Here is a 230,686-nt window from a genome sequence, read left to right on the forward strand (position 1 = left end):
CTGTATTGACACGTGACCTCATCGAAACGGTATTGGCGCAGTTTCGCGGTGAGATCCAGCAGATTCCCCCAATGTATTCGGCGCTCAAGCGTGACGGTCGTCCCTTGTATGAGCTAGCGCGTAAAGGGGTCGAAATTGAACGTGAAGCACGACCGATCACGATTTATGATTTAAGCTTGATCGATTTTAATGCCGATAGTCTCACGCTGGATGTGACTTGTTCCAAAGGTACTTATATTCGTGTATTGGGTGAAGACATTGGTGAAGCACTCGGTTGTGGTGGGCATTTAAAAGCATTACACCGAACTCAGACTGGCCATTTTGATTTAATTCCAGAATACACGCTTGAATATTTAGAACAGCTCAATGAATCTGAGCGTGATGTGCTATTATTGCCGCCCTATGCACCAGTTGAATATTTACCAAAGGTTCAAATTCCGGACGGTCGCCTGAAATTTTTCTGCAACGGGCAAGAAAGCAATATCGATCATGATGCAGCGTCAGAAGTATTGGTGTTTGATGGCGAAAGATGTCTAGGACTCGCTGAAATTACAGATAAAAAAAGATTGGTGCCGAAACGTATTTTAAATTTATAAGGCATAACCTCAGATGGAAATTGAAGTTCTACTCAGCTTAATCTTTTTTGCGTTTTGTGCAGGTGCAATCGATGCGGCTGTTGGGGGAGGTGGGTTGATTCAGATTCCCGCCATCATGAGCACATTTCCGCAAATGTCGCCAGCAACGGTGATTGGTACCAATAAATTATCATCGATTTTTGGTACAGCATCAGCAGCCTATACCTTTGTTCGCAAGGTCAAACTTCAATGGAAATTACTGGCAGTGATTGCTGTATGTGCATTGATCAGCTCGTTTCTGGGCGCTGCTTGTCTGTCCTTGATTCCACAATCGTTTCTACGACCATTTGTGTTTGTGATGCTGATCGTGATTGCAGTATATACCTTGCTCAAGAAAAATTTTGGGCAGGTGCATTCTGAAATCTCGATTACCCCCAAACTCCTGATGCTTGCAGCAATTGGCAGTTTACTGATTGGCTTTTATGACGGTATTTTTGGCCCAGGAACGGGCAGTTTCTTCATCTTCTTTTTTATTCGTTTTCTAAATGTTGATTTTTTACATGCCTCTGCCTTGTCTAAAATTGGTAATTTTATGACCAATCTGGCAGCACTGAGCTTTTTGGCACCCACAGGTCATGTCATTTTTCAAATTGGTCTGATGATGGCCGTTGCCAACGTGATTGGTTCGGTGGTCGGTGTTCGTGTGGCCTTGAAATATGGCAGTGGCTTTGTCCGGATTATCTTTTTAATTCTGGTATCTGTCTTGATTTGCCGTATTGGTTATCAAATGTTTGTGACAGGATAAATTCGGCTACAACGTTTTTGATACACAGCACTGACACGAAGTATTCAATTTAGTTTCAAAATTCGACATACACTCTAAGAGCAACTTGATGCGCAGGTTGCTCTTTTTTTTTCTTGTTTAGCCAAAATTATAAATAGCCAGAATAGGAAATATGACATGAATATTTTTGAAGCCTTACGTGAAAGCCACGACCAACAGCGTCACTTGTCTGAACAACTGGTTCAAACCAGTGGGGATAGCGATGAGCGCCAACAACTGTTTGATGCACTGAAAAATGAACTGTATGCACACTCGGTGGCAGAAGACCGCTATTTGTATATTCCACTGATGTTTAACGATACCGGTCTGGATATTACACGCCATGCTCTGGCCGAGCACCACGAAATGGATGAAATGGTCGAAGAGTTAGAACAAACCGATATGAGCAGTCCAAGCTGGATTGCAACGGCGAAAAAACTGGCCGACAAAGTACATCATCATTTAAAAGAAGAAGAACACAAGTTTTTTCAGCAGGCCGGTAAAATTCTCGACGATGCTGAAAAAGAGAAACTGGGCAAGCAATATTTGAACGAGTATGCCAAGTACAAAAAAACAGCGTCTGTGTAACCTGTCTACTTGGTCTGTAACTGTGCGATCTTGCACTATTTAGGTAGCAAGATCGACTTTCTTTTTAAAGGTTACGCCAATCGAGGCCAAAATGACACAGCCCAATGCCAGCCACTGCAATGCGGTAATTTGCTCATGTAACAAGATCAGTCCAGCCAGTGCTGCCAGTGCCGGTGACAGGCTCGATAAAGTGCCATAGCTGAGCTTGGTTAAGCGCTGGAGGGCAAACAGATCTAAAGCATAGGGAATAACAGTTGCCAGTACTGCAATTAACAGTGCTTTAGGCCAAAATGCTGGCTGAAGCAGATGTTGTGGCTGATGTATGAGCCCCACGGGAAGTAGCACTACGGCAGAGAGGGTAATGGCAATGGTTAAGGCGTGCATGCCAATATTTTGCCGAACCACTTTATGACCAAAATAAATATAAAATGCCCAGCACAGCCCCGCACTCAAAGCAAACACTGCACCTAACAATGAAAAATTGGCCTGTGCTGCATCTTGCCAAGGTACCATCAGGGCAATCCCTAAAATTGCAAACAAAACCCAGATCGAATCACTACGCTGCTGGATCGACAGCAAGGCCAAACCCAGTGGCCCAATAAACTCAAGCCCCACCGCAATACCTTGCGGCAATTTGCCCAGCGACATATAAAACAGGACGTTCATTAAGGCCAGTGCTGCGCTATAACACAGTAAATCGCGCCAAGCGAGTACTGGCAGCTTACGCAAGATTTTCCATGAGCGAAACATGATAAACACCAGAATCGATGCGAAACATAAACGCAAAATGGTCACACTCAAAGGATCAAGTACGGCAATCAGCTGTTTGGCAAATGAGGCACTGATTTGATAACAGGTCATGGACAGCAGCATTGCAATCACGGCGATCAGCGTTGAATTGGGCATAAAGAGATCCAGTTTAAATGATTTAATCCTGCATTTTTCGGGCACGTTGAGTGGTGAGGGTGCAACCGACCGATGCTGTGATAATGGTCGCCAAGGCCAACCACTGATTCCAAAGCAGTATTTCACCCAGAAAAATAAATCCCGAAAATGCGGCAACTGCAGGTTCGAGGCTCATTAGAGTTCCAAAGCTTAATGGCGTTAAACGCTTCAAGGCCAGCATTTCCAGTGAAAAGGGTAAAGCGCTGGCCAAGATGGCCAGAATAATAAATAGAAAAAGATTTGGAAACTCAAACACCTGACCAATATTTCCGCTGAGCAAGGCAAAGGGCAATAAAATCAGTGCGCCAACCGTCATTCCCAAAAATACAGTATGATTTCCCGAAACACCTGAAGGTTTTTGGCCCGCAATAATATATAACGCCCAGCAGGCGCCAGCCGCGAGTGCCAGTACAATGCCCAAGCTGTCTAAGCCATGCTGTGCTTGACCAAAAGGAAACAGCAAAATCAGGCCCAGAATGGCACACCCCACCCAGAGCAGATCGTATCTTTGCCGTGCGTAAAACAGGGCCACGCTTAATGGCCCAATAAACTCAAAAGCCACGGCAATACCTAGTGGTAGGCGCTGGAGTGACAAATAAAACAGCGCATTCATTCCGGCCAGTGCTATGCCATAACTGATAATTGCCCGCCAGCGAATTTGCCCCCAGTTGATGGTCCATGCTTTAAAAATAACCGATAAAATAAGCGCCCCGAAGCATAAACGCATTGCAGAAACGGTCAGTGCTGGATACTGTGCAAACAGCATTTTGGCCAACGAGCCACTACTTTGCACACTAATCATCGCAATCAAGAGGACCAAGAGTGCGTGTAGATGAGATTTGGAATCAGATAAAGACATTTTTAATGTTTGGTATATTTTTGCCGATCATAATCGATCTACACGTAAAAAAGCCACAGGCTGTGCTGTGGCTTTTCAAAACATACAGGCTTAGAACAAGACGCGAACGCGAATTGTGCCTTCAACCTGATTGAGCATGTCTAGGGCTTCTTGAGACGCCGATGCATCGACATCCATAATGAGATAGCCAATGTCACCCTTGGTCATCAGGCTTTGGCCTGAAATATTGACATTTTGCTCTGCAAACAGGTTGTTGATTTTAGACAACACACCCGGCACGTTTTTATGGATATGTAATAAACGATGTTTGCCTTCAGTCAGTGGCAATGCGATTTCTGGGAAGTTCACCGCAGAAAGCGTCATACCTTTGTCTGAATACGCAACAAACTTTTCAGATACTTCAAGTCCGATGTTCGCTTGCGCTTCCATGGTTGAACCACCCACGTGCGGTGTTAAGATGACGTTATCTAGACCACGCAAGGCAGATACGAATTCTTCACCGTTTGCTTTTGGCTCTTTCGGGAATACGTCAACAGCCGCACCCGCAAGGTGACCAGATTTTAGCGCATCGGCCAAATCTTCGATGATCACACACGTACCACGTGCCGCATTTAAGAAGATTGCGCCTTCTTTCATTTTGGCAAACTGTTCTTTCTTGAAGAAGTTACGTGTAGACGGTACATCAGGAACATGTAAGGTCACTACATCCGCAGTGGCCAGAAGTTCGTCGAGTGAACCGACTTGACGCGCGTTCCCCATTGGAAGTTTGGTTACTGCATCGTAATAAATCACGTGCATACCCAGACTTTCAGCCAATACTGAAAGCTGAGAACCGATGGAGCCATAACCAACAATACCTAATGTTTTGCCGCGTGTTTCATACGAACCCACTGCAGATTTGTCCCAACCACCGCGGTGACAGACTGCCGACTTTTCAGGGACACGACGCAAAAGAAGGATTAATTCCGCAAGCACCAGTTCAGCCACTGAACGGGTATTGGAATAAGGCGCGTTAAATACAGGAATACCACGTGCCATTGCTGCTTTTAAATCTACCTGATTGGTTCCGATACAGAAACAACCCACTGCGATGAGCTTGTTCGCAGCTGCAAAGACATCTTCGGTTAATTGAGTACGGGAACGAATACCAATAAAGTGAGCATCTTTAATGGCGTCTTTTAACGCATCGCCATCCAGTGCTGTTTTACGATAATCGATATTGGTATAACCCGCTGCATGAAGCGTGTCGACGGCGTTTTGATGAACGCCTTCTAACAACAAGAAACGAATTTTGTCTTTAGGTAGTGATAGATGTTGGCTCATTACGGCTCCGCTACAAAGGCCAAATTTAGTCGCGGTATCATATCACAGAGTCATGCAAGTTGTTCATTTCTTATATACCGACTTGTCATCGGAAAGCGTGTATTTGCAGGGGAAATGTCGCGCCATCATGCCCCGAAGCGGTGCGTTTTATAGATTTATTCGTGTTTTCTTACAAGTTTTAAAAGCGAATATGCATTATGCGTGCGTATACGCTTTATCCGCTCGGCGCTTACATGTAAAATAAATAGACTGCTTGGCTCTCAGACTTGAGATGCTTAAGAGGCCTTGCCCGTATTGCGCTTGTGCCGTGATGCGATGGTCTCTTCCCACCTGTTACTTCTTGCTAGGTCTGCAAACGATGAACGCTCCAGTCGCTTTAACACCTGAGTTACTCACCCAATTAACGGCAATTGTCGGTGAAAACCGCATTAAAACAGATGCCGATAGCCTTGAAAATTGGGGGCGGGACTATACAAAGCATTTTGATCCGAATCCATCCATCATCGTATTTCCGTCGACTACGGAAGAAGTTCAAGCTGTGGTTCAGCTTGCCAACCGCTTTAATGTTGCGATTACGCCATCTGGCGGACGTACCGGACTTTCAGCAGGTGCTGTTGCAGCCAACGGTGAAATTGTCATCAGCATGGACAAAATGAACCAGATCCTTGAGTTTTATCCTGCAGACCGTATGGTGCGTGTGCAGGCAGGTGTGGTGACCGAACAGTTGCAAAACTATGCCGAAGAACAAGGCATGTATTATCCGGTCGATTTTGCCTCTGCGGGTTCAAGTCAGATTGGCGGTAATATTGGCACCAATGCCGGCGGTATTAAAGTAATTAAATACGGCATGACCCGTAACTGGGTGCTCGGTTTAACCGTGGTCACCGGTAAGGGTGATGTTTTACGTCTGAATAAAGGCATGATCAAAAATGCGACGGGCTATGCCTTACAGCATTTGTTTATTGGTGGCGAAGGTACCTTAGGCCTGATCACAGAAGCGGAAATCAAACTTGAGCGTCAACCGCACAACTTACAGGTGATGGTACTGGGCGTACCAGATTTTGATGCGGTCATGCCAGTTTTACATGCGTTTCAAAAAGAAATTGACCTGACTGCATTTGAGTTCTTTGGCGAATTGGCCATGCAAAAAGTGCTCGATCACGGACATGTTCAGCGCCCGTTTGAAACCCAATGCCCATTTTATGTGTTGCTTGAATTTGAAGCGCCGTATGAGCCTATTATGGACAAGGCGATGGAAATTTTTGAACACTGCATGGAACAAGGCTGGGTATACGATGGTGTAATGAGCCAGACACTGGATCAGGCAGCCAACCTATGGCGTTTGCGTGAGGATATTTCAGAATCGATTGCGCCGTTTATTCCGTATAAAAACGATATCTCGGTGTTGATTACTCATGTACCGGCGTTTATCCGTGAAATTGATGCCATTGTACAAGAAAACTATCCGGACTTTGAGATCTGCTGGTTTGGTCACATCGGTGACGGCAACCTGCATTTGAATATTTTAAAACCTGAAAACTTAAGCAAAGACGAATTTTTTGCAAAGTGTCAGGTGGTCAATAAGTACGTATTTGATACGGTTAAAAAATACGATGGCTCGATTTCTGCCGAGCATGGTGTGGGCATGACCAAAAAGCCGTATCTGGAGTACTCACGTTCTGCTGAAGAAATCGAATACATGAAAGCACTGAAAAAAGTATTTGATCCAAAAGGCATTATGAATCCGGGTAAACTCTTTGATTTATAAGCAGAATCATGATGTGTGACTACATAGTTACCACATTGTAATCCTTTAGGGCGTAGCATCTTGATGCTACGCTTTTTTATTTTCAAGATGTATTGGATGACGATGTTACGATTAGCTGCGATTTCAGGTTTATGTGTGGGACTCATGACCGGCTGTGCCACCACCAGTAAATTGATGCCGTTTAAGGACAAAGCAGGCCAAACGCCAATGCAACAGGTGCTCCATGCGCAACCTGAAATTGCCAAAGATTATCAAAATACCTCGATAGAGCAGGTATTTAACCGCGCCGAGTCGCCGACTGTGTCACGTATTACCGTGATTCAAACCAGCTTGCTAGACGATTCAGTCCGTGCGATGCGTACCGAATATATGTTTAAGCGCCTCGACAATGCATGGCAATTGCAAAATAAACAACAGAGTTACCAGTGCGCACGCGCTAAATCACATCGTGGTTTTCAAACGGCAAAGTGTAATTAATTCTATTGTATGTGGGTCTAGATTCATCTGTGCCCGATGGATGGCGCTATACCCGCATGTATTTATTCGACCGATCACGCACTAAAATAAGTCCAATCTAAAGATATTAAGCCGCGTTAAATTTTTTTATACTATGTGTTCTCTTTAAAACCATATCTTTAATTAAACAATGAAAAATGTATTGATTCTCAGTGCGCTGGCAGCATCTGCTCTTATTAGCGCATGTTCAACAACAGAAACATCTAAAACAATTCAGAGCCCGCAGGTTACTGCTGCAACAGCTCAAGTAAGATACGCAGGGGTAAAAACACCAGTTTCGATTGGTAAATTTGATAATCGCTCAAGCTACATGCGCGGGATTTTTTCAGACAACGTCGATCGTTTAGGCGGACAAGCCAAAACCATTTTGGAAACCCATTTGCAGCAATCGGGCTATTTCTCGGTTTTAAATCGCGATAATTTGTCTGAACTCAAACAAGAAGCAGGCTTTAGTAACGGCACACAAGCCATCAAGGGTGCGCGTTATGTTATTACTGGTGATGTCTCTGAATTTGGGCGCAAGGAAGTCGGCGATCAGCAGTTATTTGGTATTTTGGGCCGTGGTAAAGAGCAGATTGCCTATGCCAAAGTCAATTTAAATGTGGTGGATGTACGCACCTCTGAAGTAGTGCATTCGGTGCAAGGCGCTGGTGAATATGCGCTGAGTGCCCGTGAGGTGTTGGGCTTTGGCTCTACCGCTTCATATGACTCAACCTTAAATGGCAAGGTTCTGGATTTGGCTGTACGCGAAGCTGTTAATCATTTGGTGACCGATATCCAGTCGAATCGTTGGTCGATGCAGTAATAGCCGAGCCACCGCAAATGAAAAAACTAATTCTATTGAGCAGCTTAAGTGTGCTGTTTACAGGTTGTGTTTCTGCACCCAAATCGTTGTATAGCTGGGGAAGTTATCCTGAGCAGTCGTACTTGATGTACAGTGCGCCGCAGAAAGCCACGCCGGCCGCGCAAATTATCAAGCTTGAAGCCGATATTGAAAAAGCGAAGGGCAAAGGTCTGGCTGTTCCGCCAGGACTATACGCACATCTTGGGCTAATGTACCTCCAGCAAGGCAACAGCCAAAAAGCAGGCGAGTATTTTCAGCTTGAGAAGCAGGTGTATCCTGAATCGAGCATTTTGATGGATCGTCTTTCGAAAAAACTCACGGCAAGTACGGGTCAGGTACGCTCATGAAATCACTTTTAATGTCGTTTGGCCTTGCTGCAACCGCACTGATGACAGGGTGTGCCAGTTCGACTGCATTGCAAAAAGACACCACGGCCTATCAGCAGCATATGCCTAAATCTATTCTGGTTTTGCCACCGGTCAATGATTCACCCGATGTCAAAGCGACCTACAGCTATTGGTCGAGTGTAACCGTACCGGTTGCAGAAGCGGGTTATTATGTATTCCCGCTGGCTGTTGTCGATAGCATGTTTAAAGAAAACGGGGTCACCAATGGCAGCGATGCACAATCGATTGCACCGCAGAAGTTGCAGGAGATTTTTGGGGCCGATGCCGGGTTGTATATCCGTGTGAAGGAATACGGATCGAGCTATCAGGTGCTACAGAGTGTGACCACAGTGGCCGCCGATGCCAAATTGATCGATCTGAAAACCGGAGATGTGCTCTGGAGTGGCAGCAAGCGAATTGCGCAGTCGAGCAATAACGGCAATGGCGGTTTGATTAGTGCTCTGGTCGGTGCATTGGTCGAACAGGTTGCCAGTAGCTTAAATGACCGTGCTTACCCAATTGCCAGCGCAGTCAATTATCAAATGCTTACACCAACGCCTGCAAATCCGGGAATAGGGCTACTTTATGGCCCACGCTCACCGCAGTTTCAGCAGCAGGCGAGCGTGAAATAACCGCTTGTTGATTACCAAGTATGATTTCATTCAGATCGCAGCGGACCAATGTGCCGCATGCGATCTTTTTTGATCTAAACACGTTACACTAATCAAGTCTGTCAATCTGTTTGCTGGAGAATGCGGTTGCTAGAGCAAATACAAAAAGTAAGCAATGAACTGATTATTGGTTTAGTTGGGGCGGTGGGAAGTAGTCTGAATATCCTGACCACTACACTCACCGATCTGCTAGAAACCGAATTTGCTTACGACGTCGAGATTATTACGGTATCCAAAGATATTCTGGCGCAGCATGTCGACGAGCCAGCACATCCACTGAATGCATTTGAACGGATTTATCGTTATATGGATGTCGGCAATCAGCTGCGCCATGACCACGATACCGACTTTTTGGCCCTTCAGATTGCACGTCTGATTGCCAAGCACCGTCAAGCATGGCAGGCACAACATCCAGACCAAGATGCAAGCCAGCGCCGTGTAGCCTATATCATCGATTCGTTAAAGCATGAAGCCGAAATTCAGGCGCTCAGACAAATTTATACCAATGGTTTTTTTCAGCTGTCGTTGTATGAATCAAAAACGGCGCGTCACAGTTCATTGATTCAACATTATGGCATTAGCCCGGAAAGTGCCCGCATCTTGATTGAGCGCGACGAAGGCGAAGCCAATGCTTATGGTCAGCACACCAGTGAAGCGTTTCACTTGGCCGATTATTTTTTAAAGCTCGATAAGTATAATCCTGAACAATCACGTCAACCTGAGCTGGAGCTACGGGCATCGTGTTTACGCTTTTTAAGAATTCTGTTTGCAGACCCGTACATCACGCCAACCTTTAACGAGTTTGCGACCTATATGTCGTTTACTGCCAGTGTACGTTCAGCCGATCTGTCGCGACAGGTTGGGGCAGTCATTGCGCGTAACAATACGATTTTAGCAGTGGGATCGAATGATGTACCGAAATTTCAAGGCGGTACTTACTGGCCGTATCTAGATGATGAGACAGGCGAGGTACGCGATCTCGAATCGGGCCGTGATTTTATGCGTGGTTTCGATGCCAATACCATTGAAAAAAATAAAATTATCGATGACCTGTTTCAGCAACTGGCTGAGGTGATTGATCAATCGGTGGAGCAAGAACGAACAGCGCCATTAAAACTTCAAATTCAGCAAATCTTAAAAGAAAGTAAAATCAAAAAAATTACCGAATATGGGCGGGTGGTCCATGCTGAAATGGATGCCTTGCTCAGCTGTAGTCGAAGCAACATTTCAACACAAGGGGCGACATTGTTTGTAACGACTTTTCCGTGTCATAACTGCGCCAAACATATTATTTCTGCCGGTATTGAAAAGGTCGTTTTTGTTGAGCCATACCCTAAAAGTAAAGCCCTGATGATGCATGAAGACTCCATCATGCAAAAATGGGAGGGTCGAGAAGCGGCCGATCAGCCAAAGTTAATCTTTGAGCCATTTGTGGGCGTTGGTGCGCGTAGCTTTGTCAATCTGTTTTCGGTGTCGCTGGGGATTGGACGTAAACTCAAACGTAAATCCAAAGATGGGTATGTGTTGCAGTGGGATGGCAAAACGGCGCAGCCACGCTTGCCGATGTATGGTCAATCATACCACGAGCTAGAACAACAGATTGAGCAGTTGCTCAAAGACCAAAATTAAAACAAGGCCCAACGCTGGGCCTGTTATATCGCCCTAATCCCTTAGCACGCATGATCCAGAATACGAATATCAACCTCGATCACGTGTGCTTTTACACGCGTCTGATAAGCTTGCATATGTGCAGTCTGTAAATGTGCCTCTAAATGTGCAACGCTTTCCCAATGTTCAAGCATGACGATTGACTGTGCATCGTGACGTTGAAAACTGACCTCAGACGCATGATCAATCATCGGCTGGTAACCATGGCAGCCATCTTCTGCAAGCACTTCAGTGCGAATACTGTGTAGGGCAGCCAGCACGGCTTCACGATGCTCGTCACCTGCGTGGGTTTTAATTTCGGCAATCACGGTAATCATGCATGCTGCTCCTGATCGTGCTGCTCAGAAGATGAAGATAGAGCAGTCGATGCAAATACGGTTTCAAGGTGTCGACGATACGCCGTTTTATAGGCCTCGACTTCTGGCTGCTTAATCACGTCGTTGGCAATAAAGGTTGGTAGTGCCGTCATACCTAAAAACTGGTTGGCTTTATGAAAAGGGAGATACACACCATCGACCCCTACACCATGAAAGAACTGATCTGGATCTTCAAATGCATCGAGTGGGGCATTCCACGTTAAGGACAGCATATACTGTTTGCCTTGAATCAGGCCACCTGATCCGTAAGTTTTCGTACGATCTGAGCGGCTACGGCCATCGCTTGCATACAAACTGCCATGGCCTGCGGTAAAGACATCATCGATATACTTTTTAACTGTCCACGGTGCGCCCATCCACCAGCCGGGCATTTGATAAATCACCACATCCGCCCAGAGATATTTTTCAACCTCTGTATCTGCATTGTATTTACTGTCTGCACGCGTAACCTGTACCTGATGCCCCAGTTCATTCAATACGTCTGTGGCGAATTCGGCCAGGGTGTCATTCAGTTCACCTTTGGAATGTGCAAAGGTTTTTGCACCATTAATCAGTAAAATTTTGCTCATAGGATTGGGTAGAAATTGTAAAAATTGAAGGCAGTATAAAGCACATAATGTTGCTGAAAAATGCTGGAATGAGAAAAATATTATTGATTAAAAATCATGAAAATATCTATTTACACAGTCGAACTGAAATTTTTACACTTCAATTTCAATCGGATTAAAATAACATTTAGCCTGTGATTGTGTGATTTCAAGCTAAAACAAATCAGCTGTTTTAAGTGGTCTTAGCAGACCGTCAACAATTCTCGCATCGACGATTTAAGTCAAAAATGCTAAAATCATTCCATTGAAATACAGATCAGGCATTATGCAAATCGTGCTTCAAAACGCACACGCAGCATAATGATCTTGGCTTTATTCTCACCTTGTATGCAGGGTGAATTTTATTGAGCAGTTCAGCTCGTGATTCATATCAATTTTTTAATACTTGGTGCTCGTCATCAGGGGCTTTATTTTTTCAAAAATACCGATGCTCGATAATGAGCATGTGAGATACGTTGAGCATCATGCAAAAGAAACACACTACTTCCCTAAATCGTGCAACGTTGATGTTTCCGCTGGCCTTGGTGCTGTTTGAGTTTGCGGTCTATATCGGCAACGATCTGATTCAGCCAGCGATGTTGGCCATTACGCAAGACTTTGGTGTTAGTGCCACATGGGCGCCGTCGTCGATGTCGTTTTATGTTCTTGGCGGTGCCTGCGTGGCTTGGCTGCTGGGGCCATTGTCGGATCGTTTGGGGCGTAAGCGTGTTTTGCTGGCTGGCGTCTTGTTCTTTGCAGTGTGTTGTCTGCTGATTTTACTCACACACAATATGGCCCAGTTTTTGGCATTACGTTTTTTACAAGGCATTGGTTTAACAGTAATTTCTGCTGTGGGTTATGCGGCTGTTCAGGAAAATTTCGAAGAGCGGGATGCCATTAAGGTGATGGCACTGATGGCCAATATTTCGTTATTAGCACCATTGCTTGGCCCGGTACTGGGCGCTTTTTTAATTGATTATGTTTCTTGGCACTGGGGATTTGTCGCCATTGCTGCCTTGGCTTTTTTAAGCTGGTTTGGGCTGAAAGCCAAAATGCCGAGCCAGCAGCAAAGCGTAACCCGTCAGCCATTTATATATTTATTCGATGATTTTAAACGCATTTACAGCGATAGCACCTTTTTAGGCCTCACGCTGGCACTCCCACTGGTGGCGATGCCATTGATGCTCTGGATTGCGTTATCCCCGGTGATGCTGGTGGATGAGCTAAAACTGAGCAGTGTGCAGTATGGTTTGGCTCAGTTTCCGATTTTTCTGGGGCTGATTGCGGGCAATATTGTTTTAATTAAAATCATCGATAGGTTGACTTTAGGTCGCACCATTTTAATCGGACTGCCGATCATGCTATTGGGTACTTTGGTGCTCATGGTTGGAGCGATCTGGCAGCAATATCTCATACCATGTTTATTACTCGGAATGACTTTGATCAGTTTTGGTGAAGGTCTCAGCTTTTCGGTGATTTACCGCTTTGCATTGATGTCTTCACCTGTGGCCAAAGGCACAGTGGCCGCAGCGGTATCCATGTTATTGATGTTTAGTTTTTTCCTGATTATTGAACTGGTACGCGCGCTTTATGTCGAGTTTCATATCATGGCATTTAGTTTATCTTCGGTGTTTTTAATTGCATTATGGTTTGGCTTTCCGCGTAAGGTACTGCTGCAACAAATGCGTATCCGCCAAGCCAATGATCAATTCTAACTTAAGCTTTAACGAATCTCTTGCTGCAACAGTTGCGTACGTAAGTTGATCAGCTCGGGAAGGGTCTCCAAAATCAAACTGATCTGTTTGAGTACCAGCATCAGGTTATCGGCGCCTGAGTTGCTTTGTGCCAAACGCTCAATTTCACACAATTGTTGTTCGATTTGACCCTGAGGCAATGGCTGGTGCTGCTGTAAAACGGCATGCAGCATCTGCTGACATTTTTGCATGAGTGTCAAAATCTCTGGATCCTCCATCTTTTCCCGATGACTCCCCAAAGCCGAAATGTAACTTAACTGACTGTGGCTATAAACCAAGTAGCGAAAAGCCGAATGAATTAATTCGGGGTTCGGGTGTGGCTCTGCACTAAGACTCGAAATCATGGTCGAGAGTTCAATTTGGCTGTTGTGTGCCAAGCGCCGAGCAATCCGGTACGCCATGCTATTATTGCGGCCCGTTTGATATTGCTCAATCACAGAAGAAAAATACGCCACACAAGCTTGGCTACTGTTACGAATATTGTTGGAAATATTGCGAAAATTCCAGTCAGGCCAGATGAAACTGACCGCAAACCAAGCCACGGCACAACCGAGTAAGGTATCGATCACACGCGGTAAAATAATCGCGTAGCCTGCACCTTTTAAATTAAAAATTAGCAAAACCATAAGCGTGGCCATACTGGTGGCCAGCGCGTACTTTTTTTGTCTGAGATAAAAGAAAAACACCCCACAGATCACGGTGATCATGAGTTGCCCATCAACGCTGGGAACAAAATACAGGATGGGCAAACCAAATATAACGCCGAGCAGGGTGCCAAGCGTACGCAATCGTAAGCGACTTTTGGTCGCAAAATAAGTCACCTGACAGACAAACAGTCCGGTCAGTAAAATCCAGTAGCCATTTTGCGCAAAAGGCAGCAGCGAGATGAGCGAACCGGCGGCAAACACAAAGGCGATACGCGTGGCATGACGAAATAAGGCTGATTGAGGCGTCAGATGCTGACGAAACTTAAGCCATAAATCCCGTATGCCATGAATATCGTCATCCAGTAAGTTCAGGTTATCGATATGATGTTGCATCCGCTGTGGATAGGTGGCTTGAAGATCATCGAGGTTACTCAGTTGATCATCCAGATTATGTAAATTCTTTAAAATTAATTTGAGATTTTTTACCTCGATGTTGTGCGGGTTTTCGGCAATCCAGTCTTGCATCGACAGCTCTAGTTGCAGCAATGACTGCTTGATTTCAGGTCTAGGCTGATAGGGTTGGCGACTCAGAATGCATTGGCTTAATTGTTCGCAGGCCTGTGCTTGCAGGCGAATATTTTTTTGAATCCGAAAAATCAGATCGCTGCGGCTAAAATTGCGCTGAATTTGCTCATAATGCAAATAGTTGGCGCTGACCTGTTCATGGATGTCTTGTGCGACAAAGTATAAATGTAACCATTGCATACTGTTTTTATTGACCCGCGATGCCTTTAAACGGCTGAGTAATGAACTTTTGGCACTGTTTAGACTTTGCACGGTTTTGCTGTTTTCGAGTGAAAGTTCAAACAGCAACTGCTCAACATTGTCGAGATTATCGGGATCAAATAAGCGTGACTTTAAGGTGAGTACTTGCGATAGATTTTGAAAAATCTGAGCCAGATTGTCTTGCACGGCAAGTGTAGGCTTGATCATAAAAAACAGCACAGAGGTCAGGCCGTACCAAAGCACACCATAAACAAAATATAGGGGTTGCTGATACCAGTGTGTGTATTCTCCTAATCCAAAAAGGGTATAAACAGACAGCAGCACAGTACCAAATGAAATGGTCGCATAACGTTGACCAAGTGAACCCAGCAAAATTAAAAAGCCACTCGATAACGACAGGTACACAATAAAAAAAGCGGGATAGGGCGCCAGTAACTCAAGTATGGTACTGACCACAAAAAATAGTACCGACACATACATTAAATTGCGTAAACGAATAGTCAAGCGGTCATCAAAATCGGTGAGGGCGGTTGCAATTGCACCCAGCGTCACTGGAATGATCAGTTCATCTAGACCTAAGCTTCGAAGCCCCAAGGTGGTCCCGAGCAAAACAATAAAAATCTGGACGCAATACACCAGCGTTGCATTAATTTGATAAGACGACAAAAATTCAAAGCGACTGCGCATAAATGTTATAGTTGTTAAGTTTTTTATGTGTGTAGATTGGGCTTTTTTACACAGGCTGTCAATCCGTTTACCGTATCATCGCTACTAGCACGCTCATGTAAAAAAGGAGCCATTAAAAGGCTCCTCTTTCAAACTGCGAACAAGAATGCAGTCATTAACATCGACTGAAAATCAGAAACTGAAATTAATAACCTACGGTAAAGCGTTCCTGAACATGGTTGCGCTGTTCAAGTTCATCGGCCAATGCAACGGCAAAGTCCTCGGTTGAAATTTTACTGACATCATCGGCAACCAGCAGTTCATCTTTACCCAAACGAAACTCGCCGGTACGTTTACCCGGGCCGAATTCGGCAGATGGCGAAATATAGGTCCAGTCCAGATCGTCAATCTGTTTTAATTTATCCAGAAAATGTCCTGCTGCCTCAGCTTCGGGACGATACGCTTCTGGGAATTCTTCTGTATCGATTAATCGAACATTCTGATGCGGAACATGTAAGCTACCTGCGCCGCCCACCACGATATAACGTTTCACTTTCGATTCGTAAATGGCTTTGAGCAATGCATTAGCATCGAGGCCATGAAAACGCACTGAACTGATCACTGCATCTTGGCCTTTCAACGCATCGACCAAAGCATCGTGATCATTTAAATCTAATGCAACCGCCATAACGCGTTCTGTTTCTGCAACTTTATGAATATCTCGAGCAATTGCCTTAACATAGTGACCGCGTGACACCAACTCTTCTAAAATTCGAGAACCCGCCATACCTGTTGCACCAATTAATGCAATTTTCATATTTTATTCCTCTGACGTTTATAAAATGCACAAAAATAAAAGTGACTGATTCAAAACTATGACAGTTCGTTTTGTAAATCGCGTTCAGTTTATGTCCGTCAGATGTAAATCAAGGTAGTGCTTTGATGACCAAATAGACGCTTGTGTAGCAGTTTTTTCACAGATATGCGGGAGTTTAATGAGCAATGTAAATGGTTTTTGTACCCATCATGTGGATAACTTGATTGTTATCCACACGAACATAAGGAGGCGTTAGAGTTTTGGGTCGTCCAGATTGTCGTAAATCATTGTGGTTTTAGGCATTGGTTCCGGTTCGATATTTTCATGCAGCCATTCGCGCCAGATCGCCAAAAGAACTGCCAAAATAACCGGGCCAATAAAGAGTCCGACCAGTCCAAAGCTGGCAATTCCACCCAATACACCAAACATGATCAGCAAAAATGGAATTTGCGTCGCGCCAGAAATGACCAACGGACGAATTACATTGTCGGAGGTGCTGACAATACAAACTCCCCAAAGCATGACCCCAATCGCACCGACCATCTGGCCTTGAGAAAATAACCATAAGGCCACCGCGCTATAAGCCAGCGGTGTACCAAATGGAATTAACGCCAGCAAGAAAGTGACTAGGGTCAGTACCATCGGGTTAGGGACGCCTGCGACAAAGTAGCTCAGCCCGGCCAAAATAGCCTGTGCCACAGCAGTCAAACCCACCCCATATACCACCGCACGTGTGGTTTCAGAAATCGTATCTAAATAATGATGAATTCGAGGGCCAATCACCATTTCGAGGGCTTTACTCACTTGCGATAAAATCGTTTGACCATCACGGTAGAAGAAGTACAACGACAGCAAAGCAAAGCACAGTTTGACCAGATTTTTACTGATTTCACTTAATACAAAGCGCCCATAGCCCATATGGCTTTGCAGCCAAAGGGTCACGTTTTGGGTAATATTGCTCGGATTGGTATTGATTTCATTGAAAATACGTACAATTTCCTTACCTACAATCGGTAGGTCACGGACAAAATTTGGTGCGTCCAGATGCCCAGAAAAGATTTGCTGCTGTAACTCAATAAACAGATTGCGCCCTTCATGCTGTAAAATAAACACCGCAAAGGTAAGCGGAACTCCAATCACTAAAATGATAATGCTGATCATGATGGTGGCGGTCAGATTCGGGCGATGTTCACCAAAAAAACGCTGAATCCGTTTGTATAGCGGCCACGTCATATACGCAATAATCGCTGCCCATACCACAGGAACAATAAAATATTTCAGAATGTGAAAACCCAAAAGCAGCAGGATAATCAACAAACCGAATAATAAAGCACGTTGCAGGGTTGGCGCGTATTGTTGCACAGAACTCTCTAAATCATGATGGGCGAGGCCAAATCATATTAACTGAAAATAACTGACTGGCAAATAAACAGTTGGTTTTATTACGTAGCCAAAAATAACGCTATTTTATCTGTTAAGAACATTGTTTTAGAACCATTTACTCTTATCTTCAATCAGTGCATCTAGAAGCGGTTGCCACTGTTTTTGCAACTCAATAAAATTCTTCTGAGTTTTATCAAAAATACTTAGACCCTGCATGGCGAGCTGACCGTAGGCACTGCGTTCATTGATCGATGCAATTGGTGCTTGCTCAATCTTGTCAAAAAACTGTTGAATATCTTTGCTGCTTGAACTGTTGGCTTTCATGCGATTGGCCAGCAATAAAATTTCGACCTTGCCCTTACGAATCCGCTTGATATCGTGGATATCTTTTAAAAAGCGCTTGGTGCTATCAATATCAAAAAAAGAGGGTTGTAGCGGAGTGACGATGGCATGTGATTCACTGATCAGATGCTGTGCCTGATCATCTGAAAGCGCGCCCGGTGCATCAATAATTAAATACTCGATTCCTTTGGGCACTTCACCAATCGATTTTTCATGACGCCAGTCCAGACTTTGAATGCCTGCAACATGACTTGGCCGTTGTTTTAACCATTGCCGTGCCGATTTCTGATTGTCGGCATCGGCCAGTGCAACGCGATAACCTTTTTGTGCCAGTGCAGAGGCAAGTGTGATTGCTGTTATGGTTTTGCCACAGCCGCCTTTTTGATTTGCTATAAGTATCGTTTTCATGCCAGATATAAATGCTTAAATTTCTGATTTAGATTAGCATCTTTTTTCGGGAATATGCGCAGACATGACAAAAGTGTTGCGCTTATTTAAAGTGTGGCTCACATTTCAAAACAGGAATTCTTATGTCCATCTGGATGGCAATGCTGATCGGGGTGTGTATCGGGGTGGTAGTGACCACCTTGATTCTTTCAAACAGTCGAAACGGGCGGATTAAAGCCGAGTACGAGCAGTATATTGCCGAGCTTGAACTTGAGCATCAGCAAGCGCTGATTGCAGCACAAAAGCGCAGTGTCAATACCAGCCGAGCGGTCCTGAAAGGCAAAATGGCCGAGCAGTTTGCGCCGATTTTGCCAGAATTCCGTTATTTACCGAGCGATGCGAAATTTATTGGCGATCCTGTCGATTATCTTATTTTTGATGGCTATACCGATTTTAGAGATGGCGAAGGACATGCCGATGATATCGAGGTGATTTTAGTCGATATCAAAAGCGGAGGCGCACGCCTGACCAAAGGACAGCAGGCGATTGCAGAAGCGATTCGTCAAGGACGGGTGCGTTTTGAAACGATACGGATTGATTTTGATGAGGTTTAAATACGACTACGTATTTTACATAGACGGTTACTAAATGATGCTAATTTTTTCATGGGTTTGAGCATAGTATAATCAATATATCCACATGATTTCATTGCATTCCCGTCGAGGTTCTCTATGCGCAAACGCTTACTGATCAGCTTGTGTGCTGCGTTGTGGCTTGGGCAGGCCAGCGCATCAAATTCTATCGAATACAATATTGCCCGTGGCCTTCAGCCCGAAGCAAAAGGGCAGGCCATTTCTGTACTAAAACCGTTTTACGGTGATTTTCGGATTTTAGGTTCAAAGCAGTATTTTCATGATGAACAGGCCAAGTTTTCACCCATAGACTATGCTGTGAGCTGGGGCTTGTTTGCACATCCGAATATTGCATCGCAAATCAAGATCAATCAGTATGACCGCTATTTAAACTGGAGTATGCGCACCGTACCCGTGCCGCCCGAGCAGGCCTTAAAAATGGTGTCGAACATGCACATCATTCCTGCCAATCCAACAATTGCCAAACAAATTACGCAGGTTAAACGTGGTGATTTAGTTCGACTCAAAGGCGACTTGGTTGAGGTAAAAGACAACAATCTGGTCTGGACATCATCGTTAGCGCCAGGCGGGGTGGGTGATGGTGCCTGTGAAGTCTTTCGCGTGAGTTCAATCCAATGGATCGAACGTCAAAATATTTAGCTTGAGATTAAAGCATTTGAATTGAACATATCGAGATACTTTATTCTGATAAAAAAACGGCCTATAAGGCCGTTTTTTTTAAGGATTAAGATTTTGTTTTGAGCATCTCTTTCCAGTGTCGAAGTTGCTCTTGTGCCTGCAAATAATGCCCTAAACCTTGGGTCATGGGGGCGCTATGTGCGGTACTGCTGGCAGCGGAGGTCTCGGCAGTACTATAGGCTTTGGCTTGAATATCCCAATACTGGTAAAACAGTCCCTGAATATAGCGGCCTTGTTCGGTCTTTAAATCCAGTGCTTTGAGCATTTGCAGCGCAGAATTTACGGTATCGGCTTTTCGGTTGCGTTCAAACTCAGGCGTTAAATCTCCGCTTTTTTGCAACTTGATCAGTTCTGCTTCCATGTCGCTGTTCATTGCATTAAAGCGTTGTTCAAAATCATCTAGCGCGGCAATATCCTGCGCATCTTGCGGGGTATTCTCAAAGCTTTTAGGTGGTGGTGTTTGAAGCTGCTTCATCACATCCTGCTGCTGTGCGCTAGCTGCGGGTTTCTCGGTGCTGTCGGGCGTTTTATTGCAGGCAGTGAGTAATAGCGAGCCACTTGCGGCAACAATCAGTGCATACACATACGTACGGGTTTTCATTTTCATCACCACTTTTTTAAATTTTTTTAAAGTCATAAACATAGGTTACATAAGGAAAGGTAATTTGGTCGGAAGGTCGTTTTCCTGTGAAGCTAAATATCACGGCTTCAAATTCAGCTTTCAACGCCAGTTGCTCAGCCCCGGGCATGGCCGCAATAAAACTGGTTGAGAGTAAGCGCTGGCTCACCACCTGCTCGACGCTTCCACAGTGCGAATGTGGAAACACATGTGCGCGTTCAAGCTGAAATAATTGCTGATACTCAAATACTTTTTTCCATTCGCCACTGTGATAGCGCGGTGTATCGCCTTCTAAGGGTGCCAGAATATCTGCAATGGCTTTTACCCAAGGTACATGCTCATCGCGCTGATTCCATATCAAGCCCAAATGTCCTTCAGGACGAAGCAGCTGATGCATTTCATTGAGGCTTTCGATATTGGCAAACCAATGAAAAGATTGTGCGCACACAATCGCATCAATGCTTTCAGATGCAAGTGGAATGGCTGTGCTGTGTGCCTGAATCGCGATGACATCAGGATGTGCAGCCTGAAGCTGTTGTAACATCTCGCGTATTGGCTCTACAGCATAAATTGCTGAGGTGACTTGTTTGAGGTAGGGAAGAAATTTTCCTGTACCCGCACCCAGATCAATCACGCTGGACTGCGCATCAAGCGCCAAGTCTTGCTTGAGCCAGTTCACCACTGCTTCTGGATAGTTCGGGCGCGCATGCTGATACAGTTGTGCAGCGTGACTGAATCCTTGTTGTGCCGTCTGGTGAATCTGATTCATGGTGGCGTACTCGTGCGAAGTGAGAGGGCTAACTGCCTTCATTCATTATAGAAAGATCTGCTGAAGTGGTGATTGAAATAGCATTTTTAATACAATTTAATCCGTTCTGAACCGGTTTTCGTTTTAGCATGGCTCTGTGGTATCCATAAACATAAAGCGTGACATGATCCTGATGGATCGAACACCTTGAACCTAATGAGTAGAACATGACCCAGAATATTCCTTTGATTCAGCTGCACGACAGCAATACCTTGCCCGTACTCGGATTTGGTACCTATACCCTAAAGGGGAGCGCAGGCGTCGATACCATGCTGCGCGCCTTGACGCACGGTTATCGTTTTCTCGATTCGGCATTTAACTATGAAAATGAGGGTGCTGTAGGTCAAGCGCTACGGCAGTCGGGTCTGCCACGTCATGAGGTGCAAATCAGCTCTAAACTACCAGGGCGTCATCATGCTTATCCTAAAGCATTGGAAACCATTCAGGAGTCGTTGTATCGCATGCAACTGGATTATCTGGATCTGTATATGATTCATTGGCCTAATCCAGCGCAGGGTTTATATATCGAAGCATGGCAAGCCCTGATTGAGGCGCAGCAACGTGGATATGTGCGCTCGATCGGCGTGAGTAATTTTCTTCCCAAGCATCTGGAAATTTTGCGTCGAGAAACCGGTGTGGTGCCAGTGATTAATCAGGTCGAGATGCATCCTTATTTTAATCAGGCCGAACAGCGTGCCTACGATCAGTCGCACAATATTGTGACCATGGCGTGGAGTCCGCTCGGACGAGCAAATACAATTCTTGAGCATGTCCAATTAAAGCAGATTGCACAGCAGCTCAATCGCTCAGTAGTACAGGTGGTGTTGCGCTGGCATCTTCAACACGGCGTGATTCCGATTCCTAAAGCCGCGAGTGATACAAACCAGTGTGCCAATTTAGCCATTTTTGATTTTGAATTAAGTTCCGAACAGATGCAGCAAATTGATGCCTTGACCCGTACAGATGGTCGATTACGCGACCAAGACCCGGCAAGTTATGAAGAATTTTAATGGGTTGTATCTTCCGCTTCATTTCTAAAATGGCGGCGTAACAGGGCAGGCTCAGAGCAGATGGCTTGCCAAGAAATCTGCATTGTGTCATCTTTTGCCCTGTTTTATCTGGCATGCCCTTATAAAATAAGCAATTCACGCTGTAGTGCAGTGGCTTGCCTTAACGCAAAAATGAACATTGGTCATAATTTTCGGTGTATCCATGGACAAACAAATAATTTTTGAAGATGAACATATCCGTGTCATTTTTCTCAAAGGAACCTCAAGTGAACTGGTCATCTCTTTTGGTGATCTGATTACACGGGCCAAAGGTTTGTCAATTAATGCCGAAAAATCCCTAGTCAAATACGACTATAACGTGCTCGGTATCATGCCGAAAGTGAAATCATGGTTTCCCGAAGCATCGATGCAACAGATGATGGAGCAGGTCAATCCGATTTTAGACACCTTTGAAACGGTGGTCGGATATGGCGGCTCAATGGGGGGATATGCGGCCATCAAGTTCTCTGCTTTACTGCGGATGCAGCGCGTAATTGCCTTCGTGCCACAGTATTCGATCGATCCGCAAGTGGTCGAAGACCGCCGATATGCCGAATTTTTTGATGTCAATGTGCATCGCGATATGGAAATTCGTCACGAAGATGTTTGCAGCGATGCCGAATATATCGTGGTGTACGATCCCTACTACCGTGAAGACCGTGAACATTACCTCAAAATCAAGCAGGTGGTACCGCAGCTTTTGACACTGCATTTGCCATTTACCGGGCATGAAGCTTTATCTGTGCTGGCCAGTTCGAGCTTGCTCAACGATTTTATTCGCCATCCGCTCGATCAGCGTTATTTTTATCAGCAGATGCGTAGCGTTAAGAAAAACAGTAAATTTTACTACCGTACCGTCATCCATAACCTGATGTCGCGACACAGCGCGGCACTGGGCCGGATTTTACGCAGTAATGATTTGCATCTGGACGATCAATATCTCGATGCGAATTTGAAGCAACTGATCACGCGAGTTATGCTCAACCGTCGTCAGGTGACCGAGCAAGATTTACAAAAGCTCGGTATCAAAGTGAACTTGTCGCAGGCCACCAGCAACCAGTTACAAGATCATTTTGGCAATCTGGTGGTGTTTAATCTGATTAGCCACAAGATTGAGTGTTATCCTGAAGAAGCAGTAACTCGTAATAATAAATACTTGATTGCGGTCGAAGCCAAAATGAGCGGCTTGCTCAAAATAGAAATTAATGGCGAGCAATATCTGGTGGTCATGAATGATCGGCGGGTGACCAAATTATTTAAAGAGCATGAAACGCTCACTCCAGATATGAATCCGATTGTGATTAAAAAATATCCTGATTATTATGTGCTTAGTTATAAAAACTTAAACTTAAGCAGCGATGAGCATGGACTATGTCATTTTGCTGAAGGCTCAGTGGGTGAGCTAGAGAAATTCAGTGCCGTCCAGTAAGTGCATACTATATAAAAAAGGGACGAGATATCGTCCCTTTTTCAATTCATATTCAATATGGCTAAACGCTTAGCGACCCACACCTACTTGTGTTTGTACGCCAAGATTACGTGGGGATACATTGGCATCGACACCTGCATTTGCATTGATCGATCCGACACGAACACCTACTTGTGTATTGGCTTTTACGCCAGCGTTTGAGCGCTCTTTTTTCTGATTCGACCAGCGTGAATCTGCACGTGCTTTTTGTTCTGCACGGTACTGACGCGCTTGTTCACGTTGACGCTGCTCTTCATAACGTGCTTGTTCAACGCTACGTTCACCACGGTCGGTCACACGGTCTGCAACACCAAATGCACGATCAGTCGCATTCACTGCGATATCGCGCGATGCATGAACAGCTTGACCCGCAACACCGAGTGAAGCACCAGTGGCCGTGGTGGCAATATCACGCGTGGTATGTAAAGTAGTACCCACGATGTTGCCTACGCCACTACCTACACGGCCCAGTAAACCACCATTCGATTCAACTTGTGCATTTGCACCTACATTGAGCGCAGCACTCCCCGCGAAAACACCAGCAGAAGCAAGTACGCTCACAGCCAAAACAGCAGATTTGATCATTTTCATTTTTCTGTCCTTTAAAATCACACTCGGCGCAAAGTCGAGCGGTTGACATGTGTATCATATTCAACAAATCGTGATTTGTGTGCGTTCCATCAAAAAAATTACACGCCAAGAACAGCAGAAACGTAGATGCGAAGAAATCGTGAAGAGCAGCAAATAGATCGATTTTATCGTTTGTTCAAGGGTAACTAGACAGTATTTATAATCGGCAAGTCTTGATATTGTTCAGACTGAACCCGTATAAAGAAAGAGCGAATTCGGGTGCTGAGCATCTGTTCAGCAATCCCTTTTTTTATAATATTTACAAAAGAGCAGCATATGAGTCTCAACGCGACATTTTTAGATTACGGTTCACTCGATATGAATGATCTGGATTTTCAGGCATTACGCGACTGTTTTCAACGTTTTGAACTTTATACAGCCACGATACCAGATCAGGTACTTTCACGCTTACGCAATATCGATGTAGCGATCACCAATAAAGTGATTCTCGATGCGCAAACAATTGAACAATTACCACACTTGAAACTGATTTTAATCTCGGCAACTGGAACCAATAATGTGGATCTAGCGGCAGCCAAAGCACGCGGTATTGTGGTGTGTAACTGTCAGGGCTACGGCACAGCTTCGGTTGCCCAGCACACTTTAACGCTCATGCTGGCGCTGGCAACATCTCTCATTCGTTATGATCGCGCCGTTGCGGCAGGTCGCTGGCAGCAGGCATCACAATTTTGCTTTTTAGATTATCCAATTATAGAACTCTCTGGCAAAACTTTGGGAATTGTTGGCTATGGGGAGTTAGGTCAGGAAGTTGCACGTTTGGCACAAGCCTTTGGTATGCAGGTGCTGGTGGCCAATATTCCCGGACGGCCGGCACATGCAGATCGACTTGCGCTTGAAGAACTCTTACCTCAAGTTGATTTTTTAAGTTTGCACTGTCCGTTAAGTGAACACACCCGACATTTAATTGATGCACAGGCATTGGCGCGTATGAAGCCTACGGCTTTCTTGATCAACTGTGCCCGCGGCGGAATTGTACATGAAGCCGATCTGTTAGCGGCTTTAAATCAAGGCACTCTTGCTGGTGCTGCAACAGACGTACTGAGCGTCGAACCGCCTACATCCGGGAATCCGCTGCTCGATCACACGCCCGATAATTTGATTATCACGCCACATTCGGCGTGGGGCAGTGTGCAAGCCAGACAGCGGATTGTCGACCAACTGACCGAAAATACATTGGGATTTTTACAGGGTCAGATCAAGCGTCGAGTCAATCTCTGATTAAGGTGTAGCACTTTCACCAAGAGGCGTGGTCACAGCACCCGATGGCGCAGCAGAAGACGGTGCTGGAGATGCTGTCGTTGACGGCTGGCTCAGGCTACGCTGTTCAATGGGAACGGTAGCACTTGGGTCACCTGCAACTGCGGCTTTGGTTTGTTGCCATTTTTGTTCGGTGTAGCTTTTGGCATTGCTGGCTTTTTGCTGTGCAACCTGAGACTGCTCTTGTCCAAAGTTTTTGGTGTCTTCCCATTTTTCATTGATTTTGGCAGAGGATTTATCAGCACCGCGTTGGATCGAATTGCCAAGACGGTTCAGGTTTTCTCCTGCCTTGTAAGTTAACACTCGAAAAATATTGGGATTATCGCCATACGGTGGCGTTTTGGCATCTGAGGGATTGGATGCTGTGCTGTTTGCTGCAAAGGTCACGCTGGTGATGGTCAGCGCTGGTACGCTCAATGCAAGACTCAGCAGTAAAGGCTTTAACATAAACACGATCCTGTGAAGTTCATCTATCAAGTCAGCTTTATATTAACCAGATCGGCGCCAATAAACAGCTTTTTAGAAAAAAACCATACAGCTTGCTACACGAGGCATACAGGTGTGAGGAATAAATAACAGCAGGACTCTGCCCTTAAACACGTTAAGGGCAGAAGAATTGGTTTATTGGCACAGGGCCACGTTTTCTTTCTTAAAGTTGTCACGCAGTGATAGGAAGTTGGCTTGTACGTTTTTATCGTATAAATCGAAAGTCTTAGCGGCACTTGTACCATCTTTGGCAATCACGATAGAGGTTGCCGAAATGAGGGTATTGCCACTAAAGGTCCAGTTCTCGCGTGCCTTACCGGCTTCCATCATTCCGGTAAATTCGATGGTGCATTGATTTCCTAGTTTGATCAGTTTGGCCTTGTTGTGTTTGGTGTCCGGAAAGGCCTTGATATCTTTAACTTCTTCAATCACCCCAACTGTGGTTTCAGGAAGAGGTGGATTACTTGAACATGCAGTGATAGCCAAACAAGTAAATCCCACAAGTGAAAGCGTTTTTAAGTTCATATTTTCAGTCTATGTTGTTGTTCATTTTCTTGAGTATAGCGAACTTTAAACCAGAAGATAAAATCAAAAGCCCGGTTTTTAGCAATTTTTTGTAGAAAATTCCTGCTGTAGCAAAGCTAAAAAAGCATCGCGAGCTTTATGATTTAAGACATTTTGATGCCAGAAAAACTGATTTTGAATCGCGGTCAGATGATCAAACTGATAAGCGCAAAGCTGAGGCAGATTTTTGTATTGCTCATACATGCTTTTGGGAATCAACGACACGCCTGAGCCTGCACTCACGCAGCCAATAATGGTGGCATAGCTGGTAATACTGGTCATCGGGAGTGAAATATTTTTAAGTTTGAGCCAGTCTTCAAGTGCTGCACGATAAGGACAGCCTTCAGTCCACATAAAAATTTCTTTGCCAATCAAATCTTCTTGCGTCGAAATTTCGCCAAGCGATTCGGCCGCAATCAACACCATGTTTTCTTGATAAATCTCAAATTTTTTGAGCAATGGAAATTCAATCGAACCTGCCACAATCGCGCCGTCGATTTTATGCTGGCTCACATCGAGCAGAAGTTGTTTCCATGTCCCTGTGGTGATTTGAATGTTAACCTCGGGATAGCGCTGATGAAATTTGGCGAGTAACTGCGGCAGGCGCGTGGTGGCCGAAGATTCGATTGCACCGATGCGTAATGGCCCTGAAGGCGCAGCATCGGGATGAACACTACGTTTGGCTTCATCGCACAGTGCCAAGATTTTCTGGCAATAGTCCAGAAAGATTTCTCCCGACGGGGTGAGCTGTAAGCGCTTCTCATCACGATAAAACAGCGCCGTATTTAATTCTTCTTCAAGCTGTTTGATGCGTGTGGTGATATTGGAGGGCACACAATGTAGCCGAAGAGCGGCTTGCGCCATACTTCCTGCCTCAACAATTGTATGAAACATACGAAGTTGACTAATTTCCATGACCATACTTCATTAAAAATGAATGATGCAATCAATATAAGTTAATTTTTCTTAATACAACAGTCCGTTACGCTAAAGCCATCGCTACTTGAGATCACAGCCGAGTCCACCATGGCCATATCACTTTACTCACCACTACGGGTACAGAAATATCCAGTGAAGCTCTATGCTTGTATTGCCTTGACCGTATTGTGCTGGGGCTACTCACCGATAGGTGTACACAGTGCACTGATGGCCTATCGTCCCGAGCAGATTGCACTATTACGATTTATATTGGCGTCGCTATTTTTACTGGTGCTGGTGGCCAAAAAAGGAATTCAACCGCTAAAGATTAAAGATCTTCCTGCGCTGGGTATTCTGGGTATTTTTTCAGTCACCTTGCATCATTTACTAATCAATGCCGGACAGCAATATGTGAGTGCAGTGGCTTCAAGTATTTTAAGCCAATCGATTCCGTTGTTTACCTTACTGATTTCAGCATTTGTGCTTAAACAGCGCATTCAACTGAAGCAATGGGGCTGTATTTTACTCGGGCTTGTGGGCGCTTTACTGGTCATCACAGCGGATCGTGGTGTGGAGCCTCCTAGCTTATACAGCCTATTCATTGTATTGGCAGCGGTGGCATGGGCAATTTATTTTAATCTATATAAAAAGTTCACCCTCAATTACGACGTACTCAGCATGATGTGTTATGTCATCTGGTTGGGGACACTGCCTTTATTGCTGTTTAGTCCACATCTGCCGCAAGCGGTGATGGCTGCTTCGTGGCAAGCCAATCTATCCATTGTCCTGTTGGGGATTTTTCCGAGTGCATTGGCGCATGTGTTGTGGGGCAGTGTACTGAAAACACTTCCGTTAACCCAAGCATCAAGCTTTTTATATTGTACGCCACTCGTGGCGATTGCACTGGGCCTAATCATGACAGGAGAGAGGCCGTCATTAGGGGTACTCATAGGTGGTGCAATTATTATTATGAGTCTCATCATAATGAACTATATTAAGAAATAGTGCTTAAAAACTGAATAAAATTAATCTAATTATCGTAAATTGACATTTTGTCTAAAAAATAACAACACGGCGTCATTGTGCCTGGCTTCCGTTTTGTTAGGCTGATTTCTTCAAAATAAAAAAATAATATGAAGGATTCATATGACGAAGGATGAAACAAAACGATTAGACCGCGGATTTTTAGGACATCCCAAACCGCTGCAAGGGTTGTTTTTGACCGAGCTTTGGGAACGCTTTTCCTACTATGGGATCCGACCACTGCTGATTTTGTATATGTCGGCTATGGTGACTCAAGGTGGACTTGGGCTTCAACGTACCGATGCAGCGGCGATTGTCGGCTTATTTGCTGGATGTATCTATCTGTTTACCTTGGTCGGTGGCTGGCTGTCCGACCATTGGTTGGGTCAAGAGCGTGCCGTATGGTACGGTTCAGTGATCATTGCACTGGGGCATTTATCAATTGCACTCACCGCATGGTTTTCAACCGTGTTTTTTTATTTAGGGCTGGTGCTGCTGGTGATTGGTTCGGGTTTATTTAAAACCTGTATTTCGGTGATTGTGGGCACACTTTATCAGGCACAAGATCAGCGTCGTGATGCGGGATTTTCCATTTTCTATATGGGAATTAATCTCGGCGCATTTCTGGCACCTCTCGTCACTGGATTGCTCTTACAACGGTACGGTTGGCATGTCGGCTTTGGTATTGGTGGTCTCGGTATGTTGATTTCTCTGCTGATTTTTCGCTGTTTGGCTATGCCACAGGTACGCCAATTGAACCAGAATATGCCTGTGCAAAGCTCGGTACTGCGTGATCCTGCCAAAATTCGTAAGATTAAGCAGGGTCTTAGCCTAGTCGCTGTGTTACTTATAGCTGGATTTTTTTCCCTCTATCGAGGTTGGATCGTGATTCAGCCCGTGGCGATCGTGGAGTATTTCGCCTTAAGTATATTGGCGATTGTGACGGTCTATTTTGCCTATTTATTTTTGTTTCATCGTTTAAATCGTATTGAAAAAACCAAGCTACTAATCTGTTTTATTTTGTTTTTGGCCGCCACATTATTTTGGGCTGTCTTTGAGCAACAGCCCACTTCATTAAATCTTTTTGCATTGGACTATACCGAGCGTCATATCGGTGGCTTTGAAATTCCGGTGGTTTGGTTTCAATCAATTAATGCCATCTTTATTATTATTTTCGCACCACTGGCGGCATGGTTATGGATCACGCTGGCACGACGCCAACAAGAGCCAGGCTATTTAGCCAAGTTTAGTCTGGCCTTAGTTTTTGCAGCATTTGGCTTTCTGGTGATGATTCTGGCTGCCCAGCAAGTACTGCATCATGGCGGTTTAGTATCGCCGTTCTGGCTTATCGGATGTTTGCTGTTCATGACATGGGGCGAGCTATGTTTAAGCCCTGTCGGCTTGTCGGCCATGACCCGTCTGGCGCCGAAAGGTTTGTCTGGGCAAATGATGGGCATTTGGTTTACTGCTACAGCGATGGGCAATCTGGTGGCAGGCTGGATTGGTGGTCATGTTTCTGGTCAACAACTGCACCAGTTACCGCCGTTATTTTCAAAATGTGTGGTAATTTTATTGATTGGCGCAGCCGTGATTGCGCTGTTACGAAAACCGATTCAACGTTTGATGCAGCATCAACACGAATATCAGCAAGGGTAAGGTCATGCAGATTCAACAACTCAGTGCACAGTACCGTTTGGCACAATTACGGGAGCAGATGCAACAGCATGCTATAGATGCCTACCTGATTCCCAGTGCCGATCCGCATATGTCGGAATATTTACCAGAACACTGGCAAAGCCGCAGCTGGCTTTCTGGTTTTACCGGTTCGGTGGGAACGCTGGTGGTAACAGCCACTGAAGCGGGTTTGTGGGTGGACGGCCGTTACTGGGTACAAGCCGCGCAGCAGCTTGTAGGCAGTGGTATTGTATTGCAAAAACAAACGCCAGATCCGCGTACCTCATATGTGACTTGGCTGAGCCAACACTTGCCTGAGAGTGCACATATTGCGATGGATGGTGAAGTCACCTCACTCCAATTATTCGAGCAACTCCATACAACGCTCGGAGCAAACTACCGTCTGAGTACCGATCTGGATTTAATTGATCGTATCTGGATGGATCGGCCTGTGTTGCCCTGCGCTGCGCTATATGCATTGCCTGAGCAGGTCATTACACAGTCACGACAGGAAAAAATCGCTGCAATTCGTGAGCAGATGACACAAAAACAGTGTCAGTATCATTTCATATCTGCTCTGGATGATATTGCTTGGATATTGAATTTACGTGGTGCCGACGTCGAGTTTAACCCGGTTTTTTTGGCACACTTATATCTCGATGATGATCAAACCGTCATTTTGTTTATCGATGATGCCAAGCTGTCGAGCCAGATCAAAGCCAGCTTGATCCGCGATGGCCTGCAAATTATGCCTTATACCGCCACCCAAGAGGTATTGAGCCAGCTCAAGGCAGGCACATTGCTGATCGATGCAGCGAAAATATCGGTTGCCCACGCGCAGGCCTGTCCGGCACAGATCAAGCGCAAGATCGACCTGAATCCGAGTAGTTTGTTTAAAGCCCAGAAAACACCTATCGAAATTGAGCAGATGCGCCAGACCATGGTCAAAGATGGTGTTGCATTGGCGCATTTTTTTGCTTGGCTAGAGCAGGCGTTGGCTGAGCAGCAGCCAATTACAGAGCTCACGATTGATGAACGTCTTAGCCAGTTTCGTCAGCAGCAATCTGGATTTTTAGGGCTGAGTTTTGCCACCATTGCCGGGTTTAATCAAAATGGTGCCTTGCCACACTATCGTGCCACAAACAGTTCATTTGCCCAGATTCAAGGTCAGGGCTTATTGCTGATCGATTCAGGTGGCCAATACCAGACAGGTACCACGGATATTACCCGTGTGGTGCCGATTGGGTCACCCACACCCGCGCAATGCCGCGACTATACTTTGGTGTTAAAGGCACATATTGCACTTGCGCAGACCGTATTTCCTGAAGGGATTGCAGCGCCTTTACTCGACAGTATTTGTCGAAAAGAATTATGGCAGGCGCAACTGGATTATCGTCATGGGACGGGTCACGGCGTTGGCTTTGCGTTAAATGTGCATGAAGGCCCGCAAGTACTGTCTTACTATGCGCCAATCACGCCCTATTCGGGTATGAAAGCAGGCATGATCACCTCCAATGAGCCGGGACTTTACCGCGAGGGACAATGGGGGATTCGACTTGAAAACTTAGTGGTGAATCAGCCTATGGCCGATGCCCAGTCGGACTATGGTAACTTTCTTTATTTTGAGACACTGACGCTATGTCCGTTTGACTATCGCTGTATTGATATGGCATTGCTTAATGAATCCGAGCGCCGCTGGCTCAATGATTATCATGCCTTGGTGTGGGAAAAACTTTCACCTTATCTGACTGGCTCAGCGAAAGACTGGTTACAGCGGATGACACAGCAGTAATAAAAAAAGCCATGTTTTTATCAGATAAAAACATGGCTTTAATTACAAAATAGGAATTAACCCTGCAATACACTCACATCCGCAACCGCAGTAAATAAGTGACGCAACTGTGCCAACAAACGTAAACGGTTGGCTTTTAACTCTGCATCATCAGCCATCACCATCACGCCATCAAAGAAGGCATCAATCGGTGCGCGAAGTGCGGCAAGTTTAGACAGTGCAGCAGTGTAGTCTTTTGCTGCAAGTAATGGCTCAACCACAGGCGTGACGGCTTGAAGCTCAGCAAATAATGCTTTTTCTGCATCTTCTACTAAATTGGCTTCAACGACTGCACCTTCTGGTGCCGCTTCTTTGGCAAGAATATTCGCCACGCGTTTATTTGCAGCAGCCAGTGCTGCCGCTTCTGGCAAGGCACGGAAGTAGTTGACCGCATTCACGCGCTTATCAAAATCGAGTGGTGATTTTGGTGCCAGTGCTTGAACCGCTTGAAGTACATCTACCGCAACGCCTTGGTCTTCATACTTGGCACGGTAACGACCTTCCAAGAAAGCCACCGCATCAGTACGGGTTTTATCGTGATCTTTGACGATATCGCCGTAGCCTTGAAGTGCAAGATTGACCAATTCTTCAATGGTCACGTTCAATTCATTTTCAATGATTAAACGCAAGATCCCAATGGCAGAGCGACGAAGTGCAAATGGGTCTTTCGAGCCTGTAGGCGCTTGCCCAATACCAAAAATACCCACCAGCGTATCCAAACGGTCTGCAAGGGCAACCGTGGTACCGGTTTTGGTTTTAGGTAAAACATCACCGGCAAATTTTGGTAAATATTGCTCACCTAACGCTTCTGAAACCTCAGTGTTTTCACCTTCAATACGCGCATAGTAAGTACCCGCAATCCCTTGAAGTTCTGGGAACTCGCCCACAAGTTCAGAGGTTAAGTCGCATTTTGCAAGTAATGCTGCTTTTTCAGCATCGGCTGGGTTTGCACCCGTAATTGAAGATAATGCAACAGCAAGTTTGGCAATACGTGTTGATTTGTCCCAAAGCGTACCAAGCTGAGCTTGGAATACCATGTTTGCTAATTTTTCTTTACGAGATGCAAGCGGTTGCTTTTGATCTTGTAAGAAGAAGAACTCAGCATCAGACAAACGAGGACGAACAACTTTTTCGTTACCTTCAATAATTTGAGTCGGATCTTTAGACTCAATATTTGAAACAGTAATAAAGTAAGGCTGTAATTTACCTTCCGCATTGATCAAACAGAAATACTTCTGGTTGTCTTGCATTGTTGTAATAAGAGCTTCTTGAGGAACAGCTAAGTAGCGTTCTTCAAAAGTTGCACGTAAAGCGACAGGCCATTCAACGAGGCTTGTTACTTCATCAAGTAAGTCGGCTGGAACAATCGCAGTTGCGTTCACTTCATCAGCTAACTTTTTCACTTGCTCTTGAATGGTTGCCTGACGCTTTTCAAAGTTCGCAACGACGTAAGCTTTTTCTAAAGCAGCTAAATAGTCATTTGCATGCGCTAAAGTAACAGCTTCAGGTGCATGGAAACGGTGACCATAAGTCACATTACCCGCTTGGTGATCCTGAATAGTGGCGTCAACGACTTGATCATCTTTAAGCAATACCACCCATTTCACTGGACGTACAAACTCGGTACGGCTTGCCGCAGAGCGCATACGCTTGGCAATCGGTAAATTATCTAAGGCAGTTTGTAAAATCTGTGGCAGTAACGCGTCTAGGCTTTGACCTTTGACGTCTTTTAGGTAGCAGACCTTCTCGACTTTACCTGCTTGAAAAGTACTGACTTGATCGGCAGTAATGCCCTGACCACGCATAAAGCCTTCAAGTGCTTTAGTTGGTTTGCCTTCTGCATCGTAAGCCGCCTGAACAGCTGGGCCATCAAAACGTTTTTGTGTGTCTGCTTGTGCGGCATCGACATCAATAATTTTCAGCGCTAAACGACGTGGTGCTGCATACGCTTCAATGGCAGCGAAGTTTAAACCAGCATCTTTTAAGCCTTTTTCTGTTTCTGCTTTTAAGGCATCACGTAAAGTTTTTAAGCTTTTTGGCGGTAATTCTTCGCAGCCAAGTTCGAATAAAACAGTATGTTTGCTCATTATTTACTCTCCTTGGCTTTTTCAGCTTGAGCTGCTTCACTTTCCGCTTGTGCTTTTAACTGTGCCAATACTTCATCACGTAAATGTGGTTCAGCCATTGGGAAGCCAAGTTCTGCGCGCGCTTGTACATAGCTTTGTGCAATCGCACGAGCCAGTGTACGTACACGTAAAATATAACGCTGACGTTCAGTAACTGAAATCGCGCCGCGTGCATCGAGCAGGTTAAAGGTATGCGATGCTTTAACGACTTGTTCATAAGCAGGCAAGGAGAGTTTTGCGTCAATTAAGCGATTCGCTTCAGACTCGTAAAAATCGAACAATTCAAATAGTTTGTCTACAGGCGCATATTCGAAGTTATAAGTTGATTGCTCAACTTCATTTTGATGGAACACATCGCCGTAAGTGACTGTACCAAATTGGCCTTTGGTCCAGACCAGATCATAGACTGAATCGACACCTTGCAGATACATAGCAAGACGCTCAAGGCCATAGGTGATTTCACCCGTGACAGGGTAACATTCAATACCACCGACTTGCTGGAAGTAGGTAAATTGTGTCACTTCCATACCGTTGAGCCACACTTCCCAGCCTAAACCCCAAGCGCCAAGCGTTGGCGATTCCCAGTTATCTTCGACAAAACGGATATCGTGGGTCAGCGTATCAATGCCAATCGCTTTGAGCGAGTCGAGATAAAGCTGTTGAATATTGTCTGGATTTGGCTTAAGCACCACCTGAAACTGATAGTAGTGCTGCAAACGGTTTGGGTTTTCGCCATAACGGCCGTCTTTTGGACGACGAGAAGGTTGAACATACGCCGCATTCCATGTCTCAGGTCCGAGCGCACGTAAGAAAGTTGCAGTATGAAATGTGCCTGCGCCCATTTCCATATCGTAAGGCTGAAGAACCACACAGCCTTGTTCGGCCCAGTAATTTTGTAGGGCAAGAATCAAGCCCTGAAAGGTATCAATATGAGAGATGGCGCGACTCATGTGCATCCACTAATTTATGCGAAAAAATTGTTCATAAGTATAAGGATTTTGCAGGGGAGTGGCAAAGGTTCTGTGTAGCTCGCAGCAAGAAAAAACAACCAAAAGCCACATTGATTGTCGGGAATGAGCGCGATATTGTGGAATCAAAATCTGTCGCCGAGCACCCGATATGTTTGAAAATAAAGTTAAAACTCGATCTTCGCAGCGTCGTATTCTGCTGGCAATCTTGGCCACACTCGGCTTGAGTACAGCAACGCAAGCAGGCTGGGTGACGGATAAAATTGTGACGCATATTCAGCAGAGTATCCGCTATCATCAGTTGCCGATTGTGCACAAGCGGCTCAATGTCGATCAGCGGGTGCGTAGTTTCGAACTGTTCAATCCCAATCCAAATGCCCAGTCACAGCCGCTGGTGATTGCCTTACATGGTGGTGGCGGTAACTCCTCACAAATGATCAAGCGTTTTCAAGCACAGGCAGAAGCGCACGGATTTTTATTGGTGGCACCTCAAGGGATTGGGCCTTCAGAAAAAAAAGGCGTCTGGAACAGCGGTGGCTGTTGTGGCGATGCCGTGCAACAGCAAGTGGATGACGTGCGCTTTATTCAACAATTAATTGCGTACCTAAAGCGGCATTATGCAATAGATAGCACTCGTATTTATATTGCCGGATTTTCTAATGGCGGTATGTTGACGTATCGGTTGGCTGAGCAAATGGGCACTCAGTTGGCCGCAGTGGCGGTGGTGTCAGGTGCGATGTTTGAACAGCCGCCAGTTGCCAAGGCACCTGTGCCAATCTTGATGATTCATGGTACGCGTGATCATGTGGTTCCGGTGGCAGGTGGTGTCAGCTCAATCGGTTTTGTTGCCAAGGCACAGACCAAAGCCTTCGAGCCTGTTCAATTTCCACTTCAATACTGGAAAGCCGCCAATCAGTGCCAGACATTAAGCGAGGAAGTAATGAGTAAACAGGTCACACGTCTAAAAGGAGAGGGCTGTGCGGCTGATCTGATGTTTTATCAGCTCGCCAAAGGCCACCATGTTTGGCCTGCTAGCACCAATCCGCATGATCGTGTCGATGCATCGACCCTGATCTGGAGTTTTTTTGAGCGGCATCATCGTTAATCAATTTTACTGCTGTGTATAAGATATAATTTAAATGCATTTTTAAGGTTGGTCTGTTTATACTTTTGTCCCTCAGGCAGTTCAATACCGAGGCGTACGACAGGTGAATCCAACAAAGCAAACTTGGCTAAATGATCTAAAACCCGATTTTCGCGTGCTGGCGCTCAAAGAGCGGATGTACTGTGCAGTGGGTGCCTTGCTTGGATTGGCCATTTCGTCTTGGGTAAGCTGGTGGGTACTCCATGGCATGAATGCTTGGTACATTGCGCCGATGGGGGCTTCATCTGTATTGCTGTTTGCTTTGCCATCTAGTCCTTTGGCTCAGCCGTGGAATATTGTGGTGGGCAATACCTTGGCCGCTCTAGTAGGCGTGAGCTGTGCGCTCTGGATTCCAGATCAAACACTGGCATTGAGCATTGCGGTCGGTATTGCAATTTTTCTGATGATGTCGACCGATGCCTTACATCCGCCGAGTGGTGCTGTGGCCATTACCGCAGTATTGGGTGGTTCGACGGTACATGAACTGGGCTATGCCTTTGTGATATATCCCGTCCTGCTCAATTCTGTTTTATTAATGGCTTTTGCAATCGGATTTAACCGTTTGATTGGTCGTCAGTTTCCGTATCCTCGGCATGTCAATACGCGTTCGAGTGATCCGACACCCACACAAAAAGTCACCATTCAGCCACAAGATATCCAGCGTGCTATGCAGGCACAGACCGAGCTGCTCGATATCAGTCAGTACGATTTAGAAAAAATTATTTTAGATGCGCAAGCGCAGGCGCAGCAGCGCCAGATCAGCCATTTTGTCTGTGCCGATATTATGAGTAAAGACGTCATGACGCTTGATCAGCACGAAGAAATTCAAGATGCACTAGAAAAATTTAAACAGATTAACTTGATGAGCTTGCCCGTGATTGACCAGCATAAACAGGTGGTCGGCACGCTAGCGCTTTATGATGTGGTGGAATGGTTTAAACGCGCAGCAGATCCACGGGCATCGTGGGAATTTACAGTGAATCAAATTATGAATCGGACGGTGATCACGGCACAGCCGCTACAGCCGATTGGCGATTTAATTCCTTACTTTGTCGAAAAATCGTTTAATTATATTCCTGTGGTCGATCAGACTCAGTTAGTGGGGATCATCAGCCGCGCCGACATGATTGCAGCACTCCAGCAACAACTTATTTTACATACGCAAAGTTAAACAAAAAAAAGCTACGGTTGATGTTAGGGGAAACAACCGTAGCGACCAACATGGTCAAAGGGTGGGTTAACGTGAGTGTCGATCTTCATGTACGGTGCGAACCGGATGGCTATACCCCTCATTGACTGTACTATAGGCCAAACGTTTCGGTTGCTTTGGCATCACCAGCCATAAAATCAGGTACACCAAAATACCCGGAAAGGCGGCACTCATCAGTGAAATCACAATAAAAATCAAACGAAGTAAGTTCGCGTTCCAACCAAAACGTTCAGCAATACCGCCCATTACACCGGCGATCATATGTTGTCGGTTGGAACGGTATAAACCCGTAGTGGCCATTAACGTTTCTCCTTAAAAAATAATATCGGCAAACATCTTGAAACTTGATGCTTGTATTTTTATTTGTGGGGCAGGTCGCCCTGTTTTAAAGTGACAAACGCAACTAAAAGGTTAAATTATGTAAAGCAATCCCACCTCAAGGCGTGATCCATTTTACAATTGCATTCATTTTAAACAGCGGATGTTTAAACTTTAGCTGGTGAGTATCAGGCTGCAGTCTTGCTACGACCATGCTCTTTTTTTCACGCTCTTCAACAATTAAGTCTTATCACGCACTTATTTGTTTTGTCTTGTTTACGGTATTTTGTGATATGAATATGATGCCTTTTTCATCGTCACAGCAGATCAAGCTACCTCACCTGATGTGTATGGGGGTAATCGGTATGAGTCTGACCGCTTGTGATGCGAGCAATCCTTCGCACGAGCATGTGTCGAGTCAACATGTACGCCCTTCAGAAATGAATGTACAGATCGATTCGGGCAAAAAATTATCCGATGTTGCTGGGCAAGCGACGTTGCCAGTTTCACAGCATGCATTTAAAAATGCCGAAATTTCTGAAGATGCTTTGCGTTATGTCGGGCGTTATCACACGCGTATTGCCTGTGTAGATACGGCATTTAATTGTCCGCAGGGCAGTGCCGAATATATTTTGACGTTATTAGAAGATGGTACAGCACATCAGACCTTGGTGAATCCGGGACGACTGGGCGCAGAAGGCAACATCAAGGAAAAAAGTGCCTACCGTCAAGATAACTGGACCTTAGATAAAACCCACAACCAGATCGTGATAGAGCTAAACGAAGGCGTCGACATTTACTACAAAATTGAACCCGATCAAGATTTAAAGCTTAATCTGGCGCGTACGATCGATCACGAAAAATTAAATCCACGCCGTGAACTAGAATTTGGACTCATCGCACCTAAGCAAGAATATATTCTAGAAAAAAGAGACGATTAAAAAAAAGGGCATCATCGGATGCCCTTTTTTGAATTTGAATTAATAATCAAAACTAAAATGTTCTGAAGGCAGTGCCATCAAGGAGCGAGATGGATTCACCATCGATTCTGCATGCCCTTGAGTGCGTGGCAACAAGCGTTCAAAATAGAAGTCTGCAACTTTAATTTTAGCTTTGTAAAATTCCGCAGTTTCTTTGCCGTCACCTGCTTCTAATTTCTCAGAAGCAATCACTGCCTGCTGTGCCCAGAAATAAGCCATCATCACGTAGCCTGAGAACATCAAATAATCCATTGAGGCAGACGATACAATGTCACGGTCTTTACGTGCGGCAAGCATAATACGTACAGTCAGTGTATTCCACTGTGCGCATAGTTTGGTTAAATCCCAAGCAAAACGGCGCAGATATTTGTTACGTGCATGACGGCCACAGAATTTCAAAATTTCGGCAGTATAGTCACGAACTACTTTACCTTTTGAAGACAATAATACTTTACGACCAATCAAATCGAGCGCCTGTACGCCTGTTGTTCCTTCATACAAAGTGGCAATGCGTGCATCACGTACGATTTGTTCCATACCCCATTCTTTGATGTACCCATGCCCACCAAACACCTGCACGCCATTATTGGCAGCTTCTAGGCCCAGCTCGGTCAAAAAGCCTTTCAAAATTGGCGTATAAAAGCCTAATTTATCGTCGTATTCTTCATACTTTGCCTGATCGCCCACCAGAAGTGCATCGGTCATTTTATCGGCCAATTGTGCAGCATGATAAATCATGGCACGACCACCTTCGGCAATCGCCTTTTGAGTCAACAGCATACGACGTACATCGGCATGATGGATAATCGCATCGGCCACTTTATCTGGATCTTTTTTCCCAGAGAGTGCACGCATGGACATACGCTCTTTGGCATATGGCAATGATCCCTGATAAGACAGCTCGGCATGTGCGATTCCTTGTACCGCTGTCCCGATACGTGCGGTATTCATAAAGGTAAACATGGCATGCAAACCTTTGTTGATTTCACCAATCAGATAAGCGGTTGCACCATCAAAGTTAAGCACTGCAGTGGCTGAGGCTTTGATCCCCATTTTATGCTCAATCGAACCACAGTTCACCGTGTTGCGCTCACCTACACCGCCGTCTGCGGTTGGCAAAAATTTTGGCACAATAAATAGTGAAATACCGCGTGTTCCCGGAGGGGCATCTGGTAAACGTGCCAACACAATATGCACGATATTTTCTGTCAGATCATGTTCACCCGCCGAAATAAAAATTTTGGTTCCAGTGAGCTTGTAGGTACCATCTGCTTGAGGTTCGGCTTTGGTTTTGACTTGTCCCAAATCTGTACCACATTGTGGCTCGGTCAAACACATGGTGCCCGACCATGTTCCTGCCACCAAGTGTGGCATATAAGTATTTTTTTGTTCTTCACTACCAAACTGCAAGATGGTATTCATACAGCCCATACTTAGGCCCGGATACATGGTGAAAGCCCAGTTTGCAGTACCCATCATTTCAGATTTGATGAGATTGAGTGACATAGGCAAGCCCTGACCACCAAATTCTTCCGGATACGAAAGACCCTGCCAGCCGCCTTGTACGAACTGGTCGTAGGCTTCCTTATAACCTTTTGGAGTGCGCACCTCACCGTTTTCAAAATGACAACCTTCATCATCACCACTTTGATACAAAGGTGACAATACATTTTCACAGTAATCGGCCGCACCTTCTAAAATCATGTCGATAGTATCTGGATCTGCATTTTCTCCGTTTGACAGAGTTTTAAAGTGCGCAGGATAATCAAACACTTCATTCATCAAGAAACGTACATCACGGAGTGGGGCTTTATACGCTGGCATCGTCTTAACTCCTAAATGGATTGGAATAGAGTGGCTCTATTGATGATTTATTATTGACACAGCTGGCTAAAAAAACATTGATAACGTGACTTGAAAAAAATGTCAGAAAAGCGAATTGAAGATCGATGTGGTTCGTTTTGATTCTGATTTTCTGATACAGTCAAAAACCTGTGTTTTTTTCAAAAAAACAAGTTGAAGCTTTGAAACTATAACTATATTAACGGTGTAATCGGTAATGATACGTCTAAAATACTTAACTTTTTGTTTATTGGGTTTGAGTCTGAGTGGTTGTACCCAACATGTCATAAAAACCAATAATGAAAAGCAAGCGCTTGATCAGCAAGCTGTTCGTGGTTTAAATGCCATGTATCAATATCCAAGTTATGACTATAGCGGTCATTTTTCAGTAAACGTGGATGCATCGACAGCTCAAAGTCGCAAAAATCACCCAGCGCCTGCTTTGCTCGATCCAGCTTTGCAGCTGAAAATCGATCAATTTTTAGCAGATCAACAGATTAAGCTGAGTTCTGCGGAGAAACAGGCCTTTTACGCGGCCATTGCGCAGCAAAAAAAATCGGGTGCGCTTGATCCATCGCGTTTTGAAAAAATAGCCGAGACCTTACTCAATATTTTAAATGACGTTCAATTTAAATTTGACGGCTCCATTCACTATCGCGAACGGATCGGCAGCTTTAATTTAACGGCACGTTATGAAAAGCCTACCTTGTTGGTGCAGGCCAAAGTTCCGATGATTCTGGACTTAAAGGCCTATCGTTTTTATACCAATTATTTTGCGATTATGCCGTATCTGGTGAATCAGGAGAGCCAAGACTCATTGGCCTATCTCGATTTTTCTAAATATTCAGAGGAATTGAAACAGGTCAATATGCAAAAGCTGGTCGAGTATCTGAAGGCCTCGACTGCTGTGATGTATGATCTGGCCGAACCCGGACAATTACAGCGTCTATCGGTAAATCGTAATGATCAAGCCAAAGGTGTGGTTGAAAAAATCCGTCTCAAGACCACGCTTGAGGATGTACTACTACAATCGGGAATGTTTGAACAGGTCAATCAAAAATACTTTAACCAGTCTGTTTTAGGGCTTAAAGATCAATCGCTTGAGCAGTGGGCGGAAGGTGAGGCCACAGCTCAGCAAGCCGAAAAAATCGTGACTGGTAAAGAGACACCTGAGCAACAAGCCGATGCTGCTGCACTGTCGCTGTATCAGTTACTCAATCAAAAATTTAATTTAACGGCCAGCGAAGAACTCGAGGCAACTGAGCTTGAGTCCGAATCTGACTCTGAGGCATCGGATCAGGAGACGTCTGTCGCGGTTGTAGACGGTTTAGATGCCGAAGCATGCCAAGCCTTGAATCAGTCAAATCAGCCGATTGCGGCAGGCGATGCGACCTATTGTATGCAACAGTACGACATCGATGTTCTGCAATCGGTACAGACACCAAAAATGTTGGGTCTCACTGAAGCACGTGCTGAACTGGCCAAAACTTTTGCGGCTTACGATCAAAACCAGTTTATCGATCAAGATGCGTTTAAAGCTTTATGGAATAAACATCAAGCTGAGATTCAGCGTGTAAAGGCGAAGGTACAAAGCTCCAATCCGTTTGTCCTCGATGTCGGTCTTGATGCTCAAGGTCGAGCGGCTACCATCGACTATAATCTCGGCTTTACTTTGCCGGGCAGTGACAAAAAGCTTAATCTTCGTGCCGATACCCTAATACAAAACTATGGCCATGCGACACCTATCGATACCAAGCAGTTAAAACAAGCCAAATCATTTAAGGAGGCCAGTAAGGGCTCCATGGTTGAAGGGCTTGTGGGAAATCTAAGTAAAACCTTAGGGCAGGACACCACATCAAAGACCTCTTCAGGTGCTGAATTGTCTTGGGACGATCAGTTAAATCAACTGGCTGAACGCACTTACGATCAAACCCGATCTTATGAAAAGACCTTTAATGCCGTATTCATTGCCAAGCTCACGGCAGATTCACCTGAGTTTGTTCGACATTATTCACGTCAGGATTTAAACGAAATTGCGCAGGTTTATGCTTATTGGTATTCAGATGAAAAAACCAATCCGATTAATGCAAAGCGTTTGGCCGTGATAAAACAGTTGCAACAAAAGCATAAGTTGGTGCAGGACGATCAATTTGATGCTGAACTCGGCTATGACGTTGACCGTATCGTGACACAAGCCATGCAAACCAAAACCGAGCGTCAGCAGTGGAAGACGTTGCAGCAACAATTTAAACATCAGCCACAACGCTTGTTTGCCCAGCAGTATATACTGAGCTTTGAAAAAGAAAATGAACTGGATGCGACTCAGCGTAAACAGTTGCTCGAGGTGGCCAATATCTTAGGGCGTGTTTATGTCGATACCCATCAAAATAAACTTAGCCCAGCAACTGTACAAGGCGTACAGGAAGCACATCTTGAATATATCGACTACGATTTATTTAAACAGGTCTATGTGCAGTTAATGACACATTAATTATTCATACTGAAAATAAAAAAACTGGATTCTTGATCCAGTTTTTTTATGCGGGTGGTTTGTTTAACCACCCGCTCTAGCTTAAGCGTATGACGATATATTTGGAGATGAGAAGCGATTATCGCTTCGCAAGAACGATCCAAATATTTACATATTTGGATAGTTTGGACCACCACCACCTTCTGGTGTCACCCAAGTGATATTTTGCGAAGGATCTTTAATATCGCAGGTTTTGCAGTGTACACAGTTTGCAGCGTTGATCTGGAAGCGCGGCGCAGCACCATCTTCAGCCACAACTTCATATACACCCGCAGGACAGTAACGCTGTGCCGGTTCATCCCATTTAGGCAGATTCACTGCAACAGGAATGCTGGCATCGGTCAATTTCAAATGCGATGGCTGATTTTCTTCATGCAAGGTATTTGAAACAAACACAGAAGACAAACGATCAAAAGTAATCTTGCCATCAGGTTTTGGATACGTCGGCTTAACACTGACTTTGTCTTGTGTTTTTAAAGCACTATAATCCGGTTGCAGGTCATGCAAGGTAAATGGCACTTGAAAGATATTTTGGTCAACAAAGTTAAATGCACCACCCATCCAGAGGCCAAACTTGTGCATGGCTGGACCAAAATTACGGGTGCGGTGTAATTCTTCTTTGAGCCAGCTGTTGTCAAATTTGTGCGTGTAGGCAGTTAGTTCTTTGTCGAACAGATCATCACCTTCCACGACACGGGCAACAGCCAAGTCACCGCCTTTTTCGACACCACGTGCAATCGCTTCAAATACCGCTTCGCCACACAGCATGCCAGATTTCATGGCAGTGTGAGAGCCTTTGATCTTGGCAAAGTTTAAGAAACCTGCGTCATCACCAATTAAGCAACCGCCTGGGAAGGTCAGTTTCGGCAATGAGTTCAAACCACCTTTCACCACAGCGCGTGCGCCATACGAAATACGTTTGCCACCTTCAAGATATTGCTTGATGAGGGGATGGGTTTTCCAGCGCTGCATTTCCATAAACGGGAACATGTGCGGATTCTCATAAGATAAATCCACGATCATGCCCAAGGTCACTTGGTTATTTTCAGCGTGATAAAGCCACCAGCCGCCCGATGAGCCTGTTTCACTCAATGGCCAGCCAGAACCGTGCATCACCAAGCCCGGTTTGTGTTTCGCTGGATCGATTTCCCAAAGCTCTTTAATCCCGATACCGTAATGCTGTGGATCGGCATCTTTGTCGAGATTAAATTTGTTGATCAGGCGTTTACCTAAATGACCGCGGCATCCTTCGGCAAACAAGGTATATTTGGCATGCAGTTCATAACCTGGCGCAAAGTTATGCGTTGGTTCACCATCTTTACCAATGCCCATGTCGCCAGTCTGAATACCTTTAACGGTGCCATCAGCATGATAAAGCACTTCTGCTGCAGCAAAACCTGGGAAAATAGACACTTCCAGTTCTTCTGCCTTTTGACCCAACCAGCGCACCACATTGCCGAGTGAAATGACATAATTGCCATCGTTATGCATGGTTTTAGGCACCATCCAGTGTGGTGCTTCCTGAGACTTTTCATCCGACATCAAGAAATAGGTTTTATCTTCGGTAACCGGTACATTTAGCGGCGCACCTTCTTCTTTCCAGTTCGGAAAAAGCTCATTCATTGCGCGTGGCTCAAGTACCGCCCCAGACAGGATGTGAGCGCCTACTTCGGAACCTTTCTCGACGACGCAGACGGATAGATCGGATAAATTATTTTCAATCGCGAGTTGGCGAATTTTAATCGCAGCAGACAGACCTGCAGGTCCTGCACCAACGATCACTACGTCAAACTCCATCGCTTCTCGTTCGATGTGTTCCATGTAGGACTCCTCATATTGCTAAGGGTGGCAACCGTAATTTGATATTCGGTGCTGCCATGAGTGTTCTGAATCTCTAGACACAAGCCACGGATCGTGTCTTTAATAGTCTGGGCTAGTATAGATTTAAACCGTCATCTAGCCAATTGGCTGAGTCGTTATATTTTCTCGTCAGCAAGGCATAAACTATGGTAAATCAAAATAATTCATCTCAGGAGAGTGAAAAATCACCCTCAGATGATGATAAAAACTTAATCAACATTGCACAATACGTAAAAGATGTACAGCAAAGTCACAAAAGGTCAATACCGCCTCTCGACCAGTGGCACCCAAAGCATTGCGGTAAAATGGATTTGATCATTAAAGCCAATGGAGAATGGTGGCACGAAGGTCAATTGATGAAACGACAAAGCATGCTGGATCTGTTCTCAAGTGTACTGTGGCAAGAGGCGGGCAAATTTTATCTGAAAACCCCGGTCGAGCAAATCGAAATCGAGGTTGAAGATGCGCCTTTATTGGTCAATCGGGTCGAGCAGGTTCAGATTGACGGGCAGGCGTATTTGCAATTGACCACGACCAATCAGGATGTGGTGCTGGTCGATGATGCACATCCGATTTTTATGCAGGAATACGCTGGCGAACGGCGCCCCTATGTACATGTACGTTTTGGACTCAATGCCTTAATTCAACGACAGGTATTTTATCATCTGGTAGAACTGGGCCAGCTCGATGAAACACCGGATGGAAAAGTGGTTTTAACACTAAAAAGTGGTGATTTGCTCTTGCATTTAGACAGTTGAGGTTTAAGCTTGATGCTCAGTTCCATCTTGTCTTTGAAGTGCTGAAATGACTGCCATCTTTCCTGTTTCTCTTGAACTTGACCCGATGCCTGCGGCGTCTGCCGATGCACCCATCGGGGTGTTTGATTCGGGTGTAGGTGGCTTGTCGATTGCGCAGGAAATTGCCCGTCATTTGCCCAATGAGCAGATCGTATATTTGGCCGATACAGCGCATGTACCTTACGGCCCACGGCCCGATCACGATATTCGTCAGTTGACGGCCCGTGGTATTGAATGGTTATACCGTCAGGGCTGTAAAATGGCTGTGGTGGCCTGCAATACCGCATCCGCTTTTAGCCTAGACAGTTTGCGTGCCCATTATGGCGAATCGTTTCCGATTGTGGGGCTGGTACCTGCGTTAAAACCTGCGGTGCTCCAAAGTAAATCGAAGGTGGTTGCGGTCTTGGCAACGCCGGCCACCTTTCGTGGACAGCTCATCAAGGATGTAATTGATCACTTTGCACAGCCTGCGGGGGTGCGCGTGATACCAGTGACGTGTCTGGAGCTGGTGCCGCTGATTGAAGCGGGGCAGGAAATGAGCCACGCCTGTTTGACGTTATTGCGTCAGATATTGCAACCCGTGATTGATCAGGGGGCAGATCATCTGGTGTTGGGATGTACCCATTATCCATTTTTAAAAGATGCGATTGAGCAGTTATTTGGCAGCCAGCTCATTCTGATTGATTCAGGTGTTGCGGTGGCACGACAAACGGCCCAAATTCTGATTAAACATCAACTGATTGCTGAACATGAACATGCCTCGGGATTGCGGATCGCGTGCTTTGTCACAGGTCAGCAACTTCAACAGACCCGTCAGGTGGTTGAGCACTTGATTCCATCGCATCTTACGTGGCAGCTAAACTCGATTCAGGTTTATACTGCGCAAAAGACCAAATAAAAAGATTCGATTCATGATAAATATAAGATTGATCTTTATTTCCTTGCAATCCATCAGTAGCTGAAAGAGGACTGCCGCATGCTCGATCGGCGCTATCAAGTGTTTGTCGCAACCTCAGGTGCAGAAATGTCGCCTGAGCGCCGTGTGATTGCACAAACCTTGATTGGAATGGGTTTTTCATCGTGGTGTGTCGAACAGCGCTCACCCGTAAGCACCGCAATTGCCCGTCGGCAAATTGATGATTGTGATTATGTGATTTTGCTTTTGGGTAGCCAATACGGCGACTGCTCGGTTTCGGGCATTAGTTATATGCATCTGGAGTATATCTACGCCATCACCAAGCAAAAGCCTATGGTGGTGTTCATGCATGCCGATCCCGATGCGCGTGCAGAAGAATTACATGATGCATCGGCACCTGCTCGTGCAAAATTTATCGAATTTCGTAAGCAGCTACAGCAAGAAGTCGATCAGGTATTTTATTATCAAAACTTACGTGAATTGGAGCATACCTTGCGCAGCAACATGCTGCATATGCTGGAGTGTTTTCCGGTACTGGGCTGGATTCGTCCGCAAAATATGCAAACTCTGCAAGATGAAATTGATCATCTGCGCAGCAAGCTTCTGCAATTACAGCGTACACTGCGTCAGTGCGAAGAGGATATGGTGGCCATTTGTGATGTGTCCATCGACGACGTGTATCGGTTTGAATACCGTATTCAGGCCTATGAAGATGGCCATATTCACGAGTTAACCTTGCAACGCACCGAGCCATGGGGGCGCCTGCTGTATGAGCTCTCCAAGGTGTTTCAAAGCCCAATCCCCGAAGAATATTTTGCCAAGTGCCTCAATGATTACCTCAATGATACCGCCTTAAGCGACATACAAAAAACGCTGCCTCAGGTCTATGCGGTCGGACGGGCACAAATTCTGGTGCATGGCTTGTATCACATCAAACTGCAAATGCGACAAAACGAATGGATTGTTCCGGTTCAACGTGATGAACAGCAACGAATGCAGTGGCGACTGACCGCAGCAGGGCAGCATATGGTTGATCGCTACTTTCAACATCAAAATCGAAATTTTCAATCAAAAACTGATTCATATTCCAATTTATAAATAACCTGAAAACCTGATACATTAAGCTCAGTCATAGGGTATTGATACAGGACAAAGTATGCCAAGCATACCTAAACCAAAAGTTACAGTGATTTTGGCCAATCTGGGCACACCCGATGCTGCGACAGCACCGGCTGTGCGTGAATTTTTGCGACAGTTCCTATCGGATCAGCGGGTAATCGAAATTCCAAAAGTGATTTGGCAGATTATTCTGAATTGTTTTGTATTGCCGTTTCGTCCCAAGCGCGTTGCAGAGGCGTATGCCAGTATCTGGAATCAGGATTCACCCATGCGGGAAATTCTGTATGCACAGGTTGCGGGCATTAAGCAGCAGCTCGATACGCAGTATCCTCATTTAGACCTGAATATTATTCCGGCCATGTCATATGGCAATCCGGGCATTCAAGCGGTGCTCAAAAACTTGTCGCAAATGCCACAAGAGCATGTGATTGTATTGCCGTTATTTCCACAATATTCGGCCACTTCAACTGCACCGCTATATGATGCCTTTGCGCGCTGGATTCCCAAGCAGCGCCATTTGCCGGGCCTGACAATTCTGAAAGATTACTATCGTCATCCTTTATATATCGAAGCACTGGCCAACAGTATTTCACGTTTTCAGGCAACTCATGGCAAGGCACAAAAACTCTTGATGTCGTTTCATGGTATTCCACAGCCTTATGCCGACAAAGGTGATCCGTATCCAGAGCGTTGCCGTGAAACGGCTCGACTGGTTGCTGCACATTTGGGATTACACGAAGATGAATGGGCCATCAGCTTCCAGTCTCGTTTTGGAAAGCAGGAATGGGTCAAACCGTATACCGACGCCTTGCTTGAAGAGTGGGGCAAAAGTGGCGTAGAAAGTGTTCAAATTTTAAGCCCGGCGTTTTCTGCGGACTGTTTGGAAACTTTAGAGGAACTTGAAGTAGAAAATGCTGAACTATTTTTGGAATCTGGTGGTCAGCGTTACGAGTATATTCCAGCATTAAACACCAATGCTGAACATCTTGAGTTGTTAACACAACTCCTTAAAGTGAATCTGGATGCCCTAGATTACACGCTTGCATATCGTGAGCATTGAGTGAAGAGAACACTATGTTACAAGTGAAAATCGTGCCGGTTACGGCCTTTGCGCAGAACTGCTCAATTTTGTGGGACAGTGAAAGTAAAGAGGCTGTGCTGATTGATGCGGGCGGTGAAGCTCAAAAGTTAAAACAGACCGTTGAAGAATTGGGTTTAACAGTAAAAGCCTTGTGGCTTACGCATGGGCATCTGGATCATGCAGGTGCGGTTGGAGAGCTTGCCCAGCTGTGGCAAGTGCCTGTGATTGGCCCGCACAAAGAAGATGCCTTTTGGCTCGATATGATTCAAGAAGTCTCTGCGCGTTATGGCTTTCCCATTCCACAGCCAGTTCGAGTGGATCAATGGCTTGAGGGCGGAGAAGTACTGACCCTCGGTGAAACTGAGTTTGAAGTGCGCTATGCACCTGGGCATACGCCAGGTCATGTCATGTTTTATAGTGCAGACTATAATTTGCTCTGGACAGGTGATGTGTTGTTTAAAGGCTCAATTGGGCGCACAGATTTCCCGCGCGGTGATCATGCCCAATTACTCGCGTCTATCCAGCGTGAATGTTTTAGCTTGCCAGATCAAACCCAGTTTATTTCAGGCCACGGCCCGATCAGCACCATTGGTCATGAAAAACAGTTTAATCCGTTTGTCGCGGGCAAAGCGGGTTAAGTCACAATGCGTTGATTGAAGAGCTTAAGGATTACAAATCGACTCAAGCTCTTCGATCACATGGGTCATCATCATCAAAAATAGTCCGACACTGGCAAAGACGTTAATTGGAATCGAGATACCATCGGAATAGACGTTATCAAATCCGAGCGTAATAACAGACGAAACAATCAAGATTGCAACGGTCATCCAAAATAACAATGCGCGATTATTTTCAAAGAGATGGGACATGGAGATAGCCTTTTCATAAGAATTGAATAAGTAAAACAAACCTTGATGAAATAAGCATGACATGCAGGATCGATTTACACTGTAAGCATCTTTCTTGGTTTGCAACCCCTAAGTGCCTGCATCAGGGATTTCCATGTTAGAGCATAAACGATAATTCAAAATAGACAAGAGACTGTCTCGATAAGAAACAGTCTCATTTGCAAGGAGATATTACAGCAGACCTAACCAATCTTGTGGTTTGAGGTAGTAATCGGTGAGCTTTTTCTCGGCAGAATCTTGATCCCATTCAGGACGATAGGTCCATGCAGCGAGGTTAGGTAAACTCACTAAAATCGATTCAATTCGGCCCCCAGTTTGTAAGCCGAATAAGGTGCCGCGGTCATAGACTAAATTGTATTCGACATAGCGCCCGCGACGATAAAGCTGAAAATCACGTTGCGCTGGTGTGTAGGGCTTATCACGATTGCGCTCAAAAATTGGCAAGATCGCATCCAGATAACCGTTACCTACGGCCTGCATATAAGCAAAACATGTATCGAAATCCCAAGCATTCAAATCATCAAAAAATAAACCACCCACACCACGCTGTTCATCACGATGCTTTAAATAAAAATAGTCATCGCACCATTGCTTATGCTCGGCATATACACCATCGCCAAAAGGTTGGCACAAATCAAATGCTGTTTGATGCCAGTGTTGGACATCCTGATCATTTGGATAAAATGGGGTTAGATCGAATCCGCCACCAAACCACCAGATCGGATCATGTCCTTCAGGCTGAGCCACAAACAAGCGTACATTGGCATGTGAAGTCGGAATATTCGGATTTTTAGGATGGATGACCAGTGATACGCCAAGCGCCTGCGCTTTGGCACCGGCAATTTGAGGATGGCGTGCCGTAGCAGAGGCGGGCAGTTGAGAGATGTTGATGTGTGAAAACATCACACCACCTTTTTCAATCACGTCACCATTTTGCAACACCCGGGATCGGCCACCGCCACCTTCTGGACGCTCCCAATCATCAATCACAAACGTCGCACTTCCTCCCCCAAGCTGTTCTTGCTGTTCAAGGCGGCTACAAATACGTGCTTGAAGATCGAGAAGAAACTCACGGACCCGTTGAATATCGTCTGAAGTTGGATATTGCATGCTGTGCCTCAAATAAAAACTTAAACGCGTCTGATCATCAAAACATAAAACCTTAAAAAAAGTAAGGGATTTTGAGCCAAAAATGACTCAAGCGTCAATTTCAATGATCTATCGCTTAGAAGTCATCTTTTTGATAGAGATGAGACATACGCTCTTTTTTGGTTTTAAGGTATTGCTCGTTAAACGGATTTTTGCCCACCGTGAGAGCAACACGTTCGGTAACATCAATGCCAAGATCGGTTAGCGCATTCAGTTTGAGTGGGTTATTGGTAATCAGCTTGACCTGCTTGATCTGTAAATGATCCAGCATGATGGTACACATGTCGTAGCGGCGTGCATCGGCGGGTAGGTTCAACAGTAAATTGGCATCTACGGTATCGTGTCCCTGATCTTGCAGTGCATAGGCACGGATTTTATTGGTCAATCCAATGCCACGGCCTTCCTGACGTAAATACAAAATCACACCCTGACCTGCTTGATTGATCAGTTTCTGTGTAGCTTGCAGCTGTGGACCACAATCACATTTGAGCGATGCAAATGCATCGCCAGTGAGGCATTCTGAGTGAATACGCACCAGCACTGGCGCCGTCGGTGGTGACTCTAAGCCTTTAGACAATGCAACGTGCTCTTCGCCCGTTACAGGATCTTGAAAGACTGAAATATTGAAGTCACCAAATTGGGTCGGTAGTTTAGAGGTCGCGACAAACTCAATAGCCACAAATTACTCATCTTTAGGTCAATGAAATCGGCTAAAGTATAGCGTAATGCTTAGAGATTGGTAGAATTGTCATGTCGAAATTATTCAGAACCTTTTCTTTTTTTTAGAAAGCGGACAATAATGGTTGATAAATTGTGAGATTATTCAGGATAATCTACGCCACCCTAAGCACATGTTAGTTGTGCTCAATACTGCATCGTTAGAAATGTGGCTGATTGAAGGTGATTTAATTCGATATGCGTATCGAATTCCCATTTACCCAGCTTAGGATTTGCCAGGCTTAAAAAGGCTTTGCCACATATGTTGTATACCGAAATTCCAACTCACCGTCCTGTTACGCCATTGTTAGATGAAATTAATCATCCGCAACAATTACGTCAGCTCGAACCTAGCCAACTGACACAGGTGGCTGATGAGTTGCGTCAGTTTATCTTGTATGCGGCAGGTCAAAGTGGCGGCCACTTTGGTGCCAATTTGGGCGTGATCGAATTAACGGTTGCTCTACACTATTGTTTTAATACACCAAATGACCGTCTCATTTGGGATGTGGGACATCAGGCCTATCCGCACAAAGCACTTACAGGTCGTCGTGAACAACTGACGACTATTCGTGCTCAAAATGGTCTTGCGGCTTTTCCTGCACGCGAAGAATCGGTATTTGATACCTTTGGTGTCGGGCATTCGTCTACTGCAATTTCCGCAGGTTTGGGCATGTCACTGGCACGCCGCTACCAAAAAAATCCGTGTGAGGTGGTCAGTATTGTAGGCGATGGTGCCATGACTGCAGGTATGGCATTTGAAGCCATGAATGATGCCGTCGCTCACAACGCAGATCTGATTGTCGTCCTCAACGATAACGACATGTCGATTTCATGTAGTACCGGTGGTTTTGCCAAACACTTGGCTGCCATTTGGGAAAAAGGTCATTTGGTCAATATCGATGCAGAGGGGCAGGCTTATGTCCAGCCGCATCCGCAGTGGACCTATAATTCACGCCTGCATCAGTCGGCTACCGATGCAGCTGATAACTTATTTAAAGCGATTGGGTTTGATTATTTTGGTCCCTTTGATGGCCATGATGTCAATCAGCTTGTTGATGTGTTCCATGCCCTCAAAAAACGCAAAGGGCCACGTTTAATTCACGTATATACCAAAAAAGGCAAAGGTTTTATCCCGGCCGAAGCCGATCCGATTACTTATCATGCGATTAGTAAAGTCGCGCCTGTGACCACCGCGCCAGCCAAGAAATCACCGCCTAAATATTCCGATGTATTCGGACAGTGGTTATGTGATGAAGCGGCGCAAGACTCACGCTTAATGGCAATTACGCCAGCGATGTGTGAAGGTTCGGGTATGGTCAAATTTGCTCAGCAGTATCCAGAGCGTTTTTTTGATGTGGCGATTGCCGAGCAGCATGCGGTCACGTTGGCTGCTGGCATGGCCTGTGAAGGGCTTAAACCTGTTGTGGCAATTTATTCGACTTTCTTACAGCGTGGTTATGATCAGTTGGTTCATGATGTGGCGTTACAAAATCTGGATGTGACGTTTGGTATTGATCGTGCGGGACTTGTCGGTGAAGATGGTCCGACGCATGCAGGTGCATACGATTATGCTTACATGCGTACAGTGCCAAATCTGATCATCATGGCGCCTAAAGATGAAAACGAGTGCCGTCAGATGCTGCATACCGCTTATGAGTATCCAGGCCCGGCTGCGGTACGCTATCCGCGTGGTGCAGGCTTAGGCGTTGAGATTCAGTCAAATCTGAGCAAACTGGAAATCGGTAAGGCTGAGGTGGTCTTTGAGTCGAGTACGACTCACGATGAGCAAATCACGATTTTAGCATTTGGAAGCCGCGTTGCTGTTGTAGTCGAGGCAGCACAACAATTGACGCAAAAATATGATGTAGGCGTATCTGTGGTCAATATGCGTTTTGTCAAACCGCTTGATGAGCAAATCATTCGCGATCTGGCTGAACGCACGCATTTATTTGTGACGGTTGAAGAGCATGCGGTCATGGCTGGTGCAGGCAGTGCAGTCAATGAGTACTTGGCTCAGGCGCAAATCTTGAAGCCTGTTTTGAATTTGGGATTACCAGATACTTTCATTCATCAAGCTACACATGCCCAGATGCTAAAAAATTGTGGATTGGATGCTGAGGGGATCCAAAACGCAATTGAAAAGGCTTGGTTAAGGATTGTACAAGCGGTTTAAACAGATTCCGCTAAAAAAACTCGAATTTATTTACCAAAAGGCGCGGCAATTTGATAGAATTGCCGCGCTTTTATGCATTATTCTTTGTCAAAATCTTCAAATTTGTAGTGGGTGTTCAATGGAACCTATGGTGGTTATGGCTGCGCGAGCGGCTCAATTAGTTGGTCAAGAGCTTTTAAAAGCACATCAGAATCGTCACAAGCTCGACCTACAAGTTGAAGAGAAAGGCATTGAAGGTCCGGTAACGCGCGTTGACCGATATCTCGAGCAACTCACGATCGATACCCTTCGTAAAAGTTACAAAAACCATAGCTTCTTGGGCGAAGAGTTTGGTCTGCAAGAAGGCAAAGGCCACGATGCAGACTGGTGCTGGGTGATCGACCCGCTGGATGGCACACAAAACTTTATCAATGGTTTCCCTCATTTTTGTATTTCAATTGCAGTTCAGCACAAAGGTGTGACCCAGCACGGTGTGATCTACGATCCTGTACGCGACGAAATGTTCTCTGCAAGTCGTGGTCGTGGTGCGGTCATGAACCAGCGCCGTATCCGCGTAAATGTTCGTGAAAATTTAGAAAATACGTTCTTGGCTGTAGGCCACCCATACCGTGCTAAACGTAATGGTGAAATCGTTTCTTATGCCGAGCAACATTTTGCATCATTGCTTGCAGTCACTAAAGCTGGTGCTCACATCCGCCGTGCAGGTTCTGCTGCACTCGATTTGGCCTATGTGGCTGCGGGCCGTTTTGATGGTTTCTTTGAAGTAGGCCTAAAACCGTGGGATATCGCTGCAGGTGAGCTGATTGTAAAAGAAGCTGGCGGCGTTATGGTGGATGCACGCGGTGGACATGATTCGTTTGAAAATGGTCAAGTGCTTGCGACCTCAATGAAAATGCTTAAACCACTGATGCAAACCGTGGTGCCTGCATGGGGTGAAATGGCGAAATAATCGCCATGTGGTTGAGTTTACTTAAAAAAACACCCTCATCAAGAGGGTGTTTTTTTACCAGATGGACCATTTAAAGGCCTCAAAAAAGAACATATTATGAAAAAACTGAGAAATAAGGTGACTTTTAAAAAGTTTCTGCTATAATATCGCAACGCACTTAAATTTCCGTTCATTACCTGAACATTCTGTTCTATTCATTGTATGCGCACGCTGTCCATAGAGAGGACCATTCATTGCGCCCAAATCGCTCAGCGATTCTTCAGGTTCCGGCCGTAATCATGCGTGCGTATAGTCTACATCGTCGTTATTCGGATTGCTGCTGAATTTCATATTATTCAGCCTAAGATGCCGTGCCGCCTTTTGTCGATGTCCATATTTGTATTTATTAAAATGGAGCACCCATTAGGGTGAAACTCTCTATGAGCAAAACTTTTGCCGATTTCTCTCTACACGAATCTCTACAAAATGCACTACAGGATCTTGGTTTTACTAGCCCGACTCCTGTTCAAGAACAAGCAATTCCTGCTGCTTTAGAAGGTAAAGATCTTTTAGTTTCTAGCCAAACTGGTTCTGGTAAAACTGCAGCATTTTTGTTGCCAACACTTCATGCACTTGCGGGTCAAGATACGTTCCTTCCATTTAAAGAACGTATGCGCGCCGTAACTCAACCGAATATTCTTGTCATTTCACCAACGCGTGAACTTGCACAGCAAGTCAGTCAAGATGCGATTGCATTCGTTCGCCACATGAAAGGCGTACGTATTGCTGCAATCATGGGCGGTATGCCTTTTGCTAAGCAAATTCAGCAACTTAAAGGCGCTCAAGTAGTTGTTGCAACGCCAGGTCGTTTGCTTGACTTGGTTAACCGTCGTCAACTTAAACTTGATAAAGTTGATGCGTTAATTGTTGATGAAGCTGACCGTATGCTTGATCTTGGTTTCTCTGAAGACCTAGAAGCGATTAGCGAATTGGCTGCTAACCGTAAGCAGACTTTAATGTTCTCTGCAACATTTGCAGATCGTATCATTCGTCTTGCTGAATGCATGATGCAAGATCCACAGCGTATTGCCATTGAAACGGGTCATTCAACCAACACTGATATTACCCAAACACTTCACTGGACAGATGGTTTTGAGCACAAGAAAAAATTGCTTACCCATTGGTTAAGTGATGAAAAAATGGATCAGGCTGTTGTGTTTGCAAGCACGCAAGAAGACACTGACATGTTAGCTGAAGAACTTGCTGAAGCGGGTCATTCAGTTGTTGCTTTGCACGGTGCAATGCCACAAACCGTACGTAACCGTCGTTTGCGCAGCATCCGTGAAGGTAAAGCAAAAATCTTGGTTGCAACTGACGTAGCAGCACGTGGTCTAGATGTACCAACTATTTCACACGTGATCAACTTCGGCTTACCAATGAAGCATGAAGATTACGTTCACCGTATTGGCCGTACTGGCCGTGCAGGTCGTACTGGTCAAGCTATTACACTTGCAACTTACCGCGAGCGTGGCAAGATTCGTGCGCTTGAAGACTACCTAGATGCGCGTTTAAGCGTTTCTGAAATTGAAGGTCTTGAGCCATCTCCACCGCCTGCACGTTCAGGCCGTGATGGTGGTGGTCGTGGTCGCGGCGGTAATGGCCGTGGTGGTCGTGATGGCGGTGGTCGTAGCTTTGGCGGCGGCGGTCGTCGTTTTGAAGGTGAAGGTAACTTCAAACGTCGCGAAGGTGGTCGTGATGATCGCCCACGTCGTAGCTTCGATGATAGCCCACGTGGTGAGCGTCCGTTTGGTGGTGAAGACCGTCCGCGTCGCGAATTTAACTCAGATCGTCCACGCCGTGAAGGCGGTTTTGATGACCGTCCAAAGCGTAGCTTCGGTGGTGAAGATCGTCAACGTCGCGAATTTAACTCAGATCGTCCACGCCGTGAAGGTGGTTTTGATGACCGTCCAAAGCGTAGCTTCGGTGGTGAAGATCGTCCGCGTCGCGAATTTAACTCAGATCGTCCACGCCGTGAAGGTGGCTTCAACGATAAACCGCGTTTCGATTCAAACGATGACAACCGTGGCAATCGCGTAGATTACAAGCCACGTCGTGAAGGCGGTTTTGGTGATCGTCCTAAGCGTGACTTTGGCGATCGTCCTGCACGTCGTGAAGGTGGTTTTGGTGATCGTCCACAGCGCTCTTTTGGTGATGACCGTCCAAAGCGTAGCTTCGGTGGTGAAGATCGTCCAAAACGTAGCTTTGGTGGCGAAGACCGTCCAAATCGTGGTACGAAAGAAGAATTTTTCAATCGTGAATCAGGTGATCGTCGTCGCAAAAACGACCGTTAATTCACAAAAGTAAATAAAAAGCTGGCTTCGGCCAGCTTTTTTATTGTGATAAAACTGTGTAAAATGATCAATATTGAGAATCATATCAAGAAATTTTATATAAATGCGTAATCAAAAACATCACCATGGCTCAGGCTTCATTAAGGCGCTTATGACACGCGCTTGGTGGTTGCCGTGCTTAAGTTTTGTCTTGATGTTATGTAATATTTTCTATTTCTCTTATTATTTTTACCAAGATTAATACGCGTTTTGTCTGTGCTTTTTCAGCAACATCACCTGGATGAATGAAACGCTGCATTGTCAAAATAATAACAATCCTGAGCAGTTTCAGTGCTATATTATGCAAGCATTAAAAAAATGCAGGAATCTACTCTGCTATGAATAATTTAACGTCATCCTTTTCTGACGCTTTAATTGACGTCCAAAATCTAAGTTTCAATCGCGGCGATCGTATCATTTATGACAACATTAGTTTGTCTATTCGTCGTGGTCAGATTACAGCGATTATGGGGCCGTCAGGAACAGGTAAGACGACTTTGTTGCGTCTGATTGGTGGGCAGTTGAGTCCAGATCAAGGACAAGTTTTACTAGACGGTAAAAATATTGCCAGCATGACGCGTCACGAACTCTTTGCGGCGCGCGCCCGAATGGGAATGTTGTTCCAAAGCGGTGCTTTATTTACCGATATGTCCGTCTATGAAAATGTTGCGTTCCCTATCCGAGCGCATACCAAACTGCCTGAGCATCTGATTGCCGAACTCGTGGGGTTAAAGCTGGAGTCGGTTGGCCTGCGTGGTGCAGAGCACTTGATGCCAACCGAACTTTCTGGCGGGATGAATCGACGCGTTGCGCTGGCACGTGCAATTGCGCTCGATCCAGATCTGATTATGTACGATGAGCCTTTTGCAGGCCAAGATCCGATTGTCAAAGGTGTGTTAACCCGTTTAATCCGATCTTTGCGTGAAGCACTTGATCTGACCACTATTATTGTTTCGCATGATGTACCTGAAACTTTATCGATTGCAGACTATATTTACGTGGTTGCAGAAGGCAAGATTCAGGGTGAAGGCACACCCGAAGCATTGCAATCGAATGCTTCGGCCTATGTGAAACAGTTCCTGACAGGATCAGCTGAAGGGCCTGTCGAATATCAATTTAGTCAGCGCGCTTATTTAGATAAAGAGGTATCGCCATGAATGCGATCGCTTGGCTGGGCCGGCTTGTGATAGAGCGCGTTCGAGGGATTGGTGTTGCGGCCCTGATGCTATTGCAGATTTTATTTTCCATGCCATCTTCTGGCGGTTTTTCTCGGTTTATTTACCAGATGTACCGTGTTGGGGTCATGTCACTGTTGATCATAACCGTCTCGGGCTTGTTTATTGGCTTGGTTATCGGCTTACAAGGCTACTCAATTTTAGTAAATGTAGGCAGTGAAGCAATGCTGGGCACCATGGTGTCTTTGACCTTGCTGCGTGAACTGGCACCTGTTGTTGCTGCATTACTTTTTGCCGGTCGAGCAGGTTCTGCACTGACCGCGGAAATTGGCTCGATGAAACAGAGCGAGCAATTGGCCAGTATGGAAATGATCGGTGTCGATCCACTTAAGCAAATTGTCTCGCCACGTCTTTGGGCTGGAATTGTGAGCTTGCCGATGCTTACCGTGATTTTTGCTGCCATCGGAATTTTAGGCGGCAAAATGGTGGGGGTCGATTTTCTGGGCGTCGACGAAGGTTCTTTCTGGAGTGGTATGCAAAGCAATGTCCAGTTTGGTCACGATGTCGTCAATGGCATTATTAAAAGTATCGTATTTGCTCTGGTATGTACTTGGATTGCAGTGTATCAAGGCTATGCATGCGATCCAACGCCTGAGGGGATTGCTACCTCAATGACGCGAACGGTGGTGTATTCGTCATTGTGTGTACTGGGTTCAGATTTTGTTTTGACTGCGGTCATGTTCGGAGGTATTTAATGAAATCACGTACAAGTGAGCTGGCCGTTGGAATATTTGTGATTATTTTCGGTGTGGCATTGTTCTTTTTAGCCATGAAAGTGAGTGGCCTTGCTGGGACCAATCTTAGCGATCCGTATAAAATGACCGCGCAGTTTGACAATGTCAACGGTTTAAAGCCGCGTGCCAAAGTCACCATGAGCGGCGTGACCATTGGGCGGGTTGAGTCTATTACGCTTGACCCAGTGACCCGCTTAGCTACTGTTTCGTTTGATTTAGATGGCAAACTTACCACATTTAATGCACAGCAACTTAAAACGGTTGAGAAAAATGCACTTGAGGAACTGCGTTACAGCGCAGACTATCAAGCTGCTGCTCCAGCACAACAAAAAACGATGGAACAGCAACTAATTAATAACATGAAATCCATCACCAGTATCGATGAAGATGCTTACATTATGGTATCGACAAATGGGTTATTGGGTGAGAAGTATCTCAAGATCGTGCCGGGTGGTGGTCTGAACTACCTCAAGCGTGGTGAAGCAATTTCAAATACCCAAGGTACGATGGATCTTGAAGATCTAATTAGCAAATTTATTACGGGTGGTGCCGGTAAATCATCAACAAACTCTACGGGCAATACGGCCGAGCCAGCTTCTTCTGAAGCACAGCCGTCATTTACCGAGTAATTATTAGGAAGCATGCACATGAATACATTATTTAAGCAAACGCTCACCGCAAGTGTTTTATCTTCAATGTTGATGGGAACAGCTTTTGCTGCACCCGCTGAAGCACCGCCAGCGTTTATTAAACGTGTTGCAGATGGCCTGATTACACGTTTGAAAACCGATCATGCCAAATTGCAAAACAATCCAGCGGCGGTCAAAGCGATCGTTCGTCAAAACCTTGATCCGTATATTGATTCACAAGCCTTTACCCGTATTGTTATGGGCACTTATGCAACCAATCAATACAGTAATGCGGCTCAGCGTGCGCAGTTTGAAAATAACTTCCGTGAAACACTGATTGAAAATTACGGTACGGCTTTTGCGAAGTACAGCAACCAGTCTTATACCATGCGTCCATACAAAGAAACCGGAAGTAAAAATCCTGTTGTGACGCTAGACTTCAATAACAACGGTGAAAAAATTCCAGTGTCGTTCCAGTTGGCAGACAAAGGGTCACAATGGAAAATTCGTAACATCAATGTATCTGGTATCGATTTAGGCTTGCAGTTCCGTAACCAGTTTGCGGCAACCGTGAAGCGTAACGGTGGTGATCTTGATAAAGCCATTGCGAATTTCCAGCCAGATGCGGATGCCGCAGTCAAAAAGAAATAATGCAGGTTTAACGTGATTCAGTTTCTAGATCAGCAGTTGGTCGTTTCTGGGCAAATCGACTTTGACAATGCACAGGCCATGTGTGAGCAAGGGCATCAACTGATTGCCCAGCACTCGACTTTTCCTTTGGTGGTGAATCTGAGTCAGTTGAAAAATGGCAATACCTTGGCCTTGGCGGTGCTAATTCAGTGGCTTCGCTCGACACCTCAGGCACAGGGGCTGCATTTTCAAGATGTACCTGCAAAAATGCTCAAGATCATTCAAGCCTCGCATCTGCAAGATGATTTGGTACTGATTTGAGCCAGTTTCAAAAACAAAAAAAGCACTGCCATGGCAGTGCTTTTTTTAAATCCATTTTTTCCAGCGGAAATAAATCATTGGCCCAACAAATGACACCATAATGATCATGGCAACCACTAAAAAGCTCATGGCGCCATGTGCAAAGGGCAGTTCTTGTGTATTCATGCCGTAGATACTCGCCACCAGCATCGGTGGCGCTAGCATACTTGGCAAGATCGAGAAGCGACGAATTGTATCGTTCTGTTCGGTGTTAATGAAACCAGACGTGGTGTCGAGTAAGAAACGCACCTTTTGAAACAAGAAGGCATCATGTTCGACCAGCGAGCGAACATCTTCGCTGAGCTCGCGAATATCGGCATCATAAATATGACTGCCCAGCGCGCGCGGACGTGCCAAAAAGGTTAATACACGGCGTAAATCAATCAGACACAGCTGGGCTTTTCCCAACACGTCTTCTTGTTGAGCCAGACGGGTAATCATGTCGTCGAGATCCAGCATCTGTTCGCGATGATGATTATTCAGAACTTCTGTGGAGTATTTTTCAAGATCCTTGTGGATATCTTCCAAGATATCCGCAAGCTCGTCTAGTTTGGCTTCGAGCAAACCCAGTAATATCCATGTCGGATCTTTATAATCCATGTCATAGTCATTACGCCGCGCACGGGCACGAAAGGCCCGAAACGCCACCAGTTTTTCACCACGCAAAGTAAACAGACGGTCTTTATGCAAAATAAATGCGACAGTTTGTACCATCGCCAAAATATTGCTGCTGTCTTCTGTATCACCGTCAACTTGATAGTTTTTATTTTTCGTTAAAAAATAAGTACTGATATGCAAAATTCCATCGTCATCGCGGTAGAATCGAGCAGATGAAGAAATGTCTTCGAGAGATTTCAGTGTAGGTAAATTACGATCATATGCATCGAGTACCCATTGTTGTTCTTCTTGAGAGGGTGCAATGAGGTCAATCCAGACCAATTCTGGATGCAGATCGAATCCACCATTGATGGTGGCATCTTCCAGACTACCGCGCTCTGTGGCATAAAAGGCTTCAAGCATAATGTCTTTTCTCCCTTGCGCAGTACGGGGGTAAATGAATGCGTGTATTTTAGACAAGGATTAGGTCAAAAACACTCGTTGTTGCGTTAATTTTGAAAAAAATCTTTCTAAAGCTTACTTTGTAAGCATGACAACTTCACAACATGGTAAAAAATCTATGAATTCAGTTTGTATTTTTTGTGGTTCTGCTGTTGGTACTGATCCTGTGTTTATTCAAGCGGCGCAAGCGACTGGGCAACTAATTGCCCAGCAAGGCAAAACGCTGGTGTATGGTGGTGGTCGTTCGGGACTTATGGGTGTTGTTGCAGACTCGGCGTTGCAGGCTGGCGGGCGCGTAATTGGCGTGATTCCAACTGCATTGGTCGACCGTGAGTTGGCACATCCGCATTTAACCGAACTACATGTGGTAAAAAATATGCATGAGCGTAAAACCAAAATGGCCGAGCTTTCGGATGGTTTTATCGCTTTACCGGGTGGCGCAGGTACACTCGAAGAAATTTTTGAGCAATGGACATGGGCACAGCTGGGTATTCATCAAAAACCATGTGCCTTTTTAAATGTACGTGGCTTTTACGATGCACTTTTAAACATGATTCAGGGCACCGTCGATAACGGATTCACTCAATCACGTTTTGTCGAGAAGCTGATTGCATCAGATGATATTCAGAGTATTTTAGAACAGTTTGAACACTATCAACCCGCCATGCCAAAATGGGGCGAACATGCCAAGGTTCATCCGTGAGCGATAATCTGACTACGAAAACCATTCGGGTGGCTGCTGCGATTATTTTCAATGATGATCAGCAGCTTTTACTAGTACGAAAACGCAATACCAGGTTTTTTATGCAAGTGGGTGGCAAGCTTGAAGCCAACGAATCCAGTGAAGCGGCGATTATACGTGAAACCTTTGAAGAAACCGGATGTCATAGCCACATTGTGCAGAGCTTGGGTCGTTTTGAAACTCAGGCAGCCAATGAGCCAGATCACGGCTTGATTGCAGATGTATACTTATTGCAGCTAGAAGGACAGCCACAGATTCAAGCCGAAATTGCTCAGATGAAGTGGATAAGTGTAGATGACCAGCACACGCCTCTTGCACCGCTCACCCGTGAAATAGTTTTACCGTGGTGTGTGAATTATCTGGCTTCACGTGAAACAGAGGCCGCAGCGACACAGATCGGATAAATGCGTTGGCATCCTAATGTGGTGAGTGCTTGAGACAAGGCGTAAATTGAGCTGCCTGTCGTGACTACATCATCGATAATCATGACCCGCCGAAAGCGAGTGCGCACACGCAAATCGGGTACGAATTGCTGCTCAATACCCGCGATGCGCTCTAATCGGCTTAAGCCCTTTTGTGTGTGTTCAGCCCGACGCAGCACGGGTTGCCATATGGGAAGGTTAAGCTGTTTGGCGACACCTTCAGCAATCAGCATCGCTTGATTATAACCACGTTCACAAAGCCGCGCTGTCGAAATCGGCATTGGCACAATGGCCTGAACCCGCGGTAAGGGAAGTTGCAAAATCAGTTGCGTGAGTAAGCGCTGATGATGCAGTTTTTCATGGTATTTAAATTGCTGCACAATCTGATTGATCGGGTCGGCATATTCACATGCTGCCTGAATGTTCAATTCATGGCGCAGCACCGAATCATTGAGCCACGGCAGATCTTGCCAGCAATCTGTGCAAATGACGTATGGACTGTGTGCGGCAGAATGACCGCACAGCGGACAATGTCGCGTGTGCTGCCAGAGCGTGTGTAATGAATGATACACTGCCTTAAACATAGGCATATCGCGGCGCTTCTGGCAACCAGCGTCTTAGTAGCGCATCGGCCTGTTCCGGATAATCACTGAGCATTTGCCCCGCGACATAATGCGCCTGCGTAAGAAGATGATCATCTCGCTCCAGTTTGGCCACACGAAAATTCATGTCACCGGTTTGTTTGGTGCCGAGAAGTTCTCCCGGACCACGCAGTTCAAGGTCTTTTTCGGCAATCACAAAGCCATCATTGCTTTCACGTAAGATAGACAAACGCTCTTGACCATTTTGAGACAGTGGATGCTTGTAAAGCAACACACAAAAACTCGCTTGAGCGCCACGTCCTACTCGGCCACGTAACTGATGCAGCTGCGATAAGCCTAGCCGCTCTGCATTTTCAATCACCATAATCGAGGCATTCGGCACATCGACGCCCACTTCAATTACAGTGGTGGCGATCAGTAATTGCAATTCGTTGGCTTTAAATGCAGCCATGACTGCCTGCTTTTCGTCTGCTTTCATTTTGCCATGTACCAATCCCACTTTGAGCTCGGGAAAGCGTGACAAAATTTCCTCATAGGTGGCTTGCGCTGCTTGCGCATCTAGTGTTTCAGATTGCTCTACCAGTGTGCACACCCAATAGGCCTGTTTGCCGTCTTTACAGTTATTGGCAATTCGATTGAGTACTTCTTCGCGTCGATCGAGTGGAATGGTCACGGTCTGAATCGGTGTTCGTCCCGGGGGAAGTTCATCAATCACCGAGGTATCCAGATCTCCATAAGCGCTCATGGCGAGAGTACGTGGAATCGGTGTGGCGGTCATCACTAACTGATGCGGGGTCAGATGATCAACACCTTTATTGCGCAGTGCCAAACGCTGATCAACTCCAAAGCGATGTTGTTCATCGATAATCACCAAGCCAAGTTTGGCAAATTCGACATTGTCTTGAAATAGCGCATGTGTTCCGACCACCAACTGCGCTTGACCAGTTTGAATCAATTGTTCTGCATGTGCTCGGGCTTTGCCCTTTTGTTTGCCAGATAACCATGCCACTTGAATATTTAAAGGTTCAAACCAGCGTTTAAAATTTAGATAATGCTGTTCGGCCAGAATTTCAGTGGGTGCCATCAGCGCAACTTGCCACTCTGCTTCCAGCGCATGGCAAGCAGCCACAGCAGCCACCAAGGTTTTACCTGCACCGACATCACCTTGTACCAGCCGCAGCATCGGCTCGGGGCGCTGCAAATCTTTGGCAATTTCATGAGATACCCGCTTTTGAGCTTGCGTCATATGAAAGGGTAGCTGTGCCAGTAAGGCTTTAGCCAAAACCTGACTGTAGGAAAAGGGTGGGGCGGCAATCTGGCGAATATAGGCACGGCGGGTCAGCAAACTAATTTGATGTGCCACCAGCTCTTCAAAGATCAAACGCTGCTGTGCAGGATGAGATCCTTGCGCCAGCTGTTGCATATTGGCATTGAGTGGTGGTTCATGAATGTAGTGCAATGCTTCTTTTAAAGCATAGCCATTGGTAAATTTCTCTGGCAAAAGCTCAGGCAGCTGGTCGCTAAACTGCGCCAAGGCCTGTTTAATATAGTCTCTTAACTTGGTCTGAGTTAGCCCTTCGGTGCTCGGATAAATGGCAGTCAGTTGAGTTTTCGGGAGCGGGGTATGCTCTCGAATAACTTGTATTTCAGGATGATACAGTTCTAACCCACGTGCACCAACGCGTACTTCACCAAATATTCGTAAGCGATTTCCCGGGGTGAGTTTATCGGTCAAACCTTTATATAGATAATAAAATCGTAAAGTCACTTTACCAAAATCATCCTGGACCAGTGCAGCCACGGATTTTCGTTTTCCTGGTGGAAAATCAACTGATTTTACCCATCCCTCTAGCAGGTAGGTACGACCGACCACGAGTTGGTTCATCGCAATAACCGTGCTACGATCTTCGTAATCACGAGGCAAATGAAACAACAAATCGTCTGTATTAAACAGATGAAGTTTCTCAAGTAAACTGGCGGCTGCCGCTCCAACGCCTTGCAAATGATGGACTGAAGTCATGTCCCTCCAACTCAGGATGTCCGATGCATATTTTATTTATTGGCTATGGTAAAACATCTCAGCGCGTTGCTAAACAATTATTTATGCGCGGTCATCAAATTAGCGCCGTGAGTCGCCACCCCAAACCAGCGGATTTTGCAGATCATATAACGCAAGATATTCATACACTCGATTTATCGGGCTGTCGCCCTATAGATTGGGTATATGTTTTACTTTCTCCTGAAAGTAGCGATCCAGCAAATTACCGTCGTACTTATCTGGAGAGTGTCCAGCCAATTGCAGATGTACTCAAACATCATCCAGTTCAGCGTGTGGTCGTGGTTTCCTCAACGCGGGTTTATGGTGCCCAGCAATCGGGCGAATGGGTCGACGATCACACCATTCCCGAGCCTGCCGATGAACAGGCCAAGTATTTACTTGCCATGGAGCAGGCGTGGCATCAAGCCTATCCGCAGCGTAGTATTGTAGTTCGACCAAGTGGAATTTACGGCAATTCAGTTACACGGATGCGCAAGCTGGCTCAAAGTACCCAGACTTATCCTGCAGTTCATTATAGCAACCGGATTCATATTGATGATCTGGCTGGCTTTTTGGCTTATCTGACAACACTGGATTCGTTTAAACCCGTGTATCTGGTCAGTGATGGGCGGCCTTATCCATTGCATGAAATTATTCAGTGGTTTCAGTTACAACTTCACTTACCACAGCTCCGGCTTGAGCGTACGTGTCTGACTGGAAAACGAATTATGGCACGTGATTTTATTGCATCGGGCTATGAGTTGCAGTTACCCGACTGCTTTAGCGTGTATCGTGCTCAGCTCGATTCTACAGCACCGACTGCTCAAGATTAATCTGGCTTGACTGTGCTGACTTTTCATCATGTCACTTGGGGCATGGTGCTCAGTGCGCAAACACCGTAAGGTGAATGCTGAAACATATCAATGATTAAAATAAAAAAAGACGATGACATGATGCAATTAAAAGTTTTATTGGGAATTGGGCTTTACTTACTTGCTGTGCAAAGCTGGGCGCTTGAGACTGCATGGTGTGTCTATGATCCGGTCGGTCCGCAAGGCGAGATTAGCCGCCGTGCTCAAGATATTGCGCAATACGCGCAGTCTCAGCAAGTGAAAATTACGCTGAAAAGTTATAAAAATGAGCAAGATGCACTAAAGCAATTTGATCAGGGCTATTGCTCAGGTGTGATGGCAACGAATTTTCATACCCGTCAGTACAACCAGTTTATGGGCGGTACGGCAGGTGTTGGCTTTGTTTCCAGTCATCAGGTTGCCAAAAGTTTTATGCAGATGCTGAGCAATCCGAGCCTTAAGCCGCACATGGTGCAAGGAGAGTTTGAAGCGCTGGGTATGATTCCGCTGGGTATGGCCTACATGGTGCTTAAGCGTACCGACATTAACAGTGTCAGTGATTTAAAAAATAAGAAAATTGCAGTGTTAGCAGCAGATTTACCACAAATTGCGCTGGTACAGTCAGTTCGTGCCCAGCCAGTACCCGTGCAGCTTGAATCTGCTGTGGATGCTTTTAAACACAATCAGGTTGATATCTTGCCAGCGCCTATTTTTGCGCTACGACCTTACAATCTTGAACGAGAATTCGGTTCGTCCATTCGTGTGGTGAACTTTCCGTTGTCTTATGTGGCGATAAATGTGGTGATCCGGCACGCACAGTATCCAAAAGGCTTTGGTCAAAGTATGCGAAGTTGGTTTGCCTTGCATAGCGCCAGTTTGATTGCACAGACGATTCGCTGGGAAAATGGTATATCGTCGTATTATTGGATGGATGTATCTTATAGAGAGAAGCAGGCGTATGAATTGATTCTAGCCAGAGTGCGTCAACAGTTTATTCGCTCGAAATATTACGATCCGGCCTTTGTGGCTTTAATTTTACGCTTGCGCTGTATGGATGATCCACGTTATTTCGAATGTCAATTTCGTTAAAGGTACAGCCTAGCGAACTAGACTGTACCATCAAAACGATTATTTCTTTTTACGTTTTAAACGACGCTTGGCTTGTTGAGATGCCATCGCTTCGAGCGCACTCTTTAGCTCTTCATCGCTAAACGTTGTAATGTGCTGCAGCATCTGCAAAGTGGCTTCATCGAGGACCAGTTTGGCGCCTTCAGCCATATTGCTAAAGTTGCGGTCAAACTCAATCGCACCTTCAGAATTGGTTTTGATATAACCTTGCTGGGTCAGTACTTTCAGGAAGCTTTGAAACAGTGCCTTATCAAAAAATTCTGGCGAGTTGAACTCATACAGCACCGATAAACGCTGTCCGAGCAAATGACTTAAGTCTTCCACTTGCTTGGCCGAAATATTGCCAGAGCCACGCTGAGCAATTAAAGCCAAAGTCATGTAATAGCGCTCTAGACTTTGCTTCACGGGTGCAGCCAGAATCACCAGCTGATTATGTTCTTCCGAGTTTGGTGCCAAGCTGACCAGATCACCGTCTTGATCGATTTCAATCACACCCGATGCAATAAGCGCATCGACATAACGATCAATTTCTGTGATCAACGCGTCGCGGGACCATTTCAAAAATAGCTCGGCTTGTAAGAACGGATACAAGGTGCGAATGACATTGTGCAAATCTTTACGGCTGACTTTACCATTGTGTTCAACCAGTGAAGCCACCAGTGACGGCAACACAAACGCATGCAGAATATTATTACGGAAGTAGGTCAGTAATACCGCCTGATTGTCTTCAATCGCAATAATATCGCCCAATGCATGCTGAACACGCTTGATCAACTTTAACTTCAAACCGTAGGCAATGATTTCTTTGCCCGACAACGAAGTTACTTGACTACGTTCATCGTAAGGCTGCTGAGCCATCAAGTTGCGATAGGCATCGAGCTGCTTAATACACAATTCTTCATCGAGCGTGTGCTTTGGTGTAGCCAGTAAAATTAGTGACAACAGCGACACCGGATTAATCACAACTGCACGGTTAATATTTTCTAAAATGGCATGTGCTGAACTGTTAATGGCCTGCGAAACTTCATTTGGCAGCGGATCATCATTTTTCTCAATTTTGATCTGATCGGCATTGTGCGCTTTGAGCATATCATCGAGAAAAACTGGCTCACCAAAGTTGACATGAACCTTACCAAAAATTCGCTCGATTTTACGCAGGGTTTTTAAAATGCCTAGTACCGATTCCGCTTCTTTTGGATTTCCTTGCATTTCGCCTACATAGGTTGAGCCTTCCATCAGGCGCTCATAACCAATGTAGGTCGGTAAAAACACAATCGGCTTGGCACGGCCACGTAAATGGCCGTGAATGGTCATGGCCAGCATGCCGGTTTTAGGAGGCAATAAACGACCTGTACGTGAACGACCGCCTTCAATGAAGTATTCCAGTGGCGTGTTGCGAGACAAAATGCTGTACAGATATTCTTTAAATACCGATGTATACAGGCCATTGCCACGGAAAGAGCGACGAATAAAGAATGCACCGCCACCACGCAGTAACTGCCCGACAAAAGGTAAGTTCAGGTTATCGCCTGCGGCAATGTACGGCACCATCAGACCACGTTTATAAATCACATACGACAGCAGCAGATAGTCGATATGACTACGATGACAAGGGGTATAAATAATCTCGTAGTCTTTGGCAAGTTCGCGCACGGTGCTGAAGTTATGCACCTCAACGCCATCGTAAAGCTGTGTCCAAAGACGGGTGAGAGCCATATCGGCAAAACGCACGGCAGAATGCGAATAATCCGATACGATTTCATTGAGATAACCAATGGCACGACTCTCGGCTTCTAGCATGCTGATTTTAGAGCGAATACTTTCACGGCGAATTGCATCTTGCACATCGCGTGCCTTAATCAGTGATTCCATCACATTGCGTCGATCAGATAAATCCGGGCCAAGCACCACTTCACGCTGACGATCTAGAAAATCATTTAAGGTGCTGATGATATAGGTGGCCGGAGACAAATTCGGATAATGTGTCTTGGCATATTCCACCAACTGACGAAGCGATTGAGATTCATGAAACTCAAGATAAGACTGGCGTCCGTGTAAACCAATATTCACCAGTTGCTTGATTTTGCTTGGGGTTGCCCACGTGTCGGTAAACAACAGCTTCACCCATGAATCTTCTTTATCCGGTGCACGTCCCCACAAGACTGTAACAGGCACCAGTTCGATATCGGCATCTGGATATTTTTCCAATACCTCAATCAAACGCAATAATCGTGGCGGAAATGCATGTGGCGGTGGATTTAGCAGATTACGCTCATCATGATGCTGTAAAAACAGTACCGAAGCCTTTTCCTGATGCTCAGCCACATGTAAAGGATCGAGCGCAGGTTTTAAGTGCAGGCGTCGCGTTTCACTGTCGACCACCAAGGCATTACTACGTGAGTAGTTTTGCAGTACATAGCACACAATCTTAGGCGAAAGAGATGCTTCTGATGCTGCGGATGGAGTTGGTTCAGCAGGGACCTCCCCAAGAACATGTGGAGTGACCACAAGGTCTAGCAACTTACTGGAAAGCCGTCGATACATCTGACCGAAGCCATGCTTGGACATAAAATCTCCTACTCAAACAACCAAACCCCAGCCACGCAGACCGGGTACAATGTGATGAATTGATTTGCAAAAACAATGCGCTATTTTCTGCTAATTTGTATGCAGAGTGCTAGCGTTTATCGTTAAAAATCGTATTTATACTGACAATTGGTAATGTGAAGTGTGATCTGTGACGCATTTAATGCCAAAGCTGAAACGCTGGATTTATGGCAAAATAGTTCAAAGATCATTACGCATTCACTCTCGCGCTATTTTTAATTTTGACATAGAAAAGGCATTCCATGAATACATTGACCCAAGAACTGGTTGAACTTTTATCACTGGAAAAGCTCGAAGAAAATCTGTATCGCGGCATGAGTCGCAACTTGGTTGGCAAACGCGTGTTTGGCGGTCAGGTACTCGGCCAGGCACTTCGTGCTGCATCGTATACCACGGATCGTCCGGCTCATTCCTTGCATGCCTATTTTTTATATGGTGGCGATATCCACGCGCCGATCGTATACGAAGTGAATCCGCTACGCGATGGTAAAAGTTTTGTTAGCCGTGAAGTGCGTGCCATTCAGCATGGTCGTACCATTTTTTCTGCCATGGTGTCTTTTGTTGCACCCGAAGAAGGCCTCAACTATCAAAATGATGCGCCAGTTTATCCTGCACCTGAAGACGTAAAATCGGAAGCCGAACTCAAACAAGGCATGATTGATTTTATTCCCGAAAACGTCCGTGCCAGCTTCATGCGCGAGCGTCATGTCGAGATTCGTCCAATTGATCCCGTAAATCCATTTCAGCCACAGCCCCAAGCGCCCACTAATGCACATTACATTCGCACGCATGATCAAATTCGTGGTGAGATGGATCAAGTGGCCCTACATCAGGCAATCGTGGCATTTTATTCAGATTTTACCCTCATGACCACTGCACTCAAGCCGCATGGACTTAGCTATATTTCGCCAAGCCTACAGTGTGCCAGTATCGATCATACGATTTATTTCCATCGTCCAGTCCGTGCAGACGAATGGATGCTGTACGACATGGATGCCACTGTCAGCAGCAGCTCAAGAGGGTTGAACTTTGGACGCATGTGGCAAAACGGCATGTTGGTGTGTAGTACGGTTCAAGAAGGTTTAATCCGCTTGCGTGAAATTGAAACTCAATAATTTCAGATGTTAAAAAGCACTCGATTCTTCGAGTAGAGCGTGTCATATTGCGGCTAACGAATTAAAAAAATGATGCATTATGAGCTTAAACATGCAGATTTTTATTGCTGCGGTGATTGGGGTTGTATTCGGACTCGTACTGAGCCTAAACCCTGAAACCGCATTCTTTTCCAGCAGTTTATATATCTTAAGTCTGATCAGTAGTATCTTTATTGGCCTACTTAAAATGCTGCTGATTCCGCTGATTTTTACCTCAATTGTGGTGGGGGTGTCTAACCTGCAAGCCAGTGGGCAGTTCAATCGAGTGTGGAAAATTACCGCGTTATGCTGTTTTACCACCACCACTTTTGCGCTGATTTTGGGAATTGGCTGTGCACATTTGTTCTCTGTTGGGCAGGGCATGGATATTGGTATATTTGCAGACGCCATGCAAAATCATCAAACGCCAGATACCCTGACGCCTTCGAGTTTTCTCACCAACTTTATTCAAAATACTCTGATCAATCCTTTTAAAGCCTTTGCTGAAGGGAATGTGCTGGCAGTGGTGGTCTTTGCTTTACTATTGGGTGCCGCACTGATCAAAGGTGGTGATCGCTTTCAGTCGGTCCGTGTGCTCAGTGTACAACTCTTCGATATCATGATGATGCTGGTCGGCTGGGTGATGAAACTGGCACCCCTTGGAATCTTGGCATTGCTGGCCAAACTCATCGCCACTGAAGATTTAAAAGTGCTGGGGAGTCTGGCTGAATTTGCTTTAGTGGTGACAGGAACCACGATTTTTCATGGTGCAGTGGTCTTGCCACTGTTATTGTGGATCTTTGGAAAAATGAATCCAATCACCTTTTTCAAAGGCACGCGACTGGCTCTGATTACTGCATTTGCAACCAGTTCGAGCTCGGCTACCATGCCCTTAAGTATGAAATGTGCGCAGGAAAATCTGAAAGTTCGACCACAAACAGCCGGATTTGTGATTCCACTGGGAACCCAGTTAAATATGGATGGCACAGCACTCTATGAAGCGGCGGCGGCCTTATTTATTGCCAATCTAATCGGGATGGATTTGAGCCTGACCCAGCAATTGATTGTGTGTCTAACGGCCATGATTGCCTCGTTGGGTGCCCCAGGCATTCCAAGTGCAGGAATGGTCACCATGATCATGGTATTGCAATCGGTCGGATTACCTGCTGAAGCGATTGCGATACTGCTACCGATTGATCGGATTCTGGATACCGTGCGGACAGTAGTGAATGTACAAGGCGATATGATGATCAGTGTTGTGGTCGATCGCTATGCCAAACAAGCCGAACCCCAATCCACTGAACTTTCCTAATGAAAAAAGCAGATCTTAAGATCTGCTTTTTTAAGCATCTGGTTTTTATGCGGCAGCTTGTAAGGCGCGTTTGGCAGCCGGAGAGCGGTTCAAATACGCGACCGCATCGTCTGTACTGCCTTCCTTCACAGGGTCATACCATGGCATTAAGTAGTCGATCTGCTGTGCAATCAACCAAATTGGACTAGGCAATAACTGATGGTCATGACGCGCTTGTTTATACCATTCTAACCAGATCCATGGACGGAACAGGCTCGGTTTATACTCGGCAAAGCGTGGGTCTTGTTTCATAATGTGCGCGGCACCATCTACCCAAAGTCCAAGCACACCAATAATCACGGCAACACTTAAATAATAGCGTGCAATATAGCCACCGCCTAAGTGTCGATACAAATCAAAAGCCACGGTACGGTGCTCGATTTCTTCTGCACCATGCCATTTCACTAAATCGAGCATTTCAGGATCGGCGCCCAACTGCTGCCATTTCTGGTTATAAAGCGCATATTTGCCCAATACGCAGGTCATGTGCTCGACGGTTGCGATTACACCTAAGCGAAACAAGTCCCAGTGCTTTTCAAGTGCAGCCGGAACGGTCAAGTTAAAAGGCTTGTCTGCCAGTGCTTTGGTGAATACAACATTCATGATATCCAGATTGCGCTGAATATCAATGTGGCGTGCGGAGAGATATTCTTTATTGGCCGACTGGTGTGCATTGGCATGCATGGCTTCTTGGCGTATAAACGCCTGTACGTCGAGTTTGAGCTTTTCGTCGGTAATTTGCGGTAAAACTTTGTTATAAAGACGACAAAACCAGAATTCACCAGCGGGCAAAATATTATTGATTTCATTAATAAAGTAGCTTGCAAACGGTTGGTTTGGAATCCAGTCAACGGGTGTGTTTTGCCAAACAAATTTTACTTTTCGCGGTTGAATACGATAATCAATAGACGATCCGGGAAGTTTCTTTTTTAAAAATGACAACATACTCATAATCATGTCCTAATCTGTTCTAAACAGAACAATGCATGCATTTGAGTATAAAAAAATGCCCCGATACATTGCTTTGCAATACGGGACATTCCATTGTCATTTGGTGATGATGTTAATCATTTTTTTGCGATTGTTCAGCATCATCTTCCGAATCTGTCTCGATATCCAAATCTGCATCGGAGACTTCAGGAATTGCGCTTAAATCAAAATGTTGTTCTTCGCTCAAGGTGAAGTTTAAACGACCAGCCATGACGCTGGCGAGCTCTTCAAGTCCTTGCTTGTTCAGTGATGAAAATAGCTGAATCGAGAAGTTAAGCTTCATTTTTTTCAAAGATTGCTTTACGTCCAAGAGCGCGGTATTGGCGGGGCCACGATTTAATTTATCGGCTTTGGTCAGTAAAATATGTACAAATAATTTACGTGCATGCGCCCATTCCAGCATCATGGTATCAAAGTGTTGCAGGGGATGGCGAATATCCATCAACAACACCAAGCCTTGTAAACTTTTACGATGGATCAAATAGTTTTCCAGCTCTTTTTGCCAGACACGTTTCATGTCTTCTGGAACTGCTGCATAGCCGTAACCAGGTAAGTCGACGAGACGTTGATCTGGATTACCCAAGCTGAAAAAGTTGATCATCTGCGTGCGTCCAGGTCTTTTAGAGGCACGTGCGAGCTGTTTTTGATTGGTGAGTGTGTTAATCGCGCTCGATTTACCTGCATTTGATCGGCCTGCAAATGCAATTTCGTAACCAGTATCTTCTACACACAGCGAAAGTTTCGGTGCACTCATCAGAAATTCAGCTTTACGCAACCAATTCAGGGATTTAACTGAATACTCTGTAATCGCAGGATCGGCTTTACGCTCATAACTAATTTTTTCTTTAGGTGCGAGTTTGGCCTTGGTATCTTTGGATTTCGCATAGCGATGCATAGAGCTTAACTTTTTCAATGATAAATACACGAGCCATTATAAAGGAAGTCTCGACATCTAGCGAATCGAATACGCCGTGTTTTGCGCTATAGTGCCACAAAGGCGATTGGCGAGTAGGTTGGTGGTGCGTTTAAAACGTCACGCAGCGTGTGCTGATCGAGTGACACATAAAACTGCTCAAGCGCTTGATCTAGAATACCTTTTAGACCGCAATGCGCACGCATGACGCAAGGTGGTTCATGGCATTCCACAATCTGGTGATCACCTTGAAGAATCCGCACAATATGCCCTAGTCGAATCTCTAGCGCTTTGGGATTTAAACGTAATCCTCCACCTTTGCCCCGTGTTGTAATGATCCACTCTTGTTTTCCCATAAAGTGAACCACTTTAACCAGATGATTTTGTGAGACATGCAAATCCTTTGCAATATCGGCAATGGTGTACGGGAATTCACTGGGGCGTGAAACATACATCAGAATCCTCAGTGCATAATCGGTAAATTTATTGAGTTGCATGATCCGCAAAGACAACAGAAGAAAAAGCCCATCTTAGCCTGAAAGTCCTCAGAAAGAAACGTGGAGACGAAGACAGTACGGATTTCATCTGTGAATTTTAGACCCTTAAATAGGAGCACTCAGATGCAGTTCATCTCCAACCTGATAGGCATTTAAAAGACGATCTGCGACGTGATGATTTGCAGCGTCTTCTGGTGTTTTGACTTTAAATGCCCATATATGGCTTGCTGCTTGAATGCGATGCAATGGAAATTGTTCGGGTTGTTTTAAACCTAACTCTGGAACATTTACCCGAACAGTAACCAATGAAGGGATCTGAATGTCAGGAAGTGGATGGGTGTCGACTGCCGCGATACTAAAAATCTTGCCTTCATCGTCGGTGTGAATATCCACGATTTTGAACTCACGCCATCCGGCCCAGCCACCCGGTTGTGCGGCTAGCTGATGATATTTTTCTTGCTCAACACAAATCAAAAGATCTGCTAATTGTTGATAAGCCTGTTGCCACGCCAAGATCAGTTCAGATTCAAAGGGAACGTTCAATACCTCAGAAATCGAATGTAAAAGATGCTCACCTACAATTGCATAATGCTCAGGTTGAATGTCTAGACGAACATGGGTGCTGGTAATGCGCTCGACAGCTTTGGCTAATTTTTCCGGATGCTCAATGTGTTCGGCATAGGCCAGTACCGCAGCGGCCAAAGCACGGGGCTGACGTCCAGTTTGCTGATGATCTTGATTAAAAATATGCTTAAGTTCCGGATGTTGTTTTAACATGCGTGCGTAGAAATAACGGGTTAATGCAACACCGTGCTCACGTAAGACCGGGACTGTGGATTGAATGAGTTGAATGTGCTCAGGTGTCATGATACGACCACTTGTAGTTTATAAGATGTATTTAAAATACATCTTATAAAGTGCATTTTCAATATACCTTTTAAAAATAGATAAAAATAAAGATCTATCGCTTTCCAAACAGTGAGCCGAGCAAGCCACGAACCAGTTTCTGGCCGGTTGGTCCGCCCAGAGTGCGTGCTGCACTTTTAGCAAATGTACCCAGCACATCTTGAGTCAGTTTGTCACGGTCACGCTGAGCTTTTTCATCGGCTTTTTGCTGTTCACGCGCTAAGCGCTCTTGTTCTTTGGCCTGCTGTTTTGCTAAAGCTTCCTGCTGTTTGGCTTGCTGCGCAGCTTCAGCTTGCGCCTGCTCTTGCTCAAGCCGATCACTGACTTTTTGTTGCAGCATTTCATATGCACTATCACGATCGACCATCTTTTCATACACACCCGCCACCAAACTCTGCGCCATCAGCGCCTGACGTTCTTCATCACTGAGCGGGCTAAACGATGAGTAGGGTGGCATAACCCAGCCACGTTGTACAATTTGAGGTGTGCCTTGTTGGTCGAGACAACTGATCAGGGCCTCTCCAACTGCCAGTTCTGTAATGGCCTGATCGACTTTAAAATCTGGATTGGCCCGAAAGGTATCGGCGGCTGTTTTTACCGCTTTTTGATCTTTAGGAGTAAAGGCGCGTAAGGCGTGCTGGACACGATTACCCAGCTGGCCAAGTACGCTTTCTGGTAAATCCAGTGGATTTTGGGTAATAAAGTATATCCCAACCCCTTTAGAGCGAATCAGACGGACCACCTGCTCAATTTTCTGTTGTAGGGCAGGGCTGGCGTTGTCAAACAGCAAGTGGGCTTCATCAAAAAAGAACACCAGTTTAGGCTTGTCCGCATCGCCGACTTCAGGCAGTTGTTCAAACAGTTCGGACAACATCCACAGTAAAAAGGTGGCATAAAGTTTTGGTGAGTTCATGAGCTGATCTGCGGCAAGCAGATTGATGTAGCCATGGCCTTGAGCATCGGTTTGAATAAAATCCAAAATATTTAAGCTGGGTTCACCAAAAAATTGCTCGGCACCCTGATCGCCCAAGGCCAATAAATTGCGCTGAATTGCCCCAATACTGGCAGGCGATAAATTACCGTATTCGGCTTTTAAATCGGCAGCATTGTCACTGACATAACTGAGCATGGCTTTTAAATCTTTAAAATCGATGAGCAGCAATCCTTGATCATCAGCAATTCTAAATACTGCCGATAACACGCCCTCTTGGGTGTCGTTCAGATTGAGCATTTGTGCTAAAAGCAGCGGCCCAATTTCGGAAATGGTGGTTCGAATAGGGTGCCCGTGCTGACCGAACACATCCCAAAATACAGTGGGAGAGGCAGCAAATGGAATTTGATCAAGGCCTAAGAGTTGTAAGCGCTGTTCAAATTTGGGGTTACTGCGACCAGCTTTGGCGATACTTGATACATCACCTTTGGCATCGGCCAAAAAAACCGGGACACCAATCCGTGAAAAATTTTCTGCCAATACTTTTAAAGTAACTGTTTTTCCTGTTCCGGTTGCGCCGGCAATCAAACCATGCCGATTGGCAAACTCGGAATGTAAAACAATCTCTTGTGAAGGATCACGGCTGTTTTTTGCAATAATGATTGGTGTTCCCATAGGTTGTCCTCTGGTGATTGTTATTCAAGTTGTTGTAGTGCGTTTTGGATATCTTGAATTAAATCTTGCGGATGTTCCAGTCCTATGCAAAAACGAACCAGTAAACCCTGTTGTAAATGTGTAGTATCTAACTGACGCATCTGTTTCAGATCATAAAGCATGACCAGACTCATTGGGCCTCCCCAGCTAAACCCCAGTTTAAAAAGCGTTAATGCATCACAAAAACGTCGAATCGCAGCCAAATCATATTTGGAGTCAAAAATTACACTGACCAGACCCGCACTTTGCCCTGTAGTACATACCTCTTTCCAGTAGACATGTCCCGGACTGCTGGCAAGGCTAGGATGGAGCACTTGTGTAAATTGCGTTTGCTGTTGCAGCCACGTTGTTAAAGTGCGTGCGTGATCGGCCTGCTGTTGATAACGCAGCGCCATATGCGGCAAACTGCGTATAATCTGTGCTGTATCATCACCCGACACACAAATGCCCTGATTGGCATGAATTTTAAAAAGTCGATCATGCAAGGCTTTACTGCGGGTGATTACGCTGCCCATTAAGATGTCGCCTCCACCACTGGGGTATTTGGTCAGGGCATGTACTGTTACATCGACCGAGAGATGTTCATCGCCAATATCAAAAGCGTTAAACGCCAAACCAGCTCCCCATGTATTGTCCAAAGCAGTGATAACCTGAGCAGCTTGGGCCTTTTTTAATAATGCTTTTAAATCTGGAAACTCAAGGGTAATCGAGCCTGCTGCTTCAAGCCAAAGGAGCTTGGTTGCTGCGCTGGGTACGAAGCTGTCTGCGTCAATCGGATTATAGATTCGCACATGAATACCGTAACGCTGTTGCAAATTTTTTAGGTGCTCTATGTTTGGTCCATAAACGTTATCTGGCACCCAGACCTCTTCACCTTGGCTTAAAAATGTCGAATTGACTAAATTAATCGCCGAGAGACCACTCGGTGCCAGTAAGCAAAACTGTCCACCTTCAAGCTGTGCCAGTTGATCACCGAGCGTAAATGTAGTGGGTGTGCCATGAGTTCCATAACTATAGTCATAGGGATCGCTCCAATGGCGATCAAAAAGGTGCGCCGTACTTGGGAAAATAATGGTTGATGCACGAAACAGGGGAGGTTGGATGCTATGAATATACTGCGGTGCATTGCGTGGCGCATGAATCAGTGCAGTTTGCGTTTTTTTATTGTCAGACATGGTGCAAAATCGTAATGGAATTTGAACTAGAGTAAAAAAAATTAAGCAATTACGCCAGTTTTTGCGTGTTTTGTTGGTTTTTATTTGAAAGTGTCAATTTTCATTTAAGTTGGCTTCAATTTTGCACAACCCTCTTTGATACTAACAACAATATAGGTTTGAATTGCGCATGAAGCCGTTTTTAAAAGTGCATTATTTTCAGCATATTGCTGGTGAAGGGTTCGGAAGTTGCTATGAATTTCTTAAGTCGAACCACGCCAAAATTACTGCAACCGAATTTTTTGCCTTGCCAGCCGATTCGGCGCTTGAAATTGAAGCGTTGCCACAAATAGAAGATGTCGACCTGCTCATTATTATGGGGGGGAATATTAGTGTGAATGACGAAGCCAATTATCCATGGCTCAAGCTTGAAAAACGTTGGATCAGGCGCTATCTTGCGGCAGGAAAACCAGCTATTGGCTTGTGTTTGGGTGGGCAACTGATTGCCAGTGCTTTAGGCGCTGCGGTAAGTCATAGCGCCTATCATGAAGTCGGCTGGACCACAGTACAGCGCGTGCATAATATTCCAGCAACGTGTTTTCAATTACCCGAGCGCGTCAATGTATTGCAGTGGCACAACGAATGCTTTGAAATTCCCAAAGGTGCAGTGCATTTGGCAGAAAATCAAATTTGTCGTAACCAAATGTACCAGATTGGCAAAAATGTTTTGGGCTTTCAGTTTCACCCCGAAATTACCCCACAGACACTTGAGTTGTTCCTAGAAGATGATGAGCATGTTGGTCACTTAACAGGCGATATTATCAGCAATCTGGCAGAGCTTAAGAATTCTCGGCGCGGGTATTTTCAAGAAGGTAATCAATTACTCAACCAAGCGATTGAATATGTATTAGAGGCATCTTGATTGCATCGGTAGGGGCATCAATAAAAACAAAAAAAGCCCAAATTTTATGAAAAAAACCAGAAATAGAATTGCATAAGACTTAAACAATCGTTATAATGAGCCACCCCAAATTATGGGGCATTTGCTGCGGAAAACGTAGTAAATGCATGACAGTCGCGGCATCGATCGTGACCTTAGTGATTTTCACTGCCTTTGACACTTACCATTAGGTGAGGTGCGTCAAGGGTGATTCTTTATATATTTTTGGCTTGGAGTTTACTGGTATGTCTAACCAGAGAATCCGTATCCGTCTTAAGTCTTTTGATCATCGTTTAATTGATCAATCTTCTCAAGAGATCGTAGAAACCGCTAAGCGTACTGGCGCACAAGTGTGTGGTCCAATCCCGATGCCTACTCGCATCGAACGCTTCAACGTTCTTACTTCACCGCACGTAAACAAAGACGCGCGTGATCAGTACGAAATCCGCACCTACAAACGTTTGATCGATATCGTTCAACCAACAGACAAAACTGTTGATGCATTGATGAAATTGGATCTTGCAGCTGGTGTTGATGTTCAGATCGCATTGGGTTAAGGCTTTCGGGTTAATTAGTGCCTGGCATTAATTAAGCTGCTTTTTTAGAGGTTACACACATGGCTATTGGTTTAGTCGGCCGCAAGTGCGGTATGACCCGTATCTTTACAGATGCCGGCGTCTCTGTGCCTGTTACAGTGATTGAGGTTGATCCTAACCGTATCACTCAAATTAAAACGCTTGAAACTGATGGTTATCAAGCGGTTCAAGTTACTACTGGCGAACGTCGTGAATCTCGCGTAACTAATGCTCAGAAAGGTCACTTCGCGAAAGCGGGTGTTGCTGCTGGTCGTTTGGTTAAAGAGTTTCGCGTAACTGAAGCTGAGCTTGAAGGTCGTGAAGTTGGCGGTACAATTGGTGTTGATTTGTTCGCAGTTGGTCAAGTTGTTGACGTAACTGGTCAATCAAAAGGTAAAGGTTTCCAAGGTGGTGTTAAGCGTTGGAACTTCCGTACCCAAGACGCGACTCACGGTAACTCAGTTTCTCACCGTGTTTTAGGTTCTACAGGTCAAAACCAAACTCCTGGACGCGTGTTCAAAGGCAAAAAAATGGCCGGTCACCTAGGTGACGAACGCGTAACAGTACAAGGTCTTGAAATTGTATCTATCGATGCAGAGCGTTCAGTTCTCGTTGTTAAAGGTGCGATTCCTGGTGCTACTGGTGGCGACGTTATCGTTCGTCCTACGATCAAGGCCTGAGGGGAAATAACGTGAATTTAAAAACTGTTTCCGGCTCTGCTGTTGAGTTGTCTGAAGTTGCTTTTGGACGTGAATTTAACGAAGCTCTTGTACACCAAGTTGTTACAGCTTACTTAGCTGGTGGTCGTCAAGGTACTCGTGCTCAAAAATCTCGTGCAGAAGTATCTGGTGGTGGTAAGAAGCCATTCCGTCAAAAAGGTACAGGCCGCGCACGTGCTGGTTCTATTCGTAGCCCAATCTGGGTTGGCGGCGGTAAAACATTTGCTGCTCGTCCACAAGACTGGTCTCAAAAAGTAAACCGTAAAATGTACCGCGGTGCAATGCAATGTATCTTAGCTGAACTTGTTCGCCAAGATCGTCTTGTATTGGTTGAAGAGTTTGCTGTTGCAGCTCCTAAAACTAAAGAATTGCTTGCTAAACTGAACGACTTGAATGCTGCTCGTGCATTAATCGTTACTGATGCTGTAGATGAGAATCTATATCTTGCAGCACGTAACCTTCCACATGTAGATGTGGTTGATGCAACTGCAATCGATCCTGTTAGCTTGATCGCGTTCGATAAAGTTGTGATGTCTGTAGCTGCTGCTAAGAAAATTGAGGTAGAACTCGGATGAACAACGAACGTATCTATCAAGTCCTAAAAGGACCAGTCTTCTCAGAAAAGGCACAAGTTTTAGGCGAAACTGCTGGTGTTCAAGTGTTCAAAGTTGATATCAATGCAACTAAACTTGAAATCAAAAAAGCAGTTGAAAAACTTTTTGGTGTAGACGTGCTTAAAGTAAACACGACGATCACTAAAGGTAAATCGAAGCGCTTTGGTAAAACATTAGGACGTCGTTCTGATGTTAAAAAAGCATACGTCACCCTGAAAGCTGGCCAAGATGTAGAAATGGCTGACTTGGGCGATACCGCTGAAAGCGCAGCGGAATAAGGACGAAAATTATGCCGATTCAAAAATGCAAACCAACGTCTCCAGGGCGTCGCTTTGTTGAAAAAGTGGTTCATAGCCACCTTCACAAAGGTAAGCCTTTTGCAGCGTTGGTTGAAGCTAAAAAACGTACTGGTGGTCGTAATAACAACGGTCACATTACCACTCGTCACGTTGGTGGTGGTCACAAGCAGCATTACCGTCTTGTAGACTTCAAACGTAACAAAGATGGTATTCCTGCAGTTGTAGAGCGTATTGAATACGATCCTAACCGTACCGCACACATCGCATTGTTGAAGTATGCTGACGGTGAGCGTCGTTATATCATCGCACCTAAAGGCTTGCGCGCTGGTGATAAAGTACAATCTGGTAACGATGCTCCAATTCGTCCAGGTAACTGCTTGCCACTTCGTAACATGCCAATCGGTTCTACACTTCACAACGTTGAACTTAAAATCGGTAAAGGTGCTCAATTAGCACGTTCTGCTGGTACTTCAGTTCAGTTGTTGGGTCGTGATGGTTCTTACGCAATCGTTCGTCTACGTTCAGGCGAAATGCGTAAAATCCATGTTGAATGCCGCGCTGTAATTGGTGAAGTTTCTAACCAAGAAAACAACCTTCGTTCATTGGGTAAAGCTGGTGCGTCGCGCTGGCGTGGTGTTCGTCCTACCGTTCGTGGTATGGCGATGAACCCAGTAGATCACCCGCACGGTGGTGGTGAAGGGCGTAACAAAGGTATTCAACCTGTAAGCCCGTGGGGTCAAAAAGCGAAAGGGTACAAGACACGTACCAATAAGCGTACGACTAAGATGATTATCCGCGATCGTCGCGTCAAGTAAAGGAATCTGACTAATGCCTCGTTCATTAAAAAAAGGTCCGTTCGTCGACGCGCATTTGTTCGCTAAAGTTGAAGCTGCTATTGCTGCAAACAACCGTAAGCCGATCAAAACGTGGTCTCGTCGTTCGATGATCCTTCCAGACTTTGTTGGTCTAACAATTTCTGTTCACAATGGCCGTAACCATGTTCCAGTAATCGTATCTGAACATATGGTTGGTCATAAACTCGGTGAATTCGCGCCAACTCGTACCTATCGTGGTCACGGCGTTGACAAGAAATCTAAACGTTAATAGGTGTCATGATGGAAGTAACTGCTAAATTACGCGGTGCCGCTATCTCGGCACAAAAGGCACGTTTGGTTGCAGACCTAATCCGTGGCAAATCTGTTGCTCACGCGCTTAACATTTTGAACTTCAGCAACAAAAAAGCTGCTGTTCTAGTGAAAAAAGCTTTGGAATCTGCAATTGCAAATGCTGAACACAATAACAGTTTAGATGTTGATGACCTTAAGGTGTCTACGATTTACGTTGATGAAGGCATGAGCCTTAAACGTATTATGCCACGTGCTAAAGGCCGTGCAGATCGTATCACTAAGCGTACTTGTCACATCACCGTTAAGGTAGGGGTTTGATATGGGTCAGAAGGTTCATCCAATCGGTATCCGCCTAGGTGTTGTGAAACGTCATAACGCTAACTGGTATGCGAATCCGAAACAATACGCTGAATACTTGCTTAAAGATCTTCAAGTTCGTGAGTTTTTGACTAAAAAACTTAAGAGCGCGATGATCAGCAATATTCTTATCGAACGTCCAACAGGCGCTGCTAAAGTAACGATTAGCACTGCTCGTCCTGGTATCGTCATCGGTAAAAAAGGCGAAGACATCGAGAAATTACAGCGCGAACTTACCACTATCATGGGTGTTCCTGCGCAAGTAAGCATCAATGAAATCGATCGTCCAGATTTAGACGCACGTCTTGTTGCTGAAGCAATCGCTTCTCAACTAGAAAAGCGTGTAATGTTCCGTCGCGCAATGAAGCGTGCGGTACAAAACAGCATGCGTGCTGGTGCGAAAGGTATCAAAGTTGAAGTTTCTGGCCGTCTAGGTGGTGCAGAGATCGCTCGTACAGAATGGTATCGTGAAGGTCGTGTACCTCTACATACGCTTCGTGCGGACATCGACTATGCAACTATGCGTGCTGAAACAACTTACGGTACGATTGGTGTTAAAGTCTGGATTTTCCGTGGTGAAATCTTGGGTGGCATGAAACAAGTCATGAACCCTGCACCACAAGAAGAGCGTCCAGCTAAACGCGGTCGTGGTCGTGGTGAAGGTCAAGAGCGTCGTGGTCGTCGTTCAGACCGTGCTGCTGACAAGGGAGAATAATCCATGTTGCAACCTAAACGTACCAAATTCCGTAAAGTGCAAAAAGGCCGTAACACTGGTCTTGCACATCGTGGTAGTACAGTATCATTTGGTTCGATTGCGATTAAAGCGACTGAACGTGGTCGTATGACTGCGCGTCAGATCGAAGCTGCGCGTCGTACTATTAGCCGTCGTATTAAACGTGGTGGTAAAATCTTCATCCGCGTATTCCCAGACAAGCCAATCACCGAAAAGCCATTAGAAGTTCGTATGGGTAACGGTAAAGGTAATGTGGAGTACTGGGTTTGTGAGATCAAACCAGGTAAGATCCTGTACGAAATTGAAGGTGTGAACGACGAGTTGGCAACTGAAGCATTCAAGCTTGCTGCTGCTAAACTTCCGTTTAAAACCACTATCGTGACTCGGACGGTAATGTAATGAAAACTAAAGATCTACGTGAAAAGTCGGTAGAAGAGTTGAAAGCTTTGCTTGATGAGCAACAGCTTAACCAATTCCGTCTTCGTATGGCAAAAGCGACTGGTCAATTGGGTAAATCGCACGAAGTGCAAGTTGCTCGTAAAACCGTTGCTCGTATCAAGACACTCCTTACCGAAAAACAGGGGAACGGACAATGAGTGAAAAAACAGTCCGCACGTTAACCGGCAAAGTAGTAAGCGACAAAATGGACAAGTCAATTGTTGTCCTTATCGAACGCCGCGTTCAACACCCGTTGTATGGCAAATCAATCCGCCGTTCAACAAAATTACACGCTCATGATGAGAACAACGTTGCTAAACTTGGCGACCTAGTGACCATCAAAGAAAGCCGCCCAATTTCTAAAACTAAAGCTTGGACTTTGGTTGAAGTTGTTGAAGCAGCTGCTGAGTAATTAGGTTCTTGTTGCATCATCGGTCAATTTCGAGTACTCTTTGAGCCTTTCGAAATTGTGACCGGTGTTGCTCGGTTTTGGAGTAGGGCAATGATTCAAACCGAAAGTATGCTCGACGTAGCAGACAATAGTGGTGCACGCCGCGTACAATGTATTAAAGTACTAGGTGGTTCACATCGTCGTTATGCTTCTGTTGGCGACATTATTAAAGTTACTGTAAAAGAAGCAATTCCACGTGGCCGTGTTAAAAAAGGTGACGTGATGAATGCTGTTGTAGTACGTACAAAGTTCGGTATTCGTCGTCCAGACGGTTCTGTAATCCGTTTTGATGACAATGCAGCTGTATTGTTAAACAACAACAAAGCTCCGATTGCCACCCGTATTTTCGGACCAGTGACTCGTGAACTTCGTACTGAACAGTTCATGAAAATTATTTCATTGGCTCCTGAAGTTCTATAAGAGGCAATCATGGCTAAGATTAAAAAAGGCGATCAGGTTATCGTGATCGCAGGTAAAGAAAAAGGCAAACAGGGTACTGTTTTGTCTGTTTCTGAAGACCGCGTTAAGGTTGAAGGCCTTAACTTAGTGAAGAAGCATCAAAAGCCGAACCGTGTAACTGGCGCTGAAGGCGGCATCGTTACTCAGGAAGCTTCGCTTCATATCTCAAACGTGGCAGTTTTTAATGCTACAACCCAAAAGGCTGACCGTGTTGGTTACCAAGTTGATGAAAATGGCGCGAAAACTCGTGTTTATAAATCAAATGGTGAATCAGTGGCGGTAGCGAAGTAATAGGTTGAAAAACGGCAATGGCCAGACTTAAAACACGTTACAACGAAGAACTTAAAGCTAAGTTATTAGAAGAACTTGGCGTTAAGAATGTGATGGAAATTCCTCGCATTACAAAAATCACTCTAAACATGGGTGTTGGTGCAGCTGCAACTGATAAGAAATTATTAGACGGCGCTGTAGCAGATATGCAGTCTATTGCTGGTCAAAAACCAGTAGTTACACTTGCACGTAAATCAATCGCTGGTTTCAAAATCCGTGATGGTTGGCCAATCGGTTGTAAAGTTACTTTACGTGGCGAACAAATGTACGAATTCTTGGACCGTTTGATCTCGATCGCAATCCCTCGTATCCGTGACTTCCGTGGTTTCTCAGCGAAATCATTCGACGGTCGTGGTAACTACTCGATGGGTTTGAAAGAGCAAATCGTTTTCCCTGAAATCGATTTTGACAAGATTGATCGTATTCGTGGTATGGATATTACTATTACTACCACTGCTCGCACCGATGACGAAGGCCGTGCGCTTATGCGTGCATTCGGCTTCCCGTTCAAATAAGAGGTCGATATGGCTAAGAAAGGTATGATTAATCGCGAATTAAAACGCGAACAAACTGTTGCTAAATACGCTGCAAAACGTGCTGAATTAAAAGCAACGATTGCAAACGTAAATGCAAGCGACGAAGAGCGTTTTGAAGCGATGTTAAAGTTACAGGCATTGCCACGTAATGCATCTCCTGTTCGTCTTCGTAACCGTTGTGGTTTAACTGGTCGTCCTCATGGTTACTTCCGTAAGTTCGGTTTAAGCCGTAACAAACTACGTGACACAGTAATGCAGGGTGATGTACCAGGCGTTGTTAAGGCAAGCTGGTAAGGGGCGACTATAGATGAGTATGCAAGATACCGTTGCCGACATGCTAACACGTGTTCGTAACGCACAAATGGCGAAGAAACAATCTGTTTCTATGCCAAGTTCTAAGTTAAAAGTTGCAATTGCAAACGTACTTCAACAAGAAGGTTATATTTCTAACGTTGAAGTTGCGCAAGAAGAAGCTAAAGCGACTTTAACTTTGACTTTAAAATATTTTGAAGGCAAACCAGTTATCGAAACTGTGAAGCGCGTAAGCCGTCCAGGCCTTCGCCAATATCGCGGTAAAGATAAACTACCGAGCGTTAAGCAAGGTTTGGGTATTGCAATTGTTTCTACAAGCAAAGGCATCATGACTGATCGCGCTGCACGTGCTGCAGGTATCGGTGGTGAAGTTATTGCTTTTGTTTCTTAATAGGTGATTCCTCATGTCTCGTGTGGCTAAAGCCCCAGTAACTGTACCTAACGGTGTTACAGTTACTCAGAACGGCCGGCAGGTCGAAGTGAAAGGCACTAAAGGTACATTGTCTTTCAACCTGCATGCGCTGGTCGAGCTAAAACAGGAAGAAGGTAAACTTCAACTTGCTCCAGTTAAAGAGTCTAAAGACGCTTGGATGCAAGCTGGTACTGCTCGCGCTGTGTTAAACAACCTTGTAAAAGGTGTTAACGAAGGCTTCGAACGTAAGTTACAACTGATTGGTGTTGGTTACAAAGCTGCGGTTAAAGGTGCAAGTATTAACCTTAACCTCGGTTTTTCTCACCCAATCGAGTATAGCCTTCCTGAAGGTGTAACTGCTGAAACTCCAACTGCGACTGAAATTATTTTGAAGTCTGCAGACAAGCAGTTACTAGGTCAAGTTGCTTCAGAAATCCGTGGTTACCGTCCACCAGAGCCGTATAAAGGTAAAGGTGTTCGTTATTCGGATGAAGTTGTTCTTCGTAAAGAAGCTAAGAAGAAATAAGGCGCGAGGTTCTTATGAACGAAAAGAAACAATCCCGTTTGCGTCGTGCGAAAAGCACACGCTTGCACATCCGTGCGTTGGGTGCGACTCGTTTGTGTGTAAACCGCACGCCGCGTCACATCTACGCACAAGTTATTTCAGCAGATGGTGGCAAAGTTTTAGCGCAAGCTTCTACTTTGGATACATCATTGCGTAGTGGTACTACTGGTAACGTTGAAGCGGCTACTAAAGTAGGTGCTTTAATTGCTGAACGTGCTAAAGCAGCTGGTGTTACTAAAGTTGCGTTTGACCGTTCTGGTTTTAAATATCATGGTCGTATCAAAGCCTTGGCTGATGCTGCTCGTGAAGGCGGCTTGGAGTTCTAATCATGGCGAAAGTTGAACAAAACGAAGGTCTCGTTGAGAAGCTGGTTGCCGTTGATCGTGTAGCCAAGGTTGTTAAAGGTGGTCGTATTTTCTCTTTCACAGCATTGACTGTTGTGGGCGACGGAAATGGCCGTGTAGGTTTTGGTCGTGGTAAAGCACGTGAAGTTCCAGCTGCTATTTCTAAAGCACTTGAAGCTGCTCGTCGTAACATGATTACAGTTGACCTTGCGGGTACTACTCTACAACACCCTGTGAATGCTCGTCATGGCGCAAGCCGTGTGTACATGCAACCTGCTTCTGAAGGTACTGGCGTAATTGCTGGTGGTGCTATGCGTGCCGTTTTAGAAGCTGCTGGTGTACATAACGTACTTGCTAAATGTTATGGTTCTACGAATGCTGCGAATGTAGTAAACGCGACTTTTAAAGGTTTGCGTGATATGACATCTCCTGAGAAAGTTGCTGCAAAACGTGGTCTTTCAGTAGAACAAATTCAAGGGTAATCAATCATGAAAACGATTAAAGTTACCCAGATCAAATCTGCTTCGCATCGTTTGAAAAATCACAAACTTTGCCTACAAGGTTTAGGTCTGCGTCGTATTGGTCATACGGTAGAAGTACAAGATACTCCTTCAAACCGCGGTATGATCAACAAAGTCTACTATATGGTTAGTGTAGAGGAGTAAACCATGACTCTGCGTTTAAATGAACTTGCACCTGCAGAAGGTGCAAAACGTGACAACCGTCGTTTAGGTCGTGGTATCGGCTCTGGCGTTGGTAAGACTGGTGGCCGTGGTGTCAAAGGTCAAAAATCACGTAAGAGCGGTGGTGTACGCCCAGGCTTTGAAGGCGGTCAAACAGCGATTTATCGTCGTTTGCCTAAATTCGGTTTCACTAGCCAAATCGCTTTGAAAACTGCTGAAGTGCGTTTATCTGAACTCAACAAAGTGGAAGGCGAAGTTGTTAGCCTTGAAACTTTGAAAGCTGCGAACGTTGTTCGTCGTGACCAAGTTCGTGCACGTGTTGTTCTTTCTGGTGAAGTAACTCGCGCGTTTACTGTGCAAGGTGTTGCTTTGACTAAAGGCGCTAAAGCTGCAATTGAAGCTGCTGGCGGTAAAGTCGAGGAGTAATGCCGAGTGTCTATGTCTCCTAGTTCTTCAGGTCATGTCAACATGATGAAAGGACAGCCGTTTCACGTGAAATACCGTGAAATTATTCGCCGATTAATGTTCTTGATTGGTGCATTGCTGGTCTTTCGACTAGGAGCGCATATTCCGTTGCCGGGTATTGATAATGTAGCGCTAGCACGTTTTTTTAAAGCCAATGAAGGAACCTTCTTGGGTTTATTTAATATGTTCTCTGGCGGTGCATTAGAACGTATGTCAATTCTCGCACTAGGGATCATGCCGTATATTTCAGCATCGATTATCGTGCAGTTAATGTCTACGGTCGTTCCTTCGCTAGAAGCTTTAAAGAAAGAAGGCGAGCAAGGCAAGCGCAAAATTAATCAATACACGCGTTATGGCACCTTATTTCTTGCACTCGTGCAAGGTGTAGGGATGTGTGCTGGTCTGATTAGTCAGGGAATTACGCTGACTTCCGGACTAGCATTTTATGTTCCTGCGGTAACCTCTTTGGTTGCTGGAACGATGTTCCTAATGTGGTTGGGAGAACAAATTACCGAACGTGGTATTGGTAATGGTATCTCGATGATCATTTTTGCAGGAATTGTTGCAGGGTTACCCAATCAGGTAATTCAGGCCTTTACTTCTGTCCAAAATGGGCAGGGCAGTTTAATTGGAATTGCCGTATTTGCCTTGTTATCTCTTGCTGTCCTTGCAGCAATTGTGTTTATCGAAAAAGCACAACGACGCATTCCTGTTAACTATGCACAAAAGCAACAAGGTCGCCGGATATTCACTGCACAGCAAACGCATTTGCCATTGAAAATTAATATGGCCGGTGTAATTCCAGCTATTTTTGCCAGCTCATTGTTATTATTTCCAGCGAGCTTGGGTCAATGGTTAGGTAGTGCAGATCCGAATGCGGGTATTGTAAAGCGTAGCTTGCAAGATTTGGCACTCGTGTTATCGCCTGGACAGCCGTTGTATTTAATGCTGTTCGGTACGTTAATTATTTTCTTCTGTTATTTCTACACGGCACTGGTTTTCAGTCCGAAAGAAGTGTCAGAAAACTTAAAACGTAGCGGCGCATATGTACCTGGTATACGCCCAGGTGAGCAAACGGCTCGTTATTTAGATCATATTCTTAATCGTTTGACGTTTATTGGTGCAATTTATATTACTGTGGTGTGTTTGATGCCAATGATCCTACAGAATTCATTCGGTATTCCGTTCCATTTGGGCGGTACATCGTTGCTGATCGTAGTGGTCGTGGTGATGGACTTTATGGCTCAATTGCAAGCACATCTCACGTCTCATCAATATGACAATCAAACGTTAATGAGAAAAACGACTGCTCATCCTAAGGGATAAGCGCACTTAGAGGTTTCATCATGAAAGTACAAGCTTCTGTAAAGAAAATTTGTGGTAGCTGTAAAGTTATCCGTCGTAATGGGGTAATTCGCGTAATTTGTAGCGCAGAACCTCGTCATAAGCAGCGTCAAGGTTAATCTGATCAAGACCTGTTGATTTCAGTAGGCTAATTAGGTTAATATCCGCCCCTCAAAGATTTTTTGTGGGGCGGTTGATTATCTACTGCCTTTTTGGAGAAAGTGAATGGCTCGTATTGCCGGTGTAAACATTCCGGATAACAAGCATGCTGTTATCTCCCTCACGTATATTTTTGGTATTGGTCGCCACACTGCTAAGAACATCTTAGCTGCTGCTGGTATTGGTCAAACCACTAAAATCCGTGAGTTGGATGATGCTCAGCTTGATGCGATTCGTGCAGAAGTTGCTAAGGTTCCAACCGAAGGTGACTTACGTCGCGAAATTTCCATGAACATTAAACGTTTAATGGATTTAGGTTGCTACCGTGGCCTTCGTCATCGTCGCAGCTTGCCTGTCCGCGGACAACGCACCAAAACTAACGCACGTACCCGTAAAGGTCCGCGCAAACCGATTAAAAAGTAAGATTTCTGGAAGCTAAAAGATGGCTAAAGATACTCGCACACGCAAGAAGGTCACCCGTACCGTCTCTGAAGGTGTTGCACACATTCACGCGTCTTTTAATAACACCATTGTTACGATTACCGATCGTCAAGGTAATGCATTGGCTTGGGCCACCTCAGGTGGACAAGGCTTCCGTGGTTCACGTAAATCAACTCCGTTTGCTGCTCAGGTAGCTGCTGAAGTTGCTGGTAAAGCAGCTTTGGATTACGGTTTGAAAAACCTAGACGTCCTTGTAAAAGGTCCTGGTCCAGGTCGTGAGTCTGCGGTTCGTGCATTAGGCGCAGTGGGTTATAAGATCAACAGCATTACCGATGTGACTCCAATCCCTCACAACGGTTGCCGTCCACCTAAAAAACGTCGCGTGTAAGGAGAAACATTCATGGCTCGTTATATTGGTCCAAAATGCAAACTCTCTCGTCGCGAAGGGACAGACCTGCAGCTTAAATCTGGCGTTAAACCATTTGACGTCAAAACTAAAAAACATGCGAAAGCGCCTGGTCAACATGGCCAAGCTCGCGGTAAGCAATCAGAGTATTCACTACAATTACGTGAAAAACAAAAAGTACGTCGTATGTACGGTGTGTTAGAGCGTCAATTTAGTAATTACTATAAAGAAGCAGCTCGTGTTAAAGGCGCAACAGGTGAAAACTTGTTGAAATTGCTTGAAAGCCGCCTCGATAACGTTGTTTATCGCATGGGTTTTGGTTCTACACGTGCAGAAGCTCGTCAGTTGGTAAGTCACCGTTCAATCACTTTAAATGGCCGTCGTGTAAACATCGCGTCTATTCAAGTGAAAGCGGGTGACGTGATTGCAGTGCATGAAGGTGCTAAACAACAATTACGTATCAAAAACGCAATTGAATTAGCTGCTCAACGTGGTATTCCTGCTTGGATGGAAGTTGACCATTCTAAGCTTGAAGGTACGTTCAAAGCTGCGCCAGATCGTTCTGATTTGCCTGCTGAAATCAACGAAAGCTTGATTGTAGAATTGTATTCTAAATAATCCTTGAGGTAGCAATAAATGACGCGTACTGCAAACGAGTTTCTAACTCCGCAAGCGATCAAGGTCGAAGCGGTGAGCGGGACCTCGGCAAAAGTGATTCTGGAACCTTTAGAGCGTGGCTTTGGTCACACTCTAGGTAATGCTTTACGTCGCATTCTATTGTCTTCTTTGCCTGGCGCTGCTGTGGTTGAAGTTGAAATAGAAGGCGTCGAGCACGAGTACAGTACTTTAGAAGGCTTGCAGCAGGACATCGTCGAGCTCTTGCTGAACCTTAAAGGATTGTCTATTAAGCTGTTCGATCAAAATGAAGCATATTTGACATTAGAGAAACAAGGACCAGGCGACATTACTGCCGCTGATCTACGTTTACCTCATAATGTTGAAGTGGTCAATCCAGAACATCTTATTGGTACTTTGAGTGCTTCAGGCTCAATCAAAATGCGCTTGAAAGTATCTCAAGGTCGTGGTTATGAAACTTCTGACTCGCGTTTCCCGGAAGGCGAAACTCGCCCGGTAGGTCGCCTACAGTTAGATGCGTCGTACAGCCCGATCAAACGTGTTTCTTACACCGTTGAAAATGCGCGTGTAGAACAACGTACCGATCTAGATAAACTGGTTATCGATCTTGAAACCAACGGAACTGTAGATCCTGAAGAAGCAATCCGCAAAGCGGCAACAATCTTGCAACAACAAATTGCAATTTTTGTTGATCTTCAGAAAGATCAAGCACCTGTTGCTCAAGAACCTCGTGAAGAAGTTGACCCAATCTTGCTTCGTCCAGTAGATGATCTAGAGCTTACTGTTCGTTCTGCTAACTGTTTGAAAGCAGAAAATATTTACTACATTGGTGATCTTGTTCAACGTACTGAAGTTGAGTTGTTAAAAACTCCTAACCTAGGTAAAAAATCGTTGACTGAGATTAAAGATGTTTTAGCTTCGAAAGGCTTGCAACTCGGCATGCGTTTAGAAAACTGGCCACCTGCTAGTTTACGCATGGACGATCGCTTTGCCTATCGCAGCCGTTAATTAAGTAGGACTATCACCATGCGTCATCGTAATAGTGGTGTGAAATTAGGCCGTACAAGCAGCCATCGTAAAGCGATGTTTCAAAACATGGCAAATTCATTGTTTGAGCACGAGTTAATCAAAACAACTGTGCCTAAAGCGAAAGAATTGCGTCGTGTTGCTGAGCCTTTAATCACTCTAGCGAAAAACGATACTGTAGCAAACCGTCGCTTAGCGTTTGCTCGTACTCGTAATGCTGCAACTGTAGGTAAATTATTTACCGTACTCGGCCCTCGTTACAAAGAACGTAACGGCGGTTATCTACGTGTTCTTAAAGCGGGCTTCCGTGCTGGTGATGCAGCGCCGATGGCTTACGTAGAGCTAGTAGATCGCGAAGTAAACACTTCAGCAGAATAAGTTTCTTATTCAAAAAAAGATCGGTTTTTACCGGTCTTTTTTTATGTCTGTATATTTTGTCCTGTATTGACATGAAAACCCGATAAATGGTTTAAACTTGACATTGTGTATTGTCAAATTTGTGCTTTAATAAAGTTGAACTGTTTTCAAGGTTATAAAAACAACATGGAAAAGCACATTGATATCTTGATTGTGGGTGCAGGTATTTCTGGCATTGGAATTGCCGCACACCTTTCAAAAAGTTCTCCTCAACGTCAGTTTGAGATCATTGAGCGTCGTGAGAGTATTGGCGGTACATGGGATTTATTCCGTTATCCAGGTATTCGATCAGATTCTGACATGTCAACTTTTGGTTTTAACTTCAAGCCATGGCAAAGTGCCAATGTGCTGGCGTCTGGTCCTGCCATTAAAAACTATCTGGCAGAAGTGGTCGATGAATATAAACTGGCTGAAAAAATTCATTTCAAACACCGCGTATTGTCTGCAAATTACGATTCTTTACAAAAAAAATGGTTTGTTGAAATAGAAGATGCGACACAAAAAAAACAGACGTGGATTGCGAATTTTATTGTGGGTTGCACGGGCTATTACAACTACGATCAAGGTTTTGCACCTGATTTCCCAAATAAAGAAGCCTTCAAAGGTCAGTTGATTCATCCACAACACTGGCCAGAAAATCTAGATTATGCTGGAAAGAAAGTGGTGATTATTGGAAGTGGTGCGACTGCGATTACACTGGTGCCAGCCATGGTGAAGGGTGGGGCTGGACATGTCACGATGTTGCAACGCTCACCGACTTATATCGCTTCAGTTCCAGCCATCGATATGATTTATGATCGCATGCGCAAGATTTTGCCCGAAGATGTCGCCTATAAACTGACCCGTGCACGTAATATTGGCGTACAGCGCGGCATTTATGCCTTGTCGCAAAAGCAGCCTAAGCTGGTGCGTCGACTATTACTGAAGTCGATCGAAATGCAGTTGAAGGGCAAAGTGGACATGAAACACTTTACACCTTCATATAACCCTTGGGATCAACGTTTATGTGTCGTTCCTGATGGCGACTTATTTAAGATTCTGCGCTCTGGTCAAGCCAGTGTTGAAACCGATCAAATTCAACAGCTGACTGAAACTGGTATTTTGTTAAAATCTGGGCAACATCTAGACGCCGATATTATTGTGTCTGCCACTGGGCTTGAGATTCAGATTTTGGGGGGTATTAAAGGCTCAATCGATGGTCAGCCATTGAATACCTCTAAATGCATGTTGTATCAAGGCGTGATGGTGAGTGATGTGCCAAATATGGCCATGATTATTGGTTACATCAATGCATCTTGGACTTTAAAAGTCGACATTGCTGCCGATTATATTTGTCGCTTGCTCAATTATATGGATCAGCATCATTACGATGAAGTTATACCAAAGGGTGATCAGGCAGAGCTGCTTGATGATACTGTGATGGGAAGCCTAACTTCGGGGTATATTGCCCGTGCGGCCAATGTGATGCCAAAGCAAGGTAAACATGCGCCTTGGAAAGTCACCAATAATTATTTGGCCGATCGTAAAGCTTTAAAACAGGCGCGTTTTGATGATGGTGTCTTGCAATTTCATACGGCTACACCTGTGGCAGAGCGTAAGCCAAAACTGGTCTCGTAATAGAAGATGATCAAATTAAAAAAGGGGAGCACGTGTTTGCTCCCTTTTTTTATTAACTTAAATCAATAAACTTAAAGCGTTCGGGCAATTAGTTCTTTCATAATTTCATTTGTTCCCGCATAAATACGATTGGCCCGGTTATCGATGTAAGCGCGTGCAATTGGATACTCCATCATGTAGCCATAGCCACCATGCAATTGTAAGCAATCATCGACCACTTTGGAGAACAGATCTGAAATTTTGTATTTGGCTGCCGCAGCTGCATCAATGCCAAGTTGATCGTCAAGCTGTAATTGCATGCAACGATCGAGATAGGCACGTCCAAAATCAATTTCTGTGCGCAATTCGGCCAGTTTGAAGCGTGTATTTTGAAAGCTTGCAATGGCTTTACCAAAGGCTTTACGATCTTTGGTATATTGAACCGTGTGGGCAAATGCAGCCTCAGCACCGGCTTGGCAGATAATCGCCACTAGCATGCGCTCCCATGCCAGTTCTTTCATTAGCATGATAAAGCCCATACCTTCCATACCCAGCAGGTTTTCTTTGGGAACGCGGACGTTATCAAAAAATAGCTCACAGGTATCCTGACCTTTCATGCCAATCTTGTTTAACGGTTTGCCTTTACTAAATCCTGCACGGTTGGCTTCCACCATGATCAGCGATAAATTGGCAGAGCCTTTTTCGTTATGACCGGTTTTACACACCACAATGGCCATGTCACAAAGATAGCCGTTGGTAATAAAAATTTTAGAGCCATTGATTACATATTCATCGCCATCGAGTACTGCACTGGTGCGCACGGCTTGTAAGTCCGAGCCCGTACCCGGCTCAGTCATGGCAATGGCCGTCACAACTTCACCGCTCGCCATGCGTGGCAACCACTGTTGCTTTTGTGCTTCATTACCAAAATTATTGATGTAATTGGCCACAATGTCGGAGTGTAAAGAAAAGCCGGTACTTGAATCCATGGCGTAGGCTTGTTCTTCAATCAAGATCATGCTGTAGAGTCGATCCACTCCAGATCCACCATACTCTTCAGGCATAGTGGTACATAACAGGCCTAAAGCACCCGCTTTATTCCATAAATCCCGATCAACATGTTGCTGTGCTTCATATTTTTCGATATTGGGAACCACTTCTTTTTCATAAAACTTGCGCACGGTTTCGCGAAATGCATTGTGTTCTTCATTAAACAATGCGCGTGGTAGCATGGAGGGAATTGGACGAATGGCACCAGATTGCATGAGAAATCCTTTTTAAACTGTGTTAATTCTTTGTGCAGTAAATGCCAAATCGCTAGGTGGAGACAATGTGAAGAATGCTCAATCATGATCTGGAAATGATGAAATTGGTCAATCCATAAAAATCATTCCTCTATTGATAGATGCTTCGGGTAAACTATGAGGGCTTAATCAGAAAGGGGAAATATATGTCTGAAGATCTAACACTTGAAGAACGTAAAGTTATTTACCGTGCACGACGTGGCTTAAAAGAAATTGATGTGTACTTTGATCCGTATGTCAAACATCACTATCTGACAGCTGATCCGACAGAAAAAGCATTATTTGCCGAGCTGGTCGCCCAAGAAGATCCAGATTTACTCGACTGGTTTATGGAAGTGAGTGAACCACCTCAAGTTGAACTCAAGCATTTAATTGTAAAATTGAAACATTACGTGCATGGCTAAGCAGCCATATTTTGCGCTGAAACGAAGTAAGCTTGCCCTTTTGTTTCAGCTCATGATTTTCGGTTCAATCAGTGGATTGCTCTGGCAGATTTGTCCATTGTGGTTATGGTTGCTACTCAATATCCTTATGCTAATCAGCTTTACGATGTTTTTACGTCGACCCAGAGTAATGGCGGTAGGGCAACTTGATCAGCAGTTATGGTCTTGCCACGCTTCAGATTCAGCACAGCCTTATTCAATTGTGCTAGAGCGCGTGATTGATCATGAGTTGTATATGATCTTACGCACAGTTCCCTCTCGCGCCTCCATGGTGATCTGGCGAGATCAGGTGATACAGCAAGACTGGAAGCGTCTGAAACGTCTGGCAAAGTTAGGTTAATTGTTTAACAATCTTACGTAGCGACTTATAATTTTTTTGATATAAATCATATAAATAAGATAATTTAAAATAAAATTGTTCGGTCATCTTACATAAAAAACTTAAAAAGTGTGAATTGTTAGACAATATTCTTCAATCTTCTTAAACCGATTCGCTAAAGTAGCCTTACCAACGCTCAATGTGAAGGAGGTCGAAATGATCGATATTCCAGCATGGTTGTTTCCAGTCATTGCCTTTGTTCTGGCGGTGATCGTAGGACGCGTGGGAACCGTAATCAAGGATTATTTACAACACCGATAGTCTCATTCTGGATTTGTCCAGTTTATAAGTAGCATGTGCTGAACCGTCGCAATGCTACTTTTTTTTGCCCAAAATTTATATATTTTTTGTCAAAATGCCAATTCATTCTACTTTAGATATGTCAAAGTATAGAAATGCAGCATCGCCTTTGACGCTTTGAAACGGATCATCCATCTGCTAATGTACGGCAAAAGCAAAACAATAAAATTACCTCGAGGAATGAGATATGTCGAATCTGCTTAAACTGGGTCGAGGACTGACCGCAGTGGTTGTTGCAACATCTGTACTCTCTGGATGTTCATATTTTATCAAATCGGGTGCGAACGTCGCCTTGAAGTTCGGTGAAAAACATATCGTACCACCCATATTAAAGATGGATGATGTCGATATGGTTTGTAATGCTGGCAATAGCTTAACGCCCGTAGTGATGTCGACCAAAGACATGGGGGCAGATCCAACTCGCATGGCAGTGCTCCTTTATGCCGCTTCAGGCATGTGTGCAGAGCGTCAGGCATTAGAGCAAGAACTTCGCTATTTACGTGCATCCAAAGCAGGTCAGGTCTCTGAGGCTCAAGATGCCCGGATCGAACAAAAACGCTGGGCTGCCGTGGCAGCAGAAAGACAATATTCAGGATATCAACTGTTTGCAAAGCGCTGGGAGAGCAAGTACCACTATCATCTTGGCGAATCATGCCCAACCATGCGTAACGATCTAGATCAGACCATCTACTTATTAGGTTTGGTGAGTGGCTTGCAAGCCATTACCAATGACATCAACTCGGGTGGATCGGTAAATGTACCCAAAGATATCGCAGGTATTGTAGAGCGCAGCATGACTTGTTTGGACAATACCAAGTTTTGGGGCGCACCAAATGCAACCCGAGCCGTAATCTGGACGTTATTGCCAGGGGCGGGAGATGGCAAACCAGATCCTTATACCACACTCAAACAATCTGCACAGATCGGTGAGCAAAAAGGAGTGCGTTTATCGCATGCCCTGTATGCGGTTGCAGCACAGGCCAGCGGTGATGACAGCAAGATTCGAGATGCTTTAAAAACTTATGATGCCTCGCGTGCCGAAGATAAACCGGTGAATCCAGATTTCAAACTGATCGATGCGATGGCAGGTGTTATGGTCCAAAATATTTCGGATCGTTACTGGACCGAACATACAGGTATTCGTACCGATGACGGTGGTATGAGTACGTTCTGGGATGAGCAAAGTAAAGGATCATCTGACTTGGAAGATCTTTTTAATGCCGATGGTGCAGCTGCTGCCAGTCAACCTGCGGCAACGCCGAAAGCAGTGTCGTCGAAATAAGCCAATGCCTCTAATGATCTGTCGGCGATTTGACTGACGGCAGATCTCACAAGTATGCATGAGGGCGGTAAAGGAGGTCACATGAACAAACATCAATTTTGGATGTCCAGATTCATTTTTGTTGCGGTGTGTGCCTCGTTGTCTGCAAGCTTGCAGGTTTTTTCCGATGTCTTTATTTATTGGCGTGATAGTTTACCCAACGACTTCTGGCGATTCTGGACTGCGCATTGGGTACATGTCGGTTGGATTCATTTCATTTTAAATCTGCTGGCATTTGTGTGTTTACCCTTTATTTTTCCACATGTTAAGAATCGACAGTTGCTCATCTTGATTGTGACGATTTCACCCTGTATTAGCCTCGGATTTTATTATCTTATGCCCTATATCGAGGCCTATGCCGGTTTTTCGGGTGTACTGCATGGGCTCTATGTGGCCGTGGCATTGGTGTCGTTACGTTATCGCAAGGAGCGAAAATTTGCCGCATTGGTGTTGGCGCTGATTGTGCTCAAGGTGATCTGGGAAAATACATTTGGACAAACGGGTACGGCCCAATTGATTGGCAGTCCTGTTTTGATTGAATCACATTTGCTTGGAGCAATTGCTGGCGCTGCCGCAGGCGGACTTTATTTACTCTATACTCAATTTAAATTAGCAAAGAGTTGACACAAAACGCCTTTAAAAAAATCATTTGAGTCATTCTTATCTTGAACGGAATGTTGCAAATTTAAACAAATATAACGTACGGCGGATGGGCGGATACCTACTGCCAAGGAACGCATGTTTATCGGTAGATAAACCTGACAATCAAAATAAAGTGGAATAGATATGCAAGAAAATCAACAACAAAGGTCTGGCCTAGGTCTGCTGGGTTATATCTGGAATGAATGGATTTCGACATTTGCCATCCTTATTTTGCTGTTACTGACCTTGATTGTCGGGACAGGAGAAATGATTCATGGGCAGCTATTGCGTATGGGTGAGCGGCTCTATGGCGATCCGGCTACTGGAATGCAATATTCATTTTTACGTGCTGAACCACAAAAGCCGAGTTGCGATCGACATCCCAATATTGATGCGCAAGTTCAGGCGCAGATGAAAGCCAATAAAAATGATGAGTTTGCCGACTTCTTTGGTGCAGCATCTGAACAGGACGTTCGCGCATCACTTCTGGCGGCACAGCAGTTGTGTGAAGAAAAATATCAGTTTTATGACAAGGCAATCGCGCATTTGGACAAGCACCCAAGCTTACGGACTTATCGCGCACTTGAAACAGGATTTTTTGGGATATTTAAATTTGGCGTGGATAATCGTACGATTTTCCTTTTGATCATGGTGTTTTTTGCCGCGATTACAGCCAGTTTAAAAATTCATCATATTGGTTTGCGTAGCCCAAAATCAAAAATTGATTTTGTGGTGTACTCGATTGCAATGGTCATCGGGAATGCTTTGCTGACGCTATCGACTATCAGTCAGTATCATTCTTTAATCCAGTCCGGTGTGGCCATTACCCATGAAGCATTGGTGGTGTCGTGGCTATGGATTGGCTTATTTGGTATTTTGACATTGATCAGCGTATTTCAATTGTTTCGTATTCCTAAACAGGCGCAACCTGGAGGGAATATCGGCCTTGCCTTGCTCAGTGTACCGCTGTATGCCTATATGTCGATTTTGACGGGTCTGGCCTTTACCTTCTTTATGGATTACCCGATGGGGCAAGGGATTTACTTGGGAATTCTGGTCGAGTTTTCCGGGATTTTCCTCAATCTGGCGCTGTTTATCTGGGCGGGGATGCTACTGACCCAAACCCGAGTGATGGATCTGTTTCTGGATATTTTACGCCCGTGGAATCTGGCACCTGAAACCCTAACATGGCTAATTTTGCTGGCTGCTGCGATTCCAACCGCCTATACCGGAGCTTCTGGTATTTTCGTAATTGCAGCAGGGGCAATTATTTACAAAGAAGTCTGGAATTCGGGTGCACGCCGTCAATATGCGCTAGCTGTATCGGCAATGTCTGGCTCACTCGGGGTGGTGGTTCGACCATGTTTGCTGGTGGTTTTAATTGCCATGCTGGATAGCCGTCATGTCACCTCAGATGAATTATTCGATCATGGCTTTTATGTTTTCTGGTTGACTGCATTTATCTTTTTAGGCGTATCATTATTACTGGCCGATACAAAATTCCGCGTGAATTCGCCACGTGTAGCATTGCCGAATATGCTGCGTGCTTGTATTCCGGTTATTCCATATATTGTGATTACGATTGTGGTACTGGCATTTTATAAATATGCACTCGATACCGGCATGAACGAATTTACCGCACCAGTGATTCTACCATTGATCCTGATCGCGATTATTTTGTTTGATAAAACCCGTAAAGAGCCAAAATCTGTGCCTGTATTGGCTGAGCATGAATCTTTAATTAAGGAGCATGAAAAGAACTCGCCTTTTCTGCGTGAACATGGTGCGCAAAGCAGTCAGTATCGCCGTGGATTTGCCAGATCAATGCATTTCGCAACTGCTGAAACAGTAGGACACATTGGCGCCTTAATTATTCTGATGGCACTGTCTGCAAGTGTTGGTGGATTGATTGAACGTACCGAGATTGTCGAGTATTTACCGACTCACTTGGGCAGTATTACCATTTCATTGTTCTTTATTGCCATGTTGCTTGCGCTGATTGGTATGTGTACCGATCCATTTGGTGCAGTGATTTTGGTGGCAGCGACCATTGCACCTGTGGCCTACGAAAATGGGATTCATCCTATTCATTTCTGGATGATCGTTTTGGTGGCTTTCGAGCTGGGCTATGTGACGCCTCCAGTGGCACTGAATCACTTACTGACGCGGCTGTCGGTGGGAGATGAAGAAGTCTCGGCAGCCGATAAGGAAGCCAAAGAAAAATACACCAGTTTTTATTATCGTTATGAACGCTGGTTGCTTCCGATTATGGTGTTGTTCCCCGCCTTAATGATTGTAACCTTTGCGCCGTATCTATTTAAAATGTTTGGCTGGTATTCATAAGTCCAATAAAAAAGCACCTTCGGGTGCTTTTTTATTGATTTAAGACTTAGTTCGTGGCTTGAACTGAATCACGCCCACTTCATCTGGCGCAGCCGGTTGTTCCGGCTCCTCCACATGAGTAGGACGATTTTCGGTGTAATCGCATTCGATACACTCGATCCATTCATGCTCATCTGTGGTTAACATGACCACGCGGTCCATTGCGCCACATTTGGGGCATTTTGCACCTGCAATGAATCGACGTTTCATGATTTACTCACCTTGCTTGATCTGGATGGATAAGTTTAAGCCGTTTGAGGGTCGTTCGTCCAACCTTGGTGACGCAATAGCGCATCAATTTTGGGTTCACGGCCACGGAAATTTACGAATGCATCCAGTGCGGTGTCCTTGCCACCAACGGCCAATATGGCCTTACGGAACTCTGCACCAGTTTGTGTATTGAAAATTCCTTCTTGCTCAAAGCGGTCAAATGCGTCGCTGGCCAGCACTTCTGCCCATTTATAGGAATAATAACCCGCTGCATAACCGCCAGCAAAAATATGGCTAAAACTGTGCTGGAAACGATTGTAAGCAGCAGTTGGCAGAACGGCAAATTCACGGCGAATCTGATCCAGCTCGGCTTGAATCTGACTGCTGGTTAATGCAGGTGTCTTGCGGTGAATCGTTAAGTCAAAGAGCGCAAATTCGATTTGACGTAAGGTTTGCATGCCAGACTGGAAAAAGCGTGCGCTGAGCAAGGCATTGAGTAACGCTTCTGGTAACTGGGCTTTGGTTTCGATATGTTCACTGAGCAGATTAAGGCTTTGCTGATCCCATGTCCAAAACTCCATAAACTGGCTTGGCAGCTCGACGGCATCCCATGCCACCCCATGCGTGCCTGCAACTGAAATATTGTCGACTTCGGTCAGCATGTGGTGTAGGCCGTGACCAAACTCATGAAACAGCGTATTGACTTCATCATGTGTGAGCAGGGCAGGCTGTTTGCCAACTGGCGGCGTAAAATTACACACCATATAGCAGATTGGCTTTTGTAAGCCTTGTGCGCTTTGCATACGTGAGCGGAAACCACTCATCCATGCGCCACCACGTTTGCCGCTGCGCGCGTAGAGGTCGAAATAAAAACCTGCCAGCACTTGACCTTGGTCTTCAAGTTCGTAATAACGCACATCCGGATGCCAGACCGGCGCTTCACGTTCTACAATATCGACACCGTATAAACGCTGCACAATCTGAAACAGACCTTGAATGATTTTAGGTGCAGGGAAGTAAGGTTTGAGTGCTTCTTGCGACAAATTAAACTGCTGCTGTTTCAGTTTTTCCGAGTAATAGCCGCTGTCCCACGGTTGTAGCTGATCGAGTCCGTCTTGACGTGCAATTGCAGTCAGTTCCTCAACTTCTTTTAGCGCAGGTGTGCGTGCATGCGCCGCTAGATCAACCAGAAAATCATGTACAGTGTCTACATCAGGTGCCATTTTACTGGCCAATGAGTAAGCGGCAAAATTTTCAAAGCCCAAGAGCTGAGCCATTTCTTGGCGCAGTGCCAAAATCTCTTCCATTACCGCAGTATTATCGTACTCTGGATGATCGGCCTGATCCGAGGCGCGTGTCGTGTAAGCTTTATAGAGCGTTTCACGTAACTCACGATTTTCGGCATAGGTCATGATGGCCAGATAGGCCGGAAAATCTAGCGTCGCCACGGGCTGATTTAGTTCACGCTGTTGACCGTATTGTTTGAGCAATTCGATACTACTTTGCGGTAAACCTATAAGTTCCTCTTCAGACAGCGGTTTGAAATACGCTTGTGTGGCATCCAAAACATGATTGGAAAAGTCTGAAGACAATTGCGACAGGCGCGCCGAAATTTCTGCATAACGTGCTTTGTTGGCACCTTCTAATGCGACACCTGAAAGTTTAAAGTCTCGTAAGGCCAACCGAATCGCGCTTTGTTCGGCAGCACTTAAACTTGAAAATTGACTGCTGTCATGAAGCTGTTGATAGCTTTGATACAGCGCTGTGTGTTGACCCAACTGCGTATAATATTCACTCAAGCTCGGTAAAAGCGCCTGATAGACTTCACGCGTCTGAGCATTGTTCATCACGGCATTTAAGTGTGATAACACGCCCCAAGATTCGCTCATGGCATTTTCGAGCTGATCAAGCTGTTGTACCAGCGCATGTTGTGCGGCAAAGTCTGAAGGTGGCGTATCTAATTGATCGAGAAAGCGTTGACCTGCCTGAATATTTTTTTCGATATCTTGTTTGAGGGTGTCCAGTTGAATCTGGTCAAATTGAGGAACAGGTAAATGTGCTTTTTCTAATTGCATTGTCTTCGCCGTATCGAGTGAACTTACTTATAGATGTAAGGCTTCGAGCGCTGGAAATCAAGGATGCTTTATTTCTTTTTTGCTGGATTAAAATAATCTTTACCTTATTTTGACGGCCTAGCATGTCAATGAATGCTAGGCCATCGTTGCCATAGACCTAAAATTAATCTGCAATTAGATTAATCACTTTTAGGTTTGGCATTGGACTTTTTCTTTTTGACTTTAGACTTTTTCTTGTCCTTTTCCGCTTTCACTGCGGTTTTGGACGAGGTTTTTTTCTTGCCCGTCTTTTTGGTATAAGAGCTTGGCTTGCTTTTGTCTTTTTTCTCGGAGCGTTGCTGTTCACGTGGCTGTGTATCCGACGCACCATGAAACACCTGTTCAGTGGCTTGAGCTTTTGTAGTGCGCGGGGCACGGCTACGAATGATACGGCCGGCATGCGTGATTTGCTGCGTCAGTTCGAAATCGATTTTACGTTCATCAAGATTCACGCCTGCGACCTTGATTTTGACTTCGTCGCCCAAACCAAAGATTTGCCCACGATTTTGCCCCACAAGGCTCTGACTGGCTTGATCATAGATAAAGAAGTCATCGCCTAATTGGCTCACATGAATCATACCATCGACATATAAATCTTTTAAGGTAACAAACAGCCCAAACTCGGTAACCGCGCTAATATTACCAATAAACTCTTCACCCAAATGTTGCTGCATATAATGACATTTGAGCCATGTGGTTACACTACGTGATGCTTCATCTGCACGACGCTCGGTACGTGAGAAATGCTCACCAGCTTCATCGAGCGCGGCACCCGAAAGTGGAGATGGTTTATGCTGTAAATGTGCTTTGAGTGCACGATGTAACAATAAATCCGGATAACGACGAATCGGTGAGGTGAAATGCGTATAGGCCTCATAAGCCAAACCAAAGTGTCCCGCATTTTTTGCACCGTAGTACGCCTGCATCATAGAGCGCAGCAACACAGAATGAATACTTGGCGCATCAATTCGGTCTTTAGTGGCTTCAATCACGCGCTGGTAATCGGCCTGTGTTGGCTGGTCTGGAAACGGAAGGCCGAGTAATTTAACAAAATCTTTAACCTTTTGAATGCGAGAGAACTCAGGTGGCTCATGTACACGATAAAGCATCGGAATATCATTGGCCAAGGCGTATTCAGCGGCTGCGACGTTGGCAAGCAACATGCATTCTTCAATCAGTTTATGTGCATCGTTACGGGTACGTGGCAAAATTTCGTTAATACCACCTAGAGCATCAAAGGTCATGTAGGTTTCAACCGTTTCAAACTCCATCGCATGGCGTTTGGCACGCAAGTCTTTTAAAGTTTGATAGAGCTGAAACAGTGTATTTAGTGATTTTTGCACACTTTTGTCATTTGGAATCGCATCGGTTTGTCCCTCAAAATACCGCGCCACTTGGGTATAGGTGAGACGCGCTTTTGAATGCATGACGGATGGATAAAACTCATAGCTCATGACGCGTCCTGCACGCGATAGCTTGAGATCACAAACCATACACAGACGATCGACATGCGGATTGAGCGAACATAAACCGTTCGAGAGTGCCTCTGGCAGCATCGGCAATACAAAATGCGGAAAATAGACCGATGTACCGCGTTCTTGTGCCTCATCATCAAGCGGTTTTCCAACACGCACATAATGGCTTACATCGGCAATTGCAACCACGACACGGTAGCCGCCACCTGCGCGTTTTTCGGCATAAACGGCATCATCAAAGTCGCGTGCGTCTTCGCCGTCAATGGTAACCAGCGGCAGATCGCGTAAATCGATTCGACCTTCAATATCTTTTTTCGAGGGTTCTTTAAAACTCTCAGCTTCCTGAATCACTTCATCTGGAAACTCATACGGCAGACCAAATTCTAAAATCGTTTGCGGAATGATAATTTCAGTATCGGCTTTATCCGACATCGACTGCACAATATGCCCAGTTGCAAACTCTTCACGTGTTGGATAATCATCAATTGCAATACGTAGATGATCGCCAACATTGACCTTGGCGTGCTCGACCAATTCTTTTTCAAGCGGAATAGGCTGATGGGCATTTGGAGCACTTGGCTGTAAAAAATACTCGCCATCATGGACATTTAATTTACCAATCACCTGTTTCACACGGCGCTGCAATACTTCTGTGATAAAGCCCCATGCTTTGCCTTTACGATCGACAGAGCTTTGACGCACACTCACGCGATCACCATTGAAAACCAAACGGAGTTCACGTTCAGGCAAGAGTAAATCGGTTTGTCCGTCGATATGCGCCGAACCTAAACCTTTGGCATTGATATATACGGTGGCATCAAACGTAGGTTGCTCACCAATGAGCTGGAATCTGAAACCATCTTTTGCCAGCTGACCATCACGCACCATGGCAATCAGACGATGGCTCAAGGCATCAATACTTTTTTGATCAAAAATATCAAAATGCTCGACCAGCTCGGCATGAGACTGCGGCGTATTCAATTGTTCTAATGTGCTAAGAATAAGGGTTCGGCTAGGAATAGGATTATCGTAACGTTCAGCTTCCGCTTTTGCTTCAGGATCGATCCAGTTTTTCATAATTTCGTTTGACTTCATAACAGAAGATAAGTTTAGCATACGTCATCGCATTACATACTGCACGTAATGGATTGCAAGATTGTGTGATGCCTGTTTGGGCCGAATACATTCGTGCTTATCGCTATAGTAGCAAGCCCAGTGCATGAAAATACTCAAATTAATGTGGTTTTTGTTTAAAAAATAGATGATTGGATAAAAAACTAAGAAAAATTAGAGGTGATGACTTGCAGTCATGGGCTTTAGTTTGTATTATGGCGGCTCGTTACGGTGAGATGGGTGAGTGGCTTAAACCACATCCCTGCTAAGGATGCGTACGGGTAACTGTACCGAGGGTTCGAATCCCTCTCTCACCGCCACTTTACTTAATGCGCTCATAGCTCAGCTGGATAGAGCACTTGGCTACGAACTAAGGGGTCGGGAGTTCGAATCTCTCTGAGCGCACCAAGTAAAATATTGCAAAAGTAACGAACGCCGAAAGGCATACAAGTAATGCGCTCATAGCTCAGCTGGATAGAGCACTTGGCTACGAACTAAGGGGTCGGGAGTTCGAATCTCTCTGAGCGCACCAACTTGAAGAATTAACCGCTTAATTGCGGTTTTTTTGTGCCTGAAATTTGGCTATATGACGTGTTACTTATACGCCATAAAAAAACCGCCTACATCAAGCAGGCGGCTGGGTTGTTCAAGGTTTAAATGGGTTTAAACCACGCTTAAGTTTTGATCAAAGAGCTGATCGAGCAAATTGGTTACGCTGCCCAAGCCTTGACTTGTACTGGTGACTGAACCAAGCGATGAGGTCACACCGCCTAATAGATCTGTTAGGCCACCAAGGGAAGCACTTGAACCTGTCGCAGAAGTTGAAATGCTTTCGAGACTGTTTAAGAGTGTCTCGACCACATCGAGAGTACTGTCTGCGGCGACATCGACAATATCAACAAGTGCATGTGCAGTATCCGCTGTTACTTCGGCAGTACTGACTACCAAGGTTTCACCCACATCAATTAATCCATGGACAGCATCACTTACACTGCCCAGCACATCGGTTAATGTATCAAATGAGCCGACACTACCTGCACCCGCAAGACCGCCCAATAAATCCGTCACGGCTTCAAGTGGATTACCTGATGTACCGCCAGTGAGTCCACCTAAGAGATCGGTCACAGACTCAAGCGGATTGCTGTCGATTCCACCTGCGAGGCCAGATAAAATCCCTGTTGCACTCGTGCCACTATTGACCAGTGTCGCCGCAACCCCTGTTAATGCATCACTGACTGCTGTTGGATTCAGGTCGAGTGCACCAGAAACAGCATCCAAAACACCATTGACGGTCGCTTCAGAAGTTTCAAAAGTTAAAGTACCCAAATCCGCCAATGCTGAAATTTGGTCAGCAGCTTGAGGCAAAATATGAATACCAGAACTTTCTAAAGTATCGATCGTGGAGGTAATGATATCGGTTTTGAGTGATTCTAGCCCTTGAAGTGCATCGATTCCAGTTTGCAATGGTGCGGTTACACTACTTAATGCACCTGTTAAGGTACTTAATGGATCGCTGGATGTTCCACCCGTAATACCGCCCAATAAATCCGTGACAGCTTCTAGTGGATTACCTGATGCACCGCCAGTGAGTCCGCCCAATAAATCCGTGACAGCTTCTAGCGGGTTGCCTGATGCACCGCCAGTGAGTCCACCCAATAAATCCGTGACAGCTTCTAGTGGATTACCTGATGTACCGCCAGTGAGTCCGCCCAATAAATCGGTCACAGACTCAAGTGGATTACTATCGAGTCCACCTGCGAGGCCGGATAAAATCTCCGTGGCACTTGTGCCACTGTCGACCAATGTCGCCGCAACCCCTGTTAACGCATCACTGACTGCAGTTGGGTTGAGGTCGAGCACACCCGAAACGGCATCCAAAACACCATTGACTGTGCTTTCAGAGGTTTCAAAAGTCAGTTTACCCAAGCCAGCCAATGCTGAGATCTGCTCGGCAGCCTGAGGCAAAATATTGATACCAGAGCTGGCTAGGGTGTCAATCGTGGAGGTAATAATATCGGTTTTCAATGACTCCACGCCTTGAAGTGCATCGATTCCGGTTTGCAATGGTGCGGTCACGCTACTCAATGCACCTGTAAGAGTACCGAGAGGATTCCCTGAACTTCCACCTGCAAGGCCGCCTAATAAATTGGTGACAGTTTCGAATGGATTTCCTGATGTGCCACCAGTAACTGTACCCAATAAATCGCTGACCACGCTGGTTGGTGCTGTAGTTAAACTTGTTACCACGGAGCTAATGGTGGTTGGTAGTGTGGAAATACTGCTCGCAACCGCAGTTACTGTGGTCGATAAAGACAAAGAAAGATTCAGCGAACCTTCCGATGACGCACTTGATTGACTGGTAACAGCATTACCCAGGTCGTGAGTAATTTTTGAAATAGATGAAACGAGAGCTTTAAGAAACATGAGTGTGCATTCCTATTTGTGCAATTCTTATACATTTTTTGGTTAACTGTAAATTTAATCTTGTTTTGTGTCTTTATTGCGAATGATGTATCGGTCTATTTGTTAACCATGACTCAGTATTGGCTATGTATAAAAAACAGTCAACAAAATCTTAAAATTAAGAAAAAGCGGCACCTGAGCCAATTTTAAAAAAGAGTCTGAGAAAAATTTAACCGATGGATTAAAGTTCTTTTGAATAAAAATTGATAAATTTAAGTGATTTAATCCTATTTCTATAATGTAATTTTTCTTTTACGGCGGTGAAATATTTATTGTATTTTTGGCAGTAAGGTCAATTTTATTATCTTGAATGCTTTTACTTGATTAATTTTTTAGTACTAAGCTTATTCAAGTTCTCACTTTATTTTGTTAATGCATTGAAAATGAATATATTCTGCTTTTGTAAGAATTTATGACAAAGTTTATACAGCAGAGATTGAGTCAAGGGTATCAGCGTTTGAGCGATAACGGTACATAGGCTGAAAATGCTAAAGTTGCTATAAAAAAGCATTAATAAGTATCAAGATGAGCTTATTCGTTTAAGAACTGAACGGTTGACTCTATTTTGTGAAAAAACTACTTATCAAAAACTAAAAAACACGTATAATGCGCTCCATCAAGTACGCGCTCATAGCTCAGCTGGATAGAGCACTTGGCTACGAACTAAGGGGTCGGGAGTTCGAATCTCTCTGAGCGCACCACTTGAAGAATTAACCGCTTAATTGCGGTTTTTTTGTGCCTGAAATTTATGGGCAGACCTATTCGTTGAATTTCCTTTCCTGGTACATCCAGTTCTATCGTCTATAAGCTCGATACAAATATAAATTTACATGACAGCTAACCAATAATCGAATGTAAATCTTCAATCAAATACAGGTAATGTTAAAGAAAATGCGTGAACTGGTGTAGTATTTTGAACGTAATTCATCGCGTATGTTGAACCCACTATGTCAGAACTTAAACCTACCGTTTCTTTACGTTATCACTTGAATTTAGAAGAGTCGCAAGATGGTTTTACCCTTGCAACTTTCGGTAAAAAGCTTTTTACACGTTTTATTACCCCAGTGATTAGTATCGCAATTATTGCATGGGGGATTTATTTAGGCTTGGATGGCGTAGGGCGCTACTACGTTGGCTTGGGTGTATTTTTCCTGATTTTGCAAATCATTATGCGCTACTGGTTTTTGCCGATGATGTTTAAACGTCAATTTGTAAAATATCAATTTGGTAAAAGCGAACAGGGAATTGATTTATATCAAGACCGGATCGAGCTGTATGCCACAGGGCGTAAGCAGCAGTTTGCGTATAGTGATGTGGCCCATTTTGCAACTGGAAAACTGACCTATATGATTGAGCTGAAAAATCGAACTGTGGTGATTGTGCCAAAACGCGTTCTAGCAAATACCGCAGAAAAAAACACGTTTGAACATGCATTTAAACGATAAAACCTAAAGATTTTACCTGCCTAGAAGGAAGACAAAAATGACAGCACGGCCATCTAAAATTATTTGTGTTGGACGAAGCTACGCCGAACATGCAAAAGAATTGGGAAATGCGATTCCAGATCGTCCAGTTTTGTTTATTAAGCCACCGAGCAGTTTGATTGGTCTGTCGCAAGGTATTCAATGGAATACGGCAGAGGGCGAATGTCATTATGAATGTGAGCTAACTTTAAGGTTGGACCGTACTTTACGTCAGGAAACAGACCCAGCCAAAGCACTTGAGGCAATTGGTGCGGTAACCATCGGGCTCGACCTGACCCTACGTGAGTTGCAAACCGAGTTAAAAAACAAGGGACAGCCGTGGGAGCGCGCAAAAGCTTTTGATGGTGCTTGTGTACTTGCGGATTGGGTAGATGTCAGCGAGGTTCAAGATTGGGCACATGTCACGTACAGTTTCCATATCAACGATCAGCTTCGTCAATCGGGTGATACTGCGCTGTTGTTACGTAGTATTGGGGAATATCTATGTGATATGAGCCAGGCATTCACGCTTGAGGCAGGTGATGTGGTCATGACAGGAACCCCCGCAGGTGTAGGTGCATTAACACCAGGCGACCGTTTAAAAATGACCTTAAACGGCAAAACCCAAGCTTTTGTTTGGGAAACCTTTGTACACGCCAACTTTTAAAATCATGTGCTGCCTTGTTGTGTTCACAATACAGCAAGGCATTGCTTTAAATACGTTTAGATGTAATCGGTTGTGATGCTGTGAGTACAATCACAATTGCGATAAAAGCCAGCGCCAGCGTTAGATACACCACTGCATGCCAGCCGCCATATTGCCAAAACCAGCCGCCAGCAGAACCCACAATACTCGATCCTAAGTAGTAAAAAAGCAAATACAATGCGGTCGCATGGCCTTTGGCTGTCTTGGCTTCTAATCCTACATTACTGCTCGCAATGGAGTGTGCAATAAAATAACCTGTTGTGATTGCGGCAATCCCCAAAATAATCACAAATAATCCATGGGCAAGCGTCATCAGTGTACCGATTACAATGGCAGAAAAACCGACCAAAAGTGCAATTTTACGACCAAGTCGATCGACCATGGCGCCCGCCCACGACGACGATACCATGCCCAGACTATACGATAAAAAGATCAAGCTAATTTGAGTCTGACTTAAAAGGTACGGGGCCGCCGCAAGACGAAAAGACACATAGTTAAACAAGGTCACAAAAATACTGGTGATGAGAAAACCAATCCAGTAAATGCGAAGTAAGCGTGGATTTTGAAGATGATTTTTCCATGCTGAAAGATGAAAACGCAATTGCATGCCTTTACGTGCAATAAAGTTTTGTGAAGTGGGCAATAGCCATAAAAAACCGATTGCGCAACATAAACAGATCACCCCAAGTACGCCCAGAGCAGAGCGCCATGAAAATATTTCGGTCAGCAAACCCATTCCAACACGACCCATCATGCCGCCAAAGGCAGTACCCGCAATGTACAATCCCATGGTTTTACCCAAATCGGCCGGATGGATTTCTTCTGCAATACATGCCATCGCCACCGCAGGCACACCGCCGATCACAAAACCCTGCACGGCTCTGGCGACTAACAGCAAGTGCCAGTCGGGAACCCAGCCCGCAATCACATTCAGTATTGCGGCCAGAGCCATCGAGATAAACATCAAACCTTTACGACCCAAGGCTTGAGAAAATGCGCTGGAAAGCACAATGGAAAAGGCCAAAAACCCGGTGGTCAGAGATAAAGCCAGTGCACTGGTACCGGGGCTGATGTGAAAGGTATGCGTAAATTCAGGCAATAGGGGCTGAACGCAATAAATCATTGAAAAACTGGCAAAGCCTAACAAAAACAATGCAAAACCCGCTTTACGATAAGCAGTCGTACCACGCCTGATAAAATTTGAAGCAGATTCTTGATGAGATTGATCTGTAGAGGTCTGATTTGAGGCAATAGCCGTCCCGGACTCGTTAACAGTGGAACGAATCGACATAACATAACCTGAAATTGATTTTTTAAAAGAGAGGGGGTTTGTTGGCAGTGCTTGCCTAGCTGCCAACACAACAAAGATTAGCAATCTACTGTATATTTGTCTAATATATAAAAATAGGGAACGTCATAGCTTTTATATATGGAACTTCGACATATTCGCTACTTCATCGTGGTCGCAGAAGAAAAAAGTTTTACCAAAGCAGCGCTTCGACTCGGAATTAGTCAACCGCCGCTCAGTATGCAAATTAAAAATCTAGAAGATGAAATTGGAACCGAGTTATTTTATCGCTCTGCTCAAGGCGTAGAACTCACCCCTGCGGGCGAGGCATTTTTGCTGAGCGTGCAGCCGATTCAGCAGCGAGTGAATGATGCGATGCAGTTGGCACAGCAGGTGGCCAATGGTGAGTCAGGACAATTGCGGCTGGGTTTTACAGGCACGTCTATGCTCAATCTGCTTTTGCCCAAAAGTATTCGCTTGTTTCAACAACATTACCCCAAAATCAGGCTTAAACTGGAAGAAGCCAATTCACTGGTACTGATGGATCGCCTGCTCGAAGACCAATTAGATATTGCCTTGGTGCGCCCTCCAGAACATGTTCCCGCTGGGCTCAGTTTACAATTGCTGATGCATGAACCGATGCTGGCTGTATTACCCAGCGGACATCCGCTCGCTCATCAAACCTCGATTGAACTCAACGCACTCAAGCAAGATAATTTTATATTATCACCGCCGTCAATCAGTGCAGGCCTTTTCGATGCCATCACCAATGCCTGTCGTAGCCATGGTTTTGAACCCAAAATTGGTCAGAATGCACCGCAGATTGTCTCGATTGTGTCATTGGTTGCGGCCAATCTAGGCGTATCGTTGGTGCCCGATTCGACCAAACAATTGGGTATTACCGGCGTTAAGTATCTCGATATACAACCGCCAAAGCCAATGGTTAGTCTGGCATTGGCGTATCGTAAAAATACACATTCGCAGCCTGCCATCAACTTTGCCAGTTTAATTCAGTCTTTAAAAATGCAGCACAACCATAATCATCACGACCTCTAAAGACCGAATCACTTGCTTTCAAATAGAGTCGACAAGGGCATCGAAAGTTTTGCCGCCAGATAATCATCGGCATCAATCAGCGCAGGGCCAATTTTTTGCATCCATTCATCATCGGGATGAATGTTGCCGACATCCTGACGCAAGGGCAAAGCAAAAGGCAGTGCGGTAAAGAAGGTCCAGAAGTCGACTTGCGACAAATTACGCACCAATACGTATTCATCCTTATCGGTGCGTTTAATCAGATTTTGCTGTTCAAGCAAATGCACATAACTTGGCCAGCGACCAATTTCGCCGCGCCCTAAAATATCCAATGCTTCAAGATCAGTCACACTTTCGCCCTTTTTCTGTTTCTTATAAAACAGCTCAAGTACATCGAGCAGCATTAACACAGGATGGCGTGTTTGAATTTTTTCAGAATGAAATGCGGTCAGCGCATAGCTGACTTCTACTCCGAGCAACACAATATTCCAAGACAAGAAAATCCAGAGCAGAAAAATAGGAATGGCAGCAAAAGCACCGTAGACCAACTCGTAGCTGGTAAAATTGGACATCAGAAAGCTGAAGATATGTTTGAGTAACTCAAAAATAGTGGCACTAAAACATGCGGCAATAATAGCTGAATACATCGGTACCGTTCGATTTGGAATCGTCCAATACAGAATAAAAAAGCCCAAGATGGTCAAGCCGAAAGAAATGAGCCACAAGATAAAGGCACCATTGAGTTCATAGCCAGCAAAATTACTGCTCAGAATATTCATCGATGCAACGGTCGATGAAATCACGAAGGCGCTACCCAATATAATGGGTCCAAGTGAAATAATGGTCCAATAGCGCATAAAGCCAATCAAGCCCGTGCGGGTTTCCTGAACACGCCAGATCCGGTTAAACGCCGTTTCAATGGTACTGAGCATCATCACTGTGGTAATAAACAGAAATAACACCCCAATGACAGTCAAATTACTGGATTTTTCAGTGAATGAATTGAGTAATCGGTCAAATGCAATGGTACTTTTCGGCAAAAAATTACTGTAAATCAGCTGTTGCAGTTGCTGACGGGCAGGTTCGAGTGCCTTGATGGAAGAGATGATCACCAAAAAAACGGTCAGCATCGGAACCACCGCAAATAAGGTGGTATAGGTGAGAGAGCCCGCTTGTTCGCGACAACGGTCGGCTTCAAAACGTTTCAACACAAATAAAATGAATTGGAACCATTTTTTCTCATAAAAAGGTAGTTTTTTAAATAGATCTAGCATAAAAATGATGCCCCAATTTTATAATCATGATGTTTCTTCAGTTTCAGTGTTAAAGCTTAGCCAAAAAAGCGCACAAATATCGTATAGTTTTCTTTTTAACAAAGTTTTTAAAAATTATGCAACCTTATGTACTTGTCTTGTATTACAGCAAATATGGCTCGACACAACAAATGGCGCATTTGATTGCCAATGGTATTGAAGCACAGGGCATTGCCACTAAAATTAGAACCGTCCCGAATCTGACCACGACTGTGAGTGAGCTTGAACCTGCGGTGCCAGATACAGGAGATGTCTATTGCACACTCGATGATTTGGCCGGCTGTTCAGGACTGGCAGTGGGTTCACCTACACGCTTTGGGAATATGGCCAGTGAAATGAAATATTTTTGGGACCAGACCACCAGTTTGTGGCTCAATGGTGCCTTGCACGATAAACCTGCATGTGTATTTACTGCATCTGGTTCGATGCATGGCGGTCAGGAAAGTACCTTGCTGAGTATGCTCAATCCACTGTTCCACCATGGCATGATGATTTTAGGGCTTCCCAATTCACTTCCGGCGCTGTCTAACACCAAAACTGGCGGAACGCCATATGGTGCCAGCCATGTCAGTGGGCCACGTCACGATCAAGCGCTCAGCCAAGATGAAAAAACATTGTGTGAAGCGATGGGGAAACGTTTGGCAACGACGGTCAAAAAACTCACACAGCATTAACAGCCTTTACAACTTGATATTCTAAAAAAACTGCAGGCCCTGTGCTTAGGGCATTGCAGCATGGTGTATTTCGATGAATTATTTTATTTTGGCACTGTATATCTTTAGTATTCTGGTCATGATTGCCACGCCTGGTCCCGTCATGTTACTGGTAGCCAGTACAGGCCTGAAGCAAGGATATCTGGCAGCGTTAAAAACAATATTAGGCACCAATCTGGCCTCACTCATTTTAATCGGTGTTTCTATTTTGATGCTTAAGGGTCTATTTACCGTCAACGCAATTTTGTTTGAAGGTATTAAATTATTAGGATGTCTTTATATTGCCTACTTGGGTATTGAGATTTTAAAGTCTTACCGGCTTGAACCAGCACAAAACCTCACCACCTCGAACGTTCAGGGTGGATTCCAGCGCGGTTTTTTAACGGGAATATCCAACCCTAAGGATATTATTTTCTTTTCCTCATTTTTCCCGCAGTTTATTGGTTTACACCCTGATCTGAATATTAGCCTGAGTATATTGGTGGTGATCTGGATTGCGCTGGATTTTCTGACGTTATCGCTGGTGTATTTGGGCTTTAAGCGTCTATCAGATTCGATATGGAGTACTAAGATACTGGCGATTTGCGGTATGGTTCTATTATTGATTGCAGCGTATGGTCTATATAATTCCCTAACTTGGCTGATTTCATACCAAGCAGGGAACGGATATACGTTATAAAATGCGGTTAAAGCGCGTGCCGCACTTTTCGCAGCGATAATCTTGAAAAATATTTTTATCAATCACAACGCCGGCTTTTTTACCAAAACGATTGCCCAAAAAGCCGCCAGTAATTCCGACACTAATAGCACCAACAAACGTACCAATCGTACCGCCTACAATGACACCGAGTGGTCCTGCCACAGTACCGATTGCGGCGCCCACTGAAGCACCAGAGGCTGCACCGCCGACTGTACCTGCGGCTGCACCAGCCGAAGTTAATAATACGCCGCTGGCTTTTTGTATCATTTGCTGCTCATGATTGCGTTGCTCAATTTCGGTCGAGCCACATTTGGGGCAGACCACTGGGCTATCTTGTTCGTTTGAAGAAGTCTCGGTCATCTATTTTTAGATCCTGTTGGCCGTGCGTAAAAGCTAGGGCGGTAATTGCATTCTAACGAATTAAAATAATAAAAGTTTAGTAGGCTTGTAAATGGTCAAATCGAATGTTTCAGACATTAAAAAAGCGCCGAAGCGCTTTTTTTGACATTAAAACTCAGTTGTAAATGTCTTATTCTTTCACAAATGTCACAGTGCCGTTTTCGAGCGAGGCAACACGTGCCAAAGACTCAACACGATACCCTTTCTCAAGCAAAAGATCACGACCTGGCTGGAAGGATTTTTCAATCACAATACCCACACCAATAATTTCAGCACTGGCTTGATGGATCAAATCGATAAGACCCAAAGCAGCTTGACCATTGGCCAAAAAGTCATCAATCACCAGAACTTTATCAGTTGAACTGATGTGCTTGTTTGAAATGGCAATGGTGCTTTCAACTTGTTTGGTAAACGAAAATACCTTCGAGCGATAAAGATCATCTTTGAGTGTCAACGATTGATATTTACGCGCAAAAATGACAGGCACTGACAGTTCAAGACCCGCCATCACGGCTGGGGCAATCCCTGATGCTTCAATCGTAACAATCTTGGTGATCCCTGTATCTTTAAATCGCGCAGCAAACTCTTTACCAATCTGTTGCATAAGGACAGGATCGATTTGGTGATTTAAGAACGCATCAACTTTCAACACCTGATCAGATAGAACGATGCCTTCAGTTAAGATTTTCTGTTCTAGTGCGTACACAGGAGAATCCTCTAGGACGGATGCTTTTTCAAGCAAAAGCGTATTTTAAAAAGCATCTGAAAAAATGCAAGCCAAAATCGACAAAAAAGTTGATCACTTAGTCAAAAATGGCTTGTCTTTATAAAGAGAATATTCAACTGAACGACTAGTTGGTTTTACCGGTATAGCTCGTCAATAATAGCCCATAAGAGGTTTTACCATCGATATGGCTCACTTTTACAGGTAAGTAATCGAGCTTCGGTGCCAACCAGAAAATGGTACTTTTTTCCGCTTTATCATGCTGAATGACCACTTTAATGGTGTTATAGGTACCATAAGGTGTTTTGATCGATTCGGTACCCTGTTTGACAAAACGACGCGTATCAATGCCTTTAGCATCTGCAATCGGATAGGTCGATTTTAAGCCTGAGCCTTGCAAGTCTTCACGAATTTGCAATTCGGCATTGAGTTCATCGAGTACACCTTGTTGCCATGCAAATGAACGCTTTTTATCGTCTTTTTGCGTGTTGATCATTTTACTTGATGGATTAAAGTTAATGTTCATGGTGTTGCTATGCACCAGAATTTTACTGGTACGATTAAATTGCTGCGAGGTAATTTTACCGTTTGACCAGTTAAATTTACTGGTTTCGCTTGCAGATGCAATGGCGCCTGCTTTTGCAGAGAAATTGTAGGTCCAGTTGTTACCACTTTGCTGAGTCAAGCTTCGTGTTGCAGAACCGAGGTTTTTACCGTTGTAGGTAAATTGATAGTTGGCCTGAAATGGACTCATGGCGAGGGTATGTGTAGAGAACCCCGCAAACAACAGGGCACTAGAAAGTCCTGCTGCAAAAGTTAAGGTTTTCGTTACATGATTTGCCATACAGAGATCCTTATCGTTTTTAAAATAAACAAGATTGTACCTGAGAACAATCAATTAAAACCAATCATGATGATGCCACGAGATCATGAAGAAAATGCCAATATTCGATCACGTTCTGTAAAAGAAGCGGATGAAACGGTGTGCTAAGTTGGCGATTTAATCTTCTTTTTGTTTGATGGGCGTGATTTCAGTTTCGGCGATATCGAGTTCTTCATCAATTTCGTCATATTCATCTTCAGATTTGCTAAAGAGAGCCATCAAATTCACATTGCCCATGATGACCAGTTCTGCATCGCGTAATACTGCATGATTCACGTGTACTTTGGCTAATGTTTCAATAATTTTACGATTTTTACCTAACCAGCGGTTTAAATCCAGATACAGCAAATCATCACGTACTTTAACCACATCAAATTTTTCTAAAATTACACCCAGTGGGTCTTTTTTAAGGACTTTTTGATAGAAAAAGAGCGCTGATTTCACTGCAAATTTCTGAAAGATATTCTTGTAGGTGGCTGTGACGATTTGCGTGTCACTAATTTGTTCAAAAACAATCAATTGCAGCTCTTTGTTCAGCTCCATCTGAATGAGTTTTAAGTCGACTGAAAGTGTAGTATGTAAGCCCTTCACATTTAATGTGGCATACAGGCGTAACCAGTCGTTATATAAATCGGCATGCAGATCTTCAAGAATTTCAACATTGTCTGTCACATAGCGTTTAAACGTTGCATTGAGAAAAACCTGAGAGAGTGGAAATTCACGTTCTTCTTCAATGAAGTCTTCAGCTTTACGATAGACTCGCTGAAGCTGTTTAGCAATCGATGACAGAATTGTTGGCATAAAAGCGTTCCAAAATAAAGTTGAACACATTGAAATGATCAGAAATTACAAATCAGAAAATTCGCAAATCACACATTTCAGTTTCAGGAGAAGTCTAATTTTTTTAAATTGAGCGGGTGCGCAATTCCCTTTAAAGTTGATTACATTTGTGCACAAATTACAAGTGTTATGATAACGACTTTTTTCGTCTTACGATGCAATATTTTGTGATCGAGTTAACAATTCAGATATATTTGCTTTATATAAGATTATTTGATCATTCAATGTTTCAATAGGATTTTGCACATAAAAAAGAGATGTTGTTTCTCGATCTAGCCATCGAGTGAATCTTTAGGAGTATGCACAATCATTATCAACATTTTTTGGCCAATGGAATAAAAATTAATATAAGCGGATACGCAATCAGCCAAGACAGCATCAAAAAGACCGCATTTGCGGTCATTAAAATGGGGAACAGATCAGCGAACAGTTAATCTTGTTCGAGATACGGATTGGCCAAGCCGAGTTTAGCCAAAATTTCAATTTCAAGTGCCTCCATTTCCTCGGCATCTTCTTCACTTATTTCATGATCATAGCCGAGTAAATGCAAGGTGCCATGTACCAGCATATGCATAAAATGATCATAGGCCGCTTTTTTTTGATCAATGGCTTCTTGCAAAACCACTGGAATACAGATCACCAGATCACCCAGTGGACGCGCATCGAGTAACGGTAAAATGTCCTCTGGAAAGTCACTTGGAAAAGACAGCACATTAGTGGATTTATCTTTACCGCGATACTCGAGGTTGAGGCGATGACTTTCCTCATGATCGACACAGGCAATCCCAATTTCACAATCCGACTGCACATCGACATGACGCAATGTCATTTCGATGGCTTTTTTAAGCGGAGCTCGTTTCAAAATTAAATCGGGCGATTGCACATCGTCTTGCAAACTAAGATTGAGTTTCAAAATATTACCTTCATAAAAATAGGGGAAAGCATGGCAATCCCCTGATTTAAGTGTGTTGTTAAAATCGTTACAAGAGCTATAACTTAAGCTTCCTGATGCTGGGCATCCGCAGCGGCATCATGTTCACTCATTAAGGCTTCCTGTCGCGCTTTACGTTCAGCGCGTGCTTCAGAACTTAAGCGATTTTGTTCAGAATCCCAGCCTTCATAGGCCTCAACAATCTTCTGAACCAATTGATGACGGACCACGTCACGCGAGTGAAAACGCGTAATGTGAATTTCTTTAACCGGCTCCAGCACGCGTAAAGCGTGTGCCAGACCCGACTGCTGACCGCGAGGCAAATCCACCTGAGTGATGTCGCCAGTGATGACCGCGCGTGAACCAAACCCTAAGCGGGTCAGGAACATTTTCATCTGTTCTGGTGTGGTATTCTGGGCTTCGTCCAGAATAACAAAGGAATGATTCAGTGTACGACCGCGCATATACGCCAGTGGTGCCACCTCAATGACTTGACGTTCGATCAGCTTGGCCACTTTTTCAAAACCGAGCATTTCGTAAAGCGCATCATACAAGGGACGTAAGTACGGATCGATTTTCTGTGCCAGATCACCCGGCAAGAAACCCAGTTTTTCACCTGCTTCAACTGCAGGTCGAACCAGTAGAATGCGCTGAATTTCATTGCGTTCTAGCATATCGACGGCCGCAGCTACCGCAAGATAGGTTTTACCTGTTCCCGCAGGTCCGATCCCAAACGAAATATCGCTTTGTAAAATACGCTGCACATAACGTTTTTGATTGGTTCCGCGTGGATTGATACGACCTTTTGGGGTCTGTAACCAGACATTATCAAGACCTGTATGTTCCTGATTTGCATCATCCATCAGTTCTCGATCTGTCTGGCTGCCTTGAATCATAAGGTGCAAAATATCGGCACTGATCTGATCGGAAATTTCAGATTCGTCGTAAAGACGCTGGAGCAGGGACTCAGCTCGCTCGACTGCATCAATGTCACCATCGATGTAGAACGCGTCACCACGATGAGTAATTTGTACATCTAAACGCTGTTCAATCTGCTTCAAATGACCGTTGTATGCACCAAGCATGCTTTTTAAACGGGTCATTGAAACGCCGGGAAAATTAACGGTACGTCGAATCGCTGCAGTCAAAGAATTATCCTTTTTGTAGCCTTTGTTCTAGTACCCTTACATTACGCCACGTCAGGCTCAAGATTCAAGAGCTCACCGTAAACTAAATTTAAAGTTTTAATTTCGGTAATCTCGATTTCTGCAAAACGCCCCACCCATGCTGCATCACCAATAAAAGTGACCATACGGGTATTGTCCGCTGTGCCGAGTAAAAGATTCGGATCTTTATCAGATACTTTCTCAATTAAAACCCGCTGTATCGTGCCTTTCATAGCATCGGTCTTACGGATACTCGATTGTTTGATCCAGTGTTGCACCTTGGCCAATCGCTCTTTTTTCACATCTTCAGAGGTCGTATCTTCAAGCTCGGCAGCCGGTGTTCCCGGGCGTTTTGAGTAAACAAAACTATACGAATGATCAAAATCCAAGTCTTTGATAAACTGATAAGTTTCTTCGAAGTGCTCATCGGTTTCACCCGGAAAGCCAATGATAAAATCACTAGAGAGATGCATATCGGGGCGAACAGCACGTAGCTTGGCAATTTTCTCGATATACACATCAATGGTGTGGTTGCGTTTCATGGCTTGTAAAACTGCATTTGAACCACTTTGAACAGGTAAATGCAGGTGCGAGACCATTTGCGGTAAATCACGGTAGCACTGGATAAGATCTTCTGAAAACTCAAGTGGATGCGATGTGGTATAGCGCAAGCGACCTATGCCCGGGATTTCTGAAACGAGTCGTAACAATTCAGGGAAGGTGCAGATCCCGCCGTCGAATGTTTCGCCGCGATAACCGTTTACATTTTGACCAAGGAGCGAGATTTCACGCACGCCTTTTTCGGCCAGACCCGCAATTTCAGCCAGAACGTCGTCGAGTGGGCGCGACACTTCTTCGCCACGCGTATACGGCACTACACAAAACGAACAGTATTTTGAGCAGCCTTCCATAATCGAAACAAATGCTTTAAAGCCCTCAACTCGCGGTTCAGGCAAAAAGTCGAATTTCTCGATATCTGGAAAGGAAATATCCACCAGCTTGATTTTGTCTTTTTTAGGTTTTTCAATCTGATCTTGATACTGATCTAACATCTGTGGCAAACGATGCAAGGTTTGTGGACCAAAGACCATATCGACATATGGCGCGCGTTTTTGAATATTGTCGCCTTCTTGAGAGGCTACGCAGCCACCCACGCCAATAATCAGCTCTGGATTTTTATCTTTTAGCTTGCGCCAGCGCCCCAATTCACTAAATACTTTTTCCTGCGCTTTTTCACGAATCGAACAGGTGTTCATTAGCAAAATGTCGGCTTCTTTGGGATCTTGCGTCAACACATAACCGTGAGAGTCGCCGAGAAGATCTGCCATACGGTGACTGTCATACTCATTCATCTGACACCCTTGAGTTTCAATATACAGTTTTTTAATTGAAACATCAGGGGTGTGCGTTGGCTGGGTAACAGTGTTTTCTGAGGCAGCTTTGGCACCATTTGGAATGAAGGTTTGAACCGTCATGTAGGCTCCTAAAACAAACGGGATAACGCACGTATTTTAACTACGCACTTTGAAAGGCCGCAATTGTAGCAGTAATTGCACAAAAGATAGCAAATTAAATCGGGCACAATACGTATTGATTTTCCAGTTAAAATATAATCATGATTAATTTTGGTGAATCAGAAGGTTACATAACACAACAGTAGGATGCATGAAGAATAATTACACTAGCACTGCATACCGAATGTTGGGGTTTGAAAAAAAGCATCTATGGCATGGAATAAAAACAGCAAATCATTACTTGCAACGCTTCTAAATCGCCGGCTGATTCGCTTGAGTATGCTCGGAAGTTTGGCTACGTTGTCAGGCTCTACCGTTTTTGCTGCCGAAGAACAGTTTAACGATGCGCTCCGTGCCGCCAGTGCTGGCGACACCGTACTGTTAGAGCAGTATCAGCTGTCCATGCAAAATGATGTTTTGGGTTACTACCCCGAGTACTGGAAACTCAATACCAATCTGGTGTTACAACCACCCGCGAATATTGTTGCTTTTGCCCAGCGCTATCCACAGTCTGCCATGGCAGAAAAGCTTTCTGCAGATTATGTCGAAGAAAAAGTCAAACTTGGCGACTATGTTAGTCCGCAAAGTGTGGTGCCGTATGTGACCAATCCCGATCGTGCAGAAAGCTGTGCGCTGGCACAAGTACGTGCCAAAGCGGGCGATGATCTGGTTTTTGCCGAATACAAAGATGTTTGGCTCACGACAAATACCCAGCCAGATTTATGTAACGGTTTGGGGCGTATGATGCTTTCAAGTCCACTGATGACCACTCAGGATAAAAAACAGCGTTTGTGGGGGCAGTTGCGTGCGGGTCAGTCCGGGTTGGCGCTCAGTACTGCACAGACCATTGGCGTGAATTTATCTTTAGCGCAGCTCAATCAGATTCAGGCGGCACCACAGAACTATTTATGGTCGGCACCTAAAAACAACGATGCCGATTATGCTTATCTCATTTATGCAACAGGCCGTTTGGCAGATACTGACCTAAACGGTGCGCTGGCTTCGGTTCGACGCAACGCCGAAGGCACGCCAGCAGACGTTCAGAAATATCTTTATCGCACTGTCGCCTATATTGGCGGCACCACGGTGATGAAAAATAACTTTAACCGCGATGTATTGACCTTGTTTGACATGAGTTACGGTTACCCGTTTAGCCCAGAAGAAGCCGAAATTTACGCACGACAGGCAATTCGTTTTGGGGCATGGGAAAGTGTGATTCGCGCGATTGATAGTATGTCGGTGGCGCAAAAGCAAGAAGATCGCTGGCAATACTGGCTTGCACGCGCCTCTGAGCAGCGCAATGATTCAAATGCCAAGGCAACAGCCCAGCAAATCTATCGTAAGCTGGCGCAATCTGGCGATGACTATCACAATTTGCTTGCCAAAGACCGTTTGGGTGAGCGCTACAGTAATATTCCGCCGTATGCGCAAGCCACCGCCAGCGACCTCGATCGTTTACGCCGAGATATTCATTTTAATCGTGCATTTACACTGCGCCGTATCAATGCACCAGACAATTATGTCAATCGTGAGTGGAACTGGGCTGTTCGTCAGGCTTATTTGCGTAACGACGATGGTTTATTGCTTGCAGCTGCACAGCGTGCCCAAGAAATGGGCTGGTATGATCGTGCGATTTATGCCGCAGACCGTACAGTAAGCAAGCACAATTATGGTTATCGTTATATTATGCCGCATCAGGTGACGGTGGTGAACCATAGCCAAAATGCAGGTATTGATCCGGCGTGGGCATACGGTTTAATGCGTCAGGAAAGCCGCTTTGTGACTTCTGCGCGTTCTCATGTTGGTGCAGGAGGCTTGATGCAGATCATGCCTGATACCGCCAAACTGGTTGCGCGTCAGATGGGAGAAACCTACAATCCGGCGGCCTTAACCGATATGAATACCAATATTCGATATGGTACCTTTTACTTGTCCATGATTCAGAATCAGCTGAGTGGCAATGCCGTTTTAGCGACGGCAGGCTATAATGCAGGCCCGAATCGGGCACGACGTTGGCAACCGGATACCCAAACGATTGCAGCAGATCAATACACAGAAAGTATTCCGTTAACCGAAACACGTGACTATGTAAAACATGTGATGACCAATGCATCGCACTATGGTGTTCTGTTGGGGCAAGGTGCGCAATCTTTGCAACAGCGAATGCGTGCTATTCCAGTACGAAGTACACCTTAATCGGGTTTTCCTTGAAATAACGTTAAGTTTTGATTCGATGAAAAAAACAAGTTTTGTATCCAAATATTTGGCAGGGTTGATAGGCGCATGTTTATGGGTCTATGTACTTATCGTCACACCACAGGTCCACGCCGATTCTGGTCGATTACAAGGCTATGTCATGCAAATTGAAATGACACCCGCAGTCTGCTCAATAGATGCATCCAAACGCAAACAGCGCAAGTGTCTCGAAGGTTATTCTCTTACAGTGATGGGCCTGATTCCAGAAACAGGCAATATTACCGAATGTAAAACCAATTCATCGGCCATGCTCTCTCCGATACAAACCAGTGTAGTGGCCCGTTTGATGCCAGACGAGAGTGCTCGTACGCAACTCTGGCGAGGAGTTGGCGGATGTGTGCCTATGAATGCCAGCCAATATTTCCGAACGATTGTTAACTTTGCAGATCGTTTGAAAATCCCATCTGAGCTGACAGGCCCCACCACTAAAGATGTGCAGAAAAATACCATTCGACAGCAGTTTTTAAGACTTAATCCATCGCTCCCCGCCAGTGGCATCAAATTTACCTGCCAAAGCTCGCGCTCTAAACCCATTCTGACCGAGGTTCAGGTGTGTTATCAGGTCAGCGGTGCTTACACGCAGTGTGCCAGTCATGTGGTGTCGAGTTGCCCAGAAGAATTTACCATTAAAGGTAGTTATTAGACCTTGGTCCAAAGCCTTGTTATTTTATTCATATTTCCTATCATACTTTTGTTGAAATCCATTCTCTTTTACATGCAACTGTTGTGGGTTTGGAGTACAATCTTTGCCGTTTATGATTATTAGATTAAATGGACGAACTGTTTAATCATCTTAACGATCCTCAATTGGAGATAATTACATGAAGCAACCCGTTCGCGTTGCCGTTACTGGCGCTGCAGGTCAAATTGGTTACAGCTTATTATTCCGCATCGCAAGCGGCGAAATGTTAGGGAAAGACCAACCAGTTATTTTGCAATTGCTTGAAATTCCAGTTGAGAAAGCTCAACAAGCGCTAAAAGGCGTAATGATGGAACTTGACGACTGTGCATTCCCATTATTGGCGGGTATGATCGGTACAGATGATCCAAAAGTTGCATTTAAAGATGCAGACTATGCATTGTTAGTGGGTTCACGTCCACGTGGTCCAGGTATGGAGCGTGCTGACCTTCTTAAAGTGAATGGTGAGATTTTCATCGGTCAAGGTCAAGCGCTGAATGAAGTTGCTAGCCGTGACGTAAAGGTATTGGTTGTAGGTAACCCTGCGAACACCAATGCGTACATCGCAATGAAATCTGCTCCAGATCTTCCAGCGAAAAACTTCACTGCCATGCTACGTCTTGACCACAACCGTGCCTTGACCCAGCTTGCGCAAAAAGCGGGCGTTGCTGTATCTGACATCGAAAACATGACAGTATGGGGCAACCACTCACCAACCATGTATGCAGACTATCGTTTTGCAACTGCAAATGGTGAAAGCCTAAAAGACAAGATCAACGATGCGGCTTGGAACAAAGACGTGTTCCTTCCAACAGTAGGTAAACGTGGTGCTGCGATCATCGAAGCACGTGGTTTATCATCTGCTGCATCTGCTGCAAACGCAGCGATCGATCACATGCGTGATTGGGCGTTGGGTACAAACGGCAAATGGGTGACGATGGGTATTCCATCTGACGGTTCATACGGTATTCCAGAAGGCGTAATGTTTGGTTTCCCTGTGACGTGTGAAAATGGCGAATACAAAATTGTTCAAGGTCTTGAAATCGACGAGTTCAGCCGTGAACGCATCAACTTCACGTTGAATGAACTTGAAGAAGAGCGTGCTGCAATTGCAGACATGGTGAAATAATTCACCCTCGCATAAAAAAAGCACTTCTTATGAAGTGCTTTTTTTATGCTCATACAAACACTCACAAGAACACACATCGCTCAAACGGAAAACTCAAATCGTATTGTTTATATTGAATATATAACAATATGATTTAAAAGAGGATGTCAGCATGTTTGAGTCACAACCTACATTAGAACTACTGTTTGAACAATTGGGCTTGGAAGCAACCCCGGAGGCTATCGAGCAATTTATTCAAACTCACCAGATTGCTGCTGAAACTAAACTTCATGAGGCCGAATTCTGGTCGGCTGGACAACGCCAGTTTCTAGAGAGTCACTGGGAAAAAGATGATGAATGGGCCATTGTGGTCGATGAGCTCAATCAACAATTGCATGTTGAGGCGCATTCATCTTAAGTTATAGTCTTAGCTCGAAGCTGGAAATTGATTAGTGGGTTTTTGAATGTATCAAAGCTTTGAACCAATCAAGCGAACGTACTGAATTAAATGCGCTGTGCTGTTGCAGCAATTCAAGATCCAGCTGTTCACTCTTTATGTATTTGTCGAGCCAGTGGCGTGTGAAGGCCAGCTCGTTTTTGACTATAGACGCATAAGCCAAAAAGAAATACACGTCACCATGATTTAAATGTGCGAGCGGCTTTAAAATTTGCTGGGTAATGAGCGCAAATTTGTTGTCTTGGCTTAATTCAAAATAAACCATATAGGCTTTTGCCAGTTGCAATGACAGGTCGATATACATCGACATCGGCATTTCCTCAAACTCCACGCGTGACTGCTCTAAAATGGCAATCGCTTCGTGTAAAAAATGCAGTCGCTCTTGGCGATTATGACTTAAAGTGACCAGTTGTAGTCGCAGATCACCTCGCTCCAATGCAAGCTCAGGAGAGTTGCCGTCAAGATAACGCTGATCCGTTTCTCCAATTCGTTCTACAATCATTTTGCTTGTATCAGACATATATTGATCCTCGAGATTCTTATGACATTAATGAGGGTAGATTTATCGTTTAAAAGACCCAAGGTAATATTGGTGATCGATATGACTTCAGTTTGACCAAGCGCTACTTGCACTTCGCAGCCAAGCGGTAATGGATAGTCGCTGCTGATGAGACATTAACACCTCATGCAACAAGTCACTTTGAAAGATTACTAAGCGATTAGGTCGTGGCTGAATGATATGCCACTCGCCATTTTTATCTTCAAGACGAAGTTGTCCACCCCAACTGTCTTGCCATGTTTGATGTAAATAATAGACGCTTGAAATCACGCGATGATTTTTTTGCTGCGGGTTATCTCGGTGCAGCGCATAAAATTCACCAGCATTGTAGCGTGCGTAGTGCGCTTCAATATTTTGTATCCCAGTATAAAAAGCGCGATTAATCTCTTGTCCTAAAGCGTGTAATACATCGATGTGTTTTTGTGCGATAGGAAGTTGGTCATCAATCCATAAAATATGATCACTACGAATCTGGCTCACCACGCCATTTTGAATCTGTGCTTCACGAAACGCATTCAAATGCTGGGTGCATTCGTTGGTTAGTTCTTGCATCAAGCTCGATGGATGCAACTGATCGATCAGGCTAAAGCCTTTAAAATTAAGATCATCGAGCACACGATTCAGGTCAAATTCACAATTTGAATACTCGGGTTGCATACATTCTCAAAACTAAAAATCAATACTCTGAAGTATTCTAAAACATCCGATCGACACGTAAGTAAGTTTTTTCATGCTAATATAGCCGCTGATTTGAGGAATTATTTGAAAGATGAATTATCGTCACCATTTTCATGCGGGCAACTTTGCGGATGTAATGAAGCATGTGCTCCTGCTACAACTTTTGACAAAATTAAATGCCAAAGATAAGCCATATCGATACATCGATACGCATGGTGGGGCGGGAAAATACGACTTGTCACTTGCACCTGCGCAGAAGTCGGGTGAGTTTCTAACCGGTATTCATCGTCTGGTTCAATTGGGCGATATGGAAAAGCGTCAAGCACCTGAAGGCGTTCAGCAGTATCTAAAACTCGTTGAAGCACTTCGCGCTGAAGAAGGGCGGGGAACATATCCGGGTTCGCCTTGGTTTGCACTTCAAGGTATGCGCGAGACTGATAAAGCCACTGTATTTGAAATGCAGCGTGATGTTTTTCAGCAGTTACGCGACAACATTCGTGACAAGCGTGCTGGCTTACATGAGCGCGACGCTTACGAAGGCTTGCTTGCCGTGATTCCACCCAAAGAAAAACGTGGCTTGGTGATGATCGATCCACCTTACGAGCTAGAGCGTAAAGACTTTCCGCAATTGGTCGAGCTGTTGTGTGAAGCCTACAAAAAATGGCCGACAGGCGTTTTTGCGGTATGGTATCCAATCAAAGACCGCGCCATGATTGATCGTTTTGAAAAGAAAATGATGAAAACCGGCATTCGTCGTCAATTGATTTGCGAAATTTGCGTATGGCCTGACGATACACCAGTCGGTTTAAATGGATGTGGATTATTGGTGATCAACCCACCTTGGCAGTTCTCAGAGCAAGCGGATCAAGCATTACAGTGGTTATTTCCACATTTGCGTATGCAAGAGACAGGTGGACACGCGGCAGTGCGCTGGTTGGTTGGCGAATAATACGCGGCATCTAAGCGAGAGGATTCTTGGGAATACATAACAATGACAAATACACCAAAACTTGAAAATGACTCCAAGTCAGACGAGCATGGATTTGACGGCATCACTTTTGAAGTGGTCGAAGAAGAGCACACCAATGAAGGTCAGAAAGTTAAACGCCGTGGCATTTATCTCTGGCCCAATTTGATTACCACGGCAGCATTGCTGTCGGGGTTTTATTCGATCATTGCAAGTTTTAATGGCGATTTCGTTCACGCAGTGTATGCCATTTTTCTGGCAGCATTGCTCGATGGTCTAGACGGACGAGTGGCGCGTGCGATTGGTGCGCAAAGTGCTTTTGGTGAACAATACGATTCTTTATCCGACTTACTGGCTTTTGGTGTTGCACCAGCAATGCTGATGTACAGTTGGAGTCTGCATGATTTGGGTCGAATCGGGCTGGCCTGTTGTTTTATTTATACAGCATGTGCCGCATTTCGTCTGGCACGCTTCAACGTTCAAATTGGTGTAGTCGATAAACGTTATTTTATTGGTATTGCCAGTCCTCTAGCGGCCATTCTTGTGATTTCATTGGTTTGGGTCAGTCGTGATTATCCGTTTATCTTTGATGTGCGAGATATCGCCGTTCAAATCGGATATGCGGTTTATATGGTGGTTGTAGCCTTGCTCATGATCTCGAATATTAAATATTATTCGTTTAAAGAGATGGATCGTAAACGCGTTCCATTTGCCGTGATGTTGCCAGTGGTGCTAATTTTTGCAGCAATCACGTATAATATTCCTATGGGTATTTTAGTGGTATCACTGGTTTATGCATTATCTGGTTTTGTGACCACTTTATTTGCTCGAAAACAGGCTTCAGTCACCAAGACATAAATTCGAAGTGAGGTTGAGTATGCAGATGTTGATGACACCATTTAATCCATCGATGCAACTGAGTCCTCACTCCCGACAACGGACCTTGGCATATCATCCGCCCAAAGGGCGTTTTAAGTTGATTTATCAGGGTCTGATTTTGCCGGGCTTACCCGCACCGCTACACTACATCAATTTCATGAGCCTGATCGGTCAGGCGAAAATTCCGATTTTATACAATAAAAATATTCTCAAACACAAAGCGCTAGATACCGCATCGGTTTTTGTCAGTTCGAGTCCGCATCTGGCAGGTCAACTCAAATCCTATTCCATTTCAGAACAATGTCATTTTAGATCTGACGCATTTAATTTTGATCAGCAAGACGTTATTCAAGGCTATTTCCCAGATTTTCACTTTAAACGAACCGACTCTGCTTTAAGTGTAGATTTGAAAGTACATACTGTTAATGTACTGTCACACTACACTCCTTTAAAGTGGGGCGTGTTTGAACACTGGTCGCTTTTGTGCTGGTGCCAAGGGCGCGTGATGTTTGAAAATCACTGCTATGAGGTGCAGGGCATGGGGAGTTTTGAATATGCACGCTCTGCGCATTTGCCTTATATGCCCGTTTGTTTCTTTACTCATCATGTTTTGAATTTGACTGATCAGTTACAGGTACTTTTGACTCAAGTACGCAATCAATGGAACCAGATTATTTATTCACGCGCCGATTTACGGAATTTGGATGGCCGTGTAGAAAGCTATAAAGACAATGTGTTTTTTCAGATACAGCGTGTCTATCCAAAAGTAACGACCCCCAATTTTAAAGAAATGTATTTGCCGCGTGAGTTCTTATGGCAGGTATATGTGAAAGACTGTTTGTTATTAGAGGTCAAAGGAAAGAGTCGAGGCGATTTTAAATTCGGTTTGGCAGCAGGTTATGCCGGAAGCTTTCAATTCAATGCGATTTATAACAATCAACATTACAAGGGCGAAGCTGGGTATATCGAATACATCGATATGCGGCCGTTACACTGGCAAGAAAAAGATCAAAGTGCATTATTAGAGCTTAAAAACACTGAAATTCAGCCTTGTATACTAAAAAAAGATTAAAAATAAACCGAAAATCATAATTTCGAACAAAAACTGTTCGCTTGAAAAAAAAGAAAGGCGAAAGGGGTTGTAAAGGAATGGGGATGGTGTAGAATGCACATCCATCGGCGGTGATGCAGATAGAAACTTGTTGAAAAACAGTAACTTGGCTTGAGTGGTTAGGTTGTGGGTTTAAAGATAAAGTTTTAAAAATATCGAAATTACCTGTTGACTTTGAAGAGATTTAGAGTAACATAGCCGACCTAGCTTGATGATGACGAATCATCGAGAAGATCATTAAGAGAATAGAAGAACAACTTGTGTGGATTTTTACTGGTTGATTAATCGATATATATTATCATTGATTGATTGGTTTAAATTACTCGAAGTTTATTTGAGCGAAATTTAAGTCAGGAAATTGATGAGCCAGAATTGGCACCTTGTCTATAAATAAGGTGCAAAATGATTTTAACTGAAGAGTTTGATCATGGCTCAGATTGAACGCTGGCGGCAGGCTTAACACATGCAAGTCGAGCGGAGTGATGGTGCTTGCACTATCACTTAGCGGCGGACGGGTGAGTAATGCTTAGGAATCTGCCTATTAGTGGGGGACAACATCTCGAAAGGGATGCTAATACCGCATACGTCCTACGGGAGAAAGCAGGGGATCACTTGTGACCTTGCGCTAATAGATGAGCCTAAGTCGGATTAGCTAGTTGGTGGGGTAAAGGCCTACCAAGGCGACGATCTGTAGCGGGTCTGAGAGGATGATCCGCCACACTGGGACTGAGACACGGCCCAGACTCCTACGGGAGGCAGCAGTGGGGAATATTGGACAATGGGGGGAACCCTGATCCAGCCATGCCGCGTGTGTGAAGAAGGCCTTATGGTTGTAAAGCACTTTAAGCGAGGAGGAGGCTCTTTTGGTTAATACCCAAGATGAGTGGACGTTACTCGCAGAATAAGCACCGGCTAACTCTGTGCCAGCAGCCGCGGTAATACAGAGGGTGCAAGCGTTAATCGGATTTACTGGGCGTAAAGCGCGCGTAGGCGGCCAATTAAGTCAAATGTGAAATCCCCGAGCTTAACTTGGGAATTGCATTCGATACTGGTTGGCTAGAGTGTGGGAGAGGATGGTAGAATTCCAGGTGTAGCGGTGAAATGCGTAGAGATCTGGAGGAATACCGATGGCGAAGGCAGCCATCTGGCCTAACACTGACGCTGAGGTGCGAAAGCATGGGGAGCAAACAGGATTAGATACCCTGGTAGTCCATGCCGTAAACGATGTCTACTAGCCGTTGGGGCCTTTGAGGCTTTAGTGGCGCAGCTAACGCGATAAGTAGACCGCCTGGGGAGTACGGTCGCAAGACTAAAACTCAAATGAATTGACGGGGGCCCGCACAAGCGGTGGAGCATGTGGTTTAATTCGATGCAACGCGAAGAACCTTACCTGGCCTTGACATAGTAGAAACTTTCCAGAGATGGATTGGTGCCTTCGGGAATCTACATACAGGTGCTGCATGGCTGTCGTCAGCTCGTGTCGTGAGATGTTGGGTTAAGTCCCGCAACGAGCGCAACCCTTTCCTTACTTGCCAGCATTTCGGATGGGAACTTTAAGGATACTGCCAGTGACAAACTGGAGGAAGGCGGGGACGACGTCAAGTCATCATGGCCCTTACGGCCAGGGCTACACACGTGCTACAATGGTCGGTACAAAGGGTTGCTACCTAGCGATAGGATGCTAATCTCAAAAAGCCGATCGTAGTCCGGATTGGAGTCTGCAACTCGACTCCATGAAGTCGGAATCGCTAGTAATCGCGGATCAGAATGCCGCGGTGAATACGTTCCCGGGCCTTGTACACACCGCCCGTCACACCATGGGAGTTTGTTGCACCAGAAGTAGCTAGCCTAACTGCAAAGAGGGCGGTTACCACGGTGTGGCCGATGACTGGGGTGAAGTCGTAACAAGGTAGCCGTAGGGGAACCTGCGGCTGGATCACCTCCTTAACGAAAGATTGATTGGCCGGTAAGAATCCACAACAAGTTGTTCTTCTAAGATGTATCTGAGGGTCTGTAGCTCAGTTGGTTAGAGCACACGCTTGATAAGCGTGGGGTCACAAGTTCAAGTCTTGTCAGACCCACCAAGTCTACGGCAGAAAGATACATTAATGATATAAGCTGGGGACTTAGCTTAGTTGGTAGAGCGCCTGCTTTGCACGCAGGAGGTCAGGAGTTCGACTCTCCTAGTCTCCACCACGTACTTTAAAGAGTACGGCTAAGGTGTAGATTATAGAACTTAGTAAAAGAAGGTCTTGAGATCTTATTTTATTAAGTTCTGTGATTTATCACAGTTTAGTGTGATCTGACGAAGACACATTAATTCATTAACAGATTGGAAAATATTGAGTCTGAAATAAATTGTTCAAACTCGATTAAATAAGAAGCTAACAAGCAATTGTTAGGTGACTATTTAATCCGAGAACTAGCAAATTAACTGAATCAAGCGTTTTGGTATATGAATTTAGATTGAAGCTGTACGGTGATTCAATTCACAGTACTTCAAACTGTAATGTTGATAATGCTACTTGTAGGCATTAGCGACTGTTTGGGGTTGTATAGTCAAGTAATTAAGTGCATGTGGTGGATGCCTTGGCAGTCAGAGGCGATGAAAGACGTGATAGCCTGCGAAAAGCTCCGGGGAGGCGGCAAATATCCTTTGATCCGGAGATGTCTGAATGGGGAAACCCACTTATCATAAGATAGGTATTGCATGATGAATACATAGTCATGCAAGGCGAACGAGGGGAAGTGAAACATCTCAGTACCCTTAGGAAAAGAAATCAATTGAGATTCCCTTAGTAGCGGCGAGCGAAAGGGGAACAGCCCATTAAGTTGTGTGTGTTCTAGTGGAACGCTCTGGGAAGTGCGAACGTAGAGGGTGATATTCCCGTACACGAAAGGGCACACGCAATGATGACGAGTAGGGCGAGGCACGTGAAACCTTGTCTGAATATGGGGGGACCATCCTCCAAGGCTAAATACTCCTGACTGACCGATAGTGAACCAGTACCGTGAGGGAAAGGCGAAAAGAACCCCTGTGAGGGGAGTGAAATAGATCCTGAAACCGCATGCATACAAGCAGTGGGAGCCGACATGTTCGGTGACTGCGTACCTTTTGTATAATGGGTCAGCGACTTATATTCAGTAGCAAGGTTAACCGCATAGGGGAGCCGTAGGGAAACCGAGTCTTAATAGGGCGTATAGTTGCTGGGTATAGACCCGAAACCAGGCGATCTATCCATGAGCAGGTTGAAGGTTGGGTAACACTAACTGGAGGACCGAACCCACTGTCGTTGAAAAGCCAGGGGATGACTTGTGGATAGGGGTGAAAGGCTAATCAAGCCTGGTGATAGCTGGTTCTCCCCGAAAGCTATTTAGGTAGCGCCTCGGACGAATACCATAGGGGGTAGAGCACTGTTTCGGCTAGGGGGTCATCCCGACTTACCAAACCGATGCAAACTCCGAATACCTATGAGTACTATCCGGGAGACAGACTGCGGGTGCTAACGTCCGTAGTCAAGAGGAAAACAATCCAGACCGCCAGCTAAGGCCCCAAAATCATAGTTAAGTGGGAAACGATGTGGGAAGGCATAGACAGCTAGGAGGTTGGCTTAGAAGCAGCCACCCTTTAAAGAAAGCGTAATAGCTCACTAGTCGAGTCGGCCTGCGCGGAAGATGTAACGGGGCTAAAACTATGTGCCGAAGCTGCGGATGTAACTTTAAGTTACGTGGTAGGGGAGCGTTCTGTAAGCCGATGAAGGTGGATTGAGAAGTCTGCTGGAGGTATCAGAAGTGCGAATGCTGACGTGAGTAACGACAAAACGGGTGAAAAACCCGTTCGCCGAAAGACCAAGGGTTCCAGTCCAACGTTAATCGGGGCTGGGTGAGTCGACCCCTAAGGCGAGGCCGAAAGGCGTAGTCGATGGGAAATTGGTTAATATTCCAATACTTCTGTGTAATGCGATGAGAGGACGGAGAAGGTTAGGTCAGCCTGGCGTTGGTTGTCCAGGTGGAAGACAGTAGGCATGCATCTTAGGCAAATCCGGGGTGCTCTATGCTGAGAGTCGATAGCAAGCTAGTTTACTAGCGAAGTGGCTGATACCATACTTCCAAGAAAAGTCTCTAAGCTTCAGTTACACAGGAATCGTACCCGAAACCGACACAGGTGGTCAGGTCGAGTAGACCAAGGCGCTTGAGAGAACTCTGCTGAAGGAACTAGGCAAAATGGTACCGTAACTTCGGGAGAAGGTACGCTGTTGATGGTGATGGGACTTGCTCCCTGAGCGATTGACAGCCGCAGAAACCAGGCCGCTGCAACTGTTTATTAAAAACATAGCACTCTGCAAACACGAAAGTGGACGTATAGGGTGTGATGCCTGCCCGGTGCTGGAAGGTTAATTGATGGGGTTAGCGTAAGCGAAGCTCTTGATCGAAGCCCCAGTAAACGGCGGCCGTAACTATAACGGTCCTAAGGTAGCGAAATTCCTTGTCGGGTAAGTTCCGACCTGCACGAATGGCATAATGATGGCGGCGCTGTCTCCAGCAGAGGCTCAGTGAAATCGAAATCGCTGTGAAGATGCAGTGTACCCGCGGCTAGACGGAAAGACCCCGTGAACCTTTACTGCAGCTTGACATTGAACTTTGACCTTACTTGTGTAGGATAGGTGGGAGGCTTTGAAGATGGGACGCCAGTTCCATTGGAGCCATCCTTGAAATACCACCCTGGTAATGTTGAGGTTCTAACTCTGCCCCGTAATCCGGGGCGAGGACCATGTCTGGTGGGTAGTTTGACTGGGGCGGTCTCCTCCTAAAGAGTAACGGAGGAGTACGAAGGTGCGCTCAGCGTGGTCGGAAATCACGCGTAGAGTATAAAGGCAAAAGCGCGCTTAACTGCGAGACCCACAAGTCGAGCAGGTACGAAAGTAGGTCTTAGTGATCCGGTGGTTCTGTATGGAAGGGCCATCGCTCAACGGATAAAAGGTACTCTGGGGATAACAGGCTGATACCGCCCAAGAGTTCATATCGACGGCGGTGTTTGGCACCTCGATGTCGGCTCATCTCATCCTGGGGCTGAAGCAGGTCCCAAGGGTATGGCTGTTCGCCATTTAAAGAGGTACGCGAGCTGGGTTTAGAACGTCGTGAGACAGTTCGGTCCCTATCTACCGTGGGCGCTGGAAATTTGAGAGGATCTGCTCCTAGTACGAGAGGACCAGAGTGGACGAACCTCTGGTGTACCGGTTGTGACGCCAGTCGCATCGCCGGGTAGCTATGTTCGGAAGGGATAACCGCTGAAAGCATCTAAGCGGGAAGCCTACCTCAAGATAAGATTTCCCTAGGAATTTATTCCTCTAAAGAGCCGTTCAAGACTAGGACGTTGATAGGTTGGATGTGGAAGCATAGTGATATGTGAAGCTGACCAATACTAATTGCTCGTGAGGCTTGACTATACAACACCCAAACAGTTGTTGTATCAAGATAAATTCGATACGAATACTTGATTTAGTGAAAGCTAGAACATAAAATACCGACTCAATATTCCAATCCGTTAAACTCATTTGGTACAAAGTACGGCACACGCTGTGAGATACAATCCACAGTCTAAGTAAGACCCGAAAATGTCCATAAACAGTTTGCTGGCGACAATAGCAAGAGTGAACCACCTGATCCCTTCCCGAACTCAGAAGTGAAACCTCTTCGCGCTGATGGTAGTGTGGCGTTAGCCATGTGAGAGTAAGTCATCGCCAGCTTTTAAATACGAAAGCCCCCTTAACATACGTTAAGGGGGCTTTTTTATGACTAAATGAAAGGGAAAGAAAAAAGAATAGAAATAGAAAAATAAAACAAGAAATCAATCAATTCCACATTCAATAAGACATAAAAAAAGGGCAGATGCCCTTTTTTTAATACTTAAATTACTGAGCATTCCACTGTTGAATAAAAGACATCGTTAATTTCGCTGCGTTTCGCTGTGCGATGCCTGAACCAAAGAAAGCTGCAACGTTTGGATCATGGTCTGCACCTGCGAGGTCAGACAAGCTACGAAATGCAATAAATGGAATATTATTTGAATAAGCCACTTGTGCCACAGCTGCTGTTTCCATATCTACACAATCGCCAAGCAAGTTTTTATGTAGATAATCACGATATGCTGCATTGGCTAAGAATGCACCACCAGAGATGCCACGCTGTCCAACCACAATCTTTGGATGATAACAGTCTACGCCTGAACAAATGGCTTCTAACTGTTTTTCAGTGCTTTTTTGCACGCGATCGACGATTGCAAGCATTTTATGATCTACAGGGAAATCGACACGCATTTCGCCATATGCCATTGGCACATCGGTGTCACCAAATCGACTTGTAAGCGCAACATTTTTGTAGTTATTGGCATTCATCACGTTGGTTTCACGTAAAAACTGATTATTCCAAGCCGGAACATTGTCGGCCAGTTTAATCCCTAAACATGAAATATCACCGGGTTGACCACATGCCGAGGGTAACTCTTTCGTATTGTTATAATACACTTCATTTGGTGCTAACCAGCTTTTGGCAATGACTACATCACCAACGTGAAGGTTTGGATTTAGACTGCCTGCGATACCGCTAAACACAATCCCTTTTAAATTAAAATGATCACTGATCATTTGAGTGGTCATAGCGGCATTGGTCATGCTGATACCACTTAAGGTAATCACAACAGGTGCATTCTCTAATGTACCGGTGACAAACTTTCTACCATTAATGAGATATTCTTTTTTGTCTTTAGTTGATTCAATCAGTAGATCAGCTTCTTGACCAAATGCTGCAATAATAGCAAGGCGCGGTGTGCTGTCGGTGAGATGTTGAAGCGTTGTTGTCATGGATTGGACCTTCATCGATGGAGTTGTTGTGGTACATCCAACGAGACCTACTGTTAGGCCAATCGCACCAAAAATTACCGCTAATTTTGAAAACTGCATAGTAAATAAACTCTTTCTTGAAGTTAAACTTAATACTGAGATTATAAATAATTAAGCAATAACTGTTCCAAAATATGTCATAAAATTTGCTGCGATTTTAGCGTATTAAGTTTGGTCAAGTTGACGTCGTGCTGCTTTTAGGGCAGTACGTAATCCTTCTTCAAGCGTTGGATGATAAAACGGAAATTGTAAAACATCATCTATGGTTGCATCTTGCGCAATTGACCAAGCCAGCATATGTGCCATATGTTCTGCTTGCTCGACACATAATTCCGCACCTAGCAGTACTCTAGACTCAGGATCAACATAAACTTCAACTGCGCCTTGATTTTTACCCAGTACTTTTGCTCGTCCTTGATTGCTGTATGAGGCTTCACCCGTAATAAAAGCTTGCTTTGCTTGAGTCAGTTGTTTGTGAGAACGTCCGGCAATCGCCATTTCTGGTGAACAAAACACCATACTTAAGGGCGTTAATAATTTTACATTTTGAACATCGGGATAATTTAAACAATTCTGAACCAACATTTTGCCTTCAAAGGCTGCTTCATGCTGAACTGGTGTGCTGGTAAAGGCATCACCTGCAATAAAAATTGGAAAATCGCCCAATTGTTTTGTCTTTGAATCTACAGGCAATTTTTTGATATCGCCATACTCTGGCGAGATTTTTTCTAATTTTAATGTATTGAGTAATGAATCCCGTCCGGTTGCATTCAATACATAATCATAATGCTCGGTGACTTGTTGTCCTTCTTGGCGATAACTGATTTTAACCTGATCATGTTCAAGTAAAAGCTGATCGGGAAGCACTTCAAATTTGATATCAAGCTCTTTTGCCAGAATGGTCTGAGCAAGTTGCTGTAGTGAAGGGCTAGAAAGGATACCAACGCGTTGACTACGGGCAAAAATAGTGATTTTGACCCCTAAACGAGATAATGCCTGTGCCATCTCGATCGCGATTGCGCCACTGCCAATAACTGCTACAGAACGAGGAAGCGTGGGAAGTTCAAAAATATCATCTGAGGTAATAAGACGATGTTGCAATTGTGCTTTCCATAAACCGGGCACATTGGGCGTGGAGCCGACAGCTAAAATAAATGCTTTCGCTTGATAGTCTTGCCCATTCACACGTACAGTGGAGGCATCTATGAATTCGGCTTTACCAGAACATTTGTGTTGTTCAGGCCAAGCGTTCACTTCTTTTAATGTAGAAGCAGTAAATGAATCTCGAAGTGTACGTACGTGCTGCATGACTTCTGTACAATCGAGTTGAACGCGACCTTTCAGGCCGACTTGATCGAGCTGTTGAATATCATGACAGCGATTGGCGGAGGCAATCAGCACTTTGCTGGGCATACAGCCCACACGGGCACAGGTGGTGTCCCAAGGTCCGTCATTAATAATCAGTAGATTTTGTGTGTGTTTCACTGCTTGTTTATAAGCGCTAATACCCGCTGTGCCTGCACCAATAATAATAATGTCGTACATTATGCAAAAACCATTTTGTTGTTCTATCTCTATGTTTAACATAAAAACAGCCTGCGAATGCAGGCTGTTTGGTTAGCGCGTGTAAGGTGAGAGTGCTTTGGACGCACAAAACTTCAGAGCGGAACGCCCATACTCACGCCGACGGTTGGACGGACATTCATGCTGCTACATGCAGTCAGTAGCGAACATACACAGATCATCATGATGAATACTTTAGTCATTCAGTAAACCTTGTTGCTTGGCTTGAGTATACAAATCGAGCGCGCGTTTACCAGATTTACAAATCAGTAAAATCGGCTTTGGCAAGCTGTTATAGTAGCGAGCAAAAGCGTAAATATCTGTTTGAGTATTGCTGCCATTTTCAATGGGTTGATAGATCAAACTGACACGGGCTTTTTCAGCGACGTCTCTGAGTTGATATACCGTAAGACCATTGCCACGATCATGATCTGGACGCTGCAAAATCACAGAGCGAAAGCGACTGCGGTCGATTAGCTGGTTTAAGTCCTGCAACGAAATTTCATCAGAAATTGTCACGGCTGAACTCACCTGTGTGACTGCAGATTGTGCAAAGAGTGTGACCGGACTTAAAAATAAAAATGTAAGAATGCAAATTCGAACAAGATTAGTCATCCAGCAGATCCATCTGTTTGGCGAGTTGATAGAGGTTGTTGGAGCGGTTACCAGTACGACAAAACATTAAAATTGGTTTTGGTAACTCGTTATAATGATTTGCAAAAGTACGTACATCGAGTTCGCTAATCTGACCAGCTACCACAGGCTGATAAACGTAGTCGAGACCAACGTTACGAGCAGCTTCTTCAATCTGTGAACTGGTTGGCTGTTCTGGACCACCCTCAAGATCTGGGCGATTATTGATAATCGATTTAAAGCCTTTTTCTACCACTTGTGCAAGATGTTCTGGTCCAATTTGACCGGCGAAACCGACATTCTCTGTCATTTTGTCACTCCAAATCTTAAAAAAACGTATATGCTGTATCATAGCATTATGCAAGATATTGAGTTAAAGCGTCATACGTTTTTTTCAAACTCAATCGAGCTTATCGTGAAGGCAATGGAGCACGTATGCACGCTTATACAGTTGAACCACTGTATGTACAACATGGTCAAGACCTGATTGCTGCTGACTTTTACCGACCCAAACATCAAAAAAAACCTGCCGTAGTCATTATGGCGCATGGCTTTGCAGGATTGCGTCATTTTAAATTAGCTGCATATGCACAGAAGATTGCACAAGCCGGTTACGCGGTGGTGTTATTTGATTATCGCTATTGGGGTGGCAGTACGGGTAAGCCTAGGGAGCTGGTACATTTAAAGCAGCAAATTGATGACTGGAAAACCGTGATTCAATATATGCTTGCCAGCAAACTGATTGATGAGCGGCGCATCGTACTTTGGGGAACTGACTTAAGTGGTGGATATGTTTTAAGCCTGGCAGCAGAGCTGAAGCATGTGCATGCCGTAATTGCGCAGGTGCCGTTTATTGACGGTGCAGAAAGTGCCAAGTTGTATCCTTTACAGCAGTTGCCTCGGGCGCTGAAACTTTCCAGTCAAGATTATATGGGAGCCAAAGTCGGATTGGCTCCCAAAACACTTCCCGTTATCGCCGAACAGCAACTTTGTTTTTTGCCTACATCTGATAGCCGCTTGGGGTATCTGTCGATTGTCAACCCTGATTTTTACTGGAGCGGACAGGTTCCTGCACGTGCCTTTTTTCAGCTGCTGCGCTTTCGACCTATTCAGAGCGTGCGCAATATCAGTGTGCCGGTTTTATTTATTGCGGCTAAGCAAGATTCCTTGATTCCGATTGACTCGAGTCGCGAAGCTGCAACCAATATTGCACCATTTGTCGATTATCATGAGTGGAACATGCAACATTTTGATGTTTATCACGGTATTTGGTTTGAAAAAGCCATCGCAACCCAATTAGAATTTTTACATCGACATATTGGAGTGAGCTGACATGATTGTTGTATGCCCGTCATGTGGTGCAAAAAATCGCGTTCCCGAAGAAAAACTGAGTGCAGATCCGCAGTGTGGTCAGTGCCATGCCAAGCTTTTACCGCGCGAGCCGATCGAATTAAATGAGCAGAATTTTAGTCAATTTGTGACATATAGTGATTTACCCATTCTGATTGACCTGTGGGCTGAGTGGTGTGGTCCGTGCAAGATGATGGCGCCTCATTTTGCACAGGTTGCGGCTCAAAATCCTCAAGTAATCTTTGCCAAGATCAATACCGAAACTTCGCCTCGACTCAGCCAGGCATTTCATGTTCGTAGTATTCCGACCTTGGTGCTGATGAATAAAACCACCGAAATTGCTAGAATAAGTGGCGCGCTGCGATCGACCGAAATGCAACAATGGTTAGATCAGCACCTACAGTCTTAATTTCGGAGTTAATGTGTTGGATACCCCTATAAAACCTGAAGGGACATTGTCTTTACAAACCATTGCCATGCCTGCGGATACCAACTGGAGTGGAGATGTGTTTGGTGGCTGGATTGTATCGCAGATGGACTTGGCTGGTGCCATTCATGCGGAGCGCTTTAGTAAAGGGCGCTGTGCAACCATTTCCATTAATCAGATGACGTTTTTGGTTCCAGTCAAAGTAGGGGATGTGATCAGTTGCTACACCCGAATTTTAAAAGTGGGCAACACCTCGATTCAGATGCAAATTGAAGTATGGGACAGCCATGACAGCTCACGTTCTGCAAAACGTGTCACTGAGGGTGTATTTACGTTTGTGGCTGTCGATGTAAACGGCAATAAACGTCAAATTTCAGATGAGGTCAAACAGGCATTTTTAGCCCAATAGAACTCAAATCAATTCAAGAGCATATATTGAAATTAAAAAGGTACAGCCGATGCTGTACCTTTTTCTATGCGGTTGAGCGTATTTAGGGTTTGCGTTTAGGCAACCATGCCCAAATCATTTCACAGCGAATGGCTTCCACACCAGCATCATCAACCACCGTGACCGGAATGGAAAGCTCAGCTTTATCATGCTCTGCGATAAAACGCTGTTGTTCAAGGCTTAATTGAGCGGTTGCGGTTAACCCACCTTGAACAACTTTGAGATAATCGACATGCAAAGACTTGATCAGTAAAATCCGGTCATCGGGAACATGTAAACCAGTCAGAAACCCTGTTGCCGTTTCTGCCAGTAAAGCCATCGCGGCCGCATGTAAGCCCTTAATGTGATTTTGCATATTGCGCTGGTTCTCCAGACGAACCTTGACATGATGCTGATCGACCTCTAAATAACGAATATTGGCTGTGCCCACCATCGGCACAATCCGACCAAAGGCTTTACTCCAAAGCGTGCTTCGAAGCCCTTTAGGAAATTTAGAAGTCGCCTTTACCAGCTTTGCTAAACGATTGGTCTGAGCCATAACACGTCCCCATCTACACCGCAGAAAAATTAGTCTTTGAAATTATTAAACTGTAACGGTAGACCAAATTGTTGTTCGCGCAAAAAGGCCATCACTTGTTGCAATGTGTCGCGTTTTTTATCGCTGACTCGAATTTTGTCACCCTGAATTGAAGATTGCGCTTTGATGCCACTTTCTTTAATGGCTTTATTGATTTTTTTTGCGGTATCCGAGTCAAGTCCGTCTTTCAGTTTAATGACTTGAACCACATGTTTACCTGATGCGCTGGCTTTTTGTGGATCAAGCGCTTGGACGTCAATTTTGCGCTTGTAAAAATGATTTTCAAGCATGGTATACACTTGCTCACACTGAAAATCGCTTTCTGTCGAAATTTTAATTTCTTTCGATTTTTCGTTCAGTTCGATGGTAACGTCTTGACCACGGAAGTCAAAACGCGTCTGGATCTCTTTTTGCGTGTTTTGAACCGCGTGATTAACTTCAAAAAGTTCCAATTCAGAGACAATATCAAAAGAAGGCATGGTTTAGACCTTTACAAAGTGAAAGAATATTTGAGATGCTAGGGATGTTTTCTTCATTTGCCAAGTGTTGTTTACATCAAAGGAGTGCGCAATGATCCGTAAACAAGAAATTACGACATTTGAGTTCCCAGAAGATGCCATTATCTGGGATGTCCGTGATGCGAGTTCTTATGCTGAAGGGCATGTTAAAGGTGCTAAAAATCGACCGATCGGTGATTTAGGTGCAGAAAGTTTAACTCAGGTGCCAACGGATCAGCCGATTTATATTTTATGTGGTGGTGGTAGTAAAGCCCCGCGCGCTGCTGAAAAGCTTGAAGAGCTTGATAACTCGCGTGAATACGTGATCTTAATGGGTGGTACTCGCGCAGCCAAGGCTGCCGGAATGCCTTTGGATCAAGGGCACACAGCCTAAAAAAAGCGCCTTCGGGCGCTTTTTTTAAACTGAAATTTTATGAGTGTGTTTCAGGTTTAGGGTGCTCAGTTCTTTGCTTGATTGCAACTTTCTTTTTAAAGCGTTGTGGATTCAAGCGTTTGAACAAACTCTCTGGCACAGGGCAACTTTCTTTTAGAATCTGTGCGGCAAGTATTTCGCTACAGAGTGGGGAAAACATAAACCCTTTTGAACCCAGTCCTGCAAGCGTATATAGCCTAGATTGTGCAGTTGGTGCACCAGCCAAAGGAAAATAATCTGGAGATTGTGCCCGCACTCCGGCACGACCTGACCATGTACTCACTGGCGGCAATCCTTGTGCATATTCTGGGAAGACGCTGTGGATTAAATTAAAGTTATGCACATGGTCTTCTTCGTTGATCTCATCATCTTCACGCTGTGGCAAAAATGATGCGCCCAGAATCAAATGTGTCTCATCCAGTTGCATGCAGTAGCCGCCATAACTATATGCCTGCTCAAAAGGCAATGGATGCGCTGCGGTATCCACCCAGCTGATTTGTCCGCGAATTGGCTTAAGCTGTGGATAATGCTCAAACAATACGGCACTGTGCCGTGCAGCACATACAATCACGGCCGAGGCACGGAATAGCTCCTGTTGCTGCGCCATGATACGCACATGATCTGCATCTTCCTGAATTTGATCAATCTGGGCTATCTGCAAATGAATATTGGAATGTGCTAGAACTTCCTCACAAAACTGATGCGGCCGAATTGCACCGGCTTGCGTTAAGGTGAGGGCATCAAAAGGCGTTTGAACTGGTGAGGATTCAGCAGGCTGAGGCTGTAGAAGCTGCTCGGGATATTGTGTTGCCAGCGCCAGCAATTGCTCAGGCTCTTTGAGTGCAATCTGATTGACCTCAAGGGCACGAAACGCACTAAAACGCTGATAAAAGCGCATCGCATATTGCCAGCACACCAGCATCAAATGATCTGGACTTTGTGTAATCGGGCACAGCTTAGGATTGAGTAACGCCAATGGATTACCAGATGCGCCTGATAAAGGATGTGCCTGCTCAAAGATCGTCACCTGATGACCGCGCTGCGCCAAAGCCCATGCACAATTTAAACCTGCAATTCCGGCCCCAATAACGGCAAAGTGTTGCTGGCCTGAAGAGGTGGATTTCCTTAAGTGTTCTTCAGCATCGGGCCAAATGCCTTTTAGCATTTCCCGTTTATGCCCAAAACCTCGTGGTCGGCTGATTTGAATACCGTGCTCTCTGAGGCCACGTTTGAGCACACCAGCCACACTAAATGACGCAAAAGTGGTGCCGGGCTGAGAAAGCCGAATCATTTGGCTTAAAACCTGAGTTTCCCAAAGTTCAGGATTGCAGGAAGGCGCAAAACCATCGAGGAACCACGCATGAACCGCCTGCGTTTTGACGATGCATGGAAATACATCGTGAGCATCACCGAGCCAAAGATCGAGACTAAAGCGCTCGTTTGGAAAATTTAAGCGATGACACCCGGCAATCGGGAGAGGATATTGCTCGATCAGTGCATCTGCAAGCGGTTTAAGCTCGGGCCATGCACGAAGTGCGCGGCACAGATCGGTTTTACTGAGCGGAAATTTCTCCACGCTGATGGCATGTAAGTGACTCTGGTTATCGGGACGTACCTGTTGCCAGAGTTGCCAGAGCGCTAAGATATTCAGGCCTGTTCCAAATCCTGTTTCGCCTACACAAAAGTACTCAAATGGTGCTAAGGCTGCCAAACGTGTAGGCAGATCATTACCATTTAAAAAAACATGACGTGTTTCGAGCAATCCATTGTCTTTGGAGAAATACACATCTCCAAACTGCTTTGAGACCGGAACATCAATTCCGTCTACACAATGCCAATCTAACGTTGCGGTTTGGATGCTCGCTGACACGCACAGATCCTTTTATTCGGGTGAATAGAGGGTTGAGTTTACCATTGACGGCGACGCTTGGTGTAGACATAACCTGCAATCAGAAAGCCTAGAATTACCCCGACCGCAATCGTGGCGGCGCCATACAAAAACATTTGGGCACTGCGTTCACTTTGCAATACCTGAACCTGCACCATAAGATTGTCGTTTTTAAGCTGCAATTCTTGGTTTTGAGTCAGAGCATCCAGATTGGCTTGCTCAAGCTGTTTTAAACGACCAGCCTGATCTTTAACCAGCGCTTTAATTTTGGCATCTTGCTCAGCTTTGAGTTTGGCAATTTGCTCGGCGGTAAGCGGTTTTAATGCAGTATTGGCTGCATTTGCCACACTAGCAGTTGCTGGAGCCGTCGCAGTTGTAGCAGCAGATGTGCTAGGTTGAGCGGGTGCAGGCGTTGGTTCAACAGCCCAAACACTTGAGCACAGCAAAGATAAGCCGATCAGCGTTTTCAGCGTGTGAGACATGGAATTACTCTTTTGGAAAGGCTTTATTAAAGGGTTTGACATCGATGTGCCCATACACGCCTTCAATCCAGAATGGTTCTTCTTTTAACCAAGCATCCAACGCTTCACGACTGTCAAAATCAACAATAATGGTGCTGCCGTAAAAGCCAGCCTGCGGATTGCCTGCTTCTTTAGGCATGGCACCCGCGACAATCAGTCTGCCTTCGTCATCGAGTTTTTGTAAACGTTCGAGATGCTGTGGACGCGTCGCTAAACGTTTTTCTAGCGTCCCTTCGTTATCTGTACAGGTCACCACAAATAAAGGCATAAGGATATCCTTTTGTAAGAATTTTCAGAAGCTTAGGCATCTGGTGTCTTGAAAAATTTACGTAATACAACAAACTGGATAATGATAAATGAAAACATCACGATCATGTCACCAAATGCGGTAAATTCACCCCAATATTTTCCATGCATAAATACAAATGCAAAGAAGAAATGCAGTAATGACATCACCACAAACATGGCAGCCCATGCAAAGTTTAGATTTTTCCAGCCTTTGGCTGATAATTCAAAAATAGGGCCAAACAAACGTTGAATCAGCGGTGTTTTATCTTTACTAAAAAATGGCGACAGTAAAAAGGCACCTGCAAACACCAGGTTAAGAATGACGGCTTTGAGACGAATATAGAAGTCATCGCTGAGCATCAAGGTAATGCCACCAAAAATTACGGTCATAAACAACACAATCCATTGTTGTTTTTCAAGACGAAATTTTTGTGAAATGAACAGCCCGCCGTATACAATCAACATCGAGATAATGAGACCCGTGGTCGCAACCAAAATATTGTTATTGTCTACACCACCAGCCGAACCAATCAGTTTCAATAACGGATGCTGGGTATCGGCCGGATCGACAGTCTTATATAAATAAAAGAAAATAATGAGGGGCACAAAGTCTAAAAGTGCTTTCATGTTAGAGTATCTAAACCAGATCATAACGAATGGCATAGTATAGAAGATGCACGGCATAGATTTACATACGCACAGCAATATTTCTGATGGGACCTTATCGCCTCAGGCTTTGGTCGAATCTGCTGTCGCGTGCGGTATTCATACCTTAGCACTGACCGATCATGACACGATGGATGGGCTGGAAACTGCGCGAAAAATCGCCCAAGATCATGATATTCATATTATTTCTGGTGTGGAGGTTTCGAGTCAGTGGTCTCGTCCCAATACCAAAAAAGCTTATGGCGTACATATTGTGGCGCTGAATATGCAAAATCCAAAGCCCCTACAAGATGCATTAGTGATACAAAAAAATATTCGGGCGACGCGTGCCAAGCAAATTTGTCAGTTGTTAGAAGGCTGTATCGGATTTGATATTTATCCGGATGTACTGGCCAAGGTAGAGCATGTCCCTGACCGTATTACCCGAACCCATATTGCCAAAACCCTGATTGAAAAAGGAATTGTGAGTCGTCCGCAGCAGGCATTTGACCGCTTTTTAAAAGAAGGCAAACGGGCCTATGTCAAATTTGACGGTTTAGCGCTGCCCGAGACGATTCGTATTATTCATGAAAGCAAAGGTTATGCTGTATTGGCACATCCGACTCGCTACGATCTGTCGTCTACCAATATTCGCTACTTAATTGAGTATTTTGCCTCGTTGGGTGGCGATGCAGTTGAGCTACCACCCAGTATTGACCCACTCTCTACGCGCCAGATGGTCGATCGTTTGATTGCACAATTTGATTTAAAGGTATCGATTGGCAGTGATTTTCATGGCGACAATATGCCATGGATTAAACTGGGCAATACGCCACAGCCTAATCCTCGGCAGACCGGCATTTGGGAAAGCTTCTAAAGCAAGTTGTTATCTTGCGCTTGAATCGGTGGAGGCGTCGGTTTACCCAAGGTGCTCAATAGCTCAATTTCGATCATGCGCACCATCGAATCTAAAGGTAAGTCGTTACTTTGCGTGCCAAAAGGCTCTTCAATTTCAGTACTTAAAGCATCAAGGCCCAAAAAAGTATAGGTCAGAATGCCCACCAAGATCGGGGTAGCCAAACCAAGGGTCGAGCCTAAACTAAAGGGCAACATACAACAGAAAAAGTATACGGTTCGGTTAAGCAAAACAGAGTAGGCAAAGGGAATAGGCGTGTTGGCAATACGGTCACATCCGGTTTGTACCAGACTGAATTCGGCCACATACCGATTCATCTGGGTATAAATAATATCGCTAATTTCGCCTTCTTTCAGTGCTTGCATTAACTCCCAGTGAATAAGGCTTAAGGTGTATTGCGGTGCATTCACCTGTTGATACAACTGAGTGAGTGCTTGCTGGCTCAAGCCACTGGTTTCGGTCAGCTCAGTCGGATTAGCCGTTTGGTGACGTAGACGATCACGTAAAACGTTGGCAAATACAATTACATGCTGAATGATCCGTTCACGTCGTCCTTGCGGTAAAATTCTACAGTCACGATCAAAGTGACGCGCATTTGCAATCAATGACCCCCATAATTTACGTGCCTCCCACCAACGGTCATAACATGCACTGTTTTTAAACCCCAAGAAAATCGACAGCACCACACCAATAAGGGTAAAGCCGACCAACGGTAACTGGGGAAAATTAAAAATCTGGGTATACTGAATGCCGCCAATCACAGCCGAGATCAGCATCAAAATCCCAAGCGGTGGAAGAATTTTGGGTAAAATGGTTCCTCGCCAAGAAAAGAGTAGGCGAAAAATATTGGTTTGATCACGGACAATCATGCGAGACGTTCACAGCTTTTTTGAGCATGATCTTCACCAGTCGGTGCGGCTTTGTCAATATCTGGGCGATTGATTTTTTTGTACATGAAGTAAGCCATGTTCTGCAAATGAAAAACAGCCGTTTTTTGCAATAATAAAATGATCGATTAACTGGATGTCGACCAGTTCACAGGCCTGAAGCAAGCGTTGAGTAAGCGTCGTGTCGGCCTCGGAGGGTAGTGCGTGCCCGAAGGGATGATTGTGCGCAATCACAAGATGTGATGCGTGTTGTTGTATCGCATAACGTAACGTTTGATTAATCGAGATCTCGCAGCTATTTAAAGAGCCAAAAAAGAGTTTTTTAAAATGCAGCTTTCTTAATTCGTTGTCGAGACACAGCACGGCAAAAATTTCCTGTTTTTCTCCCAACAGTTCATAACGTAAATAATCCAGTACCTGTTCGGAGGAAGATAAACTTAAGGCATCTTGATGAAAATAATGTTCGAGATAGCGCCGTCCGAGTTCTTTTACCGCCATTAAGTGCGCATATTTGGTTGCACCCACTCCATGAAAGCCGGAAAGTTCTTCTAAGGAGGCATCAAAGACTGGATTCAGGCCGCCAAAATGTTGAATCATGTTGCGCGCCAGCTCAACTGCCGAGTGCTGCTTGGAGCCTGTACGTAAGAAGATGGCCAGCAGTTCGGCATCTGATAAGCTTGCAGGCCCAGTATGCAGTAACCGTTCTCGGGGTTGTTCGTGCTTGGGCCAAAATTTAATAGACTGTTGCATTCTGATTGAAGATGTACGTTATAGTTCTGATTTCGAAATTACAATGACTTGGGTCTAGGTCTATTTAATGCTATTGTGAGCGCCACTGCAACAGAAAGGTATGCTGTTCGTGAGCTTTGATTTAAGTGTCATTCCAAATAAAAACATTATTTTAGCTGTAACAGGCGGTATTGCGGCCTACAAAAGTGCCATTTTGGTACGCCGATTAAAAGATTATGGATTTAATGTCCGTGTGGTCATGACACATGGCGCACAAGCCTTTATCACACCCTTAACCTTTCAGGCTTTGTCTGGTTATCCTGTCCATACAGAATTGCTCGACACCGAAGCCGAAGCGGGTATGGGACACATCGAACTTGCACGCTGGGCAGATCTGGTGCTGGTTGCTCCCGCCAGTTGCGACACGATTGCCAAATTTGCACAGGGCTTGGCCGATGATTTACTCAGCACGCTGTATTTAGCCACTAAAGCACCGGTATGGGTTGCACCAGCAATGAACCAGCAAATGTGGGCGGCCAAAGCCACCCAGCGTAATTTACAAACGCTGGTCGAAGACGGTGTACACGTTATTATGCCAGATGCAGGCGCGCAAGCCTGTGGCGACGTAGGCTTGGGGCGTATGCCTGAGCCGGAGCAACTTGCTTATCAGGTGCGAGAGTACTTCCATAAAGCTCAACGTGCGATTGCAGAAAAATTTGGTTTGCTGGCCGGACAGCATGTCGTGATTACTGCTGGTCCAACCCGTGAAGCGATTGATCCCGTGCGCTATATTTCAAATCATAGTACTGGAAAAATGGGCTTTGCATTGGCAGCAGCCTGCTATGCTGCGGGTGCTAAAGTAACCTTGATTGCCGGGCCGGTGAGTCTGGATACACCTAATGGTGTACAGCGCATCAATGTAGCATCTGCGGTGCAAATGCTCGATGAAAGCTTGAATACTCTCAAACAAGGTTGCGATATTTTTATTGCCACTGCGGCTGTCGCCGATTATCGCGTTGCACAAGTGGCTGAGCAAAAGATTAAAAAATCGGGCGATGAACTTGAGGTGCGACTTATCAAGAACCCGGATATTGTGGCCACCGTTGCACAACAAGCAGAGCGGCCATTTATGGTGGGCTTTGCGGCAGAAACACAAAACGTGGAAGCTTATGCGGCTGGTAAGTTGGTGGCTAAAAATCTGGACATGATTGCCTGCAACGATGTGTCACGCAAAGATATCGGATTTGCATCGGATGAAAATGCCATGATGGTGTTTTTTGCCGAGCGTTATCACCTGAAAAAGCGAGAGCTAGAAAAAGCGTCTAAGCAGGAAATTGCGCAGCAACTGGTTGAAGCCATTTCTGATGCACTGCGCCGTAAAGTTTAGTTTTGCGGCTGATCAAGTTTTAAGTTTTTAAATATAAAGCTCCTACAAAAGGCGCTTTATGTTTTTCTCTAAACTGTATATTTTTAAGAGGGAGATAATCTCTGTAAAATGGACTGAGTGTATGAACAAGAAACTAATAGGAAGCCTGTTACTTGCAAGCTGTTTGAGCGTGAGCCACCTGACTATGGCAGCCAGCCTTCAAAACAACATGATCAGCATTGCAACGTCGTATTCTGACTTTTCAAAAGCAAGTAATGCCAAAGACGCAGAAATGGCATTAAGTAAAATGAAAATGGCTGCGCTAGATTCGAAAAAATCTAAGCCACCAAAGCTGGCCAATAAACCAGACAATAGTCCAGAGGTGATGGGGTATCACGCGGGCTTGGATCAACTGGTTGCCGAAATTGATAAAACCAATCTTTTGGTGAAGGCGGGTAAGCTGGATCAGGCCAAAATTGAAGGAAAAAAATTGATCGATATTCGTAACAGCAATCACAAAAAATTCAAATAATTGCAATTTTACATGTAAAAAAAGCGACCATACAGGTCGCTTTTTTTATGCTCAATGCAACTTAAGCTTGGCCTTCAACTTGCGTTTGAGCACGTTGAAGATTGGCTTCAAATTCTGCATCAAAGTTGATTGGTGTCAAAAGCAATTGTGGGAAACTGCCTTTGGTGACCATATCGTTGACTGCTTCACGTAAGAACGGGAACAAAATGTTTGGGCAGTACGCGCCTAAAATGTACGGAAGACGGTCTTCTTCGATATTGTCAATTAAGAAAATACCAGATTGAGTCACGTCAACAATAAATGCCGTCTCGCCTTCGTTATTTGCTTGAACAACCGCTTTTAATGACACTTCAAAATGCGTTGGATCAATTTTTTCTGCCGCAGACGACAAATTGATGTTCAACTCTGGTTGCCATTGTTTTGTAAAGACTTGCGGTCCTGGGACTTCAAACGAAATGTCTTTGGTATAAAGACGTTCTAAAGCAAGTTGCGGTTGAGTTTGTTGTTCTTCACTCATTCTTTTTTCCTTAACAATTTAAAGCGAAATTAAGCCAGTAGCTCGTCGAGTTTGCCTTCACGCTCTAAGGCATAAAGTTGATCAAAACCGCCAATAAACTGATCTTTGATAAAAATTTGAGGCACGGTACGATGATTGGTACGCTGCATCAGTTCGATGCGCACATCTGGTGCTTCATTTGACAAATTAATTTCTTTGTACTCAATGCCTTTGCGCTCAAGCAGTTGTTTTGCACGAATGCAGTACGGACATACTGTAGTTGAATAAATCGTAACATTTGCAGTCATGAAATTGCTCCTTAAGCTTTAGTCGTCTTTGCTTTAACCAGTGGCAAACCTTGACCTTTCCAGTTGCTAATACCGCCGTCGAGACGGTAACTGTCAGCGTGTCCGATTTTTTGCAGCGCACTACCGGCAACTTGACCAAGGTTACAAATGAACACCAGTGGACGATCACTTGCTTTAAGCTCGTCTACATGGCTGGCGATTTGGCTGTACGGAATGTTACGGCTTCCGCTGATGTGACCTTCACGAAAGTCTTTGGCATCACGTAGGTCGATCAATTGCGCATTTTTGGCTTTGATCAAAATACCAAGCGATTGTGGGGAGATTTTGCGTCCGTTACGTTGTCCTTCAAAAATAAAAAACAACACAGCCAGAACTGCAAGTGTTCCAAATAAAAAGGGGTGATTCCCCATAAACTCCAACCAACGTTCCACAAGCCACCTAATTAAACTCAAAATTGACGAAGAGTATAGCTCATATACTTGGTGATCAAAATCACCAGTTCAAGAGCAATATTTAGAAAAATTAACTTTTTTGTTGCGCTTCCTGAATTTCATCCAGCAATCGCAAATAGCTGTCCAGTCGGCGCGGCAGAATTTCACCGTTTTCGATGGCCACTTTCAAGCCACAATGCTTTTCATGCGTGTGGGTACAATTTCGAAATTGGCATTGTCCCAAACGCTGATCGATTTCTGGAAAACCATGGCGTATTTTTTCGGCATCCAGATGCCAGAGTCCAAATTCGCGAATTCCCGGTGAGTCAATCAATGCGCCATTTTCACCAAACCGAATCAGTCGGGTTGAGGTGGTGGTGTGCTGACCCAGTGCCGAGTTTTCAGAAATGATATTGGTTTTTTGCTCCGCATCTGGAATGATGGCATTGATCAGTGAACTTTTACCTACACCAGATTGCCCCACAAAGGCAACTGTTTCGTTGTCTAGACGCTGTTGCAAGCTGTGCAGGTCGCCTTTGGCATGACACACCAATGTTTCATAGCCCAGTGCTTGATATTCTTCGAGCATATTCAGAATTGGATCTTGTTCGGTTAACAAATCCGACTTGTTAAGCACCAGTAAAGCTGGAATATCGGCATCGGCACAGGCCACCAAATAGCGATCAATCAGTGTCGGTGCTGGTTCAGGCAATACTGCAAAGACAATCACAATTAAACTGATGTTGGCTGCAACAGGTTTCACCTTGTGATAGCGATCTGGACGAGTCAGTAAAGAACGTCGTGGTTGAATCGCGGTAATAATCCCAAGTCCCGTGTTTGGGTCGGCTTGCCATTTTACCCGATCCCCAGTCACCAGCATTTCTAAATTGGTACGGGTATGGCATCGCCAAATGCTGCCCAGTTCAATAGGCTTCCAAAAAGGCTCAGGTTCGCCATCTGCAACTTCAGGTCGCTCAGGATGTGGATCGGGTGTCGACAAGGCCTGAACTTCGAGTTGACGACCATAATGCTGTACCACCAGTCCTTCTAAATCACTGGACGTGTCTACATCATCTTGGCGTGTTTGCTGTTGTTTCTTGATCCGGCGTTGCTGCTGTTCAGTCAAGCGACGTTTACGAATTAGAGCCATTCATATCCTAAAAAAACCCATTTACCGAGGTCGCAAAAATAGCATGAACTGACCATCGAGTTACAGCGTAGCGACGATTAATTTGCTACTATTCGTGTTTTCTCGCATTTAGATTTGGTAGATATGAGCAGCACACTGGATACGCGGTTAATCTGGATTGACCTTGAAATGACAGGTTTGGACACAGATAACGATCAGATTATTGAAATTGCCACCATTATTACCGATGACAATTTGAATATTCTTGCAGAAGGTCCGGTTTTGGCAATTCATCAACCCGATCGTATATTAAATGCGATGGACGAATGGAATACTCGTCAGCACGGTCAGTCTGGACTGATTGAACGTGTGCGCCGCAGCAAATTGACCGCACATGATGCCGAGCAGCAAACCCTTGAGTTTTTAAAGAAATGGGTGAATCCGAAAATTTCACCGATGTGTGGCAACTCGATCTGCCAAGATCGTCGCTTTATGCATCGACTGATGCCGGAACTCGAACAATACTTTCATTATCGTAACTTGGATGTGTCGACGATTAAGGAACTCTCTAAGCGCTGGCGTCCAGAAATTATGAGCGGATTAAAGAAAAATGCATCGCACTTGGCGATGGATGATATCCGTGATTCGATTGCAGAACTGCGCTACTACCGTGAATATTTTTTCATTAAAAACTAAGTTGCATGTTGCAATAACTGCGCAATAGGTATCACCGTAGCTTAATTTTGGGCTGCGGTTTTTTATTGTCGCGGGTGGGGTCAAAGTCTTACGAATATATTCATATTGTTACAAAAAGTAGAATGGAACCAATTGGTTTTACAGGGTTTTGTTTTACTATAGAGTTGTATTCCCAGTGAATTATAACAAAGAGATCAAGATGCAAAGTAATAATCCTATATTAACCCGCGTTGAAACATATAGTGATTTTCAGCAACCGATGACTGTAGCGGGCGCAGTACAAAAATCGGTGGGTCTGACCTTGGTGGCTGCCATTACTGGTTTAGCGTTGTTCTTTTATTGCGCTTTTACCGCCAATGCAGGAATGGCTTACGCTGCAATGCTGGTGGGTGCAATTGGTGGCCTGATTTTAGGCCTGATTGCAACGTTTAAAGCGCATACAGCACCAAAGCTGGCGGTTCCTTATGCACTATTTGAAGGTGCATTTTTAGGTGGTATTTCCTTTATTTTTCAGGCCAAATTTCCGGGTGCGCCGTTACAAGCGCTACTTGCTACATTTGTCACCACCTTGGTGATGTTCGGCTTGTATCGCTTCCAGATTATCCGTGCAACCGAGAAGTTTAAATCAGTGGTGCTTTCTGCAACCATTGCGATTGCCATTGTGTTTGTCGTGCAAATGGTCATGAGTTTGGCTTTTGCATCTAGTGTACCTTATATTTTTGAAAGCAATTGGTTGGGCATTGGCTTTGCGGCATTTGTGGCTGTGATTGCCTCATTGAATCTGATTTTGGATTTTGACCTGATCGAATCTGCTGCAGCACAACGCGCACCGCAATCATTTGAATGGTTGTGCGGAATTGCCTTACTCTCGACGCTGGTGTGGATGTATATCTCGTTCTTGCGTCTGATTGGTCTGTTATCGAACGACTAATCCAAAACTCAAGTTGTTCAAATCAAAAGTCGTACGCCGTGAGGGGTACGATTTTTTTATGCAAATCAAAAAAAGATGCATTATGCAATTTCGAAAAGTTGTGAAGCTTGGCATTATGCTTCTAAATTTAATACAGTGAGAAACCTAATGGCACAAGGATTATTAACAGGTAAACGTTTTTTAATTGCAGGTGTTGCAAGTAAGTTATCTATTGCCTACGGTATTGCACAGGCACTCCATCGTGAAGGCGCAGAGCTTGCGTTTACTTATCCAAATGAAAAACTAAAAAAGCGTGTCGATGAATTTGCTGCACAGTTTGGTTCAACGCTTGTTTTTCCTTGTGATGTTGCGGTTGATGCGGAAATTGACAATGCATTTGCAGAACTTGCAAAACATTGGGACGGTGTGGACGGTGTGGTTCACTCAATTGGTTTTGCCCCTGCGCACACTTTAGATGGTGATTTTACTGACGTGACCGATCGTGAAGGTTTTCGTATTGCGCATGACATCAGTGCCTACAGCTTTGTGGCGATGGCGCGAGCTGCGAAGCCACTGCTTCAAGCACGTCAGGGTTGCTTATTGACTTTAAGTTATCAGGGTTCTGAGCGCGTAATGCCAAACTATAACGTCATGGGTCTTGCTAAAGCATCGTTAGAAGCAGGCGTACGCTACTTGGCTTCAAGCTTAGGCGCAGATGGTATTCGTGTGAACGCAATTTCTGCTGGCCCAATCCGTACTTTGGCTGCTTCAGGCATCAAATCGTTCCGTAAAATGCTGGATGTCAATGAAAAAGTATCGCCGTTAAAGCGTAATGTGACCATTGAAGAAGTGGGCAATGCCGCGTTATTCCTTTGCTCACCTTGGGCGTCGGGTATTACTGGTGAAATCATGTATGTCGATGCTGGATTTAACACAGTAGGTATGAGCCAAGCGATTATGGATGAAGAATAATTTTTTATCTTCTAATTAAAATGGTGCTTCAGCACCATTTTTTTTACATTTGAAATTCAGTTGCAAATAAAAACGTTAGCAAAACATTAACAACTCTAAATAGACAGTTCTGTATCTATTGGTTAAAATTCAACATAAGTATGAGTTTTACTGATAATAACAATGTCGATTAATTTATTTGGCGTATTAGAACGCTTGGGATTAGGCGCACAGCAACGCGCCTTGCATGTGACCTTCTCAGATTCTACCCTGAACAGTCAGGTGTATTTACAACGCATACAGGGACAGCAGCAGATCAATCACGGCAGTACTGCCGAGCTGCTGTGCTTCAGCACGCACGCACAGATTGCCCTCAAACAATTTATCGGCTGTCAGGTTGCCGTCGATCAGGTGACCGATACCGGCCAGCTGTATCGCACCAGTGGTATCATCACCGCTGCCAACCAAGCACAAAGCGATGGTGCACTGACCAGTTATACCCTGACCCTGCAAGACCCGACCGCACTGTGGCACAAACGCCGCAACAGCCGCGTGTTTATGAACAAAAGCGTGCGCGAGATCAGTGAGCTGCTGTTTAGAGAATGGCAAACGAAAAGCCCGCTGTTTGCCGCCAGCCTGACGCTCGATACCTCAGGCTTAAACCGAGACTATGACATCCGGCCATTTAGCATGCAGGCCAACGAAACCGACTACGACTACCTGACCCGACTGTGGCGCAGCGAAGGCATCAACTGGCTGATCGATGAAGCAGCCCTGACCGTCCCGACGATGAATACCCCGATACAGGCACAAGTACTGCGTCTGATTGACGACAACCAGCATTACACCGCCTTAAGCAGACAAGTCATACACTACCAGCGCAGCAGTGCCACCGAACCCTACGATACCCTGACACAGGTACAAGCCGAGCGGTCCCTGCAACCCACATCGGTCTATACCCAGCGCTGGCAAGCCGATGCCTTACAACAAGAAGAAGGCAGTGGCAGTGTGCAAAGCACCCAGCAACATAGTCAGCAACACGACAATGCCAGCCTGAATCTGGAAGATGCCTGGCACATCACCCCGGCATGGATTACCGATCTAGAACAACAAGATCAAGCCACTGCATCTGGTAATCCCCAGTTGGAACAGCTCAACCAGCAGATCAATGCCTATCACCACCTACAGAGCAAACAATTCAGCGCCCGTGGAAGTGTACGCGATGCACAGGTTGGCTACTGGTTTCAGCTCGAAGGCCATCCCGAACTGGCCCAGCACAGCGCAGACGAGCGCCAGATGATCATTGTGGGCAAACACTACAGCAATCAAAACAACCTGCCCAAAGAACTACAACAACAGTTCAACTACAACGTACCCGAACAACGCCACTACAGCGAACTGACCTTGGTCCGCCGCAACATCAAAATCGTACCCGAGTACCACCCGCAGCAACACCGCCCACCGGCACATCCGCAACGCGCCAAAGTGGTGGGGCCAGAAGGCGAACAGGTACATGTGGACGAATGGGGACGCATCAAAGTCCGGTTCCTGTTTACCCGAAGTGAAGACCACAGCCATGATGGTGGCGCAGGCAGCAACGACAACGACACCGACTCGGCATGGGTCGATGTACTGACCCCATGGGCAGGTGAAGGCTATGGCGCCCGCTTTTTACCCCGTATCGGCGAGATCGTGGTGATCGACTACTTTGATGGCGATATCGACCGGCCCTTTGTACTTGGACGCATCCACGAAGCCCAGCGAAGTCCGACCAAATTCGACATTAAAGGACAGTTACCGCATACCCGACACCTGAGTGGCATCCGCTCCGAAGAAATTCAGGGCAGTGGCTACAACCAGCTCCGCTTTGATGACACCACAGGACAGATCAGCAGCCAGCTCCACAGCAGCCATGGTGCAACCCAGCTTAATCTGGGCAATCTGAGCCATCCCAAAGAACAACTGGAAAGTGAAGGCCGAGGCGAAGGTTTTGAACTACGCACCGACCAGTGGGGAGCCGTACGGGCAGGCGAAGGGTTACACCTCAGCACCCACAAGCAAGAGCAGGCACAGGGCCAGCATCTAGATGCGAAAGAGGCCAGCCAGCAGCTTGAAAGCAGCCTGAACAATGCCAAAGCCTTAAGTGAAGTGGCCAAAAATCAGCAGACCGATCCGCTTGAAGTACTGGACAACCTCAAACAGTTCTTGGAACAGATCGAAGAACAAGACCAGAACAAGGCTGCCGCGTTTAAGCAAGCGCTGATGATCTTAAGTGCACCTAGCAGCATTGCCATGAGCAGCAACCAAGACATCCACCTGAGTGCAGACGGACAACTGAGCCAGCATGCAGGAGACAGCCTGAACATAAGCACCCAAAAAAGTCTGATTGCCCATGCCAGTGACAAGATTAGTTTGTTTGCAGCACAGCAAGGTGCCCGCCTGTATGCCGGCAAGGGCAAGATCGAGTTACAGGCACAGGGAGATGGGGCGGATTTAATTGCACGGAAGGATATTCAGATTATTTCTACGGAGGAGGCGGTGTATATCACTAGCCCGAAAGAAATAAATTTAACCGTAAATGGTTCGCAGCTTAAACTGAATGATTCAGGTGTTTTTTCAACTACTGGTGGAAAATTTGAGGTGAAGGCTGGGCAGCATATATTTGAGGGTGGGGAGAAAGTTACTGTTCCTGAAATGAGTTTTAATGATTCGCCTTGTTATTTAACTTATCGCGTGACTGATACGCAAGGTAAACCTTTAAAAGATAAGCATTATGTAATGTATCTTGCGGATGGAAGTGTAAAAAAAGGGAAAACGAATGGGTTGGGGGAAACTGAGAGCGTCAAAACTTCTGGACCTCAAAAAGTAAATATCTTAATTGATGATGAAGATCATGATGGATATCACATTAGTCAACTCAACTAAGTTTAGGCAGTTCTATGACGAATAAAGCAGAATACAAATTAAAATTATTACTTGGTGAAAATGGAAGTAAACCATTGGCCAATACTGCATATGTTATTACAGCTCAAGGTAAAATTTTATCTAAAGGTAGTACATCGTCAGTTGGAGAAACAGCTGTATTTGAAGTTATGGGTTTAACTTCTATACAAGTAAAAATTTTCAATCCAAAGCATAATAATGGAAAAGGTGGTTATATTTTTCCAGAACTATTTAATCATAAAGCTTCAGATATTTTGATCAATAATAATGTGTTGGATAGTATTAATGATTTACAGAATAAAAAAATCAATTTAGATGAGATTTTTAAGAATAAAAATCAAAAGAACGCAAATATCTTAGTTCCAGAAAAAAAGATTAAAGTTACAACATTAAGATTAAGACCATATATCATAGTTGACCTGAGAGATCACTTGAAACGTATTTTTAAAACACGTTTAAATTATGATGTGTTAGATGCTCGTGGTAATATTATTAAAGAAAATAATAAAGAATTAAAGGGGTTAAAGACTGAAAAAGCTGGTTTAACACAATTGTATTACTCAAATGAAGCAGTAAAGTTTAGATTTTACAATGGTGATTTAGGTAGTGTTAAAGTTAGTACCGATTTAATCACGCCTTTTTTTTCACATCAGGAAGTTTTAAAGATTCAGTATGTTAAAACTGCACCTGCAGTGACTATGCCAGATATTAAAAATACAACTTTATTGGCTGGTAAGCAAAATATTCCAATCATTGTAGATCCTGTTACCAAAGAAATTTACGTATTAAGCCCTCAAGATTTTAAAGATTTTTTAGATGTCTCGGGTAGTTTAACGAATGCTATGAAGATGTTGCATGAGCGGCGTGAGAAAGTAAACACATTAATGGCACTTGAAGCAAAAACACCTGAACAGATCCGAGAGGCTGAAAAAAATCTAGGGATCGCTCAAGATGAGGCAATAAAAACTCTAAATCAGAAATTTAAAAATCAGGCTGATATTCGTGAAGTAATTGCATTTGAAATGTTTACCACCTCTGATGGTCGACAAAAAATGAACGCGATGCGTAAATACACCAATGAAAGTCAACATATAAAAAACAAAAATAATAGATTAAACAAATTTGAATATCGTCTGAATTATGAGGTTCCTTGGAATGCTTCTACCCAAACAGCTAAAACAGGGCATAAAGACAATACATTAATGACGATTGATCGTGAAAAGTTTAAAGAAAACTTTACAAAAACGGTTGAGGGTATTCATGCAGAAGTTTATAAAACCAAAGGTGAAAAATCGATTACGCTTGTTCCAGATCCTAAAATTTTTGGAATTACAGCAACAGAGTTAGTTGAGAGTTATAAAACAAGTGATTCTTCAACAGTGGATGTTCAAGCACAATGGTTAAGATTGATTGCAAGTACAGGCTATGATGGCACCTTGAAATGGGGAGCGAAAGGGCTTCAAGCGAGCGGCTCAGCTTATGCACAGGCAAAAATGGTACTTCTTGAAGGAAAGAAAAAATGGTTGTGGGCTTATCCTAGTTTACAAGGCTGGGTGATGCAAATTGACAATGTTCCTTTAGGTGCAATTCGTTTTATTTGTGGCGCAGAAATTTATGGTTTTTCTGGAGCAGTGTTCGCAGCATCTTCAGCTTTTGCTGTCAAAATTGATAATAATTCTGGTAAGCAGATGCTTAGCAGTATAAGACGTGATCCTAAGGCAACTTTGGCTAATAGTCTAAATTCATCTAAGCGAGCCATATTGGATATTAAAAAAGGTGGTATGGATGATCAAGTTAATGAGGATAATAAGTTTAATGCAGGAATTAATGCTTTTGCAGGAATGCAAGCAAATATCACTCCTTTTGGTGGATTACAGTGGCTAGATCCTGAAAAGCCAAAAGACTTTTCTGACTTGGCAAAAATTTCTCCTACTCTAGGTTTGAGTGCAGGTGTAGGTGGAAGTGCAGATTTTAGTTTGTATTACGACAAGGGTGCTTTTAGATTTAAAGCGAGTATAGCAGCTTGTTATGGTGTGGGTGGAAAAGGAGCATTGGAATTTACGGTTGATTTAAATAAGATAGATCAACTGATCAAATTTATTGCTTATCAACTGACCTATGTATCTTTTAAAAAACTGGTTTATATGACTGAAAATACATTCATGTTATTACACAAAGTAAGTATGTTGTTACCCTTCGAAAAAAATAATAATTTTATTAAAAGTGTAACACTCATAAATTTAAGATTTCTAGATTTTAAATCAAGAATGAATATGGCTGAGCAACGTATTGCAATGTGTCGTAAAATAAATGCTAAAGGTCAATGGTTAAAATATTTAAGTCCTGAAAGCAGAGGATGCTTTTTATATCACATTACGCGGCATGGATTGCTTACTCGAATGAATGATCCATCTGAATCAGAGGGCTGGTGGATATTGGGCACAGATAAAGAATATGATTTTCCTGAACATAAAGAAGCTGTGTTGAATTTATTTAAAAGCGTGACAGTTGTAAGCCATTGGACCAATACACTTCAACATATGCATCCTGATGGTGAAATATCAACTCAAAGTATTGCAGTAAATGAAAGTGAGTTATTAGATTTTCTAAATTTAGGACGCAAGGGGGGAGTATTGCCTCTAGCCGACCTGAAAAAAATAAAGATATTAATCAATCAAGATCATAATTTTCCCAAAGACTATCGTTCAGGCAATAAATATATCGATGAATATATTAAGATGCGTGGAGAGCGCATCTTAGCCTACCCCAAAGACTATATGATTGCTAATTTTGATAGTCAAGAGTTTAAAAAATTACAGCTTGCTCAAGGGTTAGTACAGTCTGATATATTTTTAGCGCAAGCACCTGCACCGATCGATCAAATTGATTCAGATAAATATGAAATAAAGCGGGATCAGACATGGATGGTTTAATTCTATCCATGTTTAAATATCGATTTTAATGGCTAATTAGTTTAAATAAACGGTTTGGGTGAGTCAGAGGCGCATCTTACAGCGGTTGCACTATTTGGGTTAATAGTATTGAAAGCATTGTCATCCTTATCAAATTTAGGATTAGGTTCCATACCATATCTATAAATTGTTGTTACACTACCGCCAATTTTTAGATCTAAAACACCAGCCTCCTGATAAGTGCTTCGAACCGATTTGAGTGTCCCTGTCGCTGGGCCTTGAGGGTTTTTTTCTGGTGAATGCTTATAATATTGAGGATCAAACCAATCCGACATCCATTCATAGCTATCAGTTGCTAAATCATAAAAGCCGAGTGGCGTAGGATTGAATTTTCCTAAAATTGGAATCGGAACGCCATCTAAATCATAAGACTTACTTACTTGATCACGTTGTTCATCACTCCAAACATTTCGTCCCGGTTCATACTCACCATTATCCGTTGGATAGATGACATATTGTCCACGGTTTCTGGCAGCATATTCCCATTGCGCTTCGGTCGGCAGTGTCATTGGTATTCCTACTTGTTGGCCTAGCCATTGACAGTAATCGTGTGCTTGTTGCCAGCTCACACCTGCGGGTGCATTTGGTACGCGTAACTTTTTGGAAATTTCTTCCATTGCAATTTTTTTCTGCCCAGTCGCCTCAGTATAAATATCATAGTCATCAAAGGTGGTTTTATACGCATTTAAACTAAAACTATCGAGAGTGACTTTATGTAAAGGCATGGCTGCATAAAGGCCAGTGATGGGTAATTTATCTTTACGTGTGACGTGACCAAAATCACCCATCATAAAGCTTCCGCCCTCAACAAAAATCATATTCTTTTTTGTTTTATCAACGAGTTTTTGAATTTTTTGTTGTAATTCGGCTGAAGGCTGAGCTGCTTTAGTGGATGTTTCTGTCGATTTTGCACAGGCACTTAAAGCAAGAGTTGAAAATAAAAAAATTACAAGATTTTGTTTCATCATCTTTTTATAAGTCATAACGTTACACATATTGCATAAATTTTAATTGAGATATGAATTCTTGAAAAGAAACTTTGTGTTAAGTGATTAGAGTTAGCTGTATTTATCAATGAACAAATTTAATCGCTTATAAAATATCATTTAACTTTCTTTATTTGAGCTAAACGGTTTTGGTGAGTTCGATACGCATCTGACCGCTGTAGAAAAATTAGGATTAACAATTTGATATAAATTATCATCCTTATCAAACTGAGGATTAGCTTCCTTACCACTTCTATAAATTGTCGTTACACTACCTCCAATTTGTAAGCTCTTTGCAGCGCCTACTTGATATGTACTTCGAACCGATTTGAGTGTTCCTGTTGCTGGACCTTGAGGATTTTTCTCTGGTGAGTGTTTATAATATTGAGGATCAAACCAATCCGACATCCATTCATAGCTATCAGTTGCTAAGTCATAAAAGCCTAAAGGTGTCGGAGGAAACCGACCAAGTGTCGGAACTTTTACTCCATGAATATCGGGCATAGATTTAGTAAATTCATGTCTTTGTTCATCACTCCAAACATTTCGTCCCAGTTCATATTCACCATTATCTGTTGGATAGATGACATATTCTCCACGGTTTCTGGCAGCATATTCCCATTGTGCTTCGGTCGGCAGCGTCATTGGTATCCCCACTTGTTGGCCTAGCCATTGACAGTAATCGTGTGCTTGTTGCCAGCTCACACCTGCGGGTGCATTTGGTACGCGTAACTTTTTGGAAATTTCTTCCATTGCAATTTTTTTCTGCCCAGTCGCCTCAGTATAAATATCAAAGTCATCAAAGGTAGTCTTATACGCATTTAAACTAAAACTATCGAGCGTAACTTTATGTAAAGGCATGGCTGCATAAAGGCCAGTGATGGGGAATTTATCTTTACGTGTGACGTGACCAAAATCACCCATCATAAAGCTTCCGCCCTCAACAAAAATCATATTTTTTTGGGTTTTCTCAACGAGCTTTTGAATTTTTTGCTGTAATTCGGGTGAAGGCTGAGCTGCTTTAGTGGAGGTTTCTGTCGATTTTGCACAGGCACTTAAAGCAAGAGTTGAAAATAGAAAAATTACAAGATTTTGTTTCATCATTTTTTTATAAGTCATAATGTTACACATATTGCATAAATTTTAAGTGGGATATGAATTCTTGAAAAGAAAATTTGTATTAAATGATTATAATAAGCTGTATTTATCAATGAACAAATTTAATCGCTTATAAAATATCATTTAACTTCTTTTATTTGAGATAAACGGTTTTGGTGAGTTCGATGCGCATCTGACTGCTGTAGAAAAATTAGGATTAACAATTTGATATAAATTATCATCCTTATCAAACTGAGGATTAGCTTCCTTACCACTTCTATAAATTGTCGTTACACTGCCCCCAATTTGTAAGCTCTTTGCTGCACCTACTTGATATGTACTTCGAACCGATTTGAGTGTTCCTATTGCTGGGCCTTGAGGGTTTTTCTCTGGTGAGTGTTTATAATACTGAGGATCAAACCAATCCGACATCCATTCATAGCTATCGGTTGCTAAATCATGAAAGCCGAGTAGCGTAGGATTGAATTTTCCTAAAATTGGAATTGGAACGCCATCTAAATCATAAGACTTACTTACTTGATCACGTTGTTCATCACTCCAAACATTTCGTCCCGGTTCATATTCACCATTATCCGTTGGATAGATGACATATTGTCCACGGTTTCTGGCAGCATATTCCCATTGCGCTTCGGTCGGCAGTGTCATTGGTATTCCTACTTTTTGACCTAGCCATTGACAGTAATCGTGTGCTTGTTGCCAGCTCACACCTGCGGGTGCATTCGGAACGCGTAACTTTTTGGAAATTTCTTCCATTGCAATTTTTTTCTGCCCAGTCGCTTCAGTATAAATATCAAACTCATCAAAGGTGGTTTTATACGCATTTAAACTAAAACTATCGAGGGTGACTTTATGTAGAGGCATCGCTGCATAAAGGCCAGTGATGGGGAATTTATCTTTACGTGTGACGTGACCAAAATCACCCATCATAAAGCTTCCGCCCTCAACAAAAATCATATTTTTTTGGGTTTTCTCAACGAGCTTTTGAATTTTTTGCTGTAATTCGGGTGAAGGCTGAGCTGCTTTAGTGGAGGTTTCTGTCGATTTTGCACAAGCAGTTAAAGCAAGAGTTGAAAATAAAAAAATTACAAGATTTTGTTTCATCATCTTTTTATAAGTCATAATGTTACACATATTTTATAAATTTTAAGTAAGATATGAACTCTTTAAAAGAAACTTTATGTTAAGTGATTATAATTTGAAGTATTGTCATAAATAGTTTAAAAAGATTTTAACTATTTTTATATTAAACTCATATTTAGCATGTAGCTAAAATAGTTGAAATATATGTTCTTAAACTCACTTCGATTATCACAATTCACATGGAATTTTTTATCATTATCAGAAAAAATATTTGAAAGACCGAGTTCTGGTACTCCTAAAAAGCAGAATTTTTATAATAATTTTTAACTGATCATCGTGTTCTGATGAGTGTTATGAAATATCGAAAAAATCTCAAAGGAAAAGATCATCATCCAGAAAATTATTTTGATCAAGAAAAGTAAGCCACCGTAGTGGCTTTTTTATAGATCCATTATTGAATTGGAGAGCCACCCAATGCCTGCATGAGCGTGACATAGGCATTGTATTGGCTTTGTTTGGTATTGACCAAACTTAAGCGCGCAGTTCGCGTTGTTTGCTGCTGATCTAATACATTTTTAAGCGCAATCGCGCCATTACGATAGCGCACATCGGTCAGACGTTCTGCTTTCTCTGCCAGTTCGAGATTTCGTTGCTGAAATTGAACTTGCTGATTCAACTCGGTACGGGCAGAAAGTGCATTTTCAACATCGGCAAAAGCCTGATACAAGGTCTGACGATACTGAATAATGGCTTTTTCATAATCGAGTTGACTAATGGCAATATTCTTTTTCATGTCGTTATATTGCAAAAAAGGCAAACTCAAATTCGCACCAAGCGCCAACACTGGGTTTTTAATCAGTTCTGTGAGTGATGTGCTGCTTGAACCTAAACTTCCCGTTAGACTGATCGATGGATAATAACTGGCCACGGTAGCATCTTTAGTTGCCAAGGTTTCGCGTAATCTCAACTCAGCTGCACGTAAATCCGGACGTCGTGACAAAATGCTGGCCGGCAATCCCGCTTGAATTTGCGGTAAATTGACCTGAGGCAAGCGCTGTGGTTCTTGGATATTTAACTGCTGTACAGAAATGTGTAACAGTACAGCCAACGCTGTGCGGGTTTCTACCAAGCTTTGCTGGATCTGGCTTAAGTTGGCTTTTTGACTTTGGACCGATTGTTCGGCTTGTGTTAAATCCAGCCCGGAAACAGCACCTGCTTGGTATTGGGTATTCACCAAGCTATATAGTTTTTCAGAGGTGGCCAAGCTTTGTTGTGCGGTACTTAAGCTTTCATTTAAGTAAGCCAGTTGCCAGTAGAGCTTCGTGGTGGTGCCAATCAGGGTTTGTGCAGTCGCCTGTAAATCTTGCGCTGTGGCCAATGCTTCCCATTTGGCTGCTTCGGTCTGACGCGCCAATTTACCAAATAAATCCAGCTCATAACTTACGCCGGCATTGAGCGAGAGGCCATTTGAACTTCTATCACCCGAGTTTACGTCAATATTCTGACTGGTCGAAACACTTGAATTAACGCGTGGGCCTTGCTGATCTGCAGCCAAGCCAGCTTTTAATCGAGCCTGCCGAAGTGTAATACCTGCCACAGCCAAATCAGTATTTTTGGCAATCACCTGATCGACCAGTTGATTGAGCTGTGTATCGCCAAATAATGTCCACCAGCGGTCGGCATAATTGGCATAATTTGATGCGACTTGGGTCTTGTCGTATTGAAAGCTCGAAGGTGTTTGTACAGCGGGTGCATGATAGGGTGTTTTCACCATTGCAGCACAACCGACCAACGTCGAGGAGGCAACGAGCATGGCACACAGCGTAGTAAGTTTAGATGATGGCATGAGAGCTCCTCTTATTCTCTAGACAAGGCCGCAACAGGATCGAGCTGAGCAGCATTTCTGGCGGGTAAGAAACCAAAGACCACACCAATCAGGGTTGAGCAAACAAAAGCCGCAACAATCGAGGTGGTTGAATACGCCACTGCAAAATTCCCGGCGGCAACTTTGTTGATAAGTTGACCTAATCCTAAGGACAGTAATACGCCAAGCACACCACCGATTAAACATACCAGAATGGCTTCAATTAAAAATTGCTGCAAAATATCGCTTTGACGCGCACCAACCGCCATGCGTACCCCAATTTCTTGAGTTCGCTCTGTCACAGAAACCAACATGATATTCATAACCCCAATTCCCCCAACAACCAGTGAAATGACGGCAATGGCAGACACCAAAAGCGTCATGGTGCTGGTGGTTTTTTCAATGGTCTGACGGATACTGTCACTGTTCATGGTGAAAATATCTTGCTGACCGTGTCGCAAGGTAAGCAAGTTCACAATGGCATTTTCAGCAGCACTGGTGGAATACTGATCATTAATACGGACGATAATGCTACGCACATTCGACTGACCCAGCATACGGCTCATCACAGTGGTATAGGGCATATAGACGTTCAGGCTATCATCTGAACCCATTGCGCTGCTTTGCGGCTCGATAATGCCGATAATTCGAGCCGGTACGCTACCCAGTAAAATCACTTGCCCAATCGGATTGGTTCCATCTGCAAAAAACTGCTTTTGGGTATTGGTATCAATCACCACATCTTGCGAGCGATCCCGCACGCTGACAGCATCGAAGCTTTGCCCATCTTTAAAGGTTAAGCCACGCACGCCAAAAAAGTCATTTCCTACACCATTGATGGTGGCGGTGGCTTCATTCTCTTGATAACGAATAGTTTTGGAGCTACTCACCATCGGCGAGACTGCTGTAACATAAGGTTGAGTTGCCAAGGCATCGGCATCTGTTGGAACCAGCGTTTTAAAGTTGGCGGTTTTGGAGTTATCACCAAAGCCACGACCTTGAAAGACCGTAATGGTATTGGTACCCAAACTGCTGATATTTTCCAGAATCTGCTTCTGTGAGCCGTTTCCGAGCGCCACCACAGTGACCACCGATGCAATACCGATAATAATCCCGAGCATGGTTAAAAAGGTTCGCATGCGGTGTGCATTCATCGAAATCAGCGCCATCTGAAACGCTTCAGACAAGCGATCTAAAAATGATCGCCAAGATGACACACTTTGACTTTTACTTTGCTTGTGCGCAAGGGCGGGTGCAGCATCAGGATCTGGTTCAGCTTTTTGTGTAGCGACGGACTCAGGAGTATTGGCGCGGTCAGCAATAATCTCGCCATCACTGATCTCAATAATTCGGGTGGCATTTTTGGCCACTTGCATATCGTGCGTTACAATAATCACGGTATGACCTGCTGCATTGAGCTCACGCAAAATCCGCATCACCTCGACACCGCTATGCGAATCGAGAGCACCGGTAGGTTCATCGGCTAAAATTACATCGCCGCCGTTCATCAGCGCACGGGCAATCGAGACACGTTGTTGTTGACCACCCGACAGTTGACTTGGGCGATTCTGAGTTTTACTGCCCAGTCCCAATTCGGTCAACAGTGCTGTTGCACGCTGTTTACGTTCGGCTGGATTAACGCCTGCATAAACTGCTGGAACTTCCACATTGCCTTCTGCAGATAAATCTCCGAGCAAATGATAACGCTGAAAGATAAATCCGAAATATTCACGGCGGAGCTTGGCCAGATCATCGGGTTCAAGTTTTCCGGTTTCTTGCCCACTCACTTTATAGCTGCCGCTGGTCGGTCGATCCAAACAGCCTAAAATATTCATGAGGGTCGATTTACCCGAACCAGACTGGCCGACAATTGCCACCAGTTCGCCTTCGTAAATCGTCAGATCAATATTTTTTAAAATTTGTATGGTGCTATCGCCAGCAGGGAACTCTCGTACCAGATTGCTGACTTCAAGCAAAGCTTGTTTGGTCATGCTTAGAATCCCATTGGTCCACGACGACGATTACCACTATTGGCGTTAGCAGCTGAGGTATCTGCACTGTCAGCAATCACCACCTGATCACCTGCTTTAAGCCCTGCCAAGACCTGTGCACTGACTCGGTTGTTAATACCAATCAATACTTGTTTTGGCTGCGCCGTGCCATCTGCATTTAATACACGCACCACACTGAGGGTGGCTTTTCCTGCTTCGACTGCCTGCTTTTGCTCTGCGGTTAAGTTCAGGCGTTCGAGTTTAGGTGCATCAGTTTTGTCTTTTTTATGGCTGGCTGTCGCCGAAGATGCAGCAGCATTTTTATTACGATTCGATGGACCCTGACCATTTGCTGAGCGTGTCGACAAGGCAGAAGACGGGACCAGTAAGGCATGATTGACCGAATCTAAAACAATATAGACCTGAGCTGTCATATCAATACGTAATTTGCCATCTTCATTGGGTACATCAAACAGTGCGTTATAATAAATTGCGGTGCTGCTGCTTGAACTAGATGAGTTACTAGATGAAGTGGATTCACTAGAAATTGAGTCTGGTGCCGGTTCAATCTGACGTAGTGTTGCATAGCGCTTTTTGTCATCGCCTAAAGTTGTGAAATACACCTGCTGGCCTTTTTCCACTTTCATGATATCGGCTTCGCTGACTTGGGCTTTAATCGTCATGTTCTGTAATTTTGCAATTTTCACAATCGTTGGAGCCGACTGGTTGGCGTTTACCGTCTGACCTTCTTCCGTCACAATGGCCACTACCGTTCCATCGGTCGGCGCCACAATGCGGGTATATCCGATATTGGTTTGTGCCGTCGAACGCGTCACTTTAGCCGATTCAATTTGCGCATTAATCGCTTTAATCTGAGCTTGAGCCGTTTTGTAGCTGGCTTCGGCAGATTCAAGTTCGGCTTTAGACGTGGCATCTTGTGCAAACATTTGTTGCTGACGACGATACGCCAACTGTGCCTCATTCAGATTGGCTTCTTGTTGTAAACGCTGAGCTTCTAAATTACGAATATTGGCATCTGCGGTTTTTAAACTGTTTTCCTGCGTGGTCGAATCGATTTGCGCAATCAGTTGCCCTTGTTTCACTTCATCGCCCAACTGAACGTACATCTTCTTCACCTGACCAGATACCTGTGCACCGACACTAATCAGTTTAGTGGCATCCAGTGTACCGGTCGCCAGTACCGTATTTTCAAGATTACCGTAGTTTGCTGTTTCGGTGATGTACTGCGGTTGCTGTTGCTTAGGTTTCAAAAAGAACCAAGCCAAAAGGGCAATCAGCACAATACCAATAGCAATAATCACAAGTCTAGATGGTTTTATTTTAGGCATAGCGATACAGGCAAAGTAAGAAGGACTGGCGCTAGTATAGAAGTGAAATGAGAATAAAACGTGAATATTTTTATTAATTTAGTTCAATCAAATACATTCATCAGGCTGGTTGGGCAAACAGCGAAGTACCACATAATTCAGCCAGCGCCTGTAAAATCAAGTGCTCGGGATTTTCATCCGACATACCTTTAATGGCACTGTCGATACGTAACAATAAGGCAGGCCAGTTTAAAAAACACTGCGGATTTAAGCGACGCAGTGCCTGCTGATAATCCGATACTTTGGTTTTCCAGATCCCCAATTGTAATGCATTTTGCGGTTGTTCAAAGAGCTGCATCAGCAAACGCATTTCTTTGCTTAATGTCCACAAAATCAGACTATGGGGTTCTCCCGCACCAATCAGATATTGAAAGATTTTGACTGACTGCGCCAGATTGCCACGTAACATGGCATCACTTAAATCGTAGGTGGTATAACGTGATTGATCTTGTAGGCAGGCATACAACTGTTCAATTTGAATCAGTTGATGGTCGGGGAAGGTATCGCTTACGCGCATGAGACTGTTTTTAGCCGCAAGCAGATTATGCTCGTGGTGCTGCATCAGCCATGTCCAAGCATCCTGATCCAGTTGTATCCCAATTTTTTCTGCTTCTTTTGCCAGAATGCGCTGACGATCTTGTGGATACTGTGCGCTCAAATGCGCAATCACGCCATTGGCTTCAACCGTTTGAAAAAAAGATGACTTTAGACTTGAGGCATCCTGTTTAGGCAATACCACCAGCAGCAGATTATGCTCATTGTGCTGCAAGTAACTTTTGAGTTGCTTGATACCGTTGGCATCGGGCTTGATGTTGCCATGCACTTCAATTGCCAGTTGCTGCGAAAAAAGCGATAGACTATTTAAACCATTAAACACGTTTTTCCAGTCATTCACGCTGCCAATGTCATAACGCTGCCGCTCGATCTCTTGCGCCTGCCAGCTCTTACGAAAGGCATCAAGTAGATTTTGCTCAAGCAAAGGCTCCTGACCGTGAACAATCCAAGCACCACGGGCTTCGTCGACCCGCTTAAGTGCTTGTAAGTAATCCAGTTTCATATGAATGATACAGCCTTAAGGCTGAGCAGTGACCTGAGGTAAACGATTGTTTGAAATCTGACGAGCAATTTGCTGTGCCACATCATCGACAATGATATGGTTCAGATAAATCTCTTGCTGGTTGTCGGTGTTGACCGTTGCCACATCGTATTGATAGTTACGTGTTGCGGTAATGGTTCTTGGTTCTGTCAGCGCATGACCTTGACGATCTTCAATTTGGAAAGTCACAGTCAAACGCAGCAGCACCTCAGTGAGTTTACCGTTCAGAAGCTGTCTGCGCGGGGTGTAATCGAGTACACGAAGCACATAGGCATCATTGGCCTGACTGATTTGTGCGCCAGACGCAGTGAGATAAACACTCAACTGCTTTTCTAGCTCCTCAGTATTGGCTGGTAAAGCCAACTGAATTTTAGTGTAAGCCATCGGGCTGGCAGATGGATTCATTCCTTTCAAATGAAATCCACAGCCGACCAAGCCTGCACTTAGACCTAAAGTTAAAACAACTGCTGCTAAACGTTGAACTAAGTGCATGCTTGTTCCTCTTGACGCTTGTTAGAATTAAACCACTAGGTTAACCAGTTTGTTTGGCACCACAATTTCTTTTTTGGTTGGACCTGTTAAAAATTGCTGAATTTCCGGTAACGCTTTGGCTTGTGCCAACAGCTCATCTTTAGAAATTTCGACCGACACTTCCAACTTACCACGAAGTTTACCATTGACTTGTACAACGATGGTTTGTGTATTTCGTGTCAATGCAGACTCATCCACCGTTGGGAATTGTGCTGAAATCAAGTCGATGCCGAATTCTGCCAGTAAGGTCTGACTCAAGTGCGGTGCAAATGGTGCCAGCAAGGTCAGCAAGGTTTCAATAGCTTCACGCGCAACAGCAGCATCGTCAGCAGTTTGAACTTCAAATTTGCTGGTGGCATTGAGTAATTCCATCAAGGCTGCAATGGCGGTATTAAATGCATGACGGCGCTCAATATCATCGCCCACTTTTTGAATGGTTTCATGCGTTTTACGGCGCAAGTCTTGTGCATCTTTAGATAGCTCGCCAGCAATTGCTGCCTGCGCATAGCCTTTTTCCAAGAATCCAGTCGCAAGGCGCCAAACACGCTTTAAGAAACGGTTAGAACCTTCTACGCCTGCATCTGACCATTCGAGTGATTGATCAGGTGGGGCAGCAAACATCATAAACACGCGTGCAGTATCTGCGCCGTATTGATCAATAATCGCTTGTGGATCAATGCCGTTATTTTTGGACTTAGACATTTTTTCTTGTCCGCCAATCACCACTTCTTGTCCGTCGCCACTGTATTTGGCAGAGACAATACGGCCTTTTTCATCGCGTTCAAGCATGATATCGGCAGGGTTGAACCAGGTTTTTTTGCCACTTTCGCTTTCGCGGTAGAATGTATCGGCCAGCACCATACCTTGAGTCAGTAGATTGGTAAACGGCTCATCGCCTTGAACCACGCCTTCATCACGCATGAGTTTGTGGAAGAAGCGCGCATATAACAAATGCAAAATCGCGTGTTCTACGCCACCAATGTATTGATTGACCGGTAACCAGCTTTGCGCTGCTTCTGGTTTGACCATTCCGCCGGTAAAGTCAGGAGAGGCATAGCGTGCATAATACCAAGATGACTCAACAAAAGTATCGAGAGTATCGGTTTCACGGCGCGCATGACCACCACACGATGGGCAAGTCGTTTCGTAAAACTCAGGCATTTTATTGAGTGGATTACCCGATCCGTCTGGAACAACGTCGGTCGGTAATACCACAGGTAACTGCTCTTCTGGAACCGGAACCTGACCACAGCTATCGCAGTTGATCATTGGAATTGGACAGCCCCAGTAGCGCTGGCGTGATACACCCCAGTCACGTAAACGGAACTGAACTTTCGAATTTGCTAAACCTTGTGGTTCTAATTTTGCAAGGAATGCATCAAATGCTGCTTGGAATTGCAATCCATCAAATTCACCAGAGTTGACCAGAATTCCATCTTTAGAGCCGTACCATTCTTGCCACGTGTTTACCGAATACTCAGCATCATCTGCGCCTTTGGCATCAATCACTTGCTTGATCGGTAGATTGAACTTATTGGCAAACTCGAAATCACGCTCGTCGTGAGCAGGCACAGCCATCACAGCACCAGAGCCATACGACATCAACACATAGTTGGCAATCCAAACCGGAAGGGTTTCACCTGTGACCGGATGCTTAACCGATAAACCAGTCGACATGCCTTTCTTTTCAGCGGTGGCTAAATCGGCTTCGGCAACCGAGCCCATACGGCATTCTTCAATAAATGCCGCCAATTCAGGGTTATTCTCGGCTGCTTTAAGCGCCATTGGATGCTCTGCGGCAACCGCTACATAGGTCACACCCATCAGCGTATCGGCACGTGTGGTATAAACTGTTAAAGCATCGGCATAAATTTCTGGGTTAGCCGATGGGAATGTGATGTCCATGCCCGTTGAGCGACCAATCCAGTTACGCTGCATGGTTAAGACCTGTTGCGGCCAGCCATCTTTGAGCGTATCAAGATCATCTAACAGTTCTTGTGCATAATCGGTGATGCGGAAGTAATACATCGGAATATCGCGCTTTTCAACCAAAGCGCCCGAGCGCCAACCACGACCATTTTCAACTTGCTCATTGGCCAAAACGGTTTGATCTACCGGATCCCAGTTGACGGTAGAGAGCTTGCGATAAATCAGGCCTTTTTTATACAACTGCACAAAGAGCCACTGTTCCCAGTGATAGTATTCTGGTGTACAGGTGGCAAATTCGCGGTCCCAGTCAATCGATAAACCGAGTTTTTTCAGTTGGTCGCGCATGTAGGCAATATTTTCAAACGTCCATTTTGCCGGTGCGACTTGATGTGCAATAGCTGCATTTTCGGCAGGAAGACCAAACGCATCCCAGCCCATAGGTTGCAGTACCGTTTCACCTTTGAGGCGATAAAAACGGCTGATCACGTCGCCAATGGTGTAGTTACGCACGTGACCCATATGCAGTTTGCCACTTGGATATGGAAACATCGACAGGATATAACGATGTTTTCCTTCAACAGTGTCTGCGACTTTAAATGCTTTGCGGTTTTCCCAGTCGTTTTGAACCTGAGATTCGATCGCATTGGCTTGATATTCGGCGTCAATGTGTGCGGTAGTCATAAATGTATTGGCAACAACAAAATGAAGTTAAAAAATATTGCTGCACAGCATAGCGCAAAACCCATAAAGAAGTGAATCATGTGGGCAGGTATTTTCAGGCAGATGCGTAAAAACTTGCAAAGCGATCTGAAAATAATTGAACAGACCTCGTTTAAAAAGTGCTGCTTGACGGTGTGCGAGCCGGTGTTTTCATGGTGAGATTGCTGCGATCAGTGATGTCGCGCTTTGATGATTCGCTAGAGATAGCAGGTGCGGTGGCTGGCGTACTGGCAGGGCTTGAATTACTCCCAAGTGATGATGTGGCTGTATTTGTAGTAGGTGTTGGCGGTGTCGAACGGCTTGATGTAGCAGCAGAGGTGCTGGATGTTGAGCTGTACGTATCTACTTTGCCTTGCTTTTTTGCACCTTTGGGCGGTGGCGTTTTGGTGTAGTGGGTCGAACCTTGAGCATCGATCCACTTATAATAGCTTTGTGCGTAAAGCGTGTTAGTCGTAAAAGCAACGCTGCTAAGTAGCACTAGGGACATCATGATTGAAAGGTGATTTTGTTTTATTTTTTGCATTTCAGCGCACTCGACCATGCATCATATCGAGTATTAATAGCATATTTGATCGAGAGCGAAAATAAATCCTGTGCAGGAGATGATTGCGAAAACTGTTTAAAAATTATTCAGGTTTAAATTAATGCCAAAAAATGTACTTTAAAACTTGACTTTGTAGGTCGAAACATAAAAAATGCTTGCTTTAGTTTTATATGCATTTATTCGATCACCCTTCGACTAAATGACATGGTTTGCAATGGACATTTTCTCTAGCCGAGAAAATGATTTTGTCCAAGTGCTGTTTATCCCAACAGTTCTTCTACGATGCTGTAACAACTCAAACGGTTGTGAGCTCAGAAATTTTTCCTATTGCAGCAAAAACTTGGAACTATGTGTGCTATAACAATGCAGACAGTAAATGAATGAACACTATTTGTGCCTCCCATAAATAGTGATAAAGACTAGGGTGAATCACGTTGGAACTTTTATCTGGTGGTGAAATGCTCGTTCGCGCACTCGCGGATGAGGGCGTTGAGCACGTTTTTGGATACCCAGGCGGCGCAGTTTTACATATTTATGATGCGCTCTTTCAACAAGACAAAATCAATCACTATCTGGTACGCCACGAGCAAGCAGCTGGTCATATGGCTGATGCCTATTCGCGTGTAACCGGAAAAACTGGTGTTGTACTCGTCACGTCTGGCCCAGGGGCAACCAATACCGTAACTCCAATTGCAACTGCATATATGGACTCTATTCCGATGGTCATTCTATCGGGACAGGTTGCGTCACATCTTATTGGTGAAGATGCCTTTCAGGAAACAGACATGGTGGGAATTTCCCGTCCAATCGTCAAACACAGTTTCCAAGTCCGTCATGCAAGTGAAATTCCTGCAATTATTAAAAAAGCATTTTATATCGCTTCATCGGGTCGTCCTGGTCCGGTCGTGGTTGATATTCCAAAAGATGTGACTAATCCTGCTGAAAAATTTGCCTATGAATATCCAGAAAAGGTCAAGCTGCGTTCGTATCAGCCACCTTCTCGCGGCCATTCGGGTCAAATTCGTAAAGCTGTAGATGAGCTATTAACCGCTAAGCGTCCGGTGATTTACACCGGTGGTGGTGTGGTACAAGGCAATGCATCTGAATCGCTCCGAGAACTGGCACGTGTGCTGGGTTTCCCTGTAACCAATACCTTGATGGGCTTGGGTGCATTTCCGGGTGATGATCCGCAATTCTTGGGTATGCTTGGCATGCACGGTACTTATGAAGCCAATATGGCCATGCATAATGCCGATGTGATCTTGGCAATTGGTGCACGTTTTGATGACCGTGTGACCAATAATCCGGCCAAGTTCTGTTTGAATGCCAAAGTCATTCATATTGATATCGATCCGGCGGCCATCTCAAAAACCATCATGGCGCATATCCCGATTGTGGGTGCGGTACAGCCAGTTCTTCAGGAAATGCTGACACAGCTTAAGCAGCTGAATGTGTCGAAGCCAAACCCAGAAGCGATGGCTGAGTGGTGGGAGCAAATCAATGAGTGGCGCAAAGTTCACGGATTGAAATATCAAGCCGCGCAAAACGGTGAAATGAAGCCACAACAGGTGGTTGAGGCGCTTTATAAAGCGACTGATGGTGAAGCGATTATCACCTCAGACGTTGGGCAGCATCAGATGTTTGGCGCACTGTATTACAAGTACAAGCGTCCGCGTCAGTGGATCAACTCGGGTGGTCTTGGCACCATGGGCGTTGGCTTGCCGTATGCGATGGCAGCCAAACTGGCTTGTCCTGATCAGCACGTGGTGTGTATTACAGGCGAAGCATCGATCCAGATGTGTATTCAGGAACTTTCGACCTGTAAGCAATATGGCTTAAACGTGAAGATTCTGTGCCTCAATAACCGTGCCCTCGGGATGGTTAAACAGTGGCAGGATATGAACTATGAAGGTCGTCATTCAAGCTCTTATGTCGAGTCTTTACCTGACTTTGCCAAGCTGATGGACGCCTATGGTCATGTTGGTATTCAGATTGATCATGCCGATGAGTTAGAGTCTAAGCTTGCAGAGGCCATGGCCATCAATGATAAATGTGTGTTTATCAATGTCATGGTTGATCGTACTGAGCACGTTTATCCAATGTTGGTTGCGGGTCAGTCGATGCGTGATATGTGGATTTCTAAAGGGGAGCGCATTTAATGAGACACATTATTTCGGTACTCGTTGAGAACGAAGCTGGTGCGCTTTCACGTCTAGTCGGGCTATTTAGTCAACGTGGCTACAACATTGAAACCTTGAATGTTGCACCAACAGAAGATGCGACCTTATCGCGTTTAACCCTGACCACCTATGGTGATGATCACAAAATCGAACAGATCACCAAGCAGCTAAATAAGCTGGTTGAAGTGGTCAAAGTGGTTGATCTTTCAGAAGGCGCACATATTGAGCGTGAGCTGATGTTGATCAAGGTTAAAGCCTTGGGTTCAGCACGTGCGGAAATCAAGCGTACAGCGGATATCTTCCGCGCCGCAATTGTCGACGTGACACCGACCACGTATACCATCCAGATCGCAGGGACGACAGATAAGCTCGATGGATTTATTGATGCCTTAGCTGAAAATACCATTTTAGAAGTGGTTCGCTCAGGTGTCTCGGGTATCGCGCGTGGCGAAAAAGTATTAAGTATTTAAACCAAATTAACGTATTTTAGCGGAGAAAACAGATGCAAATTTTTTACGATAAAGATTGTGACTTATCAATCATCCAAGGCAAAAAAGTAGCAATTATTGGTTACGGTTCACAAGGTCACGCGCATGCGCTAAACCTAAAAGATTCTGGTGTAGACGTGACTGTTGGTCTGCGTGCAAATTCAGCATCTTGGAAAAAAGCTGAAAATGCTGGCTTAAAAGTTGCAGAAGTGCCTGAAGCTGTGAAACAAGCTGACTTGGTGATGATTTTGACTCCGGACGAGTTCCAGTCACAACTTTACCGTGATGTGATTGAGCCAAACATCAAAGAAGGTGCAACTTTAGCATTTGCACACGGTTTCTCTGTTCTTTACAACCAAGTTGTTCCACGTAAAGATCTTGACGTGATCATGGTTGCACCAAAAGCACCAGGCCATACAGTGCGTTCTGAATTCCAGCGCGGTTCAGGTGTACCTGATTTGATCGCAATCCATCAAGATGCTTCAGGTAATGCACGTAACGTTGCATTGTCTTATGCCTCTGGTGTTGGTGGTGGCCGTACCGGTATTATCGAAACTTCATTCCGTGAAGAAACTGAAACTGACTTGTTCGGTGAGCAAGCGGTACTTTGTGGTGGTGCAGTTGAACTGGTTAAAATGGGCTTCGAAACTTTGGTTGAAGCGGGTTATTCACCAGAAATGGCATACTTCGAATGCTTGCACGAACTTAAGTTAATTGTAGACTTGATGTTCGAAGGCGGTATTGCGGACATGAACTACTCGGTATCAAACAATGCGGAGTATGGCGAATACGTAACTGGCGTTGAAGTAATCAACGAACAGTCTCGCGAAGCGATGCGTAATGCACTTAAACGTATTCAATCTGGCGAATACGCGAAAATGTTCATTCAGGAAGGTGCGTTGAACTATCCTTCTATGACTGCGCGTCGCCGTCAAAATGCTGCACACGGTATTGAAGTAACAGGTGCGAAATTACGTGCAATGATGCCGTGGATTCAAGCCAACAAAATCGTAGACAAAGAGAAAAACTAATTTTTCTTTTTGGTAAAAAAATCCCGTCTTGAGACGGGATTTTTTTTACCTTTTTAATTGGATAATGTGAATTGATTCATAATAATAATTAAATAACGTGTTTTATTTCATTGATTTTTAAAATAAAAAAAGGTGGATTTACGAATAGTAAAGAAGCGCTTTAATGTTAGAATCATAAGTGATCGTGTGGGTCGGATTAACAATAATAATGATGCGTTGTTGTTGCCTAACACTCTAAAAACAGCAAGCAGTTTAATAAATAATCATGGAAGTCCTTTATGGAACATGTTGATTACGACAGTACCATTGTCATCGGTTCTATTGTTCTGGCGGTGATAATCTGCTTTGTCGCAATCTCTTTGCAACAATTAATTTTTAAAAAACGTTATTTACCTTATGAAAAGATCATTATGCTGGGCTGTGGTCTGGTCCTTGGTCTTGCGATCTGGGCCATGCATTTTGTCGGTATGCTGGCTTGCCATTTACCCAAACCATATTATTTTGATCCGAGTTTAACGCTGGTTTCTTATCTGATTGCTTTTGTGGCATCGACCTTTGCAATCTGGTTAATTACTCGTGAAACCCTGCCGATTGCACGTCTGGTAATTGGTTCGGTGCTTATGGGCTTGGGCATTTCCGGTATGCATTATACTGGCATGATGGGACTGATACTCGAACATTACACCATCGACTATGATCCGTTATTGGTGGTGTTTTCGGTATTGATCGCGATTAGCGGGTCAGGACTTGCCTTTTTATTGATCTTTAAATATAAAAACGCGCAAAAAAATAAAGTGTACCTGCAACTTGCTGCCGCAACCACCTTGGCACTTGCGATTGTCGGTTTGCATTATACCGGCATGACTGCCACGATGTTTATCGATAAAGGTTTGACTAGCGGCACTGCGCTGAATCAGACCAGTCATGATTTGCTGTTATTTACGATTATTTTTATTACCAGTTTGGTATTGGTGGCGGGTTATTGCGTGGCCGTGTTGGAGTTGCGTCTTGAAGAGCGTAATAAGGCATTGCTTAAACTCAACCGCGAACTGGCCAATTTAGCTGTACATGATAATTTAACTAAATTGCCCAATCGTTTGTTTTTGATGGACTATGTTAAAGACCGATTTGCAGACCCGCACCAGCAACATGAAAAAATTGCATTTTTATATCTGGATCTAGATCGCTTTAAGTCGATCAATGATGCATTTGGCCACCATGTGGGTGATCAATTACTGATTCAGGTGGCCAATCGCATTCAAGAGCAGCTCGATGAAAATGGGAAGTTGCTCAGGATTGGAGGCGATGAGTTCCTACTGATTATCGAAAATAAAACAACCCGCCAAGTTGCAAAAATCGCAGAAGATGTTCTCAAACATTTGCAAGAAACCTACCAGATCACCAGTAAAGAAATTAATATCTCGGGCAGTATTGGGATTGCGATTTATCCAGAACATGGGCACAACATGCAAGATTTGCTCATTAATGCCGATATCGCCATGGTCATGGCCAAAGATCAAGGCCGGAATACCTACTCGATTTTTAACTATTCGAGTGAGCAAAATGAAACACGCAGTCAATCCAAGTTAATTAATGACCTGTATAAGGCTGTTGAAGAAAAACAATTTGTGTTGTTCTATCAGCCCAAATATGACACCACGCTTAAAATTTGTGGTGTTGAAGCATTGATTCGATGGCAGCATCCTAGTTTTGGACTGCTTAGCCCGCATATGTTTATCGATGGTGCTGAAAAAACTGGCTTGATTGTTCCGATGGGTTACTGGGCACTCGAGCAAGCCTGTAAGCAAATTCAAGAGTGGGAAACACAAGGTACAGCGTTATATCCAATTGCAGTCAATTTATCGGCCATTCAGTTTGAAAATAAACATCTGGTCAAGACACTACAAGACTTAATCAAAAAATACCGCATCCGGCCCAATCACCTGACGATCGAGATTACCGAGTCAACCGCGATGCGGCATATCGACTTAAGTATTTCGACCTTTGAACAACTTCGTGCATTAGGAATCCGAATTGCGATTGATGACTTTGGTACAGGCCATTCGAGTTTTCTGTACTTAAAAGATTTGCCAGTAGATGAATTAAAGATTGACCGTGGATTTATTATTCATTTGACTAACGGTTCCAAAGAAGAGGTCATTTTGGACAGTATTATTCATCTGGCGACAAAACTCGGGTTGTATGTGACAGCAGAAGGCGTTGAAACTCAGTTACAGGCCGACATTCTAATTCGACTCGGCTGTCATCAGCTACAAGGTTATTTACTGGGCAGACCTATGCCTGTAGCGCAGTTAATCTCTCAAGTGGCAACAGCCGATTTTCAGACAGTTCATTCATTGTAGTACGCATGCAATACCTTATGGATAGATTCTTCTGTGGATAACCTAGAAGATATCAACAAGCATTAAATTAGCTGCCAAATCTGCTACAATTGCGACAATTTCGAATTCCCACATTTCAGTCTTGTGCCGGACGTACGTTTGATGGCCTGCTGAATTTAGATTGAAGACATCTTTCATGTTTAAAGAACAACTTGCGCGTGAAGTAAACGCACGACGTACTTTTGCAATTATTTCCCACCCCGATGCGGGTAAAACCACCATGACAGAGAAGCTGCTGTTATGGGGTAAGGCCATTCAGGTGGCGGGTATGGTCAAAAGCCGTAAATCAGATCGCTCTGCAACCTCCGACTGGATGGAAATGGAAAAAGAGCGTGGTATCTCGATTACCACCTCGGTGATGCAATTCCCATTTAAGCAGCACACCATTAACCTTTTGGATACACCGGGACACGAAGATTTCTCGGAAGACACCTACCGTACTCTAACGGCTGTCGACTCGGCGCTGATGGTGATTGACGGTGCCAAAGGGGTTGAGGAACGAACCATTAAACTGATGGAAGTGTGTCGTATGCGCGATACGCCAATCATTTCGTTTGTTAACAAAATGGACCGTGAAATTCGCGAACCGCTTGAGCTACTCGATGAAATTGAAAGCGTTTTAAATATCCGCTGTGTACCGATCACATGGCCACTGGGTATGGGACGCGACTTTGCAGGTGTATATAACCTGCTTGAAGACAAGCTTTATGTGTACAAAGCGGGCTTTGGTTCGACCATTACCGATATTGAAATTCGTGATGGCTATGATCACGCCGATATCCGTGAAAAAGTGGGTGAGCTGGCTTGGGCCTCTTTTGAAGAGTCTTTAGAGCTGGTACAAATGGCCAACGAACCGTTAGACCGTGAGCTGTTCTTGCAAGGTAAACAAACACCTGTACTGTTTGGTACCGCACTTGGCAACTTTGGAGTCGATCATGTTTTGGATGCCTTTATTCAGTGGGCACCAGAACCAAAAGCACATCCTACCCAAGAGCGTACCGTCGAGGCGACTGAAGAAGGATTTAGTGGCTTTGTATTTAAGATTCAGGCCAATATGGATCCGAAACATCGTGACCGGATTGCCTTTATGCGAATTTGTTCGGGTAAATATGAAAAAGGCCTGAAAATGAATCATGTGCGCTTGGGTAAAGACGTGCGGATTTCAGATGCACTAACCTTTTTGGCAGGCGAACGTGAGCATTTGGAAGAGGCTTGGCCGGGCGATATTATTGGTTTGCACAACCATGGTACCATCCAGATTGGGGATACCTTTACCAGTGGTGAAAAACTGCATTTTACCGGTATTCCGCACTTTGCGCCTGAAATGTTCCGCCGTGTACGTCTTAAAGATCCGCTTAAATCTAAGCAGTTGCAAAAAGGCTTAAAAGAGCTGTCAGAAGAAGGCGCAACACAGGTCTTTATGCCACAAATCAGTAATGATCTGATTGTGGGGGCAGTAGGGGTGCTACAGTTTGATGTGGTGGCATATCGTTTAAAAGAAGAATACAAAGTCGATTGTATTTACGAGCCGATCAGCGTGAACACCGTGCGTTGGGTGCATTGCGATGATGAAAAGATTTTTAACGAATTCAAGAAAAAAGCTCACGATCAACTTTCGGTCGATGGTGGTGGACACTTAACTTATTTGGCACCAAGTCGGGTCAATCTGCAACTGATGCAGGAACGCTGGCCTGATATCCAGTTCCGAAATACACGAGAACACTAAATAATGTAAAAAACAGCGTCTAAACAGACGCTGTTTTTTCTTTTAGAGTACAGCTTTGGGTTTGCAGGAGTCGCATATGCGTCGATACATCTGGCTGTTAGGTCTCTGTTTGTGCATCATTGCCGCACTGTTTATATGGTTGTGGTTTGCTGCTGCACCAAAACCGCCAGCAGTTCCAGCGAAGACGCCAAGTAAAACAATACAAGTCGCTCCAATACAGAGTCAGTCTACTGCACTTCAGGTGCCAAAGCCTGAGTGTTCGTCTTCATCGACCTGTGCTCGTTTGGATGTTCAAACGCTGAAGACCAATGATCCATGGCTGAAACAATGGATTGATCTACAGATTGCGGAAGTGATCAATGAACAGCTCAAGAAAAAAATCACGCCGCCCACTCTGGATGCTGTGTTAAAGCAATATCTGAAACAATCTAAACAATGGCAAGCACAATACTCACGCAATCGACCGTATGAACTCAAGGTAAGTAGTGCAATCGCTTATCAGAAAAACCAGTATGTGCTGTTACAAATTGGACTCAATGCCAAACAGGAAGAAATTACCATAAAGAATCGTTATTACTTTATGGTGGCCGATCGTAAAAGCAAACGTATGATTGCTGTGAATGATATTCTTAACCCGAAACAGCAAGCACAATTTGAGCAATGGGTACAGACAGCCTACAAAAAATGGCGCAGCCAACAGCCGAAAGACATACAAAAAGAAGCACCGAAACAGCTCGACTGGCGTGAAGCCGATTTGTTCTTTGATCAGGAGGGCATTGGTTTGCACTATCGTGCCAGCGAGATTTCAGAACACGCCGATCAGTTTGATTTGTATTTTACTGCACAGCAAACCAAGACGGTATTGAATCCAGCCATTTATCGAGATATGTTTTAACTCTGTATAGATATTTTAAGTAATGCTGGTCAAAGCGCAGTGGCTTGGATTAGCATCATCATATATGTAAATAAATGTGTAAGGCATTGCGTATGTTGCGATTTCAGAAGAATGCATGGATAGCCATTTTGGGAAGCACACTGGCTCTGGCGGCTTGTCAGCCTAAGCAAGCAGCAGAAGACGCTGCAAAAGCAGCATCGGCCACCGATTCATCCACTCAGGCACAGGTCTTGGCCATCGAAGGAAAAACGGTAAAACTGAATGCAGATTTACCAGAATGTGACGGCAATAATTGTCCAGAATTCGAGATCGAACGCCTGCAAAGTAATATGCCATGGATTGACCAACAGATTGATGCAGAAATTTTAAATAATTTGGCGCGTATTCTTGAAATATCCAAGTCGGTCAAAGCTGGTGATAGCGCGGCAAAGCCTGAAACCGGCGCTGCCAGTGCCACAACGGGCGCGCAACCAGAGCAAATTACCCTTGAACAGCAAATTAAACCCTATGTGCGTTCATTTGTTGCTTTAGACAACGAAATGAAAACCTTAAGTGCGAATCATCAGTTGAATCTGATGATCAAGCCCTCAATTTTAAAATCGCAGCAACCAGTCGCCACAATTGTACTCAATACCAGTAGTTACTTGGGGGGAGCTCATGGCTCAGCCATGCAAGAATATTATAATTTCGATTTAAAACAGCAGAAACGACTGCATTTGAATGACTTACTGTTAGCCAAGCAAAAAGTAGCGCTAGAAAAGTTAGCTCACGAGGCCTTTAAAGCTTGGGTGATTGAATCGAAGCTCGCGACATCGGTAGACGAATATGAGCAGGCGTGGAAATTCAAGCTTTCGGATAATTTCTTACTCGGCGATGATGGACTTATTTTGCAATACGGCGAATATGAAATTGGCCCATATGCGGTTGGTTTACCGCGCTTGGTGATTCCATACTCACAACTCGGCGGTATTTTGAAACCCGAATATTTACCTCAAGCCAAAGGGCAGCGTTAATACAAGGATATTTTCAGATGCATCGCCTGTTTGATACGCACACGCATTTTGACGTTCCGGATTTTGATCCGGATCGCGTGGAGCTGGCTTATCGGGCGAAGGAAAGTGGTGTTGAGGCATTGGTTCTGATTGGTTTTGTGGCTTCGCGCTTCGACGATCTATGCCGTGTACATGATCAAATCAATCAGCTCGATCAGGCGCCTCAAAGTTATCTGGCGCCCGGTTTGCATCCATTTTATATCAAAGAACATACCGATACAGATCTGCATCGGCTTGAGCAATTGCTGAAACAGCGGCCCTGTGTGGCAGTCGGTGAAATTGGCCTTGATACCTTTTTAAGCGAGCACAAGCAACCTGAAATATTCACTCAACAGCGTGCTTATTTTTCTGCGCAGCTCGACTTGGCAACGCAATATGACAAACCCGTTTTATTGCATATCCGTAAAGCCCATGCCGATGTGATCCAACTGCTCAAACAGCACAAATTTAAACATGGCGGTATTGCACATGCCTTTAGTGGCGGGGTGGAGGAAGCCAAAGCGCTCATTAAACTTGGTTTCAAACTAGGCGTCACTGGACAAATCACCAATCCAAACGCAAAAAAACTGCATCAAGTGGTTCATGCCATCGGTGCAGAGCACTTGGTGCTAGAGACCGATTGCCCCGATATGACCCCGTTATGCTGTCAGCAGTCCAATCAGACACGTACACGAAATACACCTGTTAATTTACCTTATGTCTTAGAAGGACTGGCGACATCACTCGGTTTGTCAGCAGATGAGTTGGCGCCGGTCATGTGGCAAAATGCACTGAACGCGCTACGATTAAATCAATAAAAAACAACATCCTTAAAAACAATAACCAAAACTGAACACTGTGTGTCCAAATCTGGCATACAGTAGAAAAACATCAAACAAAATCTTTAAAAACAAATAGCCAACCGGAGGATGACCGCATGGCCAGCTATAGTAAAATCAACAGTTTTAATGCATTAAAAACATTAAAAGTTTCAGGTCGTAATTACCAAATTTTTAGTCTGGCGCAGGCAGAAAAACAATTGGGTGATCTTGCGCAGTTGCCAAAATCGCTAAAAGTACTGCTTGAAAACCTACTTCGCTTTGAAGATAACCATACCGTAACGCAAGCCCATATTCAGGCACTTGTCGATTGGCAAAAAACGAAAACCTCTGAGCAGGAGATTCAATATCGACCTGCACGGGTACTCATGCAGGACTTTACTGGTGTTCCTGCTGTCGTCGATTTGGCTGCCATGCGTGCAGCGATGGCCAAGGCAGGAGGTGATCCGGAAAAAATTAATCCGCTTTCACCAGTCGATCTGGTCATTGATCACTCAGTAATGGTCGATCATTTTGCCACAGACGATGCGTTTGAAGAAAATGTTGAAATTGAGATGCAACGCAACGGCGAACGCTATCAATTTTTACGCTGGGGACAATCGGCCTTTAATAATTTCAGCGTTGTACCGCCGGGTACGGGTATTTGTCATCAGGTAAACCTTGAATATCTGGCGCAAGCCGTATGGACCAATGCAGAACAAGGGCACACCTATGCCTTTCCAGATACATTGGTCGGAACCGACTCGCATACTACCATGATTAATGGTTTAGGCGTATTAGGCTGGGGCGTAGGCGGAATTGAAGCTGAAGCAGCCATGTTGGGACAACCCATTTCCATGCTCATTCCAGAAGTGATTGGTTTCAAGCTGACTGGTAAACTCAAAGAAGGTATTACCGCGACCGACCTCGTATTGACTGTCACGCAAATGCTGCGCCAGAAAGGTGTGGTGGGTAAGTTTGTGGAATTTTACGGTGATGGACTGGCAGATTTACCACTTGCAGACCGTGCTACGATTGCCAATATGGCGCCAGAATACGGTGCGACCTGTGGATTCTTCCCAGTCGATGAGATTACCCTTGAATACATGCGTTTGACAGGCCGCGATCCAGAGCGGATTGCACTGGTCGAGGATTACAGCAAAGAGCAGGGATTATGGCGTCACACTGGTGATGAGCCTGTATTTACCGATACGCTAACACTTGATATGGCCAGTGTTGAGGCGAGTTTGGCTGGCCCAAAACGTCCGCAAGACCGAGTGGTATTGTCAAAAGTTCCAGCAGCATTTCAAGCCGCTGTCGAGTTGAACTTACAACCGGCCAAACCTGAAAAACAGCGCCTAGAAAATGAAGGCGGTGGTACAGCGGTAGATGTTGAAGAAAGTCATCATGAATCCGATACGCCGCATTTTGAACTCGATGGACAGCGTTATGATCTTCATCATGGCGATGTTGTTATTTCTGCCATTACCTCATGTACCAATACCTCTAACCCAAGCGTAATGCTCGCGGCAGGTTTGTTAGCGAAAAAAGCCATTGAAAAAGGCCTACAACGTAAACCTTGGGTGAAAAGTTCACTGGCACCTGGCTCAAAAGTCGTCACCGAATATTTGGCAGCTGCCGGACTCACACCTTATCTGGATCAGCTTGGCTACAATCTGGTGGGTTATGGCTGTACCACCTGCATTGGGAACTCAGGACCCTTACCCGACCCAATTGAAGCGGCCATTCAGAAGTATGATCTAAATGTGGCCTCGGTATTATCGGGTAACCGAAACTTTGAAGGTCGTGTCCATCCGCTGGTGAAAACCAACTGGCTTGCCTCACCACCTTTGGTTGTGGCTTATGGGCTGGCTGGTACCATTCGCAAAGATTTAACCGCCGAGCCTTTAGGTCAGGGCAAAAATGGTGAAGATATTTACCTCAAAGACATTTGGCCAAGCAGTGCAGAAATTGCAGCAGTATTGCAAAAGGTCGATACCGAGATGTTCCACAAGGAATATGCAGATGTTTTTGAAGGGGATGAAAGTTGGCAATCGATTCAAATTCCACACAGTAAAACCTATGAATGGGCCGATGATTCAACTTATATTCAGCATCCTCCATTTTTTGAAAAAATCGATCAGCCACCTGAGCCGATTCAGAATATTGAGCATGCACGTATTTTGGCCGTGCTAGGCGATTCGGTCACCACAGATCATATTTCACCTGCTGGTAATATCAAGAAAGACAGTCCCGCTGGTCGCTACCTCCAAGAAAATGGCATTGAACCTAAAGATTTTAACTCCTACGGTTCGCGACGCGGCAATCATGAAGTCATGATGCGCGGTACTTTTGCCAATATCCGTATCAAAAATGAAATGCTGGGAGGCGAAGAGGGCGGTAACACCTTGCATATTCCGAGCGGTGAAAAACTCGCGATCTATGATGCTGCCATGCGTTATGCCGAGGAACACACGCCACTGGTGATTGTGGCAGGTAAAGAGTATGGCACGGGTTCCTCTCGTGACTGGGCTGCTAAAGGCACCAATTTACTGGGTGTAAAAGCAGTCATTGCCGAAAGCTTTGAGCGTATTCACCGTTCTAATCTGGTTGGAATGGGGGTTTTGCCGTTACAGTTTGTCGATGGTCAAACACGACAATCTTTAAATCTGACCGGTAAAGAAGAGCTGTCTATTTCTGGTTTATCAGACGAGATTCAGCCGCATCAACAGCTTGACGTGAGTGTGACGCGTGAAGATGGATCGACTGAGAGCTTCAAAGTACTCTGTCGTATCGATACACTGAACGAAGTTGAGTACTTTAAAGCTGGCGGTATTTTGCATTATGTACTGCGCAATCTGATTGCAGCTTAAACATCCTTGAGTTCACTTTTTAAAGGCCTTTGTTATCATGACAAAGGCCTTTACTGTTGGGCTAACAATCGGCAGCTAAAACCAGTAAAATATGCCGTCTTTAAAATGAACTGATTTGAGCCGTATGACTGACTTCCACGACGATGAATATGAACGCCGTTTTGCAGGCGTTGCCAAAATTTATGGTGATGAAGCATTTCATCATTATGAACAAAGTCATGTCATGGTCATTGGAATTGGCGGTGTCGGGAGTTGGGCGGTTGAAGCCTTGGCGCGCACGGGAATTGCTCAATTAACGTTGGTCGATATGGATGTGCTGGCTGCATCGAATATTAACCGTCAGTTGCCTGCATTATCATCGACCTTGGGGCAAGAAAAAGCAGCGATCATGGCGGAGCGTTGTCGTCAGATCAACCCGCGAATTCAGGTCAATGTGATTGATGATTTTTTATCGGCCGATAATGTTGCAGATATATTGGCTGATCAACCCGATGTGGTGCTGGATTGTATTGATGATGTCAAAGCCAAACTTGCACTGATGCTGCACTGTCGTTTCAATAAGATTTCGTTAATTGTGTCTGGTGGAGCAGGTGGCAAACTGGATCCGCTTAAAATTCGCGTTGCAGATTTGTCTAAAACCGAACAAGACCCGATGCTGGCCAAGTTAAGAAGTCAGTTGCGGGCCAAAGGCATTTGTAAAAAGCCTAAAGAGAAGTTTGGCATTACCTGTATTTATTCGATTGATAATCCATTTTCCAGTGCAGAGGTGTGCGCAGCGGCGGGATTACGCTGCGGCGGATATGGCTCTGCGGTGGTGGTGACATCAAGCTTTGCCATGGTTGCCGTGGCAGAAGTGCTTAAAAAGCTCGATCTGAAAAATCACAAAATCAAACAGCACGCATAAATTTGGACAAATAATCCGCTTTAATTGTCGTCGTCTGCGCCTGGTCTAAAATAACTGTAGCTCACGTCATCATCGCGATATACGTTGTAGCTCGGTTGTTTATAGTCAGAAATCCACTGGCTGCCACTATAACCTGCGATATGACCATATACATGGTTTTTGGTGCGCTTAATAATATAAATATCGCCGACTTTTGGGTGGTCAAATGCAGGTTGAATTTGGCGATAGCCAATTTTCTTTAATGTATCGCCCCAGTCCGAAGCAGCGACAGGATGGCTCTGAATCTTTGCGCCCGCAGATTCTAGGGCAATACGAACCATCTTGGCGCATTTAGCCGTGCTGGTAAATCCACTCATTGTTTGTAATTTTGAGACAAATTTATGCACATCAATCTGACTACGTCCTGCTTTTTCAGAGGAAAAAGAAAACGGACCAGATGACCGGCTTGAAGATTCAATAATTGTTCTTTCTGTTGTGCTTTGCGTTGGATAATAATCGGCAGCTTGTCCGTCATAAATCATGGTTGAACTTCATCCCTACGTTTTTTAAGTCGCTGTGCAAATGATGTAATTTCCTGACCGGCTCATCCTACAGGTCGAACCTTAAAGAATTTTTTAAGCTATGTAATAATATTTCACAAAGTGATTATTTTTAAATCAGTTGCACGTTAAATCAGACGCTTAGTGCTGTGAAATAAAAGATGAATGAAGATTTTTTAGACAATTGTTTGTACGAAGCACATAAAGAAGTGCCATGACGAAAACCGTAAGTCATGGCACTATTTTGATTTAAACACTTTGCTCAATACTGACCGTATCGCGACGGCTTAAGCTTTCTGCCATCTGATGCAGTGCCCGATCGATATCATGCAGAGTTTTGGCGTTTCCACCACTTAATGCTTGTCGCCATTTACGTGCACCCGGCAAGTTCTGGAACAGGCCTAAAATGTGGCGCGTGATAATCGACAGTGGTGCACCTTCAGCCAATCGTTGTTCGATATATGGGAGCATTTTGTGCATGATTTCAAATCGATCTGGAGGCGTCAGGTTCCACAACTGCCCGAGTTCTGCCAGTAGATAAGGATTATGATACGCTTCGCGACCAATCATCACGCCATCAACATGTTGTAAATGCTGCTGTGTTTCTGCAACGCTTTTAATGCCACCATTGATTTCGATATAAAGATTTGGGCGTTCTTGTTTGAGTCGATAAACATCTTCGTAGCGTAGCGGCGGAATTTCACGGTTTTCTTTAGGCGATAACCCTTTAAGTAAGGCAATTCTGGCATGGACAACAAAATGGCGGCAGCCAGTCTTTGCCACGGTATCTACAAAATTCAGCATTTCATCGTAAGACTGCATGTCATCAATGCCAATACGATGCTTAACATGTACAGGAATATCAACGACCTGTTGCATTTGTGCAATACATTCGGCCACGAGATCGGGTTCTGCCATCAGGCATGCGCCAATTTTATTGTTTTGTACACGGTCACTTGGACAGCCGACATTGAGATTGACTTCATCATAGCCCCAATCTTGTGCCATTTTGGTACATTCGGCCAGATCTTTGGGATTGGAACCACCCAGTTGTAGCACAATAGGGTGTTCTTCATGGCTGTAATCGAGATGGCGTTTGGCATCACCAAATAAAATCGCGCCTGTCGTGACCATTTCGGTGTACAACACCACATTCGGATTAAATAGGCGAGCAAAAAAGCGGTAGTCTTTGGTCGTCCAATCCATCATCGGGGCAACCGAAATACGGGGCTTTAACGTCTCTAGTGATGATTTCATGAAAACAGATCCAAACAATGAGTGTGCAACGAGGGCATAAATTATACGCGGTTTATGCTAAATCCCCAAATTGTGCAATTGGGGATGTTTCTCACGCCACATTGGGTTTTTTGTTCCGATACAGCAAATAATCTAAAAGTGCAAAGAAGGTGGCAAAGATAGCCAGTGCCAAACCTGCCATGCAGGTATATATCCATCCACCATGATTCCATGCGTATGTACCAATCGCAGAACCTGTTGCAGCGCCACCAAAATATAGCGTCATATAAATGGCATTTAGGCGAGATTTGGCATTGGGACGAATTCGAAAAATAATATTTTGATTGCACGAATGCACAAATGCCAAACCGAGATTCGTCGTGGCAAAACCAATTAAATATAAGATTAATCCAGCCGAAGAAAAATAAAAGATCACCCAGCTTAAAATTAAGAAACCACAGCCCAGAAAAGTAAACAGCGTTCCGTAACCACGATCGGCATACTTCCCTACAAACTGAGAAGACAAAGCCCCAAATACTCCCACCAAACTCACCAAGCCAATCCACATATCTTGTAAATGAAAGGGCGCGGAAGACAGATACACGGCAATGGTCGAGAAAATCACACTCATCGAAGCAAATGCACCCGCGCCTGCATAGGCTCGAATCGATAAACGCTTTTCACTCACCAACAGTTCAGCCATCGATTTAAATACATCGCTGTATTTCATTCGAATGCGCATGGCATAAGGCAGTTCGGATTTTAGTTTAAAGGCTAAAATAAAGATGAGTACTGCACTAACCACATAAATCAGTTTCCAATGGATCAATTGCGACAGTAACCCTGACAAGCTGGTCGAAAGTAAAATGCCAACCAGCAATCCACTCATTAAGAATCCAACCACTTCGCCTATTTTTTCAGGCCGCACGGTCATGGTGGCAAACGGAATCAAGACTTGAGCTGCAACCGAAAACAGCCCCGTAATCACGGTTCCGATCCAGAGCATGGTTAAATTCACGGATGTAGCACAGATCAAAAGTCCTACACCAGCCAAGGCCATCAATAACGGAATGAATTTGGTTTTATTGACAATATCGCCCAGAGGCACAATCAAAAGTAGGCCAAAAGCATACGACATTTGCGCAAAGGTAACGGTTAACTGGGCTTGGGCTGTGGTAACCCCAAAGGCATGTTGAATCGAATTGATTAGTGGTTGGCAAAAGTAGTTTGCGCCCGCAGTCAGACCACATGCAAGCGCCATCAACCAAAGTAATTTTTTATTCTGGCTAATATCAGATGTTTCTTGCATAAAATTCTCTCATATCAATGGGTATACGCAGTTGCTTCAACTTCAAATTGCATATTGGGTAATGCCAGTCCTGTCACAGGAATAAGTGTACAGGCCGGGAAATTCTGTTCAGGCCATAATGTCTGCATGATTTTAATCATGATCTTATGTTTGGTCGTATCATGATTCACAATCAACAGGCCTAACACTGCGATGTTAGTGATAGAGGCATTGATATGGTTAAGCGCTCGTTCGATATTGTGAAATGCTTGCCATACTTGTTCAGAAAAATCATGTGAAAATTCACCAGCCTGATTTTCACCACCTTGACCTGCAATATGTAAGATTCGCTGAAAATTTCTAACTTCTACAACATGGTTATAAGCAAATGCTTGGGGATTATATAACGTTTCAGGGTTAATGATTTGAAAACAATGTTTAGATTTGAATGACATGAGAATATGAAGATGATTAAATTAAATGCTAGTATCAAAGCTCAAGTTAACTTGAGGTCAAGCGATTGAAGCAAGAAAATTTAGCACAACAATTCATCACGATTGGAGAGTTGGCTAAACGTAGTGGGGTAAGTGTCTCTACAATACGATTTTATGAAGAAAAACAATTGATCTGGAGTATTCGAACTAATGGCAACCAACGCCGATATGTGCGTGCGATGCTCAGACGTATTGCTATTATTAAAGTAGCGCAGTTGGTGGGTATCAGTCTTGAAGAGGTTAAACAAGCATTTTCGGTTTTACCTGATCGAAAAATGGCATCTAAACAAGATTGGGAAAACATGTCTAATCTCTGGAAAAATCAACTTGAAGAAAAAATTCAGACCTTATTGCAGATTAGACAGCAACTGGACTGGTGTATTGGTTGTGGATGTTTATCGCTTGATCAATGTCCGCTACGTAACCCTGATGATTACTATGCGAGCCAGTCAAATGGAGCACATTTTCAGAAGATTCAATATCGTATTGAACCACTTGAAGCAGAAGATTAATGTTTTAATCGGCTTTTGCCTAAGCTAATCATTAAAACACCCACGATATTGAGCCCACATCCGATCCATTGCCAAAGATTTAAATGCTCATTGAGAAACAAGACAGCCAGTATAATGGTGAGAATGGGCCCAATTGAGGCAATCATGGCAGACTGTGAAGCCCCCAAGCGCTGAATACTTTGCATTAATAAAGCCGTTGGTAAAACGGTAACGAAAAAACCAAGACCAATGCCATATAGCCAAACACCGGTTGGCAACTGCATGAGTGTGTCTATAGGGTGTGTAGTGCCAATGATAAAATGAAGCAGTGTGCCTACGCAGGCCACGCTCAGCGCCAAACCGTTAAAATTCCATGAACCAAATTTTTTAATAAGATGAGGGGTCAATAATAAATACGCTGCAAACGCGACGGCACTGGCAAATACGACGCTACAGCCGATCCACAGATTGCCCTGACTTGGTGCGATTTTGCCTTCTTGTAGCATGACCAGAACCGTTCCTCCATAACTCAAAAAAATGGCAAACCAAGTTTTTGCATTTAATTTTTGACGATAAATTAAACTTGAGGCCAAAACAGTGAGCGTGGGATACAAAAATAAAATAATGCGTTCAAGTGAAGCACTAATAAACATCAGCCCCACAAAGTCTAACCAGCTGGCGAAATAATAGCCCAATAGCCCAGCAAAAACTAAAATGAGCCAATCTTTTATATGAATGCCTTGATTATGATGCCGATTTAACCAGCAAATAAGTATAAAGAAGGGTAAAGCACTTCCCATTCGAAGCACCATTAAGGTGGTTGCATCAACCAAAGGAGAGAGGGCGTAAGCCTGTTTGATAAAAATGGCTTTGGTGCTGAGTAAAAAAGCAGCAAAAATGGCACACAGGGATCCTGTTTGTACCGAATTCATTGAAAATTTCATCTAAAAAATAGCATCTTGAGTCGTTTTTTAATTTTTAGTCAAACTCTCCTATTTTATAGATTTAAGGTATAAAGATGAATCATTAGTTCAAAATATAGGTATTTATTAAATAAATAGTGGGTGGTAATTTAAAAAAGTTCAATTAGAATCCAAAAAATGAACAAAACATAACCTGGGGGAGAACATCGTTTACTACGGTGTTTGTACTTAAGAAAATTAGCTTGAGGAATGCTCATGCAGATCGGAATCCCAACAGAAACGATCGCTGGTGAAAATCGTGTCGCAGCGACACCAGAGACAGTGAAAAAGTTGATCAGCGCTGGCCATCGCGTCTTGATTGAGCGTGGAGCAGGGGTAAGAGCCGCGTATATCGACAGCGCTTATGAACAGGTAGGTGCTACCATTACGGAAGATGTTTATTCGGGTAGTCAATTGATTTTGAAAGTTCGGGCACCTCAAGGTGACGAAATTCAAAAGTTAGCTGCACATACAACCGTTGTGGCGATGTTTGATCCATATCGAAATCCAGACCTAGATACCTTTGCCAGTCAAAACGTATCTGCATTTGCTCTAGAGTTGTTGCCACGTACATTGTCTCGTGCGCAAAACATGGACGTGTTGTCTTCTCAAGCCAACTTGGCGGGTTATAAGTCGGTTTTGCTGGCAGCAGCAGAATACCAGCGAATGTTCCCGATGCTCATGACCGCAGCAGGTACTGTAAAACCTGCACGTGTGGTGATTATGGGGGTTGGGGTGGCAGGCCTTCAGGCGATTGCCACAGCCAAACGCTTAGGGGCAGTGGTTGAAGCCACCGATTTACGCCCAACGGCTAAAGAGCAAGTCGAATCGCTTGGGGGTAAGTGGTTAGATGTGCCGATGTCACCTGAAGAGCAAGCGCGTGCCGATGAAGCTGCCAAAAATGGATATGGCTGGACGCCGGGTGAGCAGTACATCAAGGATCAGGCAGCCATTGTCGATAAAGCAGTGTCCAATGCCGATATCGTCATTACGACTGCGCTATTACCGGGTCGAAATGCACCACGTCTAATTAAAGCGGAAACTGTGGCCAAAATGAAACCGGGTTCAGTCATTTTGGATATGGCCGTCGAAACAGGCGGTAATGTTGAAGGCTCTAAAGTCGGCGAAACTGTATTCACCGAAAATGGTGTGAAGATTTTAGGTGTTCCAAATATTCCATCGACCTTGTCGACAGAAGCTTCAGCACTTTACGCACGCAATGTATTCAATTTTGTTGAAACACTGTTTGATCAAGACAAGAATTTTGCCATCAATCCAGAAGAAGAAATTCAAAAAGCCCTATTGGTCACTCATGGCGGTCATGTACTGCTCAAGCGTGGTTAAGGAGAATACTCATGGTTGAAACGATTACAATTTTCGTCCTTGCCATCTTCGTAGGTTATTACGTGGTATGGGGCGTTACGCCTGCATTGCACACACCGCTGATGGCGGTCACGAATGCATTGTCTTCCATTATCATCGTGGGGGCGATGATCCAAACCGTGGGTTTACCCATGATTGGTGTAGAAGGCAGTGTCGATTTTCAAAGCATCAATGTCGTGAGTGTATTGGGTGCTATTGCGGTGTTCTTGGCCAGTATTAACATTTTTGGTGGCTTCGCTGTAACAGCGCGCATGCTTGAAATGTTTAAGCCGAAGCAGAAAAAATAAGAGGACGAAAACATGGAATTTATTCGAGCAAACGCAGAGTGGTTCTACCTGATCGGTGCAGTCCTGTTTATTATGACGCTTCGCGGATTGTCTGGACCTAAAACAGCAATTTCGGGTAACCGCTACGGCATGATCGGTATGGCAATTGCGGTATTGACCACGTTTTTTGTGGCTGATCATCCTGTGGTTTGGATGATTGTGGGGGCGATGGTGCTGGGTGCAATTGTGGGGATTGTGCGCGCACGTACGGTACCAATGACACAAATGCCAGAAACGGTTGCACTGATGCACTCTCTGGTGGGTCTGGCAGCGGTACTGATTGCTATTGCTGCAATTTTGCACAACAACCAATTAACAGTTCTGTTTGAACAAAACGAAGCAGCGTTGACTGCTGCGGGCGTTCAACATGCACACATGAGCCCAGTACATTTGTTTGAGCTGTTTGTAGGTTGCTTTGTCGGCGCAATTACTTTTACTGCATCAGTTTTTGCCTACGGTAAACTGGCTGCAAAGAAATGGGCCAAAACTATTTCTGGCGCTTGGGTAAAGCCTGTGCAGGCCATAATCTTTATTGCAATGCTGGCCTGTGGTTTTTACTTCTTCTCGACAGGCAACATGACGGCGTTCTGGGCAATGACTGCACTGGCACTGGCCTTTGGCTGGGTGTGGATTGCACCAGTTGGTGGTGGTGATATGCCAGTGGTGGTATCACTTCTCAACTCATTTTCTGGGTGGGCGGCAGCAGGAATTGGTTTTACCTTAGAAAATAACATGCTGATTGTGGCCGGTTCATTGGTCGGTTCATCGGGTGCGATTCTGTCTTACATTATGTGTAAAGCCATGAACCGAAACATCTTGAATGTTTTATTCGGTGGTGCAATGGGCGGTGCTGCGGTTGCGGGGGCTGCCAAAGGTGAACAGGTGCAGCGTAACCACCGTTCAGGCTCGGCAGACGATGCAGGCTTCTTGATGTCGAATGCAGACAGTGTGGTGATTGTACCGGGCTATGGTATGGCACAAGGTCGTGCACAAAATGCGGTAAAAGAACTTTGCGAATTACTCAAAGAGCAGGGTGTAAAGGTGCGTTTCGCAATTCACCCTGTGGCGGGGCGTATGCCGGGCCATATGAATGTATTGTTAGCAGAAGCAGATGTGGCATACGAAGACATTCTGGAAATGGATGAGATTAACTCTGATTTTCCAGCAACCGACGTCGTGCTTGTGATTGGTGCCAATGACGTCGTTAATCCGGCTGCGAAAGATGACCCAAGCTCTCCAATTTATGGTATGCCGATTTTGGAAGCCCACAAGGCACGAACCATTATGGTGATCAAACGTTCAATGGCAACAGGTTATGCAGGTCTGGATAATGATTTGTTCTATAACGAAAAAACCATGATGATTTTTGGTGATGCCAAGAAAGTGGTGGAAGATATGACCAAAGCCATTAATGGCAATGGTCACTAATCTGAGCTAAAACGAAAACCACCTGAGGGTGGTTTTTTTAAGCCTCAACCAATATTATTGGTGGAATTAAATTTAAAGACAATGAATAGTTTATGATTGAATAGGCTCTACAGAACAATAAGATCTCCAAATTTATGATGTTAAAAGACTAATTAAAAATAGGAAAAACAACGGTGAACAAAGCTTTATTTTATACGCATCGATGTATGATGGTTTTATATGCGATGATGTTGGTATTGGCGTGGATTATTTTTATACAACATAGCAAGTCGGACACGATTACTGTTTTAATTTTACTGACTGCCATCTACGGTGGTATGTTCTTTTTGCATCTTAAGGCTTCAAACGAAGTGAAAAACGGCACTGAAGTTGGAAAAACATTATCACAGGGCTTAGGGTGTTTATTGCTCCTTGGATTTCCAATAGGAACTGTAGTGGGAGTTTTTATTTTGATCAATACTCGTAAAAAGAAATGGCAGACAGGTGCGCTCTAAGTGTCGAATCCTCATGAAAGTGTATGGTTAATTGGGTTAAGTGACTCTGTGGTCTCTCATGCAAGTATCAATCTAAATCTCAATCATAAAAAAGCGACCATTCAGGTCGCTTTTTTATATGCTTAACTTTAAGCTATTGCTTCTGGTGCATTGCGCCACAAGCTTTCAAGGTCGTAAAATTTACGAGCAGTTGGTAACATCACATGTACCACGACATAACCTAGATCGATTAAGATCCACTCGGCGTCGCGTTCGCCTTCGATTCCGATCGGGCGATAGCCTGCTTTACGTGCTTCGTCTGCAACGTTGTCTGCAAGAGCTTTGACATGACGGGTAGAGGTACCACTGGCAATCACAATGGCGTCTGCAACATTGCTGATGTTACGAACGTCAATTTCTAAAATATCTTTTGCTTTTACATCGGTGAGCGCATCATGTACGACTTTTAGGCAGCCTTGTACATTCTGCGACGTAGAATTCATGGCGAGATCGTGAGAATTAGAAGCGCTGGGCGATGGTTCTAAATTCATAAAGGGTATAGTTTCCTGACAATTACTCATTGTTTAATATAGCGTCTTTACGCCCAAATTTCAATTTTTCCTATCGGTTGAGTTTGAAAAAAATTGTTTAAAAAACTGTCAATTCAAACTAAGTGTTTACATCATCAGAGAAATATTTTGATTTCCAGTCAAAAGAGTCGCTTGATGATGCGCATGGCCGATATTCTGCGCCAATAAAACCCGAGTAATGACTACTTTGTAGCCAAGCAAATATCTGTTCAAAATTGAGCTGACCTGTGTCGGGTTGGTGGCGACCGGGACAATCAGCAAACTGAATATGTCCGATGTCGTGAATGTTTTCTTTGAGTTCTTCTAATACATCTTCGCCCATCATGGCGATATGATAACAATCGTATTGTAGCTTGAGTGCAGGGTGATGAACCGCTTCAAGCATCTCTTGAGCCTGTGCAGTATTTTGAATTAAGAAGCGTGGCATATCGGTACCGTTGATCATTTCAATCAAGGGTTGAATATGATGTGTGCTTAACAGGTTGCAGGCAAGTTTAAGATTGCTTGCCAAAGTATTCAGGCAAGGCAATAGATCGTAGTCGTGTGGCTGCTTGCCCGCCAAAATATTCACCCGTGGCACATCTAATGCGGTGGCATAATCAATCGCTAACTGCAAAGCCTGCGCAAAAGCCTGCTCTTGGCCGGGTACACCCGCCAGACCATTTCCACCTTGCATTAAATCGCCAGCAGGTACATTGATCAGACATAAATCGAGTTGGTGATCATGCAACTGTGTCTGAATTTGCTCAATAGACAGCTCATACGGAAACTGAATTTCGATGTGCTGAAAGCCATGTTGGTGCGCCAGCGCAAAGCGTTCAATTAAAGGTACTTCCGTAAAGATCATGGATAAATTAACAGCCAACTGACTCATCATGAATGTCCTTTTCTGTTAGTGATTTACATCATCTACATGTCTGATCATAGTGGCTAAATCTTGCTGTGCATAGCCATTTTCTTGGTGTGCTTGTAACTGGCTCAAGGCTTGTACCGCAACTGGAATATGCAGGTTACAGCGCTGTGCCAGCAGCACCGCATTGTTTAAGTCTTTGGCGAGGGTTTGGACTTTCCATTGCACCGGCTCAAAAACCTGTTTGGCCATGCGCGGTGTCAAAATCTGAAATGGCTTGGAGTCTGCAAATCCGTTCGCCAGCGCGGGTGCCAGCAAAGTGGTATCTACACCAGCTCGACCAGCCAGTGCTACAGCCTCAGCAATCAGAGCGCTGTTGGCCGCGACAATGAGTTGATTGCAAATTTTGGTTGCTTGCCCAGTTCCGACATCTCCCATACGCGTCACACGTTGTGACAAGATGTTATAGAGTAGATTCAAGTCTTGAATTACAGCAGGATCACCACCGGCAAAGATCACCAAGGTGCCTTGTTCAGCGCCGGCTGTCCCGCCCGAAACAGGTGAGTCAATCCAGATCACTTTATGCTGTGCGGCCTGTTTGGCCAGTTGGTGAGTCGCCTCAACCGACAAGCTTGAAAAATCGACAATTACTTGCTCGGCTTTCAAATAGGGCTGTATTTGAGCAAAGACATCATGCATGGCGGCATCGTCCGCAACACAGGTTAAAATGAGGGGGTAATTACCCAGATCTTCAAATTTAAGCAATGCTGCGCCCATATCCAGCAATACATCGCATGCACTTTGAGTTCGATTCCATACCGCGACTTGAAAGCCGGCCTGAATCAGTCGGGTCGCCATTCGGCTACCCATAAGTCCCATGCCTATAAATGCAACGGGCGTGTGAAGATCAAAGCGCATACATCAGTCCTTGTTTATTTATATTGTCGAGGCAGAAATTCCACCTCAGGGTGTTTGTCTTTTTGCCGAGCGAGGCGGCTGTTCTTACCCAATAATAACTTTAATTGCCAAAGTTTCTCTAGCCGTAATGCACGATGAGGTGCATGTTCCATGGCATTTAAAACTGACTTGGCTGCGGCCACGGCATCTGGAGAGCGCTGTAGAAATTCAACAGCTAAATGCTCTGCGGCTTGATGTGGCTCATCTGCAAGATGAGTAACCAATCCGACGGTTTTTGCATATTGAGCATCAAAAATACGTGCGCTTAAGGTAAGTTCTTTGGCCAGATCTGGCCCGACCAGCCCTTTTAGTGAGCGTGTAAGCCCCATGTCGGGAACCAGTCCCCAACGGCTTTCCATGATCGAAAGCTGGGTATCTGGATGCGCAATGCGAATATCGGCAGCCAGAGCCAGTTGCATACCAGCACCAAAGCAATAACCTTCGAGTACCGCAATCACTGGAATAGGCAAGCGTTGCCAAATTAAAAAAGCTTTTTGAAACAGACTTTCGCCCGGTTTGATCAGCTCCCACGCGGCATAGGCTCGATTTTTAGGGTTATTTAAATCACTTAAATCAATCCCTGCACTAAAAACCTGCGCTTCACCTTTTAAAATTACACAGCGAATATGACGATCTTTTTCTATGGTTTTGGCCGTCACAATCAGCTCACGTAGCAAAGCAAAGCTCATGGCATTACGTTTTTCTGGTCGGTTTAAGCGCACCTCTGCAATACCATTTTGTATGCTGAGTTTGATCAGTTCCATGTTTGAGCACTCGTGTTCATTTAAATTGTTATTCAGCTCAGCATAGCATGTGCTTCAAAATTAACACGAACACATCAGTCACACGGTTTGGGCTAATCACGTTCAGACAATATATGCTTGGCCGCACCCTCAACTTCACGAATACTTAAGTTGAGTGCTTCAAACCGTATCTGGGTTTCCTGAATAAACGCAGCATCTGCCTTACGGCGTTCTTTACGCAAAGTCGAGACAAACTGTTCAAATTCGCCGGCTACCTGTTGCAGTTTCGGGGTTCCCACATAGCGCGTAGCACCATATAAACGATGCAAAACATGTTCAAGCTGTGGAAAATCCTCCAGCTCGATGAGTTGCTCCATTTCGTTCAATTCAGTATCAAAACTATCGACCAGCATTTTAAGGAGATCGAAGGCCAAATCTTCTTTATTGGCTGCAAGCTGTAAACTTTGCTGCCAGTCTAAAATAGACGGGTCGAGTGCATCGATCAAAATTTGATGCTCATTTGCTGCTGGGCTATCAAAATCGGCTTTGCTCCACTGATTCAAGATGTGAATGATCTGTTCCATCTGAATCGGTTTGGTCACGTAGTCATCCATGCCGACTTTTAACAGCTTTTGCTTTTCATCAGCCAGTGCATGCGCGGTCAATGCAATAATCGGTAGGCGCATGTTGTTATCTAGTGTCGATTCAAGTGAGCGGATGGCACGCGTGGTGTCGATGCCCGACATAACCGGCATTTGAATATCCATAAATACCAAATCAAACGGCTTTTCTTTTTGTTCGATGCGCTGTTCGATAATATTTAAAGCTTCCTGACCGCTAAGTGCTTTGGTGGTGGTGACATTCAGCTCGCTCAGCAACGCCTCAAGCACAATCAGGTTAGGTAGATGATCATCGACCGCCAATACATGCAGGCCCCGGCCATTAAACTGTTCGGGTTGATGCTCAAAAATCGGCTGGTTACTCAGAAGCTGAACCAGTGCGCTTCGACTCAGCGGCTGATATAACGGTCGTGCACGATAGTCATTGAGCATATTTGGCTCAAGTGCCATCTGGTAGCCATACACCGCTAAATTGCCGGTATAGCGCTGACGAATCTCTTTGAGCAGCGCTTGGGTATCGCCACTATGATCGACAATGAGCCAAGTATTTTCTTTTGAGCTCAAATGATTCAGACGGCTAAAGAGTTCCAAAATCGAAGTAATTTCGGTGTGATTGACGCGATAGTTTTCGAGATAATGCCGCAAAATATTGGCTGTGGCTGGATGGGCAAGATACGACACCACATGCAGTTGAGGAAATTGCGGGTACTCTGGAATAATATCGTCTTCGGTTTTAAATTGTGCAGTAAACCAGAATGTTGAGCCTTTTTCGGTTGGTGCGCGTTCTTGGTTGTCTTCAAAACCAATATGACCGTGCATGAGTTGCACCAGCTGTTTGGAAATGGCAAGTCCAAGTCCTGTACCGCCAAACTGACGTGTTACCGATGCATCGCCTTGTGAGAACGACTCAAACAGTTTCTTGCGGTCGGTACCACTTAAACCAATGCCACTGTCCTGCACACTAAAATGTAGCAAGCACTGACCAATATCATCGTGTTCCATTCGAACCCGAACGATAATTTCACCATCTGGGGTGAATTTGATCGCATTGGAAATCAGATTGGTTAAAATCTGTTTGACGCGTAGCGCATCTCCATTCACGATTTCAGGAATGTTATCGCCATAATAAAAGGCCATATCGATATGCTTTTGTGCCGCCAGCGGCGAGAGCATATCCATCACATCAAAAATAGCTTCTTCTAAATTAAATGCCGCCGTTTCAAGTTCAAGCTTACCGGCATCGATTTTTGAGAAGTCGAGTACATCGTTAATCAGCGCCAGCAAATGTGCCGATGATTTACGAATGGTTTGCAAGTACAAACGTTGCTCATTACTTAAACTTTGCTGACGCAACAACAAATGGATAAAACCATCGATACTATTGAGTGGAGTACGCAACTCATGGCTGATATTGGCCAGAAAAACCGATTTGGCCTGATTAGCTGAAATAGCCTGATCACGCGCTTGGCGATAGGTAATATTTTGCACCTCAAGTGTATCGAGTGTGCGACGCAAATCGTCTTCGGTTTGCTCGGTATGTTCTTTTAGCTCTAAGAAACTAAAGTGTAAGCGTTTGACCACATTGGCAATATCACGCTGTAGCAAGCGCAGCTCGCCAGTACTATTAATTACCATATGCTGATCGAGCGTATCGGCATTGAGGCGTTGCAATTGCATCCGAATCTCGTACATCGGCGCAATCCAGCGCCGTGAGTAAAAGTTCAAACACAGCAGCAATAATAATAAGGTGATCAAGGCCGTGACAATCAATACGGTGAAAACCCGATAATGGGCAATCTGTAGCGGTTGATTGTCCATTTCCACTACCAGCCACATCGGTCGATTATTGCTGGATTGAATGCGCTGGCCGTAAATATTGTTGTGGTTATGGCTGATGGGGCCGAAAAAGATCATATCTGGAATTTTGGGCCAAAAGCGCGTATCGCGATAGCCGATGCTTAACGAGACTTGGCCTTTTTGATCGATAATCGCGGCACGTTTCAGGTAGCGTTCGTTATACATACTCTGCATGATCCGAAGCGCCTGATCGTACTGATCGGGACGTAACTCTACCAGTCTGAGTAAATTGCTGGCGGTATGTTCATAGCGTGTTAATAAGGCAGCGGCAGTATGACGCTGCTGAGATTGGGCTGCTGCACCAGTTTCATTGAGGACCAATACGGTTCCCACCGCGGCCAACACTAAAATTGGAACAAAAATCAACGCGATTAATTGACCATAGGCATGGTTTAACTGTAAGCGTTTGGATAACTTTTTATTAAAATTTGACATAGCCCAATCAGATCTATCCCGATGAGCGGCATATTAGCATGCTTTGGGTCAAACTGATGGTGCTTTAATCATCCCCAAGAAAAAGCTGAGTGAAAGGAGTGCAGCCGAGGTGTTTTTTTCATACAATAGGCGTCACCTTGATTTGGGTGTTAAGCATGAACACAGCAGAACCTGATTTTTTAGCCGATGAGTTTTTGTTAGACCATTATGTTGGAAAGACGCCGTTGGTGCGTTTACAGCGTGTTGGCGCACAGACACAAGCGACCATTTTGGCAAAACTAGAAGGGAATAACCCGGCTGGTTCGGTAAAAGACCGCCCTGCATATAACATGATTATGCAAGCTGAAAAACGCGGTGACATCAAACCGGGCGATACCTTAATTGAAGCCACCAGTGGCAATACAGGCATCGCTCTGGCGATGGTCGCTGCGATGCGTGGCTATAAAATGAAGCTGATCATGCCCAACAATATGAGCCAAGAGCGCAAAGATGCGATGCTGGCTTATGGCGCTGAGCTGATTGAAGTGACCCAGCAACAAGGCATGGAAGGCGCACGAGATATGGCGCTTCGTCTGCAGGCAGAGGGCAAGGGCGTGGTCTTGAACCAGTTTGGAAATCCAGACAATGTTCAGGCACATTATCTGACCACCGGCCCAGAAATCTGGTCGCAAACGGGGGGCAAAATCACGCATTTTGTCAGCTCTATGGGAACCACAGGCACCATTATGGGCGTGTCGAAATATCTAAAAGAACAAAATCCTGAGATTCAGATTGTGGGTTTACAGCCATCTGAAGGCTCAAGTATTGCGGGTATTCGTCGCTGGCCACAAGAATATTTACCGACGATTTTTGAACCGTCGCGTGTCGATCGTATTATTGATATTCCACAAATCGAAGCAGAAAAAACCATGCGCCGTTTAGCGCGTGAAGAAGGAATTTCGGCGGGCACATCTTCGGGTGGTGCGGTTTGGGCATCGCTTAAAATTGCTCAAGAGCAGCCAGATGCCGTGATTGTCTGCATTATTTGCGACCGTGGTGATCGTTATCTGTCGACCGGACTATTTTCGGTGAAAGACTAATTTTGCTCGATTTGTGAGAATAAAATGCGTTTTCCCACGTTGGTTTTCGACATTGAAACCTTGACCGATTTAAAGGCCGGAGCGCATTTGTATCATCTGGATTTACCACAAGATGATCTGGAGCAGGCCTTAACTAAATTGCGTCGTCAAGAATCTGGAACAGATTTTCAGCGTCTAGCGCTCCATGAAATTGTCTGTATTTCTGGTCTATGGATCGATGAACAAGGCTTGCGCTTGTTTTCGTTTAGTCAAGAACATTGGAGTGAAGCCGAGCTACTGGCCAAGTTTCTGTCTATTTTTGACAAGCGCCACCCGACCTTGGTGAGCTGGAATGGTTCACAATTTGACTTGCCGGTAATTTTGTTTCGCGCCATGTATCATGGACTTTCTGCACCGAGTTTGTTTGATCAGGGTGAGTTAGACCAACAAAAGCGCTATAATAACTATCAGAACCGATATCACCATCGTCATGTGGATTTAATGGATGTGATGGCCATGTTTAATGGTCGTAATTTTCAGAAACTTGATGATGTCGCCTGCGTGCTGGGCTTACCCGGCAAGCGCGGTGAAAATGGCTATCATGTGCCTGCTTATGTTCGGCAGGCCGAGTGGCTGAAGCTGAGCAGTTATTGCGAAGGTGATGTGCTCAATACATGGCTGATTTATTTGCGCTGGTTATTGCTTAAAGGGCAGTTGCAGCGTGAAGAACATCAAGGCTGGATTCAGGCTACAATTGGATATTTGCAGCAGCAACCCCAACAGGCTGACTTTTTAGCGGTTTGGCAACGCACTGCGGCACATACCACCTTTACTTCACACGATTTTCCTGAACAGCAGGAAGAAGGTCTCTTTTGAAAAAGCAAGCGCCATCTCGTTCTCCATCTGTCACGCGCTATACGTTTCAGATTGAATCATTTTCACATGAAGGACGAGGGATTGCACATTTCGGTCAGTCTAATGACCACCCGCTAGACAAGCACGGTAAGAAAGCATTTATCCGTTATGCACTTCCGGGCGAAACCGTTTTGGCTAAAATTACCCACGCCACCAAGCGCTTTGAAGAAGGTGAGGTGCTGGAAATCTTAGAGGGTAAATCATCGCTTCGCGTCGATCCGATTTGTCCTCATTATGGCGTATGCGGTGGTTGCAGCATGCAGCATATTGCCGCTTCAGAGCAGATCAAGATCAAACAAGATGTTTTAAAGTCGCATTTACAGCACTTTGCAGGACTCGATGTGCAAGAATGGCTTGCGCCCATTCGTTCAGATCGTGACGACTACCGCCGTCGTGCTCGGATAGGCGTACGCTACATCGCCGCCAAAGATCAGTTGGTGATGGGGTTTCGTGAGCATGCCAGTAATCGTTTAACCCCGATTCAGCAGTGCCCAGTGCTCGATCAAGCCTTATCTTCAGCTTTGCCAGAGCTGAATCAGTTGATCCAATCTTTGTCGGCCAAAGCTGAAATTGGACATCTGGAACTGGCCATGGGTGATCAGGATATTGCACTGGTGGTACGTCACTTAGGTGCACTTGGCAAAACAGATCGTCAGGCATTGCTTGCATTTTGCCAGCAAAAAAATTGGCAACTTTATGTTCATGCGGGTCGCAGTGAACAGCTTAAACGCTTGGACGAGCCTCAAGCCGCGATGCGTTTGAGTTATGCCTTACCCGAATTCAATCTGAATTTTAACTTCGCGCCGTCTGATTTTACTCAGGTGAATGCTGGGGTGAATCGTCAAATGATTGCCTTGGCATGTAACTTGCTAGATCTGAAAAAAGGTGAACGGGTGCTGGATTTATTTTGTGGTTTAGGCAATTTTTCTTTGCCTATGGCGCAATGTGTTGGGCAGACCGGGCATGTGGTTGGCGTGGAAGGCAGTGACAAAATGGTTCAGCGTGCCCATGAAAATGCGGCACTCAATGCGATACAACAGGTTGAATTTTTTTCACAAGATTTAACAAAAGACTTCTCGCATCATTCTTGGGCGAATCAAGGATTTGATGCATTATTGATTGATCCTCCTCGTTCGGGTGCACTGGAAATCATGCAGTATATTTCGAACTTTGAGGCCAAAAGAATCGTTTATGTATCATGTAATCCAGCAACACTGGCAAGGGATGCAGGTGTGCTGGTACAAAAAGGTTACCAGTTGAAGAAAGTAGGCGTCATGGACATGTTTACACATACAGAACATGTTGAGTCGATTGCTTTATTTGAGAAAATTCAAGAGATAAACGATTAAAAAATGAGTTATAACACCATAGGAGATTGGTATGGTCACAGTACGTGAGCAGTTGCCTGAGCGACTTTCAGAGTTAGCTGAGGAAACGACTGTAGAACATGCCGAAAAAACCCAGCTCGATTTGGCCGCTTGGGTGAAGCGAGTGGGGGATATTTTAGACGGGGCTGAGCTAAAACAACTTGAAAAAGTCGCTCAACTCACCTTAAAGAGTGAGCTTGAAAGCACTGTCAATCATCCATCTAATACCTTTACTACGGGTATTGGAATGGCCGATATTTTGGCGCATTTGCATGTCGATGAAGACACCTTATCCGCTGCTGTACTGTATCGAAGTGTTCGTGAGGGCGTGATTCCGCTTAATATTGTTCAAGAAAAATTCGGAGAGCATGTCCATAGCTTGGTCAAAGGCACTTTGGCTATGGGTAAGCTTTCTGAAATGATTGAAAAGAACAAACGTCTGGAAGATCATTTTAATAATAATCAACGTGAGCATCTGTCTGGCATATATAAAATGCTGATCGCCGTGACAGAAGATATTCGTGTGGTACTGATTAAGCTGGCAGAACGAACCTTTGCTTTACGTGAACTGGCTAAATCGTCACGTGAGCGTCAAGAGCGTGTTGCTCGTGAGATTCTTACCATTTATGCACCTTTGGCCCATCGTTTAGGGATTGCCCAGTTAAAATGGGAGCTCGAAGATCTGGCCTTTCGCTACTTGGCTCCAGAGCGTTATAAAGAAATTGCTTCGTTATTAAACGAAAAACGCCTCGAGCGCGAACAGTATATTCAGTTTGTGATCTCGAAGCTCAAAGGTGAATTGGGTGAATACGGCATTGAGGCCGAAATCACGGGTCGGGTCAAACACATTTATTCGATTTATCGAAAAATGAAAAGCAAGAACCTCAGTTTTGATCAGCTTTATGATATTCGCGCACTTCGTGTATTGGTCAAAAATGTGCCTGAGTGCTATCACTCGCTTGGTATTGTGCATCAAATTTGGCGGCATATTCCGCACCAGTTTGATGACTATATTACCAATCCGAAAGCCAATGGTTATCGATCTTTGCACACGGCAGTGATTGCAGAAAACAAATCGCTGGAAGTGCAAATTCGAACCCATGAAATGCACCAAGAAGCCGAACTCGGCGTATGCTCGCACTTTAACTATAAAGAAGGCGCGAAAAATACCGATCACTCGTTTAATCATCGTTTACATTCATTGCGTTCGGTGCTCGAGCATTATCAAGAACGTAACGATTCGACGGTGCATAAAAACGATGATGACACCGAAAATTTTGAAGAAATCCAGAATTTTGAAGATTTTGAAAAAATTTATGTGTTTAGTCGTGATGGCGATATCAGAGAGTTGCCACGCGGTTCAACTGTTCTCGATTTTGCCTACCATGTGCATACCGAAGTCGGGAATAAATGCTACGCTGCACGTGTCAACCAGCGTTATGTTCCGCTGACTTATACCCTGAAAACCGGTGAACAGGTCGAGATTCTGACCAAAAAAGACCGTGAGCCGAACCGTGACTGGTTGGTGAATTCTTTAGGTTATATTCGTACCTCACGTGCCAGAGACAAATTACGCCACTGGTTCCGTCAGCAAGATCGCAGTAAAAACTTGGAGATTGGCAAGGACATTCTGAATAAGGAACTGTCTCGTCTGGCCATTCATCCAAAAAGTATCGATCTGAATGATTACTCGTCGCACTTTAATGTGAAGTCCGGCGATGACATTATGATTGCCTTGGTCAGTGGTGATATCAGCCTACATGCACTGATCAATCAGATTAATCGTCAGATGCATCTGGATCAAGACGAACCTGAGCTGGTGCTCAAACCGACCTTGAATCCGCGTGCCAGCCATACCTTATCGGCGCATGGTATCTTGATCGATGGTCTGGATAATGTCGAACTGCATATTGCCCAGTGCTGCCAGCCCGTACATGGTGAATCGATTGGTGGATATATCACTTTAAATCGCGGTGTGAGTATTCACAAGATTGGCTGTCCAGATTATCAGCGTATGATTAAACTGGAGCCTGAGCGTGCCGTTGAGGCCGATTGGGAAATGCAGCCAACACGAGGTCAAAGCGTACAGATTGTCATTGATGCTTATGATCGTCGTGGTTTACTCAAAGACCTCACGCAAGTGATTTTTTCTGATCAAATCAATATTCGTCAGGTCAATACCATTTCAGAAGCCGATGGTATTGCCAATATGAAACTGTTGATTGAAGTGAAAGGGCTGGCTCAACTGTCACGTTTGTTGGCACGTTTGGAGCAGCAACCGGGTATCATTAGCGCACGTCGTCTGATACAAGGCAACTAAGTCAAAATTATAAAAAAAGGTCTGCATTAGCAGGCCTTTTTTATATCTATTTTATTTAGTCGCGTCGAGAGAGCCAGAGGTTGCTCAAGCGATTCAGCACCTGCGGACTGAGCTTGGATAGCTGAAACATGATCTTGGCCTTAAAACCCACTGGGGTATGGGTTGGGCATAAACCGCGATCTGTGGCTTGGGCCAAGCGAAAGACCTCGCATGCAACATCCTGAGCGCTCAATTGCACCCCCATATGCTCAATACTGGCTGCATTCATCTGCTCGACCATGGCGGTTTGAACAAAAAGCGGCATGACATCCAGTACGCGTATTTTGTATTTTGACCACTCGACATCGAGTGCTTCGGTTAGTCCGCGCACGGCAAACTTACTGGCTGAATACGATGCTAGATCAGCCTGCCCATAAATTGCCGAGGCGGAAGAGAGATTAATCACACGTGCATGGTGCGCTTTTTGAAGGTAAGGCAAGGCAGCATGACACCCATTGAGCACACCGCCGACATTGATTTGATGTGTACGCTGATGATGGGCGATCGGGGTGTCTTCAAATGGCCCCGAATACAAAACACCGGCATTGTTGACCAGAATATTCAGTGCTCCAGCCCAAGTTTCAAAATTTGCCAGTGCAACTTGCCAAGCTGAGTAATCACAAACGTCCAGATATCCTGCAAACGCGCGCTCACCAAGCTCACGCTGTAAAGCCTTGACCTGTTCAACTTGTACATCAAACAATCCGACATAGTAGCCGTGTTGATAAAAAATCCGAGCAATTTCGGCGCCAATCCCTTGCCCTGCACCTGTAATAAAAACAGTTTTGTTCATCATTGCACTCATTATTTTAAGATGAATCGGTTGTGATCTTACGCCGAGTTTTGGCATCATGGCAAGGGTGACAATCTCGTGCCTGCTGGCGCTGCCTTACAAGTTTTTAAAGGAACGAAACATGGATCAATTACTACAGATTATGCGTACCTTACGTGAAAATTGTCCGTGGGATCGTGAGCAAACCCCTCAGCGCCTCACTCGCTATGCCATTGAAGAAGCATATGAAGTTGAAGCTGCCGTGCAGAGTGGAGATCTCAAAGAGATTCGTGAGGAACTGGGAGATTTGCTTTTACAAGTGGTGTTTCAGTCACAGATGTATCAAGAGCAAGGCGCATTTGATTTTTACGATGTGGTGCAAACCCTGACAGAAAAACTGATTCGTCGCCATCCGCATGTGTTTGATGCGGCATCATTCAATGCGCTTACGCCTGAAGAGGTGAGCCATTTATGGCAGCAGATCAAACACAAAGAAAAGCAAGGAAAACCACGATCCAGACTGGATGAGACCAAACCAGGGCCTGCACTCAATCAATCACAGGCGATTCAAAAAACGGCTGCCCAGCTTGGATTTGATTTTGAAACGCCTCAAGATGCGTTTGAAAAACTCAAAGAAGAACTGAATGAGTTTGAGCAGGCCATGCAGGAGCAGTCACCCGATCATATTTTTGAAGAATTTGGTGATTGTTTATTTTCTTTGGTGAATGTTGGACGTAAACTAGGCCTCTCCAGTGAAGCTGCATTGCTGGCCACGATTCACAAATTTAGACAGCGCTTTGCTTATATAGAAGCGCAAGCACAGCATCAAGATAAAGTGCTTGAAGACATGACGCTCCAAGAGATGGATCAGTTGTGGGATCAGGCCAAAGAATATTTAAAAACGGTTCATACATGATGATTCGAATTTTTTATAGCGCCTTGTGCGCGCTACTGACCAGTTTACTATTCAGTTCAAGTTTGTATGCTCAGGCGTTTGACCAGCAATACCAAGCGTGGAAAAGCCAGCAACAGGCACACGACGCACGACTACAGTCATCTCACTCCAATCATTATTTAGCCAAACCTTCCTTGCAGGCAAACACAGGCCCTAAAGTGAATATCAATACTGCGACAGCCAAAGACTTGCAGCAGTTACATGGGGTAGGAGAGAAAAAGGCACTCTCAATTGTAGAGTATCGTCAGCAATACGGACGCTTTAACTCAGTAGATGATTTACAGAAAGTGAAAGGTATTGGGCCTAAATTCATTGAAAAAAATCGTCATCGCTTGGCCATTTAAACTGTGTTGAGCGATCAAGATGAACCTGTTAAAGCAGTGAGAGAATCAAATTGCCCTTTACTCAGGTTAGAGATATGATTAGCAACATCTTATTATTAACGTCCTGACGTAGGAGACAGCGTCTTTTGCAAACTTTGCGCGCGTCAAAATGTGGGCTATCAACCACACAGTTACCTGCTTCAATTTTAGATGTGATCGATAGTCTCACCAAAGCAGGCTATGAAGCATACATTGTGGGTGGGGGAGTTCGAGATTTAATGCTCGGGCTTAATCCAAAGGATTTCGATGCTGTAACCAATGCAACACCTTCACAGGTCAAAGAGGTTTTTGGGCGTCGATGCCGTATTATTGGTCGTCGTTTTGAGTTGGCACATGTCTATTCTGGGCGTGAGCTGATTGAGGTTGCGACCTTTCGAGCACCACCCAAAAAAGCGGTGACCAGTGCTTCGGGCATGATTTTACGTGATAACAACTGGGGAACCATCGAGCAAGACTTTGCCCGACGCGATTTCTCTATCAATACGCTGTACTATCAGCCACGTAAAGGGATTGTGCTGGATTTTTGTGATGCTGTTGCTGATATCAAAAGTAAAACATTGCGTCTGCTAGGTGATCCTACACAGCGTTTTGAAGAAGATCCGGTGCGCATGCTCCGAACATTGCGCTTTGCTGCAAAACTCGACTTTACGATCGACCCAGAGATTCTCAAAATTTTTGATGTCGAGATGACTCAATTGCTGCGCGATGTATCACCACATCGACTTTATGATGAATCACAAAAGCTCTTTACTATGGGGCATCTGGCACGCGTGTTGCCGATGCTGATTGAGTTTGATATCTGGCGTCAATTGTTTGCCGATGTTAAACCCGATATCACCCCGTTCATTGAGCGTGCTGCGCGTAATACCGATCAGCGTATCCAGATTGGAAAAACCATTAATCCAGCGTTTTTCTATGCTGTACTGTTGTGGCGTTCATTTTCAGATCGCTGCGAGTTTTATTTGCAAAAAGGTGTAGTACCTGCCGAAGCGCGAGCGCAGGCTGGTCTGGATGTGTTAAAACGCCAAGCGACCCGTACTGTGATTCCACGGTTTGCCGAAACCTTTATTCGCGAAGTTTGGGAGATGCAAACCCGACTGCTCAATCCAAAACCACAGCAAATTGAAGCTTTAGCCGGGCATGCACGTTTTAGAGCAGGCTTTGACTTTCTACTACTGCGCGAAAAATCAGGCGATTCAACCACCGAAGGTATGGGCGAGTGGTGGGATCAGTACCAGTTGCTTAATGCAGATGGCAAAGAAGCCATGATTGCGAAGTACAATCGTCAGCGTGCTAAATCGCGCCGTAAGCAACAGCTTGATCCAGTCGATACACGTGAAAGTTTAGACATCGAGCCATTGGTTGATGTGCCTGAACCACGTAATCGTCGTGACCGACGTGCACAAAGCAAGCCTGAATCACGTGAGCCACGTCATCAGGGGGCTACGCAGTCGCGTGCAACTGAGAGTGGGGTATCTGCCGATCATCCTATTCTTAAGCGCAAGCGCGTTCAGCGTGATCTACAGCACGTGGTTTTCGGGCCGACACAATGAGTTACACCACATATATTGGGATGGGCAGTAATCTGGGTGAGTCACGTGAGATTCTGCGCAGTGCTGTAGAGCAGCTGAAACAGCTTGGACAGGTTCGAGTTTCAAGGTTGTATGAAAGCCCACCCATGGGGCCGCAAGATCAACCGCATTATTTAAATGCAGTGGTACAGCTTGAAACAACACTTAGTCCGCTTGAACTACTCGATCATTTACAGCAGTTTGAACAGGATGCAGGACGTGTGCGTTTGCGCCGCTGGGGTGAGCGCACCTTAGATCTGGATTTGCTGTTGTATGCTGATCAAGAGATTCAGCATGAGCGGCTTACGGTTCCACATGTCGGGCTTTTGGAGCGCGATTTTGTGGTGGTGCCCTTATTGGATCTGAATAAGAACCTTGTCGTAAAAGGTCAATATTTAAATGAGTTAAAGCTGGCACAGGCGCCGTCGCTGACAGTTTTGGCAGCGAGTGACTGGGCTGAATAAGCGCGTTTCTATGTGGAAACGTCGATAGAGGACATCGTAATGATTAGTCTAAGTGACTTAAAAAAATTTAAATCGCAGGGGCGTAAATTTTCCTGCCTGACTTGCTACGATGCAAGCATGGCCAAAGCCATGGAAATCGCTCAAGTCGATTCGATTTTGATTGGTGACTCTTTGGGTATGGCCATCCAGGGGCATGACTCGACACTACCTGTTACGGTCGAAGATATGGCCTATCACACTGCGGCAGTTCGTCGTGGTAATCAGCATGCCTTTATCATGACAGACTTGCCATTTATGAGTTATGCCACCTTACAAGATGCCCTGAAAAGTGCCAAACAGGTCATGCAGGCGGGCGCTCAAATGATCAAGATTGAAGGCGGAGCATGGCTCAGCGAATCGGTTCGTGTTTTGACACAAAACGGTATTCCTGTATGTGTACACTTAGGCCTTACACCACAATCGGTCCATGTTTTTGGTGGCTATAAACTGCAAGCGAAAACACGCGATGCCGCAGATCGTCTGATTGCAGACTGTCAGGCTGTGGTTGATGCGGGTGCTGCGATCTTATTGCTCGAATGCGTGCCAGCACAGCTAGGCGAAGAAATTGCACAGCTCTTTCCTGAAGTGCCCGTGATTGGCATTGGTGCAGGCAACCAGACTGATGGTCAGGTGCTGGTGGTGCAAGATATGCTTGGACTTACCTTTGGCAAACTGGCACGTTTTGTCCGTAATTTTATGAAAGAACAATCCGGCGATACGGCAATTGTGGATGCTATGAAAGCTTATCACGCTGCAGTTCAAGACCAGAGTTTCCCTGCACCCGAACATACTTTTCAGGTAGAGCTGTAATTTATGAAAACCGAAACCACGATTCAGGGATTAACAGCTTCACTTCATCCTGCACGTAGCTCAAGAAAGATTATTGGTTTTGTACCAACCATGGGGAATTTGCATCAAGGACATTTGAACCTTGTTCGCGAAGCAAAAAAACTGTGTGACATTGTGGTGGTCAGTATTTTTGTCAATCCGATCCAGTTTGGTGAAGGTGAGGATTTTGAAAACTATCCGCGGACATTAGAGCAAGACAGTCATCTGCTGGCCGATGTGGGCTGCGATATCTTGTTTGCACCTACGGTTGAGCAAATGTATGGCAAGCAGCCACGTTTAACCAATATTTCGGTGGCCGAGATCACTGATGATTTATGTGGTAAGTCGCGTCCTGGACATTTTGATGGTGTGGCTGTCGTGGTCACCAAGCTGTTTAATATTGTGCAGCCCAATGTAGCTTTTTTTGGTCAAAAAGACTATCAACAGCTCGCAGTGATTCGTCAATTGGTTCAAGACTTGAATCTGCCGATTGATATTATTGGCGTGCCAATTGCACGTGCAGCAGATGGGTTGGCGCTCAGCTCGCGTAACGGATATTTGTCTGAGGCCGATCGTCAAACCGCACCGACCATCTATCAAGCCTTAAAACATGCAGAAGTACAATTGCATGCAGGTGAGACGCTAGAGTCGGTATTGGCCACCATCAAAGCGACATTGAGCAATGCCGGTTTTAAGGTCGATTATGTAGAAGCGCGACAGCCAAATTTGCAGCCTGTCTCAAATTTTGATCGAGATCTGGTGCTGTTTATTGCAGCCAAGCTGGGCAATACGCGACTTATCGACAATTTGCAGGTCAAGTTTAAGGCATAATTTCGACAGGACAACCATGCCATGAAACGTATTCTTATCGTCACAGGTCAATCAGGTTCCGGAAAATCCTCGGCACTACAGGTACTTGAAGACTTGGGTTACTACTGTATAGATAATTTGCCTTTGGCATTGTTGCCAGAAATTGTCGCCAAGCTGGATCATGAAAATAATCTGGAGCAACTGGCTCTTGGGGTAGATGTGCGAAGCACGCGCGCAGATATGCAGGAATTTGACCTGGTGTTTGAGCAATTGCAAAAGCATGGAACGGTCGATGTGATTTATTTGACGACACAAGATCAGGAACTGATTGCCAGATTTAGCGCGTCGCGTCGTCCGCATCCGTTAGCCAATCGCTTTAAAAGCCTGACGGAATGTATTCAGGAAGAAAAACAACTGCTGCTTCCGATTCAGTTTCGCTCGACCGTGCACATCGATACCACCGACAAAAGCGTGCATGATCTGAAACATACGCTGTTGTCTAAATTGGGCCAGTCCGACAAACTGATTCTGATCTTGCAGTCTTTTGGTTACAAACATGGTATTCCACTTGATGCAGACTATGTTTTTGACGTACGGCATTTACCAAATCCGCATTGGGATTTAGAATTACGTCGTTTTTCGGGTTTAGATGAACCCGTTCGTCAGTTTCTGGAAGCCAGTGATCAAACCAATGAAATGTTTGATGACGTATTTCACTTTCTGGACAAATGGTTGCCTGTGTTTGCAGAAGGGCATCGTCATTACATGACGATCTCGATCGGCTGTACGGGTGGTCAGCATCGTTCAGTTTATATTGTAGATAGACTAAAAAAAGCGCTTGAGGCAAAATGGTCTATTCAGGTCTTACACAGAGAAATGAAGCACTGGTCATGATTGATACCACGCTAGATGTCATTAACAAACTTGGCTTGCATGCACGCGCATCTGGAAAGCTGATTGAAGTCACCACCAAGTTCCGCTCGTCTATCCAGATTGGTAAAGGCGATAAACTGGTCGATGCAAAAAACATTATGTCCTTACTGATGCTCGGAGCCGGTAAGGGAACCACTTTGCGTTTAGTGATTGAAGGTGCGGATGAAGAAAAAGCACAGGAAGAAATTCAGGCACTATTCGCTGCAAAATTTTATGAGGCAGATTAATCGTGGCACGTCGTACCCAGCGTTTTAATGAAGATGATTTCGATTCTTTAGAAGGACGTGCGAGCAAAACTGAGCAAAAAAAAGCTGTACAGCGTATGGCAGCATTAGGTGAGCAACTGGCTCAGCTTTCGGCAAAACAGATTCAAAAACTCCCAGTAGATGAACGTTTGATTGATGCCTTGCTAGATGTTCAAACCATTAGCTCATTCGAAGCAAAACGCCGACAGTATCAGCGTATCGGCAAATTACTCCGTAATGAAGATGAAACGGTGATTTTATCGTATCTGACGCCTCAACAAGGTGCAAAGAAACAAGCACAGTTGCAACGTTGGGTTGATCGGATGATCGAGCAGGGTGACCCAGCTGTCAACGAGTTCAGTAAATTGCACAATGCATCAGAACGTCATACCTTGCGTCAGCATGTATTGCGTATTCAGCGCGATATTACTCAAGGCGCAGGTGAAGAGGAACTGGCTGCTTCGAAGCTGAAGTTTTTCAATTATGTACAGCAAGTGGCTTTGCTATCAGATAACTAACAGTGTTCTGACAAAATATCAGCCATAGTTTGTGCTGATACAATTCGTTTAAAAGATTCTTGTCAAAAAAGCCCGTTCAATTTGCATGAGCGGGCTTTTTAACTTCAATGAAAATTAGCCAAATTCGCCTACTGCACGCTCTTTGGCCCATTCACGTAAAATAAATTTCTGTAGTTTTCCCGTCGATGTTTTCGGAATTTCGGCAATCACTACATCTTTGGGTACTTTAAAGCGTGCCAGTTCTTTTTTGCAATGCTCCATGATTTCTTCAGGTGTAGCCTCTGCATGCTGTTTTAACTCGATAAATGCGCAGGGAACCTCTTGCCATTGCGGATCGGGTTTGGCCACGACTGCTGCGGTCAACACGGCAGGATGACGGTATAGCACCTCTTCAATTTCTAAAGAGGAAATGTTTTCTCCTCCTGAAATGATCACATCTTTAGCTCGATCAGTAATTTTGGCATAACCATCGGGCTGACAAACGGCCAGATCGCCAGAATGAAACCAGCCTCCTGCAAATGCCGCCTGAGTGGCTTCAGGGTTTTTCAGGTAGCCTTTCATTACGATATTGCCGCGAAACATGATCTCACCAAGTGTTTCACCATCTGCAGGTACGGGCTTTAGGGTCTCGGGGTCTAAAACGCGCATACTGTCTTGAAGCGGATAGGGCACACCCTGACGTGCATGTAATTTGGCCTGTTCTTCTAGGCTCAGGTCATTCCAGCCAGCCTGTGCAGCACATAGCCCAGATGGGCCGTAGGTTTCAGTCAATCCATACACATGCGTGACATTTACGCCTAACTTACGCATGCCTTCGATAATCGCGGCAGGCGGTGCAGCACCTGCAACGAGTACCTCAACACGATGTTCAAAGGCAATCTGCTGATTTTTAGGGGCATTAATCAACATCGAAAGTACAATTGGCGCACCACAAAAATACTCGATCTGATGCTTTTCGATCAGTTGAAAGACCAAAGCTGGATCAACTTTACGCAAGCAGTAGTTGGTACCGCCATTGGCAGCAATCGTCCAAGCAAAACACCAGCCGTTGCAATGAAATAAAGGCAGAGTCCAGAGATATTTGGCGCGAGGTGTCATGCCGCAAGCCATCATATTGCTGGCCGCATTCAGGTAAGCACCGCGATGGTGATATACCACTCCCTTGGGATTACCCGTCGTGCCTGATGTGTAATTTAAACTGATGGCATCCCATTCGTCGTCGGGAAGTGTCCATTCAAATTCGGGATCTCCCTCACAGAGCCAATCTTCGTATTCAATTTCACCAATCGGCGGGCTAAAACAGTTTTCATATTCTGCGTCGTCGACATCGATCACAAAAATATCCTGCTTCACCAGCGAGAGGGCAGCTTTGGCCAGTCCAGCAAATTCCTGATCGACCAATAAGACCTTGCTTTCAGCATGTTCAAGCATAAAAGCCACAGTTTTGGCGTCGAGTCGGGTATTGATGGTATTGAGTACCGCGCCACTCATGGGCACTGCAAAATGTGCTTCAATCATGGCAGGCACGTTGGGTAACAATACCGACACGGTATCGTTTTTTTGAATCCCGAGTTGTTTAAGCTGGGCTGCAAATTGTCGGCAACGCTGATACGTTTCTTTCCATGTAATCACGCGTGAACCGTGAACGATTGCAGCCTGCTCGGCATAAATATAGGCTGCGCGTTCTAAAAATCGTAATGGTGATAATGCAACAAAATTCGCGGGCGTGCGTGGAAACTCATCATAAGCACTCACCATGTCTCTACTCCATCTAATTGTTCTAATCTGCTTGAAAAGATAGGCGCTTGAAGGCTTCAATTCATTTATGCTTTAGTCTTAGGCCGCATACTTTGTCTCAATCAATGGGCGCTTTATACTCATCTTTTCTAATTATTTTTTAGCGCCAAAAAACCAGTGCTGTCTATAGTGCATGCGTTACAAATCAGCACGACATCTTGAATATACGGTTTGCAGCCCCATAAAATTTATGATTTTGAATCAAATTGCTCTTTTATTGATGAATAGGTTTGCAGTGTGGTCGAAGAGGTGTAAAATTCCGGTTCGATTTAATTTAACCCATCCACCGTTTTTATCTTTTGAGGCTTTCCTCGATCATAATCTCGCGGTGATATGCTCCATTGTGCGGGGCATCACTCCTTAAGGATTTTTTTATGCCAATTATCACATTGCCAAATGGTGATCAAAAATCATTTGATCAGCCTGTATCTGTTATGCAAGTCGCCCAAAGTATAGGGCCTGGCCTTGCAAAAAACACCGTTGCAGGTCGAGTGAACGATCGCCTGGTCGATGCATGTGATCTCATCACTGAAGATGCGACATTACAAATTATTACTCCAAAAGACCCAGAAGGTGTCGAAATCATTCGCCATTCTTGTGCACATTTGGTTGGCCATGCGGTTAAGCAATTGTTCCCTGATGTACAGATGGTGATTGGTCCGGTCATCGAAGAAGGGTTTTACTACGACATCTTTAGTCCAAAACCTTTTACGCTAGACGACATGGCTGCAATCGAAGCACGCATGAAGCAGCTGATCGATCAAGACTATGATGTCATTAAGAAAATGACGCCTCGTGAAGAGGTTATTAAAGAATTCTCAGCGCGTGGTGAAACTTACAAGCTGCGTTTGATCGATGATATGCCTGATGAAACGGCAATGGGTTTATATTTCCATCAGGAATATGTGGACATGTGTCGTGGACCACATGTGCCAAATACCAAATTCTTGAAAAACTTTAAATTGACCAAGATTTCGGGTGCATACTGGCGCGGTGATGCGAAAAATGAACAGTTGCAGCGTATTTACGGTACAGCATGGGCAGACAAAAAAGAGCTGGCTGCATATGTAAAACGTATTGAAGAAGCTGAAAAACGTGACCACCGTAAAATCGGTAAGGCACTGAATCTGTTTCATATGCAAGAAGAAGCACCGGGTATGGTGTTTTGGCACGCCAATGGCTGGACGATTTATCAAGCGCTTGAACAATACATGCGTAAAGTTCAGCAAGACAACGGCTACCAAGAAGTCCGTACGCCGCAAATTGTCGACTTTACGCTTTGGGAAAAGTCGGGACATGCTGCCAACTATGCAGAAAACATGTTTACCACACATTCAGAAAGCCGTAACTATGCCGTTAAGCCAATGAACTGTCCGTGTCACGTACAGGTGTTCAATCAAGGCTTGAAATCGTACCGTGACCTTCCTGTGCGTTTGGCCGAGTTTGGTTCGTGTCACCGTAACGAGCCGTCAGGTTCATTGCACGGTATTATGCGTGTGCGTGGCTTTACGCAAGACGATGGACATATCTTCTGTACCAAAGAACAGATTGGCAAGGAAGTGGCAGACTTTATTCAATTGACGCTTGATGTCTATAAAGACTTCGGTTTTGAAGATGTACAAATGAAATTGTCTACGCGTCCTGAAAAACGTGTGGGTGATGATGCACTTTGGGATCTTGCAGAAAAATCTTTGGCAGATGCTTTGGATGCTGCGGGTCTTGAGTGGGAATTACAGCCGGGTGAAGGTGCATTCTACGGTCCGAAAATCGAATTTTCATTGAAAGACTGCTTGGGCCGTGTCTGGCAGTGCGGTACTATTCAATGTGACTTCAACTTGCCAATCCGTCTAGATGCCTCTTTTGTGACAGAAGACAATGAACGTGACCAGCCTGTGATGTTGCATCGTGCAATACTTGGCAGTTTCGAGCGTTTTATTGGTATACTTATTGAACACTATGCTGGGTTTATGCCACCTTGGTTGGCGCCTGTACAAGCATGTGTGATGAATATTACCGATTCTCAAGCTCAAGCCTGTGAATCTGTAGTGGCAAAACTCAAAGAAAATGGTCTTAGAGCGATTTCTGACTTGAGAAATGAGAAAATCGGCTTTAAGATTCGTGAGCGTACACTTGAGCGTATTCCGTACCTTTTAGTATTAGGTGACCGCGAGGTTGAGGAAGGTACTGTTAATGTTCGTACTCGCTCAGGAAAAAATTTAGGTACCATGTCAATCGATGCATTCGTCGACTTGGTGAAATCTGCCGTTGCCGAACGTGGCCGGTACATTGTGGAGTAAGAGAGATTAAACAGCCTGACCGTAACCAACAACAAGGTGCAAAGAGTAACCGTCCTGCGATTAATGACGAGATTCGTTCTAAAGAAGTGCGTCTCGTTGGTGCAGATGGGGAACAAAAAGGAATCGTTTCATTAAATGAAGCGTTGCGTGCTGCAGAAGAAGTCGAACTCGATTTGGTCGAGATCGTGGCGAATGCAGAACCACCTGTTTGTAAAATCATGGATTACAACAAGCACTTGTTTGACCTAAAGCAAAAGCAAAAAGATGCGAAGAAAAAACAGCATCAGGTGCAAGTGAAAGAAATCAAACTACGTCCAGCAACGGATGTAGGTGATTATCAGGTCAAACTTCGTGCGATTTTAAAGTTCCTTGAAGAAGGTAACAAAGTTAAAATCACATTGCGTTTCCGTGGTCGTGAAATGGCACATCAACAGTTGGGTCTTGCTCAGTTGCAAAAAATTGAAGCAGACGTGACAGATTATGGTGTTGTTGAACAAGCACCAAAAATGGAAGGTCGTCAAATGGGTATGTTACTTGGACCGAAAAAGAAAAAGTAAGTTATATCCAAATAAAAAACGCAGCCTAATCGCTGCGTTTTTTTATGACTGAATTTATTCGTCGCGGTTTTCAATTTTGCTCACGGTCTTTGATGAACCGATCGGAATATGGCGCGGCAATTTCTCTTCAGGAATTATGCGTTGCAATTCAATCTTGAGTAGACCATTTGCATAATCGGCCTGCTGCACTTCAATATGTTCATCTAAACGTAACGACAATTTAAATGAACGACGTGCGATGCCTTTATGTAAATATTCTACCGCTACATTTTGCTGCTCTTCATCTGGTTTACCCGAAATGGTCAGCACCTGATTTTCGAGATGAATACTAAGCTCATTTTGATCGAAGCCTGCGGTTGCAACCACGATTTTATATTGGTTATCACCGAGTTTTTCGATGTTATACGGCGGATAGTTAGGTGCTTCAGATTGCATCGCATAATCAAATAAATCATTTAAACGATCAAAACCGATGCTACGACGAAATAACGGACTTAGACTTACAGTACTCATTGATAAAACCTCCTGATGGTTCAGCAAAGTCTATAAATAAGAAATATGCATTGTGATAACTGTGCATCCACAATTCATGTGCAATATCAGATGATCATTGCCTTTTTAGATATAAGTTCACTTATCATTTTTTCAAGGATAATTTTTAAAATTCTCATCTTATGATTTTCTTTAAGGTTGTTAAGCAAAGTGACTGTTAGAATAAAACCTGTTTGATGCTGCTTCTAAAACATGAAAATCATGTTATAAACGTACACAAACAATCATAGATAGAAAAATAGGATAAGAAGGTATTTCATGATCGACCTATATTATTGGGGTACACCCAATGGACACAAAATCACCATCGCACTTGAAGAAATGGGATTGGAATACAAGATTTATCCCATCAATATCCTAGACAACGATCAGTTTCAGCCTGATTTTTTACGCATCTCACCAAATAACAAAATTCCTGCAATCGTCGATCAAAACGGCCCACATGGCCAACCGATTTCAATTTTTGAGTCGGGTGCTATCTTGCAATATTTAGGCAGAAAAACCGGCATGTTTTATCCGACCGATGAGCAGGCGCGCGTAGAAGTTGAACAATGGTTGATGTGGCAAATGGGTGGATTTGGCCCGATGCTTGGACAAAACCACCATTTTGGCCGCTTTGCACCAGAAAAAATTCCGTATGCGATTGATCGCTATGTTACAGAAAGTAAGCGTTTATACAAGGTGCTCAATACCCAGTTGATTGGTCAGAAGTTTGTGGCAGGTGAGTATTCAATTGCAGACATGGCGATTCTGCCTTGGGCACTGCGTCATGAATGGCAGTCGATTGATCTGCACGACTATCCGTATGTGCAGGATTATATTGAGCGTTTAACCGCTCGACCGGCTGTACAAAAAGCCTTATCGTTGAGTATTGTTTAAATTGGCGTTGCCAAATCATGTACCGTGCGTGTTGATCAAATGTCCATAATGATGGACATTTTTTATTAATCTGACATAGTAGTCCATCGATTTATTCATCTTACTCAATACAGCATGATGCAGTATCTGGCGTTATTTATTTCAGCCTTTGGTGCAGCAACCTTGTTGCCCTTACAGTCTGAAGCGGTACTCTTTTCATTTTTAGCATTGAAGCAACAACCCGCCGTTGTACTTCTTCTGGTGGCGACGGTTGGCAATGTACTTGGCTCATGCGTTAATTGGTGGCTCGGTATCAAGATTGAGCAGTTCAAACATAAAAAATGGTTTCCGGTTTCGCAGCAACATATGCAAAAGGCACAGGCGATTTATCATCGTTATGGGTTTTATTCGTTGCTTTTAAGCTGGGTACCGATTATTGGTGATCCGATTACCCTTATTGCGGGTGTGTTAAAAGAAAACTTTTATCGTTTTTTGTTGATGGTCACCATCGCCAAGGCAGGGCGTTATTTGTGTATTTATTTGCTCTACCTTGGCGTGATGTGATGCTTAAGTCACGTGACACAATTACTGACAGGCATCTAAAGAGAAATTGATTTTATCGCTCAGCGTCGATTTTTTATAAAGCCATAGGGTTTTACTGACCTCAACTTTGGCCCCCATTACGGCTTGCATCACTTTTTCATCCAGCGCGTAAATACCCGAACCTTTCTTGATTTTAACGCGTGTGACGTTTCCGGCCTTATCGACCTTAAAGCTCAACCGAACGTAACGGTCTTTGCCTTTGAGTTCATCACGATCAACTTGTAATGATGGTTGTTCGATATAGCGAAAGGGGACTTTTTTATCTTGCTGTTGCTTACGCCAGTGTTCAGAATCAAAACGATAGACACAATCGTTAGATTTCAGCGCATGCGCGATTTTTAGGGTAAAGGCCTGATATCCAATGGTTGGAACGGCTGTGTCATCGACCTGAAACGGTTGAATCAAAGCCGCTTTGGTGGCATTGATCAGCATATTGTCCAGTTTGGAAAGTCCAGTACTTTCCTGAATCGTCGCTTGCGTGATTTGCCCGGTTTCATCGGCAACAACCCTCACAATTGCAGCACGATCTTGTTGATTTAAATCGGCATCTGAATATTCAAGTTGAGGCGTTCTGGCCCATTGTAGGCGCGTGGTTAAATGTGCAGGCAGTGCAGCACTTTTTTGAGCGCTCAGTTGCACATTGGCTGCAGGTGACTGTGCATGGCTATGCGCAAAGGGCACGCAAAGGAGTAAAGACAAATAAACAAAGGCTTTCATACGTCGTTCTTTATAGGAAATTAAAATTAAAATATTGCGAAAGTATTCCCTGTTTAAAGAATACTCGCAACAAGAAAATGTCTAATGTTCTGAACTTTTAGTGATATCGACTTTAAATAGGTCTTTGGTCTTGGCCCAACTCAGTGCCACCACCACGAGGGTCATACAGCCACCAAATACCGTTGCTGCGATGGTTCCCATATATTTTGCTGCCAGCCCCGATTCAAATGCACCCAGTTCGTTACTGCTAGAAACAAACATACCGTTGACTGCTGCAACGCGTCCACGCATATTTTCAGGTGGAAAAATCTGCAAAATCGTTTGACGAACCACCACGGAAATACTGTCGCATGCACCGGTCATGGCCAGTGCGAAGAGCGAAAGCCACATGTGGGTTGAAAATGCAAACACAAGGGTAAAACCACCAAAGCCTGCCACTGCCAAAAGCATATTGCGCCAAGCATGCTGAGTCGGTGGAAAACGTGTTAGCGCAATCATGGTGATCAGCGCGCCAATGGATGGTGCTGCCCGTAAATAGCCGAGTCCCGCTGGACCAACTTTTAAAATATCTTCAGCAAAAATAGGCAGTAAGGCAATCACGCCACCAAATAAAACTGAAGCCAGATCTAATGAAATCGCCCAAAGTACAATTTTAGTTTTCCAGATAAAGCGAAATCCTTCACTTAAACTACTCCATAACTGATCATGTTCAATGGCAGGAAAAACACGCTTTTTGAGTAAAGAAATTAGAACAAAGCAGACAAATAGCAATATGGCCACACTAATAAGACTGGTTTCTCGACCTAAATATGCCAGCATAAAACCGCCCAGCATCGGACCAATAATCACACCACTTTGCCAGCCAATCGTGGTCCATGTGGCACCATTGGCATAGAGTTCACGCGGGATGAGAAAGGGTTTAAGTGATGTGGCCGACGGGTTATAAAAGCCGCGTATCGTACCGAGTGCAAAAATTACGGCATAAATTCCTAAAGCTAAGCTGTGGGTGGATAAGTGTCCGAGCGTATAAGCATGAAATAACCCCAAAAGTACCAGAGGCAAAGGAAAGGAGAAAAACAGACAAATTTTCATAATGCGCTGTTTATTGAACTTATCGGCAAAATAGCCACCCCATAGTGAAAGCCCTATAAATGGAATCGCTTCTGCCAGTCCGATCAGGCCCAGAGTCAGTGGATCCTTGGTAATAGTATATAACGAGTACGCAACGATAATTTCTTGAATTAAAATGGCCAGCGTTAAGCAAAACTGGTTGATGGTCACAATAGAGAAATCACGATAGCGTAATGCGGCAAAAGCATCCTGTTGAGCGTTCATAAATATCGTATATTGATAATTTTTACTCAGTATAAGTTTGAATTCTTAAAAAATAGCCATTTATATTGATTTTTTAATGATGAAGAATCTTACAGTTATTTCACGATAAAGCGGGAACAGAATCAGTAAAACTGCTTTTGTTTTAAACAAAGATACGGTATGATTTCGCCTTCCTTACCTGCAGGTCGGTTTGCAATGGTGCAAACGCGCCGAACAGGTGCCTAAAAGAGGTTACTATGGCTAAGTTAAAAACTCGCCGTGGTGCAGCTAAACGCTTCAAAGCGACTGCAAACGGTTTCAAGCGTAAACAAGCGTTCAAGCGCCACATCTTGACCAAAAAATCTGCGAAACGTATTCGTCAATTACGCGGCTGTGTAATGGTTCATGTTTCTGACATGAATTCAGTTCGTCGTATGTGCCCATACATCTAAGGAGATTATAAATGGCTCGTGTAAAACGTGGTGTAGTGGCTCATCGTCGTCACAAAAAAATTCTTGCTCGCGCTAAAGGTTACTATGGTGCTCGTTCACGCGTTTACCGCGTAGCGTTCCAAGCGGTAATCAAAGCTGGTCAATACGCTTACCGTGACCGTCGTCAGAAGAAACGTCAATTCCGTGCTCTATGGATTGCGCGTATCAACGCGGGTGCTCGTCAAAACGGTTTGTCTTACAGCCGTATGATCGATGGCTTGAAAAAAGCTCAAGTGATCATCGACCGTCGCGTATTAGCTGACATCGCTATGCATGATGCAGTAGCATTTGCTGCTTTAGCTGAAAAAGCGAAAGGCGCTTTGGCTGCATAAGCTAGAGATTCAAAAAAAAGACCGCTTTTTAGCGGTCTTTTTTTATGTCTAAAATGTGCATGAGGTATATCGATCAACTACGCCTCTTTAAGTCCTAAGTCTTGAAAATGACTAAAGATGTACACAATTGCCACAGGATGAATAAGACAGGCTTACATGCTTCTTCATACAGTAATAGGAATACAGTAATAAGAAAAGGAGCGTACGTATGAAAGTATTGGTTGAGGGAATCGAGCAAGGCGCGATTGAAATTGAACTGGGACTATTGCCGCGTTTGGGAGAGAGCATCCGGGTTTTTTATGGGCCAGATGCAGAAGTGGAGGGCGTGGTAGAAGGTGTACATCATGTGATTAATCAACATGATGGCGGTCATAAAATTATTCTTAAAATTAAACCCACCTTTTAAAAGTGCTTAAAGGCTTCTGCACGATTAAGCACCAAGACAGGTATAGTCGACTTATAGCCCAAAATAATAGGCACATGCACAGATAATGATGGTTAAAAGCACCAGTTTAATTACACTGGACGAGCCGACTTTATGTGAATGCTGTGGAGTACTGTTTGCAATCTGCGCGGTTGGCGTATGTGCCAGTTGTGGCTCAAGCGGAGAGGCTACTGGCGCAGCAGGAAGCGGATGTGCCGATTGGTAGTGATTGGCTACGCGTACAATCAGCTTGGCATGCATATCCTCAATTTTTTCGGCAAACTGGCGTAGTGCAATCTGCTCTTCAGGACTGAGCATCTCACCTGTTGCATGATAAGGATGCTGCCGCTTTTGCTGAATAAAATGGCTTAAGCGTTCTACTTTATGGAGTAACTCATGTGCCAGTTGGGCGGGATACTCGCTCGGCAATAGTGGGAGATATTGGCCTGTTGCTTCGCTCGAGGCTAAAGTATCTGTACCATAATAAGGCTTGCCGTTCGACTCAAGATCTACTCCCTGAGCTAAGCGCTGTTCAAATAACTCACGAGATAAAAACGCCGAGATGTCTTTCCAGTTGGCTGTTTCCAGATCGGCTTGAACTTTTTTTGCGAGTTTGTCACTTAAATCGTAGCGCCAAAATGTTGTTTCACGAGTATCGGAACGTTGGTTTAGGGGAATCTCAAAAGCTTGATCACTTAAATACCACTCGGCAAGTTCCTGACCCATAATCCAGGCTGTTTTTTGTGTTTTACTGTGCGTCACCACTACATGACTCGACAGCAACTCAACATTTGGATTTGGATTTTTTTCATCGATCAGTAGATTTGAGGCATGAAGACTAATCCGGTATACGCCTTGCTGTTTAAGCCCTTCAAGCCAAACCTGAAAATGCTGAGCCAGTAAATGCTGTGTGATCAGATCTCGAAAATACAGTGCATGCCGTGTAAAGATGCTGTGCTGCTTCCAGCCTGAAAAGCTAAGATCATGATTCAGATATTCATTGCCATAACTGACCAATGCGAGTTGTTGTTTCCAGATTTGATCAAGTGCCATTGTCGAGTTTCTCATTCACACCAGCGCTCATCTTATACGTTTTATAAATACCCTGCCTAGTAATTTTCCTGCGTTTATGCTTCATCAATCCGTTTAAAAACTGTTAGAATGCAGAGTTTTATTTTCTTTATAACTTTGTTGCTTTGAGAGTTACTATGTCACTGGAAGCCCTGACCACCGAAGCGCTTGCTGCAATAGCAGCGGCTGAAGACCTTGCTGCACTCGATCAAGTACGAGTTTTGTTTACAGGGAAAAAAAGCCAGCTTGCAGAACAATCGAAAGCACTGGGAAAAATGGATCCCGAGCAACGCAAAGTGCAAGGTGCGGCCATTCATGCTGTACGTGAAGCCATCAATGCTGCCTTGACCGAACGCCAAACTGCATTACAACAGGCAGCGTTACAACAAAAACTGGCCAGTGAAATGATTGATATCACCTTGCCGGGCCGCGGCCAGCGCATGGGGAGCATTCATCCGGTCACTCAAGTACAAGAACGAATTTGCCAATTTTTTACTAAAGCTGGTTTTACCGTTGCCACTGGGCCTGAAGTTGAAGATGACTATCATAACTTTGAAGCGTTGAACATTCCGGGGCATCATCCAGCACGTGCAATGCACGATACTTTCTACTTTGATGTGAATCATTTGTTGCGTACGCATACATCGGGTGTACAGATTCGTACCATGGAAACCAGCC

General features: G+C 44.6%; 226 protein-coding genes, 6 tRNA genes, 3 rRNA genes and 2 pseudogenes (2 of these 237 cut by a window edge). 146 read left to right on the forward strand and 91 right to left on the reverse strand.

The annotated features are described in order from the left end of the window. The 3 genes from truB to KCV09_RS13495 all read left to right on the forward strand — a co-directional run. A protein-coding gene (gene truB / locus KCV09_RS13485) for a tRNA pseudouridine(55) synthase TruB (protein WP_088458891.1) crosses the window boundary here: on the forward strand, positions 1-596 show its 3' portion. 310 nt of this gene lie to the left of the window's left edge; 596 of the gene's 906 nt are visible here — the last part of the coding sequence; its start codon lies beyond the left edge, outside the window; its stop codon occupies positions 594-596. Between the two features lie 13 nt (positions 597-609). Continuing rightward, positions 610-1,380, forward strand: coding sequence for a sulfite exporter TauE/SafE family protein (locus KCV09_RS13490; protein WP_151814895.1), 771 nt, complete (start codon positions 610-612; stop codon positions 1,378-1,380). Positions 1,381-1,536: 156 nt separating this feature from the next. After that, the gene (locus KCV09_RS13495; protein WP_004934341.1) at positions 1,537-1,986 is read left to right on the forward strand and encodes a hemerythrin domain-containing protein; all 450 of its coding nucleotides are present in this window, start codon (positions 1,537-1,539) and stop codon (positions 1,984-1,986) included. 39 nt (positions 1,987-2,025) lie between these two features. On the opposite strand, the gene KCV09_RS13500 is transcribed toward KCV09_RS13495, so the two are convergent. From KCV09_RS13500 to serA, 3 genes are all read right to left on the reverse strand, one after another. Next, the gene (locus KCV09_RS13500; protein WP_004934342.1) at positions 2,026-2,892 is read right to left on the reverse strand and encodes an EamA family transporter; all 867 of its coding nucleotides are present in this window, start codon (positions 2,890-2,892) and stop codon (positions 2,026-2,028) included. Positions 2,893-2,914: 22 nt separating this feature from the next. Continuing rightward, complete coding sequence (locus tag KCV09_RS13505; protein ID WP_048764464.1) at positions 2,915-3,790, reverse strand: EamA family transporter; 876 nt, start codon at positions 3,788-3,790, stop codon at positions 2,915-2,917. A 90-nt stretch (positions 3,791-3,880) separates the two neighbouring features. After that, the gene (gene serA / locus KCV09_RS13510) at positions 3,881-5,113 is read right to left on the reverse strand and encodes a phosphoglycerate dehydrogenase (RefSeq protein WP_004934348.1); all 1,233 of its coding nucleotides are present in this window, start codon (positions 5,111-5,113) and stop codon (positions 3,881-3,883) included. Between the two features lie 358 nt (positions 5,114-5,471). Between serA and KCV09_RS13515 the strand changes: the two genes are divergently transcribed. The 6 genes from KCV09_RS13515 (at position 5,472) to KCV09_RS13540 (ending at position 10,927) form a co-directional block, all read left to right on the forward strand. Continuing rightward, positions 5,472-6,881, forward strand: a complete 1,410-nt coding sequence (locus tag KCV09_RS13515; protein ID WP_004945052.1) for an FAD-binding oxidoreductase — start codon at positions 5,472-5,474, stop codon at positions 6,879-6,881. Between the two features lie 102 nt (positions 6,882-6,983). Continuing rightward, positions 6,984-7,358, forward strand: a complete 375-nt coding sequence (locus KCV09_RS13520; protein WP_151814896.1) for a hypothetical protein — start codon at positions 6,984-6,986, stop codon at positions 7,356-7,358. A 169-nt stretch (positions 7,359-7,527) separates the two neighbouring features. Then, positions 7,528-8,202 (forward strand): CsgG/HfaB family protein, encoded by a 675-nt coding sequence (locus KCV09_RS13525; RefSeq protein WP_151868949.1) that lies wholly within the window; start codon positions 7,528-7,530, stop codon positions 8,200-8,202. Positions 8,203-8,219: 17 nt separating this feature from the next. Then, the gene (locus KCV09_RS13530; RefSeq protein ID WP_004934356.1) at positions 8,220-8,588 is read left to right on the forward strand and encodes a DUF4810 domain-containing protein; all 369 of its coding nucleotides are present in this window, start codon (positions 8,220-8,222) and stop codon (positions 8,586-8,588) included. Further along, complete coding sequence (locus KCV09_RS13535) at positions 8,585-9,259, forward strand: DUF799 domain-containing protein (RefSeq protein WP_212515275.1); 675 nt, start codon at positions 8,585-8,587, stop codon at positions 9,257-9,259. The genes KCV09_RS13530 and KCV09_RS13535 overlap by 4 nt, the downstream gene beginning before the upstream one ends. A 120-nt stretch (positions 9,260-9,379) precedes the next feature. Further along, the gene (locus KCV09_RS13540) at positions 9,380-10,927 is read left to right on the forward strand and encodes an anti-phage dCTP deaminase (RefSeq protein WP_053469632.1); all 1,548 of its coding nucleotides are present in this window, start codon (positions 9,380-9,382) and stop codon (positions 10,925-10,927) included. A gap of 41 nt (positions 10,928-10,968) precedes the next feature. On the opposite strand, the gene KCV09_RS13545 is transcribed toward KCV09_RS13540, so the two are convergent. Both KCV09_RS13545 and KCV09_RS13550 read right to left on the reverse strand, forming a co-directional pair. Continuing rightward, a complete protein-coding gene (locus KCV09_RS13545; protein WP_151796041.1) occupies positions 10,969-11,283 on the reverse strand; it encodes a putative quinol monooxygenase in 315 nt (104 codons plus the stop codon). Then, positions 11,280-11,912, reverse strand: coding sequence for an NAD(P)H-dependent oxidoreductase (locus KCV09_RS13550; RefSeq protein WP_151814899.1), 633 nt, complete (start codon positions 11,910-11,912; stop codon positions 11,280-11,282). Before KCV09_RS13550 ends, KCV09_RS13545 begins: the two co-directional genes overlap by 4 nt. A 503-nt stretch (positions 11,913-12,415) precedes the next feature. On the opposite strand from KCV09_RS13550, the gene craA reads away from it, so the two are divergent. Continuing rightward, entirely contained in the window at positions 12,416-13,645 is a 1,230-nt protein-coding gene (gene craA / locus KCV09_RS13555; protein WP_055414886.1) for a chloramphenicol efflux MFS transporter CraA, read from the forward strand. An 8-nt stretch (positions 13,646-13,653) separates the two neighbouring features. Here the strand turns inward: craA and yccS are convergent, their stop codons facing one another. The 4 genes from yccS to KCV09_RS13575 all read right to left on the reverse strand — a co-directional run bounded on the left by yccS (position 13,654) and on the right by KCV09_RS13575 (position 18,733). Continuing rightward, positions 13,654-15,804 (reverse strand): YccS family putative transporter, encoded by a 2,151-nt coding sequence (yccS, locus tag KCV09_RS13560; protein WP_212515276.1) that lies wholly within the window; start codon positions 15,802-15,804, stop codon positions 13,654-13,656. A 184-nt stretch (positions 15,805-15,988) separates the two neighbouring features. Continuing rightward, positions 15,989-16,600 (reverse strand): NAD(P)-dependent oxidoreductase, encoded by a 612-nt coding sequence (locus tag KCV09_RS13565; RefSeq protein ID WP_004934372.1) that lies wholly within the window; start codon positions 16,598-16,600, stop codon positions 15,989-15,991. Between the two features lie 252 nt (positions 16,601-16,852). After that, complete coding sequence (locus tag KCV09_RS13570) at positions 16,853-17,962, reverse strand: AI-2E family transporter (RefSeq protein ID WP_212515277.1); 1,110 nt, start codon at positions 17,960-17,962, stop codon at positions 16,853-16,855. A gap of 126 nt (positions 17,963-18,088) precedes the next feature. Next, positions 18,089-18,733 (reverse strand): ParA family protein, encoded by a 645-nt coding sequence (locus tag KCV09_RS13575; RefSeq protein ID WP_004934375.1) that lies wholly within the window; start codon positions 18,731-18,733, stop codon positions 18,089-18,091. Between the two features lie 122 nt (positions 18,734-18,855). On the opposite strand from KCV09_RS13575, the gene KCV09_RS13580 reads away from it, so the two are divergent. Both KCV09_RS13580 and KCV09_RS13585 read left to right on the forward strand, forming a co-directional pair. Continuing rightward, a complete protein-coding gene (locus KCV09_RS13580) occupies positions 18,856-19,326 on the forward strand; it encodes a Holliday junction resolvase-like protein (RefSeq protein WP_004934378.1) in 471 nt (156 codons plus the stop codon). 117 nt (positions 19,327-19,443) lie between these two features. Then, a complete protein-coding gene (locus tag KCV09_RS13585; protein WP_004934380.1) occupies positions 19,444-20,004 on the forward strand; it encodes a hypothetical protein in 561 nt (186 codons plus the stop codon). An 85-nt stretch (positions 20,005-20,089) separates the two neighbouring features. Here the strand turns inward: KCV09_RS13585 and KCV09_RS13590 are convergent, their stop codons facing one another. Both KCV09_RS13590 and KCV09_RS13595 read right to left on the reverse strand, forming a co-directional pair. Next, positions 20,090-20,644, reverse strand: a complete 555-nt coding sequence (locus KCV09_RS13590) for a hypothetical protein (RefSeq protein ID WP_228301562.1) — start codon at positions 20,642-20,644, stop codon at positions 20,090-20,092. A 16-nt stretch (positions 20,645-20,660) separates the two neighbouring features. Further along, a complete protein-coding gene (locus KCV09_RS13595) occupies positions 20,661-21,431 on the reverse strand; it encodes a class I SAM-dependent methyltransferase (protein WP_151814901.1) in 771 nt (256 codons plus the stop codon). A gap of 206 nt (positions 21,432-21,637) precedes the next feature. On the opposite strand from KCV09_RS13595, the gene KCV09_RS13600 reads away from it, so the two are divergent. Both KCV09_RS13600 and KCV09_RS13605 read left to right on the forward strand, forming a co-directional pair. Further along, complete coding sequence (locus tag KCV09_RS13600) at positions 21,638-22,480, forward strand: aldo/keto reductase (protein WP_151814902.1); 843 nt, start codon at positions 21,638-21,640, stop codon at positions 22,478-22,480. A gap of 202 nt (positions 22,481-22,682) precedes the next feature. Continuing rightward, positions 22,683-23,948 (forward strand): hypothetical protein, encoded by a 1,266-nt coding sequence (locus KCV09_RS13605; RefSeq protein WP_151814903.1) that lies wholly within the window; start codon positions 22,683-22,685, stop codon positions 23,946-23,948. A 69-nt stretch (positions 23,949-24,017) separates the two neighbouring features. On the opposite strand, the gene KCV09_RS13610 is transcribed toward KCV09_RS13605, so the two are convergent. After that, the gene (locus tag KCV09_RS13610) at positions 24,018-24,578 is read right to left on the reverse strand and encodes a hypothetical protein (protein ID WP_104123893.1); all 561 of its coding nucleotides are present in this window, start codon (positions 24,576-24,578) and stop codon (positions 24,018-24,020) included. 315 nt (positions 24,579-24,893) lie between these two features. Here KCV09_RS13610 and KCV09_RS13615 point away from each other — a divergent pair, with 315 nt between their 5' ends. Further along, positions 24,894-25,856 carry a 2-hydroxyacid dehydrogenase gene (locus KCV09_RS13615; protein WP_212515279.1) on the forward strand — a complete coding sequence of 321 codons (963 nt, stop codon included), beginning with the start codon at positions 24,894-24,896 and terminating at the stop codon, positions 25,854-25,856. Here the strand turns inward: KCV09_RS13615 and KCV09_RS13620 are convergent, their stop codons facing one another. The 3 genes from KCV09_RS13620 to KCV09_RS13630 all read right to left on the reverse strand — a co-directional run bounded on the left by KCV09_RS13620 (position 25,857) and on the right by KCV09_RS13630 (position 27,860). Beyond that, positions 25,857-26,342 (reverse strand): hypothetical protein, encoded by a 486-nt coding sequence (locus tag KCV09_RS13620; RefSeq protein ID WP_004934400.1) that lies wholly within the window; start codon positions 26,340-26,342, stop codon positions 25,857-25,859. Positions 26,343-26,516: 174 nt separating this feature from the next. Continuing rightward, a complete protein-coding gene (locus KCV09_RS13625) occupies positions 26,517-26,906 on the reverse strand; it encodes a hypothetical protein (protein WP_004934404.1) in 390 nt (129 codons plus the stop codon). A gap of 78 nt (positions 26,907-26,984) precedes the next feature. Beyond that, entirely contained in the window at positions 26,985-27,860 is an 876-nt protein-coding gene (locus KCV09_RS13630; RefSeq protein WP_212515280.1) for a LysR family transcriptional regulator, read from the reverse strand. A 111-nt stretch (positions 27,861-27,971) separates the two neighbouring features. Between KCV09_RS13630 and KCV09_RS13635 the strand changes: the two genes are divergently transcribed. The 3 genes from KCV09_RS13635 (at position 27,972) to KCV09_RS13645 (ending at position 32,352) form a co-directional block, all read left to right on the forward strand. Continuing rightward, a complete protein-coding gene (locus KCV09_RS13635) occupies positions 27,972-28,868 on the forward strand; it encodes a DMT family transporter (RefSeq protein ID WP_151814905.1) in 897 nt (298 codons plus the stop codon). A gap of 141 nt (positions 28,869-29,009) precedes the next feature. Beyond that, positions 29,010-30,542: a peptide MFS transporter gene (locus KCV09_RS13640; protein WP_212515281.1), complete on the forward strand. Its 1,533-nt coding sequence runs from the start codon at positions 29,010-29,012 to the stop codon at positions 30,540-30,542. 10 nt (positions 30,543-30,552) lie between these two features. Continuing rightward, the gene (locus KCV09_RS13645) at positions 30,553-32,352 is read left to right on the forward strand and encodes an aminopeptidase P family protein (RefSeq protein WP_373869349.1); all 1,800 of its coding nucleotides are present in this window, start codon (positions 30,553-30,555) and stop codon (positions 32,350-32,352) included. Positions 32,353-32,408: 56 nt separating this feature from the next. Here KCV09_RS13645 and glyS read toward each other — a convergent pair whose 3' ends face one another. Both glyS and glyQ read right to left on the reverse strand, forming a co-directional pair. Next, entirely contained in the window at positions 32,409-34,478 is a 2,070-nt protein-coding gene (glyS, locus tag KCV09_RS13650) for a glycine--tRNA ligase subunit beta (protein ID WP_151814908.1), read from the reverse strand. Beyond that, positions 34,478-35,467 carry a glycine--tRNA ligase subunit alpha gene (glyQ, locus tag KCV09_RS13655; protein ID WP_025095686.1) on the reverse strand — a complete coding sequence of 330 codons (990 nt, stop codon included), beginning with the start codon at positions 35,465-35,467 and terminating at the stop codon, positions 34,478-34,480. The genes glyS and glyQ overlap by 1 nt, the downstream gene beginning before the upstream one ends. A 169-nt stretch (positions 35,468-35,636) precedes the next feature. On the opposite strand from glyQ, the gene KCV09_RS13660 reads away from it, so the two are divergent. Both KCV09_RS13660 and KCV09_RS13665 read left to right on the forward strand, forming a co-directional pair. Further along, a complete protein-coding gene (locus tag KCV09_RS13660) occupies positions 35,637-36,590 on the forward strand; it encodes an alpha/beta hydrolase family esterase (protein WP_025095685.1) in 954 nt (317 codons plus the stop codon). A gap of 103 nt (positions 36,591-36,693) precedes the next feature. Then, positions 36,694-37,800 carry an HPP family protein gene (locus KCV09_RS13665; protein WP_004934421.1) on the forward strand — a complete coding sequence of 369 codons (1,107 nt, stop codon included), beginning with the start codon at positions 36,694-36,696 and terminating at the stop codon, positions 37,798-37,800. 66 nt (positions 37,801-37,866) lie between these two features. Here KCV09_RS13665 and KCV09_RS13670 read toward each other — a convergent pair whose 3' ends face one another. After that, positions 37,867-38,139: a PspC domain-containing protein gene (locus KCV09_RS13670; RefSeq protein WP_004934426.1), complete on the reverse strand. Its 273-nt coding sequence runs from the start codon at positions 38,137-38,139 to the stop codon at positions 37,867-37,869. Between the two features lie 311 nt (positions 38,140-38,450). On the opposite strand from KCV09_RS13670, the gene KCV09_RS13675 reads away from it, so the two are divergent. After that, positions 38,451-39,098, forward strand: coding sequence for a hypothetical protein (locus KCV09_RS13675; protein ID WP_004934427.1), 648 nt, complete (start codon positions 38,451-38,453; stop codon positions 39,096-39,098). Between the two features lie 39 nt (positions 39,099-39,137). Here the strand turns inward: KCV09_RS13675 and KCV09_RS13680 are convergent, their stop codons facing one another. Continuing rightward, positions 39,138-40,961 carry an acyl-CoA dehydrogenase C-terminal domain-containing protein gene (locus KCV09_RS13680; RefSeq protein ID WP_025095684.1) on the reverse strand — a complete coding sequence of 608 codons (1,824 nt, stop codon included), beginning with the start codon at positions 40,959-40,961 and terminating at the stop codon, positions 39,138-39,140. Between the two features lie 235 nt (positions 40,962-41,196). On the opposite strand from KCV09_RS13680, the gene KCV09_RS13685 reads away from it, so the two are divergent. Then, positions 41,197-43,470 (forward strand): hypothetical protein, encoded by a 2,274-nt coding sequence (locus KCV09_RS13685; protein ID WP_151814911.1) that lies wholly within the window; start codon positions 41,197-41,199, stop codon positions 43,468-43,470. 147 nt (positions 43,471-43,617) lie between these two features. Here the strand turns inward: KCV09_RS13685 and KCV09_RS13690 are convergent, their stop codons facing one another. Next, positions 43,618-45,330, reverse strand: coding sequence for an electron transfer flavoprotein-ubiquinone oxidoreductase (locus KCV09_RS13690; RefSeq protein ID WP_151814912.1), 1,713 nt, complete (start codon positions 45,328-45,330; stop codon positions 43,618-43,620). 185 nt (positions 45,331-45,515) lie between these two features. On the opposite strand from KCV09_RS13690, the gene KCV09_RS13695 reads away from it, so the two are divergent. The 5 genes from KCV09_RS13695 (at position 45,516) to KCV09_RS13715 (ending at position 49,920) form a co-directional block, all read left to right on the forward strand. Continuing rightward, entirely contained in the window at positions 45,516-46,127 is a 612-nt protein-coding gene (locus tag KCV09_RS13695; protein ID WP_004934440.1) for a DUF1285 domain-containing protein, read from the forward strand. Between the two features lie 46 nt (positions 46,128-46,173). Continuing rightward, a complete protein-coding gene (gene murI / locus KCV09_RS13700) occupies positions 46,174-47,064 on the forward strand; it encodes a glutamate racemase (RefSeq protein WP_212515282.1) in 891 nt (296 codons plus the stop codon). 78 nt (positions 47,065-47,142) lie between these two features. Then, positions 47,143-48,180, forward strand: a complete 1,038-nt coding sequence (locus tag KCV09_RS13705; protein WP_004945132.1) for a DUF4062 domain-containing protein — start codon at positions 47,143-47,145, stop codon at positions 48,178-48,180. 58 nt (positions 48,181-48,238) lie between these two features. Then, the gene (hemH, locus tag KCV09_RS13710; protein ID WP_212515283.1) at positions 48,239-49,261 is read left to right on the forward strand and encodes a ferrochelatase; all 1,023 of its coding nucleotides are present in this window, start codon (positions 48,239-48,241) and stop codon (positions 49,259-49,261) included. Between the two features lie 14 nt (positions 49,262-49,275). Further along, the gene (locus KCV09_RS13715; RefSeq protein WP_004934450.1) at positions 49,276-49,920 is read left to right on the forward strand and encodes an MBL fold metallo-hydrolase; all 645 of its coding nucleotides are present in this window, start codon (positions 49,276-49,278) and stop codon (positions 49,918-49,920) included. Between the two features lie 24 nt (positions 49,921-49,944). On the opposite strand, the gene KCV09_RS13720 is transcribed toward KCV09_RS13715, so the two are convergent. The 3 genes from KCV09_RS13720 to ribA form a co-directional block, all read right to left on the reverse strand. Continuing rightward, the gene (locus tag KCV09_RS13720) at positions 49,945-50,151 is read right to left on the reverse strand and encodes a hypothetical protein (RefSeq protein WP_212515284.1); all 207 of its coding nucleotides are present in this window, start codon (positions 50,149-50,151) and stop codon (positions 49,945-49,947) included. Between the two features lie 210 nt (positions 50,152-50,361). Continuing rightward, positions 50,362-51,300, reverse strand: coding sequence for an oxygen-dependent coproporphyrinogen oxidase (gene hemF, locus KCV09_RS13725; protein ID WP_212515285.1), 939 nt, complete (start codon positions 51,298-51,300; stop codon positions 50,362-50,364). A 115-nt stretch (positions 51,301-51,415) separates the two neighbouring features. Continuing rightward, positions 51,416-52,018: a GTP cyclohydrolase II gene (gene ribA / locus KCV09_RS13730; RefSeq protein ID WP_004934462.1), complete on the reverse strand. Its 603-nt coding sequence runs from the start codon at positions 52,016-52,018 to the stop codon at positions 51,416-51,418. Between the two features lie 300 nt (positions 52,019-52,318). Between ribA and dxs the strand changes: the two genes are divergently transcribed. From dxs to KCV09_RS13770, 8 genes are all read left to right on the forward strand, one after another. Beyond that, positions 52,319-54,232, forward strand: coding sequence for a 1-deoxy-D-xylulose-5-phosphate synthase (gene dxs, locus KCV09_RS13735; protein ID WP_212515286.1), 1,914 nt, complete (start codon positions 52,319-52,321; stop codon positions 54,230-54,232). 118 nt (positions 54,233-54,350) lie between these two features. Further along, positions 54,351-55,181, forward strand: a complete 831-nt coding sequence (locus KCV09_RS13740) for an inositol monophosphatase family protein (RefSeq protein WP_004934467.1) — start codon at positions 54,351-54,353, stop codon at positions 55,179-55,181. 419 nt (positions 55,182-55,600) lie between these two features. Continuing rightward, entirely contained in the window at positions 55,601-57,511 is a 1,911-nt protein-coding gene (locus KCV09_RS13745) for a DEAD/DEAH box helicase (RefSeq protein ID WP_212515288.1), read from the forward strand. A 377-nt stretch (positions 57,512-57,888) separates the two neighbouring features. Beyond that, positions 57,889-58,707 carry an ABC transporter ATP-binding protein gene (locus tag KCV09_RS13750; protein WP_104123878.1) on the forward strand — a complete coding sequence of 273 codons (819 nt, stop codon included), beginning with the start codon at positions 57,889-57,891 and terminating at the stop codon, positions 58,705-58,707. Then, entirely contained in the window at positions 58,704-59,480 is a 777-nt protein-coding gene (mlaE, locus tag KCV09_RS13755) for a lipid asymmetry maintenance ABC transporter permease subunit MlaE (RefSeq protein ID WP_004934483.1), read from the forward strand. Before KCV09_RS13750 ends, mlaE begins: the two co-directional genes overlap by 4 nt. Then, a complete protein-coding gene (mlaD, locus tag KCV09_RS13760) occupies positions 59,480-60,148 on the forward strand; it encodes an outer membrane lipid asymmetry maintenance protein MlaD (RefSeq protein ID WP_004934486.1) in 669 nt (222 codons plus the stop codon). The genes mlaE and mlaD overlap by 1 nt, the downstream gene beginning before the upstream one ends. Positions 60,149-60,166: 18 nt before the next feature. Continuing rightward, on the forward strand, positions 60,167-60,799 hold the full coding sequence (locus tag KCV09_RS13765) for an MlaC/ttg2D family ABC transporter substrate-binding protein (RefSeq protein ID WP_004934488.1): 633 nt from the start codon (positions 60,167-60,169) through the stop codon (positions 60,797-60,799). 12 nt (positions 60,800-60,811) lie between these two features. Then, positions 60,812-61,099: an STAS domain-containing protein gene (locus KCV09_RS13770; protein WP_025095677.1), complete on the forward strand. Its 288-nt coding sequence runs from the start codon at positions 60,812-60,814 to the stop codon at positions 61,097-61,099. A gap of 45 nt (positions 61,100-61,144) precedes the next feature. Here KCV09_RS13770 and KCV09_RS13775 read toward each other — a convergent pair whose 3' ends face one another. Further along, a complete protein-coding gene (locus KCV09_RS13775) occupies positions 61,145-62,158 on the reverse strand; it encodes a CorA family divalent cation transporter (RefSeq protein ID WP_004934494.1) in 1,014 nt (337 codons plus the stop codon). Positions 62,159-62,315: 157 nt separating this feature from the next. Here KCV09_RS13775 and KCV09_RS13780 point away from each other — a divergent pair, with 157 nt between their 5' ends. Both KCV09_RS13780 and KCV09_RS13785 read left to right on the forward strand, forming a co-directional pair. Next, entirely contained in the window at positions 62,316-62,900 is a 585-nt protein-coding gene (locus tag KCV09_RS13780; RefSeq protein WP_025095676.1) for an LOG family protein, read from the forward strand. Further along, positions 62,870-63,343 (forward strand): NUDIX hydrolase, encoded by a 474-nt coding sequence (locus KCV09_RS13785; protein ID WP_171495897.1) that lies wholly within the window; start codon positions 62,870-62,872, stop codon positions 63,341-63,343. The genes KCV09_RS13780 and KCV09_RS13785 overlap by 31 nt, the downstream gene beginning before the upstream one ends. Here KCV09_RS13785 and KCV09_RS13790 read toward each other — a convergent pair. Next, positions 63,295-63,951, reverse strand: coding sequence for a ComF family protein (locus KCV09_RS13790; RefSeq protein ID WP_048763050.1), 657 nt, complete (start codon positions 63,949-63,951; stop codon positions 63,295-63,297). The genes KCV09_RS13785 and KCV09_RS13790 overlap by 49 nt on opposite strands. Next, positions 63,938-65,983, reverse strand: coding sequence for an ATP-dependent DNA helicase RecG (gene recG, locus KCV09_RS13795; RefSeq protein ID WP_151746503.1), 2,046 nt, complete (start codon positions 65,981-65,983; stop codon positions 63,938-63,940). The genes KCV09_RS13790 and recG overlap by 14 nt, the downstream gene beginning before the upstream one ends. A 23-nt stretch (positions 65,984-66,006) precedes the next feature. On the opposite strand from recG, the gene KCV09_RS13800 reads away from it, so the two are divergent. Then, the gene (locus KCV09_RS13800; protein WP_212515289.1) at positions 66,007-66,834 is read left to right on the forward strand and encodes an NAD(P)H-binding protein; all 828 of its coding nucleotides are present in this window, start codon (positions 66,007-66,009) and stop codon (positions 66,832-66,834) included. Between the two features lie 117 nt (positions 66,835-66,951). Next, positions 66,952-67,941, forward strand: coding sequence for a putative solute-binding protein (locus KCV09_RS13805; RefSeq protein WP_228301563.1), 990 nt, complete (start codon positions 66,952-66,954; stop codon positions 67,939-67,941). 39 nt (positions 67,942-67,980) lie between these two features. Here the strand turns inward: KCV09_RS13805 and plsB are convergent, their stop codons facing one another. After that, positions 67,981-70,548 (reverse strand): glycerol-3-phosphate 1-O-acyltransferase PlsB, encoded by a 2,568-nt coding sequence (gene plsB, locus KCV09_RS13810; RefSeq protein ID WP_212515290.1) that lies wholly within the window; start codon positions 70,546-70,548, stop codon positions 67,981-67,983. A gap of 281 nt (positions 70,549-70,829) precedes the next feature. Between plsB and KCV09_RS13815 the strand changes: the two genes are divergently transcribed. Next, a complete protein-coding gene (locus KCV09_RS13815; RefSeq protein ID WP_004934510.1) occupies positions 70,830-71,702 on the forward strand; it encodes an acyl-CoA thioesterase in 873 nt (290 codons plus the stop codon). Between the two features lie 79 nt (positions 71,703-71,781). Beyond that, on the forward strand, positions 71,782-73,032 hold the full coding sequence (locus KCV09_RS13820; RefSeq protein WP_025095669.1) for a dicarboxylate/amino acid:cation symporter: 1,251 nt from the start codon (positions 71,782-71,784) through the stop codon (positions 73,030-73,032). A 45-nt stretch (positions 73,033-73,077) separates the two neighbouring features. Here KCV09_RS13820 and KCV09_RS13825 read toward each other — a convergent pair whose 3' ends face one another. The 6 genes from KCV09_RS13825 to KCV09_RS13850 form a co-directional block, all read right to left on the reverse strand. Further along, positions 73,078-74,025 (reverse strand): metal-dependent hydrolase, encoded by a 948-nt coding sequence (locus tag KCV09_RS13825; RefSeq protein WP_171495282.1) that lies wholly within the window; start codon positions 74,023-74,025, stop codon positions 73,078-73,080. A 109-nt stretch (positions 74,026-74,134) separates the two neighbouring features. Continuing rightward, entirely contained in the window at positions 74,135-74,956 is an 822-nt protein-coding gene (gene yihA / locus KCV09_RS13830) for a ribosome biogenesis GTP-binding protein YihA/YsxC (protein ID WP_004934518.1), read from the reverse strand. Between the two features lie 86 nt (positions 74,957-75,042). Beyond that, positions 75,043-75,471: an RrF2 family transcriptional regulator gene (locus tag KCV09_RS13835; RefSeq protein WP_025095666.1), complete on the reverse strand. Its 429-nt coding sequence runs from the start codon at positions 75,469-75,471 to the stop codon at positions 75,043-75,045. A 105-nt stretch (positions 75,472-75,576) separates the two neighbouring features. Next, entirely contained in the window at positions 75,577-76,338 is a 762-nt protein-coding gene (locus KCV09_RS13840) for a globin domain-containing protein (protein ID WP_212515291.1), read from the reverse strand. Positions 76,339-76,432: 94 nt separating this feature from the next. Next, positions 76,433-77,983 carry a helicase HerA-like domain-containing protein gene (locus KCV09_RS13845; protein WP_151809011.1) on the reverse strand — a complete coding sequence of 517 codons (1,551 nt, stop codon included), beginning with the start codon at positions 77,981-77,983 and terminating at the stop codon, positions 76,433-76,435. 20 nt (positions 77,984-78,003) lie between these two features. Then, entirely contained in the window at positions 78,004-79,197 is a 1,194-nt protein-coding gene (locus tag KCV09_RS13850; RefSeq protein WP_076033072.1) for a PLP-dependent transferase, read from the reverse strand. 169 nt (positions 79,198-79,366) lie between these two features. Here KCV09_RS13850 and KCV09_RS13855 point away from each other — a divergent pair, with 169 nt between their 5' ends. The 30 genes and pseudogenes from KCV09_RS13855 to KCV09_RS14000 all read left to right on the forward strand — a co-directional run bounded on the left by KCV09_RS13855 (position 79,367) and on the right by KCV09_RS14000 (position 95,581). Then, positions 79,367-80,098 (forward strand): type 1 glutamine amidotransferase, encoded by a 732-nt coding sequence (locus KCV09_RS13855; protein WP_004934531.1) that lies wholly within the window; start codon positions 79,367-79,369, stop codon positions 80,096-80,098. 263 nt (positions 80,099-80,361) lie between these two features. Then, positions 80,362-80,673, forward strand: a complete 312-nt coding sequence (gene rpsJ, locus KCV09_RS13860; protein ID WP_004725677.1) for a 30S ribosomal protein S10 — start codon at positions 80,362-80,364, stop codon at positions 80,671-80,673. Positions 80,674-80,732: 59 nt separating this feature from the next. Beyond that, positions 80,733-81,371, forward strand: a complete 639-nt coding sequence (gene rplC / locus KCV09_RS13865) for a 50S ribosomal protein L3 (RefSeq protein ID WP_004934532.1) — start codon at positions 80,733-80,735, stop codon at positions 81,369-81,371. Positions 81,372-81,382: 11 nt separating this feature from the next. Then, a complete protein-coding gene (gene rplD / locus KCV09_RS13870) occupies positions 81,383-81,985 on the forward strand; it encodes a 50S ribosomal protein L4 (RefSeq protein WP_004924100.1) in 603 nt (200 codons plus the stop codon). Continuing rightward, the gene (rplW, locus tag KCV09_RS13875; RefSeq protein ID WP_004924102.1) at positions 81,982-82,302 is read left to right on the forward strand and encodes a 50S ribosomal protein L23; all 321 of its coding nucleotides are present in this window, start codon (positions 81,982-81,984) and stop codon (positions 82,300-82,302) included. Before rplD ends, rplW begins: the two co-directional genes overlap by 4 nt. 11 nt (positions 82,303-82,313) lie before the next feature. After that, entirely contained in the window at positions 82,314-83,138 is an 825-nt protein-coding gene (rplB, locus tag KCV09_RS13880) for a 50S ribosomal protein L2 (protein ID WP_004924105.1), read from the forward strand. 13 nt (positions 83,139-83,151) lie between these two features. Next, positions 83,152-83,427, forward strand: coding sequence for a 30S ribosomal protein S19 (gene rpsS, locus KCV09_RS13885; protein WP_004281508.1), 276 nt, complete (start codon positions 83,152-83,154; stop codon positions 83,425-83,427). A gap of 11 nt (positions 83,428-83,438) precedes the next feature. After that, entirely contained in the window at positions 83,439-83,768 is a 330-nt protein-coding gene (gene rplV, locus KCV09_RS13890; protein ID WP_001982638.1) for a 50S ribosomal protein L22, read from the forward strand. Position 83,769: 1 nt separating this feature from the next. Beyond that, positions 83,770-84,583, forward strand: a pseudogene (gene rpsC / locus KCV09_RS13895) (30S ribosomal protein S3); the annotation flags it as partial. Next, complete coding sequence (rplP, locus tag KCV09_RS13900; RefSeq protein ID WP_004934537.1) at positions 84,526-84,939, forward strand: 50S ribosomal protein L16; 414 nt, start codon at positions 84,526-84,528, stop codon at positions 84,937-84,939. The pseudogene rpsC and the gene rplP, both read left to right, overlap by 58 nt. Beyond that, positions 84,939-85,136: a 50S ribosomal protein L29 gene (gene rpmC / locus KCV09_RS13905; protein WP_004934539.1), complete on the forward strand. Its 198-nt coding sequence runs from the start codon at positions 84,939-84,941 to the stop codon at positions 85,134-85,136. The genes rplP and rpmC overlap by 1 nt, the downstream gene beginning before the upstream one ends. Further along, positions 85,133-85,390 carry a 30S ribosomal protein S17 gene (gene rpsQ, locus KCV09_RS13910; RefSeq protein ID WP_004657679.1) on the forward strand — a complete coding sequence of 86 codons (258 nt, stop codon included), beginning with the start codon at positions 85,133-85,135 and terminating at the stop codon, positions 85,388-85,390. The genes rpmC and rpsQ overlap by 4 nt, the downstream gene beginning before the upstream one ends. 90 nt (positions 85,391-85,480) lie before the next feature. Beyond that, on the forward strand, positions 85,481-85,849 hold the full coding sequence (rplN, locus tag KCV09_RS13915; RefSeq protein WP_004924120.1) for a 50S ribosomal protein L14: 369 nt from the start codon (positions 85,481-85,483) through the stop codon (positions 85,847-85,849). A 9-nt stretch (positions 85,850-85,858) separates the two neighbouring features. Continuing rightward, on the forward strand, positions 85,859-86,179 hold the full coding sequence (gene rplX, locus KCV09_RS13920) for a 50S ribosomal protein L24 (protein ID WP_004924123.1): 321 nt from the start codon (positions 85,859-85,861) through the stop codon (positions 86,177-86,179). A 17-nt stretch (positions 86,180-86,196) separates the two neighbouring features. Continuing rightward, on the forward strand, positions 86,197-86,733 hold the full coding sequence (gene rplE / locus KCV09_RS13925; protein WP_004934541.1) for a 50S ribosomal protein L5: 537 nt from the start codon (positions 86,197-86,199) through the stop codon (positions 86,731-86,733). A gap of 9 nt (positions 86,734-86,742) precedes the next feature. Next, the gene (gene rpsN, locus KCV09_RS13930; protein ID WP_004934544.1) at positions 86,743-87,048 is read left to right on the forward strand and encodes a 30S ribosomal protein S14; all 306 of its coding nucleotides are present in this window, start codon (positions 86,743-86,745) and stop codon (positions 87,046-87,048) included. 13 nt (positions 87,049-87,061) lie between these two features. Further along, a complete protein-coding gene (rpsH, locus tag KCV09_RS13935; RefSeq protein ID WP_004934546.1) occupies positions 87,062-87,457 on the forward strand; it encodes a 30S ribosomal protein S8 in 396 nt (131 codons plus the stop codon). Between the two features lie 13 nt (positions 87,458-87,470). After that, positions 87,471-88,004, forward strand: a complete 534-nt coding sequence (gene rplF / locus KCV09_RS13940; protein ID WP_004934548.1) for a 50S ribosomal protein L6 — start codon at positions 87,471-87,473, stop codon at positions 88,002-88,004. Positions 88,005-88,018: 14 nt separating this feature from the next. After that, positions 88,019-88,369, forward strand: coding sequence for a 50S ribosomal protein L18 (gene rplR, locus KCV09_RS13945; RefSeq protein WP_004924139.1), 351 nt, complete (start codon positions 88,019-88,021; stop codon positions 88,367-88,369). Between the two features lie 2 nt (positions 88,370-88,371). Then, entirely contained in the window at positions 88,372-88,869 is a 498-nt protein-coding gene (rpsE, locus tag KCV09_RS13950) for a 30S ribosomal protein S5 (RefSeq protein ID WP_004657688.1), read from the forward strand. A 6-nt stretch (positions 88,870-88,875) separates the two neighbouring features. Continuing rightward, complete coding sequence (rpmD, locus tag KCV09_RS13955; protein WP_004924142.1) at positions 88,876-89,052, forward strand: 50S ribosomal protein L30; 177 nt, start codon at positions 88,876-88,878, stop codon at positions 89,050-89,052. Positions 89,053-89,055: 3 nt separating this feature from the next. Next, positions 89,056-89,496 (forward strand): 50S ribosomal protein L15, encoded by a 441-nt coding sequence (gene rplO, locus KCV09_RS13960; RefSeq protein WP_004934550.1) that lies wholly within the window; start codon positions 89,056-89,058, stop codon positions 89,494-89,496. A gap of 45 nt (positions 89,497-89,541) precedes the next feature. After that, positions 89,542-90,861: a preprotein translocase subunit SecY gene (secY, locus tag KCV09_RS13965; protein ID WP_171063726.1), complete on the forward strand. Its 1,320-nt coding sequence runs from the start codon at positions 89,542-89,544 to the stop codon at positions 90,859-90,861. 20 nt (positions 90,862-90,881) lie between these two features. Then, entirely contained in the window at positions 90,882-90,998 is a 117-nt protein-coding gene (gene rpmJ / locus KCV09_RS13970) for a 50S ribosomal protein L36 (protein ID WP_000867907.1), read from the forward strand. 106 nt (positions 90,999-91,104) lie between these two features. Then, positions 91,105-91,461, forward strand: coding sequence for a 30S ribosomal protein S13 (gene rpsM / locus KCV09_RS13975; RefSeq protein ID WP_004934556.1), 357 nt, complete (start codon positions 91,105-91,107; stop codon positions 91,459-91,461). Between the two features lie 19 nt (positions 91,462-91,480). Then, positions 91,481-91,867, forward strand: coding sequence for a 30S ribosomal protein S11 (gene rpsK / locus KCV09_RS13980; RefSeq protein WP_001040166.1), 387 nt, complete (start codon positions 91,481-91,483; stop codon positions 91,865-91,867). A gap of 12 nt (positions 91,868-91,879) precedes the next feature. Continuing rightward, the gene (gene rpsD / locus KCV09_RS13985; RefSeq protein WP_004934559.1) at positions 91,880-92,503 is read left to right on the forward strand and encodes a 30S ribosomal protein S4; all 624 of its coding nucleotides are present in this window, start codon (positions 91,880-91,882) and stop codon (positions 92,501-92,503) included. Positions 92,504-92,521: 18 nt separating this feature from the next. Next, a complete protein-coding gene (locus tag KCV09_RS13990; protein ID WP_004924164.1) occupies positions 92,522-93,529 on the forward strand; it encodes a DNA-directed RNA polymerase subunit alpha in 1,008 nt (335 codons plus the stop codon). Positions 93,530-93,547: 18 nt separating this feature from the next. Continuing rightward, on the forward strand, positions 93,548-93,925 hold the full coding sequence (gene rplQ / locus KCV09_RS13995; protein WP_004934563.1) for a 50S ribosomal protein L17: 378 nt from the start codon (positions 93,548-93,550) through the stop codon (positions 93,923-93,925). A gap of 165 nt (positions 93,926-94,090) precedes the next feature. After that, positions 94,091-95,581, forward strand: coding sequence for a flavin-containing monooxygenase (locus tag KCV09_RS14000; RefSeq protein ID WP_025095662.1), 1,491 nt, complete (start codon positions 94,091-94,093; stop codon positions 95,579-95,581). Positions 95,582-95,652: 71 nt separating this feature from the next. Here the strand turns inward: KCV09_RS14000 and KCV09_RS14005 are convergent, their stop codons facing one another. After that, on the reverse strand, positions 95,653-96,825 hold the full coding sequence (locus KCV09_RS14005; RefSeq protein ID WP_004934569.1) for an acyl-CoA dehydrogenase family protein: 1,173 nt from the start codon (positions 96,823-96,825) through the stop codon (positions 95,653-95,655). A 185-nt stretch (positions 96,826-97,010) separates the two neighbouring features. On the opposite strand from KCV09_RS14005, the gene KCV09_RS14010 reads away from it, so the two are divergent. From KCV09_RS14010 to KCV09_RS14030, 5 genes are all read left to right on the forward strand, one after another. Next, the gene (locus KCV09_RS14010; RefSeq protein ID WP_004934571.1) at positions 97,011-97,268 is read left to right on the forward strand and encodes an FAD assembly factor SdhE; all 258 of its coding nucleotides are present in this window, start codon (positions 97,011-97,013) and stop codon (positions 97,266-97,268) included. After that, a complete protein-coding gene (locus KCV09_RS14015) occupies positions 97,261-97,647 on the forward strand; it encodes a hypothetical protein (RefSeq protein WP_151815280.1) in 387 nt (128 codons plus the stop codon). The genes KCV09_RS14010 and KCV09_RS14015 overlap by 8 nt, the downstream gene beginning before the upstream one ends. Positions 97,648-98,173: 526 nt before the next feature. Further along, the gene (locus tag KCV09_RS14020; RefSeq protein ID WP_004934582.1) at positions 98,174-99,268 is read left to right on the forward strand and encodes a hypothetical protein; all 1,095 of its coding nucleotides are present in this window, start codon (positions 98,174-98,176) and stop codon (positions 99,266-99,268) included. A gap of 81 nt (positions 99,269-99,349) precedes the next feature. Then, on the forward strand, positions 99,350-99,931 hold the full coding sequence (gene rrtA, locus KCV09_RS14025; RefSeq protein WP_004945203.1) for a rhombosortase: 582 nt from the start codon (positions 99,350-99,352) through the stop codon (positions 99,929-99,931). Between the two features lie 162 nt (positions 99,932-100,093). Further along, on the forward strand, positions 100,094-102,292 hold the full coding sequence (locus KCV09_RS14030) for a TRAP transporter large permease subunit (protein WP_004945206.1): 2,199 nt from the start codon (positions 100,094-100,096) through the stop codon (positions 102,290-102,292). A 39-nt stretch (positions 102,293-102,331) separates the two neighbouring features. Here the strand turns inward: KCV09_RS14030 and KCV09_RS14035 are convergent, their stop codons facing one another. From KCV09_RS14035 to rnr, 3 genes are all read right to left on the reverse strand, one after another. Further along, entirely contained in the window at positions 102,332-102,541 is a 210-nt protein-coding gene (locus tag KCV09_RS14035) for a YheV family putative zinc ribbon protein (protein WP_004934591.1), read from the reverse strand. A 35-nt stretch (positions 102,542-102,576) separates the two neighbouring features. Next, complete coding sequence (locus KCV09_RS14040) at positions 102,577-104,616, reverse strand: M3 family metallopeptidase (protein WP_076033068.1); 2,040 nt, start codon at positions 104,614-104,616, stop codon at positions 102,577-102,579. A gap of 179 nt (positions 104,617-104,795) precedes the next feature. Continuing rightward, on the reverse strand, positions 104,796-107,210 hold the full coding sequence (rnr, locus tag KCV09_RS14045; protein WP_212515779.1) for a ribonuclease R: 2,415 nt from the start codon (positions 107,208-107,210) through the stop codon (positions 104,796-104,798). 263 nt (positions 107,211-107,473) lie between these two features. Between rnr and KCV09_RS14050 the strand changes: the two genes are divergently transcribed. The 3 genes from KCV09_RS14050 to KCV09_RS14060 all read left to right on the forward strand — a co-directional run bounded on the left by KCV09_RS14050 (position 107,474) and on the right by KCV09_RS14060 (position 107,775). Continuing rightward, a tRNA-Ser gene (locus KCV09_RS14050) sits at positions 107,474-107,563 on the forward strand. An 11-nt stretch (positions 107,564-107,574) separates the two neighbouring features. Continuing rightward, positions 107,575-107,651 (forward strand) — tRNA-Arg (locus tag KCV09_RS14055). Between the two features lie 47 nt (positions 107,652-107,698). Continuing rightward, positions 107,699-107,775: transfer RNA gene (locus tag KCV09_RS14060), tRNA-Arg, on the forward strand. A gap of 131 nt (positions 107,776-107,906) precedes the next feature. Here KCV09_RS14060 and KCV09_RS14065 read toward each other — a convergent pair. After that, complete coding sequence (locus KCV09_RS14065; RefSeq protein ID WP_212515292.1) at positions 107,907-109,667, reverse strand: hypothetical protein; 1,761 nt, start codon at positions 109,665-109,667, stop codon at positions 107,907-107,909. Between the two features lie 663 nt (positions 109,668-110,330). On the opposite strand from KCV09_RS14065, the gene KCV09_RS14070 reads away from it, so the two are divergent. The 3 genes from KCV09_RS14070 to KCV09_RS14080 all read left to right on the forward strand — a co-directional run bounded on the left by KCV09_RS14070 (position 110,331) and on the right by KCV09_RS14080 (position 111,836). Then, positions 110,331-110,407, forward strand: a tRNA-Arg gene (locus KCV09_RS14070). Positions 110,408-110,653: 246 nt separating this feature from the next. Continuing rightward, the gene (locus KCV09_RS14075) at positions 110,654-111,151 is read left to right on the forward strand and encodes a YcxB family protein (RefSeq protein WP_004934603.1); all 498 of its coding nucleotides are present in this window, start codon (positions 110,654-110,656) and stop codon (positions 111,149-111,151) included. 37 nt (positions 111,152-111,188) lie between these two features. Further along, positions 111,189-111,836, forward strand: coding sequence for a fumarylacetoacetate hydrolase family protein (locus KCV09_RS14080; protein WP_004945219.1), 648 nt, complete (start codon positions 111,189-111,191; stop codon positions 111,834-111,836). 46 nt (positions 111,837-111,882) lie between these two features. Here the strand turns inward: KCV09_RS14080 and KCV09_RS14085 are convergent, their stop codons facing one another. Further along, entirely contained in the window at positions 111,883-113,166 is a 1,284-nt protein-coding gene (locus KCV09_RS14085; RefSeq protein ID WP_212515293.1) for an MFS transporter, read from the reverse strand. 138 nt (positions 113,167-113,304) lie between these two features. Here KCV09_RS14085 and KCV09_RS14090 point away from each other — a divergent pair, with 138 nt between their 5' ends. Continuing rightward, positions 113,305-114,219: a LysR family transcriptional regulator gene (locus KCV09_RS14090; protein WP_004934610.1), complete on the forward strand. Its 915-nt coding sequence runs from the start codon at positions 113,305-113,307 to the stop codon at positions 114,217-114,219. 8 nt (positions 114,220-114,227) lie between these two features. Here the strand turns inward: KCV09_RS14090 and KCV09_RS14095 are convergent, their stop codons facing one another. Next, a complete protein-coding gene (locus KCV09_RS14095) occupies positions 114,228-115,472 on the reverse strand; it encodes a YihY family inner membrane protein (protein WP_004934611.1) in 1,245 nt (414 codons plus the stop codon). A gap of 116 nt (positions 115,473-115,588) precedes the next feature. Between KCV09_RS14095 and wrbA the strand changes: the two genes are divergently transcribed. After that, positions 115,589-116,185 carry an NAD(P)H:quinone oxidoreductase gene (gene wrbA, locus KCV09_RS14100; RefSeq protein WP_025095654.1) on the forward strand — a complete coding sequence of 199 codons (597 nt, stop codon included), beginning with the start codon at positions 115,589-115,591 and terminating at the stop codon, positions 116,183-116,185. Between the two features lie 73 nt (positions 116,186-116,258). Next, on the forward strand, positions 116,259-116,903 hold the full coding sequence (locus tag KCV09_RS14105) for a LysE family translocator (protein WP_212515294.1): 645 nt from the start codon (positions 116,259-116,261) through the stop codon (positions 116,901-116,903). On the opposite strand, the gene KCV09_RS14110 is transcribed toward KCV09_RS14105, so the two are convergent. The 7 genes from KCV09_RS14110 to miaB all read right to left on the reverse strand — a co-directional run bounded on the left by KCV09_RS14110 (position 116,898) and on the right by miaB (position 123,342). Next, positions 116,898-117,284: a hypothetical protein gene (locus KCV09_RS14110; RefSeq protein ID WP_004934624.1), complete on the reverse strand. Its 387-nt coding sequence runs from the start codon at positions 117,282-117,284 to the stop codon at positions 116,898-116,900. The two genes, KCV09_RS14105 and KCV09_RS14110, sit on opposite strands and share 6 nt — an antisense overlap. A 169-nt stretch (positions 117,285-117,453) precedes the next feature. Beyond that, on the reverse strand, positions 117,454-118,029 hold the full coding sequence (locus KCV09_RS14115) for a xanthine phosphoribosyltransferase (RefSeq protein ID WP_004934626.1): 576 nt from the start codon (positions 118,027-118,029) through the stop codon (positions 117,454-117,456). A gap of 145 nt (positions 118,030-118,174) precedes the next feature. Further along, positions 118,175-118,891, reverse strand: a complete 717-nt coding sequence (locus KCV09_RS14120) for a DUF3108 domain-containing protein (protein ID WP_004934628.1) — start codon at positions 118,889-118,891, stop codon at positions 118,175-118,177. 156 nt (positions 118,892-119,047) lie between these two features. Further along, complete coding sequence (locus KCV09_RS14125) at positions 119,048-119,731, reverse strand: hypothetical protein (protein ID WP_004934635.1); 684 nt, start codon at positions 119,729-119,731, stop codon at positions 119,048-119,050. A gap of 469 nt (positions 119,732-120,200) precedes the next feature. Next, positions 120,201-120,683: an rRNA maturation RNase YbeY gene (gene ybeY / locus KCV09_RS14130; protein WP_004934638.1), complete on the reverse strand. Its 483-nt coding sequence runs from the start codon at positions 120,681-120,683 to the stop codon at positions 120,201-120,203. An 83-nt stretch (positions 120,684-120,766) separates the two neighbouring features. Continuing rightward, entirely contained in the window at positions 120,767-121,849 is a 1,083-nt protein-coding gene (locus KCV09_RS14135; protein ID WP_004934640.1) for a PhoH family protein, read from the reverse strand. Between the two features lie 41 nt (positions 121,850-121,890). Continuing rightward, the gene (miaB, locus tag KCV09_RS14140; protein WP_004934643.1) at positions 121,891-123,342 is read right to left on the reverse strand and encodes a tRNA (N6-isopentenyl adenosine(37)-C2)-methylthiotransferase MiaB; all 1,452 of its coding nucleotides are present in this window, start codon (positions 123,340-123,342) and stop codon (positions 121,891-121,893) included. Between the two features lie 318 nt (positions 123,343-123,660). On the opposite strand from miaB, the gene KCV09_RS14145 reads away from it, so the two are divergent. The 4 genes from KCV09_RS14145 (at position 123,661) to KCV09_RS14160 (ending at position 127,842) form a co-directional block, all read left to right on the forward strand. Then, on the forward strand, positions 123,661-125,577 hold the full coding sequence (locus KCV09_RS14145) for a lytic transglycosylase domain-containing protein (RefSeq protein WP_227264942.1): 1,917 nt from the start codon (positions 123,661-123,663) through the stop codon (positions 125,575-125,577). A gap of 37 nt (positions 125,578-125,614) precedes the next feature. Then, on the forward strand, positions 125,615-126,280 hold the full coding sequence (locus tag KCV09_RS14150) for a ribonuclease T2 (RefSeq protein ID WP_004934648.1): 666 nt from the start codon (positions 125,615-125,617) through the stop codon (positions 126,278-126,280). A gap of 178 nt (positions 126,281-126,458) precedes the next feature. After that, positions 126,459-127,445 carry a malate dehydrogenase gene (locus KCV09_RS14155; RefSeq protein ID WP_004934651.1) on the forward strand — a complete coding sequence of 329 codons (987 nt, stop codon included), beginning with the start codon at positions 126,459-126,461 and terminating at the stop codon, positions 127,443-127,445. Positions 127,446-127,596: 151 nt separating this feature from the next. Then, entirely contained in the window at positions 127,597-127,842 is a 246-nt protein-coding gene (locus KCV09_RS14160) for a DUF2789 family protein (protein ID WP_004934654.1), read from the forward strand. A 31-nt stretch (positions 127,843-127,873) separates the two neighbouring features. Here KCV09_RS14160 and KCV09_RS14165 read toward each other — a convergent pair whose 3' ends face one another. After that, complete coding sequence (locus KCV09_RS14165) at positions 127,874-128,401, reverse strand: hypothetical protein (protein WP_004934656.1); 528 nt, start codon at positions 128,399-128,401, stop codon at positions 127,874-127,876. 87 nt (positions 128,402-128,488) lie between these two features. Next, on the reverse strand, positions 128,489-129,097 hold the full coding sequence (locus tag KCV09_RS14170; RefSeq protein WP_151815448.1) for a 2OG-Fe(II) oxygenase: 609 nt from the start codon (positions 129,095-129,097) through the stop codon (positions 128,489-128,491). A 112-nt stretch (positions 129,098-129,209) separates the two neighbouring features. Here KCV09_RS14170 and KCV09_RS14175 point away from each other — a divergent pair, with 112 nt between their 5' ends. The 8 genes from KCV09_RS14175 (at position 129,210) to rrf (ending at position 137,822) form a co-directional block, all read left to right on the forward strand. Beyond that, positions 129,210-130,067 (forward strand): 23S rRNA (adenine(2030)-N(6))-methyltransferase RlmJ, encoded by an 858-nt coding sequence (locus KCV09_RS14175; protein WP_004934667.1) that lies wholly within the window; start codon positions 129,210-129,212, stop codon positions 130,065-130,067. A 42-nt stretch (positions 130,068-130,109) separates the two neighbouring features. Beyond that, the gene (pssA, locus tag KCV09_RS14180; protein ID WP_004934670.1) at positions 130,110-130,943 is read left to right on the forward strand and encodes a CDP-diacylglycerol--serine O-phosphatidyltransferase; all 834 of its coding nucleotides are present in this window, start codon (positions 130,110-130,112) and stop codon (positions 130,941-130,943) included. Positions 130,944-130,962: 19 nt separating this feature from the next. Next, positions 130,963-132,036, forward strand: a complete 1,074-nt coding sequence (locus KCV09_RS14185) for a DUF6670 family protein (RefSeq protein ID WP_004945251.1) — start codon at positions 130,963-130,965, stop codon at positions 132,034-132,036. Between the two features lie 448 nt (positions 132,037-132,484). Continuing rightward, positions 132,485-134,022 (forward strand): 16S ribosomal RNA (locus KCV09_RS14190). A gap of 60 nt (positions 134,023-134,082) precedes the next feature. Next, positions 134,083-134,159, forward strand: a tRNA-Ile gene (locus KCV09_RS14195). Between the two features lie 36 nt (positions 134,160-134,195). After that, positions 134,196-134,271, forward strand: a tRNA-Ala gene (locus KCV09_RS14200). 361 nt (positions 134,272-134,632) lie between these two features. Then, a 23S ribosomal RNA gene (locus KCV09_RS14205) occupies positions 134,633-137,522 on the forward strand. Between the two features lie 185 nt (positions 137,523-137,707). Then, a 5S ribosomal RNA gene (gene rrf / locus KCV09_RS14210) occupies positions 137,708-137,822 on the forward strand. The 16S, 23S and 5S rRNA genes sit together here with 2 tRNA genes alongside, the layout of an rRNA operon. 165 nt (positions 137,823-137,987) lie before the next feature. On the opposite strand, the gene KCV09_RS14215 is transcribed toward rrf, so the two are convergent. The 4 genes from KCV09_RS14215 to KCV09_RS14230 all read right to left on the reverse strand — a co-directional run bounded on the left by KCV09_RS14215 (position 137,988) and on the right by KCV09_RS14230 (position 141,480). Continuing rightward, entirely contained in the window at positions 137,988-139,034 is a 1,047-nt protein-coding gene (locus KCV09_RS14215; RefSeq protein WP_119026234.1) for a 5'-methylthioadenosine/S-adenosylhomocysteine nucleosidase, read from the reverse strand. Between the two features lie 105 nt (positions 139,035-139,139). After that, complete coding sequence (locus tag KCV09_RS14220; protein WP_212515295.1) at positions 139,140-140,519, reverse strand: dihydrolipoyl dehydrogenase; 1,380 nt, start codon at positions 140,517-140,519, stop codon at positions 139,140-139,142. A 213-nt stretch (positions 140,520-140,732) separates the two neighbouring features. Beyond that, positions 140,733-141,152, reverse strand: a complete 420-nt coding sequence (locus tag KCV09_RS14225) for a beta-lactamase hydrolase domain-containing protein (protein WP_004940675.1) — start codon at positions 141,150-141,152, stop codon at positions 140,733-140,735. Further along, positions 141,145-141,480 carry a beta-lactamase hydrolase domain-containing protein gene (locus KCV09_RS14230; protein ID WP_004940674.1) on the reverse strand — a complete coding sequence of 112 codons (336 nt, stop codon included), beginning with the start codon at positions 141,478-141,480 and terminating at the stop codon, positions 141,145-141,147. Before KCV09_RS14230 ends, KCV09_RS14225 begins: the two co-directional genes overlap by 8 nt. 125 nt (positions 141,481-141,605) lie before the next feature. Between KCV09_RS14230 and KCV09_RS14235 the strand changes: the two genes are divergently transcribed. From KCV09_RS14235 to KCV09_RS14245, 3 genes are all read left to right on the forward strand, one after another. Then, positions 141,606-142,502: an alpha/beta hydrolase gene (locus tag KCV09_RS14235; RefSeq protein WP_055414377.1), complete on the forward strand. Its 897-nt coding sequence runs from the start codon at positions 141,606-141,608 to the stop codon at positions 142,500-142,502. A 1-nt stretch (position 142,503) separates the two neighbouring features. Beyond that, positions 142,504-142,929, forward strand: a complete 426-nt coding sequence (gene trxC, locus KCV09_RS14240) for a thioredoxin TrxC (RefSeq protein ID WP_119026232.1) — start codon at positions 142,504-142,506, stop codon at positions 142,927-142,929. Positions 142,930-142,996: 67 nt separating this feature from the next. After that, positions 142,997-143,356 carry an acyl-CoA thioesterase gene (locus tag KCV09_RS14245; RefSeq protein WP_171063771.1) on the forward strand — a complete coding sequence of 120 codons (360 nt, stop codon included), beginning with the start codon at positions 142,997-142,999 and terminating at the stop codon, positions 143,354-143,356. A gap of 82 nt (positions 143,357-143,438) precedes the next feature. On the opposite strand, the gene KCV09_RS14250 is transcribed toward KCV09_RS14245, so the two are convergent. Further along, positions 143,439-143,933 carry a DUF4442 domain-containing protein gene (locus KCV09_RS14250; protein WP_004945269.1) on the reverse strand — a complete coding sequence of 165 codons (495 nt, stop codon included), beginning with the start codon at positions 143,931-143,933 and terminating at the stop codon, positions 143,439-143,441. A gap of 29 nt (positions 143,934-143,962) precedes the next feature. Beyond that, positions 143,963-144,451, reverse strand: a complete 489-nt coding sequence (locus tag KCV09_RS14255; protein WP_004940662.1) for a YajQ family cyclic di-GMP-binding protein — start codon at positions 144,449-144,451, stop codon at positions 143,963-143,965. A gap of 91 nt (positions 144,452-144,542) precedes the next feature. Here KCV09_RS14255 and KCV09_RS14260 point away from each other — a divergent pair, with 91 nt between their 5' ends. Continuing rightward, positions 144,543-144,863, forward strand: a complete 321-nt coding sequence (locus KCV09_RS14260) for a rhodanese-like domain-containing protein (protein WP_004940657.1) — start codon at positions 144,543-144,545, stop codon at positions 144,861-144,863. Positions 144,864-144,900: 37 nt separating this feature from the next. On the opposite strand, the gene mnmC is transcribed toward KCV09_RS14260, so the two are convergent. Genes mnmC through KCV09_RS14280 form a run of 4 tightly spaced genes read right to left on the reverse strand, consistent with a single transcriptional unit; the run spans position 144,901 to position 148,226 of the window. Continuing rightward, positions 144,901-146,772: an FAD-dependent 5-carboxymethylaminomethyl-2-thiouridine(34) oxidoreductase MnmC gene (mnmC, locus tag KCV09_RS14265; RefSeq protein WP_151815669.1), complete on the reverse strand. Its 1,872-nt coding sequence runs from the start codon at positions 146,770-146,772 to the stop codon at positions 144,901-144,903. Positions 146,773-146,810: 38 nt separating this feature from the next. After that, positions 146,811-147,272, reverse strand: a complete 462-nt coding sequence (locus KCV09_RS14270) for a hypothetical protein (RefSeq protein ID WP_025095782.1) — start codon at positions 147,270-147,272, stop codon at positions 146,811-146,813. A 4-nt stretch (positions 147,273-147,276) separates the two neighbouring features. Then, positions 147,277-147,579, reverse strand: coding sequence for a YciI family protein (locus KCV09_RS14275; RefSeq protein WP_004940649.1), 303 nt, complete (start codon positions 147,577-147,579; stop codon positions 147,277-147,279). A gap of 32 nt (positions 147,580-147,611) precedes the next feature. Then, the gene (locus KCV09_RS14280) at positions 147,612-148,226 is read right to left on the reverse strand and encodes a septation protein IspZ (protein ID WP_004940647.1); all 615 of its coding nucleotides are present in this window, start codon (positions 148,224-148,226) and stop codon (positions 147,612-147,614) included. 46 nt (positions 148,227-148,272) lie between these two features. Between KCV09_RS14280 and KCV09_RS14285 the strand changes: the two genes are divergently transcribed. Then, the gene (locus KCV09_RS14285) at positions 148,273-149,121 is read left to right on the forward strand and encodes a PHP domain-containing protein (RefSeq protein ID WP_151815668.1); all 849 of its coding nucleotides are present in this window, start codon (positions 148,273-148,275) and stop codon (positions 149,119-149,121) included. On the opposite strand, the gene KCV09_RS14290 is transcribed toward KCV09_RS14285, so the two are convergent. Both KCV09_RS14290 and radC read right to left on the reverse strand, forming a co-directional pair. Then, a complete protein-coding gene (locus KCV09_RS14290) occupies positions 149,118-150,029 on the reverse strand; it encodes a bestrophin family protein (RefSeq protein ID WP_004940641.1) in 912 nt (303 codons plus the stop codon). The two genes, KCV09_RS14285 and KCV09_RS14290, sit on opposite strands and share 4 nt — an antisense overlap. Before the next feature lie 54 nt (positions 150,030-150,083). Beyond that, positions 150,084-150,797: a RadC family protein gene (radC, locus tag KCV09_RS14295; RefSeq protein ID WP_004940638.1), complete on the reverse strand. Its 714-nt coding sequence runs from the start codon at positions 150,795-150,797 to the stop codon at positions 150,084-150,086. A gap of 109 nt (positions 150,798-150,906) precedes the next feature. Between radC and coaBC the strand changes: the two genes are divergently transcribed. After that, positions 150,907-152,163 (forward strand): bifunctional phosphopantothenoylcysteine decarboxylase/phosphopantothenate--cysteine ligase CoaBC, encoded by a 1,257-nt coding sequence (gene coaBC, locus KCV09_RS14300; RefSeq protein WP_048763332.1) that lies wholly within the window; start codon positions 150,907-150,909, stop codon positions 152,161-152,163. 121 nt (positions 152,164-152,284) lie between these two features. Next, positions 152,285-152,674 (forward strand): cytochrome b562, encoded by a 390-nt coding sequence (gene cybC / locus KCV09_RS14305; protein WP_025095784.1) that lies wholly within the window; start codon positions 152,285-152,287, stop codon positions 152,672-152,674. 61 nt (positions 152,675-152,735) lie between these two features. Here the strand turns inward: cybC and secB are convergent, their stop codons facing one another. The 4 genes from secB to rsgA all read right to left on the reverse strand — a co-directional run bounded on the left by secB (position 152,736) and on the right by rsgA (position 155,059). Further along, a complete protein-coding gene (secB, locus tag KCV09_RS14310) occupies positions 152,736-153,191 on the reverse strand; it encodes a protein-export chaperone SecB (RefSeq protein WP_004940626.1) in 456 nt (151 codons plus the stop codon). Between the two features lie 29 nt (positions 153,192-153,220). Continuing rightward, a complete protein-coding gene (grxC, locus tag KCV09_RS14315) occupies positions 153,221-153,478 on the reverse strand; it encodes a glutaredoxin 3 (protein WP_004940623.1) in 258 nt (85 codons plus the stop codon). An 11-nt stretch (positions 153,479-153,489) separates the two neighbouring features. After that, a complete protein-coding gene (locus tag KCV09_RS14320) occupies positions 153,490-153,909 on the reverse strand; it encodes a rhodanese-like domain-containing protein (RefSeq protein ID WP_004940620.1) in 420 nt (139 codons plus the stop codon). A gap of 91 nt (positions 153,910-154,000) precedes the next feature. After that, positions 154,001-155,059 carry a small ribosomal subunit biogenesis GTPase RsgA gene (gene rsgA, locus KCV09_RS14325; protein ID WP_212515296.1) on the reverse strand — a complete coding sequence of 353 codons (1,059 nt, stop codon included), beginning with the start codon at positions 155,057-155,059 and terminating at the stop codon, positions 154,001-154,003. A gap of 123 nt (positions 155,060-155,182) precedes the next feature. Between rsgA and orn the strand changes: the two genes are divergently transcribed. The 5 genes from orn to KCV09_RS14350 all read left to right on the forward strand — a co-directional run bounded on the left by orn (position 155,183) and on the right by KCV09_RS14350 (position 163,471). After that, positions 155,183-155,734, forward strand: a complete 552-nt coding sequence (orn, locus tag KCV09_RS14330; protein WP_004945289.1) for an oligoribonuclease — start codon at positions 155,183-155,185, stop codon at positions 155,732-155,734. A gap of 199 nt (positions 155,735-155,933) precedes the next feature. Further along, on the forward strand, positions 155,934-156,665 hold the full coding sequence (locus KCV09_RS14335) for a Bax inhibitor-1/YccA family protein (protein WP_004940611.1): 732 nt from the start codon (positions 155,934-155,936) through the stop codon (positions 156,663-156,665). Between the two features lie 147 nt (positions 156,666-156,812). After that, positions 156,813-157,616 (forward strand): enoyl-ACP reductase FabI, encoded by an 804-nt coding sequence (locus tag KCV09_RS14340; RefSeq protein ID WP_004940607.1) that lies wholly within the window; start codon positions 156,813-156,815, stop codon positions 157,614-157,616. Between the two features lie 162 nt (positions 157,617-157,778). Further along, positions 157,779-160,520, forward strand: coding sequence for a type VI secretion system Vgr family protein (locus KCV09_RS14345; RefSeq protein WP_212515297.1), 2,742 nt, complete (start codon positions 157,779-157,781; stop codon positions 160,518-160,520). Between the two features lie 14 nt (positions 160,521-160,534). Beyond that, positions 160,535-163,471 carry a hypothetical protein gene (locus tag KCV09_RS14350; RefSeq protein WP_212515298.1) on the forward strand — a complete coding sequence of 979 codons (2,937 nt, stop codon included), beginning with the start codon at positions 160,535-160,537 and terminating at the stop codon, positions 163,469-163,471. A gap of 41 nt (positions 163,472-163,512) precedes the next feature. Here the strand turns inward: KCV09_RS14350 and KCV09_RS14355 are convergent, their stop codons facing one another. The 9 genes from KCV09_RS14355 to leuS form a co-directional block, all read right to left on the reverse strand. After that, positions 163,513-164,493, reverse strand: a complete 981-nt coding sequence (locus tag KCV09_RS14355; RefSeq protein ID WP_151820005.1) for a formylglycine-generating enzyme family protein — start codon at positions 164,491-164,493, stop codon at positions 163,513-163,515. A 123-nt stretch (positions 164,494-164,616) separates the two neighbouring features. Continuing rightward, positions 164,617-165,615, reverse strand: a complete 999-nt coding sequence (locus KCV09_RS14360) for a formylglycine-generating enzyme family protein (RefSeq protein WP_212515299.1) — start codon at positions 165,613-165,615, stop codon at positions 164,617-164,619. Positions 165,616-165,738: 123 nt separating this feature from the next. Then, the gene (locus tag KCV09_RS14365) at positions 165,739-166,734 is read right to left on the reverse strand and encodes a formylglycine-generating enzyme family protein (protein WP_212515300.1); all 996 of its coding nucleotides are present in this window, start codon (positions 166,732-166,734) and stop codon (positions 165,739-165,741) included. A gap of 412 nt (positions 166,735-167,146) precedes the next feature. Next, positions 167,147-168,508: an efflux transporter outer membrane subunit gene (locus KCV09_RS14370; RefSeq protein ID WP_373869347.1), complete on the reverse strand. Its 1,362-nt coding sequence runs from the start codon at positions 168,506-168,508 to the stop codon at positions 167,147-167,149. Positions 168,509-168,552: 44 nt separating this feature from the next. Beyond that, positions 168,553-170,550: a MacB family efflux pump subunit gene (locus tag KCV09_RS14375; protein WP_212515301.1), complete on the reverse strand. Its 1,998-nt coding sequence runs from the start codon at positions 170,548-170,550 to the stop codon at positions 168,553-168,555. 2 nt (positions 170,551-170,552) lie between these two features. Continuing rightward, entirely contained in the window at positions 170,553-171,899 is a 1,347-nt protein-coding gene (locus tag KCV09_RS14380; protein WP_151814864.1) for a MacA family efflux pump subunit, read from the reverse strand. A gap of 100 nt (positions 171,900-171,999) precedes the next feature. Next, the gene (holA, locus tag KCV09_RS14385) at positions 172,000-172,995 is read right to left on the reverse strand and encodes a DNA polymerase III subunit delta (protein WP_151746615.1); all 996 of its coding nucleotides are present in this window, start codon (positions 172,993-172,995) and stop codon (positions 172,000-172,002) included. 15 nt (positions 172,996-173,010) lie between these two features. Beyond that, positions 173,011-173,526 carry an LPS-assembly lipoprotein LptE gene (locus KCV09_RS14390; RefSeq protein WP_004940589.1) on the reverse strand — a complete coding sequence of 172 codons (516 nt, stop codon included), beginning with the start codon at positions 173,524-173,526 and terminating at the stop codon, positions 173,011-173,013. A gap of 27 nt (positions 173,527-173,553) precedes the next feature. Next, entirely contained in the window at positions 173,554-176,175 is a 2,622-nt protein-coding gene (leuS, locus tag KCV09_RS14395; RefSeq protein WP_151814865.1) for a leucine--tRNA ligase, read from the reverse strand. Positions 176,176-176,390: 215 nt separating this feature from the next. On the opposite strand from leuS, the gene KCV09_RS16360 reads away from it, so the two are divergent. Beyond that, the gene (locus KCV09_RS16360; protein ID WP_228301564.1) at positions 176,391-176,606 is read left to right on the forward strand and encodes a hypothetical protein; all 216 of its coding nucleotides are present in this window, start codon (positions 176,391-176,393) and stop codon (positions 176,604-176,606) included. Here the strand turns inward: KCV09_RS16360 and KCV09_RS16365 are convergent. Beyond that, positions 176,579-176,755: pseudogene (locus KCV09_RS16365) on the reverse strand (DUF4124 domain-containing protein); the annotation flags it as partial. The gene KCV09_RS16360 and the pseudogene KCV09_RS16365 sit on opposite strands and share 28 nt — an antisense overlap. A 437-nt stretch (positions 176,756-177,192) precedes the next feature. Between KCV09_RS16365 and KCV09_RS14405 the strand changes: the two are divergent. From KCV09_RS14405 to KCV09_RS14450, 10 genes are all read left to right on the forward strand, one after another. After that, on the forward strand, positions 177,193-178,917 hold the full coding sequence (locus KCV09_RS14405) for an acetolactate synthase 3 large subunit (RefSeq protein WP_004940576.1): 1,725 nt from the start codon (positions 177,193-177,195) through the stop codon (positions 178,915-178,917). Beyond that, a complete protein-coding gene (ilvN, locus tag KCV09_RS14410) occupies positions 178,917-179,408 on the forward strand; it encodes an acetolactate synthase small subunit (protein WP_004940575.1) in 492 nt (163 codons plus the stop codon). The genes KCV09_RS14405 and ilvN overlap by 1 nt, the downstream gene beginning before the upstream one ends. A gap of 32 nt (positions 179,409-179,440) precedes the next feature. Then, entirely contained in the window at positions 179,441-180,457 is a 1,017-nt protein-coding gene (ilvC, locus tag KCV09_RS14415) for a ketol-acid reductoisomerase (RefSeq protein ID WP_004940573.1), read from the forward strand. A 278-nt stretch (positions 180,458-180,735) separates the two neighbouring features. Continuing rightward, positions 180,736-182,820, forward strand: coding sequence for a bifunctional diguanylate cyclase/phosphodiesterase (locus KCV09_RS14420; protein ID WP_151965720.1), 2,085 nt, complete (start codon positions 180,736-180,738; stop codon positions 182,818-182,820). Between the two features lie 175 nt (positions 182,821-182,995). After that, entirely contained in the window at positions 182,996-184,585 is a 1,590-nt protein-coding gene (locus KCV09_RS14425) for a peptide chain release factor 3 (RefSeq protein WP_025095861.1), read from the forward strand. A 76-nt stretch (positions 184,586-184,661) separates the two neighbouring features. Next, entirely contained in the window at positions 184,662-185,480 is an 819-nt protein-coding gene (locus tag KCV09_RS14430) for a hypothetical protein (RefSeq protein ID WP_151814868.1), read from the forward strand. A 92-nt stretch (positions 185,481-185,572) separates the two neighbouring features. Continuing rightward, positions 185,573-186,493, forward strand: a complete 921-nt coding sequence (locus tag KCV09_RS14435; protein WP_151814869.1) for an RsiV family protein — start codon at positions 185,573-185,575, stop codon at positions 186,491-186,493. A 17-nt stretch (positions 186,494-186,510) separates the two neighbouring features. After that, complete coding sequence (locus KCV09_RS14440) at positions 186,511-187,329, forward strand: TatD family hydrolase (RefSeq protein WP_151814870.1); 819 nt, start codon at positions 186,511-186,513, stop codon at positions 187,327-187,329. A gap of 119 nt (positions 187,330-187,448) precedes the next feature. Then, a complete protein-coding gene (gene acnA / locus KCV09_RS14445) occupies positions 187,449-190,202 on the forward strand; it encodes an aconitate hydratase AcnA (protein WP_048766338.1) in 2,754 nt (917 codons plus the stop codon). 124 nt (positions 190,203-190,326) lie between these two features. Then, complete coding sequence (locus tag KCV09_RS14450) at positions 190,327-191,106, forward strand: tRNA threonylcarbamoyladenosine dehydratase (protein ID WP_048766336.1); 780 nt, start codon at positions 190,327-190,329, stop codon at positions 191,104-191,106. A gap of 20 nt (positions 191,107-191,126) precedes the next feature. Here the strand turns inward: KCV09_RS14450 and KCV09_RS14455 are convergent, their stop codons facing one another. From KCV09_RS14455 to KCV09_RS14470, 4 genes are all read right to left on the reverse strand, one after another. Further along, positions 191,127-191,627, reverse strand: coding sequence for a hypothetical protein (locus tag KCV09_RS14455; protein ID WP_004940560.1), 501 nt, complete (start codon positions 191,625-191,627; stop codon positions 191,127-191,129). A 267-nt stretch (positions 191,628-191,894) separates the two neighbouring features. Next, entirely contained in the window at positions 191,895-192,902 is a 1,008-nt protein-coding gene (gene dusA, locus KCV09_RS14460; RefSeq protein WP_151814871.1) for a tRNA dihydrouridine(20/20a) synthase DusA, read from the reverse strand. A gap of 91 nt (positions 192,903-192,993) precedes the next feature. Continuing rightward, complete coding sequence (locus tag KCV09_RS14465; RefSeq protein ID WP_151814872.1) at positions 192,994-194,190, reverse strand: MFS transporter; 1,197 nt, start codon at positions 194,188-194,190, stop codon at positions 192,994-192,996. A gap of 14 nt (positions 194,191-194,204) precedes the next feature. After that, positions 194,205-194,624 carry a RidA family protein gene (locus KCV09_RS14470; RefSeq protein WP_151814873.1) on the reverse strand — a complete coding sequence of 140 codons (420 nt, stop codon included), beginning with the start codon at positions 194,622-194,624 and terminating at the stop codon, positions 194,205-194,207. 65 nt (positions 194,625-194,689) lie between these two features. Between KCV09_RS14470 and soxR the strand changes: the two genes are divergently transcribed. Beyond that, positions 194,690-195,175 (forward strand): redox-sensitive transcriptional activator SoxR, encoded by a 486-nt coding sequence (gene soxR / locus KCV09_RS14475; protein ID WP_119690389.1) that lies wholly within the window; start codon positions 194,690-194,692, stop codon positions 195,173-195,175. Here the strand turns inward: soxR and KCV09_RS14480 are convergent. Next, positions 195,172-196,098, reverse strand: coding sequence for a DMT family transporter (locus tag KCV09_RS14480; RefSeq protein ID WP_212515302.1), 927 nt, complete (start codon positions 196,096-196,098; stop codon positions 195,172-195,174). The two genes, soxR and KCV09_RS14480, sit on opposite strands and share 4 nt — an antisense overlap. 234 nt (positions 196,099-196,332) lie before the next feature. Here KCV09_RS14480 and KCV09_RS14485 point away from each other — a divergent pair, with 234 nt between their 5' ends. From KCV09_RS14485 to KCV09_RS14500, 4 genes are all read left to right on the forward strand, one after another. Next, positions 196,333-197,460: a Re/Si-specific NAD(P)(+) transhydrogenase subunit alpha gene (locus KCV09_RS14485; RefSeq protein ID WP_004945345.1), complete on the forward strand. Its 1,128-nt coding sequence runs from the start codon at positions 196,333-196,335 to the stop codon at positions 197,458-197,460. Between the two features lie 11 nt (positions 197,461-197,471). Beyond that, positions 197,472-197,786 carry a proton-translocating transhydrogenase family protein gene (locus KCV09_RS14490; RefSeq protein WP_004940548.1) on the forward strand — a complete coding sequence of 105 codons (315 nt, stop codon included), beginning with the start codon at positions 197,472-197,474 and terminating at the stop codon, positions 197,784-197,786. 12 nt (positions 197,787-197,798) lie between these two features. Continuing rightward, complete coding sequence (locus KCV09_RS14495) at positions 197,799-199,253, forward strand: NAD(P)(+) transhydrogenase (Re/Si-specific) subunit beta (protein ID WP_004945351.1); 1,455 nt, start codon at positions 197,799-197,801, stop codon at positions 199,251-199,253. A gap of 173 nt (positions 199,254-199,426) precedes the next feature. Then, complete coding sequence (locus KCV09_RS14500) at positions 199,427-199,747, forward strand: hypothetical protein (RefSeq protein ID WP_228301565.1); 321 nt, start codon at positions 199,427-199,429, stop codon at positions 199,745-199,747. A gap of 128 nt (positions 199,748-199,875) precedes the next feature. Here the strand turns inward: KCV09_RS14500 and rsfS are convergent, their stop codons facing one another. The 5 genes from rsfS to KCV09_RS14525 form a co-directional block, all read right to left on the reverse strand. Beyond that, positions 199,876-200,277: a ribosome silencing factor gene (gene rsfS, locus KCV09_RS14505; protein ID WP_004940540.1), complete on the reverse strand. Its 402-nt coding sequence runs from the start codon at positions 200,275-200,277 to the stop codon at positions 199,876-199,878. A 118-nt stretch (positions 200,278-200,395) separates the two neighbouring features. Beyond that, complete coding sequence (locus tag KCV09_RS14510; protein WP_212515303.1) at positions 200,396-201,190, reverse strand: hydroxypyruvate isomerase family protein; 795 nt, start codon at positions 201,188-201,190, stop codon at positions 200,396-200,398. A gap of 18 nt (positions 201,191-201,208) precedes the next feature. Then, entirely contained in the window at positions 201,209-202,084 is an 876-nt protein-coding gene (locus KCV09_RS14515; RefSeq protein WP_212515304.1) for an NAD(P)-dependent oxidoreductase, read from the reverse strand. A 14-nt stretch (positions 202,085-202,098) separates the two neighbouring features. Then, positions 202,099-202,887 carry a crotonase/enoyl-CoA hydratase family protein gene (locus KCV09_RS14520; RefSeq protein ID WP_004945363.1) on the reverse strand — a complete coding sequence of 263 codons (789 nt, stop codon included), beginning with the start codon at positions 202,885-202,887 and terminating at the stop codon, positions 202,099-202,101. Positions 202,888-202,979: 92 nt separating this feature from the next. Continuing rightward, positions 202,980-205,778, reverse strand: coding sequence for a GacS-like sensor histidine kinase (locus KCV09_RS14525; RefSeq protein ID WP_004940532.1), 2,799 nt, complete (start codon positions 205,776-205,778; stop codon positions 202,980-202,982). A gap of 155 nt (positions 205,779-205,933) precedes the next feature. Between KCV09_RS14525 and cysM the strand changes: the two genes are divergently transcribed. From cysM to KCV09_RS14545, 4 genes are read left to right on the forward strand one after another with little or no spacing between them, the layout of a single operon-like run. Next, positions 205,934-206,857 (forward strand): cysteine synthase CysM, encoded by a 924-nt coding sequence (gene cysM / locus KCV09_RS14530; protein WP_025096089.1) that lies wholly within the window; start codon positions 205,934-205,936, stop codon positions 206,855-206,857. 24 nt (positions 206,858-206,881) lie between these two features. Beyond that, positions 206,882-207,712, forward strand: coding sequence for a 3'-5' exonuclease (locus KCV09_RS14535; RefSeq protein ID WP_212515305.1), 831 nt, complete (start codon positions 206,882-206,884; stop codon positions 207,710-207,712). Further along, on the forward strand, positions 207,709-209,100 hold the full coding sequence (rlmD, locus tag KCV09_RS14540; protein WP_212515306.1) for a 23S rRNA (uracil(1939)-C(5))-methyltransferase RlmD: 1,392 nt from the start codon (positions 207,709-207,711) through the stop codon (positions 209,098-209,100). The genes KCV09_RS14535 and rlmD overlap by 4 nt, the downstream gene beginning before the upstream one ends. A 31-nt stretch (positions 209,101-209,131) precedes the next feature. Continuing rightward, the gene (locus KCV09_RS14545) at positions 209,132-211,438 is read left to right on the forward strand and encodes a RelA/SpoT family protein (RefSeq protein ID WP_004940517.1); all 2,307 of its coding nucleotides are present in this window, start codon (positions 209,132-209,134) and stop codon (positions 211,436-211,438) included. 55 nt (positions 211,439-211,493) lie between these two features. On the opposite strand, the gene KCV09_RS14550 is transcribed toward KCV09_RS14545, so the two are convergent. Then, positions 211,494-212,270: an SDR family oxidoreductase gene (locus tag KCV09_RS14550; RefSeq protein ID WP_004940515.1), complete on the reverse strand. Its 777-nt coding sequence runs from the start codon at positions 212,268-212,270 to the stop codon at positions 211,494-211,496. Between the two features lie 121 nt (positions 212,271-212,391). Here KCV09_RS14550 and mazG point away from each other — a divergent pair, with 121 nt between their 5' ends. From mazG to yjgA, 9 genes are all read left to right on the forward strand, one after another. Beyond that, on the forward strand, positions 212,392-213,165 hold the full coding sequence (gene mazG / locus KCV09_RS14555) for a nucleoside triphosphate pyrophosphohydrolase (protein ID WP_004945376.1): 774 nt from the start codon (positions 212,392-212,394) through the stop codon (positions 213,163-213,165). Further along, positions 213,162-213,548 (forward strand): ComEA family DNA-binding protein, encoded by a 387-nt coding sequence (locus tag KCV09_RS14560; RefSeq protein ID WP_212515307.1) that lies wholly within the window; start codon positions 213,162-213,164, stop codon positions 213,546-213,548. The genes mazG and KCV09_RS14560 overlap by 4 nt, the downstream gene beginning before the upstream one ends. Positions 213,549-213,673: 125 nt before the next feature. Next, the gene (gene pcnB, locus KCV09_RS14565) at positions 213,674-215,140 is read left to right on the forward strand and encodes a polynucleotide adenylyltransferase PcnB (RefSeq protein ID WP_004940506.1); all 1,467 of its coding nucleotides are present in this window, start codon (positions 213,674-213,676) and stop codon (positions 215,138-215,140) included. Next, entirely contained in the window at positions 215,137-215,622 is a 486-nt protein-coding gene (folK, locus tag KCV09_RS14570) for a 2-amino-4-hydroxy-6-hydroxymethyldihydropteridine diphosphokinase (RefSeq protein ID WP_212515308.1), read from the forward strand. Before pcnB ends, folK begins: the two co-directional genes overlap by 4 nt. A 39-nt stretch (positions 215,623-215,661) precedes the next feature. Continuing rightward, on the forward strand, positions 215,662-216,471 hold the full coding sequence (panB, locus tag KCV09_RS14575) for a 3-methyl-2-oxobutanoate hydroxymethyltransferase (RefSeq protein WP_151814879.1): 810 nt from the start codon (positions 215,662-215,664) through the stop codon (positions 216,469-216,471). 3 nt (positions 216,472-216,474) lie between these two features. Continuing rightward, positions 216,475-217,320: a pantoate--beta-alanine ligase gene (gene panC, locus KCV09_RS14580; RefSeq protein ID WP_004940498.1), complete on the forward strand. Its 846-nt coding sequence runs from the start codon at positions 216,475-216,477 to the stop codon at positions 217,318-217,320. Positions 217,321-217,341: 21 nt separating this feature from the next. Further along, positions 217,342-218,193 carry an RNase adapter RapZ gene (rapZ, locus tag KCV09_RS14585; protein ID WP_004940495.1) on the forward strand — a complete coding sequence of 284 codons (852 nt, stop codon included), beginning with the start codon at positions 217,342-217,344 and terminating at the stop codon, positions 218,191-218,193. After that, the gene (locus KCV09_RS14590) at positions 218,190-218,459 is read left to right on the forward strand and encodes an HPr family phosphocarrier protein (RefSeq protein WP_025096094.1); all 270 of its coding nucleotides are present in this window, start codon (positions 218,190-218,192) and stop codon (positions 218,457-218,459) included. The genes rapZ and KCV09_RS14590 overlap by 4 nt, the downstream gene beginning before the upstream one ends. Before the next feature lie 2 nt (positions 218,460-218,461). After that, a complete protein-coding gene (yjgA, locus tag KCV09_RS14595) occupies positions 218,462-218,995 on the forward strand; it encodes a ribosome biogenesis factor YjgA (RefSeq protein WP_004940489.1) in 534 nt (177 codons plus the stop codon). Positions 218,996-219,109: 114 nt separating this feature from the next. On the opposite strand, the gene KCV09_RS14600 is transcribed toward yjgA, so the two are convergent. Next, positions 219,110-220,753, reverse strand: a complete 1,644-nt coding sequence (locus KCV09_RS14600) for an acyl-CoA synthetase (RefSeq protein WP_004945390.1) — start codon at positions 220,751-220,753, stop codon at positions 219,110-219,112. Between the two features lie 413 nt (positions 220,754-221,166). Here KCV09_RS14600 and thrS point away from each other — a divergent pair, with 413 nt between their 5' ends. Together thrS and infC are read left to right on the forward strand one after the other, a co-directional pair. Then, entirely contained in the window at positions 221,167-223,089 is a 1,923-nt protein-coding gene (gene thrS, locus KCV09_RS14605) for a threonine--tRNA ligase (protein WP_004940482.1), read from the forward strand. A 5-nt stretch (positions 223,090-223,094) separates the two neighbouring features. Then, a complete protein-coding gene (gene infC, locus KCV09_RS14610; RefSeq protein WP_076033019.1) occupies positions 223,095-223,646 on the forward strand; it encodes a translation initiation factor IF-3 in 552 nt (183 codons plus the stop codon). Positions 223,647-223,700: 54 nt separating this feature from the next. Here infC and KCV09_RS14615 read toward each other — a convergent pair whose 3' ends face one another. Further along, positions 223,701-224,159, reverse strand: coding sequence for an Hsp20 family protein (locus tag KCV09_RS14615; protein WP_212515309.1), 459 nt, complete (start codon positions 224,157-224,159; stop codon positions 223,701-223,703). 297 nt (positions 224,160-224,456) lie between these two features. Between KCV09_RS14615 and KCV09_RS14620 the strand changes: the two genes are divergently transcribed. Together KCV09_RS14620 and KCV09_RS14625 are read left to right on the forward strand one after the other, a co-directional pair. Next, positions 224,457-225,077: a glutathione S-transferase N-terminal domain-containing protein gene (locus tag KCV09_RS14620; protein WP_004940476.1), complete on the forward strand. Its 621-nt coding sequence runs from the start codon at positions 224,457-224,459 to the stop codon at positions 225,075-225,077. Positions 225,078-225,194: 117 nt separating this feature from the next. Then, on the forward strand, positions 225,195-225,620 hold the full coding sequence (locus KCV09_RS14625; protein WP_025096098.1) for a YqaA family protein: 426 nt from the start codon (positions 225,195-225,197) through the stop codon (positions 225,618-225,620). 21 nt (positions 225,621-225,641) lie between these two features. Here KCV09_RS14625 and KCV09_RS14630 read toward each other — a convergent pair whose 3' ends face one another. After that, the gene (locus KCV09_RS14630; protein WP_004940472.1) at positions 225,642-226,376 is read right to left on the reverse strand and encodes an energy transducer TonB; all 735 of its coding nucleotides are present in this window, start codon (positions 226,374-226,376) and stop codon (positions 225,642-225,644) included. 81 nt (positions 226,377-226,457) lie between these two features. Next, positions 226,458-227,711, reverse strand: coding sequence for an MFS transporter (locus KCV09_RS14635; protein ID WP_004940469.1), 1,254 nt, complete (start codon positions 227,709-227,711; stop codon positions 226,458-226,460). 236 nt (positions 227,712-227,947) lie between these two features. Here KCV09_RS14635 and rpmI point away from each other — a divergent pair, with 236 nt between their 5' ends. The 3 genes from rpmI (at position 227,948) to KCV09_RS14650 (ending at position 228,919) form a co-directional block, all read left to right on the forward strand. Next, entirely contained in the window at positions 227,948-228,142 is a 195-nt protein-coding gene (gene rpmI / locus KCV09_RS14640) for a 50S ribosomal protein L35 (protein ID WP_002054552.1), read from the forward strand. 11 nt (positions 228,143-228,153) lie between these two features. Further along, positions 228,154-228,513 (forward strand): 50S ribosomal protein L20, encoded by a 360-nt coding sequence (rplT, locus tag KCV09_RS14645; RefSeq protein ID WP_000124858.1) that lies wholly within the window; start codon positions 228,154-228,156, stop codon positions 228,511-228,513. A 208-nt stretch (positions 228,514-228,721) separates the two neighbouring features. Then, entirely contained in the window at positions 228,722-228,919 is a 198-nt protein-coding gene (locus tag KCV09_RS14650; RefSeq protein WP_004940467.1) for a hypothetical protein, read from the forward strand. Positions 228,920-228,970: 51 nt separating this feature from the next. On the opposite strand, the gene KCV09_RS14655 is transcribed toward KCV09_RS14650, so the two are convergent. Beyond that, complete coding sequence (locus tag KCV09_RS14655; protein ID WP_151814881.1) at positions 228,971-229,990, reverse strand: hypothetical protein; 1,020 nt, start codon at positions 229,988-229,990, stop codon at positions 228,971-228,973. A 155-nt stretch (positions 229,991-230,145) separates the two neighbouring features. Here KCV09_RS14655 and pheS point away from each other — a divergent pair, with 155 nt between their 5' ends. Further along, on the forward strand, positions 230,146-230,686 hold the 5' portion of the coding sequence (gene pheS, locus KCV09_RS14660) for a phenylalanine--tRNA ligase subunit alpha (protein ID WP_004940464.1). It continues 440 nt past the right edge of the window; the window shows 541 of its 981 coding nt (coding positions 1-541); it begins with the start codon at positions 230,146-230,148; the stop codon falls past the right edge of the window.

This window comes from Acinetobacter soli (assembly GCF_018139125.1).
Taxonomy (GTDB): domain Bacteria; phylum Pseudomonadota; class Gammaproteobacteria; order Pseudomonadales; family Moraxellaceae; genus Acinetobacter; species Acinetobacter soli.

What these genes read in the sequence shown, in the direction of transcription:
- KCV09_RS13490 (WP_151814895.1), top strand. Translation starts at nt 610, where the DNA reads ATGGAAATTGAAGTTCTACTCAGCTTAATCTTTTTTGCGTTTTGTGCA.
- KCV09_RS13495 (WP_004934341.1), top strand. Translation starts at nt 1,537, where the DNA reads ATGAATATTTTTGAAGCCTTACGTGAAAGCCACGACCAACAGCGTCAC.
- KCV09_RS13500 (WP_004934342.1), bottom strand. Translation starts at nt 2,892, where the DNA reads ATGCCCAATTCAACGCTGATCGCCGTGATTGCAATGCTGCTGTCCATG.
- KCV09_RS13505 (WP_048764464.1), bottom strand. Translation starts at nt 3,790, where the DNA reads ATGTCTTTATCTGATTCCAAATCTCATCTACACGCACTCTTGGTCCTC.
- serA (WP_004934348.1), bottom strand. Translation starts at nt 5,113, where the DNA reads ATGAGCCAACATCTATCACTACCTAAAGACAAAATTCGTTTCTTGTTG.
- KCV09_RS13515 (WP_004945052.1), top strand. Translation starts at nt 5,472, where the DNA reads ATGAACGCTCCAGTCGCTTTAACACCTGAGTTACTCACCCAATTAACG.
- KCV09_RS13520 (WP_151814896.1), top strand. Translation starts at nt 6,984, where the DNA reads ATGTTACGATTAGCTGCGATTTCAGGTTTATGTGTGGGACTCATGACC.
- KCV09_RS13525 (WP_151868949.1), top strand. Translation starts at nt 7,528, where the DNA reads ATGAAAAATGTATTGATTCTCAGTGCGCTGGCAGCATCTGCTCTTATT.
- KCV09_RS13530 (WP_004934356.1), top strand. Translation starts at nt 8,220, where the DNA reads ATGAAAAAACTAATTCTATTGAGCAGCTTAAGTGTGCTGTTTACAGGT.
- KCV09_RS13535 (WP_212515275.1), top strand. Translation starts at nt 8,585, where the DNA reads ATGAAATCACTTTTAATGTCGTTTGGCCTTGCTGCAACCGCACTGATG.
- KCV09_RS13540 (WP_053469632.1), top strand. Translation starts at nt 9,380, where the DNA reads ATGCGGTTGCTAGAGCAAATACAAAAAGTAAGCAATGAACTGATTATT.
- KCV09_RS13545 (WP_151796041.1), bottom strand. Translation starts at nt 11,283, where the DNA reads ATGATTACCGTGATTGCCGAAATTAAAACCCACGCAGGTGACGAGCAT.
- KCV09_RS13550 (WP_151814899.1), bottom strand. Translation starts at nt 11,912, where the DNA reads ATGAGCAAAATTTTACTGATTAATGGTGCAAAAACCTTTGCACATTCC.
- craA (WP_055414886.1), top strand. Translation starts at nt 12,416, where the DNA reads ATGCAAAAGAAACACACTACTTCCCTAAATCGTGCAACGTTGATGTTT.
- yccS (WP_212515276.1), bottom strand. Translation starts at nt 15,804, where the DNA reads ATGCGCAGTCGCTTTGAATTTTTGTCGTCTTATCAAATTAATGCAACG.
- KCV09_RS13565 (WP_004934372.1), bottom strand. Translation starts at nt 16,600, where the DNA reads ATGAAAATTGCATTAATTGGTGCAACAGGTATGGCGGGTTCTCGAATT.
- KCV09_RS13575 (WP_004934375.1), bottom strand. Translation starts at nt 18,733, where the DNA reads ATGAAAACGATACTTATAGCAAATCAAAAAGGCGGCTGTGGCAAAACC.
- KCV09_RS13580 (WP_004934378.1), top strand. Translation starts at nt 18,856, where the DNA reads ATGTCCATCTGGATGGCAATGCTGATCGGGGTGTGTATCGGGGTGGTA.
- KCV09_RS13585 (WP_004934380.1), top strand. Translation starts at nt 19,444, where the DNA reads ATGCGCAAACGCTTACTGATCAGCTTGTGTGCTGCGTTGTGGCTTGGG.
- KCV09_RS13590 (WP_228301562.1), bottom strand. Translation starts at nt 20,644, where the DNA reads ATGAAAACCCGTACGTATGTGTATGCACTGATTGTTGCCGCAAGTGGC.
- KCV09_RS13595 (WP_151814901.1), bottom strand. Translation starts at nt 21,431, where the DNA reads ATGAATCAGATTCACCAGACGGCACAACAAGGATTCAGTCACGCTGCA.
- KCV09_RS13600 (WP_151814902.1), top strand. Translation starts at nt 21,638, where the DNA reads ATGACCCAGAATATTCCTTTGATTCAGCTGCACGACAGCAATACCTTG.
- KCV09_RS13605 (WP_151814903.1), top strand. Translation starts at nt 22,683, where the DNA reads ATGGACAAACAAATAATTTTTGAAGATGAACATATCCGTGTCATTTTT.
- KCV09_RS13610 (WP_104123893.1), bottom strand. Translation starts at nt 24,578, where the DNA reads ATGAAAATGATCAAATCTGCTGTTTTGGCTGTGAGCGTACTTGCTTCT.
- KCV09_RS13615 (WP_212515279.1), top strand. Translation starts at nt 24,894, where the DNA reads ATGAGTCTCAACGCGACATTTTTAGATTACGGTTCACTCGATATGAAT.
- KCV09_RS13620 (WP_004934400.1), bottom strand. Translation starts at nt 26,342, where the DNA reads ATGTTAAAGCCTTTACTGCTGAGTCTTGCATTGAGCGTACCAGCGCTG.
- KCV09_RS13625 (WP_004934404.1), bottom strand. Translation starts at nt 26,906, where the DNA reads ATGAACTTAAAAACGCTTTCACTTGTGGGATTTACTTGTTTGGCTATC.
- KCV09_RS13630 (WP_212515280.1), bottom strand. Translation starts at nt 27,860, where the DNA reads ATGGAAATTAGTCAACTTCGTATGTTTCATACAATTGTTGAGGCAGGA.
- KCV09_RS13635 (WP_151814905.1), top strand. Translation starts at nt 27,972, where the DNA reads ATGGCCATATCACTTTACTCACCACTACGGGTACAGAAATATCCAGTG.
- KCV09_RS13640 (WP_212515281.1), top strand. Translation starts at nt 29,010, where the DNA reads ATGACGAAGGATGAAACAAAACGATTAGACCGCGGATTTTTAGGACAT.
- glyS (WP_151814908.1), bottom strand. Translation starts at nt 34,478, where the DNA reads ATGAGCAAACATACTGTTTTATTCGAACTTGGCTGCGAAGAATTACCG.
- glyQ (WP_025095686.1), bottom strand. Translation starts at nt 35,467, where the DNA reads ATGAGTCGCGCCATCTCTCATATTGATACCTTTCAGGGCTTGATTCTT.
- KCV09_RS13660 (WP_025095685.1), top strand. Translation starts at nt 35,637, where the DNA reads ATGTTTGAAAATAAAGTTAAAACTCGATCTTCGCAGCGTCGTATTCTG.
- KCV09_RS13670 (WP_004934426.1), bottom strand. Translation starts at nt 38,139, where the DNA reads ATGGCCACTACGGGTTTATACCGTTCCAACCGACAACATATGATCGCC.
- KCV09_RS13675 (WP_004934427.1), top strand. Translation starts at nt 38,451, where the DNA reads ATGAATATGATGCCTTTTTCATCGTCACAGCAGATCAAGCTACCTCAC.
- KCV09_RS13680 (WP_025095684.1), bottom strand. Translation starts at nt 40,961, where the DNA reads ATGCCAGCGTATAAAGCCCCACTCCGTGATGTACGTTTCTTGATGAAT.
- KCV09_RS13685 (WP_151814911.1), top strand. Translation starts at nt 41,197, where the DNA reads ATGATACGTCTAAAATACTTAACTTTTTGTTTATTGGGTTTGAGTCTG.
- KCV09_RS13690 (WP_151814912.1), bottom strand. Translation starts at nt 45,330, where the DNA reads ATGGAACACATCGAACGAGAAGCGATGGAGTTTGACGTAGTGATCGTT.
- KCV09_RS13695 (WP_004934440.1), top strand. Translation starts at nt 45,516, where the DNA reads ATGGTAAATCAAAATAATTCATCTCAGGAGAGTGAAAAATCACCCTCA.
- murI (WP_212515282.1), top strand. Translation starts at nt 46,174, where the DNA reads ATGACTGCCATCTTTCCTGTTTCTCTTGAACTTGACCCGATGCCTGCG.
- KCV09_RS13705 (WP_004945132.1), top strand. Translation starts at nt 47,143, where the DNA reads ATGCTCGATCGGCGCTATCAAGTGTTTGTCGCAACCTCAGGTGCAGAA.
- hemH (WP_212515283.1), top strand. Translation starts at nt 48,239, where the DNA reads ATGCCAAGCATACCTAAACCAAAAGTTACAGTGATTTTGGCCAATCTG.
- KCV09_RS13715 (WP_004934450.1), top strand. Translation starts at nt 49,276, where the DNA reads ATGTTACAAGTGAAAATCGTGCCGGTTACGGCCTTTGCGCAGAACTGC.
- KCV09_RS13720 (WP_212515284.1), bottom strand. Translation starts at nt 50,151, where the DNA reads ATGTCCCATCTCTTTGAAAATAATCGCGCATTGTTATTTTGGATGACC.
- hemF (WP_212515285.1), bottom strand. Translation starts at nt 51,300, where the DNA reads ATGCAATATCCAACTTCAGACGATATTCAACGGGTCCGTGAGTTTCTT.
- dxs (WP_212515286.1), top strand. Translation starts at nt 52,319, where the DNA reads ATGTTGTATACCGAAATTCCAACTCACCGTCCTGTTACGCCATTGTTA.
- KCV09_RS13740 (WP_004934467.1), top strand. Translation starts at nt 54,351, where the DNA reads ATGGAACCTATGGTGGTTATGGCTGCGCGAGCGGCTCAATTAGTTGGT.
- KCV09_RS13745 (WP_212515288.1), top strand. Translation starts at nt 55,601, where the DNA reads ATGAGCAAAACTTTTGCCGATTTCTCTCTACACGAATCTCTACAAAAT.
- KCV09_RS13750 (WP_104123878.1), top strand. Translation starts at nt 57,889, where the DNA reads ATGAATAATTTAACGTCATCCTTTTCTGACGCTTTAATTGACGTCCAA.
- mlaE (WP_004934483.1), top strand. Translation starts at nt 58,704, where the DNA reads ATGAATGCGATCGCTTGGCTGGGCCGGCTTGTGATAGAGCGCGTTCGA.
- mlaD (WP_004934486.1), top strand. Translation starts at nt 59,480, where the DNA reads ATGAAATCACGTACAAGTGAGCTGGCCGTTGGAATATTTGTGATTATT.
- KCV09_RS13765 (WP_004934488.1), top strand. Translation starts at nt 60,167, where the DNA reads ATGAATACATTATTTAAGCAAACGCTCACCGCAAGTGTTTTATCTTCA.
- KCV09_RS13775 (WP_004934494.1), bottom strand. Translation starts at nt 62,158, where the DNA reads ATGCTTGAAGCCTTTTATGCCACAGAGCGCGGTAGTCTGGAAGATGCC.
- KCV09_RS13780 (WP_025095676.1), top strand. Translation starts at nt 62,316, where the DNA reads ATGAATTCAGTTTGTATTTTTTGTGGTTCTGCTGTTGGTACTGATCCT.
- KCV09_RS13785 (WP_171495897.1), top strand. Translation starts at nt 62,870, where the DNA reads ATGGGGCGAACATGCCAAGGTTCATCCGTGAGCGATAATCTGACTACG.
- KCV09_RS13790 (WP_048763050.1), bottom strand. Translation starts at nt 63,951, where the DNA reads ATGCCTATGTTTAAGGCAGTGTATCATTCATTACACACGCTCTGGCAG.
- recG (WP_151746503.1), bottom strand. Translation starts at nt 65,983, where the DNA reads ATGACTTCAGTCCATCATTTGCAAGGCGTTGGAGCGGCAGCCGCCAGT.
- KCV09_RS13800 (WP_212515289.1), top strand. Translation starts at nt 66,007, where the DNA reads ATGCATATTTTATTTATTGGCTATGGTAAAACATCTCAGCGCGTTGCT.
- KCV09_RS13805 (WP_228301563.1), top strand. Translation starts at nt 66,952, where the DNA reads ATGATGCAATTAAAAGTTTTATTGGGAATTGGGCTTTACTTACTTGCT.
- plsB (WP_212515290.1), bottom strand. Translation starts at nt 70,548, where the DNA reads ATGTCCAAGCATGGCTTCGGTCAGATGTATCGACGGCTTTCCAGTAAG.
- KCV09_RS13815 (WP_004934510.1), top strand. Translation starts at nt 70,830, where the DNA reads ATGAATACATTGACCCAAGAACTGGTTGAACTTTTATCACTGGAAAAG.
- KCV09_RS13820 (WP_025095669.1), top strand. Translation starts at nt 71,782, where the DNA reads ATGAGCTTAAACATGCAGATTTTTATTGCTGCGGTGATTGGGGTTGTA.
- yihA (WP_004934518.1), bottom strand. Translation starts at nt 74,956, where the DNA reads ATGCATCGCTATGCGAAATCCAAAGATACCAAGGCCAAACTCGCACCT.
- KCV09_RS13835 (WP_025095666.1), bottom strand. Translation starts at nt 75,471, where the DNA reads ATGCAACTCAATAAATTTACCGATTATGCACTGAGGATTCTGATGTAT.
- KCV09_RS13840 (WP_212515291.1), bottom strand. Translation starts at nt 76,338, where the DNA reads ATGACACCTGAGCACATTCAACTCATTCAATCCACAGTCCCGGTCTTA.
- KCV09_RS13845 (WP_151809011.1), bottom strand. Translation starts at nt 77,983, where the DNA reads ATGGGAACACCAATCATTATTGCAAAAAACAGCCGTGATCCTTCACAA.
- KCV09_RS13850 (WP_076033072.1), bottom strand. Translation starts at nt 79,197, where the DNA reads ATGTCTGACAATAAAAAAACGCAAACTGCACTGATTCATGCGCCACGC.
- KCV09_RS13855 (WP_004934531.1), top strand. Translation starts at nt 79,367, where the DNA reads ATGAAGCCGTTTTTAAAAGTGCATTATTTTCAGCATATTGCTGGTGAA.
- rpsJ (WP_004725677.1), top strand. Translation starts at nt 80,362, where the DNA reads ATGTCTAACCAGAGAATCCGTATCCGTCTTAAGTCTTTTGATCATCGT.
- rplC (WP_004934532.1), top strand. Translation starts at nt 80,733, where the DNA reads ATGGCTATTGGTTTAGTCGGCCGCAAGTGCGGTATGACCCGTATCTTT.
- rplW (WP_004924102.1), top strand. Translation starts at nt 81,982, where the DNA reads ATGAACAACGAACGTATCTATCAAGTCCTAAAAGGACCAGTCTTCTCA.
- rplB (WP_004924105.1), top strand. Translation starts at nt 82,314, where the DNA reads ATGCCGATTCAAAAATGCAAACCAACGTCTCCAGGGCGTCGCTTTGTT.
- rpsS (WP_004281508.1), top strand. Translation starts at nt 83,152, where the DNA reads ATGCCTCGTTCATTAAAAAAAGGTCCGTTCGTCGACGCGCATTTGTTC.
- rplV (WP_001982638.1), top strand. Translation starts at nt 83,439, where the DNA reads ATGGAAGTAACTGCTAAATTACGCGGTGCCGCTATCTCGGCACAAAAG.
- rplP (WP_004934537.1), top strand. Translation starts at nt 84,526, where the DNA reads ATGTTGCAACCTAAACGTACCAAATTCCGTAAAGTGCAAAAAGGCCGT.
- rpmC (WP_004934539.1), top strand. Translation starts at nt 84,939, where the DNA reads ATGAAAACTAAAGATCTACGTGAAAAGTCGGTAGAAGAGTTGAAAGCT.
- rpsQ (WP_004657679.1), top strand. Translation starts at nt 85,133, where the DNA reads ATGAGTGAAAAAACAGTCCGCACGTTAACCGGCAAAGTAGTAAGCGAC.
- rplN (WP_004924120.1), top strand. Translation starts at nt 85,481, where the DNA reads ATGATTCAAACCGAAAGTATGCTCGACGTAGCAGACAATAGTGGTGCA.
- rplX (WP_004924123.1), top strand. Translation starts at nt 85,859, where the DNA reads ATGGCTAAGATTAAAAAAGGCGATCAGGTTATCGTGATCGCAGGTAAA.
- rplE (WP_004934541.1), top strand. Translation starts at nt 86,197, where the DNA reads ATGGCCAGACTTAAAACACGTTACAACGAAGAACTTAAAGCTAAGTTA.
- rpsN (WP_004934544.1), top strand. Translation starts at nt 86,743, where the DNA reads ATGGCTAAGAAAGGTATGATTAATCGCGAATTAAAACGCGAACAAACT.
- rpsH (WP_004934546.1), top strand. Translation starts at nt 87,062, where the DNA reads ATGAGTATGCAAGATACCGTTGCCGACATGCTAACACGTGTTCGTAAC.
- rplF (WP_004934548.1), top strand. Translation starts at nt 87,471, where the DNA reads ATGTCTCGTGTGGCTAAAGCCCCAGTAACTGTACCTAACGGTGTTACA.
- rplR (WP_004924139.1), top strand. Translation starts at nt 88,019, where the DNA reads ATGAACGAAAAGAAACAATCCCGTTTGCGTCGTGCGAAAAGCACACGC.
- rpsE (WP_004657688.1), top strand. Translation starts at nt 88,372, where the DNA reads ATGGCGAAAGTTGAACAAAACGAAGGTCTCGTTGAGAAGCTGGTTGCC.
- rpmD (WP_004924142.1), top strand. Translation starts at nt 88,876, where the DNA reads ATGAAAACGATTAAAGTTACCCAGATCAAATCTGCTTCGCATCGTTTG.
- rplO (WP_004934550.1), top strand. Translation starts at nt 89,056, where the DNA reads ATGACTCTGCGTTTAAATGAACTTGCACCTGCAGAAGGTGCAAAACGT.
- secY (WP_171063726.1), top strand. Translation starts at nt 89,542, where the DNA reads ATGAAAGGACAGCCGTTTCACGTGAAATACCGTGAAATTATTCGCCGA.
- rpmJ (WP_000867907.1), top strand. Translation starts at nt 90,882, where the DNA reads ATGAAAGTACAAGCTTCTGTAAAGAAAATTTGTGGTAGCTGTAAAGTT.
- rpsM (WP_004934556.1), top strand. Translation starts at nt 91,105, where the DNA reads ATGGCTCGTATTGCCGGTGTAAACATTCCGGATAACAAGCATGCTGTT.
- rpsK (WP_001040166.1), top strand. Translation starts at nt 91,481, where the DNA reads ATGGCTAAAGATACTCGCACACGCAAGAAGGTCACCCGTACCGTCTCT.
- rpsD (WP_004934559.1), top strand. Translation starts at nt 91,880, where the DNA reads ATGGCTCGTTATATTGGTCCAAAATGCAAACTCTCTCGTCGCGAAGGG.
- KCV09_RS13990 (WP_004924164.1), top strand. Translation starts at nt 92,522, where the DNA reads ATGACGCGTACTGCAAACGAGTTTCTAACTCCGCAAGCGATCAAGGTC.
- rplQ (WP_004934563.1), top strand. Translation starts at nt 93,548, where the DNA reads ATGCGTCATCGTAATAGTGGTGTGAAATTAGGCCGTACAAGCAGCCAT.
- KCV09_RS14000 (WP_025095662.1), top strand. Translation starts at nt 94,091, where the DNA reads ATGGAAAAGCACATTGATATCTTGATTGTGGGTGCAGGTATTTCTGGC.
- KCV09_RS14005 (WP_004934569.1), bottom strand. Translation starts at nt 96,825, where the DNA reads ATGCAATCTGGTGCCATTCGTCCAATTCCCTCCATGCTACCACGCGCA.
- KCV09_RS14010 (WP_004934571.1), top strand. Translation starts at nt 97,011, where the DNA reads ATGTCTGAAGATCTAACACTTGAAGAACGTAAAGTTATTTACCGTGCA.
- KCV09_RS14015 (WP_151815280.1), top strand. Translation starts at nt 97,261, where the DNA reads ATGGCTAAGCAGCCATATTTTGCGCTGAAACGAAGTAAGCTTGCCCTT.
- KCV09_RS14020 (WP_004934582.1), top strand. Translation starts at nt 98,174, where the DNA reads ATGTCGAATCTGCTTAAACTGGGTCGAGGACTGACCGCAGTGGTTGTT.
- rrtA (WP_004945203.1), top strand. Translation starts at nt 99,350, where the DNA reads ATGAACAAACATCAATTTTGGATGTCCAGATTCATTTTTGTTGCGGTG.
- KCV09_RS14030 (WP_004945206.1), top strand. Translation starts at nt 100,094, where the DNA reads ATGCAAGAAAATCAACAACAAAGGTCTGGCCTAGGTCTGCTGGGTTAT.
- KCV09_RS14035 (WP_004934591.1), bottom strand. Translation starts at nt 102,541, where the DNA reads ATGAAACGTCGATTCATTGCAGGTGCAAAATGCCCCAAATGTGGCGCA.
- KCV09_RS14040 (WP_076033068.1), bottom strand. Translation starts at nt 104,616, where the DNA reads ATGCAATTAGAAAAAGCACATTTACCTGTTCCTCAATTTGACCAGATT.
- KCV09_RS14065 (WP_212515292.1), bottom strand. Translation starts at nt 109,667, where the DNA reads ATGTTTCTTAAAGCTCTCGTTTCATCTATTTCAAAAATTACTCACGAC.
- KCV09_RS14075 (WP_004934603.1), top strand. Translation starts at nt 110,654, where the DNA reads ATGTCAGAACTTAAACCTACCGTTTCTTTACGTTATCACTTGAATTTA.
- KCV09_RS14080 (WP_004945219.1), top strand. Translation starts at nt 111,189, where the DNA reads ATGACAGCACGGCCATCTAAAATTATTTGTGTTGGACGAAGCTACGCC.
- KCV09_RS14085 (WP_212515293.1), bottom strand. Translation starts at nt 113,166, where the DNA reads ATGTCGATTCGTTCCACTGTTAACGAGTCCGGGACGGCTATTGCCTCA.
- KCV09_RS14090 (WP_004934610.1), top strand. Translation starts at nt 113,305, where the DNA reads ATGGAACTTCGACATATTCGCTACTTCATCGTGGTCGCAGAAGAAAAA.
- KCV09_RS14095 (WP_004934611.1), bottom strand. Translation starts at nt 115,472, where the DNA reads ATGCTAGATCTATTTAAAAAACTACCTTTTTATGAGAAAAAATGGTTC.
- wrbA (WP_025095654.1), top strand. Translation starts at nt 115,589, where the DNA reads ATGCAACCTTATGTACTTGTCTTGTATTACAGCAAATATGGCTCGACA.
- KCV09_RS14105 (WP_212515294.1), top strand. Translation starts at nt 116,259, where the DNA reads ATGAATTATTTTATTTTGGCACTGTATATCTTTAGTATTCTGGTCATG.
- KCV09_RS14110 (WP_004934624.1), bottom strand. Translation starts at nt 117,284, where the DNA reads ATGACCGAGACTTCTTCAAACGAACAAGATAGCCCAGTGGTCTGCCCC.
- KCV09_RS14120 (WP_004934628.1), bottom strand. Translation starts at nt 118,891, where the DNA reads ATGGCAAATCATGTAACGAAAACCTTAACTTTTGCAGCAGGACTTTCT.
- KCV09_RS14125 (WP_004934635.1), bottom strand. Translation starts at nt 119,731, where the DNA reads ATGCCAACAATTCTGTCATCGATTGCTAAACAGCTTCAGCGAGTCTAT.
- miaB (WP_004934643.1), bottom strand. Translation starts at nt 123,342, where the DNA reads ATGACGGTTCAAACCTTCATTCCAAATGGTGCCAAAGCTGCCTCAGAA.
- KCV09_RS14145 (WP_227264942.1), top strand. Translation starts at nt 123,661, where the DNA reads ATGCTCGGAAGTTTGGCTACGTTGTCAGGCTCTACCGTTTTTGCTGCC.
- KCV09_RS14150 (WP_004934648.1), top strand. Translation starts at nt 125,615, where the DNA reads ATGAAAAAAACAAGTTTTGTATCCAAATATTTGGCAGGGTTGATAGGC.
- KCV09_RS14155 (WP_004934651.1), top strand. Translation starts at nt 126,459, where the DNA reads ATGAAGCAACCCGTTCGCGTTGCCGTTACTGGCGCTGCAGGTCAAATT.
- KCV09_RS14160 (WP_004934654.1), top strand. Translation starts at nt 127,597, where the DNA reads ATGTTTGAGTCACAACCTACATTAGAACTACTGTTTGAACAATTGGGC.
- KCV09_RS14165 (WP_004934656.1), bottom strand. Translation starts at nt 128,401, where the DNA reads ATGTCTGATACAAGCAAAATGATTGTAGAACGAATTGGAGAAACGGAT.
- KCV09_RS14170 (WP_151815448.1), bottom strand. Translation starts at nt 129,097, where the DNA reads ATGCAACCCGAGTATTCAAATTGTGAATTTGACCTGAATCGTGTGCTC.
- KCV09_RS14175 (WP_004934667.1), top strand. Translation starts at nt 129,210, where the DNA reads ATGAATTATCGTCACCATTTTCATGCGGGCAACTTTGCGGATGTAATG.
- pssA (WP_004934670.1), top strand. Translation starts at nt 130,110, where the DNA reads ATGACAAATACACCAAAACTTGAAAATGACTCCAAGTCAGACGAGCAT.
- KCV09_RS14185 (WP_004945251.1), top strand. Translation starts at nt 130,963, where the DNA reads ATGCAGATGTTGATGACACCATTTAATCCATCGATGCAACTGAGTCCT.
- KCV09_RS14215 (WP_119026234.1), bottom strand. Translation starts at nt 139,034, where the DNA reads ATGCAGTTTTCAAAATTAGCGGTAATTTTTGGTGCGATTGGCCTAACA.
- KCV09_RS14220 (WP_212515295.1), bottom strand. Translation starts at nt 140,519, where the DNA reads ATGTACGACATTATTATTATTGGTGCAGGCACAGCGGGTATTAGCGCT.
- KCV09_RS14225 (WP_004940675.1), bottom strand. Translation starts at nt 141,152, where the DNA reads ATGACTAATCTTGTTCGAATTTGCATTCTTACATTTTTATTTTTAAGT.
- KCV09_RS14230 (WP_004940674.1), bottom strand. Translation starts at nt 141,480, where the DNA reads ATGACAGAGAATGTCGGTTTCGCCGGTCAAATTGGACCAGAACATCTT.
- KCV09_RS14235 (WP_055414377.1), top strand. Translation starts at nt 141,606, where the DNA reads ATGCACGCTTATACAGTTGAACCACTGTATGTACAACATGGTCAAGAC.
- trxC (WP_119026232.1), top strand. Translation starts at nt 142,504, where the DNA reads ATGATTGTTGTATGCCCGTCATGTGGTGCAAAAAATCGCGTTCCCGAA.
- KCV09_RS14245 (WP_171063771.1), top strand. Translation starts at nt 142,997, where the DNA reads ATGCCTGCGGATACCAACTGGAGTGGAGATGTGTTTGGTGGCTGGATT.
- KCV09_RS14250 (WP_004945269.1), bottom strand. Translation starts at nt 143,933, where the DNA reads ATGGCTCAGACCAATCGTTTAGCAAAGCTGGTAAAGGCGACTTCTAAA.
- KCV09_RS14255 (WP_004940662.1), bottom strand. Translation starts at nt 144,451, where the DNA reads ATGCCTTCTTTTGATATTGTCTCTGAATTGGAACTTTTTGAAGTTAAT.
- KCV09_RS14260 (WP_004940657.1), top strand. Translation starts at nt 144,543, where the DNA reads ATGATCCGTAAACAAGAAATTACGACATTTGAGTTCCCAGAAGATGCC.
- KCV09_RS14270 (WP_025095782.1), bottom strand. Translation starts at nt 147,272, where the DNA reads ATGTCTCACACGCTGAAAACGCTGATCGGCTTATCTTTGCTGTGCTCA.
- KCV09_RS14275 (WP_004940649.1), bottom strand. Translation starts at nt 147,579, where the DNA reads ATGCCTTTATTTGTGGTGACCTGTACAGATAACGAAGGGACGCTAGAA.
- KCV09_RS14280 (WP_004940647.1), bottom strand. Translation starts at nt 148,226, where the DNA reads ATGAAAGCACTTTTAGACTTTGTGCCCCTCATTATTTTCTTTTATTTA.
- KCV09_RS14285 (WP_151815668.1), top strand. Translation starts at nt 148,273, where the DNA reads ATGCACGGCATAGATTTACATACGCACAGCAATATTTCTGATGGGACC.
- KCV09_RS14290 (WP_004940641.1), bottom strand. Translation starts at nt 150,029, where the DNA reads ATGATTGTCCGTGATCAAACCAATATTTTTCGCCTACTCTTTTCTTGG.
- radC (WP_004940638.1), bottom strand. Translation starts at nt 150,797, where the DNA reads ATGCAACAGTCTATTAAATTTTGGCCCAAGCACGAACAACCCCGAGAA.
- cybC (WP_025095784.1), top strand. Translation starts at nt 152,285, where the DNA reads ATGAACAAGAAACTAATAGGAAGCCTGTTACTTGCAAGCTGTTTGAGC.
- secB (WP_004940626.1), bottom strand. Translation starts at nt 153,191, where the DNA reads ATGAGTGAAGAACAACAAACTCAACCGCAACTTGCTTTAGAACGTCTT.
- grxC (WP_004940623.1), bottom strand. Translation starts at nt 153,478, where the DNA reads ATGACTGCAAATGTTACGATTTATTCAACTACAGTATGTCCGTACTGC.
- rsgA (WP_212515296.1), bottom strand. Translation starts at nt 155,059, where the DNA reads ATGGCTCTAATTCGTAAACGTCGCTTGACTGAACAGCAGCAACGCCGG.
- orn (WP_004945289.1), top strand. Translation starts at nt 155,183, where the DNA reads ATGAGCAGCACACTGGATACGCGGTTAATCTGGATTGACCTTGAAATG.
- KCV09_RS14335 (WP_004940611.1), top strand. Translation starts at nt 155,934, where the DNA reads ATGCAAAGTAATAATCCTATATTAACCCGCGTTGAAACATATAGTGAT.
- KCV09_RS14340 (WP_004940607.1), top strand. Translation starts at nt 156,813, where the DNA reads ATGGCACAAGGATTATTAACAGGTAAACGTTTTTTAATTGCAGGTGTT.
- KCV09_RS14345 (WP_212515297.1), top strand. Translation starts at nt 157,779, where the DNA reads ATGTCGATTAATTTATTTGGCGTATTAGAACGCTTGGGATTAGGCGCA.
- KCV09_RS14350 (WP_212515298.1), top strand. Translation starts at nt 160,535, where the DNA reads ATGACGAATAAAGCAGAATACAAATTAAAATTATTACTTGGTGAAAAT.
- KCV09_RS14355 (WP_151820005.1), bottom strand. Translation starts at nt 164,493, where the DNA reads ATGACTTATAAAAAGATGATGAAACAAAATCTTGTAATTTTTTTATTT.
- KCV09_RS14360 (WP_212515299.1), bottom strand. Translation starts at nt 165,615, where the DNA reads ATGACTTATAAAAAAATGATGAAACAAAATCTTGTAATTTTTCTATTT.
- KCV09_RS14365 (WP_212515300.1), bottom strand. Translation starts at nt 166,734, where the DNA reads ATGACTTATAAAAAGATGATGAAACAAAATCTTGTAATTTTTTTATTT.
- KCV09_RS14370 (WP_373869347.1), bottom strand. Translation starts at nt 168,508, where the DNA reads ATGCTCGTTGCCTCCTCGACGTTGGTCGGTTGTGCTGCAATGGTGAAA.
- KCV09_RS14375 (WP_212515301.1), bottom strand. Translation starts at nt 170,550, where the DNA reads ATGACCAAACAAGCTTTGCTTGAAGTCAGCAATCTGGTACGAGAGTTC.
- KCV09_RS14380 (WP_151814864.1), bottom strand. Translation starts at nt 171,899, where the DNA reads ATGCCTAAAATAAAACCATCTAGACTTGTGATTATTGCTATTGGTATT.
- holA (WP_151746615.1), bottom strand. Translation starts at nt 172,995, where the DNA reads ATGAAACTGGATTACTTACAAGCACTTAAGCGGGTCGACGAAGCCCGT.
- KCV09_RS14390 (WP_004940589.1), bottom strand. Translation starts at nt 173,526, where the DNA reads ATGCACTTAGTTCAACGTTTAGCAGCAGTTGTTTTAACTTTAGGTCTA.
- leuS (WP_151814865.1), bottom strand. Translation starts at nt 176,175, where the DNA reads ATGACTACCGCACACATTGACGCCGAATATCAAGCCAATGCGATCGAA.
- KCV09_RS16360 (WP_228301564.1), top strand. Translation starts at nt 176,391, where the DNA reads ATGTCGCGCTTTGATGATTCGCTAGAGATAGCAGGTGCGGTGGCTGGC.
- ilvN (WP_004940575.1), top strand. Translation starts at nt 178,917, where the DNA reads ATGAGACACATTATTTCGGTACTCGTTGAGAACGAAGCTGGTGCGCTT.
- ilvC (WP_004940573.1), top strand. Translation starts at nt 179,441, where the DNA reads ATGCAAATTTTTTACGATAAAGATTGTGACTTATCAATCATCCAAGGC.
- KCV09_RS14420 (WP_151965720.1), top strand. Translation starts at nt 180,736, where the DNA reads ATGGAACATGTTGATTACGACAGTACCATTGTCATCGGTTCTATTGTT.
- KCV09_RS14425 (WP_025095861.1), top strand. Translation starts at nt 182,996, where the DNA reads ATGTTTAAAGAACAACTTGCGCGTGAAGTAAACGCACGACGTACTTTT.
- KCV09_RS14430 (WP_151814868.1), top strand. Translation starts at nt 184,662, where the DNA reads ATGCGTCGATACATCTGGCTGTTAGGTCTCTGTTTGTGCATCATTGCC.
- KCV09_RS14435 (WP_151814869.1), top strand. Translation starts at nt 185,573, where the DNA reads ATGTTGCGATTTCAGAAGAATGCATGGATAGCCATTTTGGGAAGCACA.
- KCV09_RS14440 (WP_151814870.1), top strand. Translation starts at nt 186,511, where the DNA reads ATGCATCGCCTGTTTGATACGCACACGCATTTTGACGTTCCGGATTTT.
- acnA (WP_048766338.1), top strand. Translation starts at nt 187,449, where the DNA reads ATGGCCAGCTATAGTAAAATCAACAGTTTTAATGCATTAAAAACATTA.
- KCV09_RS14450 (WP_048766336.1), top strand. Translation starts at nt 190,327, where the DNA reads ATGACTGACTTCCACGACGATGAATATGAACGCCGTTTTGCAGGCGTT.
- KCV09_RS14455 (WP_004940560.1), bottom strand. Translation starts at nt 191,627, where the DNA reads ATGATTTATGACGGACAAGCTGCCGATTATTATCCAACGCAAAGCACA.
- dusA (WP_151814871.1), bottom strand. Translation starts at nt 192,902, where the DNA reads ATGAAATCATCACTAGAGACGTTAAAGCCCCGTATTTCGGTTGCCCCG.
- KCV09_RS14465 (WP_151814872.1), bottom strand. Translation starts at nt 194,190, where the DNA reads ATGCAAGAAACATCTGATATTAGCCAGAATAAAAAATTACTTTGGTTG.
- KCV09_RS14470 (WP_151814873.1), bottom strand. Translation starts at nt 194,624, where the DNA reads ATGTCATTCAAATCTAAACATTGTTTTCAAATCATTAACCCTGAAACG.
- KCV09_RS14480 (WP_212515302.1), bottom strand. Translation starts at nt 196,098, where the DNA reads ATGAAATTTTCAATGAATTCGGTACAAACAGGATCCCTGTGTGCCATT.
- KCV09_RS14485 (WP_004945345.1), top strand. Translation starts at nt 196,333, where the DNA reads ATGCAGATCGGAATCCCAACAGAAACGATCGCTGGTGAAAATCGTGTC.
- KCV09_RS14490 (WP_004940548.1), top strand. Translation starts at nt 197,472, where the DNA reads ATGGTTGAAACGATTACAATTTTCGTCCTTGCCATCTTCGTAGGTTAT.
- KCV09_RS14495 (WP_004945351.1), top strand. Translation starts at nt 197,799, where the DNA reads ATGGAATTTATTCGAGCAAACGCAGAGTGGTTCTACCTGATCGGTGCA.
- rsfS (WP_004940540.1), bottom strand. Translation starts at nt 200,277, where the DNA reads ATGAATTTAGAACCATCGCCCAGCGCTTCTAATTCTCACGATCTCGCC.
- KCV09_RS14510 (WP_212515303.1), bottom strand. Translation starts at nt 201,190, where the DNA reads ATGAGTCAGTTGGCTGTTAATTTATCCATGATCTTTACGGAAGTACCT.
- KCV09_RS14515 (WP_212515304.1), bottom strand. Translation starts at nt 202,084, where the DNA reads ATGCGCTTTGATCTTCACACGCCCGTTGCATTTATAGGCATGGGACTT.
- KCV09_RS14520 (WP_004945363.1), bottom strand. Translation starts at nt 202,887, where the DNA reads ATGGAACTGATCAAACTCAGCATACAAAATGGTATTGCAGAGGTGCGC.
- KCV09_RS14525 (WP_004940532.1), bottom strand. Translation starts at nt 205,778, where the DNA reads ATGTCAAATTTTAATAAAAAGTTATCCAAACGCTTACAGTTAAACCAT.
- cysM (WP_025096089.1), top strand. Translation starts at nt 205,934, where the DNA reads ATGAACACAGCAGAACCTGATTTTTTAGCCGATGAGTTTTTGTTAGAC.
- KCV09_RS14535 (WP_212515305.1), top strand. Translation starts at nt 206,882, where the DNA reads ATGCGTTTTCCCACGTTGGTTTTCGACATTGAAACCTTGACCGATTTA.
- KCV09_RS14545 (WP_004940517.1), top strand. Translation starts at nt 209,132, where the DNA reads ATGGTCACAGTACGTGAGCAGTTGCCTGAGCGACTTTCAGAGTTAGCT.
- KCV09_RS14550 (WP_004940515.1), bottom strand. Translation starts at nt 212,270, where the DNA reads ATGAACAAAACTGTTTTTATTACAGGTGCAGGGCAAGGGATTGGCGCC.
- mazG (WP_004945376.1), top strand. Translation starts at nt 212,392, where the DNA reads ATGGATCAATTACTACAGATTATGCGTACCTTACGTGAAAATTGTCCG.
- KCV09_RS14560 (WP_212515307.1), top strand. Translation starts at nt 213,162, where the DNA reads ATGATGATTCGAATTTTTTATAGCGCCTTGTGCGCGCTACTGACCAGT.
- folK (WP_212515308.1), top strand. Translation starts at nt 215,137, where the DNA reads ATGAGTTACACCACATATATTGGGATGGGCAGTAATCTGGGTGAGTCA.
- panB (WP_151814879.1), top strand. Translation starts at nt 215,662, where the DNA reads ATGATTAGTCTAAGTGACTTAAAAAAATTTAAATCGCAGGGGCGTAAA.
- panC (WP_004940498.1), top strand. Translation starts at nt 216,475, where the DNA reads ATGAAAACCGAAACCACGATTCAGGGATTAACAGCTTCACTTCATCCT.
- rapZ (WP_004940495.1), top strand. Translation starts at nt 217,342, where the DNA reads ATGAAACGTATTCTTATCGTCACAGGTCAATCAGGTTCCGGAAAATCC.
- KCV09_RS14590 (WP_025096094.1), top strand. Translation starts at nt 218,190, where the DNA reads ATGATTGATACCACGCTAGATGTCATTAACAAACTTGGCTTGCATGCA.
- KCV09_RS14600 (WP_004945390.1), bottom strand. Translation starts at nt 220,753, where the DNA reads ATGGTGAGTGCTTATGATGAGTTTCCACGCACGCCCGCGAATTTTGTT.
- thrS (WP_004940482.1), top strand. Translation starts at nt 221,167, where the DNA reads ATGCCAATTATCACATTGCCAAATGGTGATCAAAAATCATTTGATCAG.
- KCV09_RS14615 (WP_212515309.1), bottom strand. Translation starts at nt 224,159, where the DNA reads ATGAGTACTGTAAGTCTAAGTCCGTTATTTCGTCGTAGCATCGGTTTT.
- KCV09_RS14620 (WP_004940476.1), top strand. Translation starts at nt 224,457, where the DNA reads ATGATCGACCTATATTATTGGGGTACACCCAATGGACACAAAATCACC.
- KCV09_RS14625 (WP_025096098.1), top strand. Translation starts at nt 225,195, where the DNA reads ATGCAGTATCTGGCGTTATTTATTTCAGCCTTTGGTGCAGCAACCTTG.
- KCV09_RS14630 (WP_004940472.1), bottom strand. Translation starts at nt 226,376, where the DNA reads ATGAAAGCCTTTGTTTATTTGTCTTTACTCCTTTGCGTGCCCTTTGCG.
- KCV09_RS14635 (WP_004940469.1), bottom strand. Translation starts at nt 227,711, where the DNA reads ATGAACGCTCAACAGGATGCTTTTGCCGCATTACGCTATCGTGATTTC.
- rpmI (WP_002054552.1), top strand. Translation starts at nt 227,948, where the DNA reads ATGGCTAAGTTAAAAACTCGCCGTGGTGCAGCTAAACGCTTCAAAGCG.
- rplT (WP_000124858.1), top strand. Translation starts at nt 228,154, where the DNA reads ATGGCTCGTGTAAAACGTGGTGTAGTGGCTCATCGTCGTCACAAAAAA.
- KCV09_RS14650 (WP_004940467.1), top strand. Translation starts at nt 228,722, where the DNA reads ATGAAAGTATTGGTTGAGGGAATCGAGCAAGGCGCGATTGAAATTGAA.
- KCV09_RS14655 (WP_151814881.1), bottom strand. Translation starts at nt 229,990, where the DNA reads ATGGCACTTGATCAAATCTGGAAACAACAACTCGCATTGGTCAGTTAT.